Source organism: Pseudomonas sp. LAIL14HWK12:I1, from assembly GCF_003202095.1.
Lineage (GTDB): Bacteria > Pseudomonadota > Gammaproteobacteria > Pseudomonadales > Pseudomonadaceae > Aquipseudomonas > Aquipseudomonas monteilii.
This window is the reverse complement of record NZ_QJKG01000002.1, coordinates 793263-967242: the sequence shown is the minus strand read 5'-3', so window position 1 is coordinate 967242 and position 173980 is coordinate 793263. Positions and strand designations below refer to the sequence as shown.

Sequence of the window (173980 nt, the reverse complement as noted above, 5' to 3'; positions counted from 1 at the left end):
TTCTCGCATGGCCACTTGTGATGCTGATAATCTTTTTGACTATCAGTCCGTACTCACAAGCACCCACACGAATTGCTTGATTCGATTTGTTAAAGAGCGTTTGGTTAAGAGCTTTTCGTCTCAACCGAGGCGCGCATTCTACGCTTTCCTCAGAGCCTGTCAAGCGTTTATTTTGAAGTTTTTTGCGAGAAACTCGTTTAGCTTCAAACACTTGGCTCGCTGCGATCTCTCGTAGCGGGAGGCGAATCATACAGCGTTTAAAACCGCTGTCAACCACCATTTCAACCGCTTGCGATCATTTGATCGTAGCCCTTTCAACGCCACCTTAACTATTTAACTCATTGAATCTCAAGGAGTTTTTCGTTCCGATGTCGCTGGAAGTGGGGCGCATTATAAGGGGATTCAAAAGCGCGTCAACCCTTATCTTCAGAAATGTTTCAAACTGCCCTACCCCGCCCACGGGCGAACTTGGGCAGAGCACGCGTAATAGCCGGAATACGCAGCAGCATCAGTAAAGTCCCAACCCCTGCGTAGATCGCCCACTCCCTGAGGTCCGAGCGCACGATCCACAAAAAGTGCAGCAACCCCAAGCCAAGAATCACGTACACCAACCTGTGCAACTTTTTCCACCTGGCCCCCAACCGCCTCTGGCTGTAGCGATTCGAGGTCACCGCCAAGGCCAGCAAGCCGAGAAACCCCAGCGCCCCCACAATAATGTAAGGCCGCTTACGCAGCTCCACCGCCAGCTGTCCCCAATCCAGCCCCAGAATAAAGAAAAGGTAGGCCAGGATGTGCAGCACGATGTAAGCAAACACCCACAGCCCCAGCTGCCGACGCACCACGACCCAGCCCGACCAGCCTGTCAGCTTCTGTAGCGGCGTCATGCTCAAGGTTACCAGCAGGAAAGTGAGCGCCCCGAGCCCAAGACGATCCATCATGACCTTGCCGGGGTCCGGCCCCAGCAGATTCATCGCTGCCTCATACAACCACCACGCCGGGAACAGGCACCCCACAACGAAGATGGCCAGGCGAAACCAGGGATAGCGCATCAATAGTTCTTCCGCAGATCCAGCCCGCTGTACAGTGAAGCCACTTCATCAGCGTAGCCATTGAACATCTGTGTTTCACGCACATTGGGGCTGAACAACCCGCTGGGCAAGCGCCGCTCACGCGCCTGGGTCCAGCGCGGGTGGTCGACCGTCGGGTTCACGTTGGCATAGAAGCCGTACTCATCCGGCGCCAACCCTTGCCAAGTGGTCGCGGGCTGTTCAGCCACCAGGCTGATGCGCACGATCGACTTGATGCTCTTGAAGCCATACTTCCAGGGCACCACCAACCGCAACGGCGCACCATTCTGGTTGGGTAACACCCGCCCATACATGCCCACCGCCAGGATCGCCAGCGGGTGCATTGCCTCATCCAGCCGCAACCCCTCTCTATAAGGCCAGTCGATCAGGGCGAACCCGGAGCGCTGCCCCGGCAGATGCTGCGGGTCTTTCAATGTCTCGAAGCGCACGTAGCGCGCCTTCGAAGTCGGCTCGACCTGCTTGAGCACCTGCGCCAAGGGAATGCCCAACCAGGGAATGACCATCGACCAGGCTTCGACGCAACGCAACCGGTAGATGCGCTCTTCAAGCTGATAGGGTTTAACGAAGTCTTCCAGCGCATATCGGCCTGGCTTACCTACCTCACCATCCACTACAACCGACCATGGCTCGGTCTGCAGGCTGCTGCCATTAGCCGCCGGGTCGCCCTTGTCGGGGCCGAATTCATAGAAGTTGTTGTAGTGGGTGGCATCCTTGAAAGGCGTGATCGCCTCCCCCTGCACCGTCACAGCCTGCCAGTGAGCAGAAGAAAGCTTGTCACTGAACCAGCCTGGCGCCTTGCCTGCCTCGACATCGGCATATCGACTGGGCTCTGCCGCCAGCCCCATGCGCGGTAACGCACCCAGCGCCAGGCCGGCCAACGAGCCACCCAGCAGGGTGCGACGGGAAAGGTAGATGCCTTCGGGGGTGATCTCCGACGCCTTGCACTCGGAAGACCTGGGAAGCTTGATGAGCATGGGCGGCTCCACAGCACTGGATAACGGATGTACCAGTAAGACTATGGAGCCGGAGGGTTATTCCAGCATTAAGCGATTTTTACGCTTTGCGCCGGCGCGCCTTCAACAGGAACTGGATCGGCCCCGATGCCGCATAGGCGAGGAAGATCAGCAGCAGGATGCGCGGTGGATCGCTGAATACCACGGCAAACACCAGCACCACCGCCAGGATGGCCACGAACGGTACGCGCCCTTTGAGGTCCAGCTCCTTGAAGCTGTTGTACTTGATGTTACTGACCATCAGCATGCCGGCAGCCGCTACCAACAGCGCCACCAGGAACGACAGCTTGGAGCCCTGGATGCCGTAGTCGCTGAACGCCCACACGGTACCCGCCACCACACCTGCGGCAGCCGGGCTGGCCAGGCCAATGAAGTAGCGCTTGTCGGCGGTGCCGACCTGGGTATTGAAGCGTGCCAGGCGCAGCGCTGCACCGGCCACATAGATGAAGGCGACCATCCAGCCGACCTTGCCCATGTCACCCAGCGCCCAGCCGAAGGCCAGCAAGGCTGGGGCCACGCCGAAGGCAACCATGTCCGACAGCGAGTCGTACTCGGCGCCGAAGGCACTCTGGGTATTGGTCATGCGCGCAACGCGGCCATCCAGGCCGTCGAGCACCATGGCCACGAAGATGGCGATGGCGGCAAAGGCGAAGTACTTGCTCGCCTCACGCGGGTCACCGGCACTCAGGGCGCTCTGCGCGCTCATCGAGCTGATGATGGAATAGAAACCGGCAAACAGGTTGGCGGTGGTAAACAGGTTGGGCAGCAAATAGATGCCGCGGTGACGCACCTTGCGCCCTTCGGCGTCATGCCCTTCTTCAACGTGCTCATCGACAGGTAGCAGGCTTTCGGCGTCGGAGGGCTTGTTCGGCTCTTCGGGACGTTCGCTCATGGAGGGTACCTTGCAACAGGATGGAAAATGTTCGACACGGGCCTGCGAAACAGGTTCTGACGGCAGGCCACTGGTCTGCTTTATACCAGAAGCGGACTGCCAGAACGAAAAAACGCGGCCGAAGCCGCGTTTTTAATCTTTCGATAAGACTTAGTTCTTGGTCTTGTCGACGATTTTGTTAGCCGAGATCCACGGCATCATCGAACGCAGTTGCTCGCCGATGATTTCGATGCCGTGAGCGGCGTTGTTGCGGCGCTTGGCGGTCATCGATGGGTAGTTGGTAGCACCTTCGGAGATGAACATCTTCGCGTATTCGCCGTCCTGGATGCGCTTCAGGGCGTTGCGCATGGCCTTGCGGGATTCTTCGTTGATGACTTCCGGGCCAGTGACGTACTCACCGTATTCGGCGTTGTTGGAGATCGAGTAGTTCATGTTGGCGATGCCGCCTTCGTACATGAGGTCAACGATCAGCTTCAGCTCGTGCAAGCACTCGAAGTAGGCCATTTCTGGCGCGTAGCCAGCTTCGACCAGGGTTTCGAAACCGGCTTTGACCAGCTCGACGGTACCGCCGCACAGAACGGCTTGCTCACCGAACAGGTCGGTTTCGGTCTCGTCCTTGAAGGTGGTTTCGATGATGCCGGTACGGCCACCGCCAACGCCCGAAGCGTAGGACAGGGCGACGTTCTTGGCGTTGCCCGAAGCGTCCTGGTAGATAGCGATCAGGTCAGGGATGCCGCCGCCTTTGACGAACTCGGAGCGAACGGTGTGGCCCGGGGCCTTCGGCGCGATCATGATCACGTCGAGGTCGGCACGTGGCACAACCTGGTTGTAGTGGATCGAGAAGCCGTGCGAGAAGGCCAGGGTAGCGCCCTTCTTGATGTTCGGCTCGATCTCGTTCTTGTACAGCGCGCCCTGGAACTCGTCCGGGGTCAGGATCATGACCAGGTCAGCCGCAGCGACAGCGGTAGCAACGTCAGCAACTTTCAGGCCGTGGGCTTCAGCCTTGGCAACGGTAGCCGAACCTTTACGCAGACCGACAGTAACGTCTACACCGGAGTCCTTCAGGTTGCACGCCTGAGCGTGGCCCTGGGAGCCGTAACCGATGATGGCGACTTTCTTGCCCTGGATGATGGAAAGGTCGCAGTCTTTATCGTAGAAAACTTTCATGAAAATACCCCTGGTTATATCTCGGCCCCTGCGGAGCCATCGCTAATTTTTGAATTTAGATGCTGAGCACTTTGTCGCCACGGGCAATGCCGGTAACGCCGCTGCGCACGGTTTCGAGAATCGATGCAGTGCCGATCGCCTGGATGAAGCTGTCCAGTTTGTCGCTGGTACCGCTCAGCTGTACGGTGTACACGCTGGCGGTTACATCGACGATCTGGCCACGGAAGATATCCGTGGTGCGCTTGATCTCGGCGCGCTGGGCACCGGTGGCCTTGACCTTGACCAGCATCAGTTCACGCTCGATGTGAGCGCTTTCCGACAGGTCGACAAGCTTGACCACTTCGACCAGCTTGTTCAGGTTCTTGGTGATCTGCTCGATCACTTCGTCATGGCCAACGGTGGTCAGCGTCAGACGCGACAGGGTCGGGTCTTCGGTCGGCGCCACGGTCAGGCTTTCAATGTTGTAGTTGCGCTGGGAGAACAAGCCGACCACGCGGGACAGAGCACCGGGTTCGTTTTCCAGCAGCAGGGAAATGATGTGCCGCATATCAGGTACGCTCCGTCTTGCTCAGCCACATGTCACGCATCGAGCCATCCTTGATCTGCATCGGATAGACGTGCTCACTGCGGTCAACCGCGATGTCGATGAACACCAGGCGGTCCTTCATCGCAAACGCTTCTTCCAGCTTCGGCTTGAGGTCCTTCAGGCTGGTGATGCGGATACCCACATGGCCATAGGCCTCGGCCAGCTTGATGAAGTCAGGCAGCGATTCGACGTACGAGTGCGAGTGACGACCGTTGTAGGCCATGTCCTGCCACTGGCGAACCATGCCCAACACACCGTTGTTCAGGTTGACGATCTTCACCGGCAGGCCGTACTGCATGCAGGTGGACAGCTCCTGGATGTTCATCTGGATGCTGCCTTCGCCAGTCACACAGGCGACGTCCTGGTCCGGGAAGTTGAGCTTGACGCCCATCGCCGCCGGGAAGCCGAAGCCCATGGTGCCCAGGCCACCGGAGTTGATCCAGCGGTTCGGCTTGTTGAAGCGGTAGTACTGCGCCGCGAACATCTGGTGCTGGCCCACGTCGGAGGTGACGAAGGCATCGCCATGGGTCACTTCGCACAGGGTCTCGATGACTTTCTGCGGCTTGATGACGTTGCCGTCGCCCTTGTCGTAAGGGAACAGCTCGCCATTGCCACGCCATTCGTCGATCTGCTTCCACCAGGCATCCAACGCAACCTTGTCAGGCTGCTCGCCGATTTCCTTGAGGATGCCGAGCATTTCGCTGAGCACGCTGTCGACCGGCCCTACGATTGGCACGTCGGCCTTGATCATCTTGGAGATCGACGCCGGGTCGATGTCGATGTGGATGATCTTGGCGTTCGGGCAGAACTTGGCCGGGCCGTTTACCACGCGGTCGTCAAAACGCGCGCCCACGGCAAGGATCACGTCGGCGTTGTGCATGGCCATGTTGGCGGTGAAGCTGCCGTGCATGCCGAGCATGCCGAGGAACTGGCGGTCGGTACCCGGGAAGCCACCGAGGCCCATCAGGGTATTGGTGACCGGCAGGTTCAGCGACTTGGCAATTTCGGTCAGGGCTTCGGAGCCACCGCCGAGGATCACGCCACCGCCGGAGTAGACGATCGGGCGCTTGGCCGCCAGCAGCATTTCGGCAGCCTTGCGGATCTGGCCGGAGTGGCCACGGACCGCCGGGCTGTAGGAACGCAGCTTGACCTTTTTCGGGTAGACGTATTCGAACTTCTCAGCCGGGTTGGTCATGTCTTTTGGAATGTCGACCACGACTGGACCTGGGCGACCGGATTGCGCCAGGTAGAACGCTTTTTTCAGAACTTCCGGGATCTCGGTCGGGTTCTTGATCATGAAGCTGTGCTTCACGATCGGCCGCGAGATACCGATCATGTCGGTTTCCTGGAAGGCATCGGTACCCACCATGGTGCTAGGCACCTGACCGGACAGGATGACCATCGGAATGGAGTCCATGTAGGCGGTGGCAATGCCGGTAATGGCATTGGTCGCGCCCGGGCCGGAGGTTACCAGCACCACACCGGCCTTGCCGGTGGCGCGGGCGTAGCCGTCCGCCATATGGGTTGCCGCCTGCTCGTGACGAACCAGGATGTGTTCCACTTCCGGTTCTTTGAACAATGCGTCGTAAACATGCAGGAGAGCACCACCAGGGTACCCGTAGATGTGCTTAACGCCTTCGTCACGCAAGAAGCGGACGACCATCTCAGCGCCAGATAAAAGCTCCACGTTGTTCACCTCTAAAACGCCAGAATACCGCCCTCACTGGACGGGTCTTAATAGGTTTACTGCCAAGCAGAGCATGAGCGAACGTCAGCACTGACTGAGCAAGTATTGGGAGCACCCCAGAGTGTTGCGGGGTTTTCCCACCCAGCGCGAGGTAACGCGTTGCGGGGTGTAACAGGTCGGTGCGGGTGTGCACCTCATGATCTGCTTAGCGGGTCTGCTTCTGGCAGTCCCTCTACAGCGGAAGTTGGATTCTTGTGATTCGGCGCCAACAAGTCAAGAAAAATTATTGCCAATTTTTCCCCAAGATGAATTCCTGCCACCACTAAAAATCGCTTCAGCAGCAGAATTAATAAGATTTCCCAAAAAAAGGGCCACAATCTGCGGCCCTTGAAGGAAAAACTGAAGAAATCAGGCGGAAGGAGCGATCAATTGGTCAAAAGCTGCCAACAGGCGGCGAAGCTCACGACTTTGCTCCGGGCGGTCGGTAAACACGGTTTCGGCCATGACGAGAATGCTCGACGCGTTGGGCAGCGGGTGGCCCAGCTCGATGATGATCTTCATGCGGGGCAGGAAGATCCATTGCAGCCATTGCTCGAAACTGAGGGTATCGACGGCGAACGGCACGGTACTGGCCAATGCCTCGTCGCTTGGCGGTTCGTCATCCCACCAGCCTTGCACCTGCAGCTCTCGCTCGATCAGCAACAGGTGGTCGGCAATGTCCAGAATGCGTTGCTCGATCATTACGAATTGACCCGCGCTTTTTGCCGAGCCAGTGCGGCACCCGCGCTGTCACCCTGCTTTTCACGGGCCTGGGCGATGGTGTTCCACAGCTCGGCCTGCAGGCTTGGGCGGCCGTTGGCGTAAGTGAGCGCGCGGCGCGCCAGCTGCTCGGCCTGCGCCGCATCACCCTGCGACAGGCGCACCTGGGCGAGGCGGTACAACACCTGCGGCTCGCGCGGGGCAATGCGTTGGGCACGCTCCAGGCTAGACGCGGCGCCGTTGAAGTCGCCACTGCCCTGCTGGGTCTTGGCGGTGGTCAGCAATGCCAGTACCGGGCCGTCGAGTTGCTCGTCGGCAGACAGCCCGCCGCCAGCACTGCTGCGCGGAATGCCGGTTGGCGCGCTGGTGCTCTGCGGGGTGCTGTTCATCGCGGCGATGTCGAACGGTTCGTCGGCGATCGGGTTTGGATTGGTGGTCATTGGCGCCGAACTTACCGGGCCTGGGGTAATCGGGCCAGGTGTGATCGGCGAGGTGCTGATTGGCGCCGCACCATTGGCCGCCGGGAACGTCTGGATGCCCGAGGCGCCAGCGCCCTGCGGGATCATCACGGTGACGCCAGAATCCTCGGGTAGCGTCTGCGCCTGGGCGGTGCCCGTGTTATAGCCACCCGCCGTGCGGTTGGCTGTTACGCGTTCGCTGTTGGACACGCGGGTGCTCGAATCGACCACCGGAATATTGCCGCGCGGGACGCTGGAGCACCCCTGGAGCACTGCCAGCGCCGTCACGGCAGGAAACAGCCACTTGTTCACGTCACACCTCATCAATGCAGCCTGTGCTTAGTTCATCCAGCCCTTGACCCAGTCCATGACCGATTCGACTGGGTCCTGCTCGCCGCCACAGGTCGCGCCGGCGGGGGGCTCACTGCCGCGAATATACGGCATCTGCACCGCTCCCGGACAGCTGGCATCAGACCCATGACCCGTGTACGGGTCGATCCAGGCCTGCACCACGTTGTCCGGCTGCGGCATGTCCAGCGGCAGCGGGTCGGCCTTCTTCATGAAGCTGGTCCAGACCTGCAGGGCACCGGTGGCACCGGTAAATGGCGTTTTGCCATTATCGTCACGGCCCATCCACACCACGGCCAGCAGGTCCTGGCTGAAGCCGGAGAACCAGCTGTCGCGCGAGTCGTTACTGGTACCGGTCTTGCCCGCCAGGGTCAGCGAGCGTGGCAGGGTGTTGTACACGGAGCGCCCGGTACCTTCACGCATCACCCGCTGCATGGCGTTCTGCACCAGATAGATGGCGCCCGGGTCGAAGGTTTGCTGGATCTGGAACGGGTAGCGCTTGAGCGGTTCGCCTTCGGCAGTGAGCACGCTGCGGATACCGCGCATCGGTGTATTGAAGCCGCCGTTGGCGATGGTCTGGTACATGGTCGCAACCTGCATCGGCGACATGCCACCGGCACCCAGCAGCATGGCCGGGAAGGCTGGCCAGTCGACATTCACCCCCAGACGGCCGATGGTCTTGATCACGTTGGGCACGCCCACTTCCAGACCGAGCTTGGCGGTCGACAAGTTGTACGAGTTGGCCAACCCCTGATACAGGTAGATGGTCCCGTGCGGGCGGCGGTCATAGTTTTGCGGGCGCCAGACCTGGCCGTCGGCACCTTTGACCGAGAATGGCTCGTCCTGCACCCAGCTGGTCAGGGTGTACTTGCTCGGCTGCTCCAGCGCCGTCAGGTACACCGACGGTTTGACCAGCGAGCCGATCGGGCGCACAGCGTCGATGGCCCGGTTGAAGCCGGCGAAGCCTGCCTGGCGGCTTCCGATCAGGGCTTGTACTTCACCGGTTTCCGGGTTGGTCACGACCATTGCCGACTCCACCTCGTCAGCGCCCTTGCGCCCCGCCAGGCGCTTGAAGGTCTCGTTCATCGAAGTTTCGGCCTTCATCTGCAGGATCGGGTCGAAACTGGTGAAGATACGCAGCCCTTCTTCGGTCAAGTCTTCGTCGCGGTAGTCCTGGCGCAACTGGCGCTTGACCAGGTCGAGGAAGGCCGGGAACGAGCTGTCGGCCAGGCTGCCACGCTTGGTCACGCCCAGCGGCATCTTCTTCGCTGCATCGACTTCTGCCTGACTGGCCACGCCTTGCTCGGCCACCAGGTCCAGCACCAGGTTACGGCGGGCCAGGGCGCGGTCAGGGTAACGCCGTGGGTTGTAGTAGGACGGGCCTTTGACCATGCCTACCAGCAAGGCGATCTGGTGCAGTTTCAGCTCCGACAGCGGCTGGCTGAAGAAGAACTGGCTGGCCAAACCGAAGCCGTGAACGGCACGCTGGCCGTCCTGACCGACGAACACCTCGTTGAGGTAGGCCTCCAGGATTTCGCGCTTGTCGTAGTGCAGCTCCAGCAGCACCGCCATCATCGCCTCGGTCAGCTTGCGGCTGAGGCTGCGCTCGCTGCTGAGGTAGAAGTTTTTCACCAACTGCTGGGTCAGGGTACTGCCACCCTGGCGCATCGAGCCGGACGAGGTGTTGACCCACATGGCCCGGGCGATGGACTTGGGCGACACACCAAAGTGGCTGTAGAAGTCGCGGTCTTCGGTGGCCACCAGGGTTTCGAGCAGGTACTTGGGCACCTGGTCGATCTTGATCAGGATGCGGTCTTCGAGGTTTTTCGGGTAGATACCGCCAATCATCAGCGGCTCCAGGCGCACCACATCCAGTGCCTTGCCGTTGGCGCCGGAAAGGCCCGCCACGTAATCGCCCGAGAAACGCACGCGCACGAACTGCGCCGGCTCCATGCCCTCGTAGAACTGGAAGCCTCGGGTATTGAGGTCGACGGTATTACCGTTGATCGCCGCAGCACCCGGGCCGTTGGCCGCACTCTCACGGCGGTAACCGAGCGCATCGAGCTCGGTGAGGAAGTCGTTCTTGCTCAGTTTCTGGCCGGTGAACAACTCCAGTGGCCGGGCATACACCTTGGCCGGGATGGTCCAGCGCTTGCCGGAGAACTTCTCCTGCACAACGGCATCGAGGTAAACCGCGAAGCCGGCAACGATCACCAGGCCTACCAGGCTGAGCTTCAAAGCCCAGCCCAGCCAGGCGCGGGAGCGGCCGGTCGGGCGTTTCGGAGGGGTACGGGGATTTCGGGTTCGGGTCATGGCGGCGGATTATACGCACTTTATAAAGGCTGGGCAGACGGCCCGGCGGTAGGCAGGGACGGCACCATTGACCATAATGGCGCATTCGAATTCCCTTGCCCCGGAAGGATTTGCCGTGAGCCAAGCTCTTATCACTGCGTTGCAGAACCCAGCCCTGTACCCTCACCCTGTGGATGGGTTCCAGCTCATCGAGACGCATATCTCCTGGGTGCTGCTCACCGGCGAGTATGCCTACAAGATCAAGAAACCGATGAACTTCGGATTCCTCGACTTCACCAGCCTGGACCAGCGCCAGCATTTCTGTAACGAAGAGTTGCGCTTGAACCAGCGCATGACCGACGGCCTTTACCTGGAAGTGTTGCCGATCACCGGTAGCGTCGATGCGCCGCAGATCGGTGGCGAAGGCGAGGCCATCGAATACGCGCTGAAGATGCGCCAGTTCCCCCAGGGGCAGATGCTCAGCACCCTGCAGGCCAACGGCGAACTGAATGCCGCGCACATCGACCAGATGGCCCGGCAAATCGCCGAGTTCCACCTGCAGACCCCCAAGGTATCTGCCGACCAGCCCTACGGTTCGCCTGAAAGCGTCATGGCTCCGGTCGAGCAGAACTTCGAGCAGATCCGCCCATTCCTCACCGACAAGGCGGACCTGCTGCAACTGGACAACCTGCAAGCCTGGGCGCGGAGCAGTTTCGAGCGGCTGCAAGGCCTGTTTGCCTCACGCAAGGCCAATGGTTTCACCCGCGAGTGCCATGGCGACATCCATCTGGGCAACGCCACCCTGATCAACGGCCAGGTGGTGATCTTCGACTGCATCGAGTTCAACGAACCGTTCCGCAAGACCGATGTCTGGGCCGACACCGCCTTCCTCGCCATGGACCTGGAAGACCGCGGCCTCAAGTGCCTGGCACGACGCTTCATCAGCCAGTACCTGGAGCTGACGGGGGATTATGAAGGCCTGGAAGTGCTCAACTTCTACAAAGCCTATCGCGCCCTGGTACGAGCCAAGGTCGCGCTGTTCAGCATGCCGGCCAATGCCGATGGCGTACAACGGGCCACCACCCTGCGCACCTACCGCAACTACGCCAACCTGGCAGAAAGCTACAGCGCCATTCCTTCGCGTCTCCTGGCCATCACCCATGGCGTTTCGGCAGTGGGCAAGAGCCATGTAGCAATGCGCCTGGTGGAGGCCTTGGGCGCCATTCGCGTGCGCTCTGATGTCGAGCGCAAGCGTCTGTTCGGTGAACAACAGCAGGCCGACGCTGGCCCGCTGAGCACCGGTATCTATGGCCAGGACGCCAATGTAGCGACCTACCAGCGCCTGCACGAAGTGGCGGCAGCCGTGCTGCGTGCCGGTTTCCCGGTGGTACTGGATGCCACGTACCTCAAGCGTGAGCAGCGCCAGGCTGCGGCCGACGTTGCCAGCCAGACCGGTGTGCCATTCCTGATCCTCGACTGCCACGCCCCGGATGCGGTCATCGCCAGCTGGCTGGAGCAGCGCCAGGCGCAGAACAGCGACCCGTCGGATGCCACGCTGGAAGTGGTCAAGGCGCAACAGGCCAGCCGTGAGCCGCTGGATGGACAGGAGCTTGTGCAAAGCACCCAGGTCGATACCCAGACCGCCGGCAGCATGGACCAGGTGATCGAGCAGATTCGCCAGCGCTTGCCTGGGCTGTAAGTTCGCCGCTTTCATGTGCCGGCCTCTCGCGGGTTTACCCGCGAAGAGGCCGGCACATGCTCCTCAAGGCATCTCGTCACCCCCGATGGCAAAAGGCCGCGCATTTCCCAACCCCCGCTACACTCCTCTCTGACCTGCTCGCGATTTATCCCCCAGACCCGTTCAGCCATCGCAAGGAGGCTCGATGAACGATGAATTGCAGCATCTGAAGAACCTTGGCAAGACCTCTGCGCAGTGGCTGCACGCAGCCGGCATTCACAGTGCATCGGATTTGCGCCGCCTGGGCGCGGTGGGTGCGTACCAGGCCGTGAAGACACGAGGGTTTCGCGCATCAAAGGTGCTGTTGTATGCCATTGAAGGCGCCCTGCTGGACATGCACTGGAACGATTTGCCGCTCGAACGCAAAGAAGCACTCAACCAACAACTCGACGCGAAGAACCCTCCGCAAAAAAATCCAAAATAATCGTGAAAAGGGGATTGACACCTAAATGAGAATTGTTATGATTATCACAACTGGTCGCGAGACTGGTTGGATAAGCTAAGAGCCCCTGGTTCGGACTCTCAGATTATCTCCTCATCAGGCTAATCACGGTTATTGACCCGGCAATTTGCCGGGTCTTTTTTTGCCTGCAGGTTTTGTGTCGCCTGGCCTGACCCTGTCACCGCTCACATTACTGACGAAACTGCGCGCAATAGTCCTGCTCCGGCATCGCCGCCGTGTACCACACGTAGTCCGCCTCGCCCGGCTCGACCTGCTCGCCCACCTCGGTAAGCAGCAGTACCTTGCTCTGCCCCGATGCGCCCAGATCAGCCAGATGCAGTGGCACGCCCAGGTCCTTGCGCGCGTGGAAGGCCCCTGCGAACAGCAACGCCGGCTGCGGTGCCGCCAGCAAGCGCTCGGCCATGCGCCGGTCGCGCTGTTGCTGCACGGCAAGCATCGCTGGCAACTGGCTTTCAGGCAGCATCCCGCAGTGCCCAGCGCGCACTTGCTCCAGCAACGCAGCCTTTACCGTTGGAGCATTGGACTTATCACCCTTTAACGAAGCGGGCTGCCGATAAGCCTGGCGCATCTCGCCAGGCGACAGGTTGGCCGCCAGCAGCGGCACACGCAGCTGCAAGGCCTCACGCACGATCGGCCCGTACAACTTCCAGTCCCAACCCTCTTGCCACGCCAGGGCCTTGGGCAAGTCTGCCGGCAAAGCATGCGCCTGCACCTTGTCGACCAGCGGTTGCTGCTCGGGCTGCAGCATTTCCAGCAAGAGGCTGCCTTGCGCGCGCCGAGCGTGCAAAGCGCGTAGCAGCCAAAGCTGCAGCGCATGATGATCGGGGTTGTCGTGCTTCTCGCCCACAATGACTTGGGGAACGTCTGCCAAGCGCTGCACCAGCTGCTCAGGGCTGATCACCTGACCACTGGCAAGATCGATGATGTGCCCCAACTCGGCATACGTGCGCCCTTCACTGCTCTGCCAGGCGGGTAATGGCGGCAAGCTGGCCTGGCAGCCACCCAGTGACAGCATCAGGCAGAGACCAGCCAGCAGCAGATGACGCATCGGCAATGCCTCCTAGCGGGTGATGATCAGTGGATGCCCACGCTCCGGGTGCGCCTGCACCAGCACGTCAATTCCGTATACCGCTTTCAACGCAGCAGGTGTCAACACCGCCTCGGGCGTGGCAAAGGCATGGCAGCGCCCCTGTTCCAGCAACAGGATACGGTCACAGTAACGCGCCGCCAGGTTCAAGTCGTGCAGGATCACCAGCACTGCGGCGCCACGGTCGGCGAAACGGCGTACAGACTCCAGCGTCGTGTGCTGGTGCAGCGGGTCGAGCATCGAGGTGGGCTCGTCGAGCAGCAGCGTGGTGCCCTCTTCGCCCGGCCACAACTGCGCCAGCACGCGGGCCAGGTGCACTCGCTGCCGCTCTCCTCCCGATAAGGCCAGGTAACTGCGGTCCACCAGATGCCAGGCATCTGCCGCCTGCAAGGCCGCTGCAACAATTTCTGCATCGCGCCGCTGCCCGGTGCCATGCGGCATGCGCCCCATGCTCACAACCTCTTCCACCCGGAACGAGAAGCCCAGGCTGGACACCTGCGGCAGCACGGCCAGGCGCCTGGCACGCTCCTGCCCACCCCAGTCAGCCAATGGCCGTCCCTGTAGCGTTACCTGCCCACGGTCCGGTGCCAGTTCGCCACACAACACCCCCAACAGGCTGCTTTTGCCGGCACCGTTGGGGCCTAGCACACCCACAACCTGCCCCGGGCTCAGTTGCAGGTGAATGTCGTGCAGCACCTCATTGCTGCCCCGCCGCAGGTGCAGCCCTTCCACTTGCAACATCAGCTGCGCCCTCGTATCAGCAGGAACAGGAAGAACGGCGCACCGATAAAGGCCGTGACGATACCGATCGGCAACTCGGCAGGGGCCAGCAGCAGCCGCGCGGCCAGGTCGGCGAACAGCATCAGCACGCCGCCCGCCAGCAACGAAGCCGGCAGCACCACCCGGTGATCAGGCCCGGCCAGCAAGCGCACCAGGTGTGGCACCACCAGGCCGATGAAACCGATCAGCCCGGCGGCAGCCACTGCTGCCCCCACCCCCAGCGCCGTGCAGAACACCAGCTCACGCTTGAGCCGCTCCACATCAACGCCCAGGTGGCGTGCCTCCGACTCACCCAGCAACAGCGCATTCAGCGCCTTGGCGCGGCGTGGCAACCACACCGCCACACCCGCGGCCACCAGCAGCAACGGCCACAGCCGCTCGTAGCTGGCGCCATTCAGGCTACCGAGGTTCCAGAACGTCAGGGTGCGCAGGGTAGCGTCGTCGGCCAGGTAGGAGAACAGCCCCACGGCCGCACCGCCCAGCGCGGTCATGGCCACACCGGCCAGCAGCATCGTGGCTACGTTTGTCTGCCCATCGCGCCGCCCCAGGCGGTAAACCAGCGCGGTTACCCCAAGCCCCCCGACAAACGCGCAAAAGGACAGCAAATAGGGCGCGAAGGCCTCCGGCATGCCACCAAACCAGGCACCACCGACAATCGCGACCGCAGCCCCCATCGCAGCCCCGGCGGCCACCCCCACCAGCCCTGGGTCGGCCAGCGGGTTACGGAACAGCCCCTGCATGGCCACACCGGACAGCGCCAGCACCGCGCCCACCGCCAACCCCAACAGGGTACGCGGCAGGCGGATCTGGCCCAGGATCATCTCGGCCTGTTGCAGGCCGTCAGCCGCAATCGGCATCCTCAGCAGGCGCAGGCCGGCACGCAGGGTGTCGAACAGCGGCAGGCTGACCGGCCCCAAGGCCAACGACAGCCAGACCGCCAACAGGCACAACAGGCTCAGGCAAATGAACAACGTACGTGGCTGCACCCGCTGCTTCATTGTGCAAAGCTGGCCTTGGCCGCCGGGTAGAAGTTGGCAGCCAGCGACTGCAAGGTAGCCGGCAGTCGTGGCCCAAGACCGCCGACCAGCAATGTTGGGTCAAGCGATACAAGGCGCTTCTCACGCACCGCACGGGACGCCGCCAGCGCAGGGTTCTCTTTCAGCAGCGCCTGCAAGGCCTGCTCATCGGCCAGCGCCCGGTCGGAGAACACGATCACATCCGGGTCCAGTGCAGCCAGTGCTTCGTTGGAGAAATTCTTGTAACCCTGATGCGCTGCCAGGTTACGCCCACCCGCCTGGCCCAACAGCCAGTCACCCGCAGTGCCCTGCCCGGCAATCAGCGGCTTGGCACCGGCATGCCCGACGAGTAGCAGCACGCCCGGCGCCTTGTGCCCTGCCTGGGCCTGCTTGACCTTGGCCTGCAAACCCTCAACTTGCTGGTGGTAACTGGCCGCCAACGCCGACGCTTGCTGCTCGGCGCCAAGCAACTGGCCCAAGTGCTCGAGGTTTTCATCCACCGCCGACAGCTCGGCCTTGCTGGAAAACAACTCCACCTGCACACCCGCCTTGCGGATTTGCGCGAGCACCGGTGGCGGGCCCATTTCTTCGGTGCCCACCAACACATCCGGTCGCAGACTGAGGATGCCTTCTGCCGACAGTTGCCGCTGGTAACCCACGCTAGGCAGTGATTTCAACGATGCCGGGTGCTGGCTGGTGGTATCAACCCCCACCAGCCGCGCTTCACCGCCCAGCGCAGTTATCCACTCACTCAGTGCACCACCCGCGCTGACCCAGCGTTGCGGCAGCTCGGCCGCCAAGGCCTGGGTAGAGAGCACAAGGTTTGCGCACAGCGCGAGCAAGGCGACGGGACGGCGCATCATCGGGTTCCTTCTGAAGGCGGGCCGCGCGCCTTGTGGCGAGCGGCAGAACTGCGCACCATAGGTAGCCAGGCGCAGCGAATGCGGGCAATTTGATAATTATTCGCATTGGTGCGTCAAGCCATCATCTGTTTCACGAGTCGTCCTTGCCATGCACTTCCTTTGTACCTCCCACGGCCTGGCCGAAGGCCAAAGCCGCGCCTTCAGCGTAGACGGCGTCGAACTGTTCGGCGTGCGCCGCCAGGGCCAGGTGTACCTGTACCGCAACCGCTGCCCGCATCGGGGGATCCCGCTGAACTGGGCAGAAGACGTGTTTCTGGATGACAGCGCCAGCCTCATCCACTGTGCCCACCATGGCGCGCTGTTCCTGATAGAAAGCGGCGAATGTGTGGCCGGCCCCTGTGAAGGAGAGCAACTTCAGCCCATGGGCTGCCACGAAGACAGCCAGGGCATCTGGTTCAAGGGTTGAGCAGCACTGGCAAGCGGCGGTAGATGACGATGCCTTCAGCGTCCAGGCGGGTCCCGTAAGCCAGTACCTCCACTCCGTCGGCCACTGCGGCACGCAGCGCCTGAGCGTAGGCACCGTCGATTTCCTCGGCCGGGCGCACGGCATCGATACCGGTCAGGTTCACACAATACAGTTGTACCGCCCGCACGCCCTGCCGGGCCAGCGTGGCCAACTCGCGCAGGTGCTTGGCACCGCGCTGCGTCACCGCATCCGGGAACGCTGCGACCGTGCTGTCGGGGTAGCCCAAGGTCACGCTCTTGACCTCGACATACACGGGGGCACCGTCAAACTCCAGGCGAAAGTCGATCCGGCTGCCTTCCTCGCCGTAAGCCACTTCGCGCTTGAGCGCCGTGAAGCCGGCCAGCTCGGTAATCACGTCTGCCCGCAGTGCCTCCTCGACCAGCGCATTGGCCCGCCCGGTATTCACACAGGCCAGCCGACCCTGCGGCGTTTCGCTGATTTCCCAGGTGCCCGGCAGCTTGCGCTTGGGGTCGTTGGAGCGGCTGAACCACACCTGCCCGCCTTCACGCATGCAGTTGAGCATGGAGCCGGTGTTCGGGCAGTGAATGGTCAGCTGTTCACCGTTGGCCAGTTCGATATCGGCCAGAAAGCGCTTGTAGCGGCGCAGCAGGCGGCCCTGCTCAAGTGAAGGAGAGAAACGCATCAGCCTTGCCAGCTCCGCAGGCCACGGGCAATGCGCTGCACCGCCTCCTCCAGGCGTGGCAGGCTCTGGGTGTAGGCAAAGCGCACATGGTGGCCGGCCAGGTGGCGGCCGAAGTCCAGGCCCGGCGTGAAGGCCAGGTGCTCGGTTTCGAGGAAGTGCCGACAGAAGGCGAACGCATCACCGCCAAAGGCACTGATGTCGGCATACAGGTAGAACGCGCCCTGTGGCTCGACGGCAATGCGGAAGCCCAGTTCGCGCAGGGCTGGCAACAGGTAGTCGCGACGGCGGGCGAATTCGGCGCGGCGTTCTTCGAAAATGGCCAGGGTTTCCGGCTGGAAGCATGCCAGAGCGGCATGCTGCGCCATGCTAGGTGCGCTGATGTACAGGTTCTGCGCCAGTTTTTCCAGATCGGCCACTGCGCCGGGCGGCGCCACCAGCCAGCCGAGGCGCCAACCGGTCATGCCGAAATACTTGGAAAAACTATTCAGGACGAACGCCGAGTTGTCGACTTCCAGCACGCTTGGCGCGTCCATGCCATAGGTGAGGCCATGGTAGATCTCGTCCACCACCAGGTGGCCGTGACGCTCATGGGTGGCCCTGGCAAGGCTGGCCAGCTCGTCACGCCCCAGCACGGTGCCGGTCGGGTTGGCCGGCGAAGCGACCAGAGCGCCCACCGTGTCCTTGTCCCAGTAACGCTCGACCAGGTCGGCCGTCAGTTGGTAATTCACGTCCGGCCCTACCGGCACCAACTGCGCGCCACCCTCGACCAGGCGCAGGAAGTGGCGGTTGCACGGGTAGCCCGGGTCCGCCAGCAGCCAGTGCTTGCCTGGGTCAACCAACAGGCTGGTGGCCAACAGCAATGCACCAGAGCCCCCCGGGGTGATGAGGATGCGCTCCGGGTCGATACTCAGCCCATACCGCTGGCCATAAAAGCCGGCAATGGCTTCGCGCAGTTGTGGCAGCCCACGTGCAGCGGTGTAGCGGGTGTGCCCGGCGGCCAACGCTGCCTGCCCGGCGGCGACGATCGGTGTGGCAGTGGTGAAGTCCGGTTCGCCGATTTCCAGGTGGATCACGTCGTGCCCGGCCGCCTGCAGCTCGTTGGCCCGGGCCAGCAGTGCCATGACATGGAAGGGTTCGATGGCGCGACTGCGCGCACTGTAGGGGTGGGCCATGACCTTCTCTCAATTGGGTCTAAACTGGAGATTCTACCTCTGCACGCTACCGAACGTACGGCTCAGGCCGCTGTCAATTGCCAGTAACAGGCGGGGTAGCGCACCCCCGATCTATCTGGTAAGTTCGGCGGCTCGCAGTCGCAGGGCCGGCGGGTGCCGGAGATGGAGCAGCCTGCGCATTGGATCAGATGAGTGAGAGGCGGTCTATTCATGTCCACCGTAGAAAAGCAAAAAGCCCAGACCATGTACGGTGTCGAGCCATACGTAGAAACCAAGGGTGAAGAGTACATGGGCGAGCCCATGAAAAAGCACTTCACCAAGCTTCTCGGCGCCTGGAAGCAAGAGCTGATGACCAGTGTGGACCGTACTGTGGACCACATGAAGGACGAAGCAGCCAACTTCCCCGACCCGGCCGACCGCGCCAGCCAGGAAGAAGAATTCGCCCTGGAGCTGCGCAACCGCGACCGCGAGCGCAAGCTGATCAAGAAAATCGACAAGACCCTCGACAAGATCAAGGCCGACGAATACGGCTGGTGTGAGTCGTGCGGTATCGAAATCGGCCTGCGCCGCCTGGAAGCCCGTCCGACCGCGGACCTGTGCTTCGACTGCAAGGAAATCGCCGAGAAAAAGGAAAAAACGGTCGGCAAAGGCTGATCTTTCTTCCACCTGAACGGGGCGCTCGATGCGCCCCGTTTCATTTATATGCCCAGCCAGACCATGACCGACTCCAGCTACATCGGGCGCTTTGCCCCTACCCCCAGCGGCTTCCTGCACTTCGGCTCGCTGGTCGCCGCCCTCGCCTCCTGGCTCGATGCCCGCGCCGTCAACGGCCGCTGGCTGCTGCGCATGGAAGACACCGACCCACCCCGCGAAATGCCCGGCGCCCGCGATGCCATCCTGCAAACCCTCGAACGTTACGGCCTGGAATGGGATGATGAGGTTGTGTTCCAGAGCCAGCGCCACGACGCCTACGCGGCGGTGGTCGACCGCCTGTTCAACATGGGCCTGGCTTATGCCTGCACGTGTTCGCGCAAGCAACTGGAGGGTTACAACGGGATTTACCCGGGCCTGTGCCGCAACGCCGGGCATGCCCGTGAAGGCGCAGCAATCCGCTTGCGCGTGCCCGAGCTGATCTACCGCTTTACCGACCGGGTGCAGGGTGAGTACCAGCAACACCTGGGGCGTGAGGTGGGCGACTTTGTCATCCAGCGCCGTGACGGGCTGTATGCTTACCAGCTGGCAGTGGTGCTGGACGATGCCTGGCAGGGTGTTACCGATATCGTGCGTGGCGCCGACCTGCTCGACAACACCCCGCGCCAGCTGTACCTGCAAGAGCTGCTGGGCTTTTCGCAGCCGCGCTACCTGCATATTCCACTGATCGTACAGCCGGACGGGCACAAGCTGGGCAAGTCGTACCGCTCGCCGCCGTTGCAGGCGGAGCATGCTACGCCGTTGTTGCTCCGGGCCTTGCGGGCGCTGGGGCAAGAAGCAGACCCCGAGTTACTGCTGGCAACACCGGCTGAAGTGCTAGCGGTGGCGCGCAAGCAGTGGCGGCCAGAGGCGATTGCGCAGCGGACAACGGTGCCAGAGGCTGATTTGCGCTGAGCCCCATACCTGACTGGCAATGCGCTCCTACAGGGATCGCAAAAAGCTGAAAAAGGGGCATCACACCGAGCATCAAAAGCCCAACAAATTCAAACCCTTGGCGAACACCGTGGATTCCCGCTAGCATCCCCCCCGCCATTTGCGCCAATAATAAGTCCAAGCCCGCAGCGCCCAACCATCGAGGCCAGCATGTACATCTATCGTTTGGTCCTGCTTCTGGTCGTGGGGATCTACCTGTTCTCCCCGGCCATCATGGACTGGTGGATCGAACCGACCGGTGCCTGGTACCGCCCTTACCTGCTCTGGCTGATCCTGATCGTCGTCACCTTCATCCTGCAGAGCCAACGAGATGCCGATGAGCTTTAGCCTGACCCAGATGATCCTGATCAGCGCCGGGTACCTCATGGTGCTGTTTGGCGTGGCCTGGATCAGCGAGCGGGGGGTCATCCCGCGCTCGATCATTCGCCACCCGCTTACCTACACCCTGTCGCTGGGCGTATACGCCAGTGCCTGGGCCTTCTATGGCTCAGTCGGCCTGGCCTACCAGTACGGCTACGGCTTCCTCGCCTGTTACCTGGGCGTGTCCGGCGCGTTCCTGCTGGCACCGGTGCTGCTATACCCGATCCTCAAGATCACCCGCACCTACCAGCTGTCATCACTGGCCGACCTGCTGGCATTCCGCTTCCGCAGTACCTGGGCGGGGGCGCTGACCACCATCATCATGCTGATTGGCGTGTTGCCTTTGCTGGCGCTGCAAATCCAGGCGGTGGCCGACTCGATCAGCATCCTCACCGGTGAGCCGGTCAAGGCAAGGGTGGCATTCGCCTTCTGTACGCTGATCATCCTGTTCACCATCTTCTTCGGTTCGCGGCACATCGCCACGCGCGAGAAACACGAAGGGCTGGTGTTCGCCATCGCCTTCGAATCGGTGATCAAGCTGCTGGCCCTGGGCGGCATCGGCCTCTACGCCCTTTATGGCGTATTTGGCGGCCCGCACGAACTGGAAGTCTGGCTGCTGCAGAACCAGACCGCCCTGGCCGCCCTGCACACCCCGCTGCAGGAAGGGCCATGGCGCACCCTGCTGCTGGTGTTCTTCGCCTCGGCCATCGTCATGCCGCACATGTACCACATGGCCTTCACCGAAAACCTCAACCCCCGCTCGCTGGTCAGTGCCAGCTGGGGCCTGCCGCTGTTCCTGCTGCTGATGAGCCTGGCCGTGCCGCTGGTGCTGTGGGCCGGCCTGCGCCTGGGCGCCAGTACCAACCCAGAGTACTTCACCCTGGGCCTGGGTATTGCCGCCAACAACGAGGCACTGGCACTGTTGGCCTACGTCGGCGGCTTGTCGGCCGCCAGCGGCCTGATCATTGTTACCACCCTGGCGCTGTCGGGCATGGCCCTCAACCACCTGGTGTTGCCGCTGTATCAACCCCCGGCCGAGGGCAACATCTACCGCTGGCTGAAGTGGACCCGCCGCGCGCTGATCGTTGCCATCATCACTGCCGGCTTCATGTTCTACCTGACCCAGAACAACCACCAGAGCCTGGCCAATCTGGGCATCGTCGCCTTCGTCGCCACCCTGCAGTTCCTGCCTGGGGTGCTGTCGGTGCTGTACTGGCCCACCGCCAACCGCCGCGGCTTCATCGCCGGGCTCCTGGCCGGCACCCTGGTGTGGATGGTGACCATGCTGCTGCCGCTGCTGGGCAACCTGCAGGGCTTCTACATCCCGCTGCTGGACATGATCTATGTGCTGGACGACACCAGCTGGCACATGGCGGCCATTGCCTCGCTGGCGGCCAACGTGCTGCTGTTTACCCTGATCTCGCTGTTCACCAACGCCAGCAACGAAGAAGTCAGCGCGGCCGAAGCCTGCGCGGTGGACAACGTGCGCCGTCCGCAGCGCCGCGAGCTGCACGCTGCCTCGCCCCAGGAGTTCGCCACCCAGCTGGCCAAACCGCTGGGCGCCAAGGCCGCACAAAAGGAAGTGGAGCAGGCCCTGCGCGACCTCTACCTGCCGTTCGACGAGCGCCGCCCCTATGCCCTGCGTCGCCTGCGAGACCGCATCGAAGCCAACCTGTCCGGGTTGATGGGACCGAGCGTGGCCCAGGACATGGTCGAGACCTTCCTGCCGTACAAGTCCGGTAACGAAAACTACGTGACCGAAGACATCCATTTCATCGAAAGCCGCCTGGAAGACTACCACTCGCGCCTGACCGGCCTTGCCGCAGAGCTCGATGCCCTGCGCCGTTACCACCGCCAGACCCTGCAGGAGCTGCCCATGGGCGTCTGCTCGCTGGCCAAGGACCAGGAAATCCTGATGTGGAACAAGGCCATGGAGGAGCTCACCGGCATCGCGGCCAAGCATGTGGTCGGCTCGCGTCTGGTCACCATCGACGAGCCTTGGCGCGGCCTGCTGCAAGGCTTCATCAACGTGCCCGACGAGCACCTGCACAAGCAGCGCCTGGCGCTGGACGGCCAGCCGCGCTGGCTGAACCTGCACAAGGCCGCCATCGACGAGCCGCTGGCACCCGGAAACAGCGGCCTGGTGCTGCTGGTGGAAGACTTGACCGAAACCCAGGCACTGGAAGACAAGCTGGTGCATTCCGAGCGCCTGGCCAGCATCGGCCGCCTGGCCGCTGGCGTAGCCCACGAAATCGGCAACCCGATTACCGGCATCGCCTGCCTGGCGCAAAACCTTCGTGAGGAACGTGAAGGTGATGGCGAAATCATCGAGCTGTCCAGCCAGATCCTCGACCAGACCAAGCGCGTCTCACGCATCGTCCAGTCGCTGATGAGCTTCGCCCATGCCGGCGGCAGCCACCAGAACAGCGAAGAGCCGGTGTGCCTGGCCGAAGTGGCGCAGGACGCCATCGGTCTGCTGGCGTTGAACCGGCGCAATTTCGAAGTACAGTTCTTCAACCTCTGCGACCCGGACCACTGGGCCGAAGGGGACCCGCAGCGCCTGGCTCAGGTGCTGATCAACCTGCTCTCCAACGCCCGCGACGCATCAAAGCCCGGCAGCGCCGTGCGCGTGCGCAGCGAAGTGAGCGAGCACACCGTCGACCTGATCGTCGAGGATGAGGGCAGCGGAATACCGAAGAGCATCATGGACCGCCTTTTCGAACCCTTCTTCACCACCAAGGACCCGGGCGAAGGAACCGGACTGGGGCTCGCTCTGGTCTATTCCATCGTGGAAGAGCATTATGGGCAAATCACCATCGACAGCCCGGCCGATATCGAACGGCAACGTGGCACCCGGATCCGCGTGACCCTGCCCCGGCATGTCGTAGCGACGTCCCCTGAAATTCGAGACCGTCGAGAGAATTGAATCAATGCCGCACATTCTGATCGTCGAAGACGAAACCATCATCCGCTCGGCCTTGCGTCGCCTGCTCGAGCGGAACCAGTACCAGGTCAGCGAAGCCGGCTCGGTGCAGGAAGCCCAGGAACGCTTCAGCATTGCCACCTTCGACCTCATCGTCAGCGACCTGCGCCTGCCAGGTGCGCCCGGCACCGAGCTGATCAAGCTCGGCCAAGGTACCCCGGTGCTGATCATGACCAGCTACGCCAGCCTGCGCTCGGCGGTGGACTCGATGAAAATGGGCGCGGTGGACTACATCGCCAAGCCCTTTGACCACGACGAGATGCTGCAGGCCGTGGCACGCATCCTGCGCGACCGGCAGAACGCTCCGGCCGCCGCACCGGCTGCCGAGCCACGCGCCACCAATGGCAAGGCCGCCCCGGCCGACAAAGGCAGCACGGCTGCGGCCAATGGCGAAATCGGCATCATCGGTTCATGCCCGCCCATGCAGGACATGTACAGCAAGATCCGCAAGGTTGCACCCACCGACTCCAATGTGCTGATCCAGGGTGAGTCGGGTACCGGTAAAGAGCTGGTGGCCCGCGCCCTGCACAACCTGTCACGCCGGGCCAAGGCACCGATGATCTCGGTGAACTGCGCAGCCATCCCCGAGACCTTGATCGAGTCCGAACTGTTCGGCCACGAGAAAGGCGCATTCACCGGTGCCAGCGCCGGGCGTGCGGGCCTGGTAGAGGCCGCCGACGGTGGCACGCTGTTCCTTGACGAAATCGGTGAACTGCCACTGGAAGCCCAGGCCCGTCTGCTGCGTGTACTGCAGGAAGGCGAGATTCGCCGGGTGGGTTCGGTGCAGTCGCAAAAGGTCGATGTGCGCCTGATAGCTGCGACCCACCGCGACCTGAAGAACCTGGCCAAGGCCGGCCAGTTCCGCGAAGACCTTTACTATCGCCTGCACGTCATCGCCCTGAAACTGCCTGCCCTGCGCGAGCGCGGCAGTGACGTGAACGAGATCGCCAGCGCCTTCCTCGCCCGCCAACGCGCGCGTATCGGTCGCGACGACCTGCACTTCTCGGCTGAAGCCGAGCAAGCCATTCGTCATTACAGCTGGCCGGGTAACGTGCGTGAGCTGGAAAACGCCGTGGAGCGTGCGGTGATTCTTAGCGAGAGCGCAGAAATTTCGGCCGACCTGCTGGGCATCGACATTGAACTGGGCGACCTGGAGGAGGACGAAATCCTCAACAACGCTTTGGTTGCAGCCAGTGCTGCCAATGCCAGCCACGAGCCGACCGAAGACCTGTCGCTGGAAGACTACTTCCAGCACTTCGTGCTCGAACACCAGGACCACATGACCGAGACCGAGCTGGCACGCAAGCTTGGCGTCAGCCGCAAGTGCCTCTGGGAACGCCGCCAACGCCTGGGCATCCCACGGCGCAAGAGCAACGTTACCAGCGATAACTGACCTGCCTGGGCGGGAGGTTCCTCCTGCCCCTTCTCTACCAGCCTCACCGGCCTATTCGCGGGCTCGCCCGCTCCCACAGGGACCGCACAACCTGGCAGCCCGTGGTGATCCTGTGGGAGCGGGCAAGCCCGCGAAAGGGCCAGCATAGCTAGCCACCACACCCCAGGTAACACATCAGTCCCCGCAAAAATCTGTTACCCAACCTTTCCGTCGTAACAGTTCCCGAGGCGTACGGTAACGAAATCCCGACATTTTCAGCCCCTCGAAAATCGCTTGAACGCCCCAAACCCTTGATTTTATTGGGTTTGCAAAAGTTGGCACGGCACCTGCTATATGCTTAGTACAAAAACAATAACAAGCACTGCAACTCAGAATAAGAACAAGACGAAACGGCTCACGCACAATAAAAACAAGACGGCGGAGGCGCAGCTAACTGATTCTTTTGGAGAGGATGCGTGTTTGGGGCTTGCCCCACAACCAGGCAGAGAACAACAAAAACTGCACTAAAAAGCAGCGCCTGAACTGGTTGGATCGACAGATCAACGTGACATCAGCGGCCAAAGCAATCCGTTTGCTCTTAACCCCTGGATTGGGGGTCGTCCACAAGCTTCGAGATTTGTGGACAGGGCACTCAACAAAAACAAGAAGCCCAGCAAAAAAACAATAAGAGCACGCAACGACTTCTTGGGGAGCTTAGGCTCCCCTTGTCGTTTCTACCCTTCTGGCAGGCATCCTGCTACCCGCCTACACCATTCCCTGAGTAAATGCTAGAATCCCCGCCCATCATGCGGCCATTCTCCTATTCTTGGCCGAACATTCCTTCAAACAGTGCATCCCATGCTGAAGAAGCTGTTCCAGTCGTTCCGCCCGCCCGTACCGGGCCAGCACCACAGGCGCACCACGCCTGAGGTGATCAACAAAAGCCAGCACTCGCTGCAGCGCCACCAGTTCAGCCGCCATGCGGTGAACATCGTGGAACGCCTGCAAAGCGCCGGCTACCAGGCTTACCTGGTCGGTGGTTGTGTCCGCGACCTGATGCTGGGCATCACGCCGAAAGACTTCGACGTCGCCACCAGTGCCACTCCCGAACAGGTCCGTGCCGAGTTCCGCAACGCGCGCATCATTGGTCGCCGCTTCAAGCTGGTCCACGTGCATTTCGGCCGTGAGATCATCGAAGTCGCCACCTTCCGCGCCCCTCACTCGGAAGACGATCAGGGCGACAGCCACCGTTCGTCGCACAATGCCAGTGGCCGCATCCTGCGTGACAACGTGTACGGCTCCCTGGAAGAAGACGCGCAACGCCGCGACTTCACCATCAACGCCCTGTACTACGACCCGGTCAGCGAGCGCATTCTCGATTACGCCAACGGTGTGCACGACGTGCGCAACCGCCTGCTGCGGCTGATCGGTGACCCGACCCACCGCTACCAGGAAGACCCGGTGCGCATGCTGCGCGCGGTGCGTTTTGCCGCCAAGCTCGACTTTGGCATCGAAAAGCACACGGTCCAGCCGATTCGCGAACTGGCCCCGTTGCTGCGCGAGATCCCGCCAGCGCGCCTGTTCGAGGAAAGCCTCAAGCTGTTCCTTTCCGGCCAAGGCGCCATCGCTTTCGAAATGCTGGTCGACCTGCAGCTGTTCGAGCCGCTGTTCCCGGCCAGTGCCCACGCCCTGGACGAGCGCCCGACCTACACCCACACGCTGATCAGCCAGGCACTGAACAACACCGACCTGCGCGTGAAGCAAGGCAAGCCGGTCACGCCGGCGTTCCTGTTCGCTGCACTGCTGTGGCCAGCCTTGCCGTCCCGCGTGCTGCACCTGCAGAACCAGGGTGTACCGCCGATTCCGGCCATGAACGGTGCCGCTCACGACCTGATCGCCGAGCAATGCGCACGCATCGCCATCCCCAAGCGCTTCACCCTGCCAATCCGCGAGATCTGGGACATGCAGGAGCGCCTGCCACGGCGCAGTGGCAAGCGTGCCGACATGCTGCTGGACAACCCGCGCTTCCGCGCCGGTTACGACTTCCTGCTGCTGCGTGAAAGCGCAGGCGAAGAAACCGACGACCTCGGCCAGTGGTGGACCGATTACCAGGATGCCAACGACAGCGAGCGCCGCGAGATGATCCGCGAGCTGGGCAGCCGTGACGAAGGCACCGGTGCCGGCCCGCGCAAACGCAAGCGCAGCGGCAGCAAGCGCAAACGCGGTGGCGACGAGGCGTTCGAGTGAAGACCCGCGCCTACGTCGGTCTGGGCAGCAACCTGGACGCACCTGCCGAGCAACTGCGCAGCGCCTTGCAGGCGCTTGACCAGGTGGACGGAACGCGCCTGGTAGCGGCCTCGGCCCTGTACACCAGCGACTCGTTGCTGCCCGGCCAACCGCGCTACACCAACGCAGTTGCTGCCCTGGACACCGCTCTGCCGCCCCTGGCCCTGCTCGATGCGCTGCAGGCCATCGAGAACGACCAGGGCCGCGTACGCAAGGAACGCTGGGGCCCGCGCACGCTGGACCTGGACATCCTGCTGTTCGGTGATCAGGTACTCGACGAACCACGCCTGAAAGTGCCGCACTACCACATGCACGCCCGCCCCTTCGTGCTGTACCCGCTGGCCGAACTGGTACCGGGCGATTTCCGCCTGGCCGATGGCCGCGCCCTCGCACAGTTACTCGACGACTGTCCGTTCGTCGGCCTGGAACGCTTGTAAACCGGGCGTTCCAGCCTGGCACGCCACCGCGGTAACGCCAGTAACACCCTGATCGTAACAATGCGGTAACAGGGTGATTGACTTCCCCCACCTCGCTCACGACTATAGGCGTCCCGTGTGACACCAAAGTGCCGCATACCCGTATTTAGGCCCGGACGGACCTGTGCCCGAACATCACGCGCGATGATGTGCCGCTCCGGAAGATGACTACACGCGTTGAATGCAGTCGTTTTTTACAGCGCCTGAACGAGGAATTTCCTACATGCCTGAAGTAACCCTCACCACCCTCAATGGCCTCAAGGCCAAGGGTGAAAAAATCACCATGCTGACCTGCTACGACGCGACCTTCGCCAAGGCCGCCAGCCAGGCCGGTGTCGAAGTGTTGCTGGTGGGCGACTCGCTGGGGATGGTCCTGCAGGGCCACGACAGCACCTTGCCGGTCACCACAGCAGACATGGCCTACCACACCGCCTGCGTCAAACGCGGTAATGACGGCGCCCTGATCCTTGCCGACCTGCCGTTCATGGCACATGCCACCCCGGAGCTGGCCTTCGCCAACAGCGCCACGCTGATGCAAGCCGGCGCCCACATGATCAAGATCGAAGGCGCTGCCTGGCTGGCAGAAACCATCCGCCTGCTGGCCGAGCGTGGCGTGCCGGTGTGCGCACACATGGGCCTGACCCCGCAGACCGTCAACGTGCTGGGCGGCTACAAGGTCCAGGGCCGCCAGGAGGCCCAGGCCCGGCAGATGCGTGCCGACGCCATCGCCCTGGAGCAGGCCGGTGCCGCCATGCTGCTGCTTGAATGTGTACCCAGCGAACTGGCGGCAGAAATCACCAATGCCGTGGGCATCCCGGTAATCGGCATCGGCGCCGGCAGCGCCACCGATGGCCAGGTGCTGGTGCTGCACGACATGCTCGGCCTGTCACTGAGCGGCCGGGTACCGAAGTTCGTGAAGAACTTCATGGAAGGCCAGCCAGACATTCAAGGTGCCCTTGTCGCCTATGTCGAGGCCGTCAAGCAAGTCAGCTTCCCAGGTAGCGAACACGGGTTCAGTGCATGAATACAGTCAAAACCGTCCGTGAACTGCGTGCAGCCGTTGCCCGCGCCCGCGGTGAAGGCAAACGCATCGGCTTCGTGCCGACCATGGGCAACCTGCACAGCGGCCACGCAGCCTTGGTGACCAAAGCTGCACAGCGCGCCGACTTTGTGGTGGCCAGCATCTTCGTCAACCCGCTGCAGTTCGGTGCCAACGAAGACCTGGACAAATACCCGCGCACCCTGGCCGCCGACCAGGAACGCCTGCTGCAAGCCGGCTGCAACCTGCTGTTCGCGCCCACCGTGGAAGAGATGTACCCCGACGGCATGAGCGTGCAAACCCGAGTCAGCGTACCGCAGCTTTCCGAAGGCCTCTGCGGCGCCAGCCGGCCTGGGCATTTCGAAGGCGTGGCCACCGTGGTCAACAAGCTGTTCAACATGGTCCAGCCGGACCTTGCCGTATTCGGTGAAAAGGACTTTCAGCAACTGGCAGTGATCCGTGCCATGGTGCGCGACCTGAACATGCCGGTCCAGATCATCGGCGAGCCCACCGTGCGTGCTGAAGATGGCCTGGCGCTGTCGTCGCGCAATGGTTACCTCACGCCCGAGCAGCGTATTGCAGCGCCCGCGCTGTACCGCACACTGCAGCACATTGCAGCGGGCATCAGCCGTGGCCAACGGGATTTTGCCGCGCTGGTCGCTGAAGGCCAGGCGCAACTGAGCACTGCCGGTTTCCGCCCGGACTACCTGGAAGTGCGTCATGCCGTGAGCCTGCGCCCGGCAATGATCGATGATCGCGACCTGGTTGTGATCGCGGCGGCTTACCTCGGTAACACCCGCTTGATCGACAACCTTTACCTGCACGTCGAAGACAAGACCGCGTAATAGCCTGGGGCTGCTTTGCAGCCCCAAAATCACCCTACCATACCCATTCCCAGCGCGTGGCCTTTGCCTATAATGATGCCAGCCTGAACCCGGCAATGACTGCCGTGTCCAAGGCATCACCACGCACCAAGGGAACCCCGCGCAATGGCGTATTACCGTACACCCCACGATGTGACGGCCCTGCCCGCCTGGCAGGCGCTTCAGCAACACCGCGACGCCATGCAAGGTTTCAGCATGCGCGAAGCCTTTGCCGCCGATGCCAAACGCTTCGACCAGTTCTCCCTGAGCTGCTGCGGCCTGTTCCTGGACTACTCGAAAAACCTGATCACCGAACAAAGCCGCGACCTGCTGGTCAACCTGGCCAACGAAGTGGGCCTGCAAGACGCCATCAAGTCGATGTTCGGCGGCGAAATCGTCAACGCCTCCGAAGGCCGCCCCGTGCTGCACACTGCGCTGCGCCGGCCAGTGGGCGACAAGCTCAGCGTCAACGGCGTGAACGTCATGCCGGAAGTACACAAGGTGCTCAACCAGATCACCGAGCTGGTGGGGCGCATCCACGACGGCCTGTGGCGCGGCTACAGCGAAAAGCCGATCACCGACGTGGTCAACATCGGCATCGGCGGCTCGTTCCTCGGCCCCGAACTGGTGTCCGAAGCACTGCTGCCGTACGCCCAACGCGGCGTGCGCTGCCACTACCTGGCGAACATCGACGGCAGTGAGTTCCACGAGCTGTCGGCCAACCTGCGTGCCGAAACCACCCTGTTCATTGTCTCGTCGAAGTCGTTCAATACCCTCGAAACCCTGAAAAACGCCATGGCCGCGCGTACCTGGTACCTGGCCCAGGGCGGCTCGGAAGCCGAGCTGTACCGCCACTTCATCGCCGTTTCCAGCAACAAGGCTGCCGCCGTGGCCTTTGGTATCCGCGAAGAGAACATCTTCCCGATGTGGGACTGGGTAGGCGGGCGTTACTCGCTGTGGTCGGCCATCGGCCTGCCAATCGCTCTGGCTATCGGCATGGCCAACTTCAAGGAGTTGCTGTCGGGTGCCTACACCATGGACCAGCACTTCCAGACCGCGCCGTTCGACAAGAACATGCCAGTGCTGCTGGCCCTGCTAGGCGTGTGGTACGGCAACTTCTGGGGCGCCAACAGCCATGCGATCCTGCCGTACGACCACTACCTGCGTAACATCACCAAACACCTGCAGCAGCTGGACATGGAGTCCAACGGCAAGAGCGTGCTGCAGGACGGCACCCCGGTAAAAGTTGATACCGGCCCGGTGATCTGGGGCGGCGTCGGCTGTAACGGCCAGCACGCCTACCACCAGTTGCTGCACCAGGGCACCCAGCTGATTCCGGCAGACTTCATCGTGCCGGTGGTGAGCTTCAACCCGGTGGCCGACCATCACCAGTGGCTGTACGCCAACTGCCTGTCGCAGAGCCAGGCGCTGATGCTGGGCAAAACCCGCGAAGAAGCCGAAGCCGAGTTGCGCAGCAAAGGCCTGAACGAAGCGGACATCGAAAAGCTGGCCCCGCACAAGGTGATCCCGGGCAACCGCCCGAGCAACACCTTGGTCGTGGAGCGCATCAGCCCTCGCCGCCTGGGTGCGCTGGTGGCGATGTACGAGCACAAGGTCTTCGTGCAGAGCGTGATTTGGGGTATCAACGCGTTCGACCAGTGGGGCGTAGAGCTGGGCAAAGAGCTGGGCAAAGGCGTTTACCAGCGCCTGGTCGGCAGCCTGGAAGACAGCGCCGAAGATGGCTCTACCCAAGGCCTGATCAACTACTTCCGCGGCCGTCACCGCGGTTGATCTGATACCTTCGCTGGCCTCTTCGCGGGCTCGCCCGCTCCCACAGGGACAACACAGCCTTCAACGACTGTGCAGTACCTGTGGGAGCGGGCAAGCCCGCGAAGAGGCCGGCACAGGTTGAACACCTCTCCCAGCTACACTGTCCTATCGAATAGCCGTTGCTGTCCATCGCCCCTTACAAGAGCAGGACCACCCGCCATGTTCGATATCAAGCAGTATCCCCAGGCCCTGGCCGTCAGCCAGTCTGCCGCCCTCACTCCCGACGAATACCGCCGCCTCTACCGCCAGTCGGTCGATGACCCCGATACCTTCTGGGCCGAACAGGCCAAGCGCCTGGACTGGATCAAACCTTGGTCCAGCGTGCAGCAATGCGACCTGAAAACCGGCAAGGCCCGTTGGTTCGACGGTGCCCAACTCAATGTCAGCTACAACTGTATTGATCGCCACCTGTCCCAGCGTGGCGAGCAGACCGCACTGCTGTGGGAAGGTGACGACCCGAAAGACGCCAAAGCGATCACCTACCGCGAACTGCACCGCCAGGTCTGCCGCCTGGCCAATGCCCTGAAGGCACACGGGGTAAAGAAAGGCGACCGGGTATGCATCTACATGCCGATGATTCCCGAGGCCGCCTTCGCCATGCTGGCCTGCACCCGCATAGGCGCCATCCACTCGGTGGTGTTCGGCGGTTTCTCCCCCGATGCCCTGCGTGACCGTATTCTCGATGCCGACTGCCGCACCGTGATCACCGCCGATGAAGGTGTGCGTGGCGGCAAGCGCATCCCGCTGAAACAGAACGTCGACAAGGCCCTTGCCAGTTGCCCTGCCGTCAGCAGCGTATTCGTGGTGCGCCGCACCGGTGGCGATATTGCCTGGGTCGAGGGCCGTGACCTTTGGTACCACGAGGCAACAGAAAATGCCGGCAACGACTGCGCTCCCGAGCCGATGGATGCCGAAGACCCGCTGTTCATCCTCTACACCTCTGGCAGCACCGGCAAACCCAAGGGCGTGCTGCACACCACCGCCGGTTACCTGCTACAGGCGACGATGACCTTCAAGGTGGTGTTCGACTACCGTGACGGCGAGGTGTTCTGGTGCACCGCCGACGTCGGCTGGGTCACCGGCCACAGCTACATCGTCTACGGCCCACTGGCCAATGGCGCGATTTCGCTGATGTTCGAAGGCGTGCCCAACTACCCGGACACCTCACGCTTCTGGCAGGTGGTGGACAAGCATCAGGTGAACATCTTCTACACCGCCCCGACCGCCCTGCGCGCACTGATGCGCGAGGGCTCGGCGCCACTGCAGAGCACTTCGCGCAAAAGCTTGCGCCTGCTGGGCAGCGTCGGCGAGCCGATCAACCCCGAAGCCTGGGAATGGTATTTCGAGGAAGTCGGGCAAAAGCGCTGCCCCATCGTCGACACCTGGTGGCAGACCGAAACCGGCGGCATCATGCTTACCCCGCTTCCCGGCTCCCAGTCACTCAAGCCCGGCTGCGCGACCCAGCCCATGTTCGGCGTGCAACCGGTACTGCTGGACGAAAAGGGCAAGCTGATCGAAGGCCCCGGCGCCGGCCTGCTGGTGATCAAGGCCAGCTGGCCTGGGCAGATTCGCAGCGTGTATGGCGACCACCAGCGCATGGTGGATACCTACTTCAAGCCCATGCCCGGCTATTACTTCACCGGCGACGGTGCCCGCCGCGATGCCGACGGCGACTACTGGATTACCGGCCGCATCGACGATGTGATCAATGTCTCGGGCCACCGCATCGGCACCGCCGAAGTGGAAAGCGCACTGGTGCTGCATGACAGCGTCGCCGAAGCGGCAGTGGTCGGATACCCCCACGACCTCAAAGGCCAAGGCGTCTACGCCTTCGTCACGCCTATGAATGGCGTGACGCCAGACGACACGCTGAAGGTCGAACTGCTGGCCCTCGTCAGCAAGGAAATCGGCAGTTTTGCCAAGCCCGAGCTGATCCAGTGGGCCCCGGCTCTGCCCAAGACACGCTCAGGCAAGATCATGCGGCGTATACTGCGCAAAATCGCCTGCAACGAGCTGGACAACCTGGGTGACACCTCTACCCTGGCCGACCCCAGCGTAGTCCAAGGCCTGATCGACAAACGCCTCAACCAGTAACCGGCGGCCGCTGCTCATGGCCGCCCTGCACCGCAGGTCGCCATGGAAGCCCTTCGTCGCCGTATCGAAACCCAGGTCATGAGCCTCACCGGGCTGGCCCTCGGCCAGCTCGACCTGGAAACGCCCAAGGGCGACCCCGGCCTGTTCGGCCCTCACAGCATCAGTTGGCAAGTGCATGGCGACTTCCCGAGCATGCTTGTCGGCGGCATCAGTGCACTCATGCTGCAGTTACTGCACCCGCTGGCCCTGGCCGGTGTGTGGGACCACTCCAATTTCCGTGAGGACCTGATCGGCCGCTTGCGCCGTACCAGCCAGTTTATTTCCGGCACCACCTTCGGTTCCACGCGCGATGCCGAATGGCTGATCGACAAAGTGCGCACCATTCACCTACAGGTCACCGGCACTGCGCCGGATGGCCGCCCTTATGCGGCCAGCGACCCCGACCTGCTGACCTGGGTTCATGTGGCAGAGGTCAGCAGCTTCCTCGCTGCCCACTTGCGCTACCGCAACCCGCAGCTGTCGCGCGCCGAGCAAGATGCCTACTACGCCGAAATCGCCCTGATTGCCGAGCGCCTTGGCGCCCGTGACGTGCCACGTTCGTGCCAGCAGATCGAAGACTACCTGCTGCGCATGCGTGCGCAGTTGCGCTGCGACAGCCGCAGCCACGAGGTAGTCGGGATTCTGCTCGATGCCCCGGCCCCCAGCCGCCTGGCACAGCCGGTGGGCAAACTGATGCTGCACGCCGGTATCGACCTGTTGCCGGATTGGGCCCAGACCCTGCTCGGCCTGGAGCACGGGCCCTTGCAGCAGCGCATGATACGCCTGGGCCTGCGACGCACCGCACCGGTATTGCGCTGGGCCATGCGAGACGGTTCGGCGCACCGGGCCAAACGGCGCATGGGCATCGAATAAGGTCAAATGGTCGCCCCTGCGGAACTGATTTAACGTGCCATACTCCAAGCACTCCTGCTTAGACAGACGAAGCGACACATGTACAAAGGATTGACTCGCGCCGCTGGCGCAATCTTGGCCCTGGTGGCCCTCTACAGCCTGCTCGGCTTTCTCATTCTTCCCGGTGTGGCACTGCGCATCGCCAACCAGCAGTTGGCCCAGTACGCGACGGTGCCGGCCCACCTCGAACGGATCGAACTCAACCCCTTCAGCCTGGAGCTGACATTGTGGGGCCTGCAGATCGGCGAGACCGGCAAGGAACAGGTCGGGTTCGAGCGGCTGTACGCCAACCTTTCGCTCGACAGCCTGTGGACCAAAGCGCTGCACCTGGAAGCCGTCGAGCTCGACAAACCGCGTAACGAGGTGCTGTTTGCCAAGGACGGTAGCCTTAACCTGACCGGCCTGTTCAAGCTGCCCGCCAACGAAGCCAAACCAGACGAGCCCCCCAGCGATCCGTTTCCGCTGCGCATCGGTAGTATCAAGCTCATCGACGGCTACCTGCATTTCGAGGATTTGCGCCCCAGCGAGCCGATCGAGTTCCTCTACGACAACATGAACCTGGAGCTGAAAAACCTCAGCACCTTGCCCGACGACAGTGCCGACATGACCTTGGTGGCCAACGGCCCCAATGGCGGGCGCATTGATTGGAACGGGACACTGAGCCTGTCACCGATCGCCTCTGAAGGCACGCTGAAGATCACAGAAGGCAAGATGAAGGCATTCTGGCCGTACGTGCGTGATGCGGTGCCACTGGTGCTGGAAGACGGCGTGGTCAGCCTCGACACGCACTACAAGCTCAACCTCGCCAAACAGACGGAGCTGTTGCTGGAAAACGCCTCCGTGCGCATTGCACCGTTCGCCATCAAGGCGCCGGATGGCCGCCCCTTGGCACGCCTGGCCAGCCTGGAGGTGAGCGAAACCTCCGTTGACCTGGTCAAGCAACAGGTCACCGTAGGCAAAATCCGCAGCGAGAAACTCGAAACCTGGGCTGCGCTGGAAAAAGACGGCCAGCTCGATTGGCAAAAGCTGTTTGCCAGCCAGCCTGCCAAAGCCACGCCGAAGGAAAAGGCAGAGCCGGCAGCCGCCGAGCCGACACCTGAGCAGCAAGCCGCCAAAGAGCCGAGCAAGCCTTGGCAAGTGCTGCTCAAGGACGTGCAATTGCGCAACTACCTGGTGCACCTGGCAGACCGCAGCCAGAAAGAACCGGTAGCCTTGGACATCGGCCCGCTCAACGCCGACCTGCAAGGCTTCGACAGCCTCAACCAGTCGCCCTTCACGCTTAAGCTCGATACGGGCGTAGGCAAGCAAGGCAAGCTGCAGGCGGCCGGCCAGGTCAACCTGGCGCCGGTATGGGCCAAGCTGGACGTAAGCACCCGCGATATCGACCTGCGCGTAGCACAGGCCTATATCAACCCGTTCATCCTGCTGGAACTGCGCAGTGGCATGCTCTCCAGCGACCTCAAGGTCGACCTTAAGAACACCGCACCGCTGGCCTTCAATATCACAGGCAAGGCCCAGGTGAACCAACTGCACACCCTCGACACCATCAAGAGCCGCGACTTCGTCAAATGGCAGCAGGTGAACGTCGATGGCTTGTCTTATGTACACGGCGATGCGTTGTCGATCGACAAGGTAACCCTGCTGCAACCCTATGCACGCTTCATCATCAACGAAGACCGCACCACCAACGTCAACGACCTGCTGATCCCGCAACCGGCTGGAACCCCGGCGAAAAGCCAGGCCAAGCCGGCCGCAGCCAGCAGCGACAAGCCGCTGGGTATCCACATCGGCCAGATCGACATCAACGACGGCTCGGCCAACTTCGCCGACCTCTCCCTCACCCCCAACTTCGCCACGGCCATTCAGCAGCTCAATGGCCAGATCGGCACCATCGACAACCGCAAGCCGGTGCCGGCCAAGGTCGACGTGAAGGGCAAGGTCGACCGCTACGCACCGGTCACCATCAAGGGCGCACTCAACCCGTTCAACCCGCTGGCCAGCCTGGATATCGCCACCAGCTTCAAGCGCGTCGAACTGACCACCCTCACGCCCTACTCCGGCAAGTTCGCGGGCTTCCGCATTCGCAAAGGCCGGCTCAACCTCGACCTGCACTACCTGATTACCAACGGCCAGCTCAAGGCCGAGAACAAGGTGGTGGTGGAGCAACTGCAACTGGGTGAAAAAGTCGACAGCCCAGACGCAGTCGACCTGCCGATCCGCCTTGCGGTGGCGTTGCTGAAAGATACCGAGGGCAAGATTTCGATCGAGCTGCCCGTGTCTGGCGACCTCAACAACCCGCAATTCAGTGTGATGCCGATCGTCTGGCAAACCCTGCGCAACCTGGTACTGCGTGCGGCACAGGCGCCGTTCAAGTTCATTGGCGGGCTGATTACCGGCGGTGGCTCGGAAGACCTGGGCAACGTGGCTTTCGCCCCAGGGTCCAGCGAGCTCAGTGGCGATGCCCAGTCGTCCCTGGACAAGCTGGCATCCGCGCTGAAAGAACGCCCGGAACTGCGCCTGGAAATCGAAGGCACCAGCGCCCAGGCCAGCGATGGCCCGCTGATCGCCCAGCAGCGCCTGGAGCGTGAGTACCAGGCCACCTGGTACAAGATCCTGCAGCGCCGGGGCGACAAGGTGCCGGCCAATGCCTCGATGCTGGTGGTGGACGACAGCGATAAACCGGCAATGCTCGAAGGCATTTACCGCACTCGCCTGAAGCAGCAGCCACCTGCCGAATGGGAGCAACTGGGCCGCGACGAACGCACCACCAAGCTGCGCGAAGCAGTGATCAAGTCGTGGGCCGAGAGTACCGCCTTGCTGCGCACGCTGGGCCAGGAGCGGGCCAGCAGTATCAAGGATTACCTGGTGGACAAGGGCAAGCTGGAAGATGACCGGGTGTATTTCATCGATACCAGCCTTGGGCAGCCTGAGAGCGATGGGCGGGTGGTGACGCCAATGCATCTGGATGCTGAATAACCTCTGACAGCAGGTCTGGCCTCTTCGCGGGCGTGCCCGCGAATGGGCCGGCACAGGCATCAGACCAATCGCTGCCCCGACACCGCCGGGTGATACAGCGGCTGCACCTTGTTCCCCGCCGGGTCCAGCAGATGGAAGCTACGCGCCCCGTCACCGTGGTTGAATGGCCGGTCCAGCAGCGTCACACCGTGGGCCTTGAAGTACTGGTACCACGCCTCCAGCTCCTCCACGCTGTCCACAATGAACCCGTAATGGTCCAGCGTCTGCAGCCCGTTGGCCGCCCCTGCCCCACGCCCCAGCGAAAGGTTGTCGTTGCCACAGGTGAGGTACACCAGGTCTTCGTTGGCACGGTTCAACACCTCCATACCCAGCACATCGACATAAAAGCGTTCGCACTCTTCCAGGTTGGGTACCAGCAAGGCGATATGGCGCAAGCCATTCAGGCGGCCGGGGCGTGCAGGCAATTCGGACATCGGCGAGACTCCACTTTTGTATACAATTCATTTATGAATTTAAAACAAAAGGAGCGACTTGTGTATAGCCTGTTTATCAAGACCCGTGTGAAGCCCGGTTGCGCCGAGGATTTCCTGACAGCGATCAAGATCAATGCCGCGGCTTCTGTCGCCAACGAGCCAGGCTGCCTGGTATTCGATGTGTCGCAGGACCGACTCGATCCGGAGGTAATCTACCTGTACGAAATCTACCGCGATGATGCAGCCTATGAAGCGCATACCCAGACCGCGCACTTTCGCGACAGCCGGCCACTGGTGGAGCCGCTGATCGTCGAGCAGGAATGCTTCGAAAGCGATGTAATCGCCCTCAACCCGGGCTACTGAGCGCAAAAGCAAAGCCCCGGCACAGGCCAGGGCTTCGGTAGAGGTGGCCAAATCCGTTTGGCCGACGGGACATCCCTTATTCGGACTTCAGGCCATCAGCCGAAACGGCCTGGACGCCTTTGATCTTCTTGGCGATGGCGACTGCCATCTCTTTCTGTGCATCGGTAATGGCCACGTCGGACGACAGCGACACGACACCTTTATTGGTCTCGACTTTGATGTCACTGCCTGGCACGCCTTTCTCGGTCATCAGGTCAGCTTTGACCTTGGTGGTGATCCAGGTATCGGAGGTAGCTTCCTTGGCTTTGGTCACCTCACCGGCCGCCAGCGTCATGGGGGCCTGGGTGGACTGTTGGGCGAATGCCGCGTTAGCCATGGTCAGGGTCAGAGCGGTAGCAGTAGCGGCAGCAATGGCGAACTTCTTCATGTGGGTCACTCCTGTTTATCGAAAGGTCTGCGCCGTATGTCCTGGCGGCAGGTATGAAGGTAGGTGCATGTGCTGTGCCAGCTTTATCGCCACCACTTAACCCTTTTAAATCAATAGGTTAGCAAAAAGACATCACTTCCAGTGTCGTGCATTTTGCAACCTGCACGGTAAACCTGCATGCAAGATGCAAGTCCGCAAAAGGTTCCCGCAGCCCATGAAAAAAGGGCCCCGAAGGGCCCTTTTCCTGTTGCATGGCTGTCGCTTAGACGCCCGAGGCCTTAGCCGCGGCTACGTCCTTGATCGACAGCTTGATACGGCCGCGGTTGTCCACGTCCAGTACCAGTACTTCAACTTCCTGGCCTTCTTTCAGGATGTCGGTGACTTTCTCGACGCGAGCATCGCTCAGCATGGAGATGTGCACCAGGCCGTCCTTGCCAGGCAGGATGTTGACGAAGGCGCCGAAGTCGACGATGCGCTCAACCTTGCCGACGTAGATCTTGCCGATTTCGGCCTCGGCGGTGATGCCCAGGATGCGCTGCTTGGCAGCATCTGCAGCTTCCTTGGTTTCGCCGAAGATCTTGATCGAGCCATCGTCTTCGATATCGATCGAAGCCTTGGTCTCTTCGCAGATGGCGCGAATGGTGGCGCCGCCTTTACCGATGACGTCACGGATCTTGTCGGTGTCGATCTTCATCGCGATCATGGTCGGGGCGTTGGCCGACAGCTCGGTACGCGACTGGCCAATGATCTGGTTCATCTGGCCGAGGATGTTCAGGCGCGCTTCCAGGGCCTGGCCCAGGGCGATTTCCATGATCTCTTCGGTGATGCCGTTGATCTTGATGTCCATCTGCAGCGCAGTAACGCCTTTGGCGGTACCGGCTACCTTGAAGTCCATGTCGCCCAGGTGGTCTTCGTCACCGAGGATGTCGGTCAGGACCGCGAACTTGTCGCCTTCCTTGACCAGGCCCATGGCGATACCGGCAACTGGCGCCTTCATCGGCACACCAGCGTCCATCAGGGCCAGGGAAGCACCGCAGACCGAAGCCATGGAGCTGGAACCGTTGGATTCGGTGATTTCCGACACCACGCGGATGGTGTACGGGAACACGTCGGCGGCCGGCAGCATGGCCTGGACCGAACGACGGGCCAGACGGCCGTGGCCGATTTCGCGACGGCCAGCACCGCCCATGCGCCCACACTCACCTACCGAGAACGGTGGGAAGTTGTAGTGCAGCATGAAGGGGTCTTTCTTCTCGCCTTCGAGGGTGTCCAGCAGCTGGGCGTCGCGGGCAGTACCCAGGGTCGCAACGACCAGAGCCTGAGTTTCGCCACGGGTGAACAGTGCCGAACCGTGAGTTTTCGGCAGCACGCCTACTTCGATGTTCAGCGGGCGAACAGTCTTGGTGTCGCGGCCGTCGATACGTGGCTTGCCGTTTACGATGTTTTCGCGAACGGTGCGGTATTCGATTTCGCCGAAGATTTCTTTTACTTCGGAGGCCGTAGGCTGGCCTTCTTCACCCGAGAACTTGGCAACGGCCTGGTCACGCAGCTCACCCAGGCGCGCGTAGCGGTCAGCCTTGACGGTGATGGTGTAGCCCTGCGAAACCGCTTCGCCGAACTCGGCGCGGATGGCGTTGAACAGCTCGGTGTTGGCAACGGCTGGTTTCCAGTCCCAGGTCGGCTTGCCAGCTTCGGCAGCCAGTTCCTTGACAGCCTGGATAACGGCCTGGAATTCGTCGTGGGCGAACAGTACGGCACCCAGCATCTGGTCTTCGGTCAGCTCTTGAGCTTCCGATTCAACCATCAGTACGGCGTCGGAAGTACCGGCTACGACCATGTCCAGGCTCGAAGCAGCCAGTTGCTCGTAAGTCGGGTTCAGCAGGTAGCCGGTGCTTTCGTGGAAGGCAACGCGAGCGGCGCCGATCGGGCCTTCGAACGGAATGCCGGAGATGGCCAGGGCAGCCGAGGTACCGATCATCGCGGCGATGTCCGGGTCGGTCTTCTTGCTGGTGGAAACCACGGTGCAGACGACCTGCACTTCGTTCATGAAGCCTTCCGGGAACAGCGGACGGATCGGACGGTCGATCAGGCGCGAGGTCAGGGTCTCTTTCTCGGAAGGACGGCCTTCACGCTTGAAGAAGCCACCCGGGATCTTGCCGGCGGCGTAGGTCTTTTCCTGGTAGTGAACCGACAGCGGGAAGAAGCCCTTGCCTGGATCAGCCTGTTTGGCGCCTACCACAGTCACCAGCACGGTGACGTCGTTGTCGACGGTAACCAGCACGGCGCCGGTTGCCTGACGGGCAATACGGCCCGTTTCGAGAGTAACGGTCGATTGACCGAACTGGAAAGTCTTGATTACCGGGTTCACGGTTTCCTACCTTTTTCAGTGGCTCTTGGGGGAACTGGTTTCTTGCGAATTCTTGGGCAGAACGGGGAATCGGCCCCATTGACCGTCCAGATACAACACGAGGCTGGGAGCCTGGCACCAAGCGGAAAAACCGCTCAGCATTGCCAGGCTGCCAACCTCGGAGATACGCGTGGCGTGTCCAACGTCAGCGCTGCAAAACAGCCCTGCCGAAGCCTGCGACACGCCATGCACACCACTGACCAGGCCGCTATTAGCGACGCAGGCCCAGGCGACCGATCAGGGCGCTGTAACGAGTGGTGTCTTTGCCCTTCAGGTAGTCCAGCAGCTTACGACGCTGGTTAACCATACGGATCAGACCACGACGGGAGTGGTGGTCTTTATCGTTGGCCTTGAAGTGGCCTTGCAGCTTGTTGATGTTGGCGGTCAGCAGAGCAACCTGCACTTCCGGGCTACCGGTATCGCCGGCGGCTTGCTGGTATTCGGCAACGATCTGAGCTTTTTCTTCAACGCTGAGGGCCATTTGGCTTCTCCTGATAACGGATCCCGCAAGCGGGGTCCAATAGGCCAGGGACAAATCCCTGTATTAATAAAAAAGGTGTGACCGTGCCTACTGACAGCCACCCTTGATGCCGTGGGGTTCGGCTACTGCCTGGCCCCCCGGTTTCGGTCATTCCGACCGAATCAGCCGACGCGGCGCAATGCGCCCGTCTTCGCTCACTTCACCGATACCGATGAAGCGCGCATTGTGATCCTGTACCCGGACCATGCCAAATTGTGGCGCGTCCGGTGCGCGTACCGCCTGCCCATGCAGCCAGTAGAACGCACTGTGTTCGGACAGGCACACCAAAGGCCAGTCCTGCAGGCCGCTGTCCGATGGCATCAGGAAGCGATCGAGCGCTTCGTTGCCACCTTCGGCGTGGGCCTGTTCGAGCGCCTCGAGGGTGACCGTCTGTGCCAGCGCGAAAGGCCCGGCCTGGGTCCTGCGCAGCTCGGCAACATAGGCGCCACAGCCAAGGGCCTCGCCAATATCCTCCACCAGGGTGCGGATATAGGTGCCTTTGCTGCATCCTACGCTCAACCGTGCACGGGTGCCTTCGCACTCGAGCAACTCCAAGCGGTTAATAGTAACAGAACGCGCCTCGCGCTCCACTACCTCTCCTGCACGAGCCAGCTTATACAGTGGCTGGCCGTCACGCTTGAGCGCCGAGTACATCGGCGGTATCTGGCTGATCTGGCCACGAAAACGCGGCAACAGCGCCTCGATGTCGGCGCGACCAACGGTCACGTCGCGGGTCTGCAGTACCTCACCTTCGGCATCGCCGGTGTTGGTAGTCTGCCCCATCTGCATGACGGTTTCGTAGCCCTTGTCGGAATCGAGCAGGTACTGCGAAAACTTGGTCGCTTCACCGAAGCACAGCGGCAGCACGCCGGTTGCCAGCGGGTCGAGGCTACCGGTGTGGCCGGCCTTTTCCGCATTGAGCAGCCAGCGCACCTTTTGCAGGGCGGCATTGGAGGTGAAACCCAGCGGCTTGTCGAGCAGGATGATGCCGCTGACGTTGCGGCGGATACGTTTGACCTGGGCCACCGCTTACTCCTTGGTGTCCGGCTCGTCGGCTTCCTTGTGCATGCGGTCTTCGGCCACTGCACGTTCGATCAGCGCCGACAGGTGGACACCGCGGCTGACGCTTTCATCGAAGTGGAAGTGCAGTTGCGGCACGCTGCGCAGCTGCATCGAGCGGCCCAGGTGCAAACGCAGGAAGCTGGCAGCACTGTTCAACGCCTTCAGCGACTGCTGCACGGCATCTGGCGTTTCCTCGCCCATGACGGTGATGAACACCTTGGCATGGCCCAGGTCACGGCTGACGTCCACGGCGGTGATGGTCACCAGGCCAACACGCGGGTCTTTGACTTCGCGACGGATCAGCTCGGCCAGCTCACGCTGCATCTGATCGCCAATACGTTGGGTACGGCTATATTCTTTGGCCATTCTTGTTACCTGTAACTTAAAGCGGCAAACGCCCGGTCAGACCAATGCCTGACCGGGCGCTACCTGTAGAGGTGCTGAAAACCGCCGCGTAGAGAAGCGGTTTGCAGCCAGCTCACCCTTAGAGGGTACGAGCAACCTGGACTTTCTCGAAGACTTCGATCTTGTCGCCGACCTTGACGTCGTTGTAGCTCTTGACGCCAATACCGCACTCCATGCCGTTACGCACTTCGGCGGCATCGTCCTTGAAGCGACGCAGCGATTCCAGCTCGCCTTCGAAGATCACAACGTCTTCGCGCAGTACGCGGATCGGACGGTTGCGGTACACGGTACCCTCGATGACCATACAGCCAGCGATGGCGCCGAACTTCGGCGAACGGAACACGTCACGTACTTCGGCAACGCCCAGGATGTTCTCGCGAACATCGCTGCCCAGCATACCGGTCAGGGCCTTCTTGACGTCTTCGATGATGTCGTAGATCACGTTGTAGTAACGCATATCCAGACCTTCCTGCTCGACGATCTTGCGCGCGCCGGCATCGGCACGCACGTTGAAGCCGAACAGTACTGCATTCGAAGCCAGCGCCAGGTTGGCATCGCTTTCGGTGATACCACCGACGCCGCCACCAATCACGCGCACCTGAACTTCGTCGTTGCCCAGGCTGCCGAGCGAGCCCTGCAGTGCTTCCAGGGAACCACGCACGTCGGTCTTGAGGACGATGTTGAGGGTCTTCTTCTCTTCCTGACCCATGGTCTCGAAGATGTTTTCCAGCTTGCCGGCGTGAGCACGGGCCAGCTTGACCTCGCGGTACTTGCCTTGACGGAACAGGGCAACTTCGCGGGCTTTCTTCTCGTCGGCAACCACGGACAGCTCGTCACCGGCTTCCGGAGTACCGTCCAGGCCGAGGATTTCGACCGGGATCGACGGGCCGGCTTCCTTCACAGGCTTGCCGTTCTCGTCGAGCATGGCGCGCACGCGGCCATAGTTGGAACCACACAGGACCATGTCGCCCTGACGCAGGGTACCGTCCTGAACCAGGATGGTCGCCACCGGGCCGCGGCCCTTGTCCAGGCGCGATTCAACGACCACGCCACGACCTGGAGCGGTCGGGGTAGCGGTCAGTTCGAGAATCTCGGCCTGCAGCAGGACGGCTTCGAGCAGTTCGTCGACACCGGTACCCATCTTCGCCGAGACCTTGACGAACGGCGTGTCACCACCCCAGTCCTCGGAGGTAACGCCTTCGACGGCCAGCTCGTTGCGGATGCGATCGAGGTCGGCACCCGGCTTGTCGATCTTGTTCACTGCAACCACCAGCGGAACGCCAGCTGCCTTGGCATGCTGAACCGCTTCGCGGGTTTGCGGCATCACGCCGTCGTCCGCCGCCACCACCAGGATGACGATGTCGGTGGCCTTGGCACCACGGGCACGCATGGCGGTAAACGCGGCGTGGCCAGGGGTGTCGAGGAAGGTGACCATGCCACGGTCGGTTTCCACGTGGTACGCACCGATGTGCTGGGTAATACCACCGGCTTCGCCAGCAGCCACCTTGGCACGACGGATGTAGTCGAGCAGCGAGGTCTTACCGTGGTCAACGTGACCCATCACAGTAACGACCGGTGCACGCGACTCGGTCTGGCCTTCGAACTTGAGCGATTCGGCCAGGGAGTCTTCCAGTGCGGTATCGCTGACCAGGGTGACCTTGTGGCCCAGCTCTTCCGCGATCAGCTGAGCGGTTTCCTGGTCGAGCACCTGGTTGATGGTAACCGGGGTGCCCAGCTTGAACATGAACTTGACGACTTCAGCGCCCTTGACGGACATCTGGTTGGCCAGTTCAGAGACCGTGATGGTCTCGCCGATGGTCACATCACGGATGATGGGGCCAGTCGGGTTCTGGAAGCCATGCTGATTGCGCTTCTTCAGTTTGCTCTTGCCACCGCGGCCACGGCGTACGCCATCGCTTTCTTCATCGGTGGTGCGCGGTGCGGCACGTGGAGTCGGAGCCTTTTCCTTCTCCTTGACCTTGACCTTGATCGACACGCGCGGGGCTTCGCCACGACGCTCGCCGCCACGACGGTCTTCGTCACGGGTACGGCCTTCGTTGCGACGGGCTTCGTCCTTCTTGCGCTCGGCAGCACGGGCTGCGGCGTCTTCGGACGCCGGGGCGTCGGCGACTACCGGGGCCGGAGCAGCGGCAGGCGCCGGCTCAGGCTTGGCGGCTGGCGCAGGTGCGGATACAGCAGCTTCGGCGGCCTGACGGCGAGCCTGCTCTTCGTTGCGCTGGCGAACTTCGGCCTCGACCTTGTCGCGAGCGGCATTTTCAGCCGCGCGGCGCTCATCCAGCTCACGCTTCTGCTCAGCCTGAATTTCTTCAGGGCTGCGCTGCACGAATACTTTCTTCTTGCGTACTTCTACGCTGATGCTCTTGCTACCGGCGACACGCAGCGTACTGGTGGTTTTGCGCTGCAAGGTAATCTTGCGCGGTTCTTCCGCCTTGCTTTTGTGGCTGCTCTTCAAATGAGTCAGCAGGGTCTGCTTCTCATTGTCGGTCACTACCTGACCGGCGTCGGTGTGCGGCAGACCTGCCTCACGCATCTGCTGCAGCAGGCGCTCTACCGGTGCCTCGACCTCTTGGGCCAGTTCTTTCACCGTGACTTGCGTCATGCACTTCTCTCCTCAGGCCGCGCCTAATTACTCGAACCAATGGGCTCGGGCGGCCATGATCAACTTGCCGGCACGCTCTTCGTCGATGCCGTCGATGTCGAGCAGATCGTCGATCGACTGCTCGGCCAGGTCTTCGCGGTTAACCACGCCGCGCACCGCCAGTTCAGCCGCCAGGTCCTTGTCCATGCCCTCAAGGGAGAGCAGGTCTTCGGCCGGGTGGGCGTCTGCCAGTTTTTCTTCGGTAGCGATGGCCTTGGTCAACAAACGGTCCTTGGCTCGAGCGCGGAGCTCATTGACGATATCTTCGTCAAAGCCATCGATGTTGAGCATTTCTTCCAACGGTACGTAGGCAATTTCTTCGAGGCTGGTGAAGCCTTCGTCGACCAGCACTTGGGCCAGCTCCTCGTCGACTTCCAGCTCATCGATGAAATTGCGCAGGATGTCACCGGTTTCGGCCTGCTGCTTGGCCTGGATGTCCTTCTCGGTCATCACGTTCAGGGTCCAGCCGGTCAGCTGACTGGCCAGGCGAACGTTCTGACCACCACGGCCAATGGCCTGAGCCAGGTTGTCCTCGGCGACGGCGATGTCCATGGCATGGGCATCTTCATCAACGATGATCGCCGCGACTTCAGCCGGCGACATGGCGTTGATGACGAACTGCGCCGGGTTATCGTCCCACAGGACGATATCCACACGCTCACCACCCAGCTCCCCGGATACGGCCTGGACGCGCGAACCACGCATGCCGATGCAGGCGCCTTGCGGGTCGATGCGCTTGTCCTTGGAGCGGACGGCGATCTTGGCTCGCGAACCCGGATCACGGGAAGCAGCCATGACTTCGATCAGGCCCTCGGCAATTTCCGGCACTTCAATGCGGAAAAGCTCGATCAGCATCTGCGGCGCGGTGCGCGACAGGATCAGCTGTGGGCCACGGTTTTCGGTGCGAATTTCCTTGAGCAGCGCACGCAGGCGCACACCAACACGGAAGGTTTCGCGCGGAATGATGTCTTCGCGGGCCAGCAGGGCCTCGGCGTTGTTGCCCAGGTCAACGATCACGTTGTCGCGGGTAACCTTTTTGACGGTGCCGGAGATGATCTCGCCCACGCGCTCACGGTAAGCATCGACCACCTGCGCACGCTCGGCCTCACGTACCTTCTGCACGATGACCTGCTTGGCGGTCTGGGCGGCGATACGACCGAACTCGATGGACTCGATCTTCTCCTCGATCACGTCACCGACCTTGGCTTCAGGGTGGGTGTCCTTGATCTTGTCCAGCCAGGTCTCGATTGCCGGATCATCAAGATCAGCTTCGTCGACCACGGTCCAGCGACGGAAAGTCTCGTAGCTACCGGTGTGGCGGTTGATTTCCACACGCAGGTCGACTTCGTCTTCAAAACGTTTTTTGGTTGCAGTGGCCAGGGCCACTTCCAGCGCTTCGAAAATGACGCCGGGCGGTACACCTTTTTCGTTGGATACCGATTCAACAACCAGCAGTACTTCTTTGCTCATCGTACGCCTCGCCTTGCGCAAGCCATTGGGCCCGGACAGTTCACCGGGCCCGGCACGTCTCAGTCAAAACTGGGAATAATATTGGCCTTGTCGATCGAGTCGATCGGCAACAGGAACTCCTGGTTGTCCACCTGGACCACCACATCCTGCTCCTCCACACCGCGGAGAAGGCCCTGGAAGTTACGACGACCCTCGAAGGGTGAGCGCAGCTTGATCTTCACTTGTTCGCCGGCATGCGAGGCAAACTGTTCCAGAGTGAACAGTGGGCGATCCATGCCTGGAGAAGACACCTCGAGGGTGTACTCACTGCTGATTGGATCTTCCACATCGAGGATTGCGCTGGCCTGACGGCTGACCGCTTCGCAGTCGTCCACCAGGATGCCACCTTCCTTGTCGATGTAGATGCGCAGTACCGAATGCTTACCCTGGGAAACGAACTCGATCCCCCAGCACTGATAGCCCAGACCCTCGACAACCGGGGCCAACAAGGCCTGCAACTGTTCTAGCTTGCTCGACACCTGAACCCCCTCGTGCATGCTGTGCAAATAAAAAATGGGCAAAGCGCCCATCCCTGAAAGCGCCGTTGGACAACGACGCCGAAAACTGTTCGGTTAGCAAAAAGCCCCTGAAAAGGGGCTCCGCTGAAGCTGGTTGCGGGGGCTGGATTTGAACCAACGACCTTCGGGTTATGAGCCCGACGAGCTACCAAGCTGCTCCACCCCGCGACAAAGCTGGGGCAAAAGTATAAGACCGAACCCTGTTGAGGGTCAAATCAGAACCTTCACCTGCAAGAAAGCCCGCTAAAGCGGGCTCTCAAGCTTTAATTGGTACCGAGAAGGGGACTCGAACCCCTACACCCTATGGGCACAACCACCTCAAGGTTGCGTGTCTACCAATTCCACCACCTCGGCAATACTACTACTTGAAACCCGTTACTTCTGCTCTTGTGCCGGAGGAGGTACATCACCCGAGTTGCTGGTGGTTTCACTCTTCTGCTGCTGGAGCACCGGTACATCATCATTAACTGCCGGTTTTTGCGGCTCTTTCACTTCTAGCACTGCTGGATCTGGAAGACCTGCTTGGCTAAGCTGGTGAGCTTGTTGCTTCGCGAAGTATCCTAACCCAAGTGCTGTCAAAAAGAAAGTGGCAGCGAGTATAGCAGTTAATTTACTTAGGAACGTTGCAGAGCCCTGGCTTCCGAACACGGTGTTTGAGGCACCCGCGCCGAAAGATGCACCTGCTTCAGCACCCTTACCCTGTTGCAACAGAACCAGCACTACTAGCGACAGCGCTGCCAACAGATGAAAAACAACGATGACTGTTTCCAGCATTTGTTCAGTTTCCTGCGGCGCGACAAATTGCACCGAATTCGTCTGCGTTCAGGGAAGCCCCACCAATGAGACCCCCATCGATATCCGGCATGCCGAACAGTTCGGCCGCATTGGCCGCCTTCACGCTGCCGCCGTAGAGCAACTGCACCTTCGCAGCCACTTCAGCATCTTCTGCCGCCAGCTGGCCGCGGATGGCGGCATGCACATCCTGGGCCTGCTGAGGCGTGGCCGTCAGGCCAGTGCCGATGGCCCATACAGGCTCATAGGCAATTACTGCATTGGCAAAAGCCTTAACACCGAATGCTTCGATGATACTGCTTAGTTGACGCCCGACAACTTCAAGCGTCTTGCCAGCCTCGCGCTCTTCAAGGGTTTCCCCGATGCAAAGCACTGGCTTCAAACCTTTGGCCTGCGCTGCTGCAAACTTGCGATTGAGCACTTCGTCGGTTTCACCAATGATCTGGCGACGCTCCGAATGACCAATCAACACCAACTTGCAACCCGCTTCAACCAGCTGCTCGGGAGCAACTTCCCCGGTCAGCGCACCCTGTTCGGGTTGTACAGCAGAATTCTGTGCGCCAACAGTAATTTCTTTACCTGCCAGGCCATCAATCACTTGATTGATGAACAAGGCCGGCGGAAATACCGCGACTTCCACTCCGCTCGGCAAGGCGAGATTACTCAAGCCTTTGGTCAGCTCAGCGACGCTAGCGCGGGTACCGTGCATCTTCCAGTTACCAGCTACCATAGGGCGACGCATGCTTTACCTCGTCGGTCAAAGTGGGCGCAGATCTTACCCAACCAGATCTGCGCTGGCAAGCGCCTTCAGACACAAACTTCGCCGACCAGTTTGGCCAGCGCTTCAGCGTGCATCCGCACCTGGTTTTCGTCCTCGCCCTCGACCATGACCCGAACCAGCGGCTCGGTACCGGATTTGCGCAACAGCACACGACCACGGCCAGCCAACGCCTCGGTCACCTTGGCACTGGCTTCCTTGACAGCCGGGTGCTCCAGCGGGTCGACCTTGCTAGCGCCGAAGCGCACGTTGATCAGCACCTGCGGGCACTTGCGCAGGGCCTGGCGGGCCTGGGCAAGGGTTTCGCCACGGCGCTTGAGCGCCATCAGCACCTGCAGCGCGGCGATGATCGCATCACCGGTAGTGGTGTGGTTGCAGCACACGACGTGGCCGGAGTTTTCACCACCGACCAGCCACTCACGCTCAAGCAGCTCGGACATGACGTAACGGTCACCGACCTTGGCCCGCACGAACGGTATATCCAGGTCCTTCAGCGCCAGCTCCAGGCCCAGGTTGCTCATCAGCGTGCCCACTACCCCGCCCTGCAGCTTGCCGCGGTCGCGCAGATCCCGGGCGATGATGAACAGCAACTCGTCACCATCGACGATGGCGCCGGTGTGGTCGACCATCAACACGCGATCGCCGTCTCCGTCGAAGGCGATACCGAGGTCGGCATGCCCCACCAGCACGGCGGCCTGCAGCGATTCGATGTGCGTCGAGCCGCAACCTTCGTTGATGTTAAGGCCATCCGGCTGCGCATGCAGCACGGTCACGTCGGCACCCAACTCACGGAACACGCTCGGCGCAACCTTGTAGGTGGCACCGTGGGCGCAATCGACCACCAGCTTGAGGCCTTCAAAGCCAGTACCCGTGGGTACGCTGCTCTTGCAGAACTCGATATAACGGCCGGCAGCGTCGTTGATGCGCGAAACCTTGCCCAACTTGCCCGAGTCGACCACGGTCATCGGCTGGTCGAGCAGCTCTTCGATCATCAGCTCGACTTCGTCTGGCAGCTTGGTGCCCTGGCCCGAGAAGAACTTGATGCCGTTGTCTTCGTGCGGGTTGTGCGAGGCACTGATGACAATGCCAGCCTGGGCATGGAACGTGCGCGTCAGATAGGCGATGGCCGGCGTAGGCATTGGCCCCAGCAGCATGACGTCGGCACCTGCCGCGGCCAGACCGGCTTCGAGTGCAGACTCGAACATGTAGCCGGAGATACGCGTGTCCTTGCCCACCAGCACCCGGCAATGGCCTTGCTTGCGGAAGGCCATGCCGGCCGCCCAACCCAGCTTCAGCATGAAGTCAGGCGTGATCGGGTATTCGCCGACGCGGCCACGAATGCCGTCGGTACCAAAGTATTTTCTGCTCATAGGGACTCCAATGTTCTTATTCGGCGTTTTGTACCGCAGCAATCATGCGCACCACATCGACAGTTTCAGCCACGTCATGGACACGAAGGATGCTCGCCCCCTTGGTCATGGCCAACGCCGCCAGCGCAAGGCTGCCGTACAACCGCTCGCCGACCGGACGTTCCAGCGTCAGGCCGATCATGCTCTTTCGTGAAACGCCCACCAGCAGCGGGCGCCCAAGGCGATAGAGCGCTTCCATGTGCTTGAACAGGCTCAGGTTGTGCGCCAGTGTCTTGGCGAAACCAAAGCCCGGGTCAAGGATGATTCTGTTTGCGTCGATGCCCACCGCCGCACAGGCGGCCATCCGCTGCTCAAGATAGCGCGTAACGTCAGCGGTCACATCATCGTAATGCGGGTCGTCCTGCATGTTACCCGGCTCGCCACGCATGTGCATGAGGCACACCGGCAGGCCGGTATCCGCCGCAGCGTCCAGAGCCCCATCGCGCTCCAGGGCGCGCACGTCATTGATGAGCCCGGCACCGAGACGGGCCGATTCACGGATGACGGCAGGCGTAGAAGTGTCGACCGAGATGACCACATCGAGGCGGCTGTTGATTGCCTCGACCATCGGCGCGACACGCTCCAACTCCTCAGTGACCGATACCGCCCGCGCACCAGGGCGCGTGGACTCGCCACCGATGTCGATCAGCGTGGCGCCGGCGGCGACCATTGCCTCCGCATGGCGCAGAGCCTCGTCACGCTGACTGAAGCGTCCGCCATCGGAAAAGGAATCGGGGGTGATATTGAGAATACCCATGACATGGGTACGCGACAAATCAAGAACCCGGTTGCCGCAAGGCAACCGGGTCGGGTACTGCACTGAGCTCATAGATGCCCTTAGTGTTGAGCTGCTGGGCCGCCGATTGGCGATTCCGGACGGTCATTCTGGGCCGCAGGCGTACCCGAATCCTTGTCATCGTCCCAGTCACGCGGTTCGCGCGGCGTACGCCCAGCCATGATGTCGTCGATCTGATCGGCATCGATGGTCTCATACTTCATCAGCGCTTCGGTCATCGCTTCGAGCTTGTCGCGGTTGTCGACCAGCAGCTGCTTGGCTGTGGCATAGCACTGATCGATGATGCTGCGCACCTCGGAGTCGATCAGCTTGGCAGTCTCGCCAGAAACACTGGCGTGCTGGCTGCCGGCGCTACGACCGAGGAACACCTCACCCTCTTCTTCTGCGTACATCAGCGGCCCGAGCTTCTCGGACAGGCCCCATTTGGTGACCATGTTACGCGCGATCTGGCTGGCACGCATGATGTCGTTGGACGCGCCGGTCGTGACGCCATCGAAGCCCAAGGTCATCTCTTCGGCGATACGGCCACCGTACAGCGAGCAGATCTGGCTGATCAGCGCACGCTTGGACAGGCTGTAGCGGTCTTCTTCCGGCAGGAACATGGTCACACCCAGGGCGCGACCGCGCGGAATGATGGAAACCTTGTAGACCGGGTCGTGCTCAGGCACCAGGCGACCAACAATGGCGTGGCCAGCCTCATGGTAGGCCGTGTTGCGCTTTTCTTTCTCGGACATGACCATGGTCTTGCGCTCGGCGCCCATCATGATCTTGTCCTTGGCCAGCTCGAACTCTTTCATTTCGACCAGGCGCTTGTTGGAGCGTGCGGCAAACAGCGAGGCTTCGTTGACCAGGTTGGCCAGGTCGGCACCGGAGAAACCGGGGGTACCACGGGCAATGACCGCCGGGTTGACGTTTTCGCCGACCGGCACCTTGCGCATGTGCACCTTGAGGATCTGTTCGCGACCGCGGATGTCTGGCAGACCTACCACCACCTGGCGGTCGAAACGGCCAGGACGAAGCAGCGCCGGGTCGAGTACGTCCGGTCGGTTGGTAGCAGCGATGACGATGATGCCATCGTTCATCTCGAAGCCGTCCATCTCTACCAGCAGCTGGTTGAGGGTTTGTTCACGCTCGTCGTGACCACCGCCCATGCCGGCGCCACGGTGGCGACCCACAGCGTCGATCTCGTCGATGAAGATAATGCACGGAGCATGCTTCTTGGCTTGCTCGAACATGTCGCGCACACGGCTGGCACCGACACCTACGAACATTTCCACGAAGTCCGAACCGGAAATGGTGAAGAACGGTACTTTCGCTTCGCCGGCAATTGCCTTGGCCAGCAGGGTCTTACCGGTACCTGGCGGACCAACCATCAGCACACCGCGCGGGATGCGGCCACCCAGACGCTGGAATTTGCCCGGATCACGCAGGAACTCGACCAGCTCGCCAACCTCTTCCTTGGCCTCGTCGCAGCCGGCAACATCGGCCAGCGTAGTCTTGACCTGGTCTTCGGACAGCAGGCGCGCCTTGCTCTTGCCAAAGCTCATCGGCCCACCCTTGCCGCCCGCACCGCCTTGCATCTGGCGCATGAAGAACATGAACACGGCAATGATGACCAGGATCGGGAAGCTCGCCACCAGCAATTGCGTCCAGATGCTCTGCTGCTCAGGCTGCTTGCCTTCGATGATGACGTGGTTATCGACCAGGTCACCGATCAGACCATTGTCGGTAATGGCCGGGCGCACGGTCTTGAAGTTGTCGCCGTCGGCGCGCTTGCCGGTAATGATGTAGCCGTCGACGGTCACACGCTCGACCTTGCCATCCTTGACCTGCTGGATGAAGTCGGAGTAGTTGAGGGTCTGCGGCTCGTTAGGGCTGGAGAAGTTGTTCATCACTGTCACCAGGACAGCTGCGATGATCAACCACAGGATCAGATTCTTTGCCATGTCGTTCAATTCGCTACCCTCTGAGGCCGGCGCACGACGCAGCCGTGCCTCGCATGATATTCATCGCCCTAACTTACTACATTACCCACGCAGCCGCAGGCACCGTCTGTAACCCTTTGTGAAAGCTAGACTACACGAAGTTCGGACAATCCTGACGCAGTGGCCGATTGGAATTAACTATCGGCCACCCCGCTTCACACCTTTCACGCCCCTTTGAAGCCCCTGCCCAACAGGTACTGCTCACGGGAACGGTCCCGCGACGACGACGGCTTGCGCATCTGCACCTTGTCGAACTTGCTGCGCACGTCCTTCAGGTACACGTCAAAACCTTCGCCCTGGAAAATCTTGATCAGGAAGTCGCCGCCGGGCTTGAGCACGCGGGTCGCCAGATCGAGGGCCAGCTCGCAGAGGAACATGGCGCGCGGTATGTCCACCGCAGGCGTACCACTCATATTGGGGGCCATGTCGGAAATCACAAGGTCTACGTGCGAATCACCGACCGCTTCGAGAATGCGCTGCAGGACTTCGTCGTGGGTGAAATCGCCCTGGATGAAGGTCACGTCGGCGATCGAGTCCATTTCCAGGATGTCGGACGCGATCAGCCGGCCCTGACCACCAATCAGACGACTGGTCACCTGCGACCAGCCCCCCGGGGCCGCACCGAGGTCGATTACGCTCATGCCTGGGCGGATCAGGCGGTCCTTTTCCTGGATCTCAAGCAGTTTGTAGCTCGCACGCGAGCGGTAGCCATCCTTCTGCGCCTGCTTCACAAAAGGATCGTTGAAATGCTCTCGCAGCCAGTTTGCGCTGCTTTTGGAACGTTGTACCACGGGGCACCTCGATGATATGCGTCGTGATTGACTGGGCGGAGCCGGTGGCCCTCGGGTAAAATGCCCGTCAATTTTACAGAATCAGACGGAAAGGGTCAGATTATGCCGCTCAATAACGAGCAGAAGAAGCAATACAAGTCCATTGGTCATGACCTGAAGCCGGTCCTGATCGTTGCTGGCAACGGTTTGAATGAAGGCGTCATCGCCGAACTGGAACGCGCGCTGGTCGACCATGAACTGATCAAGGTCGAGATTCGCTCGGAAGACCGCGAAGAACGCGCCGAAACCATTGCCGAGCTGTGCAAGGCTGGCCGTGCCGAGCTGGTGCAGACCATTGGCAAGAAGGCCCTGATCTACCGCAAGAATCCACAGCCGAACAAGCAGCTGTCCAACATCCACCGCTACAAGTAGCGGTGGCTCCGGTCAGTGGCGCGGCGAACGCGCCCTGACCGGCACCGGCTGGGCCACCTGCACGATGCCGGAAAAGCCCAGTACCAGGAAGCAGAACATCTGCCAGCGCTCGCCCACGGAAATACCGTAGCGCAAGGTGTAGTACCCCACGCAGGCGCCGAAGCCGAGCAACAGCATCTGGCCACGGAACTGCCGCCACCAGGCCGCCAGGCCGTCCACCCTTGCCAGCACTGCCAGCTGGGTCAACAAGCCAAGCAACGCCACACCGATCAACCAGCGGTCGATCTGCCCGGCGATATCCTGCACCAGCAGCGGCGCCAGGCCACTGACCTTCAGCGCAGGCACCAGCCCCACGTGAAACACCCAAAGGCCGCCGACCCAGAAAACCTGGGCCAGCTGCCAGAGGATCCCCTCGAGGGATGGCGCCCGCAGGCGCCGGTCAGATGTGCTTGACTTCGACAATCTCGTACTCGACCGTGCCACTAGGCGTCTTGACGACGACAATATCACCTTCTTCCTTGCCGATGATGGCACGGGCAATCGGCGCGCCGGCCGAGAGCTTGCCCTTCTTGATGTCGGCTTCGTCCTCGCCAACGATCTGGTAGGTCACCTGGTCACCGGTCTCGGTGTTTTCCAGATCTACGGTGGTGCCGAAGATGACCTTGCCGGTGTGGGGGATGGTGGTCACGTCGATCACCACCGAGTTCTGCAGGCGGCCTTCGATATCGCGGATACGCGCTTCGACCATGCCCTGCTCTTCGCGGGCTGCATGGTATTCGGCGTTTTCCTTGAGGTCACCCAGTTCGCGCGCTTCGCCGATTGCCTGGCTCAGGCGCGGGCGCTCGGTCTTGCTCAGGAACAGGTGCTCCTCTTCCAGGGCGCGAGCGCCCTGGACGGTCATCGGGTACTTGGTAATGCTCATGCTTTCAGTCCTGCATGCAGATCTTGCAAGCGACGAACGGTCTTTTCCGGACCAAACTTCAGCGCTTCGCAGATGGCTTCACCGGCCGCAATGGTAGTGGTGCAGTAAATCTTGTGCTGCAGCGCATTGCGACGAATCGAGTAGGAATCGGCGATCGACTGGCGGCCTTCGGTGGTGTTGATGATCAGCGACACTTCGTCGTTCTTGATCATGTCGACCACGTGCGGGCGACCTTCGGTCACCTTGTTCACACGGCGCACTTTCAGGCCAGCCGCTTCGATAACCTTGGCGGTGCCAGCAGTTGCAACCACTTCGAAGCCCAGGGCGATCAGGTCGCGGGCAACGCCAGCCACTTGTGGCTTGTCGTCGTCACGCACGCTGATGAACGCGGTACCGCCGGTCGGCAGCACTTCGCTGGCACCCATCTGGGCCTTGGCGAAGGCTTCACCGAAGCTGTCACCCACGCCCATGACTTCACCGGTCGATTTCATCTCAGGGCCGAGGATCGGGTCAACCCCTGGGAACTTGGCGAACGGGAAGACGGCTTCCTTGACGCTGTAGAAGTTCGGGATGATTTCCTGGGTGAAGCCCAGCTCTTTCAGGGTTTTGCCAGCCATCACGCGGGCGGCGATCATGGCCAGGGAAGTGCCGATGCACTTGGACACGAACGGCACGGTACGCGAGGCGCGCGGGTTGACTTCGATCACGTAGATTTTGTCGCCTTGCAGGGCCAGCTGCACGTTCATCAGGCCGACGACGCCCAGCTCCAGGGCCATTTTCTTGACCTGTACGCGAACTTCGTCCTGCACTTCCTTGCTCAGCGAGTAAGGTGGCAGCGAGCACGCCGAGTCACCGGAGTGAACGCCGGCCTGCTCGATGTGCTGCATGATTGCGCCGATCACCACATCGGTACCGTCGCACACGGCGTCCACGTCCATCTCGATGGCGCAGTTGAGGAAGTGGTCGAGCAGTACCGGGCTGTCGTTGGACACCTGTACGGCTTCACGCAGGTAGCGCTTGAGCTCGTCCAGTTCGTAGACGATTTCCATGGCGCGGCCACCCAGTACGTACGACGGGCGCACCACCAGCGGGTAACCGATGCTGCCAGCAGCGCTGATGGCTTCTTCTTCGCTGCGTACGGTGGCGTTTGGCGGCTGCAGCAGGTTCAGGCGCTGAACCATCTGCTGGAAGCGCTCACGGTCTTCGGCGCGGTCGATGGCGTCCGGGCTGGTACCGATGATCGGTACGCCGGCTTCTTCCAGGGCACGGGCCAGTTTCAGCGGCGTCTGGCCGCCGTAGTGCACGATCACGCCTTTCGGCTTCTCGACGCGGCAAACTTCCAGCACGTCTTCCAGGGTCAGCGGCTCGAAGTACAGGCGGTCGGAGGTGTCGTAGTCGGTGGAGACGGTTTCCGGGTTGCAGTTGACCATGATGGTCTCGTAACCGTCTTCACGCAGCGCCAGTGCAGCGTGTACGCAGCAGTAGTCGAACTCGATACCTTGACCGATACGGTTCGGGCCACCACCCAGGATCATGATCTTGTCGCGGGTCGACGGGTTGGCCTCGCACTCTTCCTCGTAGGTGGAGTACAGGTAGGCGGTGTCGGTGGCGAACTCGGCGGCGCAGGTGTCGACGCGCTTGTACACCGGGAACACTTCCAGCTTGTGGCGGTGACGGCGCAGGTTCTTGTCGGTGATGCCCAGCAGCTTGGCCAGACGCTGGTCCGAGAAGCCCTTGCGCTTGAGGCGCAGCATGTAGTCCTTGTCGATCGCCGACAGCGCCAGGGTCTTGACCTTCTCTTCTTCCTTGATGAGGTCTTCCATCTGCACCAGGAACCACAGGTCGATGCCGGTCAGCTCGAAGATTTCCTCGATGGTCATGCCGGAACGCATGGCGTCAGCCACGTACCAGATACGCTCGGCACCCGGCACAGTCAGCTCGCGCTTGAGGATGCTGGCAGCTTCCGGGCTGGCCAGGTCGACTTTCGGGTCGAGGCCGCAGGCACCGACTTCCAGGCCGCGCAGGGCTTTCTGCAGGGATTCCTGGAAGGTACGGCCGATGGCCATGACTTCACCCACAGACTTCATCTGGGTGGTCAGGCGGGCGTCGGCTTTCGGGAATTTCTCGAAGGCGAAGCGTGGCAGCTTGGTGACGACGTAGTCGATCGACGGCTCGAAGGACGCCGGGGTGCGGCCGCCGGTGATGTCGTTCTGCAGTTCGTCGAGGGTGTAACCAATGGCCAGCTTGGCAGCGATCTTGGCGATCGGGAAGCCGGTAGCCTTGGAGGCCAGTGCCGAGGAACGCGACACACGCGGGTTCATCTCGATCACGACCATGCGGCCGGTGTTCGGGCAGATACCGAACTGCACGTTGGAACCGCCGGTCTCAACACCGATTTCACGCAGCACCGCCAGCGAGGCGTTGCGCATGATCTGGTATTCCTTGTCGGTCAGGGTCTGTGCCGGAGCAACGGTGATCGAGTCACCGGTGTGCACGCCCATCGGGTCGAAGTTCTCGATCGAGCAGACGATGATGCAGTTGTCCTTTTTGTCACGGACCACTTCCATCTCGTACTCTTTCCAGCCGATCAGCGATTCGTCGATCAGCAGCTCTTTGGTCGGCGACAGGTCCAGACCACGGGTGCAGATTTCTTCGAACTCTTCACGGTTGTAGGCGATACCACCACCCGTACCGCCCATGGTGAACGATGGGCGGATGATGCATGGGAAGCCCAGCTTCTCGAGGACCGCATTGGCCTCTTCCATGCTGTGGGCGATACCGGAGCGCGGGCACTCCAGGCCGATGTCCTTCATGGCCTTGTCGAAGCGCGAACGGTCTTCGGCCTTGTCGATGGTGTCGGCGTTGGCACCGATCATCTCTACGCCGAACTTCTCCAGAACGCCGTGGCGCTCCAGGTCCAGGGCGCAGTTCAGTGCGGTCTGGCCACCCATGGTCGGCAGGACGGCGTCCGGGCGCTCTTTCTCGATGATCTTGGCCACCGACTGCCATTTGATCGGCTCGATGTAGGTGGCGTCGGCCATGGCCGGGTCGGTCATGATGGTGGCTGGGTTGGAGTTCACCAGGATGACGCGGAAACCTTCCTCGCGCAGGGCTTTACAAGCCTGGGCGCCGGAGTAGTCGAATTCGCAGGCCTGGCCGATCACGATCGGGCCAGCGCCGAGAATCAGGATGCTTTTGATGTCTGTACGTTTTGGCATGGTTGTCACTCAAATCCGGGGTCAGTCGGCAAGCCGCTTTGAACAATCTGGGTCAGGCGCTTCCGGGCGCGGCGCGAGCCGGCCCGGGGCCTTGAAGCAGGATGCTCAGCGGCGCTTGGCCATGGCATCGGTGAAACGATCGAACAGTGGCGCGACATCGGTCGGGCCTGGGCTCGCTTCAGGGTGGCCCTGGAAGCTGAACGCGCTCTTGTCGGTGCGCTCGATACCCTGCAGGGTGCCGTCGAACAGCGACTTGTGAATGGCGCGGACGTTGCCCGGCAGGGTGGCCTCGTCAACGGCAAAACCGTGGTTCTGGCTTGTGATCATGACCACGCCGGTGTCCAGGTCCTGGACCGGGTGGTTGGCACCGTGGTGGCCGTGGCCCATTTTCACGGTCTTGGCGCCGGAAGCCAGGGCCAGCAACTGGTGGCCGAGGCAGATGCCGAATACCGGGATCTCGGTTTCGAGGATTTCCTTGATCGCCTGGATCGCGTAGTCGCAAGGCTCAGGGTCACCAGGGCCGTTGGACAGGAACACGCCGTCCGGGTTGAGTGCCAGCACTTCGCTGGCCGGAGTCTGGGCCGGCACCACGGTCACGCGGCAGCCACGGGCCACCAGCATGCGCAGGATGTTCAGCTTGACGCCGTAGTCGAAGGCAACCACGTGGTACGGCAGGTCGGCCGCGTCGATGGTCGGGTGGCTGTCGGTCTTCAGCTCCCACACGCTGGAACGCCACTCGTAGCGTTCCTTGGTGGAAACGACCTTGGCCAGGTCCATGCCCTTCAGGCCCGGGAAGCCGCGGGCGGCGGCGATGGCGGCTTCTTCGCTGATGTTGTCACCGGCGAGGATGCAACCGTTCTGGGCACCCTTTTCACGCAGGATTCGGGTCAGGCGACGGGTGTCGATGCCAGCGATGGCAACGACGTTGTTGGCCTTGAGGTACTCAGGCAGCGACTGGGTGTTACGCCAGTTGCTGGCCAGCAGCGGCAGATCACGGATGACCAGGCCTGCGGACCAGACGCGGTTCGACTCGGCATCTTCCGGCGTGGTGCCGGTGTTGCCGATGTGCGGGTAGGTCAGGGTAACGATTTGCTGCGCGTAGGAAGGGTCTGTAAGGATTTCCTGGTAGCCGGTCATAGCGGTGTTGAATACCACCTCACCAACGGTCTGACCGTCGGCACCGATAGCTTCACCGCGGAAAATACTGCCGTCGGCAAGGGCGAGTATGGCTGGCTTTGTCAAGAAGACCTCCCGTAAATCAAGCATGAAAGGGCGATCGCAGGTTGCAAAAAAGCGGAGTGACGTATGGACACGTCACCCCGCTTTCATGTGCTGAATTCAATTCGCTGCGCGCTTTTAGTGGACACACTAAAGCTGTAGCTTACAGAAAAGTGCGTTTTTGGTCTACCGCGGATGTGCCTCTAAAACACAAGATTGCGACAAAGGGGTGCATCGCACCCCAATCGCGGGCCAGCCCGTTGCAAGGCTCAGTGCAGTTCGAGCACATCCTGCATATCGTACAGGCCAGGCTCACGCCCATCCAGCCACAGCGCCGCACGCACGGCCCCCTTGGCAAACGTCATGCGGCTGGAGGCCTTGTGGGTAATTTCCAGGCGCTCGCCTTCAGCTGCGAACAGAACGGTGTGATCACCCACCACATCGCCGGCGCGTACGGTGGCGAAGCCGATCGTCTTGCGATCACGCGCGCCAGTCTGCCCTTCACGGCCATACACGGCCACTTCCTGCAGATCGCGGCCCAGCGCATTGGCAACCACTTCACCCATGCGCAGCGCAGTACCCGACGGTGCATCGACCTTGTGCCGGTGATGCGCCTCGATGATCTCGATATCGACATCATCGCCCAACACCCGGGCAGCCAGATCAAGCAGCTTCAGACTAAGGTTCACACCCACGCTGAAGTTGGCAGCGAACACAATTGGAATGTCCTTGCCAGCTTCAGCCAGCAGCTGCTTTTCTTCAACCGTAAAACCGGTGGTGCCGATGATCATCGCCTTACCGTGCTTGCGACAGAATGCGAGGTTTTTCAGGGTCACCGATGGGTGGGTGAAGTCGATCAGCACGTCGAATTCGTCGGCGACCTTGGCCAGATCGTCAGACAACAACACACCAATCCGGCCAAGAGCCGCCAACTCGCCGGCGTCAGCCCCGACGAGCGAGCTATCAGGGCGATCGATCGCCGCCGTCAGCCCTGCACCCGGCGTTTGTTGCACGGCCTCGATAAGGGTCTTGCCCATCCGCCCCGCCGCGCCCATCACTGCAATACGTCGCATAGCCTTTTCCTTGTCAGAGATCGCCGAAGAAGCGCTTCACGCCATCGAACCAGCCACTGGCCTTGGGCGAGTGGGAGCTGTCGCCTTCCAGCGAGTCACGCAGTTCTTCCAGCAGCTCGCGCTGGCGACGGCTGAGGTTGACCGGGGTTTCCACCGCCACACGGCACAGCAGGTCGCCCGCACCACCGCCACGCACCGGCGCCACACCCTTGCCACGCAGGCGGAACTGCTTGCCGGTCTGGGTACCTTCCGGAATTTTCAGCTTCACGCGGCCATCCAGGGTCGGCACTTCCAGCTCACCACCCAAGGCAGCATCGGTGTAGCTGATCGGTACTTCGCAATACAGGTGCTTGCCATCACGCTGGAAGATCTCGTGCTCACGCACGCTGATCACCACATACAGGTCGCCGGTCGGGCCACCATGGGTACCCGCCTCGCCCTCGCCAGACAGGCGGATGCGGTCGCCAGTATCGACGCCCGCCGGCACCTTGACCGACAGCGTCTTGTATTCCTCAACCCGGCCTTCGCCGTGGCACGAGGTGCATGGGTCGGTGATGATCTTGCCCTGGCCATGACAGCGCGGGCAGGTCTGCTGTACCGAGAAGAAACCTTGCTGCATGCGCACCTGACCGATGCCACCGCAAGTCGGGCAAGTCGATGGAGTCGAGCCCTTTTTGGCGCCAGAGCCATCGCAAGGCTGACAGTTGACCAGGGTAGGTACGCGGATGCTGACCGTGGTGCCACGCACCGCTTCTTCCAGGTTCAGCTCCAGGGTGTAACGCAGGTCGCTGCCACGCTGGGCACCGCCACGACCACCACCACCACGGCCGCCACCGAAGAAGTCGCTGAATACATCGCCGAAGATGTCGGAGAAGTTGGCGCCACCGAAGCCAGCACCGCCGCCACCCATGCTTGGGTCCACGCCTGCATGGCCGTACTGGTCGAATGCCGCACGCTTGCTGGCATCAGACAGTACCTCGTAGGCCTCGTTGGCCTCTTTGAACTTGTCTTCCGACTCTTTATCGCCCGGGTTGCGGTCCGGGTGGTACTTCATCGCCAGTCGGCGGTAAGCCTTTTTGAGGTCAGCTTCACTGGCGCCGCGCTCGACACCCAGAACCTCATAGTAATCACGCTTGGACATAGGTCATTTGCACCTTGTTGGGCGTCTGGCATCTGCGCCGCGCCATCAGCACCTGCCGCCCCACCAAGAGCGCTGACAGATACTGTAAAAATTCTCGAATTCCAGATACGCCAACGCGGGAGCAAGCCCCCGCGCGGCGACATCCTACCAGCTCACCGCCAAACGGCGGTGAACTGGCCGACAACATGCAGGGATTACTGCTTGTTGTTGTCTTTCACTTCCTCGAACTCGGCGTCAACCACGTCATCGTGCTTGGCTTCCGGCTCGGCCTGCTGCGCGCCACCCTGAGGCTGTTCAGCCGACTGCTCGGCGTACATCTTCTGGGCAACCGGGGCAGAGACCTTGGACAGCTCTTCAACCTTGGCATCGATTGCGGCCTTGTCGTCGCCTTTGACAGCGGCTTCCAGGGCAACAACGGCGGCCTCGATGGCGGTTTTCTCTTCAGCGGTAACCTTGTCACCTGCGTCAGCGACCATCTTGCGGGTCGAGTGAACCAGCGCATCACCCTGGTTACGGGCAGCGGCCAGCTCTTCGAACTTGCGGTCTTCCTCGGCGTTAGCCTCGGCGTCACGCACCATGCGCTCGATTTCTTCGTCCGACAGACCGGAGTTGGCCTTGATCACGATCGACTGCGACTTGCCGGTGGCCTTGTCTTTGGCGCTGACATGCAGGATGCCGTTGGCGTCGATGTCGAAGGTAACTTCGATTTGCGGCACGCCACGCGGAGCTGGCGGAATGTCAGCCAGGTCGAACTTGCCCAGCGACTTGTTCTGCGCAGCCTGCTTACGCTCGCCTTGCAGCACGTGAATGGTCACGGCGCCCTGGTTGTCGTCGGCAGTCGAGAACACCTGCGACTTCTTGGTCGGGATGGTGGTGTTCTTCTCGATCAGCGAAGTCATCACGCCACCCATGGTCTCAATGCCCAGGGTCAGCGGGCTGACGTCCAGCAGCAGTACGTCTTTCACGTCACCGGCCAGAACGGCGCCCTGGATGGCAGCACCCATGGCAACGGCTTCGTCCGGGTTGACGTCCTTGCGCGCTTCTTTACCGAAGAAGTCAGCAACGGCTTTCTGCACCAGCGGCATACGGGTCTGGCCACCGACCAGGATCACGTCGTCGATCTTGCTGGCATCGATGCCAGCGTCTTTCAGGGCGATGCGGCAAGGCTCGATGGTACGGTTGACCAGGTCTTCGACCAGCGACTCCAGCTTGGCGCGGGAGATCTTCACGTTCAGGTGCTTCGGACCGGTGGCGTCTGCAGTGATGTACGGCAGGTTGACGTCGGTCGACTGGGCGGACGACAACTCGATCTTGGCCTTTTCAGCAGCTTCTTTCAGGCGCTGCAGGGCCAGCGGATCGTTCTTCAGGTCCATGCCGGACTCTTTCTTGAACTCGTCGACGAGGTAGTCGATCAGGCGCATGTCGAAGTCTTCACCACCCAGGAAGGTGTCACCGTTGGTGGCCAGTACTTCGAACTGGTGCTCACCGTCGACTTCGGCGATCTCGATGACCGACACGTCGAAGGTACCGCCACCCAGGTCATAAACGATGACGGTGTGGTCGCCCTTGGCCTTGTCCATGCCGTAGGCCAGCGCAGCGGCGGTCGGCTCGTTGATGATACGTTTTACGTCCAGACCAGCGATACGGCCGGCGTCTTTGGTGGCCTGACGCTGGCTGTCGTTGAAGTAGGCCGGAACGGTGATGACCGCTTCGGTGACTGGCTCGCCGAGGTAGTCTTCGGCGGTTTTCTTCATTTTTTTCAGGACTTCGGCGCTGATCTGCGGCGGTGCCATGTCCTTGCCGCTGGCCTGCACCCAAGCGTCGCCGTTGTTGGCCTTGACGATCTTGTACGGCACCAGCTTGATGTCTTTCTGCACGACGTCTTCTTCGAAGCGGCGGCCGATCAGGCGCTTCACTGCGAACAGGGTGTTGTGCGGGTTGGTGACGGCCTGGCGCTTGGCCGACTGGCCAACCAGGATTTCGCCGTCGTTGGCGTAGGCCACGATCGAAGGGGTGGTACGCGCACCCTCGGCGTTTTCGATGACCTTGACGTTACCGTTTTCCAGAACGGAGACGCACGAGTTGGTGGTCCCCAGGTCGATACCGATGATTTTGCCCATGTTAACTCTCCCGAAACTTGAATTTGGTAGCAGCGACTACTTTTGCCAACTGCGGTAATACTTGAAGGCTTGACACCTAAATGGGGATGCCCCGATGGATTTCAAGCCTTTTCATTGATCGAAGGTTGCGCCGCGCTCGGCGCCTTGCTGACCACCACCATGGCGGGGCGCAGCAGGCGGCCGTTCAGCAGGTAACCCTTCTGGAACACGTTCAGCACACTGTTCGGCTCGACCTCAGCGCTTTCCTGCATAGCCATGGCCTGGTGGTGCTCCGGGTTGAACGGCTCACCGTGCGGATCCACAACTTCGAGGTTGTAGCGCTTGAGGGTGTCCTGGAACATCTTGAGGGTCAGCTTGACGCCTTCGCGAATGGCTTTGACTTGCTCGTCTTCGTCATTGGAGTGCGCCAGGGCCAGCTCCAGGCTGTCAATTACCGGCAGCAGGTCGTTGGAGAACTTCTCCAGGGCAAACTTGTGGGCTTTTTCCACATCCTGCTCGGCGCGACGGCGCACGTTCTGCAAGTCGGCTACAGCGCGCAGCGACTGATCCTTGGCGGCGGCCAGCTGCTCCTCGAGTTCCAGAACACGGGCGTCCGCAGTGGTTTCTGCACCGGTTTCTTCAACGTTAAGGTCTTTTTCGTTCAGCTGTTCGTCAGCCATGGGGTCTCTCCTGCGCAATTTTGTGGACTGCGAGCCAGGCTCGCCTTGGATGTCGGCTATATGGGGTCGGAAAAACCAGCTTCAAGGGGCAAGGTGGTTTTCCGGGCAGCAACAGAATCTGCCAAGGAGCATTGGCAGGCCTGAAAAAAGTACTGTATAAATAACCAGACCTGACTTTCGGGAGCCGCCCCCATGCTGGTGCACCTGTCCATTCACAACTACGCCATCGTCGAGCACCTCGACCTCGAAATTGCCCGCGGCATGTCCGTCATCACCGGCGAGACCGGTGCGGGCAAATCGATCATGCTCGACGCCCTCGGCCTTGCCTTGGGCGACCGGGCCGACAGCGGCGTGGTGCGCCCCGGCACCGACAAGGCAGATATCCTCGCCACCTTCGACCTGGTGGACATTCCCGAGGCCCATGCCTGGCTGGCCGAACGCGACCTGGACAACGACGGCCTGTGCATCCTGCGTCGGGTCATGACCGCCGAAGGCCGCAGCCGCGGTTACATCAACGGCACACCCTGCCCGCTCGGCGACCTCAAGGCGCTGGGCGAACTGCTGATCGATATCCACAGCCAGCACGAACACCAGTCGCTGCTCAAGACCGATACTCACCGCCGCCTGCTCGACGAGTACGCTGGTGCCGTCGACCTGGCCCGCCAGGTGCAACTGGCGGCCAAGCGCTGGAACCAGACGCGCCTGGAGCTGGAACGGCTGTCCAACTCCGGCGATGAGCAGCGCGCCCGCCACCAGTTGCTGAGCTATCAACTGGAAGAACTGGACAACCTTGGCCTGGGTGAACACGAACTGGAACACCTGGAGCAGGAGCACAAGAACCTGACCAGCGCCGAAGCGCTGTTCGGCATCTGCCGCCAGGTTATCGATCAGTGCAGCGAAAGCGATTCGGGCAACGTGCTGAGCGCCCTCACCTCCAGCCTCAACCGGCTGGGTGCAGCCACCCACTCACCCAAAGCCCTGGTTGAAGCGGCCAACCTGATTGCCAGCGCGCAGATCCAGGTAGAAGAAGCCGTGGGCGAGCTCAACCGCTTCCTCGACAACTTCGACGCCGACCCTATGCGCCTGCAAGCCTTGGAAGAGCGCCTCGACACCATCTATACGCTGGCGCGCAAACATCGCGTGCACCCCACCGAGCTGCCTCACCTGCAGCAGCAGTTGATGGAAGAGATCGAAGGCCTGAACGCCAGCGACGAGTCAATCGAGCGATTGGGCGAAGAGCTTGCCGCCTTCGCCCAGCACTATAAAGAGAAGGCTCGTGAACTCAGCAGCCTGCGCCAGCAAGCGGCGCAGCAGCTGGCAGGCGCGGTGGAGCAGGAAATCCAACGCCTGGGCATGCCTGGTGGGCGCTTCTGCATCGAACTGACGCCCAACGAAGGCGCAGATTTGTCGCCCCACGGTTTGGAGCAGATCGAGCTGCTGGTCAGCGCCAACCCCGGTCAACCGCTCAAAGGGCTGGCAAAGGTAGCCTCAGGCGGCGAACTGTCGCGTATCAGCCTGGCGATCCAGGTGATTACCGCGCAGACCTCGCGGATCCCCACCTTGGTGTTCGACGAAGTCGACGTGGGCATCGGCGGCCCCACTGCAGAAATCGTCGGGCAACTGCTGCGCCGCCTGGGCGAGCGCGGGCAAGTACTGACCGTGACCCACCTGCCTCAGGTGGCCGCGCAAGGGCATCACCACCTGTTCGTGCACAAGGTGCGCAACAGCGATACCACCCACACGGCCGTGGCCAGCCTAGGCAAGCGTGAGCGGGTCGAGGAAGTGGCGCGAATGCTAGGCGGCATCGACCTGACCAAGGAATCCCTGGCGCATGCGCGCAAGATGGTCGTTTCCGGCAAGGCTTAATGCTACCCGCGCTGGCCCTATCGCCGGCAGGCAAAACATGGTTCTGCCCAAGCCAGAAAGCACAAAGGCGACCCTAGGGTCGCCTTTGCCATTTATAACGATAAAAAATCGTTACTTCTTCTTACGCACATAAAGGACCAGATTGTGGTCCACCAGCTCGTAGCCATGCTCGGCCACGATTTCGCGCTGGCGCTTCTCGATTTCGGCGTCCATGAACTCGATGACTTCACTGGTATCCACGTTCACCATGTGGTCGTGGTGACCGCCATCGGCCAACTCGAACACGGCGTGGCCGCCGTCGAAGTTGTGGCGAACCACCAGGCCAGCCGCTTCGAACTGGGTCAGTACGCGATAGACGGTGGCCAGGCCTACGTCCTCGCCTGCCTCCATCAGCGCCTTGTAGACATCTTCGGCGCTCATGTGACGCTGCTCGGTGGAATCGAGCATCTGAAGGATCTTGACTCGAGGCAGGGTCACCTTGAGACCGGCTTTGCGCAATTCGCTATTTTCAACCATGGTCAGCTTTCTCGCCGATGCTGCTTCGCAGCTTCTCTTAATACGGGTATGATCGGGGTTTACGTTGTCCAGCCAAGATAGTGGAAGTCGCCCACCGATGCAAAACACCAAGCTCTTGCTAAACAGCCTCGCCCTCGCGGGACTGCTCGCACTCGCCGGTTGCTCGTTTCCCGGGGTTTACAAAATCGACATCCAGCAGGGCAATGTCGTCACGCAAGACATGATAGACCAATTACGCCCCGGAATGACCCGACGGCAAGTAAGGTTTATCATGGGCAACCCGCTGATTCAGGACACCTTCAACACCAACCGTTGGGACTACCTGTACAGCCTGCAGCCAGGTGGCGGTAAGCGTCAGCAAGAACGCATGAGTGTGTTCTTCAACGAAAGCGACCAGCTGGTCAGCCTGTCTGGCGACTTCATGCCAGGCGTCAGCCGCGACCAGGAAATCCTCGGCGGCAGCAGCGACACCACGGTCAGCCCGGCCACCGAGCCAGGCCAGGCCGAACAGCCAGCCGCGCAACCTGTGGAAAAACCAGCCAAGCCTGGCTCGACCGAAGAATCCATCCAGCGCGAAATCGACACCATCGAGACCACCCCGGTACCGACCCCTGCACCGCTGGAAACCCGCTAATAGGGCCAGCAGGGACAAAAAAGCCCGGACGTGTTCCGGGCTTTTTGTTTTCGCCCGTTTCAATCAGGCATTCAGTTGCTTGGCGCGCTGGCAGAAAGCATCAACCAACGTGTTGGCCGCCTGGTTGAACAGTGGGCCCAACGTGGCGCGCACAATCGGCCCGGCATAGTCGAAGGACAGGTCGAGGCTGATCTTGCAGGCCTTTTCACCGAGCGGCTTGAACACCCACACACCATGCAGCTGGGTGAACGGCCCTTCTTCGAGGTTCATCTCGATCGACTGCCCCGGTACCAGCACGTTACGCGTGACGAAGTGCTGGCTCATGCCCCCCTTGGCCACTTCGAGCTTGGCGCGCATATGCGTTTCGCTGGCTTCCATTACCGTCGAGGCCGAGCACCACGGCAGAAACTCAGGGTAGCTGGCCACATCGTTGACCAGATCGTAAAGCGCCTGGGCGGGGTATGGCAGCAGGGCAGAGCGTTGAATATGGGTAGTCATCCAGGCGTCACTTCCAAGGCTGGGTGGCGACGCTTCGCAGCGTGCCGAAAACAGGTTCTGTGCGTATGACAGGGTTTGTATTGTCCGGTATTCATTCCAGTGGCTCAAGCACACCGAAATCCCATAGCGGACGACGCGCGGACTTGCCTATAATGCCGCCCCTATGGCTAAGCAAAAAAAACATCCGACCGGGACCATCGCGCAAAACAAGAAAGCGCGACACGATTACTTCATCGAACACAAGTTCGAGGCCGGGCTGGTCCTGTCCGGCTGGGAAGTAAAAAGCCTGCGCGCCGGCAAGGCACACCTGACAGACAGCTATGTGCTGCTCAAGGACGGTGAAGCCTGGCTGTTCGGCAGCCACATCACCCCGCTGACCACCGCCAGCACCCACGTCATCGCCGACCCCATCCGCACCCGCAAGCTGCTGCTGAACAAGCGCGAGCTGGAGCGCCTGGAGGCCGCCGTGGCGCAAAAAGGCTACACCTGCGTAGCCTTGGCGCTGTACTGGAGCAAGCACCTGATCAAGTGCGAAATCGCACTGGGCAAGGGTAAGAAGGAATTCGACAAGCGCGACACCATGCGCGAACGCGATTCCAACCGCGAGCTGCAGCGGGCTGTACGGAACAAGGGCAAGGAAGACTAGCTCTTCTTCAGCCTGTTCCGGCCTCTTCGCGGGTTTACCCGCGAAGAGGCCAGCACTGCCCATACAAATCTCAACGCCCGCTGCGCCGCTCCGCCCGCGCCACGCGCTGCGCTTCTTCGTGCGCCTCTTCCAGCACCTCCTGCACATACAAAATGTGCCGGCTGGACACCTCCCGCGCATCCTCCGCCCTGCCCTCGACAATCGCCAGGTACAGCTCCCGGTGCTGGCTGATCAGCATGTCCCGGGTCTCGGTGCGTTGCTGGTACATGCCACCAATGTTGGTCACCACGTTGCGCTTGAGCAGGTCGAACAGCCCTCGGATGGTATGCAGCAACACCGCGTTGTGGCTGGCCTCGGCAATCGCCAGGTGGAAGCTTGCATCGGCTGCGCCCTCTTCCGCACGGGTCACTTCATCGACCCGGGCATAGCAGTCCTGCAGTGCATCGAAGGCAGCCTTCAACCGCACCCGATCCGGCTCGGTGGCACGCTGGGCAGCGTAATAGGCGCAGGACGCCTCCAACGTGTGGCGGAACTCAAGCAAATCACGCTGGGCCTCGGCACTGTGCTCTAGCAACTGCAGCAACGGGTCGCTGAAAGTGGACCCCAACGACTCGGCAACAAAATTGCCCCCGCCCTGCCGGCTGACCAGCAGCCCCTTGGCCACCAGTTTCTGGATCGCCTCACGCAGTGACGGGCGGGACACGCCGAACTGTTCGGCAAGGACGCGCTCGGCCGGCAGCCGCTGCCCCGAGGTCAGCGTACCTTCCAGAATCATCCCTTCCAGACGATCGACAATGTCGTCGGACAGGCGCCGTTGGCGGACCTGATCAAAAACCATCACATGCTCTCCACAAACCCCCGGCAAATTTCAGGGGGCGCCTATTCTCGCCGATCCAGGCCGCGCAAACACCCATCAAGTCGCGATTTTCCCAGCACATCAGGTGCCCGCTCATCGGCACGCGACCAAAGTTTTGCACGGGACAAATTGACACACCCATGACAGCGCTTTTAACCTAGCGCCCAGTCATTGTAAATTGGTCTTACCAATTATCCAATGCCAGTGCTGACCAACAACAATTAGGGGCCACCCCATATGCAAACCTGGCAACAACTCTATAGCCCGCTTGGTAGTCTTGGCCTGTCCGCATTGGCGGCGGTCATTCCCATCGTGTTCTTCTTCCTTGCCCTCGCCGTGTTCCGCCTTAAAGGCCACGTAGCCGGCAGCATCACCCTCGCGTTGTCGATCCTGGTGGCCATCTTCGCCTTCCAGATGCCTGTCGACATGGCTTTCGCCGCCGCGGGTTATGGCTTCCTCTATGGCCTCTGGCCAATTGCCTGGATCATCGTTGCGGCGGTGTTCCTGTACAAACTCACGGTCAAGAGCGGCCAGTTCGAAGTGATCCGCAGCTCGGTGCTGTCGATTACCGACGACCAGCGCCTGCAAGTGCTGCTGATCGGCTTCTGCTTCGGTGCCTTCCTGGAAGGTGCGGCAGGCTTTGGTGCACCGGTGGCAATCACTGCCGCGCTGCTGGTGGGCCTGGGCTTCAATCCGCTGTACGCCGCCGGCCTGTGCCTGATCGCCAACACCGCACCGGTAGCCTTTGGCGCCCTGGGCATCCCGATCATCGTGGCCGGCCAGGTGACGGGCATCGACGCCTTCCACATCGGCGCCATGACCGGCCGCCAGCTGCCGCTGCTGTCGCTGTTCGTACCGTTCTGGCTGGTGTTCATGATGGACGGCCTGCGTGGCGTGAAAGAAACCTGGCCTGCCGCCCTGGTCGCCGGCCTGAGCTTCGCCGTCACCCAGTACTTCACTTCGAACTTCATTGGCCCGGAACTGCCCGACATCACCTCGGCCCTGGCCAGCCTGATCGCCCTGACCCTGTTCCTGAAAGTGTGGCAGCCCAAGCGTTCGTTCAGCGAAGCCAAAGGCAGCGTCGGCGCAGCGGTTGTGCAGCCAAGCGGCAGCCAGCCTAGCCCGTACAGCTTTGGCGAGATCTTCAAGGCCTGGTCGCCGTTCCTGATCCTCACCGTGCTGGTCACCATCTGGACCCTGAAGCCGTTCAAGGCAGCGTTCGCCCCGGGCGGCGCGATGTACAACTTCGTGTTCAACTTCGCCATCCCGCACCTCGACCAACTGGTGATCAAGACCGCACCGATCGTTGCCGCGCCAACCGCCATGCCAGCGGTATTCAAGCTCGACCCGATCTCCGCCACCGGCACCGCGATCTTCCTCTCAGCGCTGATTTCCATGGCGGTGCTGAAGATCAACTTCAAAACTGGTCTGACCACTTTCAAAGAGACTTTCTGGGAGCTGCGCTGGCCTATCCTGTCGATTGGCATGGTGCTGGCCTTCGCGTTCGTCACCAACTACTCGGGCATGTCTTCGACCATGGCCCTGGTACTGGCCGGCACCGGCGCCGCGTTCCCGTTCTTCTCGCCGTTCCTCGGCTGGCTGGGCGTGTTCCTGACCGGTTCCGACACGTCGTCCAACGCCCTGTTCAGCTCGCTGCAGGCCACTACCGCGCACCAGATCGGGGTGAACGACACCCTGCTGGTAGCCGCCAACACCAGCGGCGGCGTGACCGGCAAGATGATCTCGCCGCAATCGATCGCCGTGGCCTGCGCCGCCACCGGCCTGGTGGGCAAGGAGTCCGACCTGTTCCGCTTCACCGTCAAGCACAGCCTGTTCTTCGCCACCATCGTCGGCCTGATCACCCTGATCCAGGCTTACTGGCTGACCGGCATGCTGGTTCATCACTAAAGTGAAAGGGGCCGGGCGCCATGGCGCGCCCGGCACTCCCCACAAGCAACGCTGCGAGAATCCATGATCATTTCTGCCTCTACCGACTATCGCGCCGCGGCCCAACGCAAGCTGCCTCCTTTCCTGTTCCACTATGCCGACGGCGGCGCCTACGCCGAGCACACCCTGCGCCACAACGTGTCGGACCTGGCCGGCATTGCCCTGCGCCAGCGCGTGCTGAACAACATGTCCGAGCTCAGCCTTGAGACCAAACTGTTCGACGAAACCCTGAGCATGCCCGTGGCGCTGGCCCCGGTCGGCCTCACTGGCATGTACGCCCGCCGTGGCGAGGTGCAGGCAGCCCGCGCGGCTGCGGCCCACGGCATCCCGTTCACCCTGTCTACGGTGTCGGTGTGCCCGATCGAAGAAGTGGCCCCGGCCATCGACCGGCCGATGTGGTTCCAGCTGTACGTGCTGAAAGACCGCGGCTTCATGCGCAACGCGCTGGAGCGGGCCAAGGCGGCCGGGGTCAAGACCTTGGTGTTCACCGTCGACATGCCCGTACCCGGCGCCCGCTACCGCGACGCGCATTCCGGCATGAGCGGCAAGAACGGCCCACTGCGCCGCGTGCTGCAGGCCATGACCCACCCTGAATGGGCGTGGGACGTCGGCGTGATGGGCCGCCCGCATGACCTGGGCAACATCTCCAAGTACCGTGGCAACCCCACCGGCCTTGCCGACTACATCGGCTGGCTGGGCAACAACTTCGACCCGTCCATCTCCTGGAAAGACCTGGAGTGGATCCGCGAGTACTGGGACGGCCCGATGATCATCAAAGGCATCCTCGACGCCGATGACGCCCGCGATGCGGTCAAGTTCGGCGCCGACGGTATCGTGGTGTCCAACCACGGCGGCCGCCAGCTCGATGGCGTGCTGTCCAGTGCCCGCGCCCTGCCGGCCATTGCCGACGCGGTCAAAGGCGACCTGAAGATTCTCGCCGACTCCGGCATCCGCAGCGGCCTCGACGTGGTGCGCATGATCGCCCTGGGCGCCGACACTGTACTGATCGGCCGCGCCTTCCTCTACGCCTTGGCCGTGCATGGCCAGGCCGGGGTGAAAAACCTGCTGGAGCTGTTCGAGAAGGAAATGCGCGTGGCCATGGTGCTGACCGGCGCCAAGTCGATCAGCGAGATCACCCGCGACTCGCTGGTACGCGAACTGGGCGCCTGACCGCCTGCAAGAACGACCGCCTGATTGACCCGGGGCATGTGGCGCACAGACGCCACGGCCCCGCGAGGAGACTGCATGAGCTTGCCCGCTGCGTTCCTGCGTGATGCCGAGCGCCTGATACCCGCCGAACGCCGCTTCGACGACCCCACTTCCACCCTGGCCTTTGGCACCGACGCCAGCTTCTACCGGCTGATCCCCAAGCTGGTGGTGCGTGTCGAGTCCGAAGACGAAGTGGTCGGCCTGATCAAACTGGCCCAGCGCGAGCGGGTGCCGGTCACCTTCCGCGCCGCTGGCACCAGCCTGTCTGGCCAGGCCATCACCGACTCGGTGCTGATCGTGCTTGGCGATAGCTGGGGGGGTAAAGAAATTCGCGGCCAGGGCGAGCAGATCCGTCTGCAACCCGGCGTCATCGGCGCCCAGGCCAACGCCTGGCTGGCCCCCTTCGGGCGCAAGATCGGCCCGGACCCTGCCTCGATCAACGCCTGCAAGATCGGCGGCATCGTCGCCAACAACGCCAGCGGCATGTGCTGCGGCACCGCGCAAAACACCTACCACACCCTGGCCGGCCTGCGCCTGGTTCTGGCCGACGGCACCCGCCTGGACAGCGAAGACCCGGCCAGCGTGGCCGCCTTTGAACGCAGCCATGCCGACCTGCTGGAGGCGCTGGCCCGCCTGGGCCGCGAAACCCGCGCCAACACGGCACTGGCTGAGCGCATTCGGCACAAATACCGGCTGAAGAACACCACCGGCCTGTCGCTGAACGCACTGGTGGACTTCGACCAGCCGCTGGACATCCTGCAACACCTGCTGGTGGGTTCCGAAGGCACTCTGGGCTTTATCAGCGCCGTCACCTACGACACCGTGCCCGACCACCCGCACAAGGCCAGTGCCCTGCTGGTGTTCCCCAGTGTCGAAAGCTGCTGCCGCGCGGTCACCGTGCTCAAGCGCCAGCCTGTTTCCGCTGTGGAACTGCTCGACCGCCGCAGCCTGCGCTCTGTGCAGAACATGCCCGGCATGCCGCTGTGGGTAAAAGGCCTGTCGGACAACGCCTGCGCCCTGCTGATCGAGTCCCGCGCCGCCAGCCAGAGCCTGCTGCATGAGCAACTGCAACAGGTGATGGCCTCCATCGCCGATTTCCCGCTGGAACAACAGGTGGACTTCAGCGAAGACCCGGCCGTGTACAACCAGCTGTGGAAAATCCGCAAGGACACCTTCCCCGCTGTCGGCGCCGTACGCCAGACCGGCACCACGGTCATCATCGAAGACGTGACCTTCCCCGTCGAGCAACTGGCCGAAGGCGTCAACCGCCTGATCCAGCTATTCGACAAGCACCGCTATGACGAAGCGATCATTTTCGGCCACGCGCTGGAAGGCAACCTGCACTTCGTCTTCACCCAGGGCTTCAACAGCGCCGAGGAAGTCGCCCGTTACCAGGCGTTCATGGACGACGTGGCGCAACTGGTGGCCGTGGAGTTCGGCGGCTCGCTGAAGGCCGAACACGGTACCGGGCGCAACATGGCGCCGTTCGTAGAGCTGGAATGGGGCCATGACGCCTACCAGCTGATGTGGACGCTAAAGCGCCTGCTCGACCCCAATGGCATCCTCAACCCCGACGTGGTGCTGAGTGAAGACCCGGACATCCACCTGAAAAACCTCAAGCCGCTGCCTGCCGCCGACGAAATCGTCGACAAGTGCATCGAGTGCGGCTTCTGCGAACCGGTGTGCCCGTCCAAAGGCCTGACCCTCAGCCCGCGCCAGCGCATCGTCATGTGGCGTGACATTCAGGCCAAGCAGCGCGCCGGCATCGACACCCGCGAACTGATGCAAACCTACCAGTACCAAGGCATCGACACCTGCGCCGCCACCGGCCTGTGCGCCCAGCGCTGCCCGGTGGGCATCAATACCGGCGAACTGGTGAAAAAACTGCGCAGCCAAGCTGCCGACCACGGCAAGACCGCCGACTGGCTGGCCGATCACTTCCACACCGCACTGGGCGGCGCCCGCCTGACCCTGACCGCCGCCAACACCGCACGCAAGCTGCTCGGCGCCCCCCGCCTGAGCCGCCTGACCGCCTCGTTGAGCAAAGCCAGCAAAGGCCGCCTGCCCCAGTGGACGCCCGCGATGCCACAGCCGCTGCGCCCGCTGGACTTCGGCCCGGCCAGCAACGACGCCCGCCCCCGCGTGGTGTACCTGGCCGCCTGTGTTTCACGGGTGATGGGCCCGGCCTATGCCGACCGCGAGCAAAGTTCGCTGCTGGACAAAACCCGCGCCCTGCTGGAAAAGGCCGGCTACCAGGTGGTGTTCCCCGACAACGCCGACAGCCTGTGCTGCGGCCAGCCGTTCGCCTCCAAGGGCTACCCCGAACAGGCCGAACACAAACGCCAGGAACTGATCACCGCCCTGCTGCACGCCAGCCGCGGCGGCCTTGACCCGATCTACTGCGACACCAGCCCCTGCACCCTGCGCCTGGTGCAAGACCTGGGCGAAACACGGCTGGACCTGTACGACCCCGTGCGCTTCATCCGCACCCACCTGCTCGACCGCCTGGAGTTCACCCCCCAGGACGAGCCGGTGGCTGTACACGTGACGTGCAGCACGCAGCACCTGGGTGAGAGCCAGGCTTTGATCGACCTGGCGCGACGTTGCAGCAAACAGGTGGTGATCCCGGAAGGCATTCACTGCTGCGGCTTTGCCGGCGACAAAGGCTTCACCACCCCCGAGCTCAATGCCCACTCGCTGCGCAGCCTGAAGGATGCGGTGCAGTATTGCAGCGAAGGCATCTCCACCAGTCGCACCTGCGAGATTGGCCTGTCGAGCCACAGCGGCATCGACTATCACGGCCTGGTCTACCTGGTAGACCGCGTTACCCGGCCGCGCAGCATTTAGGCTGGAGGGGGTCGCCGTTAGGTTTGCGGCGCCGGTGAGACCGAGCGCCGCCCGCGCGGCGCATCGCGAGCTGCGCTCGCTCCTACCTTTGTTTAGGGCCAATCCTGCCTGTGGCATTTGCACACGAACGCCTTGGCGCATGGCTGGATATCGCGCCGTACAAACAAGGCGGTCGCGCGAGCCTGTCGCAGGCATAACTGGCCCGAAACAAACGTAGGAGCGAGCGCAGCTCGCGATGCGCCGCGCGGGCGGCGCTCGGTCTACCAGGCGCTATAGCAACAAAGGCGAGCACCAGCAGCCCCGATCCCGATTGAACCCCCGCCAATCCCCCACAGTCCACCTTACAGGCCCACCTTCCAGAGGCCCCAGAGGAGACACCCATGAAAGGTACCGCGCTTTCGGCCCTGTTCGCGGCCGCCACCCTGCTGGCTTCGCCTGTGTTTGCCGCCGAAGACCTCTGCACCACCAACCTGCAAAAGATCGACGACAGCATGGCCACCGCCGGCGCCACCTCCGAAGGCCTGGACAAGGCCATCACCGAGCACGTCGACAAAGCCAAGGCCGCCCAGGCCTCCGGCGACACCAAGGAATGCATCGCCATCACCAGCAAAGTGCTGGAGCGCCTGGAAAAAACCGAGAAAGGCAGCGGCACCGGCAGCGGCGGTGCGTGACCCCGAACGCGGGCGACAGGACCGGCTGTCGACGTCGCCCGCGCAATGGCGTATACTCCACCTCACGTGCCGTAAGGTGCGTTAGCGTAACGCTAGTGTGGGGCCGATTAGGATTCGACGCCGGTAGCGAAACTCTAGGTGCATGCCGAGTTGGTAACAGAACTCGTAAATCCACTGTTGCAACTTTTATAGTTGCCAATGACGAAAACTACGGCGCGGAGTACAAGCTGGCTGCGTAAGCGGCCCTCTTGACCCGTTGCTTCTGGTAGCTTCGGCTCCAGCAATCACTAGGGGATGCCTGTAAACCCGAACTGATTGTCATACAGAACAGGATCGTCGCGTAGCACGTTGTGGGCGAAGTGACTAAAACTTACACAACTCATCCAAAGCACCCTGCCCGTCGGGCGGCTGCGGATTAAATCAGTAGACACGGCTAAGCATGTAGTACCGACAGCGGAGTACTGGCGGACGGGGGTTCAAATCCCCCCGGCTCCACCAAATGATCAATCAAAGACGTCCACGGACGTCTTTTTTTGTGCCTGGAAGTCAGTGAAATCAAGGGTTTACTGCTATTTTGAGGGCCACAACGGTTTTTTGAGTTCCAGCCATCCCGGTATTCCCGGTGGTATTCCAGCCTACCTGGGGCTAATCTTGGGAATACCAAAAGGTGTCAGGGAGCTTCTCCCATGTGCGCTCAAACAGCTCGCCTCTCCGACCGCCAGCTCAAGGCGGTCAAGCCCAAAGACAAGGACTACGTCCTCACGGATGGCGACGGCCTCCAGCTCCGAGTCCGGGTCAACCGCTCGATGCAGTGGAATTTCAACTACAGGCATCCGGTCACCAAGAATCGAATCAACATGGCGCTCGGCTCCTATCCCGAGGTCTCTCTGGCGCAAGCTCGGCGGAAAGCGGTTGATGCTAGGGAAGTACTTGCTCAGGGGATCGACCCCAAAGCTCAGCGCAATGATCTCGCACAGGCCAAGCTAGCCGAGACGGAACATACGTTCGAGAAAGTAGCGACCGCCTGGTTCGAGCTGAAAAAAGACTCGGTCACACCAGCCTATGCCGAGGACATCTGGCGTTCACTCACTCTGCACGTTTTCCCGAGCATGAAATCGACTCCGATCTCGGAAGTAAGCGCACCGATGGTGATCAAGATCCTTCGCCCCATCGAAGCCAAAGGCAGCTTGGAAACCGTGAAGCGGCTTAGCCAGCGCCTCAACGAGATCATGACCTACGGTGTCAATTCGGGAATGATCTTCGCGAACCCGCTCAGCGGGATTCGGGCGGTGTTCAAGAAACCGAAGAAGGAAAACATGGCGGCGCTTCCACCCGAGGAGCTTCCTGAGCTAATGCTGGAAATAGCGAACGCCAGTATCAAGCGCACGACCCGCTGCTTGATCGAATGGCAGTTGCATACCATGACTCGCCCCGCCGAGGCAGCGACTACTCGCTGGGCAGACATCGACTTTGAAAGGCGTGTCTGGACCATCCCGCCAGAGCGGATGAAGAAGCGCCGCCCGCACAGCATCCCGTTGAGCGATCAAGCCATGTCATTGCTGGAGATACTGAAGTCCCACAGTGGTCATCGGGAATACGTCTTCCCGGCAGACCGAAACCCTCGTACTCATGCCAATAGCCAGACCGCCAACATGGCGTTGAAACGCATGGGCTTCCAGGACCGCTTGGTCAGCCACGGCATGCGCTCGATGGCCAGCACCATATTGAATGAACATGGGTGGGACCCGGAGCTCATCGAAGTGGCGTTGGCGCACGTTGACAAGGATGAGGTGCGCAGTGCCTACAACCGAGCCGACTACATCGAGCGACGGCGGCCGATGATGGCTTGGTGGAGCGAGTACATTCTGAAGGCGTCGACGGGCAACCTCTCGGCCAGCGCGATGAATGTGGCCAGGGATCGGAACGTAGTACCCATCCGATAGGGCGGCGACAACGGCGACACTGGCGACAGACCGCGTGCCATCTACATCTTTGTCGTCTGAGCTGATGGCGACAGTCGCCAACTCGCCTCGATTTTGGCTTCTCCGGCTAAGCCCGTGAGCATGGGGAGGCTTCGCATCCCCATGCTGACGGGCTAACACTAGAAAAGCGACAAACGGCCACTTTGCCACTGACACCCACTGACTTCCAAAGCACGCCAGAGGTGGAATCTGGCGCATTTCCATGTGCCCTTCACCAATTGACCCGTGCCGAAGCGACCGATAGAACGAAGATTCAAAGCGCTGCCTTAGGCAGCACCCCAGATGACCAGATCCTTCAAGGTCATGCCGCTAACCCGGTGGTTCAACCCAAAGTGCGATTCGCGCCCGGAGGCTCGCACGGTCATTCGCCAGAATGATGGACGCCCTCTAAACAATCCGCCTAGTGCGGCTGCCCGCTAACCCTTTAGCCCTGCAGCAACGAACCTGCTCGGCCAATGTTTTGCGCCAACCGTTCGCCCGTCTCTTTTTCCAGAAAAGAGACGGGCGCTCCTACCACTGCTGCAGCCCTCATCGCACATGGCTTCGCGGCAATTTCCCTCGTGACAATCGGCGTGACAAACGCCGATGTCACCAGCAACAGCGCTGTAGATGATGGTGCCGCAGACCAGGGAATGGACTGCACCTGACTGACAGTCAGGCATGCCCCGGTCATCGCAGTGCTGCTTCCACCCAGCTCAGGATCTCGCGGCACTGGTCTCGTCAGCCAGTGCAGCCTCCACCCGCCCACCGCTATCGGTGCTCAGGAGGCCAGATCATGAGATGCCCTTGCTCCTGGTCGTAAGGAGCCGCCAGTCCCGCGTCAGCGGACACCCTCACAGGTCGCAGGGGCCTTGATCCCTGATAACACTCAGCATTCTTGGCGGGATGACGTGAGGGAGAGATCGGTAATTTTCGGAGGAAGGCTATGCACCTGCGCGAAGTCCAAGGGCCACCACGCCCCTTGTTGGAACAGCAGATTACGCCCCTACCCTACCCGGTCGCGCAGCTGGGCGATCTTTTGGGGCCGGCTGTAGAGCGCATGGCCGATGTGATCGGCGTGCCCTGCGCCATGGCCGCGCAATCTGTTCTAGCCACGGCAGCTTTGGCGAGCCAGGCGCACGCCAATGTTCACCTCGACGGCCGAATCTATCCGTTGTCGCTGTACTTGCTGACGGTGGCTTGCTCGGGTGATCGCAAAAGCGCGGTGGACCATATTGCGCTGCAGGCCGTACGCGACTGGGAAAGACAGCAGTGGATCGCCTATGGCGAACAGCTCAAGGCGCACCGAGCTGCAATGAGCCTCACCGCGAAATCGCCAACCTCGAAAAAGTCAGCACAGCTAGCGCTGGACGCCCAACCTGAACCCGTCCAACCGAGACTCCTCAGTGCTGAGCCGACCATTGAAGGTCTAGTCAAAAGTCTGTGCCATGGCTTACCGAGCATGGGCTTGTTCAGTGATGAAGGCGGCCAGTTCTTGGGCGGCAGCACCATGAGCAAGGACAACATGATCAAGGCGATTACTCACTTGTCGACGCTGTGGGACGGCAGCCCGATTGATCGGTCGCGCGCGATGGCAGGGGAAAGCCTGCGTGCCTATGACCGCCGCCTCAGCATGCACTTGATGCTGCAACCCCGCCTGGCCGACCGCTTGCTTCAGGACGCAGATATCAAAGACCAGGGCATCCTGGGGCGCTGCCTGATCAGTTGGCCGGAGCGTCTGGTTGGACAGCGGCTGTACAAGGCCATCGACCTGACCCGAGATCCAAAGGTGCACCTGTACCAGCAGCGCATTGCCGCGCTGATGCAGAAGCCTTGGTCACGGCATAAAGACGGTGGCCTCACACCTGCGGTCATAGAGTTGAGCTCACGCGCCCGTGAGGCCTGGATTGCCATTCACGACACCATTGAATGCGAGTCAGGGGAGTTCGGCGAGCTGGTCAACGTCCAAGCTGCAGCGAGCAAAGCCGCCGCGAACGTACTACGCATGGCTGGTGTGATGGCGGTGGTTGAGGAATCGACTGTATTGGAAGACATGCACATTCAGCGCGCCTCCACGCTGATGGATTACTACCTGGCCGAGAACCAACGCCTGACTGAACAGGAACCACTGAATAAGCTTCGCGCAGAGGCTGATTGCCTCCTGCGCTGGTTGATAAAGAAGAACTGGCCACCGTTTCGCCTCCGCGATATCACGCGCAACGGCCCTCGCTTTGCCCGAAAAAGCACGCGGCACACCTTCGAGTTATTGCTGCAACTGGTTGCCCATAACTGGCTGGACAATGACGGGGACATATTCGAGGTGCGCCATGTTCCGACTCAATGACGCCGTGCGCCGCTATCGAGCGCAACATTGCTCGCCGGCCGAGCTACGGTGTGTCGCCGCTACTGCCACCACTTTGTCGCCACGTGCCAATCCAGATCCGGCGGGGGCTGTCGCCAGTGTCGCCGTTGTCGCCACTCCAACATCTGAGTCCATCGACCTCGCTCGACTCATCGAGCAGTTGCAAGAAGAAGGGGCTTCGCTGCAACACAGCGAAAACGCCCTCCACATCCGCCCAGCACACTGGGGACAGTTGGACACCATCGGCCCCCACTGGAAAGCCCTGCTGCTGCTCCTGCAAACCAATGATCAAGGTGAAGACAATGGCGCTGGTCGGTCGGCGTGATGGTCGCAATTTTGGCTACGGTCGCCAACTGAACTACGCCGGTCGGCAGGCACTGGAAGATCTGTTTGCCGGCGGCCACTTCGCCACCGTCAAAGCACACAGCGATCGCTGGCAAGCCTTCGTTCGCTGGTGCCGATCGGAGGACGGCCCCGGTTACAACGATGCACGCCAGATTAATCGACAGACGCTGGAGGATTACGTCGCATACCTGCGCCAGCAGATCCTGCAAGGCGAACTATGCATCACCACCGCGCAAAACCGCCTGAGCAGCGTTAACCGCGCCCTCGCAGCGCTGCGCGGTGATCTGGACGTGAGAATTGTCAGTCCGAGCCAAGCATTGGGACAGCAGCGATCCATCGTACGCACCCGTGCGCCGGATGGCCAAGACTATCAAAACGTTCAACGAGTAGCGCAGGTGCTGGCACAACAGCAACATGAGCGGGTAGCAGCGATTGTCATGCTGGCCCGGACTACCGGAATGCGCCTGCGCGAAGCGATCCTAGCGGACCTGCCACGCTTGCACCGCGAAGCCGAGTACTTAGGCCGCATCAATATACAGGACGGCACCAAAGGCGGCCGCTCAGGGGCTTCAGCTCCGCGATGGGTCATCGCAAATGAGGAGGTAAAGGCGGCACTACAGTTGGCGCGTGAAGCGTCGCCGACCGGCAGCCGCAACTTACTGTCCCGGGATGAAACCTACGCCGTGTTCATTCAGCGGACTGTGCTCCCTGCTCGCGCAATATTGCATGAATACGGATTAAAGGGGTTCCATGAACTGCGTGCGGCATACGCCTGCAAACGTTACGAGCAACTTACAGGCCTCGCAGCTCCGATCAATGGTGGCCACGGTTTTCGCACAGAACGCGAACTTGATCATCAGGCACGCCTACAGATCAGCCTTGAACTTGGGCACAACCGGATAGATGTGGTTTCGGCCTACATTGGTGGACGATCATGAGCAAACCTTTTGATATGACGCTGTTCCTGAGCGGCACCCTGGCCGGCTCGAGAACAACGCAGCAACGCCACCTACGCCAAGCCCGAATCATGCAGGCTGCCATTCAACAGCGATGGCATCGAGATAATCCGTGGACCTGGCAGCTAAAGCATGTGCGCTGGTTTCTTACCCAGTACCTGAAAGATCATTCCGACGCCAGCAGGTATCACTATCGTCTCACTGCTGCATTGATCTTGAAGCGCAGGGGAGCCATCGGGCGCTGACATCATATTAGAGGGATATGAGTCAGTATTAGCTGCCGAAGTCTTGTTAAGACCAAACGTTACAATTCACTCCCCTGCGAAATAATCGCTGTCCAACTGCTTCACCTCATACACCTGCTTAATGCTCACACCCAAGTTGTTCTCGACCATCAGTCGCGCCAGCTCGACACCGTCGATCAGCACCACTTTGATATCCAGCCCCAGCGCTGCAGCACGGGCGCCATCCGAGAAATCCGACGTGGTGATAAACACGCCTTTGCGGGCACGCTGGCGTGTCAAAGCGCCGATAAATTTGTCGATTTCCGGACGGTGCACAGTGTTGGTCCAGCGCTTGGCCTGCAGATAAATCACGTCAAGGCCGAGCTTGTCTTCTTTAATAATCCCGTCAATCCCATCATCATTGGTTGCCTGGGTTGCCTTACCGGCTTCCTTACGCGATCCGCCGTAGCCCATGGCGATCATGAGATCGACCACCAACTGCTCAAAAAAGCTGGGGGTAGCGGCCCGGACTTGAACTAACAGCTCATCTGCCAGTGACTGTACCAATGCTTGATGCGCTTCTGCCAACTGCTCGTCAGGCGTGGTTTCAGCAACCTCGACAGGTGGCAAGGCAGGCGCGTCAAGCTCTTGCGGTTTGGCGGTATGGAAGTCTGCGAATTCAGGGAACTGCTTCAGCCAACTAACCGTGATGCGCTCCGGGCCATCAGCCAAAGTAGTGAGGCCGCGCGGCGTAATCTGCACCATCCCCTTAGTTGGAATGCACAGCAGTCCCGCTTTGTTCAAATAAGTACGTGCCCAGCCCACTCGGTTGTTGATTACTGTCTGATGGCCAGAGGGCAGCCGCTCTTTGCGCTCCTCCTCGGTCAGTTGAAACTGCTCGGCCACCTGCTCGCGCACCTCGTTGAGTGGCATCGGCATACCATTTTGCACAGTGGCCAGCACAGGCCGCATCACGCTTTGAAAATCAGGAATTGCCATCGTTGCATCCTATCCTTACACGCGGTGTTCAGGCACCGTGGAAGCCGCTCTGATCAAATCCAGCCGCTGTCTTCAGCATCTTCAAAATCACCAGCGCAAACGCCCGACTCTTCGTCTCGTTATCCAGCACCTCCAGCGAGAGTTTCTCGTGTTCGGTCATGGCGTCCAGCACGGTGTCCAACACGCGTTTGGGGAACAGGCCGTGCATCACTTGATCCACCGAGTGGTTGTTCACCTGGGCCATCACATCTTCCTGGCGGCTGATGCGCTGGGCGATGCCGGTAAGGAACTGCAGTTGGTCGTCATCACTCACCTCGGCTCCGAAGATAACGTTCAGCGCCTCGATGATTTCCGATAAACGCTTCTTCTCCGGATCATGGGGCTTGCCGCTGCCCACATCACTACTAGGTTTGAGGGTGTATTCGCCGGTTTCCTCGTTCAGGCGCAGCTGATGCTCGGCGCGCTTGCTCAGACGGTAGTGGCTCAGTTGCAACTCGCCTACATCCACGTCGTCTTGTTGTAGTCGATCCACGCGCAACAGCGGGTGCAGGTGTTTGGCGTACACGCAGAGCTGCTCCAGTTCACGGTCCTCGTAGGGCACAATCTGCGAGAGGAACTCGTACAGGCGCACAAAGCTCTGCAGGTTTTTACGGAACAGGTCGAGTTGATCGATTTGCTCGCCGGCCTCTTTCAGCGCGTGCTCGGCTTTTTTCAGGCCGCTACTGTCGCCGTTAGCTTCGGCCGTGCGCTTGAAGTCCAGCGCCTGCTGGTGCGAGTCCACCAAGAAGGCATAGCGCTTAGCAAAGCGCTCCTTGGCTGGCGTACAGTAATAGCTGAGCTTGCTGGCTGCCGCCTTGGGGTCGAAGAAGGCCATGGCGAATGCATCGACCTCCTGCCAGTGATAGATCCCCTCAGCATCCAACTTCTTCTGCAGGTCATAGATGATCTGCGGGTCGGTCACATCGGTCAGCTCGGCCTTGGTGTAGTAAGGCAAGAAAGCGTCGAGAATGTCCTGCGGCTCGTTGAAGAAGTCGAGGATGAAGGTTTCCTTGCTGTCACCAAAGGTACGGTTCAGTCGTGACAGGGTCTGCACGCAGTCCACGCCTTGCAGCTTCTTGTCCACGTACATGGCACACAGTTTGGGCTGATCGAAGCCGGTCTGGTACTTGTTGGCCGCGATCATCACGTTGAAGTCTTGGGTGTCGAACGCCTGCGCCAGATCGCGACCATTCAGGCCAGCGTTGAGTAGGCTGCTGCTTTCCGTCACCTCGTCGGGGATCATCTGATCCGGCAACACGCTGCCGGAGAACGCCACCAGCGGGTGCACGTCGCTGTAACCCATCTGCTGCACATAGGCCTTCACTGCCAACTGATAACGCACCGCTTCCTGGCGGCTACTGGTCACGACCATGGCCTTAGCTTGGCCATTGAGCAGACCTCGGATATTGGCGCGGAAGTGCTCGACGATTACCTCGACCTTCTGGCTGATGTTGTAGGGGTGCAGGCGCACCCAACGTGCCAGCTTGATGCGCGCCTTCTTGCTGTCCACCTCGTCGTCTTTGCCATCCGGGTGAGCGATCTTCCAGGCGGTGCTGTAGGTGGTGTAGTTGCGCAGCACGTCGAGGATAAAACCTTCCTCGATGGCCTGGCGCATGGAGTACAGGTGAAACGCCTCCGGCTTGTTGCTGGCACTAACCGGCAGGGTTGGGTCGGCCGGGCGACCGAACAGCTCCAGAGTCTTGGCCTTGGGCGTGGCGGTAAAGGCGTAGTAGCTAATGCGCTCATTTGGTTGGCGCGCCTGCACGGCGGTGTCCAGTAGCTCTTCAGCACTGACTTCTTCAGTATCCGCTTCTTTGCCAAAGACGGCATCGCTGCCAAGTATCTGCTTCAGCTTGCTAGCCGATGAGCCGGTTTGCGAGGAGTGCGCCTCGTCGGCGATCACCGCATAGCGCCCGCTGGCCAGCTTGGGGTACTTGTCCAGCGCATCGAACAGCGCCGGGAAAGTCTGGATGGTGACGATGATGATGCGCGTCTGCTCAGCCAATGCCTCGGCCAGCTGTTCGGATTTACTCTGGTTGCCGACATCCCGGCTGATCGGTTTGACCACGCCCTGGGCATGCTCGAACTGGTAGATGGTGTTCTGCAGCTGGCTGTCCAGTACCGTGCGGTCGGTAACCACGATCACCGAATTGAACAGCCGTTGGCCGGTATCGTCATACAGTGAGGCCAGTTGATGCGCGGTCCAGGCGATGGAGTTGGACTTGCCCGAGCCGGCGCTGTGCTGAATCAAATAACGCTTGCCCGGCCCTTCGGCGCGAGTGGTGTTGATCAGCGTGTTGACCACTTCCCACTGGTGATAACGCGGGAAGATCATCGTTTCCTTGGTCACCGGCGTGCCGTCGAAGCCTTCGCTTGTTTTCTTGTCTAGGTGCAGAAAGCGCCCCAGCACCTTGAGCCAGGCATGCGGCTGCATCAGGCGTAGCCACAGGTAACTGGTGACGTATTGGCTGTCGTCATCCGGCATGGGGTTGCCCGCGCCGCCGTCCGCGCTGCCGAGGTTGAACGGCAGGAAGAAGGTGTCTTTACCCGCCAGCTTGGTGGTCATCGCCACCTCGTTCTGGCCCACGGCAAAGTGCACCAGCGCGCCGCGTTTGAAGGTCAGCAGCGGCTCGGGTTTGCTGGTGAGCGGGTCTTTTACCGGGCGGTCTTGGCGGTATTGGCGCTTCGCGTTTTCCACCGATTGCTTGAACTCGCTTTTCAGCTCCAGCGTGGCGGTGGGGATGCCGTTGACGAACAGCACCAGATCCAGCCGTGGGTTGTAGCTCTGCTCGCCGCTAGCGGCATCACGCGCATACGGCGAGTAAGACACCTCCGGCACCACGCGCAGGCGGTTGCACTGGTAGCGTTTGAGGGTGTCCGGGTTCATCCCGTGGTCGGGCTGGAAGCTGCACAACTCGACCTTTACCGCCGGCAGCTTAAAGCCGTGGCGCAGCACATCCAGGGTGCCGCTCTGCTCCAACTCGCGCACCAGCTTCTGCACCAGCACGCCATCCGGATTATTCGGGTTGGCCTTGGCGAACTTGTCCCAACGCTCCGGCCAGGCGTCCTTGAAGTAGCCCAGCACATCCTCGGTATACAGCGCCGTGCGGCGGTCGTAGCCACTGGCGGTGCCGACCAGCCAGCCTTGGGCGGCCAGAGCGTCGATAATGTCCTGCTGAAATTGCGCTTCCTTGCTGTCCGCCATTACACGGCCTCTTGTACTAATTTGGGAGTTGGCACGTTGGCGGGTGGCAGCCAGGCGCGCACGTCGATTTTGCCTGTGACGGCGGCGGAGATCAGGGCTGAGCGGCGTTCTTTTAATAGCTCCATAGTGCGCCATGCTTCGCTAGACAATTGGCGTGCAGCTACGCACTGCAACTGAAGAAAATGAGCAATAAGTGCTTGCTCTTCAAGTGGAGGGAAAACGCCAACAACCTTTGTAAGATTTTGAATTGACAAGCGAGGCAGGCCCGCGCCTTTCACAAAACCGTCTACCTGTTGGGAAACTACCCAGGACTGGCACATGAAGTCGAGATATATTGGGAGTAATTCCGCTCTGTTGGGTCTGATGATAATCAGTGAAGACGCAACGACAAAATCTGGCGAATTTTCACCGACTACAATAGTCCGACCTATAGTCCCATCCTTGCTGAATAGAACATCACCGATCGCTGGCTGGCAGCCTGTTTTTACTAGGTACTCATAACTGGCAGCAGAAGTTCGAAGACAACCATCAAAGTCTATGCCTTCGTCTGATACATCTCTGGTAGAGACAAAGCAGTAAACCCCGCTTTCCGTCTCAGGAGAGATATGTGCACCATCAGTAATCAGATTACATCGACGTTTAATTTGAGTGATTTCCCAATGTGCCGGTACCTCTCCCAGCCACTTCACACCGGAGTCTTTCATCTGCACCGTGGGGTCGAGGCCTTTGGTGACGGCGCGGGAGATCACGGCCTGGCGCTTTTCCTTGAGCAGCTCGATCAGGCGCTGCTGCTCTTCGATCAGCGCGTCGATGCGGGCGGTTTCGTGGTCGAGGAAGCGGGCGATTTGGGTTTGTTCAAACCGTGATGGTCGGGGAAAGAAAAAGTCTTTGAATTCCTCTGTAGGCAGCCGCCAGCGTCCAAGGTGTGCAGATCCCTGCCCGAATGGAAAGAACAGTTTTTGGTGGTAAGCGTTCTGAAGCAATCGCAACATGAATCGTGGATTATCCAGCTCTGGGTGTGCCGAACTAAAAACACGATAATCAGGGCTTGTTACGCCATCAAATTCTGAGATATCCACATAGCCTGTAACCAAGTCCATGTGATTCATTGCGAACTCGCCCTTCATGACTAGCTGATACTTGCTGTAGTCACTAGACAGCTGGCCGTCACCGCTATCGACATCCTTAATCTTTACGCCTTTATTAGTAATGGAAAGAACGTCAAAGCCAAGTTTTCCGGCAATTCTCTTTTGAATGAAGAAGATATTTCTAAGGCGAGAAGCACACCAATGCTCTGGGATACTTCCTATCCACTGAACCCCAGAATTCTTGTAAGCCGGATACGCTGGAAACGTCATGCCGACAGCCCCTCTATCATCTGCTTGATGCGGTCGGTGCAGGCTTTCAGGTCGCGATCAATATCGACCAGCGGACGCGGTGGCTGGAACACGTAGAAGTGGCGGTTAAAGGGAATCTCGAAGCCGACAATGCCAACCTCGCCATCCAGCACGTCGGTTTTGCTTTCGTCGATCCAGGCATCCGCTACATGGGGGATGACTTCACGCGCAAAGTACTCGTATACCGATTCGCCCAGCGGCACGTTCTCGTTATCGCGCAGGCTGGCGTCGGCTTCCGGCTTGCCCTTGGTGGTGCAGATATCCGCCTTAGGGTCGCGCTCGCTTAGGGCGCTCATCAGGGCTTTGAGTTCCGTCGCACTCAGGCTAACGCTGTGAGCGGTGAGGGCTTTTTTCAGCTGCTTGCTGAACTGATCGCGGTTGCGGTGCATCTGGCTGGCGTCCATCGTTTGCAGGGCGGTCAGCAGCTGTTGCTGAGCGGCGCTGTCGAGTTTCTTCAGGGCTTTTTCTTCCTGCACCTTAGCGATGCGCTCGGCGCTGGTCTGGAAGTTCAGGCGCAGCGGGCGCTCGACGGTGATGCGACGGTAGCCGAAGGCGTCGATGGGGAAGATTTTGCTCTGCGCGGTTTGCTCGAAGCTGCCATACAGGCGCACCAGCTCGCTGATTTGATCCTCAGTGATATACTGACGCTTGCTGCCCAGCGATTTGCGCATTTTGGCGGAGTGCTGGCTGCCGTCAATCAACTGCACCTTGCCTTGGCGCGCAACAGCCTTGTGGTTACTGAGTATCCACACATAGGTGGCGATGCCGGTGTTGTAGAACATGTCCGTCGGCAACGCGACGATGGCTTCAACCAGATCGTTCTGCAGCAGGTAGCGGCGAATCTCCGACTCACCCGAACCGGCGCCGCCGGTAAACAGCGGCGAGCCGTTGAGGATGATGCCTATGCGCGAGCCACCGTCGCGCGGGTCACGCATCTTGCTGACCAGGTGGAGGAGAAACAGCAGCGAGCCGTCGGACACTCGCGGTAGGCCGGGGCCGAAGCGGCCGTCGAAGCCCTTGTGGCTGTGCTCGTCGGTGATCTGCTTTTGCACCTTCTTCCATTCCACGCCGAACGGCGGGTTGCTGAGCATAAAGTCGAAGCGTTTGTGGGCTAACTGGTCGTTGGACAAGGTGTTGCCGAGCTTGATGCTGGCCACGTCTTGGCCCTTGATCAGCATGTCCGCCTTGCAGATGGCGTATGACTCGGGGTTGAGCTCTTGGCCGTGCAGCGACACGCTGACCTTTTCGCTGATGGACTGGATGTACTCATCACCCTCAGACAGAAAACCACCGGTGCCGGCGGTTGGGTCATAGATGGTGACGATGCTGTTGGGCGCGAGCTTGTGGTCCTGATCGGTGATCACCAGCGAAGTGGTGAGGTGCACGATATCGCGCGGAGTGAAGTGCTCCCCGGCGGTTTCGTTGGAGCTTTCCGCAAACTTACGGATCAGCTCTTCGAAGATGATGCCCATACCGAAGTTGCTGATGAACTCGGGGCTCAGATCGGTGGCAGCGAAGCGCTGCACTACCTGATATAGCAAGTTGGCCGTTTCCAGCTGCTGAACGAAGTCTTCAAAGTGGAAGTGCTCGAAGATCTCGCGAGCATCCTTGCTGAACGCCTGTACGTAGCTCATCAGGTCCGCGTCGGTCTGGGTGTCGGACAGGGTGCCGAGGGTCAACGATGAGGAGTTGAAGAACTGCTGGCCAGCGGCGCGCAACATGTACATTTCACGTACGGTGTCCGGGCGGCCTTCCTGGGCGTAGGACTCGTAAATCACGGCATCCTTGGTCGGCGCCAGCACACACTCCATACGCCGCAGCAGGGTGAATGGCAGGATGATGCGGCCGTACTGGGACTGCTTGAAATCACCACGCAGTAGGTCGGCAATCGACCAGAGAAAGGCGGCCGTCTGGGAATGATTTTCCGTGTTCACTCAATAATTCCTTGGAATACACAGGCAAAAGAGTGAGTTTAACCTTTCGAGCCGACTGAATGTCACAGCCCGAGGGCTCATGGGCGGCCTGGATACCGCGCACATTAAGCCTCAGAACGCCCAGTGCCAACACTTGACGTGCGAACAGGTAAATAATCCACTCAGTTACCACTGACGCACCCGCCCTAGCTCGCAGGTTCTTGCGGATTGGCACGCTCGGAGATGAGCGCACCTGTACCCATAATTGACATATCAATGCGTGTTCAGCACGGCCTCAAAATCAGAAGCCTGAAGCTCCGAGGCCCCACTCAACATATCCCGCGCCAACGCCCGTCGCTTACTCAGCAGCTCATCCAACGTCGCCTCAAACGTCGGTATCGCCGCATCCCGAACCGTCGGGTAGTACACATACACATCCTTCTGCTGCCCGATCCGATAGGCCCGATCCGTCGCTTGATCTTCCTTGGCCGGGTTCCAACAACGCGTGAAGTGAATGACGTGGTTGGCGGCTTGCACATTCACTCCAAACCCAACGGCGATTGTGGACAGAATGATGACTGCAAAACCTGACAGCTCCTGGAATTGATCGATCAGCCTCTGCCGGCTATTGGCGCTCTGACTGCTGGTGCTGGTATCGCCATTGATGACCGTCGCCCGAAACCCGAAATGCTGCTGAATCGCGTGCTGCAATTCCCGCTGAATATCTCGCAACTCGGTAAAGACGATAACCTTGTCGCCATTTCCGGCCCGTTTGATCGACTCGAGCGTCTGCATCAACCACTGCAGCTTCGGCGAGTTGTCACGCAACCGGGTGTCTGGCTGAACGCTGTATGGATGGGCACAAATCAGCTTGAGCTTGTGCAGCAAGCCCAGCATGCCGGAGGTCTTCTGATCGAGCTGCTCTTCAATCTGCTGCTTGTGGCTGTATGCGGATATTTCGGACAGATACAGGTTACGCTGCAGCGCATGCATGCCAAGTGAACGACATGCTGCGTCTTCGATCTTGGCCGGCAGGTCCTTGGCGATGTCCTGTTTGGTGCGCCGCAAAGTCTGCGGCTCGATAAGCCCACGCAGGCGTTCCAACGCATCCGTATCACGCTCCAGTGCGGCTTCTATGGGGCGCTGATAGTCGCGACCGAACTGATTCAAACCGCCCAGGAACCCTGGCTGAATGAAGTCGAATAGGCACCACAGATCGATCAGGGTGTTCTCGACCGGCGTACCTGTACACGCTACTCGGAACCTTGCGGGGATGGCTTTGATCGCCTGAGTCACGAGTGCGGCAGGGTTCTTCAGCTTCTGAGCTTCGTCACACACGACGATGGACCATTGCTGACGCGCCAGGGAAAACTCCTGATCACGCAGTGTCTCGTAAGTCGTCAGGACAATTCGGGCATCGCCCATCCAACCTGGGCGCAGCAGGTTCTTGATGCCTTTGGCTTTCAAGTCCGCTGGGATTTCATCTTTCTTGAACTTCACTGCACTCAAGGCTGATCCATACAGCTTCAATACGGGCAGTGCGTCAGCAAAGAAGAACCGGTGAAGCTCTCGCTCCCAGTTGTCGAGCAACGAAACCGGAGCGACGATCAGTGTTGGCTGATCTTTTGGGTAATGTTCCAGGTACCAGACGAGGAAGGTGAGCAACTGGATCGTTTTCCCAAGCCCCATGTCATCAGCGAGCAAGCAACCCGATACGTCCGTGGGGGACAAACGGAACAAATGCTGCAACCACGCCACGCCTTGAAGCTGATGGTCGCGCAGAACGACTTCAGGCTTGAGCAGGCCAGGCAACTCTGGCGTTGCATCCAAAGCGGCGCGTAACGCCGCTTGACGGACCTGAACGTAAGTCGGCTCGTCAATGTTGTGGCCGATTTGCAGTACGGCGCGGCCAACTTTGTCCCGTTGCTCAACCGGGTCGGCTTCGACAGGCGCAATCTTCTTCGACCAGGCATCAAATAGTTGCTCGGCAGCGGCAATCGAGAGTGGTGTTTCAGACTCTGGCAAACAGACCGTGTCATCGCCGGCAGCGCGCGCCTCGTCCAACCGCTGCCTAAACGCTTCAAACTGAGCGCGATCGGAAGGGTCCCACCGACCAAGGATTTCTGCGTCGATACCCTGCGCAGCCACATCCTTCGGCAACCAGTTCTCGGTCGCCTCTTTGACCAGGAAAGGCGAAGTAATTCTTTCCGCTTCCCCAATGCCGGTCACACGGTCGCCGTAGAGGGAAAGGTCCAGGACCGAGTCAAACTCGATACCGGCCGCCTCGTTTTGCCACCGTTTAAGCAAGTCATTGATGCCTGCCAGCTGGCGCAAATCAAAATCACTGAGCTCCAGCTCATAGCCCTGCCAGAAGCCCGCAGGCATACCGGCGGCCAACTTCAGCTGCAGTTCATGCACAAGCGGCGCGAATTCATGGGCCGCTTTGAACTCAATTTCGATAGACGCTTGCGGGGTTGGAGAAATCGGTTCGAGCGTCAGTGTTACCTGCTCGATACGCTGGCCTGCTTCATCCAGTTTGGGTTCCAGATGGAAGCGATGAAAGAAAATACCGGCCTCGGCGAGCTCGTCTTCATAGGCTTCAGCATCCAGCACGTGTGCGGCACTTTCGCCGAGTGTGCTGTAAGGGTTACGGACGAATGAAAGGGCATCGTCACCAGCAACCCGACGCCCGGGCAACGAACGCACGTAGTCCAGTACCGATTTGACTTCAGGCTCAATCAGAACGTGGGTCAGCGATCCATCATCACCCGTTACTCGGTACCGATCCTGAACCTGCTTGGCACCGTCAAAGCTCTCAAGCCAGTTGGCCGGCTGGCCTTCGAAGCTCGGTTGCAACTCGATGACCGGTGTGTCGCCAAGTGTCGACTTTCGTGGGTTGAGCCGCAGTTTCTCGGGTTTGATAACGACGGTCTTGTCCAAGAAGCCATCCATACCAGCGCCAGCCTTGCGCGCCAGCTTTCTGATGCTGGCCCAGCCAATCTGGTTGGTTACTTCACCGGGCTCATTTTGTTGTGCCAGATAAAGCTGTCGTACCGCACCGGTCAGTTTCCAGGACGCCTCAGGCAGAAGTTCTGTGGTTCCCTGATATTGAACGATGGCGCCCGTTCGCTGCACCTGCACATTGGCATTGGACTGCGGATCGCGCCAGCCACTGATAGAGACCTTGAAATCGTCGGAGGCAAGGCTGCCCTGGCTGCTCAATTGAGGGATGAGGGCTGTCAGCGGCGGCAACCCCAATAGCGGCAGGCTTGTTACGTGCTCGGGCTCACTCAGCAGCCGGTAGAGCTCATCCCACGTCAGTAGCCATCGATCGCTCAGCTGAGAGACGAACTCCTCTTCTTCCAACTGATCAAGATAACTGGCCAGCGGCCAGGACTCGGTACTCTCCGCCAAGCTCAGGGGATAACAGATCCCCTGCTCCTCAATGGAAAAAGTCGGCTCAGCCTTTTCTGCTGCCGAATTCGGCTGCAGGCCAATGCCTTTGAAGAAACGCTTGAGCATCACTCTCTCCAGAACCGTAGTGGCTTATTGTTCTCGGGCTTGAAGCCCAATCGCCGGAGGGCGATGGTTGCAGCCTGATCGTTTTCTTCGAGTTGAATATGGATTGCCCCGCCCTGCGCACGTCGATCATGGAGCGTGTGTTTTACTGACCTCATGGACTCACGAAGCTGATAGTCAAACGACAGCAGTCTTGACGTGACAGGCTCTACCCCCTGGTTTTGAATACGAATACCCAGTCTCTCTAGGGTGTCATCGAACTTGATCAGCCATCCCTCAACGCGATCTGAGCGGCTCGGCGCCGGGAAGTGACGCATCCACTCCACCACAAGATGGCGCTGCTTAATTTCGGTAGCGAGTCCAAGCTGGGACTTTTCTGGATCAAACGGAGCTTTGTCTGCCTGATACACATAGCAGGCGCCCATTCCCGAGAACTCCACGAAAAAGTAGTTCCCGATCTGCATGACGACAGCATTGTTATGACCAGCTGCGCCTATCAGCCGGCCAAGACGCCCCTTGTTCTTCTCACGGAAATGAGCAAAGTCTCGACCTTCGTTACTCCATGCATCCGAGCCCATGATGATTCTGGTGTAGCTCATCTGGTTGGCAAACCGCAGCCAGTAGAAAAGGCGTGACTGGTCTACGTCATCATCGCCCTTCAGCAGGTTGAAGAAGTGCTCCAGATCCTCCTTCGCAAACCAGGCTACGACCATCGCACAGACATCTTTATCGACATACTGCAGCCAGCTGTTTTGTCTGGAGCGGATCTGCGGACTCCCCCAATTGTCGAGCGCGAGCTGTTTGAGCAGCGACGATGGTTTCTCTCGATAAGCTGCCAAGTGGTAGCGCGACAGGCATGCACTCAGGATGTCGTTCATATACCGCGGGTGCTGCCGGCCGATGTCGACCAGGTCGGCCAAACGCTGAGAGAACTCGGCGTCATCCAGCATGAAAATGCGAGAAATCAGCACGGTAAAAATCCTGCGCCACAGCCAGCTGTTATCCGGAATCTGCGCAATCGTCTGCAATGCCGAAAGGTCGCTGATCTCGCCCTTGAACATCTGGTCACCCAGCGTGGCACCTGCCTGCTCGGAAAAGAGCTCCTGATGCTGCTGAACGATCTGCACCCATTCCTTCACTCGCTTTTGCTGGTCTCTGACGCATTCGAAACCGAGCTGAACGTCTTCGCGCAGCAAGCACCAATTGGCGTTCTGAGCGGGCGTAGCGGCATCGTAGCCAAAGTAGCTGAAGCACAGCGCCAACCAATCCCGGCGGCTCAGTTCTCGCTTCTCGATACGCTCATGAACTTCTTTATGCACCCGGGCGTAAAGAAGTTCATCGTCCAGTATCGGCCCGACGCGCTCACTCTTGTCCGAAAGGCCGGCGAAGACCAAGCGCCATTCTGAAGCGTTGAGTGGCAGTACACTGCGGAACTTGCTGATCGCAGCACGACGCTTTTCTTCGGGGGGCGGCAAGGCCTTTTCAGCGCGCTCGAATCGCTCGTAAAGATCGACTCCCGCAGCAGCCAGACGGGGGAAACGCTCCAACGGTTCTGGGGCCTGCGCCGTGCGATGAGCTGACAGGCTTTGGCTGATGGCGGCGGAAAGCCTCGCGATCGAACTGGTCATCGGTTCATCGCCAACTGACATTTTTCCACATCAGTGTTGGTGAACACCGGCACATCAGGCTTGAGATTGCCCTCTTTCTCCTTCAAGCCAAAGAACTGCATGCGCAACTCCACTCGCCGGCTTTCTTCCTTGGTGTCCTTTGCATTGTTGAAAGACACGCCACCCGCCAAAAACATCGATCTGATCTGCTGTTGGTGCTCTGGCGACAAACCGACCTGGAGCGGGCTACGACTATCGAGCAGGCTGCACATCACCCACTCCGAACGCTGCAATGACAGGTGCAAGTTATAGAGGTAGGAACCGTCAGTGTCGGTCGACCCTTCAATCACAACCTGCTTGAACCATTTACGCCCCTCTTCACTGTTGGCCGCGTCCAGAATCATCGGCACGACCTCTTGAAGTGCCGATTGGCCATCATTGCTCAGCGCGTACTGGTTATGCCCGAAGCGGCCAGCATCGCCGAAGCTGATCCGGTTGTCCTTGCAGTCCACGACGATGGTCTTGCTGGCAGTCTTCGCCTTGAGGCTCAGGTGCTCGCAAATCTCACTGATGTCCTTGCTACGCTGCTTCTCCCCCTGTTCCGCCTGGTTGATCCGCTGCGTCACAGAACTCAAAGCCGCCACCATGACTACAAGAAACAAAATCATCATCGCCGTCATCAAGTCAGCGAAGGAGATCCAAAAAGGCTTCTCTCCTTCGTCTTTTGAACGGGCAGCCGAAGGCATTTGCTTACCAAACATCGACTAGCCTCCGTTACCGCCTGATGCGTTCCATGATGTCACTGAAGTCTTCGAGACTACCCTTGACCTCATCTACGCCGCTAGCGAGGCTTTTGACTGCTTTATCTAACTCGGTATCAAGGCTACCCAAGGTTTGTCTCAAAGCTCGATCCATGCCATCCCCGAACTCCTTAAAGCCGTTACCCAGAACACCACTGATGTTTTCGAGATACTCATATACTTCACGGTTGAGCGCCTGCATCCGCTCGCTTTGAACCTTCAGGTCCTGGAGATACTGACTGCGACCGCTGGCTTCCCCTTGAGCACTGGCAACTACCCCTTCGATGACCGCGAGCGTTTTCGCGAGCGCTTCACGATTGTTCCGGTAGTCCGCGACTACGGTATTCAGCTCACGGGATGCCTGTGCAAGCTCAGCTCCTGCGCCCTGGACTGTACCCATCAGCCCTGCAGTCGACTCACTGGCTCGCGCAACGCTTTGTCCGGCGGTTTCAAACCGCTCAGCCGCCGCCCGCATCTTATCCGCACCCAGCTGCATACTTTGCAGATGCTGCTCAGTCTGGGCACTCAATGCATTGACGGTGTCCTGGGCAGACTTCTGTTGCTCGGAAACCGCCTGCAGCAACGCCTTGACCTGCTCATCGAGGCCGCCCACCAGGTCGCGGGTACCTTGGTGCAGGTCTGCCTGGGCAGCGCGGGTGGACTGATCCATCTGCTGCTGGCCCTGTTCCAGTTGCTTGAAGACTGCAGAGAGCTGCTCACCGAGCACCTCGACCGAGCCTGCAATCTTGGCCATGGTTTCCTGCTGGCCTTGGCCGATGCTCTGCTTGATCGACTCGACAAAGGCCTGGAGATTCTCAGCCATTGCCTGCTGGCGAGCCTCGCTTTGAGCAAACAGCTTCTCCAGTTGCTCGGCCATTCGAGCGCCAGCCCCCTCCCCTTCGTTGCCGATACGGGCAACCGAAGCCTGCAGATTGGCGAGCATCTCGTTCATCCCCGCTTGCATGGCGTTTTGTCCGGCCTGCATATCGGCCAGTAGCTGGGCAATCATGGTCGAACTGTTTTGATTCGAGGACTCGCTAGCCGAACGCATATCCTGGATCAGCGTCGAGAAGCCCTGCTGCATCGACTGCATGGCGGCAACCGACTGGCCCATCAACTCGTGCAGGCCATTGAACTGCTGGCCGAACGTACCTTCCAGCTTGTTCATAAACGCCACCAGAACATCCTGAAGCAGGTTCTGTACCTGCCCGGACTGATCGCCACTGGCGGCCTGCACGGCCCCCGCGATGGCTTCAAGCGGCGACTTTAGGCTATTTTCAATTGCGCCGCTCACCTGGTCGGCCAGCAGCTGCCCAGAGTCACGGTAGGTCGTCGACAAGGTATCTGCCAATTTGAGGCTTTCACGGACCTGGGTATCAACCAGGTTCTGTAGCATTTCCCGCAGATCAGTAACCAGGCTGTCCTTCAGCTGACGGGTTTGCACCGAGCTTTCAGCACTGGAGCGAACCAGCTCAGCCAAGTATTCCTCACCGACTCCACTATCGAAAAGGCCGTCGATTGTTTCGTTGAGTGCCTCAAGCAGTTTGTAGCATTGCCCCAGGCGCAACTTTTCAGTGAGCGTGACGGCGATGGAGGCCATGATTGAAATGGAGGAGCCTACGAATGCGAACAACACATCTTTCAATAGTTTATCGACGCTGGCGTTAACCTGCTCGGGTGTGCTCGGGTCAAAGTGCTGGAGGCCTAGCATCAAGCCGAAGAAGGTTCCGACAATACCGATCCCGGTCAAAATGCCAGGCAGATGTTTATAGAATTCGGTCCCCAGCGGGGTATCCACCACACTTTGCGGTGAAAAGAAGTGCGCAGCTGCTGCGGTGGCTCGCGATCGGCCAATTACCTGTTCGCCTTCCTTAAGATCGTACTGATCGTGCAGCGTTTCGGCATATTCGCGCCACGAATGCTCCAGATTGGTGCCTTTGAAGAGTCGCTCCAGCTCTGATCGCCGATGTGACGGGGGAACTGTTTTTGCGTTCTCCAAGCCTTTGATAAAACGCTTCAGCTGGGCGCTAAGACCGAAAGATTTGTAGAAATAGTGGAAAAAATAAAAAATGCACAAAATGGCGACAAACCCAGCAACCATTAAGGGTGCGATCAGCTGCTCGGAGCTTGCACCATCCCATAGGTGCCGCAGCGTCGAAAAATCCATACCTTCCGCCTTCAATTGAGCATTTTTTGATGTTCAGCAAGACCGCATTACCCACACGAAAGCGCCAATCACCTATCCCGCAGGGGGACAGCGACAGCACCTTGCCGAGCAAGTTTTGGGGCACTAAAAATTCGGAGTGGAATGGGCGTATCACAGCGACCCAAGAACCTTCCGTGGACAAAATGGTAGATAATAATGTCCTTATGCCAGCACCTTAGCCTGAGCCGCAACCGTCGTAAAGCTCGCAACGACTAATGGACTACTGCCTCGGGAGGTCGAACAGGTACCGTCGTCAATCTCCTCATAAACGACGATGTATTGCCCTCGAGCCACCGCTTGCGCTCCTCGGTCGCAGACATAAACAGAGGCGACTCAGGACCAGGCGGGCGCGGGTCGACCATCGCAACATGGCAATACTGCCTGAGGCCCAGCAACTGGTGGTGAGCAACCTCCAGGAACTGCAGCCGTGGTTGATGAAGTACTAATACTTAGCTCCTCGCAGCGTCAACCGAAATAAACTGCGAGACTGCGTCAACCTGCTCGGCACGCTTAGTGCTTCAGCTCAGTGGCTGTGCTTGGAACAGGGGTCGCCCGACAACTGGCGACCGATCTGACCATCGGTAGGCCAAGTATACATTTCGCAGTATTCCAATCGGTATTCCAGCTCAAAATACAAACCGGAATTTTCACGATTAATCAAAATGTTACTAACCTAGTTCAAATTACCCCGGCGCAGCCCAGTGCATCTCCGGCGGCGCCTCCAAGCAGGCAGCCTCTGATCCGTTCGATTCTGTTCATCCTTGACGATCATCCGCAGAGGCCAGGTCCTGCAGCATTACCACCTTGCGCCGCAACTGCGCCACATGCTCCCGCTCCGCCCGCACCGCCGCCCTCAGCTCACGGTTCTCCATCTCCCAAATCTGCAACCAGCGCAAATCCCGCTGGCAGTGCTCCACCTTCTTCCCAAGCTCACCCAGCCTCAACCCCTGCTGAATCAGCACCAACAGAATGATCCCCATCGCCACCAGGGCCCCCGTCGCAACCACTTCCGGCATTGTCATGCTCATATCCTTTGCAGCCCCCGATGTATTCCGAAGACGAGCCAAAGATATGTAATGCAAAATTACACGTCCAGAATGTAGACTTATACAGGTAAAGTAATCGCGCACATGGAGAGGGTATGAAACGCAAGCAATCCATCGAGCAGGTACGCTGGGACCTGGCACTTCGCTATCGCCTGATCGAAACCGTTGCCTGGTGGGAAGGCCGGCTGACCACGGGCCACCTGATGCAGAGCTTTGGCATCAGCCGCCAGCAAGCGTCGAAGGACATCAATACCTACATCACCGAGCATGCGCCCGAAAACTTGACGTATGACAAGCAGATCAAGGGCTATGTACCTAGCGAACAGTTCGAGCCGCTGTTCATCGACAACAGCGCCAGCGCTTATCTGCACCTGCTGTACCAGAACAATGAACGCGCCCCGCACATCGACGGGTTGGCGCTGGCTTATGCGCATACTCGGGTGCTGGAAGTGCCTGATCGCCCCATTCGGCCCGAGGTGCTACGCCCCTTGCTCAAGGCCTGCCGCGAAGGCCGGCGGCTGGAAACCGAATACGTGTCCTTCAACACTCCCAACGTCGAGGTGCGCCTGATCGCCCCGCACACGCTGGTGTACACCGGCATGCGCTGGCATGTGCGGGCCTACTGCGAAAAGAACGGTCAGTATCGCGACTTCGTGCTCAGCCGCCTGCGTGGGCAGCCCGATTTGCTCGACGCATCGCCGAACACACGCGAGCAGGATGAAGACTGGAATGTCGAAGTGCCGATCATCTTCGAGCCTGATTGGCGCTTGAACGCGGCGCAGAAGGCAATCATCGAAACCGACTACGGCATGACGGATGGGCAACTGGTGGTGCCCAGCCGCAGGGCATTGGTGAAGTATGTGTTGCAGCGGTATCAGATCGATCACCGCAACATGGCGATACTGCCCGAGGCCCAGCAACTGGTGGTCAGCAACCTCCAGGCGCTGGACCCGTGGTTGATGAAGTACTAGCGCCCGGATGTCGGGAGCAGGGGCAATGCCCGCCACGCTGCGGCCGCCACAGCATTGCCCCTCGCCTTACCAGCTATAACTCAACTTGGCCGTAACCTCCCGCCCCGGGTTGTAATAGTTCGCCGTCCCCGACCCCACCACATGCTGTTCGTCAAACAGGTTGCTCACATTCAGTGCAAGGTCTGTCCCCTTGGCAATCTTGTAGTTCAGCGCAGCGTCGAACAGTGTGGTGCCGTCGCTTTTCTTGGTGTTGGCAGCGTCCATGTAATAGCCACCTACGTACCGAGCCCCCAGACCAACGCTCACATCCGTGTTGGCAATGTCGTAGTAGCTCCACAGCGAAGCCGTATGCTTCGGCGCCACGGTGAATTCCTTGCCCTTGAGCGAAGTGCCGTCATACAGCGCACCGCGCAGCACCTCCGTTTCCATGTAGGAATAGGCACCGATCAGGCTGAGGTTTTGCGTGACTTGCGCCTTGGCTTCCAGGTCCAGGCCACGTGCACGTGACTCACCCACCGTCTGCTGCTCGATGATGCCGCTCGGCAGCACGACGGCGATGGTGACGTTTTCCTGGGTCAGGTCATAAACGGCAGCAGAGAACAACGCATCCATGCCCAGTGGCGAGTACTTCACGCCCACTTCGTACTGCCTGCCGGTCTGCGGCGTTACGCCAACCTGCGGAGGCGAAACCGACTCCACCATGCTCACGTAAGTGGAAACTTCATCGTTGACGATGTACGTCAGCGCGCCACGGTAGGAGGTTTCAGAGAAGTTGTCGCTTTGCTTGTTCACCCCGCCGACGTACTCCGTGCTGGACAGGTCCATGGAGTCATTACGCACACCCGCTGTTGCGATCAGGCGGTCGTAGAAGGACAGGTTCTGCTGCAGGAACACGGCCTTGGTGGTGGCGTCGTTTTTCTTGCGGGTATAGGGCGTAACACCGCCCGGCACGCCGGTGAATACCGGGTTGGCGATATCGATGGAGGGGGCCAGGCTGTAGACGGAGCTCTGTTTGGTGCTCGAGTCGAGGTATTCCACACCCACCAGGGTGCTGCTGTCGATGTGCTCGAACTGGGCATCGTATTGCAGCATCAGGTTACCGTTGAGCTGGTCGGCATCGCTGTCAGTACCGAATACATAGCGCGGTATGGTGGTACCCACCCGCGAAGCGCTGTCGCTCAGGTAGACATAGCCAAAGTCATCGCTCAACTCGCTGTAGCGCAGGTTACTGCGCAGCGTAAAGCCGTTGTCGAAGTCGTGGGTGATGTTGCCGCTGAGGCTGGTGCGCTCGACATCGTGGAAGTTGTAGCCGGGCTCGCCGTAGAAATCGCTGCGGTCGTATTCCTTGTCCAGTGGGTAGCCACCGCTGTTTGGCGAGCTGTTGGTCTTCAGGTAGTCGAGGATCACCGTGGCCGAGGTGAAGTCGGTAGGTGCCCAGGTCAGGCCACCCATCACGAAGCGGTTGTCGTCCTGCGAATGGTCGTACTCGCGGTCGCTGTTCTGCATCTTGGCAGTGAAGCGGCCGGCCAAAGTCTGTTCGTCGTTCAGGGCGTCACCCACATCGATGCCGGTCTCGGCATGGTCATAGGAGCCATAGGTCACGTAACCCTGGCCAAACTTTTCGAAGCGCGGCTGCTTGGTCACGAAGTTCAACGAGCCCCCCGGGTCTGCCGGGCCGAACAGGGTGGAGTTGGCGCCTCGCAGAATTTCGATGCGCTCGTATGCGTAAGGGTCTTCGCGCACACCCCGCATCGAGCTCAAGGTCAGGCCGTCACGGTACGTGGTGGCCTGAAAGCCGCGAATCTGGAAGTAGTCGTTGCGGTCGTCCGAGCCGTAGAAGTCGCTGACCACGCCAGGGGTGTATTGCAGCGCTTCTTCCGTGGTGCTGACACTGCGCTGCTGCATTTCCTTGCTGGTGACCACAGACACGGAGGCTGGCGTATTGAGGATGCTGGTCGCCACCTTGCCACCTACCCACAGTTCCTTGGCAACCACCGAGTTGATGTCGTCATCGGCACTGGCCTTGACCTTGGAGTTGATGATGATAGGCGCAAGGCGATAGTCCTCGGTCGCACCGAGCTCCAAAGGGCCGACAGGCTTTGGTTGCGGCACCACCAGGTAGGCAGCAGGGCCTTGCTGTTCAAGCTGCAACTCGGTCCCTTGCAGCAACGACGACAATGCCGACTGGGTATCCAGCGCGCCCTGCACCCCTTGGGTGTTGCGGTTGGCCACGTTCTGCGCTTCAAAAGAAAGGCTGATCCCCGCCTCCCGCGCAAAGCGGTCGAGTGCCGGCGCCAGTGGGCCGGCAGGAATGTTCCACTGCTTGAGCAGGTTGCTGTGGTCAGCGCTCGAAGGCTGCGCCAACGACGGTACCGCGTAAGTGCTGACAACCAGACCAAAGAGTGCGGCGTGCAGGGCACGATTCAATGGGGTGCGCTGTGAAACCGGGGAAAAACTCATTCTCTCGCTCCGTGTCGGGGGTCGGCTGACTGGCCTGTAATCCGGCCTTATCTACACAAGCCGAACGAGAATGAGAAATCACCTCATTAATTTTTAAAGCAGCGCCTTTGTAGCATCGCATACATCATTCGGGAACAAATCTCATCGTGCCACCCCATCGGATTCGGTAAAGTCCGCAGGCTCAAGGATCTCTGGAGCTTCAAGAAATGGACTTCAACGCAATCATTAGCCAGAACTGGGCAACCCTGAGCTGGTTCGTCCCACTCGTCATTCTTCTGTTAATCCTCAAAAGACCGGAAACCAAAGGCTACCTCGGCGAGTTGCTGGTGCGGTACTTCGCATGGCTGAAACTGGACGAACACACCTACCGCCGACTGCACAACATCACCTTGGACACACCGGACGGCACCACTCAGATCGACCATGTCTTCGTCTCGGTCTACGGCATCTTCGTGCTGGAGACGAAAAACATGGGGGGCTGGATTTTTGGCAGCGAGAATCAGGCACAGTGGACGCAGAAGCTGTACAAACGCACCTTCAAGTTCCAGAACCCGCTGCGACAGAACTACAAGCACCTCAAAGCACTGGAAGCGACACTAGGCATAAGTGCCGAGCACTTGCACTCGGTGATCACCTTTGTTGGCGACAGCACCTTCAAGACCGAAATGCCGCCGAATGTTACCCAGGGCAGCAAATTCATTCGCTACATGAAGTCGTTCCAGCAACCGGTCTTCAGCGAGGCCGAGGTTGATGCCATGCTGCAAGCACTGCAAACCGGACGTCGAGCCCCTACCCTTGCGACTCATCGCGAGCATGTGCAGAACCTAAAACGCCGTAGCGACCCGGACGCAGAACGGCAATGCCCAAAATGTGGCAATGCGCTGATTGTCAGGACCTTCAAATCAGGCGCAAAAGCTGGCCAGCAATTCTGGGGCTGTTCGGCATTCCCCAAATGCCGAACCATGCAGGGTTTCTGACCGTAACCCCCCTAACACTATTTCGTCGGCTCCTGATACTGGTAGCGCTTCGCAAGCTGCCGCTGCATCCCCTCCACAAGTCAAATAAATGTGCCTGCCGCGCCAGCCCCATGTGCTGGCGCCTCCCCACAATCACTCGAAAATAATGGCCAATTGCCCTCGGCTTTTCTTGCTTCCAACCTGTCAAAAAGTTGATACGCCAACATTTTTGATAGAGAATAAGAAACAGGATGCATTTTAGCGTATTTCAGTATGCTTTAATCGAGTGCAGGGAATGGACGAATACACAACCTCCGACGCGGGCACACCGCCGATCGACCAGCTTGACCTCACGGCACATGGCGTTCTTGGGCATTTCGCCAAGTCGTCGCGCAATGCCCGGCTGGTGAGTTTCCTGATGACCATGGACCGCCTTGACCGGTGGGCAGTGGATTTCGATGAGGATGCCCCCGCTCAGCAGTTCGAAATCCAGTTACTGATGCAGGAGATCCAGGCCTTCGTCGAAGCGTACGCGCGCGCGCTGCACCAGGTTCCGCAGCATTTCGCCGAACTGCTGGCCCACCTCACCTCTTCGCGCTGCATGTACCTGGTCCGGTATGTCGCGCAACGCAACGAAGCATTCACTGGGGCGCTGGCGCCACTGCTGGCGGGCGATTTGTCGCAACCCGCAGCGCTCATGGCTTTTCGTCACCGGCTGGATGCCTTCAGCAAAGCTCACCTGCTCAGCGAGATTTTCTCCGGGGAGCGGCTGCGCGAGATATCACAGATCATGGAGAGTTACGCAGATGTATAACGGACGGCTGAACCCTGTCGCTGTGGCGGTAGGCAAATCTGTGGGCAAACGCGCAGTCCTGGGTGGCGTGCTGGGGGCCTGGCTGATGCTGGCCGGCCCAGCGTTCGCCGCCACCAGCAGCCTGGGCGATACATCGAGCAGCCTGATTTCGCAGCAAGACTCCGTGGTAGCCGATGCGATCAAGGCCGATGCGCAGGACTGCGCCGATGGCACGAAGCAGGGGACGATTGGCGCCTCCATCAACGATGCGCTGAAGATTCATACCGAGCTGGCATCGGCAACACCGAATGTCGAGTCTCTGTTCAGCGCCACGGCAGATTGCTTCGGCGGCCTGAGCAGCCTGTTCGACCTGTCCGGCTCTATCCCGAGCCTGGGTAGCATCCTGGCTTCTGCACAGGCTGCTGTTCTGCAGTACGCACAGAAAAAGGTCTGTACGGCAATCCAGCAGGTTACGTCGATGGTCACCAGCCCGATCAACCAGGCCATTGGCAAGGTCAGCAGCGGCACTTCGCTGGGCGACCTGAATGGCCTGACCAACGGTTTGGTCAGCAAGGGCATGACCTCGCTCGACCCGAACCTGGGCAGCAGCTATCACAACGCAGCTGCCGGTTACGAGGCTACCTACACAGTGGATGTAAACCCGTTCAACTATGTACAGACCGACTTCGGCGGTGGAGCCAGCACTGGCGGTGGTACAACTACAAGCAACGCAGCGACAACCAATACCGTAGCGCCTGCAGCCAGCACCTCGTCCGGCACCTCCTCAAGCAGCACCAGTAGCGCGCCTTCCAGTTCGAGCAGCGGGTCCTCCAGCTCGGCTGCCGGCCTGTTCAACTAAGAGGGGCAGGCAATGAAGAAAGTCGCGGCTGTTCTGGCCGTTGGTCTTGGCCTTGGCGCTACGGCACTGCCTGCACAGGCACTGTCCTGGGCTTCGGTGCTGACGTTCATCAGCACCATGCAGACCGAGATGAGTGCCTGGTCGGTAACGGTCAAGCAAACTTCGCTGTCGGCCAACGTTGTATCGCAGGTGGACAGCGATTCGAAGAAACAGCTGGCCAACGCGGTAGGGGCCATCGACATGTCCGACCGGGTCATGAAGGCTGCAACCACGTTCGACTCCGCAGTCGGGCAGCCGGTCAGCATCAAGTGCACAGCCCAGGAGCAAGGCAAGCTGTTCGTCGAAGCTGTCTCACAGCGTGACAAGGATACCGCGCGGCTGATGGCCACCTACGCTTCCCAGCGTGTCGGTTCCAAGGCCGCTGCGGACCAAGCAACCCTGGCCATGCACCGCGATACCTATTGCACCGTGTCCGAGGCCAGGCAGGGTATGTGCTCACTCAATGCCAACGGCATGCAGGGGTGGGACACCGATTACGCCGGCCCCTTCAGCGAGAAAACCCTCGCCCCTGAAGGCGAGGCTGCAGCGTATGCCTACACCGCGATGATCACCGATCAACGTGCAGAAGCGCACATCGACTGCACCTCGGTGGCGTGCAATGCAGCCCAGTCGCAACAGCTTGCCGATTCGGCGATGAGTGCGATGGCGGCCAATTCTCTTGTAGGGCAAGTGACGGACCGTCGCGTGCCAATGCTCACAGGGCAGTGATATGAATTTTCGGCTCAAACTGGCCAGCATTGTCGTAGGGTCGACGATGCTTTCGAGTGTTTCCTACGGCGCCCTGTACGGTTTCGGCCCGGCAGAAGCCTGGACGATTGCGCAGATAGAGCTCCTGACTGGCACGGTCTCTGCCAACATTGGTGCCTTTGGCACGAGCTTCGGCAGTCAGATGACGTACAAGTTCGAGCAGATCATTTCGGCAGTGGCCATTGCCACCAAGCAAGAGGCGCTGTCTGCGAACGTGGTTGCAGACAACAACCGGCAAACCTCCGAGCAGTTGGTCAACGCTGTCCGCGCCCAGCAACAAAACTCGGCCGTTGCCCAAGCCTACCTCGACTTCAACGCCGCGACCGGCCAGGGCTTCGACCCTTGCGGAACTGTGGCGAAAAACAAGTCGATGGACATTGCCTTCAGCACCATGGCGGCCAAGGCCAAGGCATCGGTGGGTGAACTGGATGCGTCCCCGGGGCGCCTGGTCAGCTCGACGGGCCAGGCCATGCAGCAACGCCTCAAACAGCATCGCGACAAGTTCTGTACCGAGGCGGAGGCAAACGCCGGTCTGTGCTCACTCAGTACGTTGCCCGGCGGGGACACGAACGCTGCCTTGCTGTTCGAACCTGCGGAAGAAAACTCGCTGACCACCGAAGCACGCACGGCCTATATCCAGCATGTCATCGGCCCGCCCGACCAGGCACTGACCAAGGACGCCGGCGCGACACCGGCCGGTGAAACCTACATGATGCAGAAAAACCGCAAGGACTCGATGCTGTCGATACCAGCCTACAGCCTGTCGATGATCAATGCCGCCAACACCCGTAGCAAGGCATTCGGCGACAAATCGCCCAATGAGGTGCTCAAGCTGCGTGTAAACCAGTACTTCGGCGGCAAGGAAGCGGAGCAGTGGTCGGGCAACCTGGCGCGCCAGACCCAGCGTGGGCTTTTGATGGAGGCCGCCAAGATGGGTGGGCTCGAGGTCTGGATTCATCAGCAGCAGTACGAGCAGAACCAGCGCCTACTGGCCAACCTGGCAACATTGGTAGTTGCCTCTTCCGATAGCCTCGACGCCACGCTGGAAGCGCGGTACCAGAAGGTATTGTCTGAAAACGCTGCACGGTCGGTGAAGTGAGGTCGCCATGAAAAAGGAATTCGACGAAACGCGCGAGGCGCGCAAATGGAAGGTGTCGTTCGGCGCTTCACTGGCCCTCACCTCCACACTCGCCTGGGCCTATTGCCCTCCTCAGTACCAGGAAAACACCGTGGCTCCGGCGTTCACGGCTGCCACCCAGGCGCTTAACGGCGCAGTGTCCGCGGTCGATGCATCCCTCTCGGCCCTGCTCGAAACCGAAAGCCAGCGCCTGACCTCCGCCATTGCAGTCATGACCAAGCAGAAGGCACTGGCAGCCAACACCGTCGCCGAGGCCGGGCGCAATGCGGCCCAGCAGACAGCCACCGGCCTCAAGATACTGGCCCAGACGCAACGGGTGAAGCAGGCGCGGTTCGACTATGGCGGCGAATTTGGCCAAGGCTTCTCGCCCTGCAAAGTCTTCTCGACCCGAACACTGATCAGCAACCGCGATGCCGACATGGGCACCGAGGTTCGCCAACGGGTCAAGGCAGAGATCGTGGCCGCCCCCGGGACCTACGCCGAACCGATCAGCGCCCAGACAGCGCTGATAGAGGCGCGCAAGCCATTTTGCACCCAGGACCAGGCAGATTCGGGCCTGTGCAAATCGGTGGGTACGATGCCGGGCGCCGACCTGACCGTCGCCACCTTGTTCGAGCCTGCCATGGAAAATGAAACCCTGTATCAGGCCAAGGTCGGGTTCGTGAACAACGTTGCCGGCCTGCCTGACGGCCCGGTGCCGACATCGGCGGGCCAATCGTCCGCCGCCGAGGACTACGCCCTTTCCAAGGCCCGGAAGGACGCGCTGATTTCACCTGCACTTTCCAGCCTCAAGGCAATCCAGCTCGACTACTCGGGCGTTGAAGGCAAGGAAACAGGCACCGACCTGCCCTTGGCGGTGCATTTCCGTAACGAAGTGAAGCGCTACTCCGGCAACACGGCCGAGTACGACAGCTGGGCACGGGTGATGGCCGCACAGAACGAGCGCGGCGCATTGGTCGAGCTGCTGAAGATCAAGGCACTGGACCTGGCCATCCAGGAAAAACAGTACCGCCAGTACGAAAGCATGGAGGCCCAGCTGGCATCGCTGGTGTCGATGAACGTCAGCACGGCTGGCGGACAGACCAGCAAAGCATCGACAGATGCGGCCAGGCAAAACATGCAGCAAAGCGTGAAGTGACGGAGCACCAGGGATGAGAAAAACGATCTTGCGTGGCGTTGTGACCTTGGGGCTCATGGCCGGCGCTCACATTGCTGTTGCAGATACCTGCATGGTATCGCCGACCGACAAGGAAATTGTTTCTGGCCGTTTCGGCAAGTTTCGGGGCGGCGGCGCCGGCAACTTTGGCTCGGCCAACAAGAAAGCGCATATGCACGATGGCCTGGACTTCTCCACCAGCGGGGCTTCGCAGCCGGTGTACGCCACTACCGAAGGTGAAATCACTTTCGCCGGGTTGCGTGGGTCTGCAGGTAACGCCGTACTGATCAAGCGGGACAATGGCGATATCGTCGCCTACTACCACCTCAGCGGCTTTGCCAATGGGGTAAAACGCGGGGCCAAGGTAAAACCCGGCCAACAGTTGGGTCTTTCGGGCAACACCCCCAGCAGCTCGATGACCAAGCACTTGCACTTCACCTACGGCACATCCAGCAAGGACACAGCACGGGCCAAGGCGTTTTCCGAAAACGCACAGCGCGGCCCCTTCAACCCAGCCCAGCTACCGCCGGTGTTCAACCGCCAGGACGGGATTGGCTGGAAGACTGACCCGGCCCCCTATTTCTGCCAAACTTACGCCATTCAGGACGGTCACCCGGAGCACTACCCTATTCTGGGCAAGGACACCAAGGCGCAGCACGAAAAACTTTTCGGCAATGTACCTTCTGGCGGCGTTGCGCCAGACTCCACCGCCGAGCCCGTGCAAGTGGCAGCGGCAAACGCCGATGCAGCGCTGGCAGAAGCAGATGGAAAAACACCTGCGATGTACTTGTCCGACTCCGATGGCTATGGTGCCTTGCCGACAGCCCCCATCGGTGGTTACGACGCCATGTCGGTTTCGGAAATGATAATGACCGAAGCCACCCGACGGTTCAGCGATGCCGAGTGGAACAACAGCATCACGCATGTTTCCAGCCGCGCCCTGTGGGTGGACTACAACCGGGCGACAGGTGTCAGCAATTACTTGGCGGAAGCGATTTATCGCAAGAAGGAAAAAGTTGAAGCATTACTTGCCGTTTACGCGTCGCAGAAATTGGCAGGTCAAAGGGCACAGACCGATTGGGCGCATGACCGCGCCCAGCAAGGAGCTGTGTCCAGATCCATTGAATAACGCGGCGCCCACGAAAGGTAAACACAGATGGAACCCAAAGACCTCAATAAGCCTGATCAAGCCGTCGCTGATTCTGCTGCCGGGCAAACAGCCCAGCCAGGGCGGAGTTATGCAGGCATTTTGGTCCATCATGGCGCAGCACCCTTGAACAAAGACGGTGTCAGCGAAAACGTTTACAGCATCACCCTGAAAACCGCTGAAGGTAACCTGACCTTCCAGGACCCTGCGCTTGAGCGGGCCATGAGTAGCACGCCCACGCAATTGGGCGCCCCCCTGCGCCTGGATCACAGGCAAGGAACCTGGAACGTGCAAACGATCGATGCTGCAGCCCTGAAGGCATTCAACGCCGAGGCGGGCAAACAGCAAACGCCGGGGACTGCACAATCACCCGTCAACACCGCTTCACAAGCTGCTGCTGAAATTGATCCAGGCGCGCTCGATGCGCTGATGAAGGTAGTAGGCGAGATGAAGGCCAAAGGTGCTTCACTCGACCCCGAGGAAGTGCGGCGCATCAATGAGTCGCTCAATGAGCACAAGGATGTTGCAAGCGCCAAAGAGGCCCAACAGCCACAGCACCAGCCAAACGGCACAGAGTCCCTGCTGCGTGGCAGCGCCGAACTTGTGAGTGGCGTAGCCTCGCTGACCGGGGCCGCCCTGCAAGGGATCGGCAAGGGTGCAGGCGCCCTCGCCGATGCCTTGCAGGGGGGGGCGAAAACCCAGGATGCCAACACCGCACCGGCGCCAGCGGTTGCCGACGAATTGACTGGTCGTGTGCAGGTCCTTCCTCGCCTGTCCGAATACCGGGTGGACCAGGTCGAAAAAGCCGCCAGCAACTACGAAAAGGCCCACACGGCTTTCTGGAATGCCCAAAACATGCCGCAGGTTCGTGAGCAGATCGAAGCACGTGCCGAGCAAACCGGCCTGACCGTGCCCGAAGTGATCGAGAAGATGAAACCTGACGGTGAATTCACCGACTTGCACGAGGCATTTGTGGACGCCGTCGGGCAGTCACCTGACGCCCAAGACCAGAAAAAAGCCATGGACAAGGCCCTCACCGGTTGGACCCGGCAATACGGGCGTGCGCAGGAAGAGTTGCTGAACCCCGAAACCGAAGGCAATCCGCATTACGACAAGCTCAAGAATCGCCTCGAGACGTCCAGTGACAGCATCCATCGCAATGCGGCGGACACACCTGCATTCGAAGGGGAAACACAATCGCACCTGGAGCGACTGCAAGAGTCCATGCAGCGCATCTTCGAGCGACTGAAAGAAATGGTGAAAGGGATCGTCAACCTGGTACGCAACAGGCCCGGTGGTGGTTCGCAGGACAACGACATGGCGCCATGAGGCCCGCATGCTGCCAGGCCAGTCGATGCCGAAATGAGCCATGAAGGCAAACGCATTCATCCAAGCAAGGAGAACGGAATGACCGAGTACAGCAGCTGGAAAGAAATCACCGCCACACCGGAGGCCCACCTGGACTTCCTGCGGGTAGTCGATGCCAAGCTGGACGAAGGCCTGGGCGGTAAAAACCTGTATGAAAAGCTGGCGAAGGAGATCACCGTGGACGGCAAGCCCTTCAGCCAGGCCTTCCACCTGAACAACCTGGAAAACCACTCGACCAACTGGGATACCGACGAGACCCCGGACCCGGTGAAGCTTGAAATCGTCCAGCTGACCTCGAAAATCAAGGATGCCGACCCAGGGTACGACCTGGCTCACTTCACCGTCGGCTACGAGTACATGATCAGCGAAATGAAAGAACGCGGCGTGGAAGTGAATGCCGGCCTGGACCACAGCGACCCGGCCCCCTCGCACCGTAGTGGTTCGGACTACGAACCTGGCATGTGACCCTGGAGGCGCCCGTGAAAGCGATCCTGCCACTGGTGTTGGCGTTCAGTGCATCGGCCCTGGCAAGTACTGCTCAAACTCAGGCCCCTCCCGCAGGGGCTGAAGAGCAATGGCAAGAGCTACCGCGCAACACCACTATCTATGTGCCCGTGCCGAAGCAGGTGACGCCGGTCTCTGCCTACCGTTCGTGTGCCAATCGCTATGAAGGTGAAAGCTGTGATTTTTCCACGCCGCAGCAGGGCGTGATCGAAGGCACGTGCCAGGCGCCCGAGGTACGCCAACCGCCTGCCTACGGGTATCAGGTGCAGCAGTATCCGGCGCAGGTGCGCACTGCCTTGGTCTGCGCACCTGTCGACGCCCCAGGTAGCCCAGACGCGCCAGCCAACCCTGGCCACGAGTCGCCCTACCCGCCTCCAGCAACCCCACCCGCGGATCAACCGCTCCCATAGCCTGGCAAGGCCCTCGATAAGTGCTGGCCCTGCCCGAGGGCCTAAAGCATTGGATCGGAGCCCTCAGCGTCCTGCCCTGGGGCGACGGACTGCTGCATCCTCAAAATGAATTGCTGGGTTTCGGGCAACAGCTTCTGGAACACCTCGTCCAGTTCCGGGGCAACCTGGATATCCCCGCCTCGTAACCCATGGGCAACCTGGTTCTGGTAACGCTCAACAAAACGCTGCCGGATGTGCAGTGCCTCAGGGGTATCGTCGGCGACGAGCTCCTCGAGCAGCCCTTGCACCGCCTGCATGAACACCAAGCTGCGCTTGTACTGCTGGTCTCGCAACCTGGACTGCTCGAGCGCTGCTGCATAATGCTCATCCATTACCTCAACCCTTGCCTGCAACAAGTCATTGGTGCTTTGCAACGCCTCGAGCGCTTCCGACATTCCAGTCCCCTGCCCGCTCGCGGCGTGCTTGCCTGCCTTGGCGACCTGGGAGAGCTGCTGGTACATCAGGTCGATCATTGTCTCCTGGCGCTCGACAACGGCCCTTAGCTGCACTGCCTCCTCGAAATACTGCCGGACGTAGCCCCTCAGTGGCTCCAGTTTTTCATTGGCACACGCCGCACCGGCGTCCCACCCTTGCGAATAGCCGTGGGAATGCCCTTCATCGAAACCCTCCTTGCGCCCTTCCTGACGCCCCTGGCTCCGCCCGACATGCAGGTTGGAGATCGCATGGTCAAGCGACCCGGTATAACCGCCGTCCAGGCCGCCACCGCGCCTGCCCGCACCCCAGTTGTGATCCATTTGCTACCTCCTTCGATCCGCATGTCGTCATGCATGCCCACCGGCAAAGCCTGGTACAGGGCAGTGCGGTTACCTGGTTGTTCTGATTTCGGCCCCGGCAGCCTGCTGGGCATCTGCCTGGGGCAGGGCGAATTCAGTCAGCCTGTGAAGGGCAACCGCAACCCAATCCCCGCCAAAGCGCTCATCTTCCAACACCGATTTGAGGGCAAGGATTGGAACGCAGTGCCTGCCGTCACCTTGGACATAAAATGCAGCCAGCCATTCCGGCAGCAGGTGTTTCACCTCGTCATGGGTTTCTACAGTGAACATCAACGCAAGCATTCCGGGCATGGCCTTGACCTCTCGACTAGGCAGTGCGTCGGCCAGCCAGAACGCCACCTCACTCAACTGATGGGCCTGGACTGGCAGCAATGCCACCACCTTGCCTTCCTCACTGTCCACCACGATACCTGGCTCCAGCATGAGCGTTGCGGCGTCGAAGGTTAGCCTACCTTGGCGAAGCGGGAGCGACTTCAGAAAATGCCCCAGCAGTGTGTACATCTCGAACGCTGCCGGAATGTCTTTCTGAATGGCAGGCACACTCTTGGCCATTACCCCGACGAAACCACCGCCCGATTGCTCGAAGACATCGCCACTGATGGCCTGCGCCACAAAAGCTTCAAGTTCGTACAGCGAATACATGCTCAAACTCCCTCACACCGTCTGGACTAGACTGAACTTCAACCTGCCGACAGGTCCAACTTTCCGTTGTTTGTTTTTTGTATGTGTGCAGCCCAGACCTCATAGGAAGTACTCATGACCCATCCGTTTCACTGTGCATTTCACCCAGCGCCCGGCAATGTCGGTGGCGTGCTGAACATTGGTCCCGCCTCGGTCAGCATCGACCTCGAAAACCTGCGCCTGTTCGCCAACGTGGTCGCGCAGATCGAAAAACGGCGGGCAGCCGGCCCGGCGCGATCAGAGATTCTGGGTGAATGGACGGGCAGTGAAAGCATTGACTGGGCCCATATCGGCTTTCATTCCTGCCGCGAAAGCTACAGCCTGCGCTACAACGGCGTAGCCTGGGAGGCACCTGCAGACGCTACCATTGCCGCTGCCGCCGAGGCGCGACTGTTCCTCGACGACATGCGCTTGCAGGCCTGACTTGCAGGCATGGCCCCGCCGCTATCGAGCAGGGGCCGCACTTGCCTGGTACTGGCCGAAAAACTCGAACTCAACCCGGCGATTGGCGGCGCGGCCACTCGCGGTCTCATTCGAGGCAATGTAGTCGCCCTCTTGTCCCTCGGCACTGATCTTCGCTGCCGCCACACCGCGCCGCACCAGATATGTTTTTGCGGCTTGTGCCCTCAGCAAGGCAACACGCCGATTCGCCTCGACCGTGCCGACGCTGTCGGTAAAGCCAATGATCTTCACCTGTAGCGCGTCCTGCGCAGAGCGCACCAGAATATCGCCATCCTCGGCACTGGGGTTGAAGCGCGAGTGGCCAAAGGCGAAGTTCAGGGTCATGTGGTTGATCGAAGACTGGATCTGGTCCTGCCGCGCCCGAATCGCCAGCAACTCCTGACGGCTACCATTGGCATCGGCCTCTGCTGCTGCCAGGCGAACCCGCAGGCTCTGGATCTCGACGTTCAACGCATGGATGGTTTGCTGCATCTGCGCCGTATCAACGCCCTGGACAGTAGATGAGTGGTAGGGGACCGGCGCAGCAGCGCTTTCTACTACCTCGAACCCCGCCAAAGCCCTCGGGGCGAGTACTGCCGACATCACGGCCAGCATCAGCGGCAGCACCCGGCGAGGGGTGGCAATAATGGTGCTCATACATCTCTCCAGTACCGCAAGATCAGGTAAACGATGACGGACCAGGCATACCCCAGCATCAGGGTAAGCATGCCTGCCAGCAAATAGGTGCGCAGCGGGTCGACGGCATCCTGGCCAAGTGGCTGCAGACCGGGCACCAGCGTGGCCGGGAACCACGCGAACAGAAGCGCCACCAGCGGTGCAAGCCAAAGGCCCAGACGCAGCCTCTGGTGGTCACCGTCGCGCGTCCACCATGCGTACCAGCCCAGGCTGAGCAGGTAGGCGGGCAGCAGCATCACACTCAGCAACAGTGCAGACAGGGAAAGCGCAGCGGCATAAAAGCGTGGCGAACCTTCGGCCATTTCACCCATCAGGGTTGCAACGACTGCGATGGCAAACGCAACAAGTGCCACCAGCAAAGGCACCGACAACAGCCACAAGGCGGCGCGGCGATCGCCAACCAGCCTCAGGCCCGGCACCACGGCAAGTGGAGGTAGCGGGTAGGACATGCCATGAAACTCCTTGTAAGGGCCAGAACGCCAGGTTCCAGTACAAACGTCTGTGCAACCGGTAACGAAGGGTACTCGCCAGCGCTCGACATCCTGTCAACTGTCAAAATGACCTATCAGAAAAATGTTTATTCTAATGGCTAGTATGAGTTTGAGGCCCTGTGCCGTCAAGGTTTGAATCCCTGCCATAGGGAGGCGCTCACTTGACCATACGCAAGGCGTAGCGCAAACTCACACCATACAAAAAACGTTTTTCTAACAAGCTAAATTGATAGCAATTTGTCTTCCAGAAGGATCTGACGCATGAAAGCCCTGCAACTCGCCCTGCCGCTGCTGGTTTCGCTCGCCTGCTCTACAGCTCATGCCGCAAAGATCGACCAGTCGGAGGCCAGGGCACGTCTTTCCCAGGTGCTTACCTGCGAGCGCAGCGTATCGCCCGAGCAGTTCGAAACCCTGATCCACGCCGCCGACGGCAAGGCCATCGTGCAGGCTTCGGATTTGTCCGACGGCGAATACACCGTTCCCAACCCAGTGGATGTTTTCGGCCGCGCCATCACTCGGCTATCGATGCACCCCGGCTCCAATGGTGAAGGCGACTTCGATACTTACGCCGGCGCATTCACTGGTGAAAGCATCCAGACCGTCGCCAGGCTGGCCGACATCCCCAAGGACCAGTTCGGCGATTACAAGAAGGAAGTTGGCAACCACGACCTGTGGCTCTACGTCGATGGCAACGACACCTACATCAGTTGCTCGAACAACATGCGCACGGTAGCCAAAACACTGAAACGCACGGCACGCGAGGCGGCGGACGCCGTAAAACGCGTCACACAGTAATACCCAGCGCCGACTGGCGCCGAATGGAGTCACACCATGAGTTTCAGAACACTGGCTGCAAAGTTCCTGGAAACAGTCAAGGACGACCTGGGCATCCCCGCCCGGCTACGCAAGGTGATTGCGGATACGCCGGGTATTCGGATGCGAGTGGATGACACCGCTGCCGTCATCGCCTCATCCAGCGTGGTGCGCTGGCATGAATGGCCTCATGGCCAAGGCAGCGAGAAACGCGGCGAAGTCAGGGGCTGGCGCACCAGCGGCGGCCATTATCAAAGCGAGCACCGGCACATTCCGGCGCTGGCCCGACTGGGCAAGACCGAAACCTCGGCAGGATTCAACTGCGACATTGGTGACGTCACTGGCCTGTCCGCCTCCAAATCCGAGCTGTACCGTTTTTTCTCCATGCAGCAGATGGCTGAACAGGCCTGCCAGCCGTTCATCCGGGATGTAAGCCAGGAAGGGCTTGCGCAAAACCTGCGCTGGCCTGAGATCGGTATCGTTCGTGGCAGTAGCGACTTCCTGCTCCAGTACAGCTGGGACGATGGGCTGTACCTTGCCAACAGCGGTGGCTCGCACCATTTCGTCGCCGCCCGGCATATCGCCGGCCAGTTGCAGCAACCCGTTGCGCTGCAAGGTCGCCTGGTTCGCCACGGCCTGGATGCCGAGGCTGCGGCTCAACTCAATGATCAGTACGCCATCTACGCCATTGCCAAAGATGCGTTTTTTGCTGAAGCGCTCGATGCCCTGCGCGACTTCAGGGCCACCCACTACTGGGCAGACCTGCCGCAGCCATACGACAACGGCCTGGCGATCTTCCTGCCAAGAGACGAAGCGCGCTCACGCAAAGTGGCAGAAGTCTTCGCCAGCGAAGGTTTTACCAATGTGGGCGACGTGGTGGTGGAACTTGCTTCCCAGGGCGCAGCAGCAGAGCGCCGGCCCCGTCAGGATGAGATGCGCCTGCGCATTGAAGCCTTGCCTGAGCTGGAGGCGAAAGCCGGTGTCGCGCACCTGTTCGGCAAGCACGCCGCAGCCCGTCTTCGCAACGAGCTGGCAACGCAAGTGGATTGGCAAGCCGTGGAGCAGGCGACCATGGACGAAGCCTTTGGCGTTCATCGGCTCGACGCCCAGAGCGTTTACGATGCGCTGGCCCGACACAGCCCTGGGGCCACCTCCGGGCACGCGCTGAACACCCTGCGCGCTACTGTGGACGGCTATGCCAGGCTTCACGAGCGCAAACTTGCCAAACAGGCAACGCCCGACGCACCGACCCCTGACTGACAGGCCTCACCAAGGCGCGAGCGAGCAATGTCATGCCGGCCTACACCGAGCAATACTGGCCGGCCAACTGGTGAATGTGCTCCGCCGATTGCGCCTGGGCCTGGGCCTGCTCGCAGGCCCATAGCAGCGTCCCAGCATCGGGCACATATGCCTCACCGCTCGCCTTCTGCCCCACGAACCAAAGCGCACGCATGACAAACAGCGGATCACTGCCCAGCCGCTGATCATCCACTGCCTGCAGGTGGCTGACCAACGCCTGGAGCGCCTTGCCCAAGGCTTTAGCCTGGCTGAACTGGACCAGATTTCCCAGTTCTTCCGGCTTCATGGAAGGATGAATGGTCAGCGGCGTGCAGCGCTCGGAATCGAGCAAATCCCAAAACGTCACGCCGTCCTTGCAGACCATCCCAACGCGGCGACCACCCGCCATGTCATCGACCTCGATGAAAGTGCCTGGCTGGTATTTGTGGATTTTCATCTTCTAGCCCTTACCGATTGACTGACCGACCACCGTCGGCAACAGGTGCATTCTAAGCAAGCGGGCAACAAAAAACCTTAAGGCCAATGCTTGCAAACACCCGTATTACAACAGTGCCAAGCTTCGCTTACTCACGGCTCGGGAGCGCTCCGGTGCGCAGTGCGCTCCAGCTCAGCAGATTCAGGGCGGGCAACCACGCACCGGACCGATGATTTTCCATCCGCACCTACAAGCTCGTAGCCGTCCTTCAACAGCCCTTCCGGTCGCCCGGAAATCCACTCCGCAGCCTGCCTGAAGCCGTCGTAGAGGAATCCGGCCTGTGCCGCCGGCGCAACATGCTGCATATCTATCGCAATCAACACGCCGCTCTCGATGTCGAACGAAGGCACCTTGTGCACGGCCTCCAAGGTACCCACCACATTGCCGTTGGTGTCGTGCAGCATGAATGGATCATCAATATCCAGAGGCGCTCTGGCAAGTGCACCTATTGCGGCATCAGCGACAATACGGCTGGCCTCGTATTCAAAACCCAGATCAGCAAATGCTGATGAGCTTCTGGAGTCGATTTTCACAACTGCGTGGCTGGCCGTTAGCCCCGGCTTCGGCACAGCAACCGCTTCAAGCCCCAGCGTTTGCAGGTATTCCTTTTCAGGCTTCGAGTTCGACATTAACTCGGAAAGTTCCGATACCTGAGCCAAGGCCACAATTTCTGGCTTCACACCCTCCGCGGCCAACTCATCGAACAGTTCCGCCCGCGCTTGCTCAAGGGTGACTGGAGCCTCGGCACGCTCGAACATCGCATCCTTGAGTTTGTCTCCAAGCCCGCAGAGCAACTGCCCTACCTGCTTGCCCACCCGCTGGACAGCGAGCTTGCCGAGACTGTCATCGTTTTCGAAAATGACTTTTCGGCCCTCTACAGCCTGCGCGAACGGCTGACTCTGCCGTTTGGACTTGTCAAACGTACCGCGCTGAAAGAAGAACGGTGTATTGTCAATCACCTCAAGCGAGCCATCCGGGTTTCGCCTGAACGCTTCATTGCCCTTTCTGAGCCGCGAATCGATCAAGGCCTCCTGCACCCGTTCGAGGTCTTTGATCAGCACATTGTATTGCTCGACTCGCTGCCTATCTTCTGGCAGCAGCGGCTGCAGCTCCACGCCAGCGGACACCAGCGCCTCGTACATGACCGCCAGTGGCCCGGCCGCCAGCACGTCATTACGATAACCGCCGCCTATCTGCGAATGTGCCCCTGCGAATTTGAGCTCTGTTATCCGGGAGTTGTCGCTGTTTCGCAACGCGCTGGTCAACGGGAACGTATCGCGGTACTCATTCATCGCGATCAGGTGTGTGGTCGAAGCGACGTTCTCGTGAATAGCCAGATTCTTCGCCACATGGCTTTCCGTTTTCGGGTTGCCATAAGACGCGACAGTATCGAACAACCCCAATTTGTTGATACGCGCCTCTCCGGGCGGGATCAGGTACTCGCCCGTTGCTTTCCACTGGTCATTGAGCATCGGCACGCCGCGCTCGATGAACACATTGGCCAGGGCACGGGCCTGCGCGGCACCACGGCTGAAGCCAACCACATTCACATCGACCTGGAATTCCGGGTTCTTGTTGTGAAACCGGACAAGGGTTTCATAGGCCTGCTCGATCCGGTTCTGGCTGCCGCTGCCCGTGGCACCTTCGAACATGGCCTTGGGCCCTTGGACTCTCTGGCTTCCAACCCCGTCGAAGTAGATCTTTTCCGACAGCCCATAATGCTGCCTGCCCTCGTACTTCAGCGCCACGTGAGCCGAATTGCGGGCAAGGTTGGTCCCCTGCGCACGGTCCCGCTCGTAAAGCCGGGCAACATTGGTATGGGTACCCTTGGGCTGGTCATTGTCCTTGTTGTTGCCCGTACCATCAAAGTACACCGTGACGTGCAATGAATCGCTCATGCCATATCCCTATGAACAAACGTCGGATCAGTCCGCATTCAACTTCAGAATGTGATCGCGTATGGCAAACCCGGCCTGGTCGATGAGCGGCTCCCAGAACTCACGCCCCCTGGCCATCAACGGCGACCCTCGCAAAGCGTCTGCCGATGCACGCAGTGCCAGCACCCCGAACTCTTCGGCCATACTGATGATGCTGCGCTTGCGCCTGTCCAGGTTGTCATACGGTTTCTGATACCACGTCGCGATCTGGTACTCGACACCCTGCTCTTCGAACTTGGCGTACAGATGAGAGACCAGGGCAATGATGGTTTCGCGAATCAGGCCAGGGTCGACGCCCTGTGCTTCCAGGAAGGCTTGGGTAGGTATCTGGGCAACCGCCAGCAGGTCTTCGTGGGTATAGCCCGACATCGGCGCAAAAACGCCATCCGGCAACTCCGTATCGGCGCCTGAGTCTTGGCCGGTGTTTTCATCATCTTGCATGAAGGGCTCCAGAACAGATCAGCTCATGAAAATGAGCGCAGGGAAAAGGAAGTTGATTGCATGCCAGGTCAATCCATATTCAAAAACGGTGTGCTTTCAGAAATCCAAGTTTCTAGGGCACATTCGAAGGCGTCTGCATACGTCGCGCTGCAGCATGATAAAGGAGCGTGAAGTCGCCCTTCGCCTCCAGTACTTCGCCATGAAAAACCGCAGAAACAAAGGGGGCCACCCTGAAAAAGTCAGGCAGCACCGCGGGTGCAGTGGCGTGAATGGGGAAAATCGGGTTGGCGGGCGCAGCCAACTGGAACGCATAGCCAAAGCTACCCAAACCGACGCGCTCGGACAGCGACTGGGCAATGCACAACACCGCCACCAGGCCAATTTCCGCTACATCATCGGCATATAACTCCCCGCCGTCATAGATGAACTGCTCACCACGCACGATGGCCTGATCGGCCAGGCCGGTGAGAAGCCGTCGAAGCTGGTCTTCCAGTTGATTCTCAGCCATGCGAAGTCTCCGCCAAGCGATCCGGGTTGCGTATCAGGGTGCGCACACGATTGCGCGTCTTCGTCCAAGACAACCAGTGGCGCGGAAAATTCCCGCCGACCGATGGCGATGTGCCAGCCAGCCCTTCACTGGCCCTCTTCATCGCCATCCTTGGCGCTTTCCGAGCCGGCACCCGCGGGGAGCGAGGTGTCATTGAACTGTCGATTATCGGAGCCGGCACTGCCCGCCCCTGCCTCCGACGTGGCAGTCTGATCGTCATTTGCACGGCTCCCTGCAGGCGCCGAGCCCCCCTTCAGCGAATCCTTGAATGCCTGGATTCGAGCGTCTGCGCCTTCATTGTAAGCGGCCTTGCCTTCGGCACCTGCCGTCGAAAAGGCCTGCTTGTAGTCGGCTCCCGCAGCAACTGCAGTAGAAGCCATGCCTGCCCCCGCTGTCAGCGCACCATTGGCAACAGCATCACGCACTCGCCCCCCCAAGGAGGCCGAACCAGATTCGCGGAATGACTCCACGCCAGCACGCCCGGCGGACAAGGCGACGCTACCTGCCCTGCCCAGTGTCCTGCCGGTAGCGGCAGTACCCCCCGTAATCGCCCGCCCCAACGCTACACCGGCTGCCTCACTGCGCTTTTCACCCAGCGTGCGCTTGTCACCCGATTCTGCCTGGGCTTTCGCGCCCGAGTCACCGGAAGACGAGCCCCCGACACCCTGCCCGTTCGCGCTGACCAGCGCCGCATTACCACCCGAACCACCGCGAGACCCGCCCCCTTTAGGCCCACCACCTGGTGAATTGCCGTCTGGCGGTGGCAGCCTGCCTTTGTCATGCCCCAGGCGCATGCCTGTACCGGACCCCTGTATTCCAGCACCCACCGAAGCCATGCCACCACGCATCTGGCCAACGGCATTGGTCTCCCCCAGGTCACCTATGCCTGCACCAATCCAGCGCAGCACCTGGTCAGGCAATGTCTGGGGCAAGCCGAAGATCATGTACAGCACGGGCAACAACGTCAGCCCGAAGACCATGAACCACCAGGCAAAGGTCAGGAATTCCGAAATGGCACCCACACCACCTGACGAGGACACCACAGCACCCCGCATGGCGAAGAAGCCCTGGGCGATGTAGTCGATCACCGGGTCAGACACCAGCACCGCAGCAAACAGGCCAAGAACAGCCAGCGCAGGGCGAGCGAACAGCGAAAGCAGCAACAGGTAGCCCTGCGTCTGGGATCCCACGAACGTTCGATCCGGCGTCATGTGCATCACCGCCCACAGCGGCGCAGCAATAATCGATTGCAGTACAGCAAGTACCCATCCAACAAAGACGATCATGAACAGCGTGTAAGGCAAGCTAGGGAGAAAGACTGCAAAGTAGAACGCCAAGGGTTCGATATAGGATGCCATCAGGGCGAGTTGCTTGACTGGCACCGTCAATACCCAGTCCCAGAGAGGGGTGACGACCTTGTCCAGATCAAGCCCGTTACCCAAGCCCTTGACCGATGAAAGCGCGCCTGCAACCACCCGTATCGCTGTGCCGGCCGTCTTGATAGCCACATCGGCCACAAGAATGCCGGCGCGCGCAACGGTCAAGTAATCTCCCACACATTTCATGCGGTTCATCGAGCCGCCCATCTGCCCGGCCGTGCCGCACAATGGCGTCTGCCCGTTGCTGCCCGCCCCCGTTGCAATCTCCACCACGTTCAGCATTACGCCGTTGACGAACGATGACATCTTGGAGTCCATGTCAGCTTTCAAAGAGCCGACATTGATATCGCTGTTGGGGTCCTTGGGAATGAGGCTGGCTATGTCCTCCGGCTTGGACGTGGTCGATTGCTTGTACCCGGGCTTCTCTTCCGCCTTCTTGTCGATTGCCTCGGTGACCGTGGTTACGCTGTGGGTCAGCAAAGACGCCCGAGCGTCGGCAGGCAATGCGCCAAGGGAGGGAGCGCTGACCGAACCGACCGGCTCTGACAGCACGCCAGCAATCTGGCCGCGGACCATGCCAACACGCTGGAACCATCCGCCCGCCGCAGCCCAGCCATCATTCGTGAGTGTATCCAGGAAGTCCTTGAGGCCACCTTCCACATCGCCTTTGTCACTGTTCACCTGGGAGTACAGCTGTGTCGCGACCTTCTGTTCAGCCTCGTTCACGATGACATTGAACTGGTCGGAGTCCACTGCGTCCCAGCCCGAGTCGTTGATAGTCGCAGGCCAGGTACTCACCCAGCTGTCCAACTGTTTCATCATGCCCGTCGCGGCTTCACGCTTCTTGCCCTGCACGTTCACCCGCAATGACTCAAGCGCCGTCTCCATCGCCTCTGTCTGGGGCTGTGCCGCGTAAACCGCCACCTTCACGGTGCCACAAAAAGGCGCACCGCCTGCCAGGTTGGTAATTTTGTTGCGGTCCTTGATCTCGAAGATGTACTCGGTGCGGCCATTTGTCGTGACGAGCTTGTCCTGGGACGACTCAGCCCTGACCTCAGGGGCTGCACCGGACGCCGGGTTGTTCGCATAGATCGAATTGGCCGCCGTGGCGCAGTACGTCGCTGCCAGGTAGCTGCGGGCAAAATCGCGCAACCCATAGAAGTTGCCCGGTGAGTTGACCCCCTCGACGATACCGTTCGGCGACAGGACGCCCATGGCCATCCCCGCCTTGTAGGTGCCGTTGGCAAAGCCGACGCCCCACAGGGAAAACATCAGGACAATGAGCTGAATGAATGAAAAACCGCTTGTCGTCGGCAGCAGCACAGCGCCACCCGCCACGATCCGCACAGGCGTCCAGAGCGAGGACCAGCTCTTGCCCATCGCCTCCCCATCGTTGGCCGTGTTGGTTACACCCATCACGGCAACGTAGGAAACGATAAGCGAACCGATGATGAGGATTCCGCTATTGAAGAAGCCGAACATCGTCGCGAGGATGTTTGCGCTTGCCTGCACAGTGTTGGGGTCGGTGCCATTGACCAAGGTATCGATTACCGGGCCAAAAATCCTGCCAAGCATCTTGACTGACTGGTCGCTGCAGTCGCTTGGATCGCTGCACGGTGAAAACGGCATCTGAGCCATTGGGAATACCTACCTGAATCGAATAGCGGACGGTTGATCTAAATCGTTCGCGACGAATTCCTTTGGAATGCTCCGTCGTCCTTGAGTTGAGCGGCATCAGCCCTGCGCGTGCTGGCCTGCACAGGGGCTTGCAGCCTGAGCCATGGTGCTGACCTACGAACCATGATCCTTCAGATATAAAAAACATGGCAATCTTAAACCACAAATCGTCAAAAAATCAAAATATTGATACGAAAGAAAATTAACAAGAAACGGTAAAGACTTGATCATCACGACAAGGCGGGAACTGACAGGGAAATTCGGGAAGCGATAAAATCCAAAAAAATGACGCAATAAAGCGTCAAAAACACGATAAAAGTGGAAAAATACAGACAACCTGTTTTCCGCGCATATCGCTCGCCCCGTCAGCACAAGTAACTTTTCGATACCTGGAGAGGTGCTTATCACTCGACCTTTTCTGGAAAATTCCGCGTGACACCCCCTCAAAAAGCCGCTCAATCGGCTTTGTAAAGTTGTGTAAATAGACATTTCACCTACTGGCCAGCGCAGCAGGCGAGCGGCATGATTGGCGTCAACCCCCCATTTAATGGGCGAATGAGCTTACCCATCGCCTGACGAACATTTTCCAGGCACAAGGCACCCAGCCGTCCAAGGGATACCTTAAACCGCCAGAAAACCGATTTATCCGACTCAAGCACAAGAAAAATAACAGTAAAAATGCTATGGTCACTCAAGCAGCGAACCTCGAGGCTCGCGGCGGACTGGCGACTGAATCGGGCACGCTCAAGCCCTGTGAACAAATGACGGACATAGATGCAGCTATCAATACGTGATGCGAGCCGATTCGTGATCGGCGCCGGGTTAATGCGCGAAAAAGCGATCGAGGCCTCGGGCAACCCTGCAATCAGTTTTGGCAACGTAGCGCAAGCCGCTCTGCGGCAAGGCCCCGACGGCCAGAAAATCCGCCAGACGATCGACACACTGGCCGACCAGGAGTCTGCATACCTGCGCGCTACACCCCCCCACACCTTGAGCTCAGATCGGGTAATGCAAAGCCGGGAAGCCGAAGTGAACGTATTCACCGCTATCCACCGTGCCGTGATCGGCAGCGTAAACCTCGAAGCGGCCAGCCCATCACGGAAAAGTGGCGCAGAGGCCGATCTGCACCAATCACTGCTCGACGCATTCGAAGCGATCGACAACACGCCTGGCTCGCGGACAGATCGGGAAGGTTTGCTTGCCAGCGTGCGCGAGCAGGTAATTGCAGCCTCTTCCGATGCCGACGGCATGAAGCGAATGCTGCGCGACAGCGAACAACGCTACCTGGCGGCCGATCTGGACAAGACCTTCGCCCGCTATGCCAACGCATCATTGCCACGCAGCGAGAGCAGCAACGACTACAGCATGTAAGGATCACAGGCCATGCCGACTGCACAGGCGTTTCAGAGCTTCACCGCTTCCGTATTTCCTTCTCAATCGACGGAAACCGTCATCGCCAAGCAACCCGTACTGGCCGAATACGGCCGCGAACTGCGTAACGCCATCAGCCAACTGCCGCCAGAAGCAACACGATCGCTACTGGGCGAATATGGCCAGGCATCCCCAGCACTCATAACGTCAATCGAGGGCTCCATTCTGGATCGCGAATTTGCCCACGAACGCGCTGCCCAGCAGGCAGACGTCAGCCAGGACTGGCTGACCGCTGCCGATGCGCACGGTACAGGGATCAATGAGTCAGCGGCAGCAGCAGACGACACCTGGAACATGAACCCCTAGCCACAAATGCAGGCACAAAAAAACCGGACCAGCGTCCGGTTTTTTTGTGCCTGCCATCACCAGCAAAAGGCCGGCGAACTCGCACCCTATCGCGAAGCAGTCTTGAACTGCCGGGTACTGTCCTTGCACCCCATGGATGCAACAGTGAACAACACCTCATACCGCGTGTATGCACTGGCAGAAATGTTCGATGGCCTAGGCCCCTTGTCCACGGTCTTGCTGTACGCAAGCACCGCATCGCACGCGATAGCATCCACGACCTGGTTGCTGACACTAGCCGCACGCTGGCGCATCCCCAGCTCGAACTGCGCATCATCCAGAACAACCGGCGTACGCGCTGGCGTGGTCGCCAATGCAGCGTAAGTCCCTTGGGTTTCCCCCAGCAAACGTACGGCAATCGTGATAGCGCCACCGTTCTCGATCCGCGGATACCCGGCAAACCGCGCAGTGAACTTATCCGTAGCCGCCAACTGGCTTACCGTGCGACCCACCACTTTGGCCCAGTATTCATTTGGCGGATTGGACGGCTCATACGCTGGCGCCCCTCGATCATAGGGCTTGCCCGCCATCCTGAGCTGCTCCTGGCGCAAGAAGTAGCTGGAGCGGCATTTGTTACTAATCTGCGCCTCCAGCGGCCGACCAGACTTTGCGCTGTAGAGCAAAGCAGATGCGCATTGCAGCTCGAACTGCCCGTTGAGGTACAGTGGCTCACCGGTCCCCAACGGACTTATAGTGGGAATAAGGTTGACCGCCCCACCACCGGCCCCTCCCGCAACCCCGGTCACAAGGGCATTGGGCATCATCGAAGTCAGCGAACTGACAGCCTCGTCCGAAAAGCGAATCTTGGTGGTCCCGTCCGGCATCTGCTCGGTGGTTACACAGCCTGCCATTGCCGCAGCCGCCAGCAGGGGCAGGATGAGTTTGCACTTGGTCATGCTCGTGTCCTTACTTGAAAAATCTGCTTGAGCGCGATCAGAAGAACCGCCCCATGTCTTGCTGCCTGACCTTCGCCTGGCGAGTCTCGCGCAGCTGGCGCACCACGTCACCTGCACGCATCTCGACAGGGTCGCCACAGGGCTCACCCACCTCGACCACGTAGCCATCACGTACGCCCACCTGCACAAACTGCACGAACCTGGCATTGGCCATGAGCGCACGCTTGCTGCCCTCGTCGACAAAGATGCCGAGCGCCAGTGGCGGCATGCGCGAGTCCATGAAGCTGACCCCCTCGACCGACAGGTACAGCCGATCGGAAACGTAGGCGGCCTCGAAAGGCATGCACGAAGCCCAGGCGGCCTCGAATGGCTGGACACCCACGTACAGGGTGTCGCCTTCCAGCGCAAAGCTGAATCGCCCACTTTGCATGGGCGAGAGCAACATCACACGATCGTGTTCGGGATGGCGCAGCACTTCGTCCCGCTTGAAGTTTGCCGTCCAGCGCAGAAAATTGGCGTACGCCACCACTTGCCTGGCGGCCCGCGCTACACGAGCCCGTTCTTCTGCACCTATTGCCGGCCCGACATCCTTATGGCCCTGGGTCCCCATCAACATCAGTCCTCGTGTTTTTTGCGCTTTTCCAGCATCCCGAAGAAGTCATCAAGAATCTTGTTCAGCATTTTCTGCGGCGTGTGGCCAAAGTTCTTGGCGTGCTCCGAAACCCGCTCGTGATTGTCGTTGCGCAAGGTGTAAGCGTTGGACGGATCCTTCTTGCGGTTACGGAACGAAATCAGCCCCGAACGGCGCGCCATCGACATCATGCGCTCGTAATCGGTGTGCGAGATGTTGAACTTCTTGCGGATATCAACCTTGGTCAGGCGTTCGTCCGCCTTCATCAGGCGAACCGACTCCAGCATCAGGTTATGCAGCTGGTTCAGACGCACCAGGTGGTTGAAACCGCTGTCGATCTGGCCTCGCTCCACTGCCCCGCGATCGGTGTCCGGGCGGGCCAGGCCACTTGAGAGGCTCTTCAGCACGACTTCATCGGACAAGTCGAGCGGGTTTCGGTTCTTCTTGGTCTCCTTGAAATCAGGCGACTCGCCGCTCAGGTAGTAGACCGACCCTTGCTTGCCGATTTCCACCTCCAGGAAAGAACAGGCAACCATGAAGATGTCTTCGGTGCAGAGCTTGCGCGACACACCCTGCTGAACGGCTTCGCGGCTCAGCGGCTCGCCCGCCGCACGCATGGCCGCATGGGTATGCTTGGTCCGCTGGATGTCCTGGACCATGTTGAAATACGACTTCAGCGGCAGCACCTTGTCGGACAAGTTGACCAGCGGGTGCAACTCCTTGACGGTGTCTGCCAATACATCCGGCGAGGGGACCAGCAGGGACCGCAGCCCTTGGGCCAGCGACAATAACTTGGCCCCGTCTTTCACTTCATTCGCTGGTCGCATATACGTACCTAAGGTTTTCCAATCCAAAATAGTCTTCAAGTGCCTGCGGGGGAGCAAACACCCCGCTCAAGCAGAACAGCAGCCGAAGGCTTCCTTGGGGATGGGAGCAGGTAATCATTGCGGCGCCAGGCACCCGAGATCACCCCCCTGACCTGGGTCAAGGCCCATGGACTGAAGTGTCTGCTTGGTCAGCTCCACCTGCGCCTTGATCGACTCCGGGTCGTTCGCCATCTGCTGCGCGACAGCATTTTCAATCGGCGACCGAGAGGAAGCAAGGTTAGACAGGGTCGCCATGACCGCAACCACGACTAATGGAGGGACAAGCCAAGCCAAAGCCGTCTTGCGCCGGCGCGACCTGGCCTGCCGTGCAGCATCACTGGCGGCCTGCTCGCGCATGGCTTTGCGCGACGGCTGGGGGGCTGCAGCAGCATACTGCGACGCACCCACCGCAACAGGCTGGGAGGCCTCAGGCAGCACGACCATCCGTTCGGCTTCGTCGCGCTGGAAGTAACTGTTAAGTGCCTCGTTCAAGCATTCCGAAAGCGCCTGACGCACGGTGTAGGCGACCAGCGCCGGATCAATGTGCGGGGCCAGCGCGCCCTTGCGATCGGCTTCGGCATGGAACACCAGCTGCAGAGCGGCCAACTCGTGGTTCGCCTGCACGCCAGCTTCGTCCTGGATTGCCAGGCTGACGCTGCCCTTCAACAGACGCTGATGGCCGTCGTCTTCAGCCATGTCGAAACCGCCAACCACCAGGGTCAACTGCTGGAACCCCTTGGGAATGCGCACCGTCCGCGTTGCACGCAATACATCGTTGGGGCATTGGCTGTCGAACACCACCAGCAAGTGCTCGCCCGAACCGAAGATGCGAATGCTGGGATCGAACTCGAAGTTCGGCGCTTTGGCTTTCATGTACTTTGCTCCTTAAAGTTTTCCAAAGATGTCTTCAAGTACGACGGCCTGCGAAAGGCCCGTCATCATCCTTGGCTTCCCTGTACGGTGATCGATGAAGAAGGCAGCCGGCACACCCGCCTGTTCCTTGCCGTTGTTTTCGAATGCGGCAAACAGGAACGCCAGGTTGGTGCTGAGATGCTCAACTGTTTCCGGTGTTGGCTCGGAGCGGATCTGCTCATGTTTGCCCAGCACCCGCGCAAGCGTTTTCTGGTCCTTGGCCTGCAGGATCGTGGCGGCGAGCGGCACGCCATCGGCCGGGTTGCCCAGCGCAGCGGACGGAATCCACTTGATGGAGTGGCCCTTTGCCGCGTAAGCCCTTGTTAAGTTGTACGTCTCGCGGCAGTACGGGCAGCGCGGGTCGATGATGATGTAGACGGTATCGCCAATGCCGCCCTTGCCTTCCTTGACCCCAGCCAGGGTGTCAACTGTCTTCATCGACTCGGGGATAGCCCCTTTGAAGCTACCGTCCATGGCTGCGGCCTCGCGCACATTCGGCGCGGCAACCGGCGACATCATCGGCGCGACAGGTGCGGCCGCCGCGGCAGCCACTGGAGGAGATGCTGAAAGAGGGCTTGCTGCCTGGGCAGCACCCGGCAGGAAGGCGTCGGAGATGTTGGTGCCCGTTTCCGCATTCCAGGCTACGCCGGTGAACAGCACCGCAGAGTCCGGGGTGCTGAACAGCACCACCTGGTGGCCGTTCTTCTCCACGGTCCAGGCGGTCAAGCCACCCAGGCCGACAGGGCGGGCATTGACGATACGGCCATAGCGCGACACCCGCTGCGCGGTCAGGTCATCGAGTTCCTGCTGGGCCGGGGCCGCTGGCGCAGCAGCTTGAGCGGTGATGAAAGACGAGAGATCTGCCGTTTGCGTGGGGGCGGCATGGGCGACTGAAACCCCCGCCGCAAGCGCCGCCAGCACGGCAATAGGTCTTGCAATCACACCTTTCATGGCTCGATGTCCTTATTAAGAATCCAATACGACCGTATTCTAACAAGAATGTAGAAAAAGGCACCAAAAAATAAAAAAAGGCCATCTTCTAGATGGCCTTGGGTGATCGCCCATTAGCTAGAAATCAACGCTTCATGACGGCCCTGCATCGCGCGCCGCCGCCTCAGCCGAGGCATGCCTTTGCTGCTGCAAGTCCTCATAGCGCTTCTTGTCCGCGTCGGAGTACTTGTATGCCGACATGGCCAGCTCAAGGCCATTGACTGCCTTGTCCAGCTGAGGCTCCGCCAGCGATACGCCCGCCTTGCACTCATAGAGGAAGTGCGACAGGATGCCCGGCGCCTCGGGGAACCCAGCTTGGCGCCCGATCGTTTGCAGGGCGTACCACATGTCCCGGTCGAAGAATCGCAGCCAGCGCATCTCGGCAGGCGGCAGCACCCCCAGGCGCCGGGCCTGGAAGAACATGGCGAAGATGATGGTCCTGACGAACGCGTGAGCATGCAGGATCGCACTGGCATTGGGGTGTTTGATGTATTTCTGGATGATTGCCCTCGGCTTCTCCAGCGGTATGTCAGGCTTCAGCCATGCATAAGGCTCAGCAGAACCTGCCCCCTTGCCCGAAGGTGCCTTGAACTGGTCCCAGCACCACGCAATCATGTCGTTGCTGTCAGCCATCGCCGCCTTGAAGGCACTGTCGTCCAGCGACGTGTCCGTGGCGACCACCCGTGGCAGTGCGATTGCCACCAGCAGGGTTTCTGCCGGCGACAGGTTGCCAACCCGGGTCCAGTGCTGGCCCAGCTGTTGGCGCATCACGTCCGTGGCCTTCTCGCGGTCGAGGGTCGGCGCCCAGCTTCGGTCAGGCTGCGCCTGCCAGCCACTGATCAACAGATGCTCATAGGCAAACTGGCGAGAGGTCTGTGACATGCCGAATACCGGGTGATCCAGCGGCTGGGCGATCAGGTCGAGTTCGGCGAACATCCGCAGGTGCGGGTACTGCACCTTGTTCTCTTGCACATAGCTCTGGATGTTGTGCGTCCTGGTGAACCTGAGCTTGGGGTGGGTCTTGTTGATACGCATGAACATGCGGATCGAGAAAATCACCATGAACACCAGCAAGAACCCGTTCATGAGCAGCGAAGAGGACGTGATTTCGCCCCACGCCACCCTGGAAAAGTCGCGCTGGCACGCGCCGACGATACCGTCAGGCGCACACATGCGCCCGACCCATTCACTGATCGAGGAAACACCCGGGATTTCTGCAACATCGCCCAGCACGCTCGGCAACCAGAGTTCCACATAACGAATGTAGGTGTAGGTGGCGGAAATCTTTTCGTGGGCAAAATACCAGGCACCCCACCCACCCAGGTAAAGCACCGCGATGATCCCAAGCAATATGGCCGGGTCATCCCAGGTGAAACTCTTTTGCCCGCCTCCTTGCTGCTTCATTCAATGCCTCCTCTCGCCGCCACAAAGATATTTACCGGTCATGACTGCCCTACCTGACCAGCTCTTTGAGGATGTTGTGCGTGGTGCGCACGCGCCCCACCATGAACACCGCGACCTGACGAACGACAGCCCGCACGGTCATCTTCCTGACCACCTCGATGTAGACCAGCCCGCCCGTCATGACCAAGGCCAGCGGCAGCAGAAACTTCCACAACGACGGCACCAGCAACAACGTCAACCAAGGCAGGGCGGCGCTCGCGTTGATCACGAAGAACCGTGCGGGTGGAGCACATCTGCTCCAGTGATACCGACCTGTTGCCATAACCTCTCCCTAAATTCGCTTTGACAGCCACCACCTGAATGCGCCGGCTCAGCCGTGGCGCAGATCGCGGGCAGTCGCTTCTGTGATCAAGCCTGCCGCCAGCAGGCGGTCTGCTTCGGCCGCGAAGGTATGCCCTTCATCCCGCACGAACTCGGCGACCCGCTGGGTCACACGCCCCATGTCGGTCAGGTCCATCAAGGTGTCACGCACCTGCTCGGTAAACCTCAACCATGAGCGCGCAGCGGTGCGCTTGCCATCCACCGTTGGCACCAGTTTCTGCGCCATCATGAAACGGCTGGTGTCGACCAGGTCATAGATGGCGGTCGCCCGCTCCTGCTCGGGGAAGCGGGAAATCATCCGGCGCATGATGGCCGCCACATCCTTGGCGTGGACCGTGCCAAACACCGGGTGCCCCGTGAGCGACAACTCCACCGCCGCGCGGATGGTTTCCTGGTCACGCAACTCGCCAATCACGCACAGACCCGGCGCACGCCGCATGGCCTCGCGGTTCGCCCGGTAGAAATCCTTGAAGTGCGTAGGAATCTGCGACTGCACGAAGATCGAATGCTTGCTCTGGATCTTGTCGTAGGTGAATTCGATCGGCTCTTCATGGCTGATCAGGTTGCCCTTGATCGGCGTTTCGTTTTCCAGGATGAAGCGGTTGATGGCGGCGAACGTCGTGGTCTTGCCATGGCCGGTAGCCCCGGCCACATAGACTATGCCATCGCGCGGCGTCGCCATCCTGACGATGTCCTCGCTCAGGCCAACATCCTGGATGCGTGGCGGATCATCAGGAATGGCCCGGATGACGATCTGGCAGGACGTATCACCATGGCAGGCGATGGGCGAAGCGTTCACCCGGTAGGCGTAACGCAGGCGAGCCCCTCGGGCGTCCTTGCGTTGAGGGTCGAACAACTCATACCGCTCGTTGACCGCCGTGCCGGAGACGATATCGGTGGTGGCGGTGTCGCGGTTGGCCGCCATCTTCAGCAGTTCGTTGACTTCCCCGACATCGAGCGCACGCCGGGTGACTGCATACAAGCGCCCGTACTTCTTCACCACCACCGGCAGCGCAGGCTGGATGAAGATGTCGCTGACGCCATGGGTCAGGGTTTCCAGCATCATCGCCTTGAACTGGTCGGCGCGGTCGAAGCGAAACGGGTCTTCGTAGCTGGTCAGCCGTTCCAGGCGCTCAATCAGCGCGCCCGGTTCCAGCATCATCACGTCATCGTGGAAGTCCTGCTTCATTGCGCCCCGCCTTCAGCGCCAGGCTGGGCGCGCAAGCCACTCCCACCCGGTGCCGCAAATGCCTTGGCAGCCGCAGGCTGAGGGTAAGCGGCGGGCGACGGCGTCGGGCTGGTTGCCCGGGTTGGCACAGCACGGCGCACCGGGTCGGCAGTGGTGGAGGTGGCAATCGAGCTGCGCCACACATTCATGTTGTCATTGAAGTCGGGCAGCGCCGTGATGCGCAGCAGGGTTTCATCTACCGCCATCGAGCGCCCTTCCTTGGTAACCGGGATCGAGGCACCGGAGATAATCGGCAGGGTGACCTGGCCGTGGCGGGCAAACTCACTGAAACGGCGCATGCCATCGATATCGCGGTTCATTCGGTCGAAGCCGTAGGTCAGCATCAGGTTTGCCTGCTCGACACCTTGCTTCCAGCCTTCACGCACAGCCAGTTTCCACACCTTTTCTTCTTCATCAGAGCGCGGCACCAGCGCAGAAACCAGTGATGTGCGATCGAAAGTGGGCAGTGGGAAGCTCAGGTATTCGCGCCAGCTTGGCGGAACGGAAGAAAAGCGTGCCTGCGACTCGATCTTGTAGGCGGCGCCGGAGAGCCGCAACGTGTAGTTACCGTCCTGGTTGTACAGGTGGCGCGCCTCGGTAATTACCGGTGGCACCACGCGGTCCTGGATCATCAGGCTGCTGAAGTCGTAGACCGTATCGAACTCGCGCTCGCGCAACTTCAGCGCCTTGTTGATATTGGTAAGCTGCCAGGCCAGGCCCGCCTTCACGCCCACCTGCAATGCAGCATCCAGAATGGCCTCGCCGCGCGCCGCCGAGGCCTGGTTCTTCTCTTCCCGCATGGCTTCGACAGCCGACCTGGCATCGCCGCTGTCACCCTGCTGCTGAACGTAGGCGGGCTTGTCATAGAGGCGCTCGGCGTCCTCCAGGGTCATCGGGGGCATGTCCATCGCCATGTTCAGCCCCTCCCCAGCGCCAATGGCACCGGTTTGTAGATCAGGCGCAGGGTGTTGGTGCTCTTGTCGAGCACCACGTCGGCACCGGTGTCGATCTGTGCACCGACATCCTTGAGCACGTTGATCGGGGTGGCCTTGCGTACCCACACGTTGATGGGCTTGAGGTCTACACGCTTGCCGCTCTCGACATAGGCATAGCCGTAACGGCTGGCAAAAGTCTGCAGCAACTCCTGCGGCTTGCCGATGAAGTCGATATCCACCTGGTCGGTATCGACCGCAGCCTGCCGTGAGGCGGCCTGCACCCGGTCAGCATTCAGCCGCGAAACGTAGTTGTGTTGCGAGTTGACCGCCACCGACACCTTGTCTGCGATGATCCGGCTGGCAAACGCCTCGGTGTCTTCCGTGGTCGGCTTGGCCGAGCTTGCACAGCCCCCCAATGCGACCAGCGCCAGCAGCACGCTGCCAGCTTTGCAGCCGCGAACACCCATGAGCATTCCTTTCATGTAAAAACTCCTGAAGTTGTCATTCTGATCGACCCTGTGCCGGGGCCTGCGGCGGCCCGTTACTGGTAGCTCACCACCAGCCGGTCATGGCGTTGCCGTTCGAGGTACTTGCCCCATTTCACCGCCAGCGGGATCAGGTCTTTCTTGTAGATGTCGTTGTATTTGCGGGTCCGCGAGTGATAGTTGGCAGCGCGTGTCCAGAAGTCCTGGCCATTGTTTTCGGCAAGTTTCTGGCGCAGCAACCAGGCCGCCAGCTCCGCGTTGTAGCAGCCGCGCCAGGCGACATCGGATTTGGTAATGGCCGGGTACGAGGCGAACACGCCCTTGGGCCCCCAGTGGGTGGTGTTGATCTGGAAGTGGCCAAGGTCGAAGGTGCCGTTGCTGTTCGACACGCTTTGCCCGTTCTTGCCGCTTTCCTTGCTGGAGATGGCAAGCAGCACGTTGGCCGGCACACCCTGGCGCTGGGCGGCCTGGACCACGCAATCGATATCGGCCGGGCGCACCGCATAGAAGTCATCGGCCAGCGCCTGAGCAGACCACAGCGCGAGCAACGCGACTGGCCATTGGAGCCTGTTGCGCATCATGCTCAGATGATCCATTTCTGATGCTGGAACCAGAACCAGAACGCGCCTTCGACAAACAGCTGCCCCGTCGAGACCTGCCAGCTGCGGTAGGACTTCTTCATGCCGAATACCCACAGCGCAAAACCAATCGACAACCAGTTGAGGGCGATCATGATGCCTGCGCCGGTCGCCAGCATGTACACGAACCCGGCAACGGCGAACAAGCTGGCAATGAAAAACGCCCTGGAATGCAGCTTGTGGTTGCGTGCGATACGGTCGATCTCGTCCCGTTCGATGGTCGTCAGCTGCGCTTTCACCCGCTCGTTGCGGTAGCGCGCAGCATGTTCACGGACCTTCCTGACATCGTCCTCTTCGAACAAGGCAAAGTCGCAATGGTTGCAACCCCAACTGTGCAGCACTCGCATCTTGCCTGCCGGGCTCTGCTCCAGCTCCTGATGGCCGCCCTCGGTCTTGAGCAGGATGCCCCGCTCGCACTCAGGGCAGGTGGGGCTGAAGTTCGACCGCCACAGCGACTTGATGTGCTGGTTGCCCATGCGCAACTGGTTCACGCCCAGCGCCGCCATCGGCATGGTGATGAACGCGAACTTTGCGGCCTTCTTCCCTGAATCGAACAACCCCATCACATCACCCTGGCATGCAAAAATTCTAGTTTCTGATTATCTGTTAGATATCTATCGTCGTCAATTTATGACAGCTACTTATATCCACTTCCGACCAGTGGACGAGGGGCCAGACGGCTATTCGCCTGGTCGATCCTTCATCATTGCCCGGCATTGCGCTTGCAGGTCACTCAGCCGCTTACGCATACCCGCCACATCCTGCGGCTCAGGTTCAGGCGATACGTGATAGGCCGTTTCGCGGGCAATGGCATCGCAGACTTCCTTGATCCGCTCCTCGGCCGCCCATTTGTCCGACAGCGATGCAAACCCTTCACCGGCCGCCATCACCTGCATGTCGAGCAGTTGCTGCGGCATGACGATGGCCAGCTCACGGGCCCACTCATCATCCAGCGCAGGCGCCTCTGCAGCAGCAACCGCCGGCGCCACGGGCGCAGTCATGTTCCCGACGATCAGGTCAGCCACAGCCAGCAGGCTGGCGTGGATCGCAGCCGGGCCTGCCGGATTCTCCTGCACTGCAACGGCGGGGGCAGCGGGCACCGTCTCCGGCACCTGCTTCTGCGGCAGCGGTGCAGGAGCAGTCGGTTTTTTCAGTTCGCCAGTCAGGTAAGCGCCAAGCACGGCGAACGACGTGTCCAGCCGCCCCAGCAGCGGCCGGTCCGGGTCTGCATAATTGTGTTCAAACGCACTGTGCATGCGCGCGAACACAGGATCCCCTTTCACCACCGCCCGCACCCGCCTGGCGAACGAGCCGTCTTTCAGGCTGTCCACAAATACCTGGCGCGACTGCCTGTTTTGCGGAAGGTCCGACGGCTCGGGCGGCTCGACCGGAATGAAATCGTTGATGCGCATTTCTTTCGGTGCCGGCCCGGCGGTGTAGAAGCCCATGCCCCGGATAAGGGCAACCCCGCCGGTTTGCCCATTCTGCGATTTCTTGCCGACCAGGAAGGTGAACTCGCCGTTTTCCTGCATGGCGACGTCGTCGTAGTTCAGCCGGCTGCGTTGCTCGATGGCAATGTTGTCCGACTGCCTGAGCTTTTCGTTACCCGCAATACGTTCGAAGTTGCCCAGCATGGCCTGTGAAGACTCGGCGGCCGCGCCCTGCACGCGTCGCCAGGTTTCCGACTCGGTCCCCGAGGTCAAGCGCCCGACGGCGCGGATGTTGGTGTTTTCCCAGGTGGCATCCGCCTCTTCGGCGCTGGATTTCTTCAGCGAGGAGAAGTCCTGCGCGGCGAAGGTGACGCTGAAGCCCAGGCTACGCGCCTGAGCTGGCGCCACGGCAAAGCCGACCACGGCGTAATAGCCGTATTCGTCCAGGATGGTATAGAACGGGAACTTCGACCCGGTCGGTCGGCTGTCGATGATTTCGCGCACCACACCCTCCACCCGGTTGCCCAGGCAGCCGGCCATCATTTGCTTGATGCTGCCGACGATCATCTTGCCGAGCATGCGCATGCTGTCCGGGGCACGCTCCAGCGCTGGCAGCAGTACCACCAGCAGCCTGCGGTTGATCACTACGTCATAGAAATCGACATCGCCGACGCGGGTCTTGAAGATGTGCCCGTAGTTGAAGGTCAGGTCGTTGAAGATCCGCCCCAGCTGCATGACGATGTAGCCGTGTTGCTCCAGGGTCTTGGTTTCCTGCTGCTTGTACTTGGCTTTCTGGTAGCCCGGCAGCGTCAGCAGGTAAGAACGCAGCGGGGCGACGATCACATCGAACATCTCGCCGTACTTGCCGCCGTGCTCCCACACCAGCTCTTCGATCACGTTCAGCTCGAAGTACTCCAGGTACTTCTCGGGCGACAAATTGATGTGACCCTTGTCACGCAGGTAGGTCAGCGGCCGCGTCAAGGCTGCCACGAACATGATCGCCCGCCCCTTCCACATATCGCCGCCACCGCCCGAGTCGTCCATCAGCGATACGATCAGCTCGATCAACATGCCCGACGAGGTGTTCCCCATCATGTTCATGTTGTTGGTCACCTTGTCGACCTGCTTTTCCACAAAGTCGCGGCCGGAGGTGATGAAGTTGATGATCAGCAGGTCATCTTCGCGCCCCAGGTAACGGGACAGGCGGAAGATCTCCTTCTGTAGCTTGGGGTCGCCCTTGCCGTCGACATAGATGAAGCCTGTGTTCTGCACCAGTGCGTTGAACACGATGCCGAGCAGCAGCTCGGTGTTGTGGGTAACCAGGCTGTCGTCAGTGATGTAAAGGTGGTGCGGGTGGTCGATCTCGATGCACTGGCAAGGCGCCTGACCGGCAGCCGTCACCTTCCACACCTCGACCCAGCCGTTGAATTTGGCAGAGCCACGCTTCTTGCGCACCTTGGGGAGCATCACCACCACGCCACGCCCCATCAGCTCGCGGATGGCATCGGTGGTCACCGTGTGCGCTTCTTCGCTGCCGTCCTGGCCGCGGGTAAGTACCCGCCACAGGTGGTCACCGGTGGACTGGGCCCGGCGGCCGTCGCGCGTGGCAACTGTCCAGATCGGCTGGATACCCTGCTCGATCACCCGCAGTACTGCCGCCTGCTTGCCGTCGGGCGTGCATACACTGTCCCCGACCTTTATCTGCCCCATCTGCACCCAGCCCTTCGGGGTGAGCACCTTGGCGTGCTTGGGTTGCGGCTTGCCGGAGCCGGTGGTGCCCAGTACCAGCTGGTGCGTCCTCAGGTCGCTGTCGCCGGCGTAGATCTGCTCCCGGGTCTCCAGGTCATTGCCGAACAGGGTCACGCCCTCGCCTTTCTTCTTGCCTTTGTACGAGCCGTCGTTGACGTCCGCCAGCTTGGGTACCCGATAAGGAAAGTCGAATGCACGATTGTCCACATCAACGAACTTGCGCTTGAACGCCCAGGCCAAGAGCAACAGCAGCTCACCCGAAAAGGGCACCTTGATCGAAATCAGCGCCAGGATCGGCAGCGCGAACGTGCCGAAGACTGCGCCGTCAGCAGACTGGAAAAAATCACTGAAGCGCTGCCCAGCCAGGCGCGTATCTTTGCGCCGCCGGCTGCTGCTGACTTCATGCTGACGGGATGCGCCCTTGTACTGAGCCATCTGTCACTCCCTTACACTACGTCTTCGTATGCACTGGCGCTGATGTAGTCAGCGACCAGATCCTTGGCGATGCGCGCAATCACGGACTGCTCCATGTCGTCATCGACGAACTCGACGTCCTTGAACGTCTCGCGCTTGAGCCGCTCCACCATGTCCTTGCAGCCACCCGACGGGAAGCGGCGGGCCAGCAACGCGAGCGCATCGGGGCGTGGCATATGCTCGTAGAGCATGGTGCGCAGCTTGCGGTCTTCGGCGGTGGTGGTCAGTGCCCACAAGCGCATCGGCCCGGCCGACATGGTGAACAGCTGGCTGTAGGTGGCGTTCTTGGTTTCGAACCGCGCCAGGAAGGTACAGCCGTGCTTGTTGGCACCGTGGACGAAGTTGACCAGCGCATGTTCTTCGGTGTCGGACAGGCCGATGTTCTTCCTCAGCCAGTCGCGGGTTTCCTTGGTCCCCGAGTCGAGGATGAAGGTGGCGGTGGCGATCTTGGTGAGTTGGCCAAAGTCTTCCATCAGCTGGGAGGCCAGGATGATCTCCATGTTCCACTTACGGGCCTCACGGCCGTCGGTCTGCATTTGTTCCTGCAGGCCCACGTGGCCACCGGTCTTGTGGAATTCGTCCATGCACATGACCTTGTATTCATCCACCAGGTCCGCCACCAGGCGCTCATAGAACGGCAGGTATTTTTCGGTGAAGAACGGGAAGTCTTCCTTCGAGAACGCCACCTTCTTCATGAAGCACTGGCGGGCGATCATGTACATCAAGGCCGTCTGCTTCTTGGCCGACGCAGAACCTTGCAGCGCAACGTCCTGCAGGTCGAGCGCCACGATGCGGGCACTGCCTACATCGAAGCGGGTGTGATCGGAGAACACCGGGAAGTCGCCGACAGCCTCACGAATACCGAGGATGAACGCGTCAACCAGGCTACGCCCGACCTCGCCGGAGCCTTCGTATTCGGCGCGAACCTCTTCGGTCGATGCGACTGCCACCAAGTCGTTGAGGGTCGGCACTGCGTAGCGCTGGGTGACCTCGGCCTCGTAGACCATGCCGGCGTCGAACATCGCATCGACCAGCTCCCAGTAGGTGGTCGCCGGCAGAATGCGGTATCCAAGCTGCGCCACGGCAGTGTCCACCACATCGTTGTGCCCCGGCTTGTAGGTTTCCGGGCTGGCCCGCTCGATCTTGTCGTCCTTGCGCCGGTATGCCAGGTCGACCATGCGGCCGACGAAGTTGCTCATGCCCTCATAGGGCTTCTCACGCTCGGGCGGCGTTACCAGGATGGTCAAGAAGTTCTTGTTGAACTCACGGTCCTTCGGCAGCGGGTAGCGCTGGCCCAACGGGGTATCCAGCGGGTTGATGCAGTCCTTCCTGGCGTTCTGCAAACGTTTGTACACCACCAGGTGATGAAGCCGTGGCGGCAGGTTGTCGCGCACCAGGTCACAGAAGCCGGACGAGGAAATACCGATGTCGGTAATGCCGATGTAGGGCAGGCCGGTCAGGCCAGGCATCAGGCAGGACTCGAAGTGGTTGTTGTTCATCAGCACCGACTTGCCCGAACCCGGTTTGCCGGCGATCAGGGTGATCCAGGTGGTCTGCTGCGACGAGAAGCGCTGGTACTTGAGGATCTTCCCGTCCAGGCTACGGTAGATGGTCGAACCTTCCTGGAACGGCGAAGCCGGCCGGGTCAGCGGCAGCATGGCCACGGCATCGCCCAGCGGGGCGGCGGCAGGGTCACCCAGGTGCTTGGTGGTCAAGGCCAGGCAGTTGGACTGGAACGCCTGCATCGGGTTGCCCGTGCGCTCGATGAACACCGGCTGCCCCCACGCCTCCAGCGTGCGCCACAGCTTCGACTTGCGCAGTGCAAGCTCCTTCACACCCTTCTCGTCCGGGCTGGCCCAGGTCATCGCGGCAACCTGCAGCTTGACCATGCACTCACCGTCGCGCACCCGTTCACGCAGCTCCTTGGTGGCCAGGTTGATGTTGCGGTTCTGCTCGGACGTTACCGACAGCAACTGGGCGAACAGGCTCTTCCAGGCCAGCACGCTCATGCCATCGGAAGACAGCATGATCGAAACCGAGTATGGCAAGGCCCTCGACACCCCGTTTTCCTGGGTTTCGGCGCGGTTGAGGCTGTTGAACAAGGTGTTGAAATATTGCGGTTCTGCCGGCGGAATCGACATCAGCAAAGGCGCATACACACGCGAGCCTACCCGTACGCTGGTAGGGTCTGGCAGCAGACTGGTGCGCTCGCCACTGCCGATTTCAGCCGAGGTAACCATGATCTGGCTGGGCAGCGTCGGGTACATGAACTCCGACATGTCGCCACCGCGCTTGCTGGTTTTCCAGCGCATGGGAATGGGGCTGCCTGGAATATAGGGCTTCCAGGTACGCGGCGTGATATCGGGGTTAACCTTGGCGCGGATGGCGCGGATCGCTTCGCTGACGTCGAGTACATCCACCGAGCAGCCGAATTCGGGGGACGTCAGATCCTCGGAAATTTTGGTAACGAAAGAAAGATGGCGGTCCTTGAGGTAGGAAATGGGACGCAGCAGGTTTTGCGCATCCGCAGTGGCCGGCCACTCCGACGCCTTCCTGAACTCGTTCAGGGCCTCGCGGGCCATTGCCCTTTCGGTCTGGTCAAGCAGTGCGGGCCGCGACCAGAACACCAGGTAGCACTCTTCGTCATACACATACTGTGCATACTTGCTGACACCCTCATTGATCAGGTGTCGGACGTTCAGGTTAAGCCGTTCGGCGGTGGCCGCCTGCTGCTGGGCGTTCTGCTCCAGTGGCGCAGTGGCATCCAGGTCGCGGCTGAAAACGATCTGCAGGTGATGGCCGCGCACCTTGAAGTACACGGAAAGTGAGGCCTCCAACAGGCTGACAAGCCGTTCGAACTGCTCACGCCCCAGTACGCTCTTGGTGCCGTTGAAGCGCACGATGGACGCCAGCGAACCGTCGTTGGCGACGATGGATTGCCCGCCATCGACCGTTTCAAGGTCGCAATAGTCCTGCACGTCGGCCTTGAGCTGGCTCAGAACCGTCAGGATCACCGCCTCGAGTTTGTTAAACATGTCCTTGTTCTCCCTTGATAACGTGCTCAACGGCGAGGCTGATCAGCGCTGCGTGCTTGTGCATCAAGCAAAGTTCTTGAGTAACTGGCCGGTCAATGCCGACCAGTTGTCGGGCAGAAACAGTGCACGGTTATTAGCCGCGTAATAGTCGAGCTGCCCGTCCTTGAACGCGCTCTTGGTTGGAAACAGCCGCAAGGGGGCCAACCACTCGGCGCGTCGTTCATATTCTTCATCACTGACAAGTGTTTTGCTGGCCAGGGTTTCTGCCACACCTAACACGGTGATGACTTCCCCACCGAATATTTCCTTGAGTGTGTCGCTACCACGAAACTGGAAAGCGGCCAGCAGACTGGTCAGCTTTTCGTTGACAGCCACATCCCCCAGCAGCTCATTGACATAGATGCACCGGGCAATGTTATTGATCTCGGTTTGCGTCAATTCTTGAACCGCGACGAAAAAACCCGTTCCATTCATGGCGCATGCACCAAGATGATGAACCTGACGGCACAAGTTACAGGCGGTAATCAGGTTTTCCTTCGTACAGTTTTCGGCATTACCGTCCAGTGCATGAAGTTCCTGATACTTAGCGGATTTAAAACCACAGAAGCGGCACGTGTAGTTATCACGCTGCCACACCGAAGTGCGAACCTTACTGTGCTCGTCCCGCCACAATTTGCGTTGATCATCGTCCGAGCGCCACAGTGGCCGGCGTACACCAAATACCGGTTGATTGGCAGTACGGCTTACATAGCCACTCGCCAGCGTAGGCACAGTGAATGCCCCGCCCTGAGCCGAGTTTGTTTCGCTCATGTCCGATAATCCCGAAACCGTGTTGAGAATGCGGGGCCTTGCGCCCCGCCCTAGGGTCAGCGGCGGGCAGCCTTAGTTGACCACGGTGTTGCGCATGATCCACATCACGGTGCCGACAGCGGCCATCAGGCCACCGATGAACAGGCCGACAATGGCCGACATCGGCTTCTCACGCTCGTCCTTGGAGGCTTTCCACAGGGTGTACAGCGAAATGGCGACAACCACGAAACCACCAATCGACACCAGCGAGATCAACAGCGTGGCGCCGCCCTGGGCGGTGTTGTCGATGTTGGTCATGACGTCGTCAGCAGTTTTGCCGCCCGACGTATCCTGGGTCAGGTCAGTCTTGGTAATGGCGAATGCCGACGGTGCTGCCAGGGCACCGATAACTGCTGTGGTCGCACGTACTTTGGCCGAATCGTAAGCAGCTTTCAGGGTTTTGAGTGCTTTCATGAGTGACGCTCCTTGGGTTTCTTAGTTCGAAAAGCCGTTACGACCACGGCGTGAAAAGACCCACCAGATTGAATCCGATGGTGTTGTTGAGTACATCGCTGAACCATTTGAAGTTCCACGCCAGCACACCGCCGATGATCCATCCGCTCGCGGTGCCCAGGCCGGCCTGGGTCTGATTGTTGTAATAACCGTTTACCGTCAACCAGCCTTTCACCATGGCAATCAGGCCAACCACCTGCATGATGCCCAGCAGGGCCAGCGTGGCCAGTTGTGCCTGCTCTTGCAACGTGGTGCCGGTAGAGGAATAAGACAGCATGCGCGAGTTGGCATAATCCCCGGTCAAGGTGCGCGACATGATGCCCATCCATTCCAGAGTGCCGATGGCCAGCAAGATCGAGCCAATGACCAACTGCACACAGGCAGAGCCGACAGAGAAACGCTGTCGCCCGGCCACATACTTCAATGCGTTGTCATGGGTAACGCCCCATATTTCAATTAATGCAGCACCTGTCAGGTAAAGACCGATAAGCGCGGCAATACCCTGGCACATCATGATCGCCGTCGGGATCACTTTCCCGATATTGACCATTACATCTACGAGATCGGCAAATCCGGCCGCCATGAGAACGTCCTTGTTTAAAGAGCAGGTGCAGTCACTACAATGCCGCTGTCGCGATCAACCGAAAGCACTTTCAATTCGCGTTGAACCGGTGGCAACGTGTCGCCAGCTTTTATGCTGTCCTCACTGTCGCCATTCTTCACCCAGGCCCGGTGCCCGACCACGGCCTGCACTTTGTAGCCACTCGACTGCGGGATCGGGTGGACGCTTCTGGCGCGCGCCTGCGAGACAACAGGTGCCGGCTCCCTGCGCGGCGGCTTGACGATCTCCACACGCTGGCGGCTTTGCTCGAAGTAGTCCATGCGTTGATTCAACCCGGTCAGGTTGTTGTCCAGCGCCTTGATCTGGCTCAGTAGCAGCTGGGTATTACGCTGGGATTCCTCGCGCACGATCTTCAACTGCTTCTCGCTGTTCTCCTGGGCCTGCAACGCCGCTTGCGCTTGCTCCCTGGACTTGGCCAGCTCGATGCTCAGTACATCCATGCGTGGCTGTTGCACCGATTGAGTCGGGTTTTGCGCCATGCGCCTGGCCTTGGCTGCTGGCGACGATGTCGCCTTCATCACGACCACGGCAACCACGATGAGCGCCACGAAGCTACCGGCAAAAACGCCGATGAGTTTTCCGAACGACCAGTTCTTCATGTCGAACTCCTTATCGAGATTGATCGTGAACGTCTTGCAGGAAGAACAGGCCGAAGCCTTTGTTCGCAGGCGTTGCATAGGTAGCCGGACGGTTGAACCCGCGGCGCACTTCCGATGCGATTGCGGTACCCATCTCGCCCACCGACGAACCGATGACCTGCTTGGTCGAAGGCTCGGTAGTGGTCTGGGCCACTACACCACTCGGGCTGATGATCGTGGTGCCCGCGGTCTGCTGGTAGGCACGACCGTAGCCGGACAACAGCGAGGCAGCCCCCAGGGCGAAATAGCGCGACATCGTGTGGTGGTCCTTGGTTTCGGCGATACCTTGCTTGGCATCGTCCTCACGCAGGGCCACGGCACTGATGCGCATGGTCGGACGGGGATCGTTCACCGGCGGCGCCAGAATGGTGAACTTCACGCGGATGTTGTCCGGCGCCTGCTCGATCTTGCCGATCAGCTTGGCGCCATTCCATTTGCCGCCACGAATGGTTGCCAGCACGTCACCGCCATCGTCGGTGTTGACCTCAGCATCCAGCGTGGCATACATGATGGTGCCCGTCTTGATGAGCAGCTCCCGGTCGGTGTCGCCCACGGCTTCGATATCGTTGGGGTCTTTCTTGTCTTTGGCCGTGCGCAGCGCGACATCACGGTCGCCGTTACCCGCACGTTCGGTCGGGTAGTAGCTGACGGTGCTGAAGCCGCTTTTATCTGCAAAGCCCTTCGCGCTTTCCGACTCGCCCATCAATTGCTTGATCGACTTCAGCGTCTCGGTCTTGAGTTCGTTAACGTACAGGTCGCGCTGTTGCTCGGCCTTCTTCAGCTCTTCCTCCAAGCGCCGGCGTTCCTGCTCGTCGGCCTGGGCATTGTTCACGCCAGCGCGCGGTGCAACCTGCGCGGTCTCGCGGGGCGGCTGTCCGGCCCCGACATAAATCGGCGGCGGTTGCGTGCTTGCGTCGCTGTACGGCTGCCCGGGCACATTGAACTGGGCGTTCTGGCCACGGGCCAGTTCCTTGCCGGTAGACTGAACGATGTTGGGATCGAAGCCCGGCTGGTACGACATACCGCGCTCGGCAGCCTGCTCGGCTTCCAGCGAGCTGCGCTGGGCGCGACGCTCCGCCTCGGCAGCGGAGATAGGGTCGACCGACACCTCGGGCTGCGGCGCACGCGGCACATCCACGGTGGATGCCTTGCCGGCCGGTTCGTCCTTGCCGGTCATGCCGTTGTAGGCCAGCGCACCCAGCGCAAGCACCACCAGGCCGGCGGCAATCAGCGAAACCTTGCCGACGCCAGAACCAAACACGGCCTTCAGGTTGCGCTGCATCTCATCGGACTTGCGCGCCTTCTTCACATGCGAGCCCGCCGGCCCGTCACGGTCGGCCACCAGGTGCTCGTCGTCTTCATCGAAGCCCGAGTCGCTCGGCGGCATGTTGTGATCACTCATTGCAGATTCCCTTGCTCGATGAAGACGGTTACGGCCTGCCCGCCAGTCGTGAACGTGACGCTGTTCTGCAAACCGGCGTAGCGGTAAACCGCCACACCCGTGGTGCTACGGGCAGCGTTGGTGTACGCGGGGTATTGCGCATCGGCCTTGGCTTTCACATACATGTTCGGGCCATAGCTCCAGGCTTCCACGCCCTCCAGCCCGGTCACCTTCAGGCGATTGGCCTCTTTGGGCGGTACGCCATCCAGGAAGTAGGTCAGCGCATCGTCGATGCTCGGCATCCCCAACATGGCCACAGTGGCCTCGGCATCCGGGTTACGTCCAGGCACCTTGGCATCCACGCGCATGTCCACCTCTTCCTGCCCGGCAGCCAGGATCAGGATGATCGGTGTGGCCAGGCCGCGCAGGGTGACGGTCACATTGCCGTATGCGGCCGCAGTGGCAGGGTCCAGTGTCAGGATATTGGTCGGCGCGACATTGCCGCCCTGGCCGTTCTGGCCGCCACGCTCGCGCCCGTCGCTGAACAGCTCGCGGTTGATCGACACGTTCTGGATCATCCATGGCTGCCCGGCATAGTCGGAGAACACGATCGACGACTGCTGCCCCTTGCTCAGGCGAACGATGGGCGGGGAAACGCCCGGATCCAGGTTCAGTGCAAGCGTGCGGGTCACCGGCTTGGCCGGGCTTACGTAGGCCGTGGCCTTCTGCTTTTCACGCTCGAGCCACAGCTGCTTGATCAGCTCCACCTGCGACGACGTCAGCTGCGAGTCCTGCACATCCTGGACCGTGTCACTGATGACATCTTCCGGGCGCGGGTACACCACTTGAGCAACACTGGAGACCTGCCGGCCCAGGCCATTCATCGGCGGCAGGGGCGGCGCGTCGCTGCCTTGCGCTGCGTCAACCTGGCCCACGCTACCTTCGGCGGCAGGCGCATTTTGCGCCTCGTTGGCAAATGCGGGCATGGCGATAGCGCTCGCAAGCAACGATGCGATCAGATGCTTCTTCATGGTCACTTCCTTGAGGTGTACGGCGACAGCTGAACAGAATCGACGGCGATGCCTTTGGTGTTGGTAGCCGAGGCTGGGATCTGAACGATGGTGACGGCTGCGAGGAAGTCCTGACGCGAGCGAGCCTGCTGATCACCGCCCACGTAGAACTCGATGGCAATCGGTACCTGAACCAGCCAGTAGTTCTGCCCGGTTGCCAGCGCACCGCTTTCTTCAACCTGAGGTATTTGCGTGGCCATGGCACGCAGGATCATCCGCCCCTTCAGCACACGCTCCAGGTTGCCAGAGTCGTCAAGCGTCTTCAGGAACGCCTTGCGCCCTTCATCCGTGTACCAGCGGGCACCCGCGGCATTGAGGTTGGAGCGGTAGTTCACGTAGTCGTAGGAATACGAGTTCACCACTGCGTCCTTGGCGTACTCGGCCAGTGTCGCCGGGGTGACACGCGGGTTGCTCTCGGTCGAGACCTCGCAGATGGCGTGGTTGTCGATGGTCGGAATCCAGCGGTACTTCGGGTACCAGAACACCACGGCAGCGATGGTCACGCCAAATACGCAGGTAAGGGCAAGCAGTTGCCCCCAGACGCGCTTGTTGCGGCGCTTGAGGTCCAGGCATTCCAGTTGCAGGCGTTTGACTTCGCGAACGGTGGCGGCTGCCTCGCCCGGCGTATCATCCAGCGCCAGCTCAAGCAGCTTTTCTTCATCAGTGCCCTGCCGGGCCTTCGGCGCCTCACCACCAGGGGTTCCGCGTTGGGTTTCCTTACTCGACATTGCGGATTTCCCCTGTCGTTCCGTCGTAAATGCAAATCGAGTCGGTTCCGTCATAGAACACGACATTTTCAAAATTCGTTTGCGTCACCAGCCAGATGGCCGCAACGGCAACGCAGGGGAGCAAGGCGAGGCAAGCCCACTCACCGATATCCAGCATTACACCCAGCATGCGGTTGTAGCGCCGCAATGCGCGCACATCCACGTCATCGCCTGTCCCGCTGCCCCATGACGTTGTGGTTGATCCGAGTTCGTCCATATCTCGCTCCATGAAGCAGCATTTTCATTTAAAACTTAGAAAGGTGCAACAGCGAAATTTTGACATAGAGAAGAATTACACGCAATGCGCGACGTATTTTGACACGCCTACGTCAGCCTTCAGTCAGTCATGCCATACAGATTTTTACGCAAGCGGTAGCGCCATCGCGCGCCTCCAGTAGCGCTGAAAGCCGCTAATTACGGGCACTCACGGGATAAAACTGACTGCAAAGCATCATCTGGAAACAGCACATGCATGCTGTCACATTGATATCAAAAAAATGTACGTCTCCGATATTTTAGATAGTCAAAACACAACCCTTTCGGCGCTCTCGGCGAGCACCAAAATTAAAGGTCAGGTTTCAGGCAACGGCCGCGCAGGCCATAGCAGACGGGGCTTCCGGCATATTTCCGGGTAAAATCGGCGAGATTGACAGCGGGGTTTGCAGCATATCCTCCATGACAAGGCGGGAACCTGGTCCAGCCCTTCTCCTCAACGGCCATATCACGCTGGGGCAATGTCAATAAAACCCTTTTAAAACAAGGGCTTTATAGCATTCCTTGAATCCATCTGATTCAGCGCTCGAAGTGTGCAAGACGGGTGAGCCATCACCTGCCTTGAGGCTACTTCAGTCGGTCACGATAGTGACTGAACATGGCCAAAATGTGATTTTCCACCATCCACACATTTTTTTGCGATAGCAGCTTTTTGCCACCATGCCTGCGAACCACACCCAAATCCCATGACATCACCCGTGCAGGGCAGCCTACCGGGCACGACTTCTCCGGCCTGCAGTGAATGACACTGGTCGATTGAAATAGTTGTGAGCCGGGTAAAAATAATTGCAAAACGCCATGCTTTTGATACTCGTAGACCACCTTTTGGCCTTGCTTGAGTCAGAGCACTTCGGAAAAGCAGCAGCGCCGGGCGAGCGCTTAAAAAAACAAAGGGCACCCATCCTCGGGTGCCCTTTGTTTTACAGCCAGGTGAACTCAATCACCCCATCGAACGCGCCCCCACCGGTTGCGCATGGCCCCGCGAAGTCACGATCCCCAGGAAGGAAATCACGATCGCCAGGCCCAAGGTCGAACTCACTTCCGCCCGGTGCTCAGGCGTGTACATCATCACCGCCAGTGCCCCGGCGATGAAGATGATCACCGCCCAGGTCATGTACGGGAACAGCCACATACGGAACTTCAGCTCGGTGTTCTCCCGCTCCAGGCGGCGGCGCATGCGCAGCTGCGAGATGGCGATGACCATGTACACCAGCAGGGCGATGGCGCCAGAGCTGGCCAGCAGGAACTCGAACACGCCCTTCGGCGCGAAGTAATTGAGGATGGCGATGGCCGCGCCGATCAGGGTGCTGCCAAACACTGCAGCCCGTGGCACGCCAACCTTGGAGGTCTTGTTGAGGAAGGCCGGGGCGTCACCGCGCTTGGCCAGCGAGTACATCATGCGCGAAGCAATGTAGATCGACGAGTTCATGCAGCTGGTCACGGCCACCAGCACCACCAGGTCGACCATGAACGCCGCATTGGGGATGTTCATGATTTCCAGCGCACGCTGGTACGAGCCCACCACGGCCAATTGCGGGTCGTTCCATGGCACCACCGAGATGATCACGAAGATCGACAGGATATAGAAGGTGCTGATACGCCAGATCACCGAGCGGGTGGCCTTGGCAATGTTGCGCGACGGGTCGCTGGACTCGGACGCAGCGATGGTCACCGCCTCGGTGCCGATGAAGCTGAACATCACGGTAATGAACGCGCCCACCACTGCCGACCAACCCTTCGGCGTAAAGCCGCCGTGCTCGGCCATCAGGCTGCTCAGGCCGCTGACCTCGCGGTTAGGCAGCCAGCCCATCAGCGCGGCAAAGCCCAGCCCGATGAAACCCAGAATCGCCGTTACCTTGAGAATGGCGAACCAGAACTCGAACTCACCGTACTTGGCCACGCTGAACAGGTTGGTGCCAGCGAGCAGCAGTACCGAGGCCAGGGCGAAGATCCAGCTGTCCACCTGGGGGAACCAGGCGTTCAACACATGCCCGGCGGCCAGCGCTTCGATGGGGATCACCAACACCCAGAACCACCAGTACAACCAGCCGATGGTGTAGCCGGCCCAACGGCCGATGGCCTGGTCGGCATAAGTGGAAAACGACCCGGTGTCAGGGTGCGCCACGGCCATTTCGCCGAGCATGCGCATAACCAGAACCACCAGGGTCCCGGCCACGAAATAGGAAATTATGGTAGCTGGCCCGGCCGCCGCGATGGCATGGCCAGAGCCTACGAAAAGTCCGGCGCCGATGATGCCGGCGATGGACAGCATCGTTACATGACGTGGCTTGAAACCTTGTGCAAGGTTGCCATCAGATCCCACGGTGTTCATTGATGTTGTTCTCTTTTTGCTGACACAAGGATGGACGGGCAGGCGTAGGCGAAAATATCTCCTTTCAAATCAATAAGTCGACAGGTTGCTCGCGCGCTGTTGTTGATATTTGGCACGCATCACAGAGCAAGGTGTCATTGCGGTTCGGGCTTCATTTAAGCCCCGTAGGGCTGTGGGAAATTACACGAGAACGCCCCGGAACTGTTCGATCACGACAGGGCAATTCCATTAACGCCAGATGGCGCGAATGGCATGCCCGATCGCGCCATCGGGCCGTCTGAAGCTTTTGTTTTTCATTTGAATGTGTCACTTGGTCTGCCCACGTTTGAGCGGCCACAAAAAAGCCCCGGTCTCCCGGGGCCTCTGTTGCCAAGGCGTCTGCCTACGCCTGCCCGGTGCGCTCGAAGCGTCGGGCCAGCAACAGGTAAGCGAGGATCCCCAGCACGCCATGGGCGGCCACGAACCAGAGTGCGTTATGGAACGAGCCGGTGCTGGCAACCACATAACCGATCACCAGCGGGGTGACGATACCGGCAACGTTGCCGATGCCATTGAACACACCGCCGCACAGGCCGACCATCTTCTTCGGCGCCACATCCGACAGCACTGCCCAACCTACCGCTGCCAGGCCCTTACCGAAAAAGGCCAGGGTCATCATGGCAATCACCGCCGCGTTGCTATCCATGTAGTTGGCCAGCACCAGGCTGGTGGACAGCGCCATGCCAACGATGAACGGCGTCTTGCGCGCCCTGGACGGATGCACGCCACGGCGGATCAGCCAATCGGACACGAACCCGCCAAGGATGCCGCCCGTGAAGCCACAGATGGCCGGCAACGCAGCCACCCAGCCTGCCTCCATGATGGTCATGCCACGGCCCTTGATCAGGTAGATCGGGAACCAGGTGATGAAGAAGTAGGTCAACGCCGTGATGCAGTACTGGCCCAGGTACACCGCCCACAGGTTGCGACTGGTGAACAGTTGCATCACTTCGGCACGGGTCGGTTTGCTTTGGGTCGCCTTGCGTTCCTTTTCCAGGTCGACCAGCGCGCCGCCTTCACGCATGTAATCCAGCTCTTCGCGGCTCAAGCCTGGCGCGCTGTGCGGTTCGTGGTACAGGCGGAACCACACCACGCTCAGTACCAGCCCCAACACCCCCATCCAGATGAACACGTGCTCCCAACTCAGCGTATGGGTCATCCACGCCATCAGCGGGGCAAATACCACCACAGCCATGTACTGCGCCGAGTTGAACAGCGCCGAGGCGGTTCCACGCTCACGGGTGGGGAACCAGCAACTGACGATGCGCGAGTTGGCCGGGAACGCAGGCGACTCCACCAGGCCCAGCATGAAGCGCATGGAAAACAGCGCGACCGCAGCAGACACACCGACCAAACCCATCCAGCCGACAGTCCCTTGCAGCAGCGTGAACAGCGACCAGAGGATCAGGCTGATGCCATACACGCGGCGGGCACCGAAGCGGTCGAGCAACCAGCCCCCGGGCACCTGGCCCAGGGCGTAGGCCCAGGCGAACGCAGAAAAGATCATGCCCAGCATGACCGGGTCCAGGCCGAGGTCCTTGAGCACCTCGGTGCCGGTGATCGACAAGGTGGCGCGGTCGGCGTAGTTGATGACGGTGATGACGAAGATCAGCGCCAGGACCAGGAAGCGATGGCGACCGATCCCGGCCACGGCCTGCGGTGCGGCGACGGCGGATTTGCTGTTCATGTGGACCCTCTTGCTTCTCGATGGAAGCGATTGTTCTTGTGAAGAGAAGGTGTGGCCCTTGGGCCTTTGAGCTGCTTGTACTGGCCTCTTCGCGGGCACGCCCGCGAAGAGGCCCTAGCGGTAAACCACCCGATTCGGCGGCATCTCACTCCGGAAGCAAGCCTCCAGATTGCTTAAGACCATGCCCCCCATCTCCAGCCGAGTCTGCAACGTGGCACTACCCCGATGCGGCTGAAGGCTGACCTGGTTGAGGTCACGCAAGGCCGGCGGCACCTGCGGCTCATCGACGAACACGTCCAGCCCGGCGCCGGCAATACGCTGCTCGCGCAATGCCTCGACCAGCGCGTCTTCATCCACCAACTTGCCGCGCGCCACGTTGATCAGGTAACCATTCGGCCCCAGTGCCTCCAGCACCTCGGCCGTTACCAACACCTGCCCGCCATCGGCGGAGGCAGCGACCACCAGCACGTCCACCGACCGCGCCAGCTCGACCAGGTCAGCCTCATAGCGGTAGCCCGTTTCCGGCTGTTCACGCCGCCCGTTGTAGGCAATGCGCATGTCGAATGCCGCCGCACGCCGGGCAATCGCCTTGCCCACCTGGCCAAGCCCGACAATGCCCAGGTCGATACCACTGACCCGCCGCGCCAGCGGCAGGTCGACCTTGCCCCACAAACCATCGCGCACCAGCCGTTCGCCCTCGCCCAAACGGCGCAAGGTGTTGATGATCAGGCCCATCGCCAGGTCAGCCACGTCGGCGGTGAGTACACCCGGTGTTGTGGTGACATGGATGCCGCGGCTGGCTGCATGGCGCAGGTCCACGGCGTCGGTACCGATGCCGCTGATGGCGATGATCTCCAGCGCGGGCAGCTGATCCATCAGCGCATTGGACAGCCCTTTGGCACCGCCAGTGACCACACCGCGAATGCGTGGGCCAACGTCGTTGATCAGCTGTTGCGGGTCGCGCTGTTGATACAGGCGATGCACCTGATAAGCGCTGACCAGCTGGGCATCGATGGCCTCGGGGACTGGCTGGGTCAGCAGCACTTCGATGGCATTTTCGTTCATGTCGAGCATCCGGCAGTTCGAAGACATGACTCGATGCTAGGCCTGCAATTGATACAGGTCTAATATAGATACTGGATCGAATAATTCAGGAATTGAATCATGGAGCTGCACCAGTTGCGCTGCTTCGTGGCCGTTGCCGAAGAGCTGCATTTCGGCCGTGCCGCCACCCGCCTGCACATGACTCAACCGCCGTTGAGCCGGCAGATACAACTGCTGGAACATTCCCTGGGTGTACTGCTGCTTGAGCGTAACAACCGCCAGGCGCGGCTGACCCTGGCGGGCCAGAGCTTTCTTGAAGACGCCCGGCGCATCCTGCAAATCGCCGACTCGGCCAGCCACTCGGCACGGCGCATCGCCCATGGCGAGGCAGGCCGGCTGACCCTGGGCTTCACGGCGGTGGGGGCCTACAGCATGATCCCGCGCTTGCTGGTGCATGCCGGGCAGACGCTGCCGGATATCGAACTGGTGCTCAGCGAACGGGTTTCCAGTACCCAGGTGCACGACCTGGAAGCCGGTCTGATCGATGTCGGCCTGGTGCGCCAGGTGCTGCCCAGTGCGCGCGTGGAGTACCTGCCGATTCACCGCGAACCCTTCGTCGCCGCCCTGCCCGCCGGGCATGCGCTGGCACCGCGCGAGCGGATCAGGCCAAGCGATTTCGATAAGCAGCCTTTCGTGATGTACAGCGCCAACGAAGGGCGCTACTTCCATGACCGCATTGCCAACCTGTTTGCGCGGCACGAAGTGCAGCCGAAGTACCTGCACCAGCTGGGGCAGACGCATTCTATTCTGGGCCTGGTCAATGTGGGGTTGGGGTGCGCGGTGGTACCGGCCTCGGCGCAGGCGCTGCGCCTGGAACAGGTGGTGTTCAGGCCGCTGGTGGGGATGGAGCAGCAGGCAGAGATATTTTTGGCCTACTGCCGGGATAACCCCAACCCGGTGCTGGGGACATTTGTAGAGATGGCGCGGACCTTCTTTGAAGCAGGATAAAAGGTGATGGCCTCTTCGCGGGCAAGCCCGCGAAGAGGCCGGCAGCTTTAACGCACCAGGCAAGGCCGCTTGTTATCGAAGCTCCACCCCGGAATCAGGAACTGCATCGCCACGCTGTCATCCCGCGCGCCCAGGCCCATGTTGCGGTAGCACTCATGCGCCTTGGCCAGCTGATCCTCATCCAGCTCCACCCCCAGCCCCGGCCGTGCCGGTACCCGTACATGCCCGTCGACAATGCGCAGCGGCTCGCGGGTCAGGCGCTGGCCATCCTGCCAGATCCAGTGGGTGTCGATCGCAGTGATCTCGCCCGGCGCCGCAGCCGCCACCTGGGTGAACATCGCCAGCGAAATGTCGAAGTGGTTGTTCGAATGCGAACCCCAGGTCAGCCCCCAGTCATTGCACATCTGCGCCACCCGTACCGAACCCTGCAAGGTCCAGAAGTGCGGGTCGGCCAGCGGGATGTCCACTGACTGCAACTGGATTGCATGGCCCATCTGCCGCCAGTCGGTGGCGATCATGTTGGTGGCGGTCGGCAAGCCGGTGGCGCGACGGAACTCGGCCATCACCTCGCGGCCCGAGTAACCGTTCTCGGCACCGCACGGGTCTTCGGCGTAGGCCAGCACGTCGTGCTTGTCGCGGCACAGGGCAATGGCTTCCTTCAACGACCACGCACCGTTCGGGTCGAGGGTAATACGGGCTTCGGGGAAGCGCTCGGCCAGGGCCGTTACCGCCTCCATCTCTTCTTCTCCCCGCAGTACACCGCCCTTGAGCTTGAAGTCACTGAATCCATAACGCGCCTTGGCGGCCTCCGCCAGGCGCACCACTGCTTCCGGGGTCAGGGCCTTTTCGTGGCGCACGCGGAACCAGTCATCCTCGGCATCGGCTTCGTTGCGGTAGGCCAGGTCGGTCTGCTGGCGGTCGCCGATGTAGAACAGGTAACCCAGCATCTTCACGGCATCGCGTTGCTGCCCTTCACCCAGCAATGCCGCCATCGGCACGTTGAGGTGTTGGCCGAGCAGGTCGAGCAGCGCCGATTCGATGGCGGTTACCGCATGCACGGTAATGCGCAGGTCGAAGGTTTGCAGCCCGCGCCCCGCCGAGTCGCGGTTGGCGAAGCTCTGGCGCATGGCATTGAGCACGCGCTGGTAATGGCCGATCGGCTGGCCGACCACCAGGCTGCGGGCGTCTTCCAGGGTTTGCCGAATTTTTTCCCCACCCGGCACTTCACCCAGTCCGGTGTTGCCAGCGCTGTCGCGCAGCACCACTACGTTGCGGGTAAAGAACGGGCCATGGGCGCCACTGAGGTTGAGCAGCATGCTGTCATGGCCAGCCACAGGGATCACGCGCAGGTCGGTGACCACTGGGGTGCTGGTGTGAACGGCGGGATTGGTCTGCATATTCATGGTTGTTGTCTCGCAGTCATCAGTGGGTCTGGCCCAGGGCCGAACGGGCCTTGAGGTCGTCAGAAGGGGCGCCCTTCGGGCGAGTGCGTACAAAGAAGATGGCTATGGCCGCCAGCACCGAGGTCACCGCCAGGCCATACAGGCCGCCCTGGATCGAGCCGGTCTGCTGCTCCAGAAAACCGAAGGTGGTAGGGGCGACGAAGCCACCAAGATTGCCGACCGAGTTGATCAGGGCGATCACGGCCGCCGCGATGCGGGCGTCCAGGTAACCCTGTGGAATCGGCCAGAACAGAGACGACGCCGACTTGAAACCGATGGCGGCGAAGCACACGGCCACGAAGGCAAACACCGGCCCGCCGGTGGTGGACACGAACATGCCGATGGCAGCGACCACCAGCGCCCCGGCCACCCACGCCTGCTGGAACTTCCAGCGCGCAGAACCGGCAGCGAAGGCATACATGGCCAGGATCGAGATCAGCCACGGGATCGAGTTGAAGAAGCCTACCTGCAAGTCGCTGAGGTCACCCATGCGCTTGATGATGCTCGGCAACCAGAAGGTGGCAGCGTAGATAGTCAGCTGGATGCAGAAGTAGATGAGGCAGAACAGGACAATCTGGCGGTCCTTCAGCAGGCTCCAGGCCGATGGTTTGACCGCCCCCACCGCTTCGCGCTCTCGCTGCTCGCGGTCGATGGTAGCCACGAGCGCGTCTTGCTCGGCCTGGCTCAACCACTTGGCATCCTGTGGTTTGGAATCCAGCCAGAAGAACACGAAGAAGCACAGCACCACCGAGGCCATGCCTTCGATGAACAGCATCCACTGCCAGCCATGCATACCCAGGCCCTGAATCTGCATCAGCGCACCGGCCAGCGGCCCGGAAATCAGCGAGGCCAGCGCCGAGCCGCTGAGGAAGATGGCAATCGCCTTGCCGCGCTCCGCACCTGGCAGCCAGCGGGTGAAGTAGTAGATCACACCGGGGAAGAAGCCCGCTTCGGCAACACCCAGCAAAAAGCGCAGCACGTAGAACTGGGTTTCGTTCTGCACAAACGCCATGGCCGTGGCCACCAGCCCCCAGGTGAACATGATGCGCGTCAGCCAAAGCCGCGCCCCCACCTTCTGCAGCAACATGTTCGAAGGCACTTCGAACAGGGCGTAGCCGATGAAGAACAAGCCGGCACCAAAGCCATAAGCCGCGGCACTGATACCCAGGTCGCTTTCCAGGTGCGGGCGGATGAAACCGATATTGACGCGGTCGAGGTAGTTGACGATGAACATGATGACGAACAGCGGCAGGACGTGGCGCTTGACCTTGGCCACGGCACTGGCCAACGCGTCGCCTTCAGTCCGGGCAGACGGAGCGAGGGTGTCGTTCACTTGTGAATCTCCCACTAATTGTTTTTGTGCGGGTCTGGGTTGTCTGACATGGCAGTGGGATGAGCATATGCCCAGCGAAGTTGTACGACAAGATCAACAAAGTCGACAAATAGGCAAAATACAAGCTGTCACAATGCCAAATTGCTGCGATCGTGCAAAATCAAAGTGGCTACTCGTGGGATTGGCGACAGGAAAAAACGGCAAAAAATATTTTAATGGTTTAACTTGTCGTACAAGTACAACAAGAAGTGGCTCACACCATGGAACCCGAACACACGCACAAACGCGGCCATAGCCGCGCCCATGACCTGGTCTCCAGCCTGACCCAACAGATTTTGTTGGGTACCTTCAGGCCTGGGGACAAATTGCCCTCGGAGAACACCCTGGTGCGCGAGCATGGCGTCAGCCGCACGGTGGTGCGTGAAGCCTTGTCGAAATTGCAGGCCTCGGGGCTGGTGGAGCCGCGCCACGGTATCGGTACCTTCGTGATGGAGCGCCAGCCGCAGGCGGGGCTGCGCATCGGCGCGGAGAGCGCAGCCAATGTGCGCGACCTGCTGGAGCTGCGCATTGGCCTGGAAGGCCAGGCCGCTGCTCTGGCCGCGCTGCGCCGTGACGAGGGGCACCTGGCTCGCATGCGCCAGGCACTGGATGACTACCAGGACCTGGCGGCGGCTGGTGACAGCTGCATCGAGGCGGACCGGCGCTTCCACCTGTTGATTGCCGAGGCCACGGGTAACCTGTACTTCACCGAGATGCTGCTGCAACTGGGCAACAGCCTGATCCCCCGCAACCGCATGGCGCTGGCCGAACGCGGTGGGGCGAAGCTGGCGCGGCAGGCTTACCTGGCGAACCTGGAGCATGAGGCCGTGCTCAATGCCATCCGCCGGCAAGACCCGGATGCAGCGCGGGCGGCGATCTGCCTGCACCTGTCCAACAGCCGTGACCGGTTGCTGCCGGATTAGATGTTGTGCCCACCCGGCCGTTACATTCGGCCGGCTCACCTCACCAGGTCAGGCAAATCTTGCCGAAATGCCGGTTGCTTTCCTGGTAACGGAACGCCTCGACGATCTGCTCCAGCTCGAAGTGTTTGTCCACCACTGGCCGCAGCCCGTTGGCATCGATTGCCCGCACCATCGCCTGTTGCTGCGCGCGGCTGCCCACCAGCACACCTTGCAGGCGAATTTGTCGCACCAGCGCCTGTACCAGCGGCAACTGCCCCGCCACACCGGTGAGGATGCCGATCAGCGACACATGCCCACCAATGCGCGCGGCAATCATCGACTGCTCCAACGTCGCCGGGCCGCCCACTTCAATCACATGATCGACGCCGCGATTACCGGTCAGCTCGCGCACTTTTTCACCCCAGGCAGGGGTGCTCTTGTAATTGATAAGGTGATCGGCACCCAGGGCCTTGAGGCGCTCCAACTTGGCATCGCTGGACGAGGTGGCGATTACCGTGGCGCCGGCCAGCTTGGCGAACTGCAGGGCGAAGATCGACACGCCACCCGTGCCCTGTACCAGCACCGTGTCGCCCGGCTTGAGGTGGTCATCGCTCATCAACGCACGCCAGGCGGTAAGGCCGGCTGTAGTCAGCGTAGCCGCCTCGGCGTGGCTGAAGCCCTTGGGTGCCAGGGTAAACGCGGTAGCGCGGGCAGTGACCTGTTCACGGGCATAACCATCGATGCCGTCGCCGGGCACTCTGGCAAAGCCTTCGACATTGGCCTGGCCGTCGAGCCAGTCGGGGAAAAAGGTGCTGACCACGTGGTCGCCAACCTGGAACTCGGTGACACCAGCCCCCACCGCGACCACTTCGCCGGCGCCATCGGCCATGGGGATGCGCCGCTCGCTCGGGCCCCACATGCCGCTGACCACGGCGAAGTCGTGGTAGTTGAGGGAGCTGGCGTGCAAGCGCACGGTGATCTCGCCGGCCTCGGGCGCGGCAGCCTCGCGGGTGCCGACCTCTACCTTGTCGTAGCCGCCGCCGGGTTGTACGTAGATGGCTTTGCTGGGCATGGGTGGGTCTCCGTATCAGGGGAAAGAGTGGAGTTCAGCATAGACAGGTCAGGCCCTTTCGCGGGCATGCCCGCCAAAGGGCCCGTACAGGCGACACAACGGTCAACCCAGCATCACCTTCAATTTCCGGCAATCGGCAGCATGCCAATCCACCAGCTCCGGCCATGGGTTATCCGGCAAGTTCACCAGCACCGTCCGCGCGCCCGCCGCGCGCCCGCAGTCCAGGTCGAACCGGTAATCCCCCACCATCACCAGCTCGCTCGGCGCCACGCCCCAGGCACTGGCAATCTTCAGCAACCCATCCGGGCTCGGCTTAGGTGCGGCCTCGTCACGTCCCAGAATGTGCTCCACCGGGAAGCAGTCCGCCAGGCCGATGGCCTCCAGCGTCACATGCGCCAGCTCACGTGCATTGCGGGTGAGAATACCCAGCCGGCAACCACGCTCGGCCAACTCACGCACCAGCTCCACCGCCCCGGTGGCCGCTGTGGAGGCGAGCGCCAGGTCGCGTTCGTGCTCCAGCAGCCAGGCATGCTTGGCTGCCGCTTCGGCTGCCGGCAAGGCCGCCAGGTGGGTGAGGATGTCGTGCTCGGCCGGGATGTCCAGCGCCACGCGTATGGCGGCGAAATCGTGCACGGCCACGGTCAGGGTGCCGTCCATGTCGAACACCCAGTTGCGTACCTCGCCCAGGCTCATGCCCAGTCCTTACGGTGGCGAATCAGGCCTTCCTGGCTCGACGATGCCACCAGTTGCCCGGCCTGGTTGAAGATGCTGCCACGGCAGAAACCGCGGGAATTACCGGCCCATGGGCTGTCGGTGGCATACAGCAGCCACTCGTCGGCACGCAGGTTGCCATGGAACCACAGCGAATGGTCGAGGCTGGCGATCTGCATGTCGCGCTGCCACACCGATTTGCCATGCGGTAACAGCGAAGTGGTCAGCAGACCAAAATCCGAGGCGTAGGCCAGCATGTATTTGTGCAGGGCAGGTACGTCGGGCAGGTTGCCGTCGGCGCGGAACCAGGCGTACTTCACCGGGTCGCCAGGCTTGGGGTTGAACGGGTCGCGCTCGGTGACCGGGCGAATTTCGATCGGCTTGGCGCACAGCACCTTGTCGCGAATGCGCTCTGGCAGCTGGTCGGCCATGGCGCGGGCCAGCTCCACCTCGGTGGGCAGGTTTTCCGGGCCGACCACGTCTGGCATCTGCGCCTGGTGCGCGAAACCTTCCTCGTCGTACTGGAACGACGCGCTGCAGGTGAAGATGGTCTGGCCCTTCTGAATCGCCGTCACCCGCCGGGTGCTGAAGCTGCCGCCATCGCGCACGCGGTCAACCGAGTACACCACCGGCAGGCTGGCATCGCCCGGGCGCAGGAAGTAGCCGTGCAACGAATGCACATGGCGAGCGTCCTCTACCGTCTGGCTGGCCGCCGACAAGGACTGGCCCAGCACTTGCCCACCGTACAGCTGGCGGAAGCCCAAGTCCTGGCTACGTCCACGGAACAGGTTCTCCTCGATGGCTTCGAGGCTCAACAGGTCGACCAGGTCGTCCAACACATGACTCATTGGGGGTTCTCCTCGCAAGGCAACACGTCTCTACAGCGCTCTTTGATAAGGGCGAATGATACAGGGTTTGTCATTCGCGCCGGGCATGGCCGTGCATTCAGGCACGCAGGGTCTTTTCCCAGTGTGCGCGGTCGATGCGGTACAGCACATGCGGGCGCAGCGGGTGGCCCTCGGGCAGGCGGGGGTGTTCGAAGCTGCCGTTCAGGTCCTGCTGCATGCCAATGGCCTGCATCACCTTCTGCGACGGCAGGTTGCTCTCGCTAGTGAACGACACCACCTCTTCCAGGCGCAATTGGGCGAAAGCACAACGCAGGCAGGTCCACGCCGCTTCGCTGGCGAAACCCAGGCCCCAGTGCCGCCGTGCCAGGCGCCAGCCAATCTCCACAGCCGGCGCAAAATCGGCATCAAAGCCGACATGCAACAACCCGGTCATGCCGATGAACGCACCGCTGTCCTTGCGCTCCAGCGCCCATAAACCAAAACCGTACTCGTTGAAGTGCCCACGCACGCGGCCAATCAGTGCAGCCGCTTCAAGGCGCGTCAGCGGCGCCGGGAAGTAGCGCATTACCTGGGGGTCTGCACACAGCGCGGCGAACTCGCGCAGGTCGTCGTCATGCCATTGGCGCAGCACCAGCCGTGCGCTTTCCAGTTCAAGAATGGGGGTCATCGGGCCTGCTCCGGTTTTGCCGTGTTGCAGTTTACAGCGTAGGCGCGGGCGCAGGTTTCACCCAGCCGCCATCAGCCGAATGCAATTTTCACATGCCCTTCACTGCCTCCCGACAGGGTGCTTGGCAGGATGCCGCCATCACTGCCGCGCCAAGCGCGGCCATGCCAAATGGAGCAACGCATGCTATCGAGCAATACCCTGGGGCACCCTGCCATCCACGCCCGGCGCAAGCGACGCCTGTCCCGCAAAGCCCTCGGTGCCGCCCTTGGCCTGTGCATGGTCGTGGCGGCGTTGACCACCTGGCTGGCGACGAGGACGCATATCGTGGACCTTGGCAACGAGCAACAACTGAGTGACAGCGGCCTGCTGCAGGATTGGGCCGATGGCGCAGTGATCGTGATGATCCGCCACGCCGAACGCTGCGACAGCGCGCCCGGCCCCTGCCTGGACGACCCCACCGGTATCACCGTGGCCGGCAGCCAGGCCGCTGGCCGCGTTGGCCAGGGGCTGCACCAGTTGGGCCTGGACAATGCCGACCTGCTCAGCAGCCCGAAACTGCGTACCCGGCAAACCGCGCACTTCATCCTCGGCCAGGCGGTGGCCAGCGAGGACTGGCTGGAAGGTTGCGACAAGCAATTCGCCAGTGAGGCATTGGCCCATAAACGGCCCGGGCATAACCTGGTGCTGGTAACCCACAACGGCTGCATAGACCATTTCGCCCGCCAGCAGAACGTTGTGGGGGGCGAGCGTGAAAGCGGCTATGCCAGCGCCCTGTTCGTGTCGGTGGATGGCAACGGCAAGGCGCGTATCCTCGGGCGCCTTAACGAGCCGGACTGGCAACGCGTATTGGCCAGCGCAGGGCGATAACTGGCAAGATCAGCACTGGCCCCGATTGCGAACACCTCATGCCGCTGCCGCTGATCTACCACGAAGACTACAGCCCGGAGTTCCCCGCCGAACACCGCTTCCCGATGGACAAGTTCCGCCTGCTGCACGACCACCTGGTCGACAGCGGGCTGACCACTGATCAGGCCCTGCTGCGCCCGGACATCTGCCCCAACGACATCCTCGCCCTGGCCCACGACCGCAGCTACATCGAACGCTACATGAACGGCGAACTGTCCCGCGAGGACCAGCGCCGCCTCGGCCTGCCCTGGAGCGAAGCCCTGGCCCGGCGCACCGTACGCGCCGTAGGTGGCTCGCTGCTGACCGCCGAAATGGCGCTGCAGCACGGCATCGCCTGCCACCTCGCTGGCGGCACCCACCACGCCCATTACGACCACCCCGCCGGCTTCTGCATTTTCAACGACCTGGCCGTGATCAGCCGCTACCTGCTGGAGGCTGGCCGGGTACACCGGGTGCTGATCTTCGACTGCGATGTGCACCAGGGCGACGGCACCGCACGCATTCTGCAAGACACACCCGAGGCCATCACCGTGTCGCTGCATTGCGAACAAAACTTCCCGGCGCGCAAGGCACAAAGCGATTGGGACATCCCCCTGCCACGCGGCATGGGCGACGCAGCCTACCTGAAGGTGGTGGACGACGCCCTCAACTACCTGCTGCCCCTCTACCAACCCGACCTGGTGTTGTATGACGCTGGCGTCGATGTGCACAAGGACGACGCGCTGGGTTACCTGCAACTGACCGACGCTGGCGTTGCTGCCCGTGACGAAGCAGTGCTGCGCCATTGCCTGGGCCGCGATATCCCGGTGGTGGGTGTGATCGGCGGCGGCTACAGCAAGGACCGCGAGGCCTTGGCCAAGCGCCATGGCATTCTTCACCACAGCGCTGCACGGGTCATCGGTTGTTCACAATGACTGCGGAGCCGCTTGTGGATAACCTGCGGGAAAGGCGCTGTAGCCCTTTGCGGGCAAGGCCTGCAGGATACTGATTATTTTTTGCCCAGTGCTTCCATGGGCAGCGCTGCGCTAGAATGCGCCTCTTTTCCACAGCCTGCTGCCCACCATGCCCGATCTCAACCCCGCCTCCTCTCCCCTCGCTGTCGTCATCGGTGGCGGCCCTGCCGGCCTGATGGCCGCAGAAGCACTGGCCCACGCGGGCCTGGCGGTCGAGGTGTTCGATGCCATGCCTTCCGTGGGCCGCAAGTTCCTGCTGGCGGGTGTTGGCGGCATGAACATCACCCACTCCGAGCCCTACCCGGCCTTCGTTGCCCGCTATGCCGGGCGTCAGGGCGAAATCGATGCGCTGCTGCGCGACTTCGATGCCGACGCCTTGCGCCAGTGGATTCACGGTTTGGGCATCGAGACCTTCGTCGGCACCTCGGGCCGGGTGTTCCCCACCGACATGAAAGCCGCACCACTGCTGCGTGCCTGGCTCAAGCGCCTGCGCGACGCCGGGGTAGTTATCCACACCCGACACCGCTGGCTGGGCTGGGACGCGGATGGCGCCTTGCGGATTGCTTATCCACAGGGCGAGCGTGCGGTGAAGGCTGCGGTCGTAGTGCTGGCGCTGGGCGGTGGCAGCTGGGCGCGATTGGGCTCCGACGGCAGCTGGCAAGCGCTGCTGGCCGAACGGGCTGTGGATATCTCGCCTTTGCAGCCGAGTAACTGCGGTTTTGAAGTTGAGGGCTGGAGCGCGCTGCTCAAGGACAAGTTCGCGGGCGCACCGCTGAAGAACATTGCCCTCAGCGTTCCGGGCAACGCACCGCGCAAGGGCGAGTTCATCCTCACCGCGCAAGGGGTGGAAGGCAGTCTGGTGTATGCCTGGTCGGCATTGGTGCGCGAGGCCATCAATCGCGAAGGCCGTGGGCTGCTGTTGCTCGACCTGCTGCCGGACAAGCCTGTGGACAAGATTGCCCAAGCACTGGCCAAGCCACGCGGCTCGCGCTCCATGGCCAAACACTTGCACAGCCAGTTGGGGATTGACGGAGTGAAGGCTGCGTTGCTGCGCGAGCTGACCGATCAGGCGACCTTTGCCGACCCGCAGGCGCTGGCTCAGGCGATCAAGGCATTGCCGATCACACTGGTGCGTACGCGGCCGCTGGATGAAGCGATCAGCAGTGCTGGCGGGGTGCGCTTCGAGGGGCTGGATGAGGGGTTGATGGTCAAGAGCATGCCGGGGGTGTTCTGTGCCGGCGAGATGCTGGACTGGGAGGCGCCGACCGGGGGGTATTTGCTGACGGCGTGCTTTGCCAGCGGCTTGCGCGCCGGGCGGGCGGCGGCGGATTGGCTGGCACGGGATTCCTGATAGATTGCCGGGGCCGCAAAGCGGCCCCAAAAATCTCAAGGCTTACGCTTACGCGGCCCACCATTGAAGCTTGGCACCTTGCGCACCGCCTTGACCGCCGGCTCCGCATTACCCGCTTCAGTGCTGTCCATCCAGCGCCCCAGCCCACGCTTGGCGCTGTTCTCTTTCGGCTTCTTGGGCTTCTTCGGCTTCTTGATCACCTGGCCAGTGGCATCGGTCATCGGCACTCGGTGATCGGGGATGAAGTCCGGCTCTTCATGGCGCGGCAGTGTCTGGCGAGTCAGCACTTCGATGGCCGCCAGCAGTTGCACTTCATCCGCGCACACCAGCGAAATGGCCTCGCCCTTGTTGCCGGCTCGCCCAGTACGGCCGATGCGGTGCACGTAATCCTCGGCCACGATCGGCAAGTCGAGGTTGACCACCAACGGAAGATCATCGATGTCCAGGCCACGGGCCGCCACGTCGGTCGCCACCAGCACCTGCACCTCGCGGGCCTTGAAGCTGTCCAGCGCGCGCTGGCGGGTGGCTTGCGGCCGGTCACCGTGGATACCATCGGCATTCACACCCTCGGCCAGCAAGCGCTCTACCAGCTGGTCAACGCCATTGCGGGTCTTGGCAAATACCAGCACCTGCTTCCAGCGCTGTTTGCGCAGCAGGTGGCAGAACAGGTCGACCTTGCGCTTTTTATCCACAGGCACCAGCCACTGCTTGACGCTGGCGGCCGTGGCATTGCGCGGGCTCACTTCGATGCTGAGCGGGTCATTCAGCGCCAGCCCCGCCAGCATGCGGATCTGGTCGGAGAAGGTGGCGGAAAACAGCAACGTCTGGCGCTTGCGTGGCAGCGCGGCGTACACCGATTGCAGTTCTTCGGCAAAGCCCAGGTCGAGCATGCGGTCGGCTTCATCCAGCACCAGCGTTTGCACCTGGTTGAACTTCACCGCGTTTTGCCGGAACAGGTCGAGCAAGCGGCCCGGGGTGGCCACCAGCAGGTCGACGCCACGGCGCAGGCGCATCATCTGGGGGTTGATACTGACCCCGCCGTACACCGCGTAAGTGCTCAGCGGCAGGTTCTCGGCGTACTCGCGCACGTTGTTGTGCACCTGCTCGGCCAGCTCGCGGGTGGGCACCAGCACCAGCGCACGGATCGAGTTGCTGGCCACTTTCTCACCCTCCAGCGCCAGGCGCTGCAACACAGGCAAGGCAAAGCCCGCAGTCTTGCCGGTGCCGGTCTGGGCTGCGGCCATCAGGTCGCGGCCAGCCAGCACGGCAGGGATGGCCTTGGCCTGCACCGGGGTCGGGGTGGTGTAGTCCAGTTGCTGCAGCGTGCGCAGCAGCGGTTCGATCAGGCCGAGTTTGGCGAAATTCATGGCAATACCGTCAGGGGGTTCAGCGAAGGCGGCAAGTTTACCGCATCGCCCCTGCCTACTTGCAGATTTCGCCTTTCAACGGCTGAGGGGGCTGGGGCGCCTTGCGCCACTGTGGCAGGCCGATCAGCACCACTGCACCGATGATCACTGCCATGGCCACGCACTCTTCGGCACCAATCTGTTCACCGGCAAAGACAATGCCCAGCAGCACAGCCACTGCCGGGTTGACGTAGGCATAGCTGGTGGCGGCAGCCGGGCGCACATGCTTGAGCAGGTACATGTAGGCACTGAACGCCAGGATCGAGCCGAAGAACACCAGGTAGGCCAGCGCTCCCCAGCCAGCGGCAGTCGGCATCTGCGTCATGCGCTCGCCCGACAGCACGCTGCCCAGCAACAGCACCGCACCACCCACCAGCATTTCCGCAGCACTGGCCATCGGCCCCTGAGGCAACGGCAAGGTCTTGCTCCACACCGAGCCGAATGCCCACGACGCCGCCGCGAAAATGATCAGCGCCGCACCAATCGGGCTCGCCTGCAAGTTGGACCCCATGTTCAGCATGCCGATGCCCACCAGCCCCAAAGCGATGCCCGCCCACTCCAGCTTCGAATTACGGTGCCCGAACAGCAGGCCAAACAGCAAAGTGAACAACGGCACTGTCGCCACTGCCAGCGCCGCCACACCCGACGCCACCCCAGCGTGTTCGGCCACGGTCACACCGCCGTTGCCACAACTGAGCAGCAAAAAGCCGATCGCTCCCGCTGCCCGCCATTGCGGCCAGGTCGGTGCCGGCACGCCACGCCAGCGCAAGAAACCGTACAGCAGGCCCCCGGCAATCAGGAAGCGCACGCCGGCCATGAGCATCGGCGGCCAGCTCTCCACGCCGATGCGAATGAACAGGTAGGTAGACCCCCAGACCAGGTACAAGGCCAGGAAAGCACCAATGAGCAACAGTGGGAAACGACGGGCGGCAGGCATGGGAAAACTCGAAATCCGTTTACGGGTGACTCAGTTTAACGGCCTGCCTGAGTGAAGATACGTTACAGAACCGGCGCAAATGAGCGGCACACTTTTGGTGCGTTCGGTTTGGGTGGTGGGAAGCCTTAACGGGATTTGGCCAAGGTTTCGCGAATCTTCGCGGCGGGCACTTTCTGCAAGCGGCACAGGAACTCGTGTGAAAGTTGCTGGATACCATGGGCCTGACGCAGTTCACCGGCCAGGTGTTGCAACAGGTTGGCCGCCATCTCGGCATCGGCCATGGCCCGGTGCGCGGTACCGGTGTCCGGCAGCCCGGCCCAGCGGGTCAGGGTGCCCAGCTTGTGATTCGGCGCCATTGGCAGCAGGCGCCGCGACAACAGCAGGGAGCAGGCGAACGACTGGCGGCGGCTACGACCGATGCGGCTCAGTTCGTAATCCCAGAACTTCTGGTCGAACGCCGCATTGTGTGCCAGCAACGGGGTGTCGCCGACAAACTCGGCCACTTCGTTCATTACCTTGTCCACCGGCGGCGCGCTGCGCAGCATGGCAGTGGTGATCCCGGTCAACCCGGCAACGAAGGCCGGTACCGGCACGCCCGCGTTCATCAGGCTCTGGTAGCGCTCGACGATGCGCCCGTCCTCCAGCATCACCACCGCCACTTCGGTGGCACGGCAACCTGCGCTGGGGGTGATACCGGTGGTTTCAAAGTCGATGACAGCAATACGTTCCATGCAAGGGCCTCAATGTTTGAGCAATAGCTTACCCTCGATGGGCACATAACGGGTGGCGGCACGGATCAGCGACAAGGCGGTGAGCCCCGGCACGCCATATACCACGGCCTCGGTGCCATGGCGCTGGATCACCCGCTCCAGCAGCAAGTCGAAATCGCCATCACCAGAGGCCAGCACCACCTGGTCGACCCGGCTGGCTGCATCGATTACATCCAGGGTGATACCCACATCCCAGTCACCTTTGGCCGAGCCGTCGCTGCGCTGGATGAAGGGTTTGAGGCGCACATCGAAACCGAGGTTGCGCAAGATCTGCTGGAACTGCTGTTGCTTGCTGTCGCCACGGTCGATGGCATAGGCCACGGCTTCGACGATCTGGCCTTCACGGCTGACGTCGGCCCATAATTCGGTGTAGTTGAAATGGCAGCCATGGGCCTGGCGCACGGTGTAGTAGAGGTTCTGCACATCGGCGAACAGCGCGATCTTTTTCACCTTGAACCTCATGGTCGGCCTGGAATACAGAGGGCTGCAAAGCAGCCCCCAGAAATGCCAGCAGTATGCCAGACCTGTCAGACGTACGAATCGTCGTCCGAGAAGAACCCGCCATCATCGCTGCCGTAATCGGTGTCGGCATAACCGCCTTGGTCATTGCCCCAACCACCGTTGTCAGCCACTTGCTGCTGCCCGCCCTGGTCGTTCCAGCCGCCGCTGTCACTGGCCGGTGTCGGCTCTTCCTTGATCACCTCGACCACCTCTTGCGGCTGCGAGTTGTGGTTGAACAGGCTGCTGATGCCCTGCGCCAGCAACACACCACCGGCTACACCTGCTGCTGTCTGCATGGCGCCGCCCAAGAAGCTGCTGGCACCACTGCGCGCTGGCCCCGCGCCAAAGCCGGGCTGTTGCGCTTGCGGCTGGGAGAAGCCAGGTGCCGACGGCTCGCGCCAGCCACCACCGGACGCTACAGGCGGTGCCGAAGGGCGCTGAGGCTGCACAGCCGGGGCCGCGTTACGCCCACCCGAACCAAAGATGCTGGACAGGAAACCACCACCGCCATTGCTTGGCGCACTGGTGGCGGCTTGTGCGGCCTGGGCCTGAGACCGGGCCTGCTGCAACTCGGCCTCCAGTTGCTTGTTCTGCTCGTCGAGGCGCTTGATTGCCGCCTCCTGCACCAGGATGGCCTGGGCCATGTAGTAAGGCGCCGCCGGCTGCTGGCGCAGGTGTTGCTCGATACACGCCTGGGCCTGCGCGTCACGCGGCTGGCTCGGGTCTTCGGCTTGCTTGATGCGGCCGAACAGGCCGTCGATCAGGGTTTGTTCTTCAGTGTTCATGGGGCGACCTCGTGGGGTAGCGGGACAACGGACAGCGTCAAAGATGGGGCGTACAGGCGCGGGATTCAATCACCGCTGCGGTGAAACTTTTTTCAGCAAGTGACAGCCGCAAGCCCGCTTTGGGCTAAAGTTAGGCCCCTGTTTTAACTGCCATGCGATGTTGACTGATGAATCCGCTGAGCGTTCTGCGCGACTCCCTGTACTTCTTCCGCCGCCACCTGCCGAACATCCTCCAGCTGTGCCTGCCGCTGGTGGTGCTGGAAGCCCTGCTCACCCAACTGCTGTACCGGCAGCTGGGCGACCAGGCATCACCGGCCTACGGCATGCTGGTCAGCCTGCTGTTCTACCCACTGTACAGCGCCGCGCTGATCCTTTACCTGCACACCCGCAGCAACGGCCAGGACATCGCCAAGCGCGACCTGTTCGCCCGCGCCCTGCAACTGTGGCCGCAGCTGGCCCTGCTGATCCTCATCAGCTCACTGCTGATCATGGCGGGCCTGGCGCTGTTCATCTTCCCGGGCGTGTGGATCATGATCAACCTGGTGTTCGCCGAGTACCTGCTGGTACTGCGCGGCCGCCCCGTGGTGCAGGCGATGCGCGAAAGCGCAGCCATGACCACCGGGCACTTCATGCGCATCATGATCTGCGTGGTGGCCGTGCTGGCACCGATCTGGCTGATCGACGGGCTGCTGCTGATGGCCTTCCCCGAGCCATCGCCCGGCATGGAGCTGGCCATGGACAGCCTCAGCGGCTTCCTGCAGCTGTTCAGCACGGTGGTGTTGTACCGCCTGTTCATGCTGCTGGAGAGCGAAGCCAGCACTTGAACCAACACGGGAAGGCCTTCGATCTGCTGTGGTCTGCGCACTTGGCATTAGGGTGCCCCCTCAATGCCAATCGTGGAGCACACCATGAACGAAGCCATTCAAACCGGGTTTGCCAGATCGTTTCGCGGCAAGCTGTACGTGCGCGGCGCCAAAGGCAACATCCCGCTGCGCCTGAGCCGCAGCACCGACAAGTTCAGTTGGGGCGTCACCCCTGAGGATGACTGGTTGCAGGCCGGCGGCAAACAGGACTCGCCGACGATGGACTTTCATTACCAGTCAGGCAGCGAAAACCGCCTGCACTACCACATCAGCATTCCAGGGCGCCCAGAGGCCAAAAAGCTGGGTGTAAGCCTCAATGGCTACCTGGGTTTCTACTGGTTTGCCCAAGTCACCGACGACTGGAAAATCGAACCGCTGCAATTGACCGAGGAAGGCCTGGTTTGCCATCTGCGCGACCATCGAGGCTACCGGGTGGGGGGCATCATGGATGATCCCCACATCAACGGAGACCTTGTGGCGCTGCTGAACGTCGAGCAAGGTGTGGTACTTACGTTCCTTCTCAAACCGATTGGCTGACCGCAGTCAACCAGGCCTTCAGGTTCCGCGAGGCTTGGCCCGCGCGGTGGCCTCGGCCACCAGCGGGTCATCTGGCCAATAATGCTTTGGATAGCGCCCTTTCAGGTCCTTCTTCACCTCGGCATAAGTCGTACGCCAGAAATTGGCCAAGTCCTGGGTCACCTGCACCGGGCGGCGGGCCGGTGACAGCAGGTGCAGCTTGACCTGCTGGCGGCCATTGGCAATGCGTGGGGTATCGGCAAGGCCGAACAGCTCTTGCAGGCGCACGGCGAGAATCGGCGGGTTTTCACTGTAGTCCAGCCGAATGTGGGAGCCGGAAGGCACGGCCAGGTGCGCAGGTGCCTGTTCTTCCAGCCGCTGTGGCAGCGGCCAGGGCAACAGGTTACGCAGCATCGACGGCAGGTCCAGTGCGGCGAAGTGGCAAAGGCGCGATACCTTGCCCAGATAAGGCTGCAGCCAGTCTTCCAGGCTGGCGAGCAACGCCTCGTCCCCCAGGTCGGGCCACTCGCTGTTGCCCGTCTTTTCCACGTCGAGCTGACGCAGCAGTGCCACCCGTGCCTGCCACTGGCGCAACTCCGGGGTCCAGGTCAGCAGATTCAGGCCTTTACGCCGGACCAGGCCAAGCAGCGCCCTTGCCCTGGCGTCATCATCCAGCCCCGGCAGCGGCTCACGGCTGAGCACCAGTTCACCAACCTTGACCTGACGCTCTGCGCGCAACACCTGCTCACGCTCGTCCCAATCCAGGATATCGACCCGCTCGACCTGCTCGGCCAGCACACCGTCGAGCAAGGCTGGATCGAACTCGGCGGCGAGGTAGATCCGCTCTTCGCGCTGCCCTTGGCGGCTCCCCAGGTCGGCGATCACCAACCATGGGCACTTCATCAATGCATCGACCTCGGCGAACAGCGCTGCACGGCCGTTGGCCAGCCGGTACTCCGCACCGCCCTCGCGGCGCTGCTGGGCGACACGGTCGGGGTAGGCCAGCGCCAGCAGCGCGCCCAGCCAACGCGGGTGTTCGGGGTCGGCGACCGCAGCCCCAGGCTTGCCACGCAGCAGGCCGCGGTACTGGCGAGCCAGCTGGCGGGCACGCTGCACGCCGCCCTGGCCACTACGCGCAGCCTTGCTCTCGCCGCTCACCAGCGCCAGCCGGCTGTGCAAGTCGGCGCCACCGCCCCGCTGGATATCCCGCTCCCCCAGCAACGCAGCCACATCGCACGCCATCTGTGCCAGGCCCAGGTTCTGGCCCCGTAGCAACAAATGCGCGATGCGTGGATGAGCTGGCAGTTCGGCCATGGCCTGGCCATGTTCGCTGAGGCTGTCACGGCTGCCGGGCTTGAAGGCATTGAGCCGCGCCAGCAGGTCCTGGGCCTGGGCGAATGCAGCAGGCGGCGGCTGGTCGAGCCAGCACAACTGCTCGGGGGTAACGCCCCAGCGCGCCAGTTGCAGGGCCAGGCCGGCCAGGTCGGCCTGAAGGATCTCGGCACTGCCATAGGCGGCCAGCTGGTCATGCTGGGCCTCGGACCACAGGCGGTAGCAGACACCAGGCTCCAGGCGGCCGGCACGCCCGGCGCGCTGGGTGGCACTGGCGCGGGAAATGCGCTGGGTGTCCAGGCGGGTCATGCCGCTCCCGGGGTCGAAGCGCGGCACGCGGGCCAGGCCGGCATCGATCACCACCCGCACGCCGTCGATGGTCAGGCTGGTTTCGGCGATGTTCGTGGCCAGCACCACCTTGCGCAGGCCCTGGGGCGGAGGGTCGATGGCGGCACGCTGGGCATTGAGGTCGAGTTCGCCGTGCAGCGGGCACAACAGGATCTCGGGGCGCTCACCCAGCGCCTCCTGAAGGCTTTGGTGCACCCGGCGGATCTCCGCCTGGCCGGGCAGGAATACCAGCACGCTGCCAGCCTGGTCGGCCAGCGCCTGCAACACGCTGTCCACCACCCGTGGCTCGATGAATTCGCCCGGCTGAAACGGCCGCCCCCAGCGGATGTCCACCGGATGCATGCGCCCTTCACTGCGAACCACCGGGGCATCGTCCAGCAGCCGCGACAGCCGCTCGCCCTCCAGGGTGGCAGACATCAGCAGCATTTTCAGCGGCGGGTCATCACGCAGCAGTTCGCGGCCATTAAGACTCAGCGCAAGGGCAAGGTCGGCATCCAGGCTACGCTCATGAAACTCATCGAAGATCAGCAAGCCTACGCCTTCCAGCGCCGGGTCGGCCTGCAGGCGGCGAGTGAGGATACCTTCGGTTACCACTTCGATGCGGGTGTTCGGCCCGACCTTGCTGTCCAGGCGAATGCGGTAGCCCACGGTCTGGCCCACCTGCTCGCCCAGTTCGCTGGCCAGCCGCTCGGCAGCCGCCCGCGCGGCCAGACGCCGGGGTTCCAGCATGAGAATGGTCTGCCCGGCCAGCCACGGCTCGTTCAGCAGCGCCAGCGGCACGCGGGTGGTCTTGCCGGCGCCTGGTGGTGCTTCAAGCACCGCTTCGTCACGTTTTTCCAGGGCTTGGCGCAAGGCGGGCAAGACGGCATCGATCGGTAATGAAATCATGGTGGTCCTCGAACAGTCTCGCGAGTATAACGGCGAACCCAGCCTGCTCTATCATGGTCTTAAGCTTCAGGCGCAGGCGCTTCGCTTGCCCTGCTGAATACCTTCTCGGAGATTTACATGCGCATCTCGACCCGCGTCATCGGTGGCGCCCTCATCGCCACCCTGCTGACCCAACTGACGGCCTGCGGCACCATTTTCTATCCAGACCGGCGCGGCCAGATCGGCGGCAAGATCGACCCTGTGGTTGCCGCAATGGACGCCATTGGCATCCTGTTCTACGTGATCCCGGGCCTGATCGCCTTCGGCATCGACTTCGCCACGGGCGCCATCTACTACCCGGGTGGCCGCACCGCCCAGGTCGACCCGACCAAACTGCAAGAAGCCGTCAGCCCCGACGGCAAGGTCGACAACCTGAAGCTGCAGGCCATTCTTGAAAGCGAGCTGGGCCAACGCCTGCCGCTGAACGACCCGAGGCTGATCCAGCACCGCGGCAGCGTCGAGCAACTGGCCAGCCTTGGCCTGGTGCCGGCAGCCTGAAACCCACACGGACATTGACCACGGATGATCACCCCGGCTGAACACCAGCGCCTGCTACGCCTGGCCACCCGCGCATCACTGACGGTGGCCAGCATCCTTGTACTGAGCAAGGCGCTGGCCTGGTGGCTGAGCGGCTCGGTGAGCTTGCTGGCCGGGCTGACCGACTCGGCACTGGATGCCGTTGCCTCGTTTCTCAACTTGCTGGCGGTGCATTACGCCCTGCGACCGGCCGACGACGACCACCGCTTTGGCCACGGCAAAGCCGAAGCGCTGGCAGGCATGGCGCAGGCGTTGTTCATCGCCGTCAGTGCGGTGCTGATCGGCGTGCAGGCAGCCGAACGCCTGCATACACCGCAACCCTTGGGCGATACCGGTATCGGCATTGCCGTGATGCTGCTGTCACTGGTGCTGACGCTTGCCCTGCTGGCATTGCAGCGCAAGGTCATTCGCCTGACCGGCTCCACCGCCGTGCGGGCCGACTCCCTGCACTACCGCTCGGACCTGCTGCTGAACGGCAGCATCCTGTTGGCCCTGTTGCTGGCGCGTTTTGGCTGGCCGCAACTGGATGCGCTGTTCGGCCTTGGCATAGCCTGCTACATCCTCTGGAGCGCGCTGCAGATTGCCCGCGAAAGTACGGCGATCCTGATGGACAAGGAACTGCCCGGCGATGTTGGTGAAGGCATGGCCGCACTGGTACTGGCCATTCCCGGCGTGAAAGGCGTGCACGACTTGCGCACGCGGGTATCGGGCAACCAGTGGTTCGTGCAGTTGCACCTGGAGCTGCCGGGGCAGCTGCCGCTGCATGAGGCGCACGGGTTGTGCGTTGAGGCATCAAAGGTAATCCGCCAGCGTTATCCACAGGCGGATGTGATGGTGCACGCAGACCCGGTATAGCGATCAGTTGATGCTGTAGCCTCGCCCACTGAAGCAAGCCCCCAGCGCCCGCCGGTAGTTGTCCAGCACATTGGCAGGTGGCGCATACGTCGCCGTCGCGGGGTCGAAGCCAGACTGGCTCACCGCCCAGCGATGGCACTGGTAGCGGTCCTGGTCCTGCTGCTGTTGCCCCTGCCCATACATCGGGTAAGCCACCACGTCATAGCCGCCGTTTGCCGGTGCCACCGGCACGGGCGCCGGTACGCCGACCGGCGGGTTGACCACCACGTACTCCTGGCTGTCCGCCAGGTACTGGTAGTAGGTATCGGCCACCAGGAAGAACAGCGCCCC

General features: G+C 60.8%; 154 protein-coding genes, 2 tRNA genes and 1 other RNA gene (1 of these 157 running past the window's edge). 56 read left to right on the top strand and 101 right to left on the bottom strand.

Annotated elements, in window-relative coordinates:
• The 10 genes from D906_RS26680 to mrcB all read right to left on the bottom strand — a co-directional run.
• Positions 1–280 (bottom strand): hypothetical protein (locus tag D906_RS26680; protein ID WP_218279161.1); only part of this gene is annotated, 280 nt, incomplete at its 3' end.
• A 157-nt stretch (positions 281–437) separates the two neighbouring features.
• Entirely contained in the window at positions 438–1049 is a 612-nt protein-coding gene (gene msrQ / locus D906_RS09360) for a protein-methionine-sulfoxide reductase heme-binding subunit MsrQ (RefSeq protein ID WP_019099848.1), read from the bottom strand.
• Complete coding sequence (gene msrP / locus D906_RS09355; RefSeq protein ID WP_019099849.1) at positions 1049–2062, bottom strand: protein-methionine-sulfoxide reductase catalytic subunit MsrP; 1014 nt, start codon at positions 2060–2062, stop codon at positions 1049–1051. The genes msrQ and msrP overlap by 1 nt, the downstream gene beginning before the upstream one ends.
• A 79-nt stretch (positions 2063–2141) precedes the next feature.
• Entirely contained in the window at positions 2142–2993 is an 852-nt protein-coding gene (gene pssA, locus D906_RS09350; protein WP_003250045.1) for a CDP-diacylglycerol--serine O-phosphatidyltransferase, read from the bottom strand.
• A 150-nt stretch (positions 2994–3143) separates the two neighbouring features.
• Positions 3144–4160, bottom strand: a complete 1017-nt coding sequence (gene ilvC, locus D906_RS09345; protein WP_003250043.1) for a ketol-acid reductoisomerase — start codon at positions 4158–4160, stop codon at positions 3144–3146.
• Between the two features lie 55 nt (positions 4161–4215).
• Positions 4216–4707: an acetolactate synthase small subunit gene (gene ilvN, locus D906_RS09340; protein WP_003250040.1), complete on the bottom strand. Its 492-nt coding sequence runs from the start codon at positions 4705–4707 to the stop codon at positions 4216–4218.
• Position 4708: 1 nt separating this feature from the next.
• Positions 4709–6433: an acetolactate synthase 3 large subunit gene (locus tag D906_RS09335; protein ID WP_026020528.1), complete on the bottom strand. Its 1725-nt coding sequence runs from the start codon at positions 6431–6433 to the stop codon at positions 4709–4711.
• A 408-nt stretch (positions 6434–6841) separates the two neighbouring features.
• Positions 6842–7174 (bottom strand): YqcC family protein, encoded by a 333-nt coding sequence (locus D906_RS09330; protein WP_019099850.1) that lies wholly within the window; start codon positions 7172–7174, stop codon positions 6842–6844.
• On the bottom strand, positions 7174–7974 hold the full coding sequence (locus D906_RS09325) for a M48 family metallopeptidase (protein WP_033694522.1): 801 nt from the start codon (positions 7972–7974) through the stop codon (positions 7174–7176). The genes D906_RS09330 and D906_RS09325 overlap by 1 nt, the downstream gene beginning before the upstream one ends.
• Before the next feature lie 15 nt (positions 7975–7989).
• Positions 7990–10311, bottom strand: a complete 2322-nt coding sequence (gene mrcB / locus D906_RS09320; protein WP_016712058.1) for a penicillin-binding protein 1B — start codon at positions 10309–10311, stop codon at positions 7990–7992.
• A gap of 115 nt (positions 10312–10426) precedes the next feature.
• Between mrcB and D906_RS09315 the strand changes: the two genes are divergently transcribed.
• Together D906_RS09315 and D906_RS09310 are read left to right on the top strand one after the other, a co-directional pair.
• Positions 10427–11989, top strand: a complete 1563-nt coding sequence (locus D906_RS09315) for a bifunctional aminoglycoside phosphotransferase/ATP-binding protein (protein ID WP_028614202.1) — start codon at positions 10427–10429, stop codon at positions 11987–11989.
• 184 nt (positions 11990–12173) lie between these two features.
• Positions 12174–12452: a TfoX/Sxy family protein gene (locus D906_RS09310; protein WP_016712060.1), complete on the top strand. Its 279-nt coding sequence runs from the start codon at positions 12174–12176 to the stop codon at positions 12450–12452.
• A gap of 208 nt (positions 12453–12660) precedes the next feature.
• Here D906_RS09310 and D906_RS09305 read toward each other — a convergent pair whose 3' ends face one another.
• The 4 genes from D906_RS09305 to D906_RS09290 are packed head-to-tail and all read right to left on the bottom strand — an operon-like array spanning position 12661 to position 16237.
• The gene (locus D906_RS09305; protein ID WP_027614928.1) at positions 12661–13539 is read right to left on the bottom strand and encodes a ChaN family lipoprotein; all 879 of its coding nucleotides are present in this window, start codon (positions 13537–13539) and stop codon (positions 12661–12663) included.
• A gap of 12 nt (positions 13540–13551) precedes the next feature.
• On the bottom strand, positions 13552–14319 hold the full coding sequence (locus D906_RS09300) for a heme ABC transporter ATP-binding protein (protein WP_027610108.1): 768 nt from the start codon (positions 14317–14319) through the stop codon (positions 13552–13554).
• Positions 14319–15302: an iron ABC transporter permease gene (locus D906_RS09295; protein ID WP_177325281.1), complete on the bottom strand. Its 984-nt coding sequence runs from the start codon at positions 15300–15302 to the stop codon at positions 14319–14321. The genes D906_RS09300 and D906_RS09295 overlap by 1 nt, the downstream gene beginning before the upstream one ends.
• Positions 15303–15352: 50 nt before the next feature.
• Complete coding sequence (locus D906_RS09290; RefSeq protein WP_019098141.1) at positions 15353–16237, bottom strand: hemin ABC transporter substrate-binding protein; 885 nt, start codon at positions 16235–16237, stop codon at positions 15353–15355.
• A gap of 148 nt (positions 16238–16385) precedes the next feature.
• On the opposite strand from D906_RS09290, the gene D906_RS09285 reads away from it, so the two are divergent.
• Positions 16386–16703 (top strand): Rieske (2Fe-2S) protein, encoded by a 318-nt coding sequence (locus D906_RS09285; RefSeq protein WP_027614926.1) that lies wholly within the window; start codon positions 16386–16388, stop codon positions 16701–16703.
• Here the strand turns inward: D906_RS09285 and sfsA are convergent.
• On the bottom strand, positions 16693–17406 hold the full coding sequence (sfsA, locus tag D906_RS09280) for a DNA/RNA nuclease SfsA (protein WP_027614925.1): 714 nt from the start codon (positions 17404–17406) through the stop codon (positions 16693–16695). The two genes, D906_RS09285 and sfsA, sit on opposite strands and share 11 nt — an antisense overlap.
• On the bottom strand, positions 17406–18578 hold the full coding sequence (locus tag D906_RS09275; RefSeq protein WP_025754258.1) for a pyridoxal phosphate-dependent aminotransferase: 1173 nt from the start codon (positions 18576–18578) through the stop codon (positions 17406–17408). The genes sfsA and D906_RS09275 overlap by 1 nt, the downstream gene beginning before the upstream one ends.
• Before the next feature lie 210 nt (positions 18579–18788).
• Between D906_RS09275 and dksA the strand changes: the two genes are divergently transcribed.
• The 13 genes from dksA to D906_RS09210 all read left to right on the top strand — a co-directional run bounded on the left by dksA (position 18789) and on the right by D906_RS09210 (position 37452).
• Complete coding sequence (gene dksA / locus D906_RS09270) at positions 18789–19232, top strand: RNA polymerase-binding protein DksA (RefSeq protein WP_012274224.1); 444 nt, start codon at positions 18789–18791, stop codon at positions 19230–19232.
• 63 nt (positions 19233–19295) lie between these two features.
• Positions 19296–20183 (top strand): tRNA glutamyl-Q(34) synthetase GluQRS, encoded by an 888-nt coding sequence (gene gluQRS, locus D906_RS09265; RefSeq protein WP_027610105.1) that lies wholly within the window; start codon positions 19296–19298, stop codon positions 20181–20183.
• 189 nt (positions 20184–20372) lie between these two features.
• Entirely contained in the window at positions 20373–20549 is a 177-nt protein-coding gene (locus D906_RS09260) for a hypothetical protein (RefSeq protein ID WP_003250005.1), read from the top strand.
• Positions 20533–23508, top strand: a complete 2976-nt coding sequence (locus D906_RS09255; RefSeq protein WP_019098145.1) for a sensor histidine kinase — start codon at positions 20533–20535, stop codon at positions 23506–23508. Before D906_RS09260 ends, D906_RS09255 begins: the two co-directional genes overlap by 17 nt.
• Positions 23509–23512: 4 nt before the next feature.
• A complete protein-coding gene (locus D906_RS09250) occupies positions 23513–24958 on the top strand; it encodes a sigma-54 dependent transcriptional regulator (RefSeq protein WP_019098146.1) in 1446 nt (481 codons plus the stop codon).
• Positions 24959–25795: 837 nt separating this feature from the next.
• Positions 25796–27184 carry a polynucleotide adenylyltransferase PcnB gene (locus tag D906_RS09245; protein ID WP_019098147.1) on the top strand — a complete coding sequence of 463 codons (1389 nt, stop codon included), beginning with the start codon at positions 25796–25798 and terminating at the stop codon, positions 27182–27184.
• The gene (gene folK / locus D906_RS09240) at positions 27181–27660 is read left to right on the top strand and encodes a 2-amino-4-hydroxy-6-hydroxymethyldihydropteridine diphosphokinase (protein ID WP_016712072.1); all 480 of its coding nucleotides are present in this window, start codon (positions 27181–27183) and stop codon (positions 27658–27660) included. The genes D906_RS09245 and folK overlap by 4 nt, the downstream gene beginning before the upstream one ends.
• Positions 27661–27922: 262 nt before the next feature.
• On the top strand, positions 27923–28723 hold the full coding sequence (gene panB / locus D906_RS09235) for a 3-methyl-2-oxobutanoate hydroxymethyltransferase (RefSeq protein ID WP_019098148.1): 801 nt from the start codon (positions 27923–27925) through the stop codon (positions 28721–28723).
• Positions 28720–29583: a pantoate--beta-alanine ligase gene (gene panC / locus D906_RS09230; RefSeq protein ID WP_016712074.1), complete on the top strand. Its 864-nt coding sequence runs from the start codon at positions 28720–28722 to the stop codon at positions 29581–29583. The genes panB and panC overlap by 4 nt, the downstream gene beginning before the upstream one ends.
• Before the next feature lie 144 nt (positions 29584–29727).
• A complete protein-coding gene (gene pgi, locus D906_RS09225) occupies positions 29728–31392 on the top strand; it encodes a glucose-6-phosphate isomerase (RefSeq protein ID WP_016712075.1) in 1665 nt (554 codons plus the stop codon).
• A gap of 198 nt (positions 31393–31590) precedes the next feature.
• Positions 31591–33525 carry an acetate--CoA ligase gene (gene acs, locus D906_RS09220; protein WP_027614924.1) on the top strand — a complete coding sequence of 645 codons (1935 nt, stop codon included), beginning with the start codon at positions 31591–31593 and terminating at the stop codon, positions 33523–33525.
• 42 nt (positions 33526–33567) lie between these two features.
• On the top strand, positions 33568–34437 hold the full coding sequence (locus D906_RS09215; protein WP_025754261.1) for an oxygenase MpaB family protein: 870 nt from the start codon (positions 33568–33570) through the stop codon (positions 34435–34437).
• A gap of 78 nt (positions 34438–34515) precedes the next feature.
• Positions 34516–37452 (top strand): DUF748 domain-containing protein, encoded by a 2937-nt coding sequence (locus D906_RS09210; RefSeq protein WP_025754262.1) that lies wholly within the window; start codon positions 34516–34518, stop codon positions 37450–37452.
• A gap of 59 nt (positions 37453–37511) precedes the next feature.
• On the opposite strand, the gene D906_RS09205 is transcribed toward D906_RS09210, so the two are convergent.
• The gene (locus D906_RS09205; RefSeq protein ID WP_010955354.1) at positions 37512–37925 is read right to left on the bottom strand and encodes a VOC family protein; all 414 of its coding nucleotides are present in this window, start codon (positions 37923–37925) and stop codon (positions 37512–37514) included.
• A gap of 60 nt (positions 37926–37985) precedes the next feature.
• On the opposite strand from D906_RS09205, the gene D906_RS09200 reads away from it, so the two are divergent.
• Entirely contained in the window at positions 37986–38288 is a 303-nt protein-coding gene (locus D906_RS09200; RefSeq protein WP_027614923.1) for a putative quinol monooxygenase, read from the top strand.
• Positions 38289–38364: 76 nt separating this feature from the next.
• Here the strand turns inward: D906_RS09200 and D906_RS09195 are convergent, their stop codons facing one another.
• From D906_RS09195 to rlmE, 16 genes are all read right to left on the bottom strand, one after another.
• Positions 38365–38715 carry a BON domain-containing protein gene (locus D906_RS09195; RefSeq protein ID WP_016712080.1) on the bottom strand — a complete coding sequence of 117 codons (351 nt, stop codon included), beginning with the start codon at positions 38713–38715 and terminating at the stop codon, positions 38365–38367.
• Positions 38716–38977: 262 nt separating this feature from the next.
• Positions 38978–41083, bottom strand: a complete 2106-nt coding sequence (pnp, locus tag D906_RS09190; RefSeq protein ID WP_019098153.1) for a polyribonucleotide nucleotidyltransferase — start codon at positions 41081–41083, stop codon at positions 38978–38980.
• Positions 41084–41333: 250 nt separating this feature from the next.
• Positions 41334–41603, bottom strand: a complete 270-nt coding sequence (rpsO, locus tag D906_RS09180) for a 30S ribosomal protein S15 (protein WP_003249971.1) — start codon at positions 41601–41603, stop codon at positions 41334–41336.
• A gap of 147 nt (positions 41604–41750) precedes the next feature.
• Positions 41751–42668 carry a tRNA pseudouridine(55) synthase TruB gene (gene truB / locus D906_RS09175; RefSeq protein ID WP_019098154.1) on the bottom strand — a complete coding sequence of 306 codons (918 nt, stop codon included), beginning with the start codon at positions 42666–42668 and terminating at the stop codon, positions 41751–41753.
• Between the two features lie 3 nt (positions 42669–42671).
• A complete protein-coding gene (rbfA, locus tag D906_RS09170) occupies positions 42672–43070 on the bottom strand; it encodes a 30S ribosome-binding factor RbfA (RefSeq protein ID WP_009685351.1) in 399 nt (132 codons plus the stop codon).
• A 118-nt stretch (positions 43071–43188) separates the two neighbouring features.
• Positions 43189–45729, bottom strand: a complete 2541-nt coding sequence (infB, locus tag D906_RS09165) for a translation initiation factor IF-2 (RefSeq protein WP_019098155.1) — start codon at positions 45727–45729, stop codon at positions 43189–43191.
• A 27-nt stretch (positions 45730–45756) separates the two neighbouring features.
• Positions 45757–47238, bottom strand: a complete 1482-nt coding sequence (gene nusA, locus D906_RS09160) for a transcription termination factor NusA (RefSeq protein ID WP_009685349.1) — start codon at positions 47236–47238, stop codon at positions 45757–45759.
• A 59-nt stretch (positions 47239–47297) separates the two neighbouring features.
• Entirely contained in the window at positions 47298–47756 is a 459-nt protein-coding gene (rimP, locus tag D906_RS09155; RefSeq protein ID WP_009685348.1) for a ribosome maturation factor RimP, read from the bottom strand.
• Between the two features lie 130 nt (positions 47757–47886).
• Positions 47887–47963 (bottom strand) — tRNA-Met (locus tag D906_RS09150).
• A 100-nt stretch (positions 47964–48063) separates the two neighbouring features.
• Positions 48064–48149: transfer RNA gene (locus tag D906_RS09145), tRNA-Leu, on the bottom strand.
• Between the two features lie 21 nt (positions 48150–48170).
• Complete coding sequence (gene secG / locus D906_RS09140; RefSeq protein WP_016712084.1) at positions 48171–48569, bottom strand: preprotein translocase subunit SecG; 399 nt, start codon at positions 48567–48569, stop codon at positions 48171–48173.
• A gap of 4 nt (positions 48570–48573) precedes the next feature.
• Positions 48574–49329, bottom strand: a complete 756-nt coding sequence (tpiA, locus tag D906_RS09135) for a triose-phosphate isomerase (protein ID WP_016712085.1) — start codon at positions 49327–49329, stop codon at positions 48574–48576.
• A gap of 65 nt (positions 49330–49394) precedes the next feature.
• Positions 49395–50735 carry a phosphoglucosamine mutase gene (gene glmM, locus D906_RS09130; protein ID WP_019098156.1) on the bottom strand — a complete coding sequence of 447 codons (1341 nt, stop codon included), beginning with the start codon at positions 50733–50735 and terminating at the stop codon, positions 49395–49397.
• Between the two features lie 16 nt (positions 50736–50751).
• Positions 50752–51603 (bottom strand): dihydropteroate synthase, encoded by an 852-nt coding sequence (folP, locus tag D906_RS09125; RefSeq protein ID WP_019098157.1) that lies wholly within the window; start codon positions 51601–51603, stop codon positions 50752–50754.
• 8 nt (positions 51604–51611) lie between these two features.
• Complete coding sequence (ftsH, locus tag D906_RS09120) at positions 51612–53516, bottom strand: ATP-dependent zinc metalloprotease FtsH (RefSeq protein ID WP_016712088.1); 1905 nt, start codon at positions 53514–53516, stop codon at positions 51612–51614.
• Positions 53517–53719: 203 nt separating this feature from the next.
• Complete coding sequence (gene rlmE, locus D906_RS09115; RefSeq protein WP_012274251.1) at positions 53720–54346, bottom strand: 23S rRNA (uridine(2552)-2'-O)-methyltransferase RlmE; 627 nt, start codon at positions 54344–54346, stop codon at positions 53720–53722.
• Between the two features lie 102 nt (positions 54347–54448).
• Between rlmE and yhbY the strand changes: the two genes are divergently transcribed.
• A complete protein-coding gene (gene yhbY, locus D906_RS09110; RefSeq protein ID WP_003249945.1) occupies positions 54449–54757 on the top strand; it encodes a ribosome assembly RNA-binding protein YhbY in 309 nt (102 codons plus the stop codon).
• Positions 54758–54769: 12 nt separating this feature from the next.
• On the opposite strand, the gene D906_RS09105 is transcribed toward yhbY, so the two are convergent.
• The 8 genes from D906_RS09105 to grpE form a co-directional block, all read right to left on the bottom strand.
• Positions 54770–55219, bottom strand: coding sequence for an MFS transporter (locus D906_RS09105; protein ID WP_081741845.1), 450 nt, complete (start codon positions 55217–55219; stop codon positions 54770–54772).
• Positions 55197–55679 carry a transcription elongation factor GreA gene (gene greA / locus D906_RS09100; RefSeq protein WP_016712090.1) on the bottom strand — a complete coding sequence of 161 codons (483 nt, stop codon included), beginning with the start codon at positions 55677–55679 and terminating at the stop codon, positions 55197–55199. The genes D906_RS09105 and greA overlap by 23 nt, the downstream gene beginning before the upstream one ends.
• Positions 55676–58897, bottom strand: a complete 3222-nt coding sequence (gene carB / locus D906_RS09095) for a carbamoyl-phosphate synthase large subunit (protein WP_019098158.1) — start codon at positions 58895–58897, stop codon at positions 55676–55678. Before carB ends, greA begins: the two co-directional genes overlap by 4 nt.
• Before the next feature lie 105 nt (positions 58898–59002).
• Positions 59003–60139, bottom strand: a complete 1137-nt coding sequence (gene carA, locus D906_RS09090) for a glutamine-hydrolyzing carbamoyl-phosphate synthase small subunit (RefSeq protein ID WP_003249935.1) — start codon at positions 60137–60139, stop codon at positions 59003–59005.
• Between the two features lie 245 nt (positions 60140–60384).
• Positions 60385–61188 (bottom strand): 4-hydroxy-tetrahydrodipicolinate reductase, encoded by an 804-nt coding sequence (gene dapB / locus D906_RS09085; protein WP_016712092.1) that lies wholly within the window; start codon positions 61186–61188, stop codon positions 60385–60387.
• Between the two features lie 13 nt (positions 61189–61201).
• A complete protein-coding gene (gene dnaJ, locus D906_RS09080) occupies positions 61202–62329 on the bottom strand; it encodes a molecular chaperone DnaJ (RefSeq protein ID WP_019098160.1) in 1128 nt (375 codons plus the stop codon).
• 194 nt (positions 62330–62523) lie between these two features.
• The gene (gene dnaK, locus D906_RS09075) at positions 62524–64449 is read right to left on the bottom strand and encodes a molecular chaperone DnaK (RefSeq protein WP_016712093.1); all 1926 of its coding nucleotides are present in this window, start codon (positions 64447–64449) and stop codon (positions 62524–62526) included.
• Between the two features lie 101 nt (positions 64450–64550).
• Entirely contained in the window at positions 64551–65108 is a 558-nt protein-coding gene (gene grpE / locus D906_RS09070; RefSeq protein WP_019098161.1) for a nucleotide exchange factor GrpE, read from the bottom strand.
• 192 nt (positions 65109–65300) lie between these two features.
• Here grpE and recN point away from each other — a divergent pair, with 192 nt between their 5' ends.
• Positions 65301–66974, top strand: a complete 1674-nt coding sequence (gene recN, locus D906_RS09065; RefSeq protein WP_027614921.1) for a DNA repair protein RecN — start codon at positions 65301–65303, stop codon at positions 66972–66974.
• 111 nt (positions 66975–67085) lie between these two features.
• Here recN and fur read toward each other — a convergent pair whose 3' ends face one another.
• Positions 67086–67490 carry a ferric iron uptake transcriptional regulator gene (fur, locus tag D906_RS09060; protein ID WP_012274258.1) on the bottom strand — a complete coding sequence of 135 codons (405 nt, stop codon included), beginning with the start codon at positions 67488–67490 and terminating at the stop codon, positions 67086–67088.
• A gap of 97 nt (positions 67491–67587) precedes the next feature.
• On the opposite strand from fur, the gene D906_RS09055 reads away from it, so the two are divergent.
• On the top strand, positions 67588–68124 hold the full coding sequence (locus tag D906_RS09055) for an outer membrane protein assembly factor BamE (protein WP_025754268.1): 537 nt from the start codon (positions 67588–67590) through the stop codon (positions 68122–68124).
• Between the two features lie 63 nt (positions 68125–68187).
• Here the strand turns inward: D906_RS09055 and D906_RS09050 are convergent, their stop codons facing one another.
• Positions 68188–68622: a type II toxin-antitoxin system RatA family toxin gene (locus D906_RS09050; protein WP_016712097.1), complete on the bottom strand. Its 435-nt coding sequence runs from the start codon at positions 68620–68622 to the stop codon at positions 68188–68190.
• Positions 68623–68785: 163 nt separating this feature from the next.
• Between D906_RS09050 and smpB the strand changes: the two genes are divergently transcribed.
• A complete protein-coding gene (smpB, locus tag D906_RS09045) occupies positions 68786–69268 on the top strand; it encodes an SsrA-binding protein SmpB (protein WP_012274261.1) in 483 nt (160 codons plus the stop codon).
• A gap of 70 nt (positions 69269–69338) precedes the next feature.
• Here the strand turns inward: smpB and D906_RS09040 are convergent, their stop codons facing one another.
• A complete protein-coding gene (locus D906_RS09040) occupies positions 69339–70106 on the bottom strand; it encodes an FCD domain-containing protein (RefSeq protein WP_027614920.1) in 768 nt (255 codons plus the stop codon).
• 255 nt (positions 70107–70361) lie between these two features.
• On the opposite strand from D906_RS09040, the gene D906_RS09035 reads away from it, so the two are divergent.
• The 10 genes from D906_RS09035 to D906_RS08985 all read left to right on the top strand — a co-directional run bounded on the left by D906_RS09035 (position 70362) and on the right by D906_RS08985 (position 82667).
• Positions 70362–72032, top strand: coding sequence for a lactate permease LctP family transporter (locus D906_RS09035; protein WP_019098165.1), 1671 nt, complete (start codon positions 70362–70364; stop codon positions 72030–72032).
• A gap of 63 nt (positions 72033–72095) precedes the next feature.
• Complete coding sequence (gene lldD, locus D906_RS09030) at positions 72096–73241, top strand: FMN-dependent L-lactate dehydrogenase LldD (RefSeq protein ID WP_025754269.1); 1146 nt, start codon at positions 72096–72098, stop codon at positions 73239–73241.
• Positions 73242–73316: 75 nt separating this feature from the next.
• On the top strand, positions 73317–76127 hold the full coding sequence (locus tag D906_RS09025; protein WP_027614919.1) for an FAD-binding and (Fe-S)-binding domain-containing protein: 2811 nt from the start codon (positions 73317–73319) through the stop codon (positions 76125–76127).
• A 380-nt stretch (positions 76128–76507) separates the two neighbouring features.
• On the top strand, positions 76508–76798 hold the full coding sequence (locus D906_RS09020; RefSeq protein WP_012274266.1) for a hypothetical protein: 291 nt from the start codon (positions 76508–76510) through the stop codon (positions 76796–76798).
• Between the two features lie 99 nt (positions 76799–76897).
• Positions 76898–77296: a transfer-messenger RNA gene (gene ssrA / locus D906_RS09015) on the top strand.
• Between the two features lie 188 nt (positions 77297–77484).
• Positions 77485–78741: an integrase domain-containing protein gene (locus D906_RS09010; protein WP_097156147.1), complete on the top strand. Its 1257-nt coding sequence runs from the start codon at positions 77485–77487 to the stop codon at positions 78739–78741.
• 964 nt (positions 78742–79705) lie between these two features.
• Positions 79706–81103, top strand: a complete 1398-nt coding sequence (locus D906_RS09000) for a YfjI family protein (RefSeq protein ID WP_097156148.1) — start codon at positions 79706–79708, stop codon at positions 81101–81103.
• Complete coding sequence (locus D906_RS08995; RefSeq protein ID WP_097156149.1) at positions 81087–81446, top strand: hypothetical protein; 360 nt, start codon at positions 81087–81089, stop codon at positions 81444–81446. Before D906_RS09000 ends, D906_RS08995 begins: the two co-directional genes overlap by 17 nt.
• A complete protein-coding gene (locus D906_RS08990; RefSeq protein WP_097156150.1) occupies positions 81424–82404 on the top strand; it encodes an integrase domain-containing protein in 981 nt (326 codons plus the stop codon). Before D906_RS08995 ends, D906_RS08990 begins: the two co-directional genes overlap by 23 nt.
• Positions 82401–82667 carry a hypothetical protein gene (locus D906_RS08985; protein ID WP_027614914.1) on the top strand — a complete coding sequence of 89 codons (267 nt, stop codon included), beginning with the start codon at positions 82401–82403 and terminating at the stop codon, positions 82665–82667. Before D906_RS08990 ends, D906_RS08985 begins: the two co-directional genes overlap by 4 nt.
• A 66-nt stretch (positions 82668–82733) precedes the next feature.
• Here D906_RS08985 and D906_RS08980 read toward each other — a convergent pair whose 3' ends face one another.
• From D906_RS08980 to D906_RS08935, 9 genes are all read right to left on the bottom strand, one after another.
• Positions 82734–83645: a restriction endonuclease gene (locus D906_RS08980; RefSeq protein WP_097156151.1), complete on the bottom strand. Its 912-nt coding sequence runs from the start codon at positions 83643–83645 to the stop codon at positions 82734–82736.
• Between the two features lie 28 nt (positions 83646–83673).
• Entirely contained in the window at positions 83674–86889 is a 3216-nt protein-coding gene (locus D906_RS08975) for a type I restriction endonuclease subunit R (protein ID WP_097156152.1), read from the bottom strand.
• Positions 86889–88247: a restriction endonuclease subunit S gene (locus D906_RS08970; protein ID WP_097156153.1), complete on the bottom strand. Its 1359-nt coding sequence runs from the start codon at positions 88245–88247 to the stop codon at positions 86889–86891. The genes D906_RS08975 and D906_RS08970 overlap by 1 nt, the downstream gene beginning before the upstream one ends.
• Positions 88244–90220: a class I SAM-dependent DNA methyltransferase gene (locus D906_RS08965; protein ID WP_097156154.1), complete on the bottom strand. Its 1977-nt coding sequence runs from the start codon at positions 90218–90220 to the stop codon at positions 88244–88246. The genes D906_RS08970 and D906_RS08965 overlap by 4 nt, the downstream gene beginning before the upstream one ends.
• Before the next feature lie 252 nt (positions 90221–90472).
• On the bottom strand, positions 90473–93721 hold the full coding sequence (gene zorD / locus D906_RS08960) for a type I Zorya anti-phage system protein ZorD (RefSeq protein ID WP_097156155.1): 3249 nt from the start codon (positions 93719–93721) through the stop codon (positions 90473–90475).
• Complete coding sequence (gene zorC / locus D906_RS08955) at positions 93721–95346, bottom strand: type I Zorya anti-phage system protein ZorC (protein ID WP_097156156.1); 1626 nt, start codon at positions 95344–95346, stop codon at positions 93721–93723. The genes zorD and zorC overlap by 1 nt, the downstream gene beginning before the upstream one ends.
• Entirely contained in the window at positions 95343–96086 is a 744-nt protein-coding gene (gene zorB1 / locus D906_RS08950; RefSeq protein WP_097156157.1) for a type I Zorya anti-phage system protein ZorB1, read from the bottom strand. The genes zorC and zorB1 overlap by 4 nt, the downstream gene beginning before the upstream one ends.
• 13 nt (positions 96087–96099) lie before the next feature.
• Complete coding sequence (zorA1, locus tag D906_RS08945; RefSeq protein ID WP_097156158.1) at positions 96100–98292, bottom strand: type I Zorya anti-phage system protein ZorA1; 2193 nt, start codon at positions 98290–98292, stop codon at positions 96100–96102.
• A gap of 794 nt (positions 98293–99086) precedes the next feature.
• Entirely contained in the window at positions 99087–99353 is a 267-nt protein-coding gene (locus D906_RS08935; protein WP_019097436.1) for a hypothetical protein, read from the bottom strand.
• Positions 99354–99472: 119 nt separating this feature from the next.
• On the opposite strand from D906_RS08935, the gene D906_RS08930 reads away from it, so the two are divergent.
• Complete coding sequence (locus D906_RS08930) at positions 99473–100348, top strand: WYL domain-containing protein (protein WP_027614904.1); 876 nt, start codon at positions 99473–99475, stop codon at positions 100346–100348.
• A gap of 66 nt (positions 100349–100414) precedes the next feature.
• On the opposite strand, the gene D906_RS08925 is transcribed toward D906_RS08930, so the two are convergent.
• Entirely contained in the window at positions 100415–102808 is a 2394-nt protein-coding gene (locus D906_RS08925; protein ID WP_027614903.1) for a TonB-dependent siderophore receptor, read from the bottom strand.
• Between the two features lie 206 nt (positions 102809–103014).
• Here D906_RS08925 and D906_RS08920 point away from each other — a divergent pair, with 206 nt between their 5' ends.
• From D906_RS08920 to D906_RS08875, 10 genes are all read left to right on the top strand, one after another.
• Positions 103015–103785: a nuclease-related domain-containing protein gene (locus D906_RS08920; protein WP_027614902.1), complete on the top strand. Its 771-nt coding sequence runs from the start codon at positions 103015–103017 to the stop codon at positions 103783–103785.
• A 274-nt stretch (positions 103786–104059) separates the two neighbouring features.
• Complete coding sequence (locus D906_RS08915) at positions 104060–104578, top strand: hypothetical protein (RefSeq protein WP_019097439.1); 519 nt, start codon at positions 104060–104062, stop codon at positions 104576–104578.
• Positions 104571–105416 carry a hypothetical protein gene (locus tag D906_RS08910; protein WP_019097440.1) on the top strand — a complete coding sequence of 282 codons (846 nt, stop codon included), beginning with the start codon at positions 104571–104573 and terminating at the stop codon, positions 105414–105416. The genes D906_RS08915 and D906_RS08910 overlap by 8 nt, the downstream gene beginning before the upstream one ends.
• 12 nt (positions 105417–105428) lie before the next feature.
• Complete coding sequence (locus tag D906_RS08905) at positions 105429–106184, top strand: hypothetical protein (protein WP_019097441.1); 756 nt, start codon at positions 105429–105431, stop codon at positions 106182–106184.
• Between the two features lies 1 nt (position 106185).
• Complete coding sequence (locus D906_RS08900) at positions 106186–107322, top strand: hypothetical protein (protein ID WP_019097442.1); 1137 nt, start codon at positions 106186–106188, stop codon at positions 107320–107322.
• 7 nt (positions 107323–107329) lie between these two features.
• The gene (locus D906_RS08895; RefSeq protein ID WP_019097443.1) at positions 107330–108499 is read left to right on the top strand and encodes a hypothetical protein; all 1170 of its coding nucleotides are present in this window, start codon (positions 107330–107332) and stop codon (positions 108497–108499) included.
• 55 nt (positions 108500–108554) lie between these two features.
• Entirely contained in the window at positions 108555–109646 is a 1092-nt protein-coding gene (locus D906_RS08890; protein WP_232062873.1) for a M23 family metallopeptidase, read from the top strand.
• A gap of 144 nt (positions 109647–109790) precedes the next feature.
• On the top strand, positions 109791–110993 hold the full coding sequence (locus D906_RS08885; RefSeq protein WP_177325370.1) for a hypothetical protein: 1203 nt from the start codon (positions 109791–109793) through the stop codon (positions 110991–110993).
• 78 nt (positions 110994–111071) lie between these two features.
• A complete protein-coding gene (locus tag D906_RS08880) occupies positions 111072–111497 on the top strand; it encodes a hypothetical protein (protein ID WP_019097447.1) in 426 nt (141 codons plus the stop codon).
• 14 nt (positions 111498–111511) lie between these two features.
• Positions 111512–111946 carry a hypothetical protein gene (locus tag D906_RS08875; protein ID WP_019097448.1) on the top strand — a complete coding sequence of 145 codons (435 nt, stop codon included), beginning with the start codon at positions 111512–111514 and terminating at the stop codon, positions 111944–111946.
• Between the two features lie 41 nt (positions 111947–111987).
• On the opposite strand, the gene D906_RS08870 is transcribed toward D906_RS08875, so the two are convergent.
• Entirely contained in the window at positions 111988–112740 is a 753-nt protein-coding gene (locus D906_RS08870) for a hypothetical protein (RefSeq protein WP_025754284.1), read from the bottom strand.
• Positions 112741–112809: 69 nt separating this feature from the next.
• Entirely contained in the window at positions 112810–113421 is a 612-nt protein-coding gene (locus D906_RS08865; RefSeq protein WP_019097450.1) for a hypothetical protein, read from the bottom strand.
• A gap of 114 nt (positions 113422–113535) precedes the next feature.
• On the opposite strand from D906_RS08865, the gene D906_RS08860 reads away from it, so the two are divergent.
• Complete coding sequence (locus D906_RS08860; protein ID WP_019097451.1) at positions 113536–113883, top strand: hypothetical protein; 348 nt, start codon at positions 113536–113538, stop codon at positions 113881–113883.
• Positions 113884–113904: 21 nt separating this feature from the next.
• On the opposite strand, the gene D906_RS08855 is transcribed toward D906_RS08860, so the two are convergent.
• Complete coding sequence (locus D906_RS08855; protein ID WP_027614899.1) at positions 113905–114558, bottom strand: OmpA family protein; 654 nt, start codon at positions 114556–114558, stop codon at positions 113905–113907.
• Positions 114555–115046, bottom strand: coding sequence for a hypothetical protein (locus D906_RS08850; protein WP_019097452.1), 492 nt, complete (start codon positions 115044–115046; stop codon positions 114555–114557). Before D906_RS08850 ends, D906_RS08855 begins: the two co-directional genes overlap by 4 nt.
• A 303-nt stretch (positions 115047–115349) precedes the next feature.
• On the opposite strand from D906_RS08850, the gene D906_RS08845 reads away from it, so the two are divergent.
• Together D906_RS08845 and D906_RS08840 are read left to right on the top strand one after the other, a co-directional pair.
• Entirely contained in the window at positions 115350–115883 is a 534-nt protein-coding gene (locus tag D906_RS08845; RefSeq protein WP_019097453.1) for a hypothetical protein, read from the top strand.
• A 36-nt stretch (positions 115884–115919) separates the two neighbouring features.
• Entirely contained in the window at positions 115920–117161 is a 1242-nt protein-coding gene (locus tag D906_RS08840) for a DUF6685 family protein (protein ID WP_025754288.1), read from the top strand.
• 40 nt (positions 117162–117201) lie between these two features.
• On the opposite strand, the gene D906_RS08835 is transcribed toward D906_RS08840, so the two are convergent.
• The 5 genes from D906_RS08835 to D906_RS08815 form a co-directional block, all read right to left on the bottom strand.
• Positions 117202–117636 (bottom strand): hypothetical protein, encoded by a 435-nt coding sequence (locus D906_RS08835; protein WP_027610084.1) that lies wholly within the window; start codon positions 117634–117636, stop codon positions 117202–117204.
• A gap of 131 nt (positions 117637–117767) precedes the next feature.
• Complete coding sequence (locus tag D906_RS08830) at positions 117768–119573, bottom strand: DUF2235 domain-containing protein (RefSeq protein WP_027614898.1); 1806 nt, start codon at positions 119571–119573, stop codon at positions 117768–117770.
• A gap of 27 nt (positions 119574–119600) precedes the next feature.
• A complete protein-coding gene (locus tag D906_RS08825) occupies positions 119601–120053 on the bottom strand; it encodes a hypothetical protein (protein ID WP_019097457.1) in 453 nt (150 codons plus the stop codon).
• Positions 120054–120165: 112 nt separating this feature from the next.
• Positions 120166–120561, bottom strand: coding sequence for a hypothetical protein (locus D906_RS08820; RefSeq protein WP_019097458.1), 396 nt, complete (start codon positions 120559–120561; stop codon positions 120166–120168).
• 125 nt (positions 120562–120686) lie between these two features.
• Entirely contained in the window at positions 120687–123617 is a 2931-nt protein-coding gene (locus D906_RS08815; RefSeq protein ID WP_025754291.1) for a DotA/TraY family protein, read from the bottom strand.
• 846 nt (positions 123618–124463) lie between these two features.
• Here D906_RS08815 and D906_RS08810 point away from each other — a divergent pair.
• Positions 124464–125027, top strand: a complete 564-nt coding sequence (locus tag D906_RS08810) for a hypothetical protein (RefSeq protein WP_232062831.1) — start codon at positions 124464–124466, stop codon at positions 125025–125027.
• 12 nt (positions 125028–125039) lie between these two features.
• Positions 125040–125393, top strand: a complete 354-nt coding sequence (locus tag D906_RS08805; protein WP_019097462.1) for a hypothetical protein — start codon at positions 125040–125042, stop codon at positions 125391–125393.
• 86 nt (positions 125394–125479) lie between these two features.
• Here D906_RS08805 and D906_RS08800 read toward each other — a convergent pair whose 3' ends face one another.
• The 25 genes from D906_RS08800 to D906_RS08680 all read right to left on the bottom strand — a co-directional run bounded on the left by D906_RS08800 (position 125480) and on the right by D906_RS08680 (position 152662).
• Positions 125480–126328: a hypothetical protein gene (locus tag D906_RS08800; protein WP_019097463.1), complete on the bottom strand. Its 849-nt coding sequence runs from the start codon at positions 126326–126328 to the stop codon at positions 125480–125482.
• Between the two features lie 37 nt (positions 126329–126365).
• Positions 126366–126944, bottom strand: coding sequence for a hypothetical protein (locus D906_RS08795; RefSeq protein WP_025754292.1), 579 nt, complete (start codon positions 126942–126944; stop codon positions 126366–126368).
• Entirely contained in the window at positions 126944–127786 is an 843-nt protein-coding gene (locus tag D906_RS08790) for a hypothetical protein (protein ID WP_019097465.1), read from the bottom strand. Before D906_RS08790 ends, D906_RS08795 begins: the two co-directional genes overlap by 1 nt.
• 114 nt (positions 127787–127900) lie before the next feature.
• A complete protein-coding gene (locus D906_RS08785) occupies positions 127901–128698 on the bottom strand; it encodes a hypothetical protein (protein ID WP_019097466.1) in 798 nt (265 codons plus the stop codon).
• Between the two features lie 12 nt (positions 128699–128710).
• The gene (locus tag D906_RS08780; RefSeq protein ID WP_025754295.1) at positions 128711–129688 is read right to left on the bottom strand and encodes a hypothetical protein; all 978 of its coding nucleotides are present in this window, start codon (positions 129686–129688) and stop codon (positions 128711–128713) included.
• Between the two features lie 132 nt (positions 129689–129820).
• The gene (locus tag D906_RS08775; RefSeq protein ID WP_027614897.1) at positions 129821–131131 is read right to left on the bottom strand and encodes a hypothetical protein; all 1311 of its coding nucleotides are present in this window, start codon (positions 131129–131131) and stop codon (positions 129821–129823) included.
• 49 nt (positions 131132–131180) lie between these two features.
• Positions 131181–131399, bottom strand: coding sequence for a hypothetical protein (locus D906_RS08770; protein ID WP_019097470.1), 219 nt, complete (start codon positions 131397–131399; stop codon positions 131181–131183).
• Between the two features lie 102 nt (positions 131400–131501).
• Positions 131502–132701 carry an ATPase, T2SS/T4P/T4SS family gene (locus D906_RS08765; RefSeq protein ID WP_019097471.1) on the bottom strand — a complete coding sequence of 400 codons (1200 nt, stop codon included), beginning with the start codon at positions 132699–132701 and terminating at the stop codon, positions 131502–131504.
• Positions 132698–133642, bottom strand: a complete 945-nt coding sequence (locus D906_RS08760; RefSeq protein ID WP_232062834.1) for a type IV secretory system conjugative DNA transfer family protein — start codon at positions 133640–133642, stop codon at positions 132698–132700. The genes D906_RS08765 and D906_RS08760 overlap by 4 nt, the downstream gene beginning before the upstream one ends.
• Positions 133643–133656: 14 nt before the next feature.
• Positions 133657–134157, bottom strand: coding sequence for a DotD/TraH family lipoprotein (locus D906_RS08755; RefSeq protein ID WP_232062836.1), 501 nt, complete (start codon positions 134155–134157; stop codon positions 133657–133659).
• Between the two features lie 59 nt (positions 134158–134216).
• Positions 134217–134741 (bottom strand): transglycosylase SLT domain-containing protein, encoded by a 525-nt coding sequence (locus tag D906_RS08750; protein WP_019097474.1) that lies wholly within the window; start codon positions 134739–134741, stop codon positions 134217–134219.
• A 2-nt stretch (positions 134742–134743) separates the two neighbouring features.
• Positions 134744–135361 carry a hypothetical protein gene (locus D906_RS08745; RefSeq protein ID WP_019097475.1) on the bottom strand — a complete coding sequence of 206 codons (618 nt, stop codon included), beginning with the start codon at positions 135359–135361 and terminating at the stop codon, positions 134744–134746.
• A gap of 117 nt (positions 135362–135478) precedes the next feature.
• Entirely contained in the window at positions 135479–138412 is a 2934-nt protein-coding gene (locus tag D906_RS08740) for a type IV secretion protein DotL (RefSeq protein WP_027614896.1), read from the bottom strand.
• An 11-nt stretch (positions 138413–138423) separates the two neighbouring features.
• Complete coding sequence (locus tag D906_RS08735; protein WP_019097477.1) at positions 138424–141486, bottom strand: type IV secretion system protein IcmB/DotO; 3063 nt, start codon at positions 141484–141486, stop codon at positions 138424–138426.
• 63 nt (positions 141487–141549) lie between these two features.
• Positions 141550–142296 (bottom strand): HNH endonuclease, encoded by a 747-nt coding sequence (locus D906_RS08730; RefSeq protein ID WP_019097478.1) that lies wholly within the window; start codon positions 142294–142296, stop codon positions 141550–141552.
• Positions 142297–142368: 72 nt separating this feature from the next.
• The gene (locus D906_RS08725) at positions 142369–142749 is read right to left on the bottom strand and encodes a hypothetical protein (protein WP_019097479.1); all 381 of its coding nucleotides are present in this window, start codon (positions 142747–142749) and stop codon (positions 142369–142371) included.
• Between the two features lie 37 nt (positions 142750–142786).
• The gene (locus D906_RS08720) at positions 142787–143371 is read right to left on the bottom strand and encodes a hypothetical protein (RefSeq protein WP_019097480.1); all 585 of its coding nucleotides are present in this window, start codon (positions 143369–143371) and stop codon (positions 142787–142789) included.
• 14 nt (positions 143372–143385) lie between these two features.
• The gene (locus D906_RS08715) at positions 143386–144009 is read right to left on the bottom strand and encodes a hypothetical protein (RefSeq protein WP_019097481.1); all 624 of its coding nucleotides are present in this window, start codon (positions 144007–144009) and stop codon (positions 143386–143388) included.
• A 10-nt stretch (positions 144010–144019) separates the two neighbouring features.
• Entirely contained in the window at positions 144020–145450 is a 1431-nt protein-coding gene (locus tag D906_RS08710; protein ID WP_027614895.1) for a DotG/IcmE/VirB10 family protein, read from the bottom strand.
• Entirely contained in the window at positions 145447–146460 is a 1014-nt protein-coding gene (locus D906_RS08705) for a DotH/IcmK family type IV secretion protein (RefSeq protein ID WP_019097483.1), read from the bottom strand. Before D906_RS08705 ends, D906_RS08710 begins: the two co-directional genes overlap by 4 nt.
• Positions 146461–146462: 2 nt before the next feature.
• Entirely contained in the window at positions 146463–147227 is a 765-nt protein-coding gene (locus tag D906_RS08700) for a DotI/IcmL family type IV secretion protein (protein ID WP_019097484.1), read from the bottom strand.
• Positions 147217–147483: a hypothetical protein gene (locus tag D906_RS08695; RefSeq protein WP_019097485.1), complete on the bottom strand. Its 267-nt coding sequence runs from the start codon at positions 147481–147483 to the stop codon at positions 147217–147219. Before D906_RS08695 ends, D906_RS08700 begins: the two co-directional genes overlap by 11 nt.
• 996 nt (positions 147484–148479) lie before the next feature.
• Positions 148480–149871 carry a GABA permease gene (gabP, locus tag D906_RS08690; protein WP_016712116.1) on the bottom strand — a complete coding sequence of 464 codons (1392 nt, stop codon included), beginning with the start codon at positions 149869–149871 and terminating at the stop codon, positions 148480–148482.
• 382 nt (positions 149872–150253) lie between these two features.
• The gene (locus D906_RS08685; protein ID WP_027614894.1) at positions 150254–151597 is read right to left on the bottom strand and encodes an MFS transporter; all 1344 of its coding nucleotides are present in this window, start codon (positions 151595–151597) and stop codon (positions 150254–150256) included.
• 114 nt (positions 151598–151711) lie between these two features.
• Complete coding sequence (locus D906_RS08680; RefSeq protein WP_025754304.1) at positions 151712–152662, bottom strand: 2-hydroxyacid dehydrogenase; 951 nt, start codon at positions 152660–152662, stop codon at positions 151712–151714.
• Between the two features lie 99 nt (positions 152663–152761).
• On the opposite strand from D906_RS08680, the gene D906_RS08675 reads away from it, so the two are divergent.
• A complete protein-coding gene (locus D906_RS08675; protein WP_019097489.1) occupies positions 152762–153649 on the top strand; it encodes a LysR substrate-binding domain-containing protein in 888 nt (295 codons plus the stop codon).
• Positions 153650–153696: 47 nt separating this feature from the next.
• On the opposite strand, the gene gudD is transcribed toward D906_RS08675, so the two are convergent.
• A complete protein-coding gene (gudD, locus tag D906_RS08670; protein WP_019097490.1) occupies positions 153697–155052 on the bottom strand; it encodes a glucarate dehydratase in 1356 nt (451 codons plus the stop codon).
• A 19-nt stretch (positions 155053–155071) separates the two neighbouring features.
• The gene (locus tag D906_RS08665) at positions 155072–156424 is read right to left on the bottom strand and encodes an MFS transporter (RefSeq protein ID WP_016712123.1); all 1353 of its coding nucleotides are present in this window, start codon (positions 156422–156424) and stop codon (positions 155072–155074) included.
• A gap of 260 nt (positions 156425–156684) precedes the next feature.
• Here D906_RS08665 and D906_RS08660 point away from each other — a divergent pair, with 260 nt between their 5' ends.
• A complete protein-coding gene (locus tag D906_RS08660) occupies positions 156685–157386 on the top strand; it encodes a FadR/GntR family transcriptional regulator (protein WP_019097491.1) in 702 nt (233 codons plus the stop codon).
• 40 nt (positions 157387–157426) lie between these two features.
• Here D906_RS08660 and D906_RS08655 read toward each other — a convergent pair whose 3' ends face one another.
• The 4 genes from D906_RS08655 to D906_RS08640 form a co-directional block, all read right to left on the bottom strand.
• Positions 157427–158437: an NAD(P)-dependent alcohol dehydrogenase gene (locus D906_RS08655; protein WP_027614893.1), complete on the bottom strand. Its 1011-nt coding sequence runs from the start codon at positions 158435–158437 to the stop codon at positions 157427–157429.
• Between the two features lie 102 nt (positions 158438–158539).
• A complete protein-coding gene (locus D906_RS08650; RefSeq protein WP_027614892.1) occupies positions 158540–159130 on the bottom strand; it encodes an HAD family hydrolase in 591 nt (196 codons plus the stop codon).
• Positions 159127–159996 carry an acyl-CoA thioesterase II gene (tesB, locus tag D906_RS08645; protein WP_019097493.1) on the bottom strand — a complete coding sequence of 290 codons (870 nt, stop codon included), beginning with the start codon at positions 159994–159996 and terminating at the stop codon, positions 159127–159129. Before tesB ends, D906_RS08650 begins: the two co-directional genes overlap by 4 nt.
• 97 nt (positions 159997–160093) lie before the next feature.
• Complete coding sequence (locus D906_RS08640) at positions 160094–160663, bottom strand: GNAT family N-acetyltransferase (protein ID WP_019097494.1); 570 nt, start codon at positions 160661–160663, stop codon at positions 160094–160096.
• A gap of 180 nt (positions 160664–160843) precedes the next feature.
• Here D906_RS08640 and D906_RS08635 point away from each other — a divergent pair, with 180 nt between their 5' ends.
• From D906_RS08635 to D906_RS08625, 3 genes are all read left to right on the top strand, one after another.
• Entirely contained in the window at positions 160844–161530 is a 687-nt protein-coding gene (locus D906_RS08635) for a histidine phosphatase family protein (protein ID WP_019097495.1), read from the top strand.
• A 38-nt stretch (positions 161531–161568) separates the two neighbouring features.
• Positions 161569–162483 (top strand): histone deacetylase, encoded by a 915-nt coding sequence (locus tag D906_RS08630; protein ID WP_027614891.1) that lies wholly within the window; start codon positions 161569–161571, stop codon positions 162481–162483.
• A gap of 148 nt (positions 162484–162631) precedes the next feature.
• Positions 162632–163873 (top strand): TIGR03862 family flavoprotein, encoded by a 1242-nt coding sequence (locus tag D906_RS08625; protein WP_027614890.1) that lies wholly within the window; start codon positions 162632–162634, stop codon positions 163871–163873.
• 35 nt (positions 163874–163908) lie between these two features.
• Here the strand turns inward: D906_RS08625 and D906_RS08620 are convergent, their stop codons facing one another.
• The 5 genes from D906_RS08620 to D906_RS08600 form a co-directional block, all read right to left on the bottom strand.
• Positions 163909–165240: a DEAD/DEAH box helicase gene (locus D906_RS08620; protein WP_016712133.1), complete on the bottom strand. Its 1332-nt coding sequence runs from the start codon at positions 165238–165240 to the stop codon at positions 163909–163911.
• Positions 165241–165295: 55 nt separating this feature from the next.
• Positions 165296–166216 carry a drug/metabolite exporter YedA gene (gene yedA / locus D906_RS08615; RefSeq protein WP_016712134.1) on the bottom strand — a complete coding sequence of 307 codons (921 nt, stop codon included), beginning with the start codon at positions 166214–166216 and terminating at the stop codon, positions 165296–165298.
• 125 nt (positions 166217–166341) lie between these two features.
• Complete coding sequence (locus tag D906_RS08610) at positions 166342–166947, bottom strand: PolC-type DNA polymerase III (protein ID WP_019097498.1); 606 nt, start codon at positions 166945–166947, stop codon at positions 166342–166344.
• A gap of 9 nt (positions 166948–166956) precedes the next feature.
• Positions 166957–167448, bottom strand: a complete 492-nt coding sequence (locus tag D906_RS08605; protein ID WP_020371263.1) for an NYN domain-containing protein — start codon at positions 167446–167448, stop codon at positions 166957–166959.
• A 65-nt stretch (positions 167449–167513) separates the two neighbouring features.
• Entirely contained in the window at positions 167514–168272 is a 759-nt protein-coding gene (locus D906_RS08600) for a DUF2076 domain-containing protein (protein WP_027614889.1), read from the bottom strand.
• Between the two features lie 167 nt (positions 168273–168439).
• Between D906_RS08600 and D906_RS08595 the strand changes: the two genes are divergently transcribed.
• Positions 168440–169096, top strand: a complete 657-nt coding sequence (locus tag D906_RS08595) for a YciC family protein (protein ID WP_016712138.1) — start codon at positions 168440–168442, stop codon at positions 169094–169096.
• Between the two features lie 84 nt (positions 169097–169180).
• Positions 169181–169672, top strand: a complete 492-nt coding sequence (locus D906_RS08590) for a hypothetical protein (RefSeq protein WP_019097500.1) — start codon at positions 169181–169183, stop codon at positions 169670–169672.
• Positions 169673–169690: 18 nt separating this feature from the next.
• On the opposite strand, the gene hrpB is transcribed toward D906_RS08590, so the two are convergent.
• Positions 169691–172219, bottom strand: a complete 2529-nt coding sequence (gene hrpB, locus D906_RS08585; RefSeq protein WP_027614888.1) for an ATP-dependent helicase HrpB — start codon at positions 172217–172219, stop codon at positions 169691–169693.
• Positions 172220–172336: 117 nt separating this feature from the next.
• On the opposite strand from hrpB, the gene D906_RS08580 reads away from it, so the two are divergent.
• Positions 172337–172756, top strand: a complete 420-nt coding sequence (locus D906_RS08580; RefSeq protein ID WP_019097005.1) for a hypothetical protein — start codon at positions 172337–172339, stop codon at positions 172754–172756.
• Positions 172757–172780: 24 nt separating this feature from the next.
• Entirely contained in the window at positions 172781–173650 is an 870-nt protein-coding gene (locus tag D906_RS08575; protein WP_025754314.1) for a cation diffusion facilitator family transporter, read from the top strand.
• A 3-nt stretch (positions 173651–173653) separates the two neighbouring features.
• Here D906_RS08575 and D906_RS08570 read toward each other — a convergent pair whose 3' ends face one another.
• Positions 173654–173980, bottom strand: partial view of a DUF6515 family protein gene (locus D906_RS08570; protein WP_027614887.1) — the 3' portion only. 504 nt of this gene lie beyond the right edge of the window; only the last 327 of its 831 coding nucleotides appear in the window; its start codon lies beyond the right edge, outside the window; the stop codon is at positions 173654–173656.

Excerpts from the sequence above, each read along its gene's own strand:
- zorC (WP_097156156.1), bottom strand. The coding sequence starts at position 95,346 with ATGACCAGTTCGATCGCGAGGCTTTCCGCCGCCATCAGCCAAAGCCTG.
- D906_RS09330 (WP_019099850.1), bottom strand. The coding sequence starts at position 7,174 with ATGATCGAGCAACGCATTCTGGACATTGCCGACCACCTGTTGCTGATC.
- D906_RS09300 (WP_027610108.1), bottom strand. The coding sequence starts at position 14,319 with ATGTTGCAAGTGGAAGGGCTGCACCTGCGGCGGGGCAGCAATGAGGTG.
- D906_RS09010 (WP_097156147.1), top strand. The coding sequence starts at position 77,485 with ATGTGCGCTCAAACAGCTCGCCTCTCCGACCGCCAGCTCAAGGCGGTC.
- D906_RS08590 (WP_019097500.1), top strand. The coding sequence starts at position 169,181 with ATGAACGAAGCCATTCAAACCGGGTTTGCCAGATCGTTTCGCGGCAAG.
- D906_RS08580 (WP_019097005.1), top strand. The coding sequence starts at position 172,337 with ATGCGCATCTCGACCCGCGTCATCGGTGGCGCCCTCATCGCCACCCTG.
- D906_RS08715 (WP_019097481.1), bottom strand. The coding sequence starts at position 144,009 with ATGAAGAACTGGTCGTTCGGAAAACTCATCGGCGTTTTTGCCGGTAGC.
- D906_RS08895 (WP_019097443.1), top strand. The coding sequence starts at position 107,330 with ATGAAAAAGGAATTCGACGAAACGCGCGAGGCGCGCAAATGGAAGGTG.
- gudD (WP_019097490.1), bottom strand. The coding sequence starts at position 155,052 with ATGAATATGCAGACCAATCCCGCCGTTCACACCAGCACCCCAGTGGTC.
- D906_RS08680 (WP_025754304.1), bottom strand. The coding sequence starts at position 152,662 with ATGAACGAAAATGCCATCGAAGTGCTGCTGACCCAGCCAGTCCCCGAG.
- D906_RS08865 (WP_019097450.1), bottom strand. The coding sequence starts at position 113,421 with ATGTATTCGCTGTACGAACTTGAAGCTTTTGTGGCGCAGGCCATCAGT.
- D906_RS08780 (WP_025754295.1), bottom strand. The coding sequence starts at position 129,688 with ATGAAAGGTGTGATTGCAAGACCTATTGCCGTGCTGGCGGCGCTTGCG.
- D906_RS08740 (WP_027614896.1), bottom strand. The coding sequence starts at position 138,412 with ATGGCTCAGTACAAGGGCGCATCCCGTCAGCATGAAGTCAGCAGCAGC.
- D906_RS08600 (WP_027614889.1), bottom strand. The coding sequence starts at position 168,272 with ATGAACACTGAAGAACAAACCCTGATCGACGGCCTGTTCGGCCGCATC.
- ilvN (WP_003250040.1), bottom strand. The coding sequence starts at position 4,707 with ATGCGGCACATCATTTCCCTGCTGCTGGAAAACGAACCCGGTGCTCTG.
- lldD (WP_025754269.1), top strand. The coding sequence starts at position 72,096 with ATGATCATTTCTGCCTCTACCGACTATCGCGCCGCGGCCCAACGCAAG.
- smpB (WP_012274261.1), top strand. The coding sequence starts at position 68,786 with ATGGCTAAGCAAAAAAAACATCCGACCGGGACCATCGCGCAAAACAAG.
- D906_RS08980 (WP_097156151.1), bottom strand. The coding sequence starts at position 83,645 with ATGGCAATTCCTGATTTTCAAAGCGTGATGCGGCCTGTGCTGGCCACT.
- infB (WP_019098155.1), bottom strand. The coding sequence starts at position 45,729 with ATGACGCAAGTCACGGTGAAAGAACTGGCCCAAGAGGTCGAGGCACCG.
- D906_RS08835 (WP_027610084.1), bottom strand. The coding sequence starts at position 117,636 with ATGAAAATCCACAAATACCAGCCAGGCACTTTCATCGAGGTCGATGAC.
- D906_RS09040 (WP_027614920.1), bottom strand. The coding sequence starts at position 70,106 with ATGGTTTTTGATCAGGTCCGCCAACGGCGCCTGTCCGACGACATTGTC.
- fur (WP_012274258.1), bottom strand. The coding sequence starts at position 67,490 with ATGGTTGAAAATAGCGAATTGCGCAAAGCCGGTCTCAAGGTGACCCTG.
- D906_RS08850 (WP_019097452.1), bottom strand. The coding sequence starts at position 115,046 with ATGTCCTACCCGCTACCTCCACTTGCCGTGGTGCCGGGCCTGAGGCTG.
- dksA (WP_012274224.1), top strand. The coding sequence starts at position 18,789 with ATGTCCACCGTAGAAAAGCAAAAAGCCCAGACCATGTACGGTGTCGAG.
- D906_RS08790 (WP_019097465.1), bottom strand. The coding sequence starts at position 127,786 with ATGCGACCAGCGAATGAAGTGAAAGACGGGGCCAAGTTATTGTCGCTG.
- msrP (WP_019099849.1), bottom strand. The coding sequence starts at position 2,062 with ATGCTCATCAAGCTTCCCAGGTCTTCCGAGTGCAAGGCGTCGGAGATC.
- D906_RS08785 (WP_019097466.1), bottom strand. The coding sequence starts at position 128,698 with ATGAAAGCCAAAGCGCCGAACTTCGAGTTCGATCCCAGCATTCGCATC.
- D906_RS08905 (WP_019097441.1), top strand. The coding sequence starts at position 105,429 with ATGAAGAAAGTCGCGGCTGTTCTGGCCGTTGGTCTTGGCCTTGGCGCT.
- D906_RS08660 (WP_019097491.1), top strand. The coding sequence starts at position 156,685 with ATGGAACCCGAACACACGCACAAACGCGGCCATAGCCGCGCCCATGAC.
- rpsO (WP_003249971.1), bottom strand. The coding sequence starts at position 41,603 with ATGGCCCTCAGCGTTGAAGAAAAAGCTCAGATCGTTGCCGAATACCAG.
- yedA (WP_016712134.1), bottom strand. The coding sequence starts at position 166,216 with ATGCCTGCCGCCCGTCGTTTCCCACTGTTGCTCATTGGTGCTTTCCTG.
- D906_RS08995 (WP_097156149.1), top strand. The coding sequence starts at position 81,087 with ATGTTCCGACTCAATGACGCCGTGCGCCGCTATCGAGCGCAACATTGC.
- rbfA (WP_009685351.1), bottom strand. The coding sequence starts at position 43,070 with ATGGCCAAAGAATATAGCCGTACCCAACGTATTGGCGATCAGATGCAG.
- D906_RS08840 (WP_025754288.1), top strand. The coding sequence starts at position 115,920 with ATGAGTTTCAGAACACTGGCTGCAAAGTTCCTGGAAACAGTCAAGGAC.
- D906_RS09325 (WP_033694522.1), bottom strand. The coding sequence starts at position 7,974 with ATGAGGTGTGACGTGAACAAGTGGCTGTTTCCTGCCGTGACGGCGCTG.
- D906_RS08675 (WP_019097489.1), top strand. The coding sequence starts at position 152,762 with ATGGAGCTGCACCAGTTGCGCTGCTTCGTGGCCGTTGCCGAAGAGCTG.
- hrpB (WP_027614888.1), bottom strand. The coding sequence starts at position 172,219 with ATGATTTCATTACCGATCGATGCCGTCTTGCCCGCCTTGCGCCAAGCC.
- D906_RS08805 (WP_019097462.1), top strand. The coding sequence starts at position 125,040 with ATGCCGACTGCACAGGCGTTTCAGAGCTTCACCGCTTCCGTATTTCCT.
- panB (WP_019098148.1), top strand. The coding sequence starts at position 27,923 with ATGCCTGAAGTAACCCTCACCACCCTCAATGGCCTCAAGGCCAAGGGT.
- D906_RS09245 (WP_019098147.1), top strand. The coding sequence starts at position 25,796 with ATGCTGAAGAAGCTGTTCCAGTCGTTCCGCCCGCCCGTACCGGGCCAG.
- D906_RS09310 (WP_016712060.1), top strand. The coding sequence starts at position 12,174 with ATGAACGATGAATTGCAGCATCTGAAGAACCTTGGCAAGACCTCTGCG.
- D906_RS09055 (WP_025754268.1), top strand. The coding sequence starts at position 67,588 with ATGCAAAACACCAAGCTCTTGCTAAACAGCCTCGCCCTCGCGGGACTG.
- D906_RS08870 (WP_025754284.1), bottom strand. The coding sequence starts at position 112,740 with ATGGATCACAACTGGGGTGCGGGCAGGCGCGGTGGCGGCCTGGACGGC.
- nusA (WP_009685349.1), bottom strand. The coding sequence starts at position 47,238 with ATGAGCAAAGAAGTACTGCTGGTTGTTGAATCGGTATCCAACGAAAAA.
- D906_RS09285 (WP_027614926.1), top strand. The coding sequence starts at position 16,386 with ATGCACTTCCTTTGTACCTCCCACGGCCTGGCCGAAGGCCAAAGCCGC.
- D906_RS09275 (WP_025754258.1), bottom strand. The coding sequence starts at position 18,578 with ATGGCCCACCCCTACAGTGCGCGCAGTCGCGCCATCGAACCCTTCCAT.
- D906_RS08800 (WP_019097463.1), bottom strand. The coding sequence starts at position 126,328 with ATGACCAAGTGCAAACTCATCCTGCCCCTGCTGGCGGCTGCGGCAATG.
- D906_RS08575 (WP_025754314.1), top strand. The coding sequence starts at position 172,781 with ATGATCACCCCGGCTGAACACCAGCGCCTGCTACGCCTGGCCACCCGC.
- D906_RS09210 (WP_025754262.1), top strand. The coding sequence starts at position 34,516 with ATGTACAAAGGATTGACTCGCGCCGCTGGCGCAATCTTGGCCCTGGTG.
- yhbY (WP_003249945.1), top strand. The coding sequence starts at position 54,449 with ATGCCGCTCAATAACGAGCAGAAGAAGCAATACAAGTCCATTGGTCAT.
- secG (WP_016712084.1), bottom strand. The coding sequence starts at position 48,569 with ATGCTGGAAACAGTCATCGTTGTTTTTCATCTGTTGGCAGCGCTGTCG.
- pgi (WP_016712075.1), top strand. The coding sequence starts at position 29,728 with ATGGCGTATTACCGTACACCCCACGATGTGACGGCCCTGCCCGCCTGG.
- zorA1 (WP_097156158.1), bottom strand. The coding sequence starts at position 98,292 with ATGGATTTTTCGACGCTGCGGCACCTATGGGATGGTGCAAGCTCCGAG.
- folP (WP_019098157.1), bottom strand. The coding sequence starts at position 51,603 with ATGAGCTCAGTGCAGTACCCGACCCGGTTGCCTTGCGGCAACCGGGTT.
- greA (WP_016712090.1), bottom strand. The coding sequence starts at position 55,679 with ATGAGCATTACCAAGTACCCGATGACCGTCCAGGGCGCTCGCGCCCTG.
- D906_RS09050 (WP_016712097.1), bottom strand. The coding sequence starts at position 68,622 with ATGACTACCCATATTCAACGCTCTGCCCTGCTGCCATACCCCGCCCAG.
- D906_RS08640 (WP_019097494.1), bottom strand. The coding sequence starts at position 160,663 with ATGACCCCCATTCTTGAACTGGAAAGCGCACGGCTGGTGCTGCGCCAA.
- D906_RS08630 (WP_027614891.1), top strand. The coding sequence starts at position 161,569 with ATGCCGCTGCCGCTGATCTACCACGAAGACTACAGCCCGGAGTTCCCC.
- D906_RS08695 (WP_019097485.1), bottom strand. The coding sequence starts at position 147,483 with ATGGACGAACTCGGATCAACCACAACGTCATGGGGCAGCGGGACAGGC.
- acs (WP_027614924.1), top strand. The coding sequence starts at position 31,591 with ATGTTCGATATCAAGCAGTATCCCCAGGCCCTGGCCGTCAGCCAGTCT.
- D906_RS08900 (WP_019097442.1), top strand. The coding sequence starts at position 106,186 with ATGAATTTTCGGCTCAAACTGGCCAGCATTGTCGTAGGGTCGACGATG.
- D906_RS08915 (WP_019097439.1), top strand. The coding sequence starts at position 104,060 with ATGGACGAATACACAACCTCCGACGCGGGCACACCGCCGATCGACCAG.
- glmM (WP_019098156.1), bottom strand. The coding sequence starts at position 50,735 with ATGAGCAGAAAATACTTTGGTACCGACGGCATTCGTGGCCGCGTCGGC.
- D906_RS08920 (WP_027614902.1), top strand. The coding sequence starts at position 103,015 with ATGGACTTCAACGCAATCATTAGCCAGAACTGGGCAACCCTGAGCTGG.
- D906_RS08990 (WP_097156150.1), top strand. The coding sequence starts at position 81,424 with ATGGCGCTGGTCGGTCGGCGTGATGGTCGCAATTTTGGCTACGGTCGC.
- D906_RS09195 (WP_016712080.1), bottom strand. The coding sequence starts at position 38,715 with ATGAAGAAGTTCGCCATTGCTGCCGCTACTGCTACCGCTCTGACCCTG.
- D906_RS08705 (WP_019097483.1), bottom strand. The coding sequence starts at position 146,460 with ATGAAGAAGCATCTGATCGCATCGTTGCTTGCGAGCGCTATCGCCATG.
- D906_RS08855 (WP_027614899.1), bottom strand. The coding sequence starts at position 114,558 with ATGAGCACCATTATTGCCACCCCTCGCCGGGTGCTGCCGCTGATGCTG.
- D906_RS08830 (WP_027614898.1), bottom strand. The coding sequence starts at position 119,573 with ATGAGCGATTCATTGCACGTCACGGTGTACTTTGATGGTACGGGCAAC.
- D906_RS09205 (WP_010955354.1), bottom strand. The coding sequence starts at position 37,925 with ATGTCCGAATTGCCTGCACGCCCCGGCCGCCTGAATGGCTTGCGCCAT.
- dapB (WP_016712092.1), bottom strand. The coding sequence starts at position 61,188 with ATGCGACGTATTGCAGTGATGGGCGCGGCGGGGCGGATGGGCAAGACC.
- dnaJ (WP_019098160.1), bottom strand. The coding sequence starts at position 62,329 with ATGTCCAAGCGTGATTACTATGAGGTTCTGGGTGTCGAGCGCGGCGCC.
- D906_RS08890 (WP_232062873.1), top strand. The coding sequence starts at position 108,555 with ATGGCCGGCGCTCACATTGCTGTTGCAGATACCTGCATGGTATCGCCG.
- D906_RS09215 (WP_025754261.1), top strand. The coding sequence starts at position 33,568 with ATGGAAGCCCTTCGTCGCCGTATCGAAACCCAGGTCATGAGCCTCACC.
- D906_RS08610 (WP_019097498.1), bottom strand. The coding sequence starts at position 166,947 with ATGGAACGTATTGCTGTCATCGACTTTGAAACCACCGGTATCACCCCC.
- grpE (WP_019098161.1), bottom strand. The coding sequence starts at position 65,108 with ATGGCTGACGAACAGCTGAACGAAAAAGACCTTAACGTTGAAGAAACC.
- carB (WP_019098158.1), bottom strand. The coding sequence starts at position 58,897 with ATGCCAAAACGTACAGACATCAAAAGCATCCTGATTCTCGGCGCTGGC.
- D906_RS08975 (WP_097156152.1), bottom strand. The coding sequence starts at position 86,889 with ATGGCGGACAGCAAGGAAGCGCAATTTCAGCAGGACATTATCGACGCT.
- D906_RS08760 (WP_232062834.1), bottom strand. The coding sequence starts at position 133,642 with ATGCCCCCGATGACCCTGGAGGACGCCGAGCGCCTCTATGACAAGCCC.
- D906_RS09260 (WP_003250005.1), top strand. The coding sequence starts at position 20,373 with ATGTACATCTATCGTTTGGTCCTGCTTCTGGTCGTGGGGATCTACCTG.
- D906_RS09035 (WP_019098165.1), top strand. The coding sequence starts at position 70,362 with ATGCAAACCTGGCAACAACTCTATAGCCCGCTTGGTAGTCTTGGCCTG.
- D906_RS09020 (WP_012274266.1), top strand. The coding sequence starts at position 76,508 with ATGAAAGGTACCGCGCTTTCGGCCCTGTTCGCGGCCGCCACCCTGCTG.
- D906_RS08930 (WP_027614904.1), top strand. The coding sequence starts at position 99,473 with ATGAAACGCAAGCAATCCATCGAGCAGGTACGCTGGGACCTGGCACTT.
- D906_RS08605 (WP_020371263.1), bottom strand. The coding sequence starts at position 167,448 with ATGAGGTTCAAGGTGAAAAAGATCGCGCTGTTCGCCGATGTGCAGAAC.
- D906_RS08845 (WP_019097453.1), top strand. The coding sequence starts at position 115,350 with ATGAAAGCCCTGCAACTCGCCCTGCCGCTGCTGGTTTCGCTCGCCTGC.
- D906_RS09255 (WP_019098145.1), top strand. The coding sequence starts at position 20,533 with ATGCCGATGAGCTTTAGCCTGACCCAGATGATCCTGATCAGCGCCGGG.
- D906_RS08650 (WP_027614892.1), bottom strand. The coding sequence starts at position 159,130 with ATGAGCCTGGGCGAGGTACGCAACTGGGTGTTCGACATGGACGGCACC.
- D906_RS08725 (WP_019097479.1), bottom strand. The coding sequence starts at position 142,749 with ATGAAAGCACTCAAAACCCTGAAAGCTGCTTACGATTCGGCCAAAGTA.
- D906_RS09250 (WP_019098146.1), top strand. The coding sequence starts at position 23,513 with ATGCCGCACATTCTGATCGTCGAAGACGAAACCATCATCCGCTCGGCC.
- D906_RS08735 (WP_019097477.1), bottom strand. The coding sequence starts at position 141,486 with ATGTTTAACAAACTCGAGGCGGTGATCCTGACGGTTCTGAGCCAGCTC.
- D906_RS08910 (WP_019097440.1), top strand. The coding sequence starts at position 104,571 with ATGTATAACGGACGGCTGAACCCTGTCGCTGTGGCGGTAGGCAAATCT.
- D906_RS08765 (WP_019097471.1), bottom strand. The coding sequence starts at position 132,701 with ATGAAGCAGGACTTCCACGATGACGTGATGATGCTGGAACCGGGCGCG.
- D906_RS08710 (WP_027614895.1), bottom strand. The coding sequence starts at position 145,450 with ATGAGTGATCACAACATGCCGCCGAGCGACTCGGGCTTCGATGAAGAC.
- D906_RS08775 (WP_027614897.1), bottom strand. The coding sequence starts at position 131,131 with ATGAAGCAGCAAGGAGGCGGGCAAAAGAGTTTCACCTGGGATGACCCG.
- D906_RS08815 (WP_025754291.1), bottom strand. The coding sequence starts at position 123,617 with ATGGCTCAGATGCCGTTTTCACCGTGCAGCGATCCAAGCGACTGCAGC.
- D906_RS08985 (WP_027614914.1), top strand. The coding sequence starts at position 82,401 with ATGAGCAAACCTTTTGATATGACGCTGTTCCTGAGCGGCACCCTGGCC.
- D906_RS08820 (WP_019097458.1), bottom strand. The coding sequence starts at position 120,561 with ATGGCTGAGAATCAACTGGAAGACCAGCTTCGACGGCTTCTCACCGGC.
- D906_RS08655 (WP_027614893.1), bottom strand. The coding sequence starts at position 158,437 with ATGCCCAGCAAAGCCATCTACGTACAACCCGGCGGCGGCTACGACAAG.
- ftsH (WP_016712088.1), bottom strand. The coding sequence starts at position 53,516 with ATGGCAAAGAATCTGATCCTGTGGTTGATCATCGCAGCTGTCCTGGTG.
- D906_RS08595 (WP_016712138.1), top strand. The coding sequence starts at position 168,440 with ATGAATCCGCTGAGCGTTCTGCGCGACTCCCTGTACTTCTTCCGCCGC.
- mrcB (WP_016712058.1), bottom strand. The coding sequence starts at position 10,311 with ATGACCCGAACCCGAAATCCCCGTACCCCTCCGAAACGCCCGACCGGC.
- D906_RS08935 (WP_019097436.1), bottom strand. The coding sequence starts at position 99,353 with ATGACAATGCCGGAAGTGGTTGCGACGGGGGCCCTGGTGGCGATGGGG.
- D906_RS08795 (WP_025754292.1), bottom strand. The coding sequence starts at position 126,944 with ATGTTGATGGGGACCCAGGGCCATAAGGATGTCGGGCCGGCAATAGGT.
- D906_RS09025 (WP_027614919.1), top strand. The coding sequence starts at position 73,317 with ATGAGCTTGCCCGCTGCGTTCCTGCGTGATGCCGAGCGCCTGATACCC.
- gluQRS (WP_027610105.1), top strand. The coding sequence starts at position 19,296 with ATGACCGACTCCAGCTACATCGGGCGCTTTGCCCCTACCCCCAGCGGC.
- tesB (WP_019097493.1), bottom strand. The coding sequence starts at position 159,996 with ATGAGTCATGTGTTGGACGACCTGGTCGACCTGTTGAGCCTCGAAGCC.
- sfsA (WP_027614925.1), bottom strand. The coding sequence starts at position 17,406 with ATGCGTTTCTCTCCTTCACTTGAGCAGGGCCGCCTGCTGCGCCGCTAC.
- dnaK (WP_016712093.1), bottom strand. The coding sequence starts at position 64,449 with ATGGGCAAAATCATCGGTATCGACCTGGGGACCACCAACTCGTGCGTC.
- D906_RS08635 (WP_019097495.1), top strand. The coding sequence starts at position 160,844 with ATGCTATCGAGCAATACCCTGGGGCACCCTGCCATCCACGCCCGGCGC.
- D906_RS08620 (WP_016712133.1), bottom strand. The coding sequence starts at position 165,240 with ATGAATTTCGCCAAACTCGGCCTGATCGAACCGCTGCTGCGCACGCTG.
- panC (WP_016712074.1), top strand. The coding sequence starts at position 28,720 with ATGAATACAGTCAAAACCGTCCGTGAACTGCGTGCAGCCGTTGCCCGC.
- D906_RS09305 (WP_027614928.1), bottom strand. The coding sequence starts at position 13,539 with ATGCGTCATCTGCTGCTGGCTGGTCTCTGCCTGATGCTGTCACTGGGT.
- recN (WP_027614921.1), top strand. The coding sequence starts at position 65,301 with ATGCTGGTGCACCTGTCCATTCACAACTACGCCATCGTCGAGCACCTC.
- msrQ (WP_019099848.1), bottom strand. The coding sequence starts at position 1,049 with ATGCGCTATCCCTGGTTTCGCCTGGCCATCTTCGTTGTGGGGTGCCTG.
- D906_RS08745 (WP_019097475.1), bottom strand. The coding sequence starts at position 135,361 with ATGGGGTTGTTCGATTCAGGGAAGAAGGCCGCAAAGTTCGCGTTCATC.
- D906_RS08860 (WP_019097451.1), top strand. The coding sequence starts at position 113,536 with ATGACCCATCCGTTTCACTGTGCATTTCACCCAGCGCCCGGCAATGTC.
- D906_RS08880 (WP_019097447.1), top strand. The coding sequence starts at position 111,072 with ATGACCGAGTACAGCAGCTGGAAAGAAATCACCGCCACACCGGAGGCC.
- zorB1 (WP_097156157.1), bottom strand. The coding sequence starts at position 96,086 with ATGTTTGGTAAGCAAATGCCTTCGGCTGCCCGTTCAAAAGACGAAGGA.
- tpiA (WP_016712085.1), bottom strand. The coding sequence starts at position 49,329 with ATGCGTCGCCCTATGGTAGCTGGTAACTGGAAGATGCACGGTACCCGC.
- D906_RS08720 (WP_019097480.1), bottom strand. The coding sequence starts at position 143,371 with ATGGCGGCCGGATTTGCCGATCTCGTAGATGTAATGGTCAATATCGGG.
- D906_RS09290 (WP_019098141.1), bottom strand. The coding sequence starts at position 16,237 with ATGATGCGCCGTCCCGTCGCCTTGCTCGCGCTGTGCGCAAACCTTGTG.
- D906_RS08925 (WP_027614903.1), bottom strand. The coding sequence starts at position 102,808 with ATGAGTTTTTCCCCGGTTTCACAGCGCACCCCATTGAATCGTGCCCTG.
- D906_RS09000 (WP_097156148.1), top strand. The coding sequence starts at position 79,706 with ATGCACCTGCGCGAAGTCCAAGGGCCACCACGCCCCTTGTTGGAACAG.
- D906_RS08755 (WP_232062836.1), bottom strand. The coding sequence starts at position 134,157 with ATGAAAGGAATGCTCATGGGTGTTCGCGGCTGCAAAGCTGGCAGCGTG.
- D906_RS08685 (WP_027614894.1), bottom strand. The coding sequence starts at position 151,597 with ATGAACAGCAAATCCGCCGTCGCCGCACCGCAGGCCGTGGCCGGGATC.
- gabP (WP_016712116.1), bottom strand. The coding sequence starts at position 149,871 with ATGAACACCGTGGGATCTGATGGCAACCTTGCACAAGGTTTCAAGCCA.
- zorD (WP_097156155.1), bottom strand. The coding sequence starts at position 93,721 with ATGCTCAAGCGTTTCTTCAAAGGCATTGGCCTGCAGCCGAATTCGGCA.
- D906_RS08730 (WP_019097478.1), bottom strand. The coding sequence starts at position 142,296 with ATGAGCGAAACAAACTCGGCTCAGGGCGGGGCATTCACTGTGCCTACG.
- D906_RS08750 (WP_019097474.1), bottom strand. The coding sequence starts at position 134,741 with ATGATGCGCAACAGGCTCCAATGGCCAGTCGCGTTGCTCGCGCTGTGG.
- ilvC (WP_003250043.1), bottom strand. The coding sequence starts at position 4,160 with ATGAAAGTTTTCTACGATAAAGACTGCGACCTTTCCATCATCCAGGGC.
- D906_RS08825 (WP_019097457.1), bottom strand. The coding sequence starts at position 120,053 with ATGCAAGATGATGAAAACACCGGCCAAGACTCAGGCGCCGATACGGAG.
- D906_RS08700 (WP_019097484.1), bottom strand. The coding sequence starts at position 147,227 with ATGTCGAGTAAGGAAACCCAACGCGGAACCCCTGGTGGTGAGGCGCCG.
- pssA (WP_003250045.1), bottom strand. The coding sequence starts at position 2,993 with ATGAGCGAACGTCCCGAAGAGCCGAACAAGCCCTCCGACGCCGAAAGC.
- D906_RS08970 (WP_097156153.1), bottom strand. The coding sequence starts at position 88,247 with ATGACGTTTCCAGCGTATCCGGCTTACAAGAATTCTGGGGTTCAGTGG.
- D906_RS08625 (WP_027614890.1), top strand. The coding sequence starts at position 162,632 with ATGCCCGATCTCAACCCCGCCTCCTCTCCCCTCGCTGTCGTCATCGGT.